We start from the raw sequence: 230,686 nt of genomic DNA on the forward strand, positions 1-230,686 counted from the left end.
CCGACATCCTGAGTTTCGATGCCGCCTCGGACGCACCGCGCTCGGGCAGCGCCGTTTCGGCCGCCGTGCTCGACGAGCGGGAGCCGCTGTTTCAAACGCTCTGGCAGACGTATTTCGACCACGTGAACATTCCGGAGCGGCGCAACCTGAAGCTGCACCGCCGCCACATGCCCAAGCGCTACTGGCGGTTCCTGACCGAAAAACAGCCGCGCGAACGGCGCTTCGAGCCCATTCAGAACAAGAACAACGCGGCGTAGCACCCTTATGCGGCAGCGAAAAGGCCGCGAGTCACCCGAGGTTTCGGCTGAATCGCGGCCTTTTTCGCATTTTCGCCCCGCCGAATAGAGCGGCGTTGACTATGGGAAATACTTTGGTGTTTGGGGCCTCCGGCCAATTGGGACAATGTCTGGCGCACGTAGCCACTGAGCGGGGCGTGCCGGGCTTGGTAATGCTAGCCGAAGAGGAAGCCAATATCCTGAACCCCGACGGCCTGCGGGCGGCTTTTGCGCACTACCAACCCCAGTACTGCATCAACTGCGCCGCCTACACGGCGGTGGACAAGGCCGAGGATGAGCTGGAACTGGCCCGGCGCGTGAACCGCGACGGCGTGGGAAACCTGGCCCGCCTGTGCGCCGAGTTCGGCACCACGCTGCTGCACGTATCCACCGATTTCGTGTTTGCCGGCACCGGCAACCAGCCCCTGCAGGAAACCGACGAAGCCGCACCCATCAGCGCCTACGGCCTCACCAAGCTGGAAGGCGAACAGGTAATTGCCGCGCACACGACGCAGTATTTCATTCTGCGCACCAGCTGGCTATACTCCGAATTCGCCGGCAATTTTGTGAAGACCATGCTGCGCCTGGGCCGCGAACGGGAAGAGCTGCGCGTGATTTGGGACCAGCTGGGCACACCCACCTACGCCATCGACCTGGCCGGCTGCCTGCTGCACATCATCGAAACCGGCAACACGCACTACGGCCTCTACCACTACAGCAACGAGGGCGTAACGTCGTGGTATGATTTTGCGGTCGACATCTTTGCGCTGGGCGGCCTCAACACCCGCGTAATTCCCATTCGCACGGACGAATACCCCACCAAAGCCACGCGCCCCACGTACTCGGTGCTCGACAAAACGAAAGCCAAAACCCAGCTGGGCGTGGCTATTCCGCATTGGCGCACCAGCCTGCAGGAATGCTTGCGTCGCTTGGCCTAAGTGGAATCGTAGCCGTTCATTAACAGCTGCTTACTGCCGAACGAGCCGGGTGCGCACCACCTGCGTTCCTTGGTAAAACGCGGCCGAATACACGCCCGCAGGCAACTCGTGGATCGACAAGCTGCCTCTGGGCGCTGCACTCTGCGCCACGAGGGAGTAACGGCGGCATACCCGGCCTAGCGCATCCGTCAGCTCCACGCGGTAGGGGCCGGCCGCAAACTGGTCGAGCACGAATTCCACCGACGGCGCTACCGCGGGATTCGGAAACAGTTGAACGCCCGTAGCCACCGGCCCAGCCGCCCGGCTGGGCAGCACCTGCGCCGACAGCCACGTGGTGGTTTGAAGCGGGCCGTACGTGCCTCCGCTGACCACCATGCGGCCGTCGATGACACCGGCCACGGGCGAGTGGCGAGGTTCCAGCAGCGGCGTTAGCTCGCGCCAGGTATTGGCCACCGGGTCGAACTCGATAATGTTGGCCACCGAGCCGGTGTTGTCCGTTACGCCCGACACCACCACCACGCGGTTGTTGAGCGCAAACACGGTGCTCATGATGTGCCCCAGCGGCCGCGGCATGTTGGCTTTGGCCGTCCAGGTATCGGTGGCGGGGTCGTATTCGTGGATGGAGGTCTGGTTGTCGTTGGCTTCGTTGCCCTCGTGCTGACCGCCGATGGCGTAGATCTTGCCGTTGAGCACCGTGCCGCCGAGATGGTTGCGCGGGTTGGGCATGGGCGCTTTGGCTACCCACTGGGGGTTGGGCGCGTCCAAGGGAAAGGCCCAGTGGTCGGCCGGGTCGGGCCGCCACACGTTGTTGATGCGAATGCCGCCACCGAAGAAATGCAGCATACGGCCCAGGCGCACCACCATGCCGCCGCCGCGCGCGGCCGGCAAGGGCACGCCGGCACTCCAGGTATTGGCGGCAATGTCGTAGCGCCACACGTGGTCGGTACCGGGGCCGGGGTGCATGCCCACAAAGCCCCCGGCGGTGTAAATGTAGTTTCCGTCGAAGGCCGCTCCGGCGTGCGTAATGGGTTCGGGCATGTCGGCCAAGCGCGTCCAGGTGTCGGTGGCGCGGTCGTACACGTCGCAGCGCACGGTAGCGTCGATGCTGGCCGTGAAGAAGCCGCCCAGCACATAAAGCTTGCTGCCGGAAGCGCCGCCCAGGGCTTCGTAGCGCCCGATGGGGGCGGCCGCCATAGTGTTCCAGGTAATGGGTGTGGGTACTTGCGCTACGGCCGGGTTTGCACACAGGCTGCAGGTTGCCATAGTGGCTGCAACGGCTAAACGCGCAGTGAAAAGGGTAGAGGAGTAGGGCATAGTGGGTGGTTGTTTAAAACGTGGGTGGCCTGTGGGGTTGGGTGGGCAATATGGTGAATGAAGCCGACTATGCGCTTCATTGTCAGTGGAAAATAACGGCCATGAAAGGGCGCTGAGCGGCCGTGTCCCCGAAGCAGAACGGCGGCTCTTTGCCTGAATACGCACAGACCGCAACCAACGGCGATGGACCCAGGCAACGGTTGCGCCGGGCCGGGCATCTGGCGCCTAAGCCCGGCCGCAACGGCCGCGCGGCCTTGTGCTAGTTTTTGCTTCGTGCCATGACCTACACTTACCGCACTGCCAACAACCTCGTGGGCGCACTGGTATTTGCCACCGCGCTCAGTACCTACTGGCTCACGCTGGAGCCCACCGTCAGTTTCTGGGACTGCGGCGAGTTTGTGGCCAGTGCCAACCGGCTGCTGGTGCCGCACCCGCCCGGCGCACCGCTGTTTTTGCTGCTGGGCCGGGCAGCATCGTTGCTGGCTGGCTCCGACGCCACGCAGGTAGCCGTGTGGGTCAACCGCCTATCGGCGCTCAGCAGCTCGTTCACGGTGCTGTTCCTGTTCTGGACGATTACCATCCTGGCCAAGAAGCTGGTGCTGGGTCGGCCGGGCATGCACGACGACCGGGGCCTGGAGCCGACCCCGCCCCAGACGCTGCTCATCCTGGGCAGCGGGGTGGTGGGCGCCTTGGCGCTGGCGTTTTCGGACTCGTTCTGGTTCAACGCTGTTGAGGCGGAGGTCTACGCCCTGTCGAGCTTGTGCACGGCCGTGGTGGTGTGGCTCATGCTCAAGTGGGAAAACCGCGCCCACGAGGCCGATGCCGACAAGTGGCTCATCTTCATTGCCTACGTCGTGGGCCTGAGCATCGGCGTGCACTTGCTCAACCTGCTCGCCATTCCGGCTTTGGGTTTTATCTATTATTTCCGCCGCACGGCGGAGCCTTCGGTTCGCGGGGGGCTGCTCACGCTGGTTGGTAGCGGTGCCCTAGTTGGGCTGATTCTGGTGGGCGTCATTCCGGGCTTGCCCTCGTTGGCCGGCGCGGCGGAGGTGTTCGTGGTCAACACCCTCGGGCTGCCGTTCAACAGCGGCGTACTGCTGTTTGCGGCGGCGCTGGTGGGGCTGCTGGTGGCGGGGCTGCGCTACGCCCGGCGGCGCGAAATGACCTTGCTGCACACCGGCCTGATGGGCTTCGTGTTTGTGCTCATCGGTTACGCGTGTTACCTCATCGTGCCCATTCGCTCGGGCTTCAATCCGCTCATCGACGAAAACAACCCCGAGGACGTGCTGTCGTTTGTGAGCTACCTTAAGCGCGAGCAGTACGGCGACCGGCCCCTGCTCTACGGGCCGCAGTTCAACGCCCAGCCCGTGGCCCAGCACGAAGGCGCCCCGCGCTACGTGCGCCACAACGGCCGCTACGTGGTGGAAGAGCGCCGCCTCGAAACCGAGTACCGCGACGAAGACAAAACCTTGCTGCCGCGCCTCTACAGCAACCAGCCCGGCCACCTGCGCGAGTACCAGAAGTGGGTCGACGTGCAGCCTGACCAAAAGCCCACCATGGCCCAGAACCTGGCGTTTTTGCTGCGCTGCCAGATGGGCCACATGTACGGGCGCTACTTCCTGTGGAACTTCGTGGGGCGGGCTTCCGATGTGCAGCAGGCGGGCGTGCTGTGGCCTGCCAGCGCCACCAAAAACGGCCTGCCCGCCGAACTGGCCGACAACCGCGCCCGCAACAACTACTTCGCCTTGCCGCTGCTGCTGGGCGTGGCCGGCCTGCTCTACCACCTGCGCCGCGACCGGCGCAACGCCCTCGTGGTAGGCTTGCTCTTTGTGCTGACGGGCCTCGCCGTGGTGGTGTACCTCAACCAGCCGCCCACCGAGCCGCGCGAACGGGACTACGCCTTTGCGGGCTCCTACTACGCGTTTGCCATTTGGCTGGGCCTGGGCGTGCTGGCCGTGGCCGATGGGCTGCGCGCGGTGCTGCGCCAGGAGCGTTTGCGGGTAGTGGCCGTGGCGGCGCTGAGCCTGGGCGTACCCTTGCGCATGGCCCAGCAAAACTGGGACGACCATGACCGCACCGGCCGTTTCGCCGCCAACGACTGGGCCCGCAACATGCTCAACAGCGTGGCACCGAACGCCATTCTCGTCACCTACGCCGATAACGACACCTTCCCGCTTTGGTACGCCCAGCAAGTGGAAGGCGTGCGCCCCGATGTGCGCGTGGCCGTGCTCAGTTACCTGAACACCGACTGGTACATCGACCAGATGAAGCAGCCGCAAGGCCCTTCGGCGCCGTGGCCGCTGTCGATGACGCACCAAGACTACGCGCAGGGCACCAACGACTACCTGCCGTTTGTGCCGAACGCGGCGGTGCCGGCCGTGAACGTGAAGGAATTTGTGGCGCTGGTGCGGCAGAACAGCCCGCTGCTGCAGGTGCAAACCCAAAGCGGCAAGTCGCTGCTGTCGTACCCTACCGGCAATTTTTACCTCGACGTGGACACCGCCGCTGTGCGCCGACTGGGCATTGTGCCACCGGAGCGGCGCGGCCAACTCGTGGCTCGTATGCAGTGGAATGTGGGCGAGGAAGTCATGGAGAAAAAGCAGCTGGCCGTGCTCGATTTGCTGGCTACCAACAACTGGCAGCGGCCGGTATACTTCTCCACCAGCATACCGCCCCAGGAATACGGCGGCCTCCACAACTACCTGCAGCTCGAAGGCTTGGCCTACCGCGTGCTGCCCTGCGCCAAGCCCGTGCCGGCCACCGAGGCCGCCGGCCAGAATCCGGAAATCGGCACCGTGGCCACGCAGTTGCTCGACGACTCGCTGATGCGCAAGTTTGCCTACCGCAACCTGCGCCTGCCCAAGGTGTACTTCGATGAGCAGCAGCGCCGCCTGATGGGCCAGTACCGGGAGCAGTTTGCCCGCCTCGCCAAAGCCCACCTGCAAGCCGGCAACCCAGTGCGCGCCCGGCAGGTTATCGACCACTGCCTACGGGTGCTGCCCGACGACTCGGTGCCCTACGATGCTTTTACCGCCGACCTCGTGGCGCCGCTCGTGCAGCTCGGCGACGCCCCGCGGGCCCACTACATTCTGGACACGCTCACCAACCGCGCCCAACAGTCGTTGGCCTACTACAGCACCCACGAGCCCGCCCGCTTCGACCGCGAAGTGCAGGAAAACGCCATCTTGCTCAGCCGCCTCTACCAAGCCGCCGCCGACACCAACGACCAAGCCCGCGCCACGCGCATTGCGCAGCTGTTTCAGCAGTACGTGCCGAGGTCGTAACGGCACAACCGGGCCTTTCAGCTTTCCGTTTGGGGGAGCATGAGCCGAGGTTTTGTAAAAGAAGACGATGCCCAGCAGCCGCCCATTGTTCCGCCGCGGGCGGCGCTGCCGCCCAACACGCCCAACTACGTAACGCCCCGTGGCCTGGAGCTGCTGCGCGAGGAGCTGACGACGCTAGAAGCCGAGCGCGCCCAGGCCGAAGCCAACCGCGACAACGACGCCGACCGCACCCGCCTGCTGTCGGTGTTCAACGGCCGCATCAGTGCCCTGAACGCCCGCTTGGCCAGCGCCAAGCTGGTGGAGCCGCGCACCCAGCCCGCCGACGAGGTGCGCTTTGGCGCCACCGTGACCCTGCGCACCCGCAGCGGTGGCAAAGCTGGTTTCGAGCGCACGTTCACCATCGTGGGCGTCGACGAAGCCTCGGTGGCCGAGGGCAAGGTGGCGTTTGTGGCGCCCGTGGCCCGGGCCGTGCAGGGTGCCCGGCTTGGGCAGCAGGTAACTCTGCAACTGGGGCCGAAAGCAGAAGTGGTGGAGGTCGTGGCCATTGGCTACGACGGCGGTTTGTAGCTGGCCCGCTGCCGCAGCAGCCGAAATGGCGTGACGCGTAGCTTTGCGGCGAAGCCCGAAAACGCTTCGCTACATTATGATCATCTACAAATCGGCCGATTGGTGGGAAGCACTGCGCCACCTGCACACTTCCGGCATCATTCGCAAGCTGCTGAACCGCGTGTGGCTGCTGGGCCTCTACGGTACCGCCATTGCCTTGCTCGGGCGCGGCGTGTTCGACATCAAGTTCACCGTCGACCCGCAGTATTTCTCGCTGCTGGGCATTTTGCTAAGCCTCTTGCTGGCGTTCCGCACCAACACCGCCTACGACCGATTCTGGGAAGGCCGCCGGGTGTGGGGCCAGCTCGTGAACAACTGCCGCAACCTAGCCGTGCTGCTGCACGCGCGCCTGCCCGCCACGGCCCACGAGCACCGTTTTCACCTCGCCAAGCTGCTGTCCAACTTCCCCATTGCCCTCGACGGCCACCTGCGCGGCGGCGTGCGCTTCGAGAAGCTCGAAGACTTGGGCCCCGCTTACATGGAGCGCCTGCAGCAGTCGAGCCACGTGCCTTCCCTGCTGGCCGCCACGCTGCAGGAATACTACGAGCAGCTGCTGCGCGACGACTTGCTGCTGCCGGTGCACCTGCTGGCCATTCAGCGCCACCACGAGGTGCTGCTCGACGTGACCGGCGCCTGCGAACGGATTCAGAAAACGCCGATTCCGTTTTCCTACAGCTTTTTCATTAAGGCATTTATCTCCGTTTTTCTGCTCATCATGCCGCTGGTGCTGCTTTCGTCCTACGGCTATTTCATGGTGCCCATCACCATGTTCGGGGCCTTTGCCCTGCTCGGCGTCGAAATGATTGGCGACGAAATCGAAGACCCGTTTGGCAAAGACAGCAACGATTTGCCCCTCACGCAGCTTTCCAACCGCATTCGGGTGAACGTGCACGAAATCCTGGGCGTGGAGCTGCACGAGGAGAAAAAAGCCCTGGCCGACGCGCCTTACAGCGTGGTGTTTTAGGCTGCCCTAGCGCAACCACGCCGCATCAATAATGCCGCCCGCGCCGTTGAGGCGGCGGAGCGCGTGAATGTCGGCGCTGTCGAAATCGGGCAGGGCAAGTAAGGCGTCGAGCAGGCGGTGCTGACGGGCCAGCTCGGCTTGCATGAATGCATCGGCGGCCACTATTGCGTGCGCGTCCCGTCGGTCGGAGCTAAGGCTGCGGTATTCCTGCACAAACGCCTCTACGCTGTCGGTAGCGGCAGTGGCGCAGTTGTGCAAGTGGCTTTCCTGCTTGTCGATGAGAAACTGCAGGGCCTCCTCCAGCGCAATGCAGGCATCGAGGGCGTAAGCAGTCAGCGGGGTTGTAAAGTCCGTTAAGCCCGGCTGTACCAACTCAAGTTTTTCGAGCAGCGCCGCCGCTTCTGCCCGATGGAATTCACCCAGGGAAGAGTTGTAAAGAATTTCCAACCCGCGCTCATACACGGCCGGACTGCCCCAGTTTGCCGCTTTACAAAACGCTTCGTACTGCGGCAGCAGCCGTTCGCACACCAGTCCCGCAAACACGGCTTTTTGCTTATCAGATAAGCCGGTAATCTGGGTTTCGATGTCGTCTTGCATGCCGCAAAGCTAGCCCACGCGGCCCTGCTTTTTGTAGAGGCCCGGCGTGAGGCCCTCGTGCTTGCGGAAGAGTTTCTGAAAATAAGCCGGGTTGTTGAAGCCCGTGCGGTAGCACACATCGGCTACGGTGCTCAGCGGGTGGCGCAGCAGGCGCTTGGCCTCCGTTAGCCGCTCCTGAATGATGTACTCGACGGGCGTGAGGCCAAACTCGCGCTTGAACATGCGGAAAAACGTTGCTTTGCTCATGCAGGCCATTTCGCTGAGCTTTTCCACCGGCAGCGGCTCGGCCAGGTTGTGCTTGATGTACTGCACCACGTGGGCAAAGCGGTGGGTGGTAAGATGCTGCTGGTAGTTGTCGAAAATCAGGCAGCGGGCCTGCGTCTGCATCAGGCGCACCAGCAGCTCCTGCAGCGTGAAGCCGGCCAGCACATCCTTGGCCGCCGAGGTTTCCTGCGACACCCGAATGATGCGCTCCAGCGTGCCCGCCAGCTCGGGCGTGTTGTGCAGGTGGGCGTAGGCGCGGGCATCGAGCTGCCAGGGTGTGTGCTCTTCGATGCGCGGGTACCGCTCGTTGAGCAGATCCACGGTGCCCCGAATGGTTTCGGCCGGAATGGCCACCGCCAGGCACTGCGTGGGGTTCTGCTCGTCGGCCTCCGGAAAGTCGATTTCCATGGTCTGCTGCTCGCCCACCACCACCGACTCGCCCGGCAGGTAGTCGAACGCGTCGCGGCCGGGCAGGTGCATCACTTTTTTGCCGCGCAGCATGGTTGTCAGCACCAGCGCGCCCAGGTTGAGCGGCACGCTGTGGGCCTGCTGGTGCGTTTCAAAGATGTTCAGCTCGAAGGCGTTCAGCGAGTACACCGTGCGGTTTTCCACCAGCGTCAGCAGGTCGGCTTTGCGGCTGAGGGCCACCGGAGAAGGCAACAGGGTTCGGCTCATGAGCAAACGGTAAAGCCCCGGCAAGGGCGCGTGCACCTCTAAAAATCAACAACCTGCAATGGGCCTGCTTGTTGCGGCGGGTGGCCGGTGCGGTTCCTGCACCAATGAAAAAGTCATTGCAAGACGCGCAATATAAAGCGTTGCACTTGTTGGTAGTGCAAGTATATGGTCGGTGAGCAAGTACTTACTGACTCGCAGGCGAACTTGCGACAATCGAGTAGTTTGTTGCGACAATAGTGCAGCGGAGCCGAGGGAAAAGGAGGAAAATTGGCTTATCCAAAAGCCACAACTTCATCTTCTCTTTCGCATGGAAACCCTCGAAAAACCCACCACCCTGGTTGCTCGGCCCAAGTTCAAGGAACACTACGACAATTTCATCGGCGGCAAATGGGTAGCGCCCGTCAAAGGTCAGTATTTCGACAACCCGTCGCCCATCGACGGCAAGGCGTTTACCAAAGTGGCCCGCTCCACCAAAGAAGACATTGAGCTGGCGCTGGACGCGGCCCACCAAGCCTTCGAAACCTGGGGCAAAACCTCGGCCACGGAACGCAGCAACATCCTCAACAAGGTGGCCAACATCATCGAGGAAAACCTGGCCTACCTGGCAGCGGTGGAGTGCGTGGAAAACGGCAAAGCCATCCGCGAAACCACCTACGCCGACCTGCCCCTCGTCATCGACCACTTCCGCTACTTCGCCAGCGTCATTCGGGCCGAAGAAGGCAACGTGACGGAGCTGAATTCGACCACCATATCGATGAACATCAACGAGCCGCTGGGCGTAGTGGGCCAGATTATTCCCTGGAATTTCCCCCTGCTGATGGCCACCTGGAAGCTGGCTCCGGCCCTGGCCGCCGGCTGCACCGTGGTGATGAAGCCCGCCGAGCAAACCCCCGCTTCCATTATGGTGCTCATGGAACTGCTGCAGGACGTGCTGCCGGCCGGCGTAGTCAACGTGGTCAACGGCTTCGGGCTGGAAGCCGGCAAGCCGCTGGCCTCGTCGCCGCGCATTCAGAAGGCTTCGTTCACGGGCGAAACCACCACCGGCCGCCTCATCATGCAATACGCGGCCGAAAACCTCATTCCGGTGACGATGGAGCTGGGCGGCAAGTCACCGAACATCTTCTTCAAGTCGGTGCTGGATGCCGACGACGACTTCCTCGACAAGGCCATTGAAGGCGCCGTCATGTTTGCCCTCAACCAAGGCGAAATCTGCACCTGTCCCTCGCGCATGCTGGTGCACGAAGACATCTACGACGAGTTCATGGAGCGCGTCGTTGCCCGCGTAAAGGCCATTAAGCTGGGCAACCCGCTCGACATGGACACGATGATGGGTGCGCAGGCCAGCAACGACCAGTTTGAGAAAATCCTGAGCTACCTCGAAATCGGGAAGGCCGAAGGGGCCGAGGTGCTGGTGGGCGGTGATGCTTACCAGCAGGCAGACGGCGCGCTGGCTGAGGGCTACTACATTCAGCCCACCATTTTCCGGGGCCACAACAAGATGCGCATCTTCCAGGAGGAAATCTTCGGCCCGGTAGTGGCCGTTACCACCTTCAAAACCACCAAAGAAGCCATCGAAATGGCCAACGATTCGCTCTACGGCCTGGGGGCCGGCGTGTGGACCCGCGACGCCCATGAGTTGTACACAGTGCCGCGCGCCATTCAGGCCGGTCGCGTGTGGGTGAACTGCTACCACGACTACCCGGCCGGCGCGCCCTTCGGTGGCTACAAGGCCTCGGGTTTTGGCCGCGAAAACCACAAGATGATGCTCGCGCACTACCGCCAAAACAAGAACATGCTCATCAGCTACAGCCAGAAGCCGCTGGGTTTCTTTTAGGCCGGTAAGCGGCCCTGATACGCCCCCTTTCTGCTTTGACCGTCCTGCTCATCTGGCGTCCGCTTGTCGAAGCATCTCTCCCGCTGATGTCAGATAGAAACTTACTATCCGGCGAAGCGGGAGAGATGCTTCGGCTGCGCTCAGCAGGACGGTGTGGTCGCTTGGTCTCTATTTCACTCACTCTGCCTTTCACGCCATGCTCACGCCCCGCGTCCTCGTTACCGCTGCCGCCGAAGCCACCATTGATGCGCTGCGCGACGAGCACGGGCCGCTCATGTTTCACCAGAGCGGCGGCTGTTGCGACGGTTCGTCGCCCATGTGCTTTCCGGCCGGCGAGTTTCGGGTGGGCGCCAACGACGTGTGGCTGGGCCGCATCCACGGCTGCAACTTTTTCATGAGCGCCGCGCAGTTTGAATACTGGAAACACACCCAGCTAACGGTGGATGTGACCAAAGGCCGCGGCGCCAGCTTCTCGCTGGAAATTCCCCTGGGCGTGCGCTTTCTCATTCGCTCCCGGCTGTTTACCGAGGCCGAGGAGCAGTACATGGCCCCGGTGTACGACGGCGAAGCGTACCTGACGCGGCCGGCAGAGGCCTAATGCAAAACAGTGCCCACAAAAAAGCCCCGGCAACCGAGTTGCCGGGGCTTTTTTATCTATTGCGGTCCGTTACTGGCGCACGCGTACCGGCAGGCCTTCGAGCTGAGCGTAGCCCAGTTTCCAAGCACCCTTCGCGTTTTTCTTCCAGATCAGTACAAAGTTGCCGGTGCCTTCGCCCATGGGCTGGGCCGGGTTGGCCGGCAGCACGTCTACTTGGTACGTGCCGCCTTCGTAAGCCGTTTGGGCGTCGTTGCCCGAACTGGCCACGTTCAAGCGCAGGTTGCTGATGGTTCCCATCGTGGCCCGAATCCATTTGTCCGACACTTCCGACTTGCCCTGGTAGTGGGCTTCGCCTTGCAGAAAATGCACGTCGTCGGCTAGCAGGGTGTCGAGCTGAATGGCGTTTTTGCTGTTCCAGGCGCCAATAAACTGCTGGTCGAGGGTTTGCACGTTGACGGCCGGCGTTCCGGCCGTTTTGGTACAGGCCGCCGCAACGGCAGAGGCCAGTAGAATCCAGGTGAACGATTTCATGAGAAAGTTCTGGTTGGAAAGGGGAGTGGAAACGAAAACCCAAGCCCGAGGGCCTGGGTTTTCGGAAATCTAGCAGAAAAAAGGATTACCAGCTCTTGCGGCGTACTTCCGACGAGGGGTAGGGCGTCGAACGGTCGCCGTACGATTCGTTGGGCAGGTAGGCAGCGTTCATGGCCATCGGGGCACCTGCGTTGGTGTACATCATGGCCGGGGCCGAGGCAGCGGCGAAGCCGGAAGCCATAGCGGGGTACTGGGGCTGCTGTTGCTGCACCTGCGCAATAGCGGCTTTGCGTTCGGCGGCTTCGGCACGCTTGGCCAGGGCGTTGCGCTCGGCACGGGCAGCGGCGGCTTCGCGCTCGGCGCGGGCAGCACGGTTGGCAGCGGCCACGCGGGCGGCTTCAGCAGCCTGGGCTTTGCGCTTGTTCTGGATGTTGCGGCCGATCATGTAACCGGTACCGGCACCCGCAGCGGCACCCACGGCACCACCTACCACACGGTTCTTCTTGTTGATGATGGCACCGGCAGCGGCACCACCCAAGCCACCAATGATGGCGCCTTTGGCTTGCGGACTTACTTTGCTCTGGGCTTGTACCGAAACCGATTGCATCAGCATCACAACGGCCAGCAGCAGGCTGAAGATATAAGGGAGCTTTTTCATGGTGGTTTTCAGGTTATGGTTCGGAGAACCGACATTCAACTTTGTGACCAACTTCTGTTAGGAGTTTTGCAAGCACCGTGCCATAACTGGTTCCAGAGCCCTAAACTGAACTGGCCAAAGGAAGGTTACGCGGCGCCGGCGCACAGTGGTATAAGCCAACATGATGCCACAAAAAAGCCCCTTGCAGCGCGTGCAAAGGGCCTTTTGAGGAAATGGTGACTTCCTACTTCGTGAGCCAGCCGTTGGCATCGAACCAGTTCTGGAGGCGGCCCATCCAGTCGTCTTTGGTGGTCTTGTTGAGCAGGCCAAAGCCGTGGCCGCCCTTGGGGTACAGGTGCATTTCGGCCGGCACGCCGCGCCGCACGCAGGCCTCGTAAAAGCGCAGGCTGTTGCCCACCGGCACGGTCTTGTCGTCGGCGGCGTGCACCAGAAAGGCGGGCGGCGTTTGGGCCGACACCTGCTGCTCGTTGGAGTACAGCCGAACCTGGTCGGGCGCGGGCGCTGCACCAAGCAAAGCCGTGCGCGAGCCGCCGTGGGCCAGGCTATCGGTGAAGCTGATGACAGGGTAAATCAGCACCAGAAAATCGGGCCGTACGGAGGTGTTGTCGGTGGTTTGGGCAGCTGGTTTGGCGAAGTGCGTGCCGGCCGTGGCCGCTAAATGCCCACCGGCCGAAAAGCCCATGACGCCCACACGCGCCGGGTTTACGCCAAATTCGGCAGCGCGCTGGCGCACCAGCCGCAGGGCCTGCTGGACATCAAGCAGCGGGGCCGTGGTTTTGTCGGGTTGGCTTTGGTCGTTGGGCAAGCGGTATTTCAGCACGAAGGCCGTAACGCCCATTTCATTAAGGCGCTTGGCCACGTCGTAGCCCTCGTGGTCAATGGAAAGGCGCGCGTAGCCGCCGCCCGGGCAAATAATGACGGCCGTGCCGTTGGCGGTGCCCGCGGCGGGGCGGAAAACAGTAAGCGTGGGCTGCACCACGTTGGAAACGCGCACGCCGCCGTTGGGCAGCGTAATGCTGGTTTCCCTCACGTCGCTCGGTTTCGAGTTCGGGATGGTACCGGTGTAGAGCGGAATGGTGGCCTGGCTTTGGGCGCGCAGCGGCGAAACCGCGCTCAGGCAAAGGGCAAAGGCAAACAGCAGCTTGGACATACAAACAAGCATGAGGGGATAGAAGGTGGCCGAAGCCGGTTTTACAGCCGTTCTACCAGCACTTGCACGTTGGTGTTGCGGCCGTGGTCGTCGGCACAGGAAATTTTGAGCGGACCTATGCCAGGGCGGATGAAGACCGGCTCGGTAGGTCCGGAGGCCCGTACAAACTGGTCGTTGGCGTACCAATACACCTGGCGCACGTCGTTGGCGGCGGCGCAGCGCAGCTGCAGCTTCTCGGAGTCGCGCTGGTCGAGCACGTATTCGGCGTTGGGCGTGGGCGACAGAATGCGCGGGGCTTGGTCGGGGGCGTCGTCGGCGCGCACGAGGGCGCAGGCGGGGTTGTGCGGGGGGCGCACGGCGTGGGGCAGGCCCTGGGCCGCTTTGAAAGCCAGCACTTCGGGCGTGAAGTTGGGGTAGAGCACGCGCCGGTAGCCCGCTTCGGGCAGGCACACGCGGCAATAGCTCACGCGCCCATCGGCCGACACAAATACCTCCTGCTGATGCTCGCAGCGGCGCACGTCGGAAATGCCGGGCAGAAAGTAGTCCATTACCTGGTCGGGGCAGTTGGGGCCGGGTACCTGGCCGCTCACCGAGCACACCAGCCGAAAATCGAGCCCGGCGGGCGGCGCAAACCACTCGCCGCTGTCGTTGTAGCTCAGGGCGTTGAAGAGGTCAAACAGCAGGGGCGTGGCTACGTCGGTGCCGGTGAGGGCCGGCGCGCCTTCGCCGCCAAAGTTGCCCAGCCACACCCCAATGGTGTAGTGCCCGTTGTAGCCGATGCTCCAGGCGTCGCGGCGGCCGTAGCTGGTGCCGGTTTTCCAGGACACCCGCGGCAGGCGCAACGAATTTTCGAAGCCAACGGGCAAATCGGGCCGCACGAGCTGGGACAGAATATCGGTAATGAGGTAGGCCGACGAGGCCGACACCAGCTGCACGGGCTTGGATTGCGGGGCGTTTTGCGTCCAGCGCAGCGGCTGGTAGCGGCCGTGGTTGGCCAGCGTGGCGTACAGGCCCACCAACTCTTCCAGCGTAGCCCCGCAGCCGCCCAAAATGGTGCTCAGGCCCAGCTGCGGTGCCTGCCGGCCCACGGTGCGAAACCCCGCCCGGCTCAGCTGGCTGGTGAATGTGCCCACGCCCACCTGTTCCAGCATGTGCACCGCCGGAATGTTGAGCGAGTAGCACAAGGCGCGCTCCAGCGTTACCTCGCCGTTGCAGCGCTTGTCGAAGTTTTCGGGGCGGAAGCCGCCGAAGTTGGTGGGCACGTCGGGCAGCACGCGCTTGGGCGTGACGAGGCCGCGGTCGAGGGCTACGGCGTAGAGAAACGGCTTGAGCGTACTGCCCGGCGAGCGAACGGCCCGAATGCCGTCGACCTGGCCTTGGTGGAAGGCGTCGCGGAAATCGGCGGAGCCCACGTAAGCCTGCACCGCGCGGGTCTGGTTGTCGACGACCAGCACGGCCGCCTGCGTGATGCCCAGCGGTGCCAGGCGGCGCACGTAATGCCGGGTCAGGTCTTCGGCCTTGGCTTGGGTGGCGCGCACCAGCGTTGCGCGTACGCCGGCGTCTTCGTGGGCTACAGAGGAGCCGGCCGCTTGCCGGTAGGGCTCCCGCACCAGCCGGCGGGCCAGGTGCGGAGCCAGGTGCGGGGCGGCCCGGCGCCGTGCCAGCAGCGGTTCGCGCAGCGCGTTTTCGATGTCCTTTTTCGGGAAAACGCCCTGCGTGCCCAGGTGCCGCAGCCACCGGTTGCGCGCGGCCAGCAGGGCGGCGTTGTGGCGGTCGGGGGCCAGGCCCGTCGGATTGTTGGGCACCACGGTAAGCGTGATCGTCTGGGCCAGCGAGAGGTAGTGCGGCGGCTGCCCGAAGTACAGCAAGGCCGCCGATTTCACGCCTTCCACGTTGGAGCCGTAGGGCACCAGGTTCAGGTAGAGCTGCAGGATTTCGTCTTTGGAATAATGTGCTTCCAGCTGCAGGGCGCGCAGCATTTCCTGCAGCTTGCCGCCCACGGTGCGCTCCTTGGGCTCCAGCAGGCGGGCTACTTGCATGGTGATGGTGCTGGCACCGGTGCGGCGGCCCTGGCCCAGCGCGTTGCGGCCGGCCGCTTTCAGCAGGGCCACCGGGTTGATGCCGGGGTGGAAATAAAACCACCGGTCCTCCTTCGCCACCAGGGCCCGGCGCAGCGTGGGGGTGATGTCGCGCAGGGCGGCCGGCAGGCGCCATTTCTGGTCGGGCGAGAGATAGGCGTGCAGCACCGAGCCATTGGCGGCCAGCACCACCGGGGAGTAAGGCGGCGGGGTCGGCAGCGGAAACAGCCGGTCGAGGCCCCCAAACAGAGCCAGCGTCAGCAGGGCAGCAAGCAGTATTTGGGTGGCCCGTTTCATGTCCCCGAAGGCAAATAAGTCAGCTCCGCAGCGCGGCCGGCAAAATCGGTTCCAAGGTAGCACTCGGTATGGCCAGGGCAGCGAAACGCCGCCCCTGACCGACGGCCGGACGGGCGCGGCTAGCGCGGCTTGGCCGCACCGGTCCAGTGCAGGTAAGCCGCCTGCGCAATGCGCGCAATGACCCCTTCCCGCACGGCCTCGGTGGCCCGCGAATCGGTCACGAACACGGCCACGGCCAGGTGCTGCTGGTTGGGCAGCGTGATGATGCCCACGTCGTTGGTGGCGCGGGTGAGGCCCTTGCTGGTGCCCGAGCCGCCGGTTTTGTGCGCCACCATGGTGCCGGCCGGCAGCAGGCCTTTCAGCCGGGCTTGCCCCCGCGTGGTGTTGGTGAGGTAGCGCAGCAGCAAGGCGTGGTTGGCGGCCGACATGCTTTTGCCCTTCTGCACCGCCACGAGCAGCCCCGCCATGCCCGCGGGCGAAGCCCAGCTGCGGTACTGGGCCAGCTCGTCTTCGGCCATTTCGCCCTCGGTGGTAGCCACCAGCACGTTGCTGAGGCCGAGGTTTTTGAGGTACTGCGTCACGGCCGCCGGGCCGCCGATGAGGCTCAGCAGTTTGTCGCAGGCCGAATTGTCGCTTTCCGACACCATGTAGCGGGTCAGCTCCTGCAGCGTCAGCTCGGTGCCCTGCGGGTGCTGTTCGCGCAGCGGGCTATGGCCTTTGCGCATGTCGGCCGGGGCAAGGCGCACGCGCTGGGTCCAGCGCAGCTTGCCCTGCTCCACTTGATGAATGACGAGCATAGCAATGGGCAGCTTGAACACGCTCTGCATCGGGAAGTGCTCGGCGCCGGCCAGCGTCACGGTTTCGCCGGTTTCGACCAGCGTAGCCGCCGCGCCCACGCGGCCGCCCGCCGGCTTGGCCAGCGCCGCAAACTGCTGGGCCAGCGTCGGGGTGGGCGCGGGCTGCTGGCCGTAGCCCGGCAGCGTGGTCAGCAGAAAGAAAACAACTAGGATTCGGGCTAGAGCAGGCATGGCAGCGGATTGGAAAAGCCTACCGCACCCGCACCACGCCGGCTCCGGCGTAGCTGTGGTATTCGGCGTTGTACATGGCATCGGAACTCACCGGCCCGAGCTTGAAGGTGCCCTTCGACACGGCCCGCGCTAGGTAGTAGAACGATTTTGGCTTGGGCGTGGCGGTGGTGAACAGGTTGATCCGGTCGTCGCGCACGTCCAGGTAATCGGGCGTGGCGGCGTCGGTGGCCCAGGTCAGCTCCCGCACGGCTCCGATGCGCGGGTTTTCGATTTCGAGACCGGCCGGCAGCAGGTCGGTAATGGCCACGTTGGGCACGTCGCCGGCCACGTCGCTGGACTGCAGCGTGATTTTAACCACCACCAAATCGTTCTGGCGGAATTCGGCGCGGCCCTGGGTCAACCCAAAGGGCTGGCCGGTGCGGTCGAGGAACTGCCGGCGCACCTGCAGCTGCTGGTCTTCCTCGCGCACCTGGCCGGTGGGCGAAATGCCTTCCAGCGTCCAGAAGTAGTAGAGCGGACCGCTGCCCTGGGTTTTGAGGCTCAGGCGGCGGTTGGCCACGTTGCTCACGTTCAGGTTTTGCGGGCCTTTGTACTGGCCGAGCACCGCGCCCGAGGCCTCGGCCAGCGTGGCCGTTACGGTGCTGTTGCGGGTGTTGTGGGCCACTTTGCCGAGGGCCAGCAGGGCAAAGGCGCGCTCCTGGGTGCTCAGCCAGCCGGCCTGCTTCACGAGGCGCGAGAGTTGCCGGGCCATCTGGGCCACCTGCGGGTTTTGCGGATCGGCTTCGATGAGCGTGTTCAGCGCCAGGCCCAGGTCGCGCACGGGCGAGTAGAACGAGCCGTCGAGGGCGCGGCGGGCGGCGGTTTCGGAGAAGCTGCGCGGCAGCAGGGCGCGGAAGCCCTTCGTTTGGCCCGACAGCGCGCTGGTGCTGGCCAGCACAAACTTCGAGTCCTGCGACAACAGCCCCTGGTTGGCCTGGTAGTAGTTCAGCGCCACCGGGTCGGGGCGGCCGGCCAGGGCCAGCACGTAGAGCGAGTAGGGAATTTCCTTCTTGGCAATGGTTTTCTGGTGCGCCACGCTGCCGGCCGTGAGGTACTGGTACTCCTCGGTTTCGCGCTTGCGGATGCGGTATTGCAGGTAGCGCAGCACCTTGTCGAGCACGCTGGCATTCACGGCAAACCCGGCGCGCTTGGCCTCGAGGAGGAAGTGCGCGGCGTAGGCCGAGGTCCACCAGTTATCGTAGTCGCCGCCGGGCCAGTAGCTCAACGAGCCGTTGTAGAGCTGCTGGGCCTCGATCTTGCGGATGGCCTCCTGCACGTGGTAGTTGGGGTTGTAGCGCTGCTGCTTTTTGGTCTGGCCCAGGGCCACGGCCAGATCGGGGTAATAGAGCTGCGGGAAAGCCGCCGACACGGTTTGCTCCAGGCAACCGTAGGGGTACTGCAGCAGGTAGCGCAAATCCTTGCTGAACTCCGTCATCGGTGAGCGGCTCAGTACCAGCTGGCTGCGCTGCGAGGTGGGCAGGAAATCGGTGCGCAAGTCAAGCGGCTGGGTCTTACCGCCCTGCACCACGCCCGCGCCGGTGCGCATCTGCAGCGGCGAAGCCGGGCGTATGGGGAGTTCGATGGTTTCGGTGAAGGTTTCATTTGTCCCTTTGGACGGCTTTGCTGCAATCGTTATTGAGCCATTGCCAACAGCATTTTTCGCATAAGCATGAAAAACGATGCGTTTTTCAGAGTTAGGGAGAAGTTGGCAAAATTGGACCGTTTCGATCTTGACCGGAGGGTTGGCATGGTGTTGATAAACCGATTCCAGAAGCCCTGTTGTTCGTTGGCTTGCTGTTACGATGATTTCTTTCTCCGTCGTATTCGTCAGCGTCACCGGCACGTCAATCGTGTCGCCGGGGCTGAGGAAGCGGGGCAGCGCGGTGCTAATGACCACCGGGTCGGCCACGCGCATGGTGTGGTCATCGGAGCCGAAGGCGTCGCCTTTGTAGGCCAGGGCCATCAGGCGCAGCGCTCCGCTGAACTGCGGAATGCGCACTTTCACCCGCACTTTTCCGCTGGCATCGGCATGCTGCACGCCGCTCCAGCGCGCCACCAGCTGCACCCGCCGCGAGGGCACGGGCGTGGTGCGGCGCGAGAGGTCATACCCGTCGCCACCGGTGCTGCTCGTGCCCAGCTCCGGGAGCAGGAAGGGGTACACGTCGTGGGCCGATACTTCGAGGGCGCGCTTCTGGTAGAAGTAGCCGAAGGGGTCGGGCGTGCGGTAATCCTTCATCTGCAGAATGCCTTCGTCCACCACGGCCAGCGTGACGGCCGCGCCGGGTTTGGTCTGCACCTCCACCAACTGATAAGTCTGCGAGCGGCTCTGCGCGGGCGCTTTGATGGCTACGGGCAGCTTGGCCTCGGGCTTTTCCACCGTCAGCGGCACGAAGCCGCGGGCCACCGTGAGCGGGTTGCGCGTGTCCGTCGACATGGGCCGGATGGCGGTGGCCGTCACGTACACGTTGGGCACGTGCCCGGCCCGGATGGGCACTGTTACGCGGGCCGATTTCTGGTCGGTGTCCACGTAGAAGTGGTCGAACACGCGGTTGCGCTCCACTGTCACCAGCACCCGGCCGGGGAAGGGCGTTTTGAGCAGCAGCGTGGCGGTTTCGCCAGGGTGGTAGCTGGCCTTGTCGGGCTCAATCTGCACTTGGCCCTCGTTGCTCACCTCGAAGGCGTTGCTGGGCGTGTCGCCGTAGCCGTAGGCGTAGAAGCGGCTGGCCACGTAGGTTTCGGCGCCGGGCCGGGCCACGCGCACCTCGTACTCGCCGGAGTACACGGGCTGGAAGGTGGCGGTACCCACCGGCGCGGCTTGCACGGTCTTGGTCAGCACCACTTCCTCGCGCCGCTGCGACTGGTAGATAAACCGCCCGCCCTGGCGCTCCAGCACCGTTTCCCACAGAATGCGCACCACCCGCACCAGCGCCGCCGCGTTGGCCGGCTTGCCTTGAGTTGAATTTTGCGGATTGAGCGCCACCACGCGAATGTTCGTCGGCTGGCGGGTACTCACCAGCTCGGGCAACTGCTGCACGCCGTACATCACCTGCTGGGTGCGCACTTCGAACGTGGCCAAACGGTTCACCGGTCGGCCGGTTTCGTCGAACACCGTGCCGAAGGCGGTGCCTTCGAGCGTGCCCAGGTCGCGGTAGTCGGGCACCGGGTACTCCACGGTGGCGCGGCCCTGCGCGTCGGTCTGGCCTTCGCGCACGGCCTTCTCGAAGCGGCTGTTCAGGCTCGATTCCGATTCGGTGCCGTCGCTGTAGCGGCGCTGCGTGCCGCCGCTTTCCAAGCTGAAGCTGTAGTCGGGGTAGTCTTTCGGGGCGAAGGTTTTCTGCTTGAGCGAGAATTCCACTTCCACTTTGCGGTCGGTGGCGGGCGGGCCGAACAGGTTCTGAGCCAGCACCGCGGCGCGCACCGTCTGGCCGGGCTTCACCACCGTGGGTGCGGCCGTCACGGTCACTTTCAGGCGGTCGGGCACAAACTCTTCCACGCTGATCTGCTTGGAGGTGAGCAGCACGTCGTTGCCGGTCAGCACTTCCAGCGTGTACAGGCCGGTCATCACCGAGGCGGGCAAAATGAACGGCGCCTCAAACGAGCCGTCCTTGGTGAGGGTGCGGCGGTAGCTGGCGTATTCCTTGCCCGAGGGCAGCAGCAGGCGGATTTTCATGGGCACTGCGCCGGCGGGCACGCGCCAGTCGTCGGTGCGCACCACGGTGTTGGTTCGAATGGTGTCGCCGGGGCGGTACAGGTCCCGGTCGCCGTACAGGAAGGCCTGGAAGCGGGCCGCGTTGCTTTGCAGGCCGCCCACGTCGTAGCGCGAGGTTTCCACGCGGCTGCGCGGCAAGGAGAGGAACGTAAAGTCCTGCCCGCTCTGCACCAGCACCGTTTCCAACTGAAAGCGCCGAGCCAGGGCTGTGTCGGCGTTGGTGCCCATCTGGGCCACGCCGCTGGCATTGGTGGCGCCGGTGAACATGGTCTGGTTGTTCGTGCTGATGAAGCGCACCGTGGCCCCGCCCACCGGCTTGGCCGTGCGCAGCGAATTCACGAACACCAAAGCGCCCGTCTGGCCCTGTTTCACCACCACGCCCAGGTCCGACACCGTCACGAGCTTCGATACCTGCAGCCACTGCCGCTCGGTGTCCTGCACGCGTATCACGTACAGGCCCTTGAGCTGGTTGCTGAACTCCAGATCCTGCAAGGACAGGTGTAGCAGCCGCAACGAGCCCTGCTTGGGCAGGCCGGCCGTGGTGTAGGTGCGCTCGGTGAGCAGGTTGCCGTAGTCGGCCGTGTTGTAGTAGTTGTAGCTGTGGTCGACGTATTCGCCGCCCTCTTCCTCGCCGCCGCCTTCTTCCTCGTCGTAGCCGTACTGCTCGCCCGAGCGCAGCAGCTCGCGGATGTTGTTGGCGTACACCTTGTAGATGCTCACCTTCACGCGGTTCACCTCGTTCAGGCGCAGCCCCAGGTTGCGCAGGCCGGCCGCGCCCAGGTACATGGCCTTGTCGCCGTGGGCAAAGCTGATGCTGGGCCGCTCGTCGCTGAAGGATACCTGCTGGCTGACGGCCTGATTTAGCCGCCCGCCCAGCTCGCCGGTGGCCCCGGCCTGAATGCTCACGGTGTAGCTTTTGCCCAGCTCGAAGCCGCCGCGCAGCACCAGCCCGCTTTCCTTGGCCTCCACGGTATAGCCTACGGCCGGCTGCACCGCAATCAGCGGCTGCAGCGCGGCAGCATCCACCGGCTGGTTGGTCAGAATCGTCACGGCCGGCTCGCCCTCGATCTGCGTGCCGCTCACCTCACGCACCTGCAGCTCCTGCGGGTCGGGCACCGTCACGGAGCCCGAGAGGCGGCGCCGGTTGGTAGTGTCGGCCTGAGCAGGCGCCCCCACCGGCATCAGGCCCGGCGACAACACCAGCTGAATGGCGCTGCCGGCCGCTATGGCCTGCGTGGGCTGCACACCCACTACCTTATCGGCCTGCGCCGAAACTACTTCGAAGGGCACTTGCTGGCCGTTGGCGGTCAGGAGCAGGTGCTGGCCCACGTCGGCGGGGCGCACGGGGTAATTGAAGCCCACGTTCAGGCGCACGGCCGGCCCATTGCTGCCGGCCGTCCAGAACACCTGTGGGATGGTCATGTCGAGGTAGGGCGTGTGGAAACGGCGGCGCTTGAGCTCGGGCAGCTTGCGCTGCGCTTCCTTCGGCAGGGCCTGGGGCCGCCACTCGGCCTTGAAAGCGGTGCTGGGCGAAAACGGGTGCGCGGGCGAAAACACCAGCTCCCGGTCCGAGGTCCACATGAACTTGCCCCGCACGGCCGGCTCGAAGCGCACGTACTGGGTGGTGTCCCAGCGGCTGGTTTGCTCGGCCGCGGCCACGGGCTCATCGAAGCTGAACACCAGATTTTCGTAGGGGTCAATTTCTTCGCCATCGGCGGATGCGTCATCGGCGCCGGGCTTGGAGCAGGCGCATAGCAAGGCCAGCAGCACCAGCAGTGGCAGGCGGAGCACTTGGGGGGAGGTCATACCGGATAGGGGAGGGTGGGTTGCGGCGGCGGGAAAGGTAACCCAAAACCCGCAGGAACAAGCAGTAAGAGGACTTTTCTGACGTTTTTCCTCCCCTCTGGATTGATGCCAGCCCACCGCCGTTGTATTGGGTCGGCTTTAGCATTCCAGCGCCTCTCCCTGGTCAGTTCTGAAGTATGTACTGCAGCCGCGGTTAGCGCCCCGTAGCGCTTCTTGTGTAGCTGTATTCGTGCCGTTTCAGCCATGTGGTTTGCCCCGCAAACTGCACGTCTTTTCGGCTGGTGTACACGTCGCGGCCAATCACGTAAGTATGCCGAATCAGGGCTGGCTGGTTGTCGTTACCGTCGGTACCCGCCGTTTCGGTCACGATTTCCAGGTTGCCACCGGGCAGGCGGCGCTTCGTCTTGATGGGTTCCTGGTCGAGCAGGCGCCCATCGGCGGAAACCGTAAGGGTATCGACCGAGTTGGCACTGGCTTCTTTCGGGTACGAATAGGCCCGGCGAAACCGGTTGCTCCGGCCAATTTGCTGGATGTTGATATCCGCTGGCATGGTGTACGGCTTGCCAGAACTGTAATCCAGATACGTCAGCGACCCTTGCCAATGGCCGATGAGCGGCTGCAGTTCCCGAACGGTTACCGTGGCGGGGCTCTGCGCCAAGCTGTTTCCGGCACTCCCGAAACCAAGCAGTAGAAAAGCGGCAGTTCGTGCAACTCGCATAGGGAGGGAGCAGACAAAAAACTGGAAAAGCCCAAAGGCGAACGACAAGCACCACTGCCGGCAAAGCCAGTGGCGCCTCGGGCCGTGGAAGATATTAACTATCAGCCAATATGCGCCGGCCGTTCGGGGCAAATCGACAATTACGACGCTTGTAGCCTCACCGCCATGCGGCGGGCACACAAACAGGCTTTGCTACAGCGCCACCGTCAGGTGGCTGGCGTAGTGCTCGGGCTCGTCGTGAATGGCCAGCGTGTACTGCTCGGGGTAGAGCGCGTCGAGGCGCTTGCGGATGTTGTCGAGCCCGATGCCGGTGCTTTCTTCCTTGGGGCCGTGGCGCTTTTTGTTGCGGGTGCTGAACGAGAGCAGGTTTTGCTGAATGCCCAGCTCAATGCGCAGCGGCGAATCGGGTTCCTGCAGCTCGCCGTGCTTAAAGCAGTTTTCGACGAAGCTGGCCAGCACCAGCGGCGGGATGCGCAGGTCGGCGGGCGTGCCCTGCAGGTTGAACTCGACCTGCAACCGGCTGCCGAACCGAAGCTGGTTGAGGGCAATGTAGTTCTGCAGGTGCTGCACTTCCTCGGCCAGCAATACTTTGTCCTGCTCGTTTTCGCTCAGCGTGTGCCGCATCATGTCGGAGAGCAGCAGAATTCCCTGCGCGGCTTCCTTGGAGTGGCGGTAGGTTTCGGCGTAGAGAAAGTTGAGGGCGTTGAAGAGGAAGTGCGGGTTGATCTGGCTGCGCAAAAACGCCAGCTTGGTTTGCAGCAATTCGGCCTCGGCCAAGCGTAGCTGCTCCTGCTGGAGGGTTTTCTGCCGCTCAGTCCGAATAGCCCGTTGCGCGGCCCAGTAGCAAATGGCCAGCGTGATAAAGTAGAGGCTGCGGTACGATACCATGCCCAGGAAAATCCACGGGCCAAGGTAGGGGTACATAAGGCGCGGCAGAAACTTCGGCAGCAGGTACAAAACCAAGCCGAATCGCAGCGCGCCATACAAAACCAGCATACCGATGGTATAGAGCCAGAACTGCTTGAATCGTTTGGTGGCGTAGTACCGCGGCAGCAACCAGCTGCCCAGCCCATAAAACAGCGCCGCATAGAGGCAGAAAATCAGCACAGACTCCTGCCAGACGAGGTACTTCAGCTGCCCCACCATGGCCAGCATCATGCATTCGTAGAGGAAATACACGGTCCAGAGTGCCAGATGAATGCCAATGGTCTTGAGGCGCGCAGCAGTCGGGGAGGGCATAAGCAAGCAAATAGCGCTGCCCGAAAGCAGCAAGGAAATAGCAAATGAAGGCCGAAGCCGGTAGCCACAGTATTTCGGCAAGGCAAGGTAGGCCTTTGCCGTGGCTCAGCCAATGCAAACCGGCCAAAACCAGCCTCAGTGCGCTGATTCGGGCCGGGTGCTTGCGCGCTGAAAGCTGTAGTAGAGGTAAAACAGCGCCGGCAGAATAAACAAGCTGCCCACCAGCAGCGCCCAGCCCAGGGCCGCCGTGGTTTTGGCCGGCGCCAGCTCCCGCACCAACGACAGCGCCGCGCCGTGCCGCAGCACCACAAACGCGGGGAAGTGCGCGTAGCCCACCGCCAGCAAAATCATGGTGGCCTGAAAGCCGGCCAGCACCCGCAGCACAGCTGCCGAGCCGTCCGGCAGCAGCACCCACAGGGCTACCAACGAAGCCGTGGCCGCCGCAATGGCCGACAAGCCCACCGCGTTGCCAAACACCCAATTTGCCAGCGGAATGCCCTCCAGCTGCGCGGCCCCAAACACCAATGCCCCGCACAGCACCGCCGCCACCGTAGCCCGGCGGGTTTCGCGCACGAAGCGCCGCCGGTCGGCCGCGGAGTTGGCCTCGCCAATGGTGTACACCGAGGCCAGGTAGGCGCACAGGGCCACCGTAAACGCGCCCACCGCCAGCCCAAAGCCGTGCAGCCAGCTGCCCATGTAGGCCGCCCAGAAATCGGGCGCCTGCGGGTCGATGTAGCCGGCAATCAGGCTGGCGGCAATGACGCCGAGGAAAAACGGGGTGAGCAGGCTCGAATACCGAAACACGCGCCCGTACAGGACCTGCATCTGGTCGTGCACCGCGTCGTAGTTCCGAAACACGAAAGCCGTGCCCCGCGCAATAATGCCCATCAGCATCAGCAGCAGCGGAATGTGCAGGTAGGTAGACATGACGCTGTAGATGCGCGGAAAACCCACGAACAGGATGACCACCGCAATGATGAGCCACATGTGGTTGGCCTCCCAAATCGGGCCGATGGCGTGGTACATGGTCTGCCGCAGCAGGCGCCGGTCTTTGCCGCGCGTGAACAGCTCCACAATACCGGCCCCAAAATCGGCGCCGCCCAGCAGCAGGTAGGCCAGAATAGCCAGGCAGAGGTAGGCAATGACAACGTAGGCCATCATAACGGAAGGGCATGGTTAGGCAAGTGACACCTGCGGCGGCACATCGTAGAGCACCGGCACCATCTTGATCTGGCGGTAGAGCAGAAACACCACCACCACGCTCAGCGAGAGGTACACGGCCGTGAACAGGTAAAACGAGTAGACGACGCCCGGCATGGGCGTCACGGCGTCGGCGGTGCGCATCACCCCGTTGATAATCCAGGGCTGCCGGCCCACTTCGGTTACCGTCCAGCCGGCCTCCACGGCCAGAAAACCGGCGGGCGTGGCGGCCGCAAACAGCCGCAGCAGCCAGCGGCTGTGCAGCCACGCCCGCCGGCGCCACCGCGCCCAAAAATACAGCAGCGCAATGCCCAGCATGAGCATACCCAGCCCCACCATCAGCTGAAAGGCAAGGTGCGGCACCAGCACCGGCGGCCGGTCTTCGGGCCGAATCCGGTCGAGGCCGGTGACTTCCTGGGCGAAGTTGCCGTGGGCCAGAAAGCTGAGCAGACCGGGAATTTTGACGGCATAATTCACCTGCCCGGCTTTTTCGTCGGGCAGGCCGCCGAGCACCAAGGCCGCGGCTTTTTCGGTGCGGAAGTGGGCTTCCATGGCGGCCAGCTTGGCGGGTTGCCGCCGGGCCACGTCCTTGGCCGATACGTCGCCGCTGAGCGGCTGCAGCACGGCCGCCACCGCCCCAAAGGCCGCTGCAATGGCAAACGCCCGCTGGTGAAACGTCACGTTTTGGCGCTTGAGCAGCATGATGGCGTGCACGCCTGCCACGGCAAAACCGGTAGCGGCAAACGCAGCCACCGTCATGTGCAGGGCCTGCGAGGCCCAGGCGTCGTTGAACATGGCCTGAATAGGGTCGATGTTCAGGTACTGGCCGTTCACGTAGTCGAAGCCGGCGGGGCTGTTCATCCAGGCGTTGGCCGCCACCACCAATATGCCCGAGGCCAGCCCGCTCACGCCCACCACGACGCCCGTAAACCAGTGAAACCACGGGTGAAACCGGTCCCAGCCGTAGAGGAAAAAGCCGAGGGCAATGGCTTCGATGAAAAACGCGGTGCCTTCGAGCGAAAACGGCATGCCGAAGATGGGCCCCGCGTGCTCCATGAAACGCGGCCAGAGCAGGCCCAGCTCAAACGAGAGCATGGTGCCCGACACGGCCCCGGTGGCGAAGAAAATGGCCACGCCCTTGCTCCAGGCCTTGGTGACGTTGCGGTAGGTGGCGTTGCCGGTACGCAGCCAGCGGTAGTGCGCCACGGCCATAAAAAACGGCATCACCATGCCAATGCACGAGTAGATGATGTGGAACCCGAGCGAGAGGGCCATTTGTGAGCGGGCGGCGAGAAAATCGTCCATGGCTGCGGAATGTGGCTGGACAACAGAAAGGCCCGACGAAACCGAACGGGCGGAGGCGACTGGAGCACCCATAGCCGGGCGTTCCTCTGCGCCTCAACAGCTGGTAGAGTGCGGTGCCGGCCTAAAGAAAGGGCATTTGCGGGGGAAATTGCTAACGGTCGGTCAATTGTTCAGCCGCCCGGTTGCGGGCCTCGCTTTCGGGCATATCTGCTTTCTTGTGCCATGAACCTTTCCGCGCACTACGACCAGATGTGGCAGCGCAGCCGGCCACTTTTTGCCGCCAACACCCTCGCCCTCGACCCGCTGCTCGATGCGCCCGATGACTCCCGCCGGGGCCTCACGGTGGTGGCCCGTTTGGCGCCAGCCGTGGTAGCCCGCCTGCAGGCCTTCGCCGACGAGCTGCGCCAGCTAGAGCCGCAGCAGTATTACTATCCCGCCGCTGCTACGCACCTCACCGTGCTGTCCCTCGTTTCTTGCTACCCCGGCTTTCAGCTCGGCCACGTCGAGCCCGCAGAGTACATGGCCCTGGTAGCCTGCGCTGTGCAAGCTGAGGCGCCTTTTGCAGTCGATTTCGTGGGCATCACCGCCTCGCCGGCTACGGTGCTGGTGCAGGGTTTTCCGCACGATGACACCCTGCGCCACCTGCGGCAGCAGCTGCGTACGGCGTTTCAGGCGTCGGCCTTGCAGCAGTCCATCGATTCGCGCTACACCTTGCAAACCGCGCACAGCACCGTGGTCCGGTTTCGGGCGCCGCTGCGCCAGCCCGCCCGGTTTCTGGAAGTGCTCGACCGATACCGTCCGCATGCATTCGGCACCACGGTAGTCGACCGGGTCGAACTGGTGTTTAACGACTGGTACCACCGCCCCGAGGCGGTGCAGGTGCTGCACACTTTCGCCCTGACGGGCAATACGGTAGCCTCGCAATAAAGCAGTTCAGAGCAGAGGAAAAACTGCCGCGGGCGCGTCGGAATTGCCCGTGCATAGATTATATTACCTACACCAAAACCGGGTTGCCTCAAACGTCACCACCCATGAAAGCTGTTCGTTGGCTGATTCCCGTCGGGTGCTTGCTGCTGGGTTTGACTCAGGGCCTGCTGCTGCCGCTGGCGGCCGGTGCGCAAGGCACCTCCAGCCGGGCGCAGCTGTTTCGGGTAGGCGTGGTCGTGCTCAATTCCGGCGACACCCTTCGCGGGCCCGTGCAGCTCTTCCTCGACCGCGACGCGCTGGCCGTGACCATGCCCGACAGCACGGTGCGCACCGTGTCGGCGGTGGCGGTGCAGACGTTTGCCGTGCGCAGCCCCATACTGCCCCGTTCGGCCTACTATGCCCTCAGCCGAATGGGGAACGACCGCGCCCGGCGCCTGCGCGGCCCGCAGCGCTACCGCCAGTTTTTGGTGTACCGCTGGAACCACGACCGACCCACGTCGAACTTCACGTCGCCCGCATTCTTCGAGCGGCTCAACGGCGGCCCCGTGCTGCTGTTGCGTCGGCGGTACTTGGTTGAGCGCACCTCCAGCCGCACGCTCGACAATTACACAACCCCCGCCAACCGGCCCACCCGGCCCATGCAGGTGCTCACCACCTACACCGACGTGAGCGACCGGTACTACCTGGCCACGCCCGCCGGGGCCATCGTGGCGCTGCGGCGGCCCAAGCGCGATTTGCTGGCCTACTTTCCCGCTCAGGCCCAGCAGCTGGAAGCGTTTGCCTCCCAGCACAAACTAAGTTTCGACACGGAAGAAGGCCTGGCCCGGCTGGTTGATTTTGCCAACCTGTTGAACGAGCCGTCGGTGCAATAACGCGGGCCGAAAGGCGGCCCCGTCGCTGGGCGCTCGTATTTTGGGCCACCGCCTCGCGCGGCCGCTGTTCGCCGTGCATTCTCCGTATTGGAAGCAAGCACCTAGCTGGCGGTAGTTGTGCCGTTTGTTATGATGCCATTGCCCCGCGAAATCCAACTAGCCCGCCTGGCCGCCGAGCCCGAGTGGGACATAATTGTTATCGGCGGCGGGGCCACGGGCCTGGGGGCAGCGCTCGACAGCGCCAGCCGGGGCTACCGCACCCTGCTTGTGGAGCAGCATGACTTTGCAAAGGGCACCTCCAGCCGCAGTACCAAGCTCGTGCACGGCGGCGTGCGCTACCTCGCCCAAGGGCAGATACGGTTGGTGCGCGAAGCCCTGCACGAGCGGGAAGTGCTGCGGCAAAACGCTCCGCACCTCGTGCATTCCCAGGCTTTCGTCATTCCAGCTTACCGCTGGGGGGCGGTGCCGTTCTATACCCTCGGGCTGAAGCTCTACGACTTGTTGGCCGGCCGGCACAGCTTTGGCGCTTCGCAAGCGTTAAGCGCAGCCGAAACCCTCCAGCGCCTGCCAACCGTACGGCCCACTGGCCTGCGCGGCGGCGTGCTCTATCAGGACGGCCAGTTTGATGATGCCCGTCTGGCCATAAATCTTGCCCAAACCTGCATCGAGCAAGGCGCTACGGTGCTGAACTATTGTGCGGTGCGCGGCCTGCTGAAAACACCGGCAGGCCGGGTATGCGGCGTGCAGGCCGAAGACGTAGAAACCGGGATGGTATATGAGGTGCGGGCCCGCGCCGTAATCAATGCCACCGGCATTTTTGTCGATGCCATCCGCCGCCTCGATGCCCCTGCAGCGGCCCCGCTTGTGCGCGCCAGCCAAGGCGTGCACCTGGTGCTCGACCGCGCTTTTCTGCCCGGCGCCGATGCGCTTATGATACCCCAAACCGAGGACGGCCGCGTGCTTTTTGCCGTGCCCTGGCATAACCACGTGGTGCTGGGTACCACCGATACGCCCGTGGCGCACATAACCGCGGAGCCCCGCGCCCTGGAAGCCGAAATCGACTTTATCCTGGGTACGGCCGCGCAGTACCTTTTGCGCCCCCCGCAGCGCGCCGATGTGCGCAGCGTATTTGCCGGCCTTCGTCCGCTGGCCGCCCAATCGGGCAAGGCCGCGACCAAAGAGCTGTCAAGAGGCCATAAAATCGAGGTGTCGGCTGCGGGCCTCATCACCATCACCGGGGGCAAATGGACGACCTACCGCCGCATGGGCGAAGACGCAGTGGACCGAGCTGCCGCCGTGGGTGGCCTGCCTCACCAACCAAGCCCGACGGTCCGGCTGCCTATTCACGGCGCCCAAGCTGCTTCTGCGCAAGCAGGCAGCCACCTCGCCGTGTACGGCGCCGATGTAGCGGCGCTACTGGAACTCGTGGCTCAGCAACCTGCTCTGGGCGAACAGTTGCACCCGCGTCTGCCCTACCTCAAAGCCGAAGTGGTATGGGCTGCCCGATACGAGTTGGCCCGTACTGTGGAAGACGTGCTGGCCCGTCGCCTGCGGGCCTTGTTTCTCGATGCGCAAGCCGCATTGGAGATGGCGCCAGCCGTAGCTGCACTGCTAGCCCAAGAGCTACGGCGCGATGAGCAGTGGCAAAAAACGCAACTAGCCTCATTTGCCGAACAGGCCCGCGGATACCTCCTGATCTGAAGCACAGCACCGGCAGATAGGAATGCATGGCTCGGCTGATCAAGATCAGGAGCGCATCAGTCAATGTCGGAATTAAGGCATGCTACTAGAAATCTAGTGCCCTTGTAAATTGGAAGGGGTGTAGTAGTAAAAAATATGTTTTTATTAGATGTGACCATAAATTTAATAGGGGTATGGCTGTATTGAGCCAAGTATTTTCGAAAATGACCTTATATTATAAGGGGTATTTTGATAATGTGCGTTTAGGTTATAGATTAGGCCCTTAATATGGCAACTCAAGCATTACCTCCGCCTGCGGTGCAGAAATCTTCTTCGCGGCTCTCTTACGGTCAGTTGGCTCTGGTCGGCTTGGTGGTAGCGAGCTTAGTAGCCGCCGCTGTGCCAGCCGTGCACCCAGCGGCGGCACCAGGCAGCCTCAACGGTGCCGATGTGGCCTGGATGCTTACTGCCACGGCCTTCGTGCTGATTATGACGCCGGGTTTGTCGTTTTTCTACGGCGGCATGGTGCGGCCCAAAAACGTCATCAGCACCATGCTGCAAAGCTTTGTAGCGTTGGGCGTTATCACACTGGTGTTCTACTTCGTGGGCTTTTCCCTCGCCTACGGCGACTCCTGGCACGGTCTCATTGGCAACCCGTTCACCTACGCACTGTTGCGCGGGGTGGGCACCGCACCGCACCCGCTGCTCTCGCCCACCATTCCCTTTATCCTTTACTTCGCCTTTCAGCTCAAGTTCGCCATCATCACCCCGGCCCTCATCACCGGCTCGTTTGCCGAGCGGGTGCGCTTCAAGGGGTATCTGGCTTTCATGGTGCTGTTCTGCCTGTTCATTTATTGCCCGCTGGCGCACTGGACGTGGCACCCCGAGGGCTTTCTGCGCCAATGGGGCGTGCTCGATTTTGCGGGCGGCACGGTGGTCCACATTTCGGCAGGCATTGCCGCGCTGGCTGGGGCCATGGTGCTGGGCCGCCGCTCGGCACACGTGCGTGCTACTTCGTTTTCGACGCCTAACGTGCCCTACGTAATGCTGGGAACGGGCTTGTTGTGGTTTGGCTGGTTCGGCTTCAACGCCGGCTCCGCGTTAGGCGCCAATGAGCTGGCGGCCACATCGTTTGTGAATACCAACTTGGCTTCCGCGGCCGCCCTCATTGCCTGGCTTCTGGCCGAAATTGTGCGCGGCGGCAAACCCACGGCCGTGGGCGCCTGCACCGGCGCGGTAGTGGGGCTGGTGGCCATTACGCCCGCGGCCGGCTACGTGGCCTTTGGGCACAGCATTTTCATTGGGGTGGTGGCCGCCCTCATCAGCCACGCCGCGGTGCATTGGCAAAACAACCGCACCACCATCGACGACACGCTGGATGTCTTTCCGTGCCACGGCCTCGGCGGCATAGTGGGTATGCTGCTCACCGGCGTATTTGCCGATAAAGTAGGCCTCATCCACGGCGACCCAACCGTGTTCGGCTACCACGTGCTGGGCCTGCTGATTGTGGTGAGCTACTCGTTTGGCGGCGCTTGGCTGCTGCTCAAGCTCACCGACCGCTTTTTCGCCCTGCGCGTGAAGCCCGCCGACGAAGACCGGGGACTTGACCTGAGCCAGCACGAAGAATCGACTTACCACGTCGACGAAGAATTTGAAACCACTTACCGGCACGCCATGCAGGCGCCGCGTCCGTGAATGATTTTGTCGCCGGCCGGGCTCTGCAATAGCCAGGGTCCGCCTACCCGACGACAGGGTGAGGGAAGATGGAGGGGAGAAAAAAAGCCACCAGCGGGGAAACTGGTGGCTTTTTTATTGTTGCGTTGGCGGCTGCGTTATTCCTTCATCAGCTGCCGAGTAATGCGGTTGCCGTCGAGGTTGAGGACCAGCAAGTAAGTACCGGGACGTTTCAGGCCCAGGTCGTCGGCGGTGAAGCGGTAGTCGTGCGTGCCGGCTTTCTGCTCGGCAGCGCGCACCAGGGTTTTCAGGCGCCGGCCCGTGGCATCGAGTATAGTGGCTTCCACGCGCAGCGGGCGGCTAAGCGTGTAGCTCAGCGTCAACTCGCGGTCCACGGGGTTGGGGTAGGTTTCGAGGCGGTACTCGTAGGCGGCGGCTTGTGCGGTGGTGCCGGCAGCGGTGCGGTTCACATCCCAGGCCACCACGTAGGTGTGCTGGGCGAGGTGCGAGGTGCTGCGCGTAAGGGCCGTGGTATCGGTTATTTCGGCCTGAATGCGGTGCGCACCTACCGAAAGGCCGCTCAGCGGCACGGCAAGGGCGTCGGCGTTGCGGGCCACCACGGTGCCGTCGCGCTTCCACACGACCCGCAGCGTGTTGGGCAGCACCGGTTTCAGCAACGACAACGCAAAGCTCAGGTCCTGCGTGGGGCCGTTGATGGTGGTAGCGGCGGGCGAGAAGCTTTGCAGCGGCGGCGCCAGCGTGTGCATGCGCTCCACAAAGGTTTCGCGGCACACGCTGCAAAAGGGCACGCCCAGCAGCTGCATTTTGCAGTTTTGGTGCGGGCGGTACCACGTGGCGCCGCCGGGGTATGGGTAGATGCCCACGCCGTTGGTGTTCATCCAAGCGGCCCACTTCACCAGGGTGGGGTTGGTTTGCTGGGTCATGTTGGCCTTTTCAGTGGCGTACTGCGGGCCGGCCCAGTACTCATCGGCCAAGGCGGCAAACGAGTGGCCTATTTCGTGGATGCTGATTTCGCTGGCGCTGGCGTTGATGGACGAGGTAGCCAGCGCCCCACCCGAACCGCCGTACTCCGGGGAATTGACGACCACAAAAGCCTGGTCGTACTGCGGAAAGCTGGCGGCCAGCACACTGGCTATGGCGCTGCTGCGGGTGGGTACCAGTAGGCGGTGAATTCCAAACTGGTCAAAAGCGCTACCGAAGTAGTTGTTGACCGTAACCGTAGGCAAGGTCGTCGTACCGCAATCGGAAGCCGTGCGCGGGTGGCTGGCGCCCGACTGCACCGAGGGTACTCGCACGGCAAACACGTTGAAATAGGGCCGGTATTCGCGGAACGGCGTCTGGTTGAACAGGTCGTTGACGATGCGGTCTACATCGGTGCGGTACTGGGTAAGCTGGCCGGATTGGTACCCGTCGCTGAGAAACACCAGGTTGATGCGCTTGTTGAGCGGTCCGGTTTTCACCAGCGTATCGACGGGAAAGGACTGGGCCAAGCTGCCCAAGGCTAGCAGCAAGGCGCTGCAAAGGGTAAAGAGTGTTTTCATGGTTGAGCGGATAAGGGGAAATCGGCCGGGGCAGCTGCCTGGCGGTTGGTAATTTCGGTGAGACGCACGGCGGCGGTGCCCGATGGCAGCGCCAACCGCACAAAAAATTCGGCTTCGGGCAATACCACGGTCTTGCGTCCCAGTTGCCGGGCGTCGTTCAGGTACTCGGTGTCGCGGCGCAGCGGGTGGTCGATGGTGGTGGTGCTTAGCACCCGCTGCCGGGTGTCGAGCAAGGCCACCGCTACGTAGGTTTCGGCAGCGCCTGCCGCCGTGGGGTCGGCTTTCAGGGAACCGGCCACCACGCTCGTTTTCAGTAGCTCGAAACGGGCAGGGCCCGCCGGAGTGGCCGTGGCTTTGAAGGAAATAAAGACCAGTTTAGCGGCCGATGCCGCCGGCTGCGAGGCTTGCGTGGGCACCACTGCCAGCGGCGTGTATTGCTTCGTCGGCCGCTGACAGGCCGTGAGCCCTCCGGCAATAACCAACAGCGTGTAGGAAAAAAGCCGCATGCGACGTCTGGGAATGGGTACAAGTAAAAGTACTATTTAAGACAATACCGCGGATGGATTGGATGGTAATAACTTATATTGAATACATAATATTGATAGTCAATGCGTTTGTGTATATGGTGGTAATGAGCGCACATGCTATTTGTGCTCTGCGCATTTTGTGCAGTGCCAAGCCGCTACCTTACCGGTCTTGCTATGGCCGAATACTCGATAGTGGCGTTTGCCAAGCAGCTCAATTTGCTTACGCTGGCCACTGCTGTGGTGCCCGTGGGGGTAGGGCTCACGCGGCGTCATCTGCCCCAAGAAGCGCGGTGCCTGTTGGCGTACGCCTTGTTGGCCACGTTGGCGTTGGGCACGTTGTCTGAAGTTGGGCGCTACGTGTGGCACAACAACATCCTTATCCTGCGCACTGAAACGTGGCTCGGCACCGTGCTGCTGGCCGGGGCCTACTACCAGGCGCTGCCGCTGCCTGCTGTGCGCCGCCGCTTACCGGCTTTGCTGGTTAGCTTTACCCTGCTGGCCGTAGCCGAAACCATCTGGCTGATGGATTGGCACCGCTACGACAGTCCCTACATGCGCGTGGCGCAGAGCGTGCTGCTCATTGGCCTGGCGTTGCGCTACTTCGAGCACTTGCTCCTTCAGCTCCGCAACATCCGGCTGGAGCGCGACCCCATGTTTCTGGTAAGTGTAGGAGTGGTGTTCTACTACGCGGGCGCCATTTCCATTTTTGTGCTGGAAACCCAACTGACGCTGAAGCCTGACCAAATTTGGGTGATGTACATCGTGGAGTTCGTGCTGCGCATGGCCTTCAACGGCTTGCTGACGGCGGCCCTGTGGCACGCCGGCCAACTGTTGCCTCAGCTGGTCCATAGCAGCCCAGCTGCGAAGCAACTACTGCCCTGACCTAAGCATGGGTGCTAGCCTCCCAGCTTGCTCAGCACAAACGCCGCCAAAAAGCCCAGTACCGTAATCAGGCCCGTGAAATTGTGGGCTACCTCGAAGGCTTCCGGTATCATGGTGTCGGCTATCATGGCCAGCACAGCACCGGCCGCCACGGCCGTGGTGGCCCCAATTACGTTGGGCGAAAAGTGGCTGAACACGGTGAAGCCTACCAGCGCCGACACGCCCGACACCAGCGCAATGCTGGCCCACAGCCCCAGCACGTAGAGCGGCGTGCGGCCGGCCTTTTTCATTCCCGCCGCGCTGCTCAGGCCTTCGGGGAGGTTGGAAAGAAAAATAGCTACCACCGCCACCGTACTCACCGCGCCACCCGCCAGCATGCTCAGCCCGATGACAATGCTTTCGGGAATGCCGTCGAGCAGCGCCCCGATGGCCAAGGCCATGCCGTTGTCGTCGCCGGGTTCGGTGGCGGGTTTGTCGCCGGCTTGCACCTGCTGCCGCTCGGCGTGCTGCTGGTGGCCCGAGCGTTTGCGGTGCTTGGCCCCGTGGCGGGCCAGCAGCCAGTTGGCGAGGGTGTAGGCCGCCGCGCCGCCCACAAAGCCGAAAGCCGCCGCATCAAATCCGCCGCGCCGGTAGGCATCTTCCATCAGCTCCAGTGAAAGGGTGGAAATGAGCACGCCGCTGCCAAAGGCCATAACGGCCGCAATCAGCCGCTGCGGTACGTGCAGGAAATACCCAATGGCAGCACCAATCAGCAGCGCCGAGCCCGAAACCAACCCCCAGAAACCGGCTTGCAGCCAGAGCGGAAATGCCATGCAGTGTGGTTTTGTACGTGTCAGGAATGCACTCCTGCGCAGCAGGAAGCAGGTGATGATTTGCGTGCGATACGCGGCCAGCGCCGCTTGTAACTCGGCCTCGGTGAAGCCCGGCACGTCTACCTTTTTGAACGGGGCGGTATGCCCGGCCAGCAAGACAAGGCTAGAGCTCGGCACCTCAAGCACGTCGGCCAAAAACCGCAGCAGGCAGTCGTTGGCTTTGCCATCGTGCAGCGGGGCTTGCAGGCGCACGGTTACGGTGCCGTCGGCCGCCAGCAGCAGCTCGTTGCGGCGCGCGTTGGGTTTGGCGCGCAGGTGCAGGGCCGCCACCGCCTAGGCCGCCGAGTTGTAGGCGTCGTACACGTTCCAGGCCCAGAGGGCGAAGGGGATAATGATTGTCCACCACAGCAGGAAACCCACCACGCCGCTGAGAATCCAAATAAATACGGCTTTCAGAATCTGGCCCTTGATGAGCTGGCCCAGACCGGGAGGGATGGCGGAAAGAATGGCGGGTACGCCGTAGGTTGGTTTCATGGCAGAAGCAGGCAAGACCTGCGCTAATTACGCATTATCGGGCGCTTGGGTAGCGGCAGGGAGCGGCCCCAGGCGCTGCTGGCCGGTGGGGCACACGTCGAGCAGCACGCAGCGGCCGCAGGCAGGCGAATGAAAGTAACAGCACTTTTGCCCGTGAAACATCAGCGCCTCGTGGTGGTCATACACTTGCTGGGCGTCCCAGTCCGGCGGCAGCAGCGCCTCCAGCAGCGCGTGCGAGGCCTCGGTGCCCACTTTCGGCCCGATGAGCCCCAGCCGCTGCGCCACGCGGTGGTGGTGGCTATCCACGGGCATGGCCGGGCGGCGCAGGGTGCTGAACAGCAGGGTAGCGGCGCTGGTTTTGGGCCCCACACCGGGCAAGGTTTCCAGCCACGCGCGGGCTTCGGGCACCGGCATGTCGGCCAGAAAATGCAGGTCGAGCTGCCCATCGAGGCGGGCCGTTAGCTCCTGCAGAATGGCTTGCAGGCGCGGGGCTTTCTGCTCGGGCCAGGTACAGGGTCTGATGGCCGCTTCCACGGCCGCCGTGGGCGCGTCGCGCACCTGCTCCCAAGTGGGAAACTGCGCCGTCAGCTGCTGGTAGGCCCGGTGCGACTCAGCATTCCGGGTGCGGTGCGAGAGAATGGCGCTGATCAGCTCACTGAGCGGGTCTTTACTGCTGAAAAACCGAAACGGCGCGCCATACAGCACGCACAGCCGCTCGTGGGCCAGCAGCGCCAGCGCCTGCCGCTCGGCAAACGCGGCGGCGGGTTCGGCAGCAGGTGTAGTAGCGGGCAGCTTGGGCATACCTGCGCAAACGGCCCGCGGCGCTCCTCGGTTGTGCTTGGCGCACACGAAAAGCCCCGCCCAAACGGAGTTGGACGGGGCTTTTCGCTTTTTGTCGAAATGTCAAACAGGCTTATTGCACTGCGTTGTAGAGCGCCACGGCCTGCTTCAGCTTGCGGTGCTGCGAACCGCTGATAACGGAGGGCACCAGCAGCACCGGCACCGAAATAAACAGCAGCGGCGACACCGAGCGGCTGGTGCCGCTGAACGTGCTCAGAATGCCCGCTGCCATCAGGCCGCCGCCCACCACGTAGCCGGCCGTGCTGATGCGCCGCAGCCGGGCCACGTCGCGCAGGGTTTCCACGCTGCCGGGGTTGTCGGCCAGGGCCACGCGCAGGCTCCGGAAGTTCATTTCCTCGATAGGGCCGCCGTCTTTGCTGAAGTACTCGGTGCGCACGGTGCGGTAGCCGCCGTAGGGGTAGCCAAACGGCGACCCGTACCCGCCGTAGCCGTACCCACCATAGCCGTAGCCAAAGGGACTGCCGAAGGCATTGGGCGAATACTGGGTAGTGGTAATAGAGTAGGTGCTGATGCGGCCGGTTTTGTCGCGGCGCAGGGTGGCTTCGCGGCGCGAGCCGGGCAGCGTGGTGCGCACGTAGTGGCCGGTTTCATCCTCGTAAAACTTAATCTGGTCGAGGTCGAAGCGCTGCTGCCCGTTGGCCAGCAAATAGGAGCGGCCCAGCACCGGCTGGCGCATCTCCACCACGTCGGCCGCATACACCTGCCCCGATTTCAGGCCGATGCGGTAGCGGGAAGGAACAGCCGCCGCAACCGGGGCCGGGGCCGCTACGGGCCGGGCCGTGGAATCGGGCGCGGCCGGGGGGGGCGGGGTGGGGAGCGTGTTGAGCTGACGGGGCGCATCCTGGGCCAGCGCCGCCGGTAGCGGCGCGCTCAGCAGCGCCGTGGCCAAAAGCAATGAACGAACGTTCATGAACAAAGTAGCGTGAGCTGTGGAAGGAATGAGGAAAGAACGCGCGCCACGCGGCGGGTGGTATGCCGCTGCGGCGGGCGCCGGCCAAAGCCACGGGCAAGTACGAACAAAAAATCGGCCACTTGCTCCGTATGGCTTTAACGGTGCAAGGCGGCTCACTCGTTCCGCAGCACCGCAATTGCCGGGCGGCCACCGGCGCGATACAAAAAAAGCCGGCCGGCAGCGCAAGGCTACCGGCCGGCTTGAGTACGCGGCCAAAAGGGCTCGGTTCTATTTCAGCAGGGTTTCCAGCAGGCTCATGCTGTCCACCAGGTCGCGGGTGTTTTCGAAATCCAGGGGCTTCACAATGTAGCCTTGCACGCCCAGGGCCTGGGTGTTGAGGCGGTCAATGTCCATTTCCGAGGTCGTCGTGACAAACACCGGAATATCGCGCAGCTCCTCGTGGGTGCGCAGCTCGGCCAGAAACTCGTGGCCATTCATCTTGGGCATGTTCAAATCCAGCAGAATCACCTCGGGCAGGGGCCGAATGGGCTCCACGCCGTTGGTGCCCAGCAGCAGATCGAGGGCCTCCAAGCCGTTGAACGCGGTGTGCAGTTTGTGAGGGACACTAAACTTCTCGAACGATTTCTCCACGGTCATCGTGTCAAAAAAGTCATCTTCTACAAGCAGAACCGAACGCATAGTAATCAACAGGTATACCGGGAAAAAAGCGGCCGACAAAAATACGCAATCGGCGCCCCATTTCCCGGTGTTGGGTGCATTATCCTATTGTTGCCGAAGCCGGCACCAGGGCCGGCTGCTTGGGCCAGGTAAAAACAAACGCGGCTCCTTCGCCCACCGCCGATTCGACCCGGATATGGCCGCGCTGCTCGTCGATGATTTTCTTGACGATGCTCAGCCCGATGCCGGTGCTTTCGGCCGTGTGCCGGTCGCGCAGGGTCTGGAACATAAGGAAGATTTTCTCGTGGTATTCGGGCGCAATGCCCGGCCCGTCGTCCTGCACCCGAAACTCGTACTCCTTCTTCAGCTCCTGGCAGCTCACGCTCAGCCGGCCGGCGCCGCGGTGGTGGTACTTCACGGCGTTCGAGAGCAGGTTGGTAAACACCTGCTGCAGGCTCAGGCGGTCGGCCACCAGCGTGGGCAGGTTGTCGGCAATCTGCAGCTCAAACTGCGGCGGCACCACCAAGTCGGCCACGTCGTGTACCAGATGGGCCACGTTCACCTCCTCCAGCTTTTGCTGGGTACGGCCCACGCGGGCGTAGGCCAGCAGGCCGTTTATCAGGTCTTCGAGGCGCGAAAGCCGTCCTTTCATCAACCCCAGGTACTCCTGCATTTTGTGCGAGAGTTCGTGGCCCAGCTCGTCCTCAATCCACTTCACCACGGTGGTCACGCCGCGCAGCGGGGCTTTCAGGTCGTGAGAAGCCACGTAGGCAAACTGGTCCAGCTCGCGGTTGCGTTTTTCCAGCGCCCCAAACGTGTCGTCGAGGGTCTGCGTCATGCGGTTGAGCGAGCCGGCGAGGTTGCCCAGGCTGTCCTTCTCCTTGTCCTTGATTTTGACTTTGTAGTCGCCTTGCACCACCTGCTCGGCCAAGTGCTCGATGATGTCGATGCGCTGGGCCACGGCTTCGTTGGTGAGTTCCAGCTCCGCCTTCAACCGCTCGTTGGCGCTGATTTCGTTGCCGGCTTTGCCAAACAGCCACAGCGTAATGACCAGGGCCAGCGCCGTCGAGAGCAGGATGGTGGCCGGCGTGAGCGACTCGTAAATCTGCTGCTCGGCGCTGCGCTTGGCCAGCAGCTCCAGCTCCCGGGTGCGGGTGCGGGCCAGCAGCCGCTCAATCACGCGCATGGTCTGGCGGTCGGTGTCGAGGGCGGTTTGCATGGCCGATTGCGTAAGGCCGGCTTGCGGCCGGGCCAGCTCGGCCAGCAGGCGCGTTTCGGCCCGCAGCGCGGCGTCGATGGTGTCGAGGCGCAGCTGCTGAATGGGATTGTCGACCGACATCCGGTCCACCTCCTCGTATTGGGTGCGCACGTGCCCGATGGCGTCCTGGTAAGTCGCCAGGTACACCGTGTCGCGCGTGAGCAGGTAGCCCCGCACGCCCGAGCGGGCATCTTTTAGGCGCAGTTCCAGGTCTTTGAGCCCTTGTATAACTTGGTAGGAGTGCTCCACCCAGCCCGTGCGACTGGCGAGTTGCCGAATACTTACGAACGACGCCACGGCCGTCAGAACGAGCACCCCGGCGGCAATGGCAAAGCCGACGTAGAGTTTGGTTTTGGTTTGCAAGCGCATAAACGAAGAAGCCGGCCGGCGTGGGGTACCGCAACAGCCTAGCAAGATACAACGCCGGGGCGTGCGCCGCGACACGTGCCGCCCGCCGCGGCGTATCTTCGCGCCGCCTTCGCCCGCCTTCCGCCATGCCCGACGCCATCAGCAGCCCCCACAACCCGCGCATCAAAAACCTGCTGCGCCTCCAGCAAAAAGCTTCCGAGCGCCGCGAGCAGGGCCTCACCATCATCGAGGGCCTGCGCGAGCTAACCATTGCCCGCGGCGCCGGCGTGGTGGTGCCGGCCGTGTTTGTGTGCGCCGAATTGCTGCCCGAGGCTGGTCAGCGCCAGCTTCGCCAGGTGCTCGACGACGCGACGGAGTGGTTCGATGTGTCGAAGGCCGTGTTCGAGAAAGTGGCCTACCGTGAAGGTTCCGACGGCGTGCTGGCCCTGGCCCGCCCGCCCCAGCGCCGCCTCGCCGACCTGGAGCTGCCCCAAAACCCGCTGCTGCTGGTGCTGGAGGCCGTGGAGAAACCCGGCAACCTGGGCGCCGTGCTGCGCACCGCCGATGCCGCCCAGGCCGACGCCGTGATTGTGTGCGACCCGCGCACCGACCTCTACAACCCCAACGCCATTCGGGCCAGCATCGGCTGCGTGTTTACGGTGCCCGTGGTGGCCACGTCGCGTCCCGAGCTGCTGAGCTGGTGCCAGCAGCACGGCATCCGTACCTACGCCGCTGCCCTCACCCCGCAGGCCCGTCCCTATACCGACTATGACTTCCGCGGCCCCACCGCCTTGCTCATGGGCACCGAAGCCGACGGCCTGACGCCCGAGCTCATTGCCGCCTGCGACGAAACCATCATCATTCCCATGCGCGGCTACATCGACTCGCTTAACGTGAGCACGGCCACGGCGGTGCTCACCTTCGAGGCCGTGCGCCAGCGCGAAGTGGCTGATATGCAACGCGGAGGCCGCTAGAAGCGCACCGTGCCCGAGAGGTTGACGACCCGGCCTTCTACCGGGGTCCAGAGTTCGGGGAAGTCGGGGTTTAGGCGCGAGCCGAGCACTACCGATTCCCGGCGCGTCTGGCGGTAGTCGAAGAGGTTTTCGCCGTTGAGCACAAACGTCAGCGGCCCGACCTGGTAGCGCAGCAGAGCCGCCACGATGGGGTAGCCCGGTGTGCGGCGGCCGTCGGACAGGTATTGCTGCCCGGTGTAGCTGGCCTCGATACCGGCGGCAAAATGCTCGGTAAATTCCTGGGTAAGCACCGTGGCCAGCTTGTGGCGCGCGGCCAGCTCCACGTGCGGGTTCACGGCGTCGTAGCGGCGGCGGGCGTCGGTAAACACGTAGCCCAGGTACAGCTCGGTTTCGTCTTGGCGCAGGCGCACGTAGGTCTCGAAGCCTCGGCTCACCACCGGGCGGGACGCATTCTGCCAGCGCAGACCCGCCAGACCTTCGTTGGTTCGCACCATCGGGTGGTCGATTGCGGTGTAGAAAAACGACTGGTTCACGGTCAGCGTCGTCAGGAGCGAAAAGCGGCGGGTGTAGTTCACGTCCCAGTTCAGGCCGGTGGAGCGTTCGGCCTCTAGCCCCGTCAGCGGCTGCACCCGGGGGTAGTCCCGCTCATCAAGATCGTTGATGTAGGGAACTGGCACGCGGTAGCCCAGGCCGCCGTTCAGCCGCGACGTTATGGTTTCAGAAAACCGGTAGAGCAGGGCCAGCCGGGGCAGCACAAACGTGCCGTATTGGTTGTGGCGGTCGAGGCGCAGGCCGGCCTGCACCGTGAGCGGGCGCACGGGCTGCCAGTCGTCCTGCACGAAAGCGCCGGCGGTGGTGTAGGTGTAGCGGTTGCGCAGCGGAGTGGGGCTGTCGGGGTCGGGCGTGAGCTTTTCGCCGTTGAGGTTCAGACCGCCCACCAGCGTGTGGCGCTGCCCGAGGCGGTGCAGGTAGCTGATTTCGGAGTAGTAGGAAAGCTGCCGCGCCGTGAAATCGACGATGTTGGTGCGCACCTGCCGGTTGAAGCTGCTGGCGGCGGCTTTCACCGTGAGGCCACCACCCGCCACGCTGTCCTGGGTGTAAATCAGGTCGGCGGAGTGGCGCTGCATCTGGTTGCGCACGAAGTAGGCGTGCTGGGCATCGGGGCCGCGGCGCACCACTTGCTGGTCGCCGCCCTGCCGGTCTTCGACGGTACCGGTGTAGCCCAGGGCCAGCTGCCCGGTGCCGCTGGGGTACCAGAAGAGCCGCGGGTGCACGGTGAGGTTGCGCAGGCGCGGCACGTCGGTAAAGCCGTCGTCGTTCACGTCCACGTCCTGCTGCCGGGTGCCGCCCGCAAACACCGAGTAGCCCAGCCGCTGGCCGCGGCCGGCGGCAAAGGCGTTGAGGTTGGTTTCGCGCAGGGTGCTTTGGTTGAGCGTGAGGCTGCGCTCGGGCGCACCCCGCTGCGGCTGCTTCGACACCAGGTTTACCAAGCCCGCAATGGCCCCGCCCCCGTACAGCGTCGACGATGAGCCTTTGATGAGTTCCACCTGCCGCAAATCGAGCGGCGGCACCTGCAAAATGCCGAACGAGCCCGCGTAGCCGCCAAACAGCGGCATGCCGTCGCGCAGGATTTGGGAGTAGCGTCCCTGCAGGCCCTGAATGCGAAAATCGGCGTTGCCGGTGGTGGGCTGGGTGGGCTGGATCTGGGTGCCGGCCAAATCGCCCAGCAAGGAGGCGATGTTGCCGGGCTTGATGGCGTTTTCCTCCTGCAGCTCCTCGGTGCCCAGCACTTCCACGCGCGTCGGCAGGTCTTCGATGCGCGAGTTGGTGCGGGTAGCCGTCACCACCACTTCCTCCAGCTCTTGCCCGCTCGCAGCCAGGCGAATGACGAGCGGTTGCGCGGTCAGCGGCAGCGTGAGGGCCATTGTTTTGGGCCGATACCCCAACGCGGCTGCTTGCAGCACCAGCGGGCCGGCCGGCAAATCGGGCAGCGTGAGTGCACCGGTGGCATCGGCGGCGGCTCCCAGGCCTAGCGCCGGTACCCCCACGCTGGCCCCCACCACGGGTTGCCGCGTGAGACTGTCGAGCACCTGCACCCGCAGCGGATACTGCTGCGCCTGTGCTGCCGGAACTGCTAGGGCAACCAAAAAGAAAACCGTGAGTGGAGCGCGCATAAGCAGGAGAGGGCAGGGAAACGTGAACGTACGGCGCCGCAGCTGAAGAAAAGCTGAAGAACGACTGCTTGCCATGCAGCTCCTGCCCGCAGCGCAACAGCTCAGTGCCACTGCACCTCGCCGCGGAACACGGTGCCTTGTACGTGCCATGCGTCGTCGAAAAGGCACAGCGAGGCCTCGTAGCCGGGAGCGAGGCGGCCGAGCTGCTGCGCCAGCCCCAGTACGCGCGCCGGGTAGAGCGTGGCCATGCGCAGACCTTCGTCGAGCGGTAGGCCCACGTGCTGCACGCAGTTGCGCACGGCCTCGAGCATGGTGAGGGCCGAGCCGGCCAGCGTGCCCCCGGCGTCCACGAAACGGTCGGCGGCGCGGCGGAACTGGTAGGCGCCTTCGGGACTTTCTTCCACGGCATCTGTAATAAGAAACAGCCGCTCGCGCAGTAGCTTGTGGCTGATGCGCACCGAGGCAAAGTCGCAGTGGATGCCGTCGGCAATGATGCTGGCCTGGGCCGCGGCGGCGTCGTACACCGCGCCCACCAGGCCCGGTTCGCGCCCCGTCAGCGCCGACATGGCGTTGAACAAATGCGTGGCGGCTGCAAAGCCCTGCTCAAAAGCTGCCCGGCCCTGTGCGTAAGTAGCATTGCTGTGCCCCGCCGACAACACCACGCCGGCTGCTTGCAGCAGCGCCACAGCTTCGGGCGTAGCCATTTCCGGCGCCAGCGTCATCATGCGCAATACGCCCTGGCCCGCCGCCAGCCACTCGCGCAGTTCCGCCACGTTGGGCTGCTTGATGAACTCGGACCGGTGCGCGCCTTTCTTTTCAGGGTTGATGTAGGGCCCTTCGAGGTGCACGCCCAGCAAGCCCGAATCCGGCTGCTGCTCTCGAAACGCCTGCGCCGCATCCAGCGCGGCGCGGGTCAGGGCGGGCGAGTTGGTGGGCATGGTAGCCACGAAATGCGTGGTGCCTTGCGCCCGAAATACGTCCTGCATCCGCGCCAGCGTCGCCACCGTCGGGTGGGTGGAAAACAACACGCCGCCCCCGCCATATACTTGCAAGTCAATCAGGCCCGGCGCTACGTGCAGGCCGTGGGCATTAATGCGGGGCACGTCGGCGGGCAGCTCCGTCGCGGGCAGCACGGCTTCGATGCGCTGATCTTTGATCAGCATGGCGTGCTCGGGCAGCGTGGCGGTGCCGGTGTGCAGCAGGGCAGGAGTGAGGGCGTAGCGCATGAACTGGGGCGTAGCACGAGCAGGCGGTTGCTCGTATGAAGTAAGCTGAAGATTCACCGCAATGTCGCTTTTTGCCATGACCGAACACCGCACTTTTCGCATCCACGGCCGCGTGCAGGGCGTGTTTTTCCGCCAATCGGCCAAAAAGGAAGCCGAGCGCCTCGGCCTGACCGGTTACGCCCGCAACAACGCCGACGACACCGTGACTATCGAAGCCGAAGGCCCACGAGAGGCGCTGGATGCGCTAGCCGCGTGGTGCCAGCACGGCCCACCCGCCGCGCGGGTGGAAAAAGTGGAAGTGCAAACGGCGCCGCCGAAGAACTACCAACATTTTGAGGTGCGACGCTAAGCGAAACCGCCGCCCAACAACAAAAAAGGCGCGACCGGAGCCGCGCCTTTTCAGAAGCCAGTAGCTAGCAAAAGCTAGTCGATTTTCTTGGCCGAGCGCAGACGCTCGTTCTCGTCGAGCAGGATTTTGCGCATCCGAATCGACTTCGGCGTCACCTCCAGGTACTCATCCTTCTGGATGTATTCCATGGCGTCTTCCAGCGAGAACTGACGCTTGGGCACAATCTTCACGTTTTCATCGGAGCCCGAAGCGCGCATGTTCGTCAGCTTCTTGCCCTTCTGAATGTTGATGGTCAAGTCGTTCGGGCGCGTGTGCTCCCCGATAACCTGGCCGGCGTACACTTCCTCGCCCGGGTCCACGAAAAACTCGCCGCGGTCCTGCATCTTGTCGATGGTGTAGGCGGTGCCGGCACCGGTGTCCATCGAGATGAGCGAACCGCTGATGCGGCCGGGAATCGGGCCCTTAAACGGCTCGTAGCTCTGGAAGCGGTGGTTCATGATGGCCTCACCGGCGGTGGCGGTCAGCACGTTGTTGCGCAAGCCAATCAGGCCGCGCGACGGAATGTTGAACTCCAGGTGCTGCAAGTCGCCCTTGGGCTCCATAATGGTCAGCTCGCCCTTGCGCATCGTTACCAGTTCGATAACCTTGCCGGCGGTTTCCTCGGGCACGTCCACTACGAGGTGCTCGATGGGCTCCAAGCGGTTGCCATTGTCGTCCTCTTTGTAGAGCACCTGCGGCTGGCCTACCTGCAGCTCGTAGCCCTCGCGGCGCATCGTCTCGATGAGTACCGACAAGTGCAGAATGCCGCGGCCGTACACCAGGAAAGAGTCTTCGCGGTCGGTTTCCTTCACGCGCAGGGCCAGGTTTTTCTCGGTCTCTTTGTAGAGACGGTCGCGCAGGTGACGCGAGGTCACGAACTTGCCTTCCTTGCCGAAGAACGGCGAGTTGTTGATGGTGAAGAGCATGTTCATCGTCGGCTCGTCGATGCTGATGCGCTCCAGGGCCTCCGGGTTTTCGAAGTCGGCCAGCGTGTCGCCAATGTCGAAGCCTTCAATGCCGGTTACGGCGCAGATTTCACCGGCCGAAACCGACGGAACCTTGGCTTTGCCCAGGCCTTCGAACACCTGCAATTCTTTGATCTTCACCTTCTTGATGGTGCCGTCGGCTTTCATCAGGCTCATGTTGGAGCCCTCGGTGAGGGTGCCGCGCTGCACGCGCCCGATGGCAATGCGGCCCACGAACGACGAGTAGTCGAGCGAGGTAACCTGCATCTGCGGGGTGCCTTCGTAGAACGGCGCGGGCGGAATGGAGGCAATAACGGCGTCCAGAAGCGGGGTGATGTCCTCCGTTTTCTGCTTCCAGTCGGTGCTCATCCAGCCCTGCTTGCTAGAGCCGTACAGCGTCACGAAGTCCAGCTGGTCTTCGGTGGCGCCGAGGTTGAACATGAGGTCGAACACCTGCTCGTGCACCTCATCGGGGCGGCAGTTTTCCTTGTCGACTTTGTTGACCACCACGATGGGCTTCAGGCCCAAGTCGATGGCTTTGCCCAGCACGAAACGCGTCTGGGGCATGGCGCCTTCGAAGGCGTCGACGAGCAGCAGCACGCCGTCGGCCATCTTCAGCACGCGCTCCACCTCGCCGCCGAAGTCGGCGTGACCGGGGGTGTCGATGATGTTGATTTTAACGTCTTTGTAGCGAACCGAAACGTTTTTCGATACGATGGTAATGCCACGCTCACGCTCCAGGTCGTTGTTGTCCAAGATCAGGTCGTCGAAGTGCTGGTGCTCCGAGAAGAGCTTCGAGGCGTGAATGATCTTGTCCACGAGCGTGGTCTTGCCGTGGTCGACGTGGGCAATGATGGCGATGTTACGGATGTTCTGCATGAGAGCTGTTTTGCGGGTGCAAAGGTACGTAATGTTCCTCGCAAATGCTTGTTACCCTTAATGTTTGAATGCAAACCGCGCTGCCTGTCAGCGCCGTAGGTATGCCGAACAAATCCCGAAGCCCAAGCGTTCTGCTACTGCGTCGAGAGTTTTCTACCCCGCATTTCCCGTTGATTTTGCATTCCATGCGCATTCCTGCTCTTGCTCTTAGCCTGCTGTGCCTAACGGCGTTGCCGGCCTGTTCGCAGCAAAAAACCAAGGCCCAACCTGTGGCCGTGGAGAAGCCCGTGCCGCCCACCAAGCCCACCGCGGCGGCCAAAGAATACCCCAAGCCCCAACCCGTAACGGGCAAGCCCGACGAGTTTCCGGTGCGCAAAACCGAGGCGCAGTGGAAGGCCCAGCTCACGCCCGATCAGTATTACATCCTGCGCCAGAAAGGTACCGAGCGGCCCTTCACCGGCAAGTACCACGACAACCACGAGGCCGGCAACTACTACTGCGCTGCCGACCACAACCTGCTTTTCCACAGCTCGCAAAAGTTCGAGTCGGGTACAGGCTGGCCGAGCTTCTGGGCGCCGGCCGCCAGCACCAGCCTCAAAGTGGCTTCTGACAACACCTTCGGCATGAGCCGCGACGAAATTGTGTGCGCCAAGTGCGGGGGCCACCTCGGCCACGTGTTCGACGACGGCCCGAAGCCCACCGGCCTGCGCTACTGCATGGACGGCAACGCGCTGGTATTCGAGAAAACCAAGTAGCAGCGGTACCCGCCTGCGCAAGCGGCCCGGCTGGCAATCTGCTCGGCCGGGCCGCTTGGTTTAGGGCGCACGGCAATCCGCGAAGCCAACAAGCAGCGGCTGCCTTGCGTTGAGAGAGGATACCTCACCCCACTGCCATGACCAGCCGCCCGCTTCGCCTTGTTTTATCTGCTCTGCTGCTCACCGGGCTGGGTACCGCCTGCACCACGTCCGATCAATCGGCGGAAGTAGACCGGGCGCCTACTGAAATTCGCACCGATGCCGACCGCCAGGCGGCCTACAACAACGGTGTGGGCAGCGGTGCCCGGCCCGATGCCACGCCCAACCGCGTGCCGGCCGTGCGGGAGCAAGCCGCTGCTGCCGGCGGGCGGCAGCGCATCGAATCGGTGAATACCAACGACCCCAACACCACCACGCAGGAAGAACGCGTGCGGCGCCTGCAAGGCAACCCGTCGCTGGCCGATACCCTGCGTCGCCCCTAACGCCACCAGCCCGCCTTGCTCATTCGGAAACGAGCAAAGCGGGCCGGTTGCACCAGGAGCCAGTGGTTACGAAGCCACGCCGTTCGACTCCACGGACGTCATCGAAGCGGGCGAGTCTGGGGCCAGCGGCGTGCTGGGGCGGGCACCCGAACGGCTGCGGCTGGCTGCTGGGCGCGGTGCCGGCGCGGCAGCGGCAGTTGGGGTAGTGGCCGTAGCGCGCGAGCGGCTAGGCCGGCTGGGGCGTGCCGCCGGAGCAGCGGGTTTGGCCGCCGTAGCAGCCGGTTTGGCGGCGGGACGGGCCGCTGGCTTGGTGGCGCTTGGCTGAGCCGGCGCTTCGGCAGCCGACGAGGCCTCAAGTAACTGTCGCGCTTCCCGCTCGAAACGAATGGCGGCTTGGGCTACCACTTCTTTCACCTGCTCTTTGGTTTCCTTACGGATGCGCTTGGAGAGGTCGTTCAGCTGCCGGTCGAGTTCCTTTTGGGCTTGCTTGGCAGCCGCTTTCAGCACTTTCTTGCCGGCCGATTTGTCTTTCGGTAGGTCGATGCTGGCGTGGGCGCCGTCGGGTAGAGCCATTTCTTTTACGGCTTTGCGCGTGGCTTTTGCTGCCTTCTTTTCCTTTTTGTCGCCCTTGCGCTTGCCCGATTTGTCGTTTGCATCGGCAGAGGCCTTTTTGTCTTCTTTCGCCATGGTGTGGTGTGATGAAGTAAGAAGCATGTGTGCTACTTCGGAAAGGAAGCGAATTGCGGGCAGAATGTTACGCGGCGGGGCCGATTGATAACATTGGGCACCGCAACTGCTGCCTACACCTGATACGCGCGCCGGTCGGGTTGCGTCTGCACATTTCGGCGTTTCTTTGCGCTTTCCACGTATTTTTTGGCCGCGCAGCTCACTTTGGCGCGGCGCTTTTTCCCTTCCCGATGCAAGCTCTTCCCAAGCGTTATACCGTCACGGCCGCGCTGCCCTACGCCAACGGCCCCGTACACATCGGCCACCTGGCCGGCGTATATCTGCCCGCCGATATCTACGTGCGCTACCTGCGCGCCCAGGGCCGCGACGTGAAGTTCATCTGCGGCTCCGACGAACACGGCGTACCCATCACTATCCGGGCGCAAAAAGAGGGCATTACGCCGCAGCAGGTGGTCGACAAGTACCACGCCATCATCCGCGACTCCTTTAAGGAGTTCGGAGTGTCGTTCGACATCTACTCGCGCACGTCCAACGAAACGCACCACAAAACCGCCTCCGACTTCTTCCGCAAGATGTATGAGGCGGGCCAGTTCACCGAGCAGGTGTCGCTGCAGTACTACGACGAAGCCGCCCAGCAATTTCTGGCCGACCGCTACATCGTGGGCACTTGCCCGACGTGCGGCAACGACAACGCCTACGGCGACCAGTGCGAGCGGTGCGGCTCCTCGCTAAGCCCGACGGAACTCATCAGCCCGCGCTCCATGCTCTCGGGCAACCAGCCGGTGCTCCGCGAAACCAAGCATTGGTACCTGCCGCTCGACCAGTACGAGCCGTGGCTGCGCGAGTGGATTGTGGAAGGCCACAAGCAGGACTGGAAAACCAACGTCTATGGCCAATGCAAGTCGTGGATCGACCAGGGCCTGCAGCCCCGCGCCGTCACCCGCGACCTGGACTGGGGCGTACCCGTGCCCGTAGAAGGCGCCGACGGCAAGGTGCTCTACGTGTGGTTCGACGCGCCCATCGGCTACATCTCGGCCACCAAAGATTTGCTGCCCGATGGCGAGTGGCAAAAATACTGGCAGGACCCCGAAACTAAGCTGCTGCACTTCATCGGCAAAGACAACATCGTGTTCCACTGCATCATCTTCCCCACGATGCTCAAGGCCCACGGCGAGTTCATTCTGCCCGACAACGTGCCCGCCAACGAGTTTCTGAACCTGGAAGGCGACAAAATTTCGACCTCTCGCAACTGGGCCGTGTGGCTGCACGAGTACCTGCAGGACTTCCCCGGCAAGGCCGACGTACTGCGCTACGTGCTCTGCGCCAACGCCCCCGAAACCAAGGACAACGACTTCACCTGGAAAGACTACCAAGCGCGCAACAACAACGAACTGCTGGCCACGCTCGGCAACTTCGTCAACCGCGCCGTGGTGCTCACGCACAAGTTTTTCGGTGGGCAGGTGCCCGAAGCCGGCCCCCTCGACGAGCTGGACGAGGACGTATTGCGCCAGCTCAGCGAGTTTCCCCAGCGCATCGGCGACCTGATCGAAAACTACCGCTTCCGCGACGCGCTGGCCGAAGTGCTCAATCTGGCCCGCGTGGGCAACAAGTACCTGGCCGACACTGAGCCCTGGAAGCTCATCAAAACCGACCCCACGCGCACGGCCAGCATCCTGCACGTGAGCCTGCAGCTGACAGCTGCCTTGGCTACGCTCCTGGAGCCCTTCCTGCCCGAATCGGCTGGGAAGCTGGCCACCATGCTGCGCACCGAGCGCGGCGCCTGGGCCGACGCGGGCCGCACCACGCTGCTGCCCGCCGGGCACCAGTTGGGCGAAGCGTTCCTGCTGTTCGAAAAAATTGAAGACGCCACCGTGGAAGCCCAGGTGCAGAAGCTGCTCGATACCAAGAAAGCCAACCAACTGGCCGCCGCCGTGGCCGCACCGGCCAAGGAAAACGTGTCGTTCGACGATTTCGGCCGCATGGATTTGCGCGTGGGCACCGTGGTAGCCGCCGAGAAAGTTGCCAAAACCAAGAAGCTGCTCAAGCTCACCGTCGACACCGGCCTGGACCAGCGCGTCATCGTGTCGGGTATTGCCGAGCACTTCATTCCCGAAGCCCTGGTGGGCCAGCAGGCACTGGTGCTGCTCAACCTCGCCCCGCGCGAAATCAAGGGTATCGAAAGCCAGGGTATGCTGCTCATGGCCGAAAACGCCGATGGCTCGCTGCAGCTCATGCAGCCCGGCCAGCCCGTGCGACCCGGCAGCTTCGTGGCGTAATGTGGCCTTCTTCGGATTAGCTCCGGCAACAGAATCAGCCGTGGAAACTGTATTCAAGCTCCTCTTCGAATTGGTCTTATCGTATCCAGGAGCTGCTTTGCGTTGGCTGCTGCAATAAGGGAAGATTCCGTATCGAAACCTTTTAGAGGATAGCTACGACTATAACACCTGCTTTGTAATACTCCTGCTAGCGGTTATGCTCATTGTTGAGCACCTGCTGTAATACCACAAAAGCCCTTTCCGCATTGGTTGCAGAAAGGGCTTTTGTGGTAAAGTGACGAAAGCAATTTTACTTCACGTTCACCACGTTCATGGCCCGCTCGATGCCCAGCGTGCCGAAGGCCAATACCGCATCGGCCGCTTTTTCCAGGCGCAAGGGCAGGTCAATCAGTTCGTCGGCCGAAAAGGGGCTGAGCACGTAGTCGACCTGCCGGCCCTTGGAGAAGCTGGAGTCGATGCCGAAGCGCAGGCGGGCGTATTCGTCGGAGCCGAGGGTTTCCTGGATGTGCTTCAGGCCATTCTGCCCGCCAGCCGAGCCTTTGCCCTTCAAGCGCAGCTTGCCGAAGGGCAGGGCCAGATCGTCGGTGACGACGAGCATCTGCTCCTTTTCCAGCTTGAGCGTGCTGAGCCAGTGGGCGGCGGCCTTGCCGCTCAGGTTCATGTAGGTGGTGGGCTTCACCAGCACAAAGGTTTTGCCCTTGTGCTTGATTTCGGTGGTGAAGGCGTGGCGGCCCAGCGCCCACGGGGCGGCCTCAAACTTGCGGGCTAGGAAGTCGCCCACCATAAAGCCCACGTTGTGCCGCGTATCGGCGTATTCCGGCCCGATGTTGCCCAGGCAGAGAATCAGAAATTTCATAGTCGGGTGCGTAGTCGGCTGCTAACGTAAAAAATCCTGCCCCGCCGCAAGGCGAAGCAGGATTTTCTCTTTCGATAGCGCGAAAAACCTATTTCTCGGCTTGCAGCTGGCCTTTCAGCGCACGCGGGATGGTTACCGTAGCAATGGGAGCCAGCGGGTTCGTCAGGATGGTGTAGTTCTCGGGCTGCACCTTGTTTACCTTGATCGACTTGCCCAGGGCCAGGTCCGAAATGTCCACCTTCACGTAGTCGGGCAGGTTGTCGGCCGTAGCCTTCACTTTCAGCTTGCGCAGCTTGCTCACGAGCTTGCCACCGGCCAGTACGCCCGGCGAAACGCCTACGAACTGAATCGGAATGTCCATCTTCACTTCTTTGCCGTCTTGCAGCAGCAGGAAGTCCACGTGCAGCAGCATTTCGTTCACGGGGTGGAACTGGGCGTCCTGCACGATGGCGCGGTAGGTGTCGCCTTCAATGTTCAGGTCCACAATGTGCACCTCGGGGGTGTACAGCAACTCGCGGAACAGGATGGCCGGAACCGAAAAATGCACTTGCTCGTCGCCGCCGTACAGCACGCACGGAACTTGCGAGTCGAGGCGCAACGCCTTGGCATCTTTCTTACCGAGATTCGCTCTTTTAAACCCTACAATCTCGAGGCTTTTCATACTACTGGTGTGTGAAGGTGAGGCCGGAATAAAGGCCTTGAAATGAAACGATTCTGCGGACCAGTGGGGTCAGCAGGGCCGCAAAGGTACGCGGATAGTTTGGGAATAGAAAGCGTCCCGAACAAGGCACCCCCGCCACCTTGGCGCCGCTCTTGGTCGGCGGGCGTGTCGGGACCACCCAGTGCGAGTATCAGCAGCAGCCCCAGAAGCAGGAAAACGGCGCAGCCGAGGCCAATCAAGGCCAGGAGCAGCCGCAGGAACCCCTGCCCAAACGAATGGGCCGAAAACACCCAGTTCAGCCCAACGAGCAAGGCTAGAAACAAAGCCCCGCCAACGGCTAAAACGATATACGGTTCGGCCATTGCGGGGCTTCGGGGGCGTGGGCCGGCTTAATTAAACAACGAGCTGATCGACTCGTGCGTCACCACGTTGCGAATGGCGCGGGCAAACAGCTCGGCCAACGAAATGACGCGGATTTTGTGGTTCTGCTCGCGCAACGGAATCGTGTCGGTCACAATCAGCTCTTCCAGCGACGAGTTGCGGATTCGCTCGTGAGCCGGGCCGCTGAGCACCGCGTGCGTTACCACCGCGCGCACCGATTTGGCGCCGCGCTCCAGAAGCAAATCGGCCGCCTTGCAGATGGTGCCGGCCGTGTCCACAATGTCATCCACGAGCACCACGTTCATGCCCGTCACGTCGCCAATCACCTGCATCGACGCAATTTCGTTGGCTCGCAGGCGCATCTTGTCACAGACCACGATTTCGGCGCCGAACTTCTTGGCGAATGCGCGCGTGCGCACCACCCCGCCCACGTCGGGCGAGGCGAAAATCAGGTTGTCGAGGTCGAGCGACTTGATGTAGGGCGCCGATACCGTGGAGCCGTCGAGGTGGTCGACGGGAATGTCGAAAAAGCCCTGAATCTGGCCCGCGTGCAGGTCGCAGGTCATCAGGCGGTCGGTGCCCACGCTCTGCACAAAATCGGCCACTACTTTGGCCCCGATGCTCACGCGCGGCTTGTCTTTGCGGTCCTGTCGGGCGTAGCCGAAGTAGGGCATCACCACGCACACCGAGGCCGCCGAGGCGCGCTTGGCCGCGTCCACCATCAGCATCAGCTCCATCAGGTTTTCGGCCGGCGGGTTGGTGCTCTGAATCAGGAACACCGCGCAGCCGCGCACGCTCTCGTTGAACGAGGGCCCGAGTTCGGTATCGGCGAAGCGCTGGATGCTAAGGTCGCCGAGCGGCTGGCCGTAGGCTTCGGCAATGTGCTGGCCGAGTTCGGCGGAGGCGTTGCCCGCAAAAATTTTTACTCGCTGAGACATGGAGAAGAAAAATCTGAACGTGGAGAGACAGGCGGAAAAAGCGAAAGGCGCCGGCTCCACTCGCAATTGAGGGGGCCAGCGCCTTTCGCTGTACTTACGTTGTCCGACCAGGGCTCGAACCTGGACTTTCTTGAATCAAAATCAAGCGTGTTGCCAGTTACACCATCGGACAAAATCCCAAGCGGTGTCCCGTTTGGGTTTGCAAATGTACTACCGTTTCGGGCGGCTCCAAATTTTCGTTGAAATAATTTTTCGGGGGAAAGGCCTCCATCAGCCCAAAAAGCGGCTTTTGCCGGTGATTTTCAGCGCGAAAAGTTTCCGTCGCGTTCAGGTTTGCCCATGCGGCGACTGGTCCGTACTTTTGCGGCCTGAAACTGCTTCATTTCCCTATACACAAACGCAATGGCGAATACCGGCAAAATCACCCAGGTCATCGGTCCCGTGGTGGACGTGAGCTTCGCGGGTGAAGGCTCCAAACTGCCCAACATCCTCGACGCGCTGGAAGTAACGAAGGACAACGGCCAAGTCGTTATCCTGGAGTGCCAGCAGCACCTGGGCGAAGACCGTGTGCGCACCATCGCCATGGACTCGACCGAGGGCTTGACCCGCGGCGCCGACGTGCGCGACTTGGGCGCCCCCATCTCGATGCCCACGGGTGACGGCGTAAAAGGCCGCCTCTTCAACGTAATTGGCGAGGCCATCGACGGCATTCCGCAGCCGCAGAGCGGCACGCGCCTGCCGATTCACCGCCAGGCTCCGGCTTTCGAAGAGCTGGCTACTTCCTCGGAAGTATTCTTCACCGGCATCAAAGTAATTGACTTGCTGGCTCCCTACGTGAAGGGCGGTAAGATCGGTCTGTTTGGTGGTGCCGGCGTAGGCAAAACCGTACTGATTCAAGAACTCATCAACAACATCGCCAAGGCCTACTCGGGTCTGTCGGTGTTTGCTGGTGTGGGCGAGCGTACCCGCGAGGGCAACGACTTGCTGCGCGAATTCATCGAATCGGACATCATTCGCTACGGCTCGGAGTTTAAGCACTCCATGGAGCAAGGCGGCTGGGACCTGACCAAGGTCGACATGGCCGAAATGGAGAAGTCGCAGGCGACGCTGGTGTTCGGCCAGATGAACGAGCCTCCCGGAGCCCGTGCCCGCGTGGCGCTGTCGGGTCTGACCATTGCGGAGAACTTCCGCGACGGCGACGGCACCGGCGCTGGTCGTGACATCCTGTTCTTCATCGACAACATCTTCCGCTTCACCCAGGCGGGTTCGGAGGTATCGGCTCTGCTGGGCCGTATGCCCTCGGCCGTAGGTTACCAGCCCACGCTGGCCACCGAAATGGGTGCCATGCAGGAGCGCATCACCTCCACCAAGCGCGGTTCTATCACCTCGGTACAGGCCGTTTACGTGCCGGCCGATGACTTGACTGACCCGGCTCCGGCCAACACCTTTGCTCACTTGGACGCCACCACGGTACTGTCGCGTAAGATTGCCGAGTTGGGCATCTACCCGGCTGTGGACCCGCTGGACTCGACCTCGCGCATCCTCGATGCCGCCGTACTTGGCGACGAGCACTACAACACCGCCCAGCGCGTGAAAGAGATTCTGCAGCGCTACAAAGAACTGCAGGACATCATCGCCATTCTGGGGATGGACGAACTCTCGGAAGAAGACAAGCAGACCGTAAACCGTGCCCGCCGGGTGCAGCGTTTCCTGTCGCAGCCGTTCTTCGTGGCCGAGCAGTTCACCGGTCTGGCCGGCGTACTCGTTGACATCAAGGACACCATCCGCGGCTTCAACGAAATCATCGACGGCAAGCACGACCACCTGCCCGAAGCGGCGTTCAACCTCGTGGGTACCATCGAGGACGCCGTGGCGAAAGGCGAAAAGCTGATGGCCGAAGCCCGCTAGATTTCTAATGTGGGGAATGTGCTGATGTGGGAAATGTGAAAAATGACTTTCACACTACCCCCAGCACATTCATCACATTTCCACATTTCTCACATTAGAAGCCATGCGTTTAGAAATCATCACGCCGGACCGCCAGGTGTTTGCGGGCGAAGTTTCTTCGGCCATCTTCCCGGGCGCCGACGGCCAGTTTGAAGTGCTCAACAACCACGCCCCGCTCATCAGCGCACTGCAGGCGGGCGAGGTGCGCGTGACCAGCGCCGCCGGCCGCGAGTCGTTCCAGGTAACGGGCGGCGTGGTGGAAGTGCTGCGCAACAACGTCGTGGTTTTGGCCGAGTCGGTGTTGGCATAACGCTTCAACAAACCCAAGCCAGGAAAGCCTCTTCCCACCGGAAGAGGCTTTTTTGTTGGCTTCGCCGCAGGTCAACGCACCCAAAGAAGCAGCGAATGGTAAGTGCTGCCAGCAAATTGTGGCGTCTGCTGCCGACCTTGCCCGGCACTTACTACTTCCCTCTGCCTCATGCCGCCGCTCACCGACCCGCTTGCCGCCATCGAGAACATCTACACGCCCCGGCAGCGCCACGTATTGCTCATTGCTTCGTTGCTGGGGCTGGGCGGGTTGATGCTGCTGGGCTTGGCGCAGTACCTGACGGCGTTTTTGGGTGCGGGCATTCTGTTTGTGGTATTCCGGCCGTGGTGGCTGGCGCTGGTCCACCGCCGCCGCTGGAACCGTCGGCTGGTGGCGGTGCTGCTGCTGCTGGTGACGGTGGTGGTACTCATCATTCCGTTTGTGGCACTGAGCACGTTGCTCATCGACCGGCTGGTGGCTTTTGCCCGTCGCCCCGAGCTGATTATGGATGTACTGCACAAGCTGGAACACGCCACCGGCTTTCAAATTATCGGCAGGCAGAACGTGCAGCAGATCCTGCAGCAGGTGGCGCGTCAAGTGAGCAGCTGGGTGCCCAGCCTGGCGACTGGCACGCTCAATTTCTTGGTGATTGTGGGCCTGATGCTCTTCACCATGTACTACCTCTTTATGCAGGAGACGTACTTTTTGCTGGGGCTGCGCCGCTACCTGCCCTTTCGCAGCGACACGCTCACCGAACTGGGCGACTCGCTGCGAAACAACGTAAACGCCAACGTGCTGGGTCAGGTGGTGGTGTCGCTGGTGCAGAGTATTCTCACGGGGCTTACGCTGTGGGTTTTTGCGGTGCCCGACCCGTTTTTCTGGGGAGTAGTGGCTTTTTTCATGGCGTTTTTGCCCGTGTTGGGCACGCCTCTGGTGTGGGGGCCCGCGGCACTGTACCAGTTTTCGCAGGGCAACGTCGGGCAGGCCATCGGCATTTTGCTGGTGGGGCTGGTGGTCATTATCAACGTCGACAACTTGCTGCGCATCGTGCTGGCCAAGCGCATGGGTGATATTCACCCACTGGTGACGCTGGTGGGCCTGGTGCTGGGCGTGGAAATCTTCGGCATCATCGGCCTTGTGGTGGGGCCACTGTTGGTGTCGTATTTCCTGGTGCTGATGGAAGTGTTTCGGCGTGAGAATCGGGCGGCCAAAGCGGCCAAGAAAGCCCACGCCAAGCCTGTTGGCGGCAACTCCGGCAGCAGTTTGCCAAACGCTTCGGGACCTGCTGGCGCCTGAGCAGCGGAATAAGCCGGGGTGCGGAAAACCGTGGCGTGGGCAGTAGCTTGCGCTGCCGAAGAGCCGCCGGCTTTTCTTTATGCCCAGTTGTTCGCCTGCTCCCCGTTCGTCGCCGATGACCACCATCAACCCGAAAATCACCCCGATCTACCAAACCTCGGTTTTCAAGTTTGAGGACCTCGACGAGCTAAACCAGTATTTCGACGAGCCCGGCAGCCGCTACCTCTACTCGCGCAACGGCAACCCCAATTCCGACGAGCTGGCCGCGGCCATCAGCCAGCTGGAAGGCGGCGCGGGCGCAGTGGCTACGTCGTCGGGCATGTCGGCCATTTTCGCGTCGATATTGGCCTACTGCCAGAGCGGCGACCATGTGCTGTGTGCCGCCGATATCTACGGCGGCTCGGCGGCGCTGCTCAACACGGAGCTGAGCCGCATGGGCATCACGGTGACGTACGTGCCCTTCGAGCAGCTCTACGATTTGCAGCCGTTTCAGCAGCCCACCACGCGCCTGCTGCTGGCCGAAACCATCAGCAACCCGCTGCTGCGCGTGGCCGATTTGCGCCGCCTCGCTTCGCACTGCCACGACCTCGGCCTGAAGCTCGTCGTCGACAACACCTTCGCTACGCCGCTGCTCACCCAGCCGCTGGCCCTGGGCGCCGACATCAGCCTGCACAGTGTGACCAAGTACCTGGCAGGCCACAGCGACGTGACGGCCGGCGCTGCCGTGGCGGCCGACCCCGAAGTGGCGGCCCGTCTCAAGCAAATCGGGGTGTTCTACGGCCTCACGCTAAGCCCTATGGAGAGCTGGTTGGCCGTGCGCGGGCTGAAAACCCTGCGCCTGCGGGTGCGCGAGCATTGCCATAACGCCCAGGCCGTGGCCGATATGCTCACGCAGCACCCCGCCGTGCGCGCCGTGTACTACCCCGGCCTGCCCACGCACGCGCAGCACGCGCTGGCCGCCGAGCAGGGCAACGGGCTGTTTGGCGGCATGCTGTCGATTCTGCTCGCCGACGACCAGGAAGTAGTCAGCCAATTTATGCGCCGCAGCCAGCGGTTCCCGTTTGCGCCCTCGTTGGCCGGCGTCGATTCGTCGTTGTCGTACCCGCTCGGTACCTCGCACCGCGCCCTCACGCCGGAGCAGCAGCGCGACCTGGGCATTACCGTGGGGCTGGTGCGGCTGTCGGTGGGCATCGAGCCGGCGGAGGAACTGGTGGACGATTTGCGGCAGGCACTGGACGCGTAAACGGCCCGCACAACAGCACCAGTGCTTCGTCGCCGGTTTGCAAAGCTGATAACGCAGAACGCTGATGGATAAGGAAAGCATCGCGCCTCTGATTGCCTTGGCGGGCATATGCGGGCTGAGCCTGGTAATAGCCTGGGTAACGCGCTACCATCCGCCCCGGCAGATCAACTTATTATACGGCTACCGCACGACGCGCTCCATGCGCACGCCCGCTACCTGGCAGGAAGCCAATACTTACTTCGCGCACTATTTCTGGCGGCTGAGCTGGACGCTGCCGGTGCTGGCTGCTACGGCCTACTTACTGCTCGGCGACGCGCGTGCCCTGGTGGTGCTGCTAGCCGGCTGGGTGCTGGGCCTGCTGATTGGCGTGGTGCGCACGGAGCGCCGCTTGAAACGCCTTTTCGACGACAACGGACAGCCTCGCAACTAACAGAAGTTCCAAGGCAGCTGAGTAGAATGAAAAAGTTTGTACTAGCTGCGTCGCCTTTTGTACTACTAGGCTCTTGTTTTATACTGCCGAATGAACTTTATGAGCTATTCAGGCCGACTGAAGGCTTGATTAGAGCATCTCCTGCAGTGCCTTTACCACGCGCCGCACGTCCGTATCGGTCATCGACGAGCCCGAGGGCAGGCACAGGCCGCGGGTGAACAAGTCGGCACAAACCTGGCCGCCGTATACTGCCGCCGAGGTGAAGAGCGGCTGCAGGTGCAGGGGTTTCCAGAGCGGGCGGCTTTCAATGTTGTGCGTTTCGAGGTGCTGGCGAAGCTCTTCGGGCGTGCGCTCGGTGTGCTCGGGCCGCAGCAGAATGGTGGTCAGCCAGCGGTTGGAGCGGGTGCCGGCCGGCTCGGTGGGGCCGACTTCCACCGCCGGCAGGTCGCGCATCAGTTCGTGGTAGAGCGCATAAATCTCGCGGCGTCGCTTCACGCGCTCTTCAATCAGCTCCATCTGGCCGCGGCCGATGCCGGCCAGGATGTTGCTCAGTCGGTAGTTGTAGCCGACGGCGGAATGCTGGTAATACGGCGCGGGGTCTTTGGCCTGGGTGCTGAGCCAGCGGGCCTGCCGGGCGTATTCGCCGTTGTTGGTGAGCAGCGCTCCGCCGCCGCTGGTGGTAATGATCTTGTTGCCGTTGAACGAGAGCACCGCCACTTGCCCAAACGAGCCCAGCGCCTGCCCGCGGTGGCGCGAGCCAAGGGCTTCGGCTGCGTCTTCGAGAACTGGCACGCCGTATTCGGCGGCTATTTCGAGCAGCTCGGGCAGCAGCGCGGGCATGCCGTAGAGGTGCACGATAATGATGGCTTTGGCCTGCTTGCCCCGCCGGGCACGCTCTTCCAGCGCCTCGCGCAGCCGCATCGGGCACAGGTTCCAGGTGTTGGCTTCGCTGTCGATGAATACCGGCTGGGCGCCGAGGTAGCATACGGGGTTGGCCGTGGCCACGAAGGTGAACGAGGGCACCAGTACTTCGTCGCCGGGGCCAACGCCCAGCAGCTGCAGGCCCAGGTGAATGGCCGCCGTGCCCGACGACAAAGCCACGCAGTGCTGCGTGCCCACGTACTGGTTCAGGTCGCGCTCGAATCCGTCGATGTTGGGGCCGGCCGGGGCCACCCAGTTGTCTTCGATGGCTTTGTGGACGTAGTTCAGCTCGTGCCGGCCGAGGTGGGGCGGGGAGAGGTAGAGCCGGTCGTATTCGTCGCTGCGCATTAAGTAGGGGTTTTGATTGTGCAGAGCAGCTAGGGGCTATAGAAAATTGATTCTGCGTAACACCCAGGCCGAGTCGGTAGGGAGCTTGGAAAGGTCTGCGCGTATATCTCGAAACTCCTTGTCGCCTTTGGCTACCAGATAAAGACTGGCTTGGCCAGACTTGCCCTCGGCCGACGATTGGATATTCAGCTGGCCGGTGGGCCGAATGAACACGTCTTGCAGGCTCCCGATTTCCTGACGAACGGCCAAGGAACGACCAATAGCACGCTTAGCAGCCGCGTAGGCGTCGCTTTGGGCCAGTGCAACCCACACAATAGAGATAATGAGCGCGAAAAAACCGATCATAGCCAAGCCTAGCTTCTCCCCAATGACCTGTTTCTGCAGTGCCTGCCGGTGGTCGATGCGGTTTAGTAAATACAGAAAAGCCGTCAGCAGCAGCAAGCACCAGCCGACGGTCTGGCTTTCCCAGAAGAACGGAATTTTTAACCACCGACACAGGTAGCCATACAAGAGCAGTAGGATGGCGGCGGTTAGTAGTAGCCGGGTAGCCGGCCGCACAGAAGCCCAGAACGTAGCAAGTAGACCTTTCATCGGTGTTGTGCGTGCTGCTTGATAACCTGGGCCGGCACGCCCACGGCGGTTACGCCGGCGGGAAGGTCGCGCACGGCCACGGCGCCGGCCCCCACGATGGTGCGGGCTCCCACGCGCACTTGGTTGATGACGGTGGCGTTGGTGCCCAAATACACGGCGGCTTCCAGGTGGGCCTCGCCGCCCACGTTGGCATGCGGCATCAGGGAGCAGAAATCTTCCAAAACGGCATCGTGGCCGATGGTGCAGCCCAGGTTCAGGAGCACGTGGCGGCCGATGACGATGTCGCAGGTGAACACGCAACCCTGCGTGACAATGCTGCCGGGGCCTACTTGCACGTTTTGATAGCCGCGCAGCGCCACCGAGGGATGAATGAGCGTGGCAAAGTGCAGATGGCGCGCGGTGAGGCGGCCCACCACGTCGGCGCGGTGGTGGCTGTTGCCCACGGCCACGGCCACGTACACGGTATCGGTGGTGGCGTTGAGGTCGGCGACGGTGCCGAGGTAGGGCAGGTCGTGGAGCAATTCGGGGTCGGCAGGGCGCTGGTCGTCGTAGAACCCGAGCACGTCCCACTGCTGGCGCATTTCGTTGAGCTGGCGCACGAGCATGAGCACTTCGCGGCCGAAACCGCCGGCGCCCACAATCACCAAGGGGCGGCTGCCGGGGAAGTCGAGGTCGTCGTAGTCGGAAAAGAAAAGCTGGGTCATACCGCAGAATCGGGAGGGACAGAAGAGGATGGGGACGAGCCGCGGAAGGCTTCGGCAGTGGCTTGGCCGGGTGCTGCAATGCCGTGCGCGCCCAGCACGCGGCCGGCCGTACGTACGAGAATACGCAAATCCAGCGCAAACGTCAGGTTTTCCACGTACCACACGTCGTAGGCAAACTTCTGCTCCCAGCTGATGGCGTTGCGTCCATTTACCTGCGCCCAGCCCGTAATGCCCGGCCGCACCGCGTGGCGGCGGGCCTGCGCGGGCGAATACAGCGGCAGGTACTCGGGCAGCAAAGGGCGCGGGCCCACCAAGCTCAGGTCGCCGCGCAGCACGTTCCAGAGCTGGGGCAGCTCGTCGATGGAGGTGGCGCGCAGCCAGCGGCCGAGGCGGGTGAGGCGCTGGCCATCGGGCAGGAGCTGACCGGCGTCGTCGCGGGCGTCGGTCATGGTTTGGAGCTTGTAGAGGGTGAACAGCTGCCCGTGCAGCCCCGGCCGCAGCTGCCGAAACACCACCCGGCCGCTACCCGGCTGCAGCCGTAGCAGCGCGGCGGCCAGCGCCAGCAGCGGGGCCGCGAGCAGCAGCAGGGGCGCGGCTAGCAGCACGTCGAGCAGGCGCTTGCCCCAGCGGCGGTACCAATCAGCAGAAGCGGCGGAAGACATGGAACGGAGGGAAACGGAATGCCCCGGCAAGTTACGGGTGCGGCCGAATGCGGGCGGGCAGCGCCAAAGCGCGCTTCCCAGCCGCACGGTTGCAACTCCAAGCCACAATCATGCGCCTCCGCGCCGCAACATCGCGCCTCGCAGCCGCAGTGGCACGGTTGTGAACCGCAACCTCGCGACTCGGAACCGCGCTGGTGCGGTACAAAGCCGCCAGGTTTCGGCAGCGAGGCGCACGGCTGCGCCAAACCAGCGGTATGCGCGGGTGGCATGGCCCACAGGCGTAGCGTTGGGCCGATTTTCAGCCGACTGCCGTTCTTTGCGCCATGCTCGTCTTCCCCAACGCCAAGCTCAACCTCGGCCTGCACATTACCGCCCGCCGCCCCGACGGCTTTCACACCCTCGAAACCGCGATGGTGCCGCTTCCCTGGACCGATGCCCTGGAAGTGTTGCCCGCTCCCGAAGCCGCCGAAACCAGCCTCACGCTCACCGGTCGCCCGGTGCCCGGCGAACCGGCTACCAACCTTTGCGTGCGGGCCTACGAGCTGTTGCGCGCCGATTTTCCGCAGGTGCCCGCCGTGCGCCTGCACCTCCACAAAGTCGTACCCATTGGGGCCGGCCTCGGCGGCGGTTCGGCCGATGCCGCCTTTGCCCTGCGCGCCCTCAACACAGTGCTGGCCCTGAACCTGAGCGACGACGCCCTCGAAGCCTACGCCCGCCGCCTCGGCTCCGATTGTGCCTTCTTCATCCGCAACCAGCCCGCCCTGGCCCTGGGCCGCGGCGATGAGCTAAGCGCCCTGCCGCTGCCGCAGCTGGCCGGCGCCGCCTGCAAAGTCATCTACCCCAATCTGCACATCAGCACCGCCGAGGCCTACGCCGGCGTGACGCCGCGCCCGCCGCAACACGCGCTGGGCACAGCCCTGGCCGCGCCCATTAATACTTGGCGCGACACGGTAGTGAATGATTTCGAGGCCTCGTTGGCGCCGAAGTTTCCCGTACTGGCGCAGCTCAAGGAGCAGCTGTACGCGGCCGGCGCGGCCTACGCAAGCTTGTCGGGTTCCGGCTCGGCGGTGTTTGGGCTGTGGCCGGGCCAGAGCGCGCCGCCGAAGCTTGCGCTGAAGGCGGATTACGAGGTGTGGGATGGGGTGCTGTAGATGATAGCCGGCGCGACGTGCCTACCGTTCTACCATCTCCACCGCTTCATCGGCTGAAGCTTTGCGGCGGCGCTGCTGCCATTGGTCGAGCAGCGGGTGAATGAGCACGCTCAGCAGAATAACGAGCGTGCCGAGGTAGAAGCCCAACGACAGCCGCTCGGCGTCGAAACCCTTCACACCGAGCCAAAACATGAGCACGGCCAGCGCAATGCCGTACACCGGCTCCAGGTTGATGGTCAGGTTCAAGGCGAAGGCCGAGAGGCGCTTCATCAGCTCCACCGAGGCCGAGAAGGCGTACACGGTGCACACGCCGGCCAGCACCAGCAGCCACACCCAGTCGAGCGGTTTGGGGTCGAGCTGGGGCAGCGGGCCGCCGAACGCTGGGCGCGCCACCAGATATACTACAATCACGAGGCACGCGCCGGCCATTTCGTAGAACGTGAGCCGTAGCGGCGGGTGCTCCTGAATCAGCTTCACGTTCAGCACGCTAAACAGCGCCCCCAAGCCCGCCGACAGCACCGCTACCGCCAAACCCAATAGCTGGCTGTGCTCGTTGGCGCCCGCTGCCGAGCCCGTAGCCGAGCCGTACACGGCCTGCGCCACAATGTAGAGCCCGACCAGCGTGAGCAGGCCCAGGCCCATTTCGTAGAACTGAAACTTCTTGCGCAGCAGCACCGGCTCCAGCACCGACGTCCACAAGGCCAGCGTGGCCATGCCCGCCAAACACACGCTCACCGACGAGAGGCGGGCAGCTAGAAAGAACGTAATCCAGTGCACCGCCACCAGCACCCCCACGCCCAGCAGCCGCAGCGCCTGCCGCCCCGGAATGCGCATCGGCTGCTGGCGCAGGTTCAGGAGCACCGCCAGCCCCACCGAGGCAATGAGGGTGCGGAAGAACACCAGCTCCACCGGCGGCAGCGAAATCAGCTTGCCCAGGATGGCCGTGAAGCCCCACAAAAAAACAATGAAATGGAGGCGCAGGTAGTCTTTGAGCATCTTGCTTGAAGGGCTAAATGGTTGGCTGGTTAAATGGCTACTCGTGCTGAGTACATGAACAACCAGCCATTTACTCATTCAGCCATTTGACAATTTACCGGGGAACGTACCGGTACAATACCGCCCCGATGACGGTGAACACCGCGCTGGGCACCCACGGCGCCAGGGCCGGCGACATTTCGCCCACCAACGCCAGGTTGCGGCTCATGATGACGAAGATGATGAACACAAACGCCAGCACGAAGCCCAGCGCAATCTGCCCGCCCACGCCCGCCCGGGACTTCCGCGCGCTCATAATCACGCCGATGACGGTGAGGATGAGAATGGCAAACGGGTAGGCCATCCGCTCGTACTTCTCCACCAGGTAAATGTCCGTATCGGAGGCGCCGCGGTCGATTTTCTCCTGGATGTAGCGGTTCAGCTCGGGGTTGGTCAGCGTTTCGCTCAGCTTGAAGGTGCTGGCGAAGTCCTTCGGGTAGAGGTTCAGCGTGGTGTCGCGGGCCGGAATGGTGAGCAGCGTTTCCCGGTCGCCCTTGAAGGTGCGTACCAGCTGCGGCGTGAGGTGCCAGGCGCGCTTGGTGGAATCCCAGTTGATGACCTCGGCCGTCATGCGGCGCTTGAGCAGGGTGCCCTCGATGGTTTCCAGCGCAAAGCGGTAGCCCACGTTGTTCACGTTGTCGTAGCTCTCCAGGTAGGCGTAGCTTTTCGGCCCGATCTTGATGTGCACGTTGCGCCCCTGGAAGCGGTAAGGGTTCTTGATGTACTTCCGCTCGAAGGCCACGCGGGTTTTGTTGGCAATTGGAATAACCCAGCCCACAGTGCCGAAAATGACCAATCCGATGATGGTGCCACCCATCACGTAGGGCAGCAAAAACCGCTTGAAACTCACGCCCGAGGCCAGGATAGCCACAATTTCGGTGCGCGCCGCCAGCCGCGACGTCACCAGCACCGTGGCAATGAACACGGTGATGGGCGAGAGCAGATTGGCGTAGTAGGGGAAGAGGTTGAGGTAGTACTCAAACAGAATCTTGCCCACGCCCAGGTCGTGCTTGATGAAGTCGTCGTTTTTCTCCGTGAAGTCAATCACGCAGATAACGAGCACCAGCACCACCACCACGAAGAAAAACGTGGTCAGCAGCTTGCCCAGGATGTATTTGTCGAGAAGACGCATTCAGTAGGGTCGAGTTACGACTGCTTTAACGGATTAAGCACCGGCAACGTGCTGCGGCGCAACCAGACGTAGCGGGCGGCAAGCCCAGCAATCAGCGCGCCTAGTTTAGTACAGGCAGCATCAGTGTCGGGCAGTAGTGGCTCGTTGCCTGCCAAAGGTGGATAAATAGTCCAGCCACGCAACAGCGGGGTTAATTCCAATGGCCAGAAATAATTGGGTTGATCAGGTATGGCAAGGCTCGAACGAATCAAATGAAACTGCCTCAGCTCCAAATGGGCCAGACTTCCCAAGACATAAGTGAGCAGCAGCCCAAGAAGTTGCTTGGCTAAGAGCCAACTCGGAGTAGGGGCCAAAACCAATTTCTTGCGCCGAACAGAAGCTAGTAGTGCTACCGGCAGGAGCAATACTGCGCAGCCCAGAAACGCAAGCAGTGTACGGGGAACGTATACGGACGTGATTTGGGGTTGAAGGGCTTCCCAGGATGGGGAAGCCGCAATAGCTCTTGGGTTGCCAAGGTTTGCGCCAGCCGCAAAAAGCTCCATGTACGCGTGAAAATCAGCGGCAATGTAGAGCAGGCAATACCCCGCCGGAATTCCCACCAGCACCAGCCACAGGCTAAGATTTACGAGGCGCCTACGCAAGGAAGAAACGATAACCACCGCTTACAAACGTACCATCAGCTGCTTCACCATCCGCTCTTTCCACTCGCGGAAGGTGCCGGCCAGGATTTGCTCCCGCGCCGAGCGCACCAGCCAGAGGTAGAACGTGAGGTTGTGCACCGAGGCCGCCATGCCGCCCAGGTATTCGCTGGCGTGGAACAGGTGGCGCAGGTACGACTTGGAGTAGAACGTGCTGGCGTAGCCGCCCAACTCGACGTCGATGGGGGAGAAGTCCTGCTCCCACTTCTTGTTTTTGATGTTGATGATGCCCTGCGTGGTGAAGAGCATCCCGTTGCGGGCGTTGCGGGTGGGCAGCACGCAGTCGAACATGTCTACGCCCAGTGCAATGTTTTCCAGGATGTTGGCCGGCGTGCCCACGCCCATCAGGTAGCGCGGCTTGTCTTGGGGCAAAATGTCGCAGCACAGCTCCGTCATTTCGTACATCAGCTCGGCCGGCTCGCCCACGCTCAGCCCGCCAATGGCGTTGCCGGCGCGGCCCTGCTCGGCCACAAACTGCGCCGATTTCTCGCGCAAATCCCGGAACGTGCTGCCTTGCACAATGGGAAACAGCTGCTGCTCGTAGCCGTAGAGCGGCTCCGTCTCGTCGATGCGCTGGATGCAGCGCTTGAGCCAGCGGTGCGTCATGTCCAAGGAGCGGCGGGCGTAGTCGTACTCGCAGGGCCAGGGCGTGCACTCGTCGAAGGCCATGATGATGTCGGCCCCGATGACGCGCTGAATGTCCATCACGCCCTCGGGCGTAAACAAGTGCTGCGAGCCGTCGATGTGGGAGCGGAACTTGACGCCCTCTTCCTTGATCTTGCGCGTGTTCGAGAGCGAGTACACTTGGTAGCCGCCCGAGTCGGTGAGAATGGGGCCGTCCCAGCCGTTGAACTTGTGCAGGCCGCCGGCTTTCTGCAGCGTGTCGAGGCCGGGGCGCAGGTACAGGTGGTAGGTGTTGCCGAGAATGATCTGGGCCTGGATATCCTGTTTCAGCTCGCGCTGGTGCACGGCTTTCACCGAGCCCACCGTGCCCACGGGCATAAAAATGGGCGTTTGAATGGTGCCGTGGTCGGTTGTGAGCACACCGGCGCGGGCCTTGGTTTGCGGGTCGTGGGCGACGAGGTCGAAAGTCATGCGGGGAAGTAGCGTCAGTGCTTGGCTCCGGGCTGGCTGCCCGCGCCCCGAAAAGCAACGAGCCGCGGCGAAACAACGACAATAGACGCGCCACCTTGCGCTTATCGTTGGCCGGAGCTAAACAAGCCGCAAAGGTAACCCGTAGGGGCCGTACGCGTTGCGTTTAACTTCTGCTTCGGGCGCCAAGCTGCCCCCCAATTGGCTACTTTTGCCCGCTTATCACCCCGCCCCGCTGCTTTGCCTGTTCATTTTTCGCCCGCTATCTGGTTGCTCGTGGCCGCTGTGCTGGTGCAGCTCGCCTACGCGGCGTATTATTTCTGGCCCTTCGCCGCCCGGCAAACCCCCGACGTTGAACCTGCCCCGGCGCACGAGCAGGAGCGGGGCGTCTCCATCATCGTGGCCGCGCGCAATGCCCTCGAGCAACTGCGCCACCTCATGCCCATCCTGCTCACCCAAGACTACCCGCGCTTCGAAATCGTGCTCGTCGACGACCGTTCCGACGACGACACCGGCCTCTACGCCCAGCAGCTCACCCAGTACTACCCCAACGTGCGCCTCGTTACCGTGGGCCGCACGCCCGAGGGCCTCGCCCCCAAAAAATACGCCCTCACCCTCGGCATTAAAGTAGCTCGCTACCCGTACTTGCTCTTCACCGATGCCGACTGCGTACCCACCACCAACCAGTGGGTGCGCCACATGGCCCGCGCCTTCGATTCCGGCGCCGATATCGTGCTCGGCTACGGCCCCTACGCCGAAGCGCCGGGCTTTCTGAACCGGCTCGTGCGTTTCGAAACGCTGCTCACCGGCCTGCAGTATTTGAGCTTCGCCGAGCGCGGCCAGCCCTACATGGGCGTGGGCCGCAACTTGGGCTACTCGCAGGCTACCTTCTTTGCCACCAAGGGTTTTGCCTCGCACATCCGTAGCCTGAGCGGCGACGACGACCTGCTGGTGCAGGACGCCGTGGCCCTGGGCAAAACCGCTGCCGTCGTCACGCACCCAGCCGCACAAACCGTGAGCGAAGCGCCGGCTGGCTGGGGCCAATGGTGGACCCAGAAACGCCGGCATATGTCAGCTGGTTCTCGGTATCGTACCACCGACAGGCTCCGGATTGGAACCTTTATGCTGGCCAACGGCCTTTTTTACCTAGCTACGCTGGGTGCGCTCTTTTTTTCCCCGGTCGATTGGATACCTTTGGGTATAGCGTGGCTCGTGCGAACCTCGACCGTGGTAGCTGCGTACGCGGGGGCCAGCCGCCGTTTGCAAGACCGGCAGTCCGTAGCACTGCTGCCCGTGCTTGATGCGGCCTATTTCCTGGCTTATTTTCTCTTGACAGCCTCGCTAGTGCTTTACCGCAAACCCTCCCGATGGAAGTAAACAACCCGGACCTCCAGAAGCAGTTCTCGGCCAAGGCCAAGCACGACTTCAAGCTCATCCGCTCGGCCGTAGACCACGGCGATGAGAAGGCGTATGCCGAACTGATGCAGATTTACAAGAAGCCCGTCTACCACGTGGTGCTGAAGATGGTGCGCAACCCCGACGACGCCGAGGACCTCACCATCGAGGCCTTCGCCAAGGCTTTTCGCAACCTGCACAAGTTCAACCCCGAGTATGCGTTCAGCACCTGGCTGTTCCGCATTGCCACCAACAACTGCATCGACTTTATTCGCAAGAATAAAATCAAGACGATGTCCATCGACTCGGCCATCAAGATTGACAACGGCGACGAAATCACCATTGATTTTCGCGACAACAACCTGAACCCGGCCGAGTCGGCCATCAAAAACCAGAAGATCGAAATCATGCAGCACGTGGTGTCGCGGCTGCCCGATAAGTACCAGCGCCTGGTTACTCTGCGCTACTTCGATGAGCTGAGCTACGAAGAAATTGCCCAGGAGCTGAAAGCCCCGCTCGGCACCGTGAAAGCCCAACTGCACCGCGCCCGGGAGCTGCTCTACGACATGGTGAAAAACAAAAAGGAAATCATCTAGCTTCGGCTGGATTTGCCTCCCGAAGCCCTGCCCACCCGGCGGGGCTTCGTCGTTTATAGTTGGTGGCCCTACCTTTGCCCGACGATGGAAATCCTCTTCCGCTACTTCCCCAGCCTCACGCCGCGCCAGCAGGAGCAGTTTCGCCAGCTCGCCACCGAGTTCCGCGGCTGGAACGAACGCGTCAACCTCATAGCCCGCTCCGACGTCGACAACTTCGAGGAGCGCCACCTGCTGCACTCCCTGGGCATTGCCAAGGTGGTGCAGTTTGAGCCCGGCTCCTCGGTGCTCGACGTGGGCACCGGCGGCGGCTTGCCCGGCCTGCCGCTCGCCATTCTGTTTCCCGAGGTCGAGTTTCACCTCATCGACAGCATCGGCAAGAAAATCAAGGCCGTACAGGACATGGCCCACGCCCTGAAACTGCACAACGTTACGGCCGAGCAAATTCGGGCCGAGCAGGTACGCACCAAATACGACTACGTGGTAAGTCGCGCCGTGACGCGCTTGGCCAACTTTCACCCCTGGATTGCGCAGCGCTACACCAACACGGCCGGCGCCAGCGACACCCACGGCCTCTACTACCTGAAAGGCGGCGACTTAACCGAAGAACTCGACGAATCCGGCTTGGTCGCCACGGTCACCAACCTCAGCGACTTTTTCAGCGAGGAATTTTTCGAGACGAAGAAGGTGGTATTCGTGCCGGCCAACAAAGCCCTGGCCCGCGGCAAACGCACCAACAACGTGTAACGCAAACGGCCGGTCCTGTTGAGAACCAGCCGTTTTATATAATTCTGAAAACGTGTTCGGCGCCAACTCAGGCAGGCACCGGCGCGGTAAGAAACGCCACGGCCCGCCGCTCGGAGTAGTATTCGCCGTCGGGCGTGCCTTCCGAGAAGCCCACGTGGCCGCCTTCTTCGGGCGTTTCCAGGAACACGTAGGGGCTGCGCTCGGCAGCGGCCCGCGGAAAGCAGGTAGGGGCCAGAAAGGGGTCGTTTTGGGCATTCACCAGCAGCGTAGGCACCCGAATGCCGTCGAGGTAGCGGCCGGAGCTGCTGCGCTCGTAATATTCGTCGGCCGAGGCGAAACCGTGCATGGGCGCGGTGAAACGGTTGTCGAACTGCGGAAAGTCGCTCAATTCCTCCAAGCCTTCCAGGTCCAGCTGGCCCGGCAGCAACTCGGCTTTCTGCCGGATTTTCAGCCGCAACGATTTCAGAAAGCGGTTGAGGTAAATGCGGTTCGTCATCCGCGAAATCTGCTCCGAGCCGGCTTTCAAATCGGTAGGCACCGAAAAGACAGCGGCCCGCTCTACTTCCCGCGGAATGCGGGTGGCGTCTTCGCCGAGGTATTTGAGCGTCATATTGCCGCCAGCTGAGAAACCCGTGAGAAACACGCGGCGGTAGCGGCCGGTGGCCACGGCCTGCTGCACCACAAAGTGCAGGTCGTCGGTGTCGCCGAGGTGGTAGGCGCGCAGCAGGCGGTTCGGCTCACCGCTGCAGCTGCGGTAGTTCCAGGCCAGCGCATCGATGCCGGCCTTGTTGAGCGCCCGCGCCATGCCGCGCACGTAGGGCCGGCCGGCGTCGCCTTCGAGGCCGTGGGAGATGATGCCAAGGGTGTCGGTCACGTGCTCGGTGCGGGACCAGTCGAGGTCCAAAAAGTCGCCGTCGGGTGTTTCCACGCGCTGGCGCTGATATTGCACCTCGGGCACCTCGCGCAACAGGCTCGGCACGATGGTTTGCAGGTGGCCGTTGAATAAATAGAACGGCGGGCGGTACGGGGAGCTGGATACGAGGGGCATGGCGACAAGCAAGCTGGCAGGAAGGAGCGGCAGCCGTTACAAGTAAGATACACTATTTATCGGCATGCATACCAAATACACCGCGCCGCTTTTTGTCCTTTTTGCTTGCTACAACCATCAGGCAGGCCGGCGAGTTGCAACGAACCCGGCTACCGCGGCGGCTACCGCCGCCGAAAGCCCAAACGCCGCTTGCGGGCCAAGCGTTTGCCACACCACCCCCGTGAGGGCACTAGCCATCAAAGCTGCCAAACTGCTCAGGCCCGCAAACGTGCCCAAGGCGGCACCTTTGTCAGTCGGGGCACAAAGGCGGCTGATCCACGCCTTGCCAATGCCCTCGGTAGCGGCGGCATACAGCCCGTACAAGCCAAACAGCGCACCGAACAGCCACCACGTGTGTACCTGCGCCGCGCCGGCATACACCACCGCAAACAGCAGCAAGCCCACCGCCAGCACGCGGCGCGGCCCGAGCCGGTCGGCCAGCAAGCCCGCCGGGAAAGCGGCTGCGGCATACACGAGGTTGTAGAAAATATACACGCCGATAACCGCGGTATCCGACAAGCCTTGCTGCCGGGCCAGCAACAGCAGCAGCGTATCGGAGCTGTTGAACAAGGCAAATACCACCAAGGCCCCCGCTACTTGCCGGTAGGCTGCCGGGGCCCGTTGCCAATACCCAAACGATGCCCAAAACGGTTTTACCGGCCGGTCCGAAGGCTGCTGCGGCTTTTCGCGCACCAGAAACGTGGCCAGCACTGCCAGCAGCCCCGGCACAAAGGCCAGCAAGAACAGCGTGCGATACTGGCCGGGGTGCACCGTCAGCCAGAGCAGCGCGGCGGCAGGGCCGAGCACGGCCCCGAGCGTATCCATGGCCCGGTGAAACCCGAACACGGCGCCGGTGCGTTCCGCGGTGGCTTCGTCGGCCAGCATGGCGTCGCGGGCACCGGTGCGCAGACCCTTGCCGAGCCTGTCCACGGTGCGGGCCAGAAACACCCACCACGGCGCGGCCAGCACGGCCATCATGGGTTTGGAGAGGGCGCTCAGGCTGTAGCCCCATTGCACAAACGGCCGGCGGCGTCCCAGCCGGTCCGACCACTGCCCAAAATACCCCTTGCTCAGGCCGGCCGTGGCTTCGGCTACGCCTTCAAGCACGCCGATGAGCACCAGCGAAAAGCCGATGTCGCGCAGGTAAAGCGGCATGATGGGGTAAAGCATTTCGCTGGCCAGGTCGGTAAACAGGCTCACGAGCGAGAGCAGCCAGACAGTGCGGGTGAGGTAGCGCATGCGGGCAAGAACGGGAAATGCAGCTACGATGGTTGACCGGGGCAAGGCAATTCTTCGTCAGCTAGTTTGCTAATCCCGCCGGAAGCTCCTACCTTTGCCAGCCCAACTGATAAACCCTCGACAGATTTTCTGTCTTTTTCCGCTTTCCGCATCATGGCAAATCATAAGTCGGCTCTGAAGCGCATCCGCTCGAACGAAGCCAAGCGCGTGTTGAACCGTTACCAAGCTAAATCGACCCGCACGGCCGTTAAGAAACTACGTGGCACGACCGACAAAACCGAAGCACAGGAGTTGCTGAAGAAAGTGTCGTCGATGCTGGACCGTTTGGCCAAGAAGAACATCATCCACAAGAACAAGGCGGCTAACAACAAGTCGAGCCTGGCCAAGCACGTAAACTCGCTGGCTGCCTAAGCCCGGCTGAGCATTCGTCTCGTCATCTTGTAGAAAAGCCCCGCGCACCAGCTGCGCGGGGCTTTTTGTGCGTGATAGAACGAACCGTAGACTACTGAAGCAGCTTTGATGTTGTTACAGAAGCCCAGTTACATTACGCTGGGCTACACGACTTAGAATGTTCGCGTTTCGCTCATAAAAAAGCCCCGCCAGATGCTTCCGGCGGGGCTTTTTTATGAGCGAAACGCGGCGACTATACCGTGCTCAGCTTGATCATGTTGGCCTTGCCTTTCTCGTTGATGGGCATGGACGCCGTGCTGATGAACACGTCGCCGGGGTGCAGGTGGCCCGTGGTCTGCAGAATGTACTTGATGTCCTGAATCGTGTTGTCGGTGCTCACGAACCGGTCGTAGTAGAAACAGCGCACGCCCCAGGCCAAGCTCAGCTGCGTGAGAATAGCGCGGTTGTCGGTGAAGGCGAAAATGTGCGCGTGCGGGCGGTATTTGCTCAGCTGGTAGGCGGTGTAGCCCTTGTGCGTCATGCCCACCACGGCCTGGGCACCGGTAGCGCGGGCCAATGAGCAAGCCGCAGCCAGTACGCTGTTGGTGTAGAACGTTTGGGGCTGGGCCAGCGGGTCGCCGGGCGCAAACTCGCGGTAATAGAGGTTTTCGTGCTCTTCGGCACTACAAATCGTGGCCACCATCGAGCGGATAACCTCGGTGGGGTAGGCACCCACGGCGGTTTCGGCCGACAGCATCACGGCATCGGCGCCGTCGAGCACGGCGTTGGCCACGTCGTTGGTTTCGGCGCGCGTCGGGCGCGGGTTCACAATCATGCTTTCCATCATCTGCGTGGCCACAATCACGGGCTTGCCGGCGCGGTTGCACTTCTGGATGATCATCTTCTGGGCCATGGGCACTTCCTCGGCCTTGATTTCCACGCCCAAGTCACCACGCGCCACCATCACGGCGTCGGTCAGGGCAATGATTTCGTCGAGGTTGCGTAGGCCTTCGGGCGTTTCAATTTTGGCAATAACGCGCGTCTGCTTGCCGCTTTCGGCAATGATCTGCTTGATGGCGCGAATGTCCTCGGCGCGGCGGGCAAACGACAGCGCCACCCAGTCCACGTCGTTTTCAAGACCAAACTTGAGGTCGGCCAAGTCCTTTTCCGTCATCGACGGGGCCGACACGTCCGAGTCGGGCAGGTTGATGCCCTTGCGCGGCTTCACCGTGCCGCCGTAAATCACCTCGGTTTCCACTTCGGTTTCGCGGTCGGTGCTCAGCACCTTCAGCTCAATCTTGCCGTCGTCGATGAGAATCATGTCGCCGGGCTTCACGTCGCGTGCCAGGCCCATGTAAATGGTGCTCAGGCGGCCCGGCACGCTCGTTTCTTTCTCGCCGCACACCAGCTTGATCTGCTCGCCGGCCTTGATTTCGAACGAGCCGCCTTCTACTTCGCCGAGGCGGATTTTGGGACCCTGCAAGTCCTGCAGCAAGCCCACGTGCGTGCGCATATCCTTGTTGAGGCGGCGCACGAGGTTAATCACGGCCAGGTGCTCTTCGTGGGCGCCGTGCGAGAAGTTCAGGCGAAACACGTCGACGCCTTCGCGGATGAGCGTGCCCAACCGCTCGTAGGTATTGGAGGCAGGCCCGACGGTGGCCACAATTTTGGTTTTATTGAAAACGGGTCGGTTTTCCATGCGATGAAAACAAGTGCGCGGTAAGGCGCCACGCAACGGCGCGGCGAAACGAACGAAATAACAATGCGACCCTAAAGAAACGCAGCTACCGGGGAATTTGTCGCGCCAAAATGCGCGTAGCCGCGCGGGGCACAACCACTACTTGGCCACCGCCGAGCACACGCAAACGATTTAACGGAACGTACGGCCGCTTTCGCGGGCAGTTCACCGGCGGCGAAAAACCGGAATCAGAACTGAAAATTCTCCTTGAACTTGAGCGCGTTCGGATCGAAGCGGCACACGTACTGCACCAGCGGCAGGTTGCTGAGCTGGGCCATTAGCTCGTCGGCGTCGAGGGCGCCGGTGCCGTTGGTCACCTGAATCAGGTAGTCGTACTCCTTGATGTCGGGCGCCAGAAAGGGTTTTTTCAACGGCGACGGGTCGACCGAGCGGTTGCGCAGCAAGCGCAGCGTGGCCGTTTCGGTGGCGTGCAGGTAGTTGCTGATGACGAGCCGGCCACGGTTGAGCAGGTCGTAAATCAAATCCTGCTGCTTCACCAGGCGCAGCCGCAGGGCTTGATTGAGGGCCCAGGCCAGCTTATGGTCCCGGCTCGACGACACGACGCCGAACAAGTCGAAGTCGCAGTCGAAGTCACAGTCGAGCGTAAAGGTTTTCATCGAGCAGGACTTGAGGACGAGCAAAAGGCGTTAGCGGCCCGGAACGGAACAAAAATACAGACTTTGCAGGCCGAAACCAGCGACCCGGCCCCTGCATTTAGCAGGTACTAGTTTGACAATGTTGGGGAAGATGGTGTTATTTGTGCCGAGTTTTCTTTAAACCCCCACGGAAATGTCTGAAATCGCAGAAAAAGTAAAGAGCATCATCGTTGATAAGTTGGGCGTAGAACCTTCGGAAGTAACTCCCGAGGCCTCCTTCACCAACGACCTGGGCGCTGATTCGCTCGACACGGTTGAGCTCATCATGGAATTCGAGAAAGAATTCAACGTGAGCATCCCCGACGACCAAGCTGAAAACATTGGCACCGTGGGTCAGGCCATTTCCTACCTCGAAGAGCACGCCAAATAAGGCACGCTACCCTTTCTAGCTAAAGCACCACCGCTTTGCCGGCCGGCCCGCCGCCGGCCGTTTTTCTTTCCCCTTCGCACCCTAGTATGGCCCTACGAAGAGTTGTCGTTACCGGTCTTGGCGCAATTACTCCCCTTGGCAGCACTGTTGCCGACTACTGGGAGGGGCTGCGCCAAGGCGTGAGCGGGGCTGACATCATCACCCGCTTCGACGCTAGCAAATTCAAAACCCGTTTCGCCTGCGAAGTGAAGGGCTACAGCCCCGATACCTACTTCGACCGCAAGGAAGGCCGCAAGATGGACCTGTTCACGCAGTTCGCCGTCATTGCCAGCGACGAAGCCATTCGCGACGCGGGCCTGGAAGGCAACGTGGACAAAGACCGCGTGGGCGTGATTTGGGGCTCCGGCATCGGCGGCCTGCGCACCTTTCAGGAGGAGTGCATTGCCTTTGCCAAGGGCGACGGTACACCGCGCTTCAACCCGTTCTTCATTCCGAAGATGATTGCCGACTCCGCGTCGGGCAACATCTCGATTAAGAACGGTTTCCGCGGCCCGAACTTCATCACGACCTCGGCCTGCGCTTCGTCGTCCGACTCCATCGTGGCGGCCCTCAACTACATCCGCGCCGGCATGGCCGACGTGGTGGTGACGGGCGGCTCCGAAGCGGCCATTACCGAAGCGGGCATTGGCGGCTTCAACGCCATCAAGGCCATGAGCGAGCGGAACGACGACCCGCAATCGGCCTCGCGGCCCTACGACAAGGACCGCGACGGGTTTGTGCTGGGCGAAGGCGCCGGGGCGTTGATCCTCGAAGCCTACGAGCATGCTGTGGCCCGTGGCGCCAAAATCTACGCCGAAGTGCTCGGCGGCGGCTTGTCGTCGGATGCCTACCACATTACCGCACCCGACCCCACGGGCGAAGGGGTGGTGCTGGTGATGCAGAACGCGTTGCGCGACGCCGGCATCGGCCCCGAGGCGGTGGACTACATCAACACGCACGGCACCAGCACCCCGCTGGGCGACGGCGCCGAGGTGAAGGCCATCCAAAAGGTGTTTGGCGACTACGCTTACAAACTGAACATCAGCTCGACCAAGAGCATGACCGGCCACTTGCTGGGCGGCGCGGGCGGTATCGAGGCGGTGGCCAGCGTGCTGGCTATTCAGCACGGCATTATTCCGCCCACCATCAACCACGTCACCGACGACCCCGAGCTGGACGCGGGCCTGAACTTTACGTTCAACAAGGCTCAGACGCGCGAGGTGAACGTGGCCGTGAGCAATACCTTCGGCTTCGGCGGGCACAACACTTCCGTGGTGTTCGGCAAGCTGCGCGACTAACCTATGGCCATACTCCGCGGCGGCCAACCGCTTCCGCTTTTCGGATTTTTCCGTCGCTTGCTCGGCGGCGACCGTGCGTTTCGGCAGGCTATAGCCACCGTGACGGGTCGCACGCCGAGCAACGCGCGTTTGTACACCCTGGCCTTTACGCACGCCTCGGCGGTGCGCCAAACCGAGCAGGGCAAGCACCTCTCGAACGAGCGGCTGGAGTTCCTCGGCGACGCCATTCTGGGTGCCGTGGTGGCCGAGTACCTGTTTCGCAAGTTTCCCTACGAGCCGGAGGGCTTCCTCACGGAAATTCGCTCGCGCATCGTGAACCGGGAAAGCATGAACCAGATGGCCCTAAAGCTGGGCCTCGATAAGCTGGTGCAACTCGACCCGGCGCAGAACCGGGCCGCCCGGTCGCGCTCGGTAAACGGCAACGCGCTGGAGGCTTTGGTGGGCGCGGTGTACCTCGACCACGGCTACACGGCGGCGCGGCGTTTCGTGCTGGCGCGGCTTATCCGCCCGTTTGTGGACGTGAAGGCGCTGACCTCGACCACCACCAACTTCAAGAGCAAGCTCATTGAGTGGGCGCAGCGCAAAGGCAAAGCCCTGCGCTACGAGCACAGCGGCGAGCAGCGCCCCGGCGGTGTGATGGAGTTTTCGGTAACTGTGTTCATCGAAGACGAAGCCGTGGCCTCAGGCATGGGCCTCTCGAAAAAACAGGCCGAGCAAACGGCTGCCGAGCGGGCCTTGGCAACGTTGGGGATGTAGAAGCCAAAAGCTGGCTTTGCAAGCGACACAATCGGCCCTTTTTCTTAGATAGAAACCGAAATAGCCTGACCAACCGAATTTACTTCGGTTGGTCAGGCTATTTCGGTTGTGCCGCAAGCAGAAGAATTGGCACGCTTCGCTCGCAATGACAACCAGGCGACAACCCGAACGCGCGCTTTGCAGTTACTTGCAGGACGATTTTCCTTCTAGCTGACTTCTTATGCGACTCGCCGGCGCTGCCCTCAACCAAACGCCCATTGACTGGCACAACAACCTGCGCAACATCTGCGAGGCCATTCAGCAAGCCAAAGACGCGCAGGTGGAACTGCTGTGCCTACCGGAATTGTGCCTGACGGGCTACGGCTGCGAAGACTTGTTTTTGCACGACTGGCTGAGCGAAACCGCGCTGGAGAAGCTGCAGCAGGTGCGCCGCTGCTGCACCGAGCCCAACATGGTGGTGTGCGTGGGCCTGCCCGTGCGCCTCAACGGGCGGACCTACAACACGGCCTGCGTGATTCGCAACCAGGAAATTCTGGGCTTCGCGGCCAAGCAGTTTCTGGCCAACGACGGCGTGCACTACGAGCCGCGCTTTTTCAACTCCTGGATTGCCGGCACCACCGCCACCGTCGAGTTTGGCGAGGAGCAGTGGCCCATCGGCGACCTGACCTTTGAGCACCTGGGCGTCACTTTCGGCTTCGAAATTTGCGAAGACGCCTGGCGGCCGGCCGAGGACCGGCCCGCGCCGCGCCTCACGGCCCGCGGTGTGCAGCTGATTGTGAACCCCTCGGCCTCGCACTTCGCCATGAGCAAAACCGACGTGCGCTACCAGCTCGTGCTCAAGGCCTCGCGCGACTACCAGGTAACCTACCTCTACGCCAACCTGCTGGGCAACGAAGCCGGCCGCATCACCTACGACGGCGAAATCCTGATTGCCCGCAACGGCGAATTGCTCAAACGCAACCAATTGCTGAGCTACAAAGACGTGGACCTGGAGTACGCCGACGTGGATTTCCAGCAGGAACCGCTCGTGACCGAGGACATCGTGCCGCTGCCCGTACCCGACGAATACCGCGAGCTGAACCAGGCGCTGAGTCTCGCCTTGTTCGACTACCTGCGCAAGGCCCGCAGCAAGGGCTTCGTGCTCAGCCTCTCGGGCGGCGCCGACTCGTGCATGTGCGCCGTGGGCGTGGCCGAGCTGGTGCGGCTGGGCGTGCTGGAGCTGGGCGCCGAGGACTTCATGCGCAAAGCCGGCTGCTTTTCAGAGGAAGACATCCAGCACGTAACGGTGCACGCGGCCCTGCCAGCTTCGGCTAACGGTGCCGAAGTGGTTACCGACGCCGGCAACCGGGCGCAGGTGGTAACCGATGAGGACCTGCAAGCCGGGCCAACCGACGCCAACCTTACGCTCAACCAGCAGCTCACCCGCCGCCTGCTCACCTGCGCTTACCAAGGCACCGTCAACTCCTCCGACGATACCTACCTCTCCGCCAAAGAGCTGGCCGACAACGTAGGCGCGGTGTTTTTCAACTGGGGCATCGATGAGGAAGTGAAGGGCTACACCGGCAAGATTGAGCACGCGCTGGGGCGGGAGTTGACGTGGAAAACCGACGATCTGGCCCTGCAAAACATTCAGGCGCGGGTGCGGGCCCCCAGCATCTGGCTGCTGGCCAACGTGCTCAACAGCCTACTCATCACCACGTCCAACCGAAGCGAAGCCGCCGTGGGCTACTGCACCATGGACGGCGACACGGCCGGCAGCATCTCGCCCATTGCGGGCGTCGACAAGGCGTTTGTGAAGCAGTGGCTGGTGTGGGCCGAGAAAGAGCTGGACTACCCCGGCCTGCGCCGCGTGAACAGCCTGGCCCCCACCGCCGAACTGCGCCCCCTGGAAGACAAGCAAACCGACGAGCGGGACCTGATGCCCTACCCGCTGCTCAACCGCATCGAGCGGTTGGCTTTCTACGAACGCCTCAGCCCGAAACAGGTGCTGAGCCGCCTGCGCGAGGAAATGCCCGATACCGACCGCGGCCAGCTCAAAACCTACGTGCAGCGTTTCTACACCCTCTGGAGCCGCAACCAGTGGAAGCGCGAACGGTACGCGCCCTCGTTTCACCTCGACGACTATAACCTCGACCCCCGCTCGTGGCTGCGTTTTCCTATCCTGAGCGGCGGTTTTGGGCAAGAGCTTCAGGATTTAGCATAGCTACGTGTACTTTCGCCCACAAAAAAACGGCCCGCCAGAATCTGGCGGGCCGTTTTTTGTGGGCGAAAGCGCAACGGTTATTCGCGCACTACGCGGCGGACGTCCACCCCGCCTTCGGTGGCCACGCGCAGCGTGTACACGCCCGAGGGCAGCTGGGTGAGGTTCACCTCGGTTTGATGCTTGCCCGAGGCTACCGGCGCAATTTCCTGCGTGCGCACCACCTGGCCCAACGCGTTCAGCACGGTGAGGGTAGCGGCTTTGCGGTAGCCTTGCAGCTCCAGCGTGAGCAGGCCCGAGGGCGTGGGGTTCGGGTACACCAGCAAGTTGCTGCCGGCCAATGCGCTGCTGCGCGAGCTGGTTACCACCACCGTCACGGCATTCGACACCGGCGAGGTGCAGCCTTGCTGGTTGGTGAATACCGTGTACACGCCGTTCTGCGTCGCGCTGGTGAGCGTCAGCGTCGAGCCGTTGACGACTCCGCCCAGCGGGGAACCGTTCAGGTAGAACAGATTACCATTGGGCGCGCTCGAGGTCAGGACAACCGAGCCGTCGGGCTGGGTTTGCATGGTGAGCGTGGGGGCCGCCGGGGTAGCACGCACCGTGAAGGTGGTGGTGGCGCTAACCGCCGGGCAGGTGCCGTTGGCTGGCGCTACGTTGGTGATGGTGTAGGTGCCGGCCGTGCTGGTGGCTACTGAAATAACCCCCGTGGTGGGGTTAATCGTCAAGCCAGCCGGGGTAGCCGAGAAGCTGCCGGCCGTGGCCCCAGCGCCCAGCGTGGGCGGAATGTTGTTGTTGACACCGGCGCAGAACGAGCCTTGCGGGTACGAGAACGTAGCCACCGGACCGGCTACCGTCATGGTGCGGGTGGGGGCGGGGGTCAGCACGTCGTTGGCGGTGTTGCCGTCGCCGACCACTGTGGCCGTAATGGCAAACGAGTAGGTGCCCTGGGCCGTCATGTTCAGCGTGCCGGGCAGCGTCACGTTCTGGGTGGCGTTGGGCGCCAGCGTGCCGGTGTTTACCGTAGTGGTAAACGACTGCGTGGTGCCGCCGGGCAGCGTAACGACTACCGATACGGTGGCCGGGTACGTGGCCAGGTTCAGCGACGTGGTGCCGGCGTTGCGAATCTGCACTTCCAGGGTTTCGGCGGAGGTGTAGCAGGTAGCCGAAGCCGACGGGCCAACCAAGCCAGCGGGAGCTACGTCGCCGGCTACGGCCGAGAATTCAAACGCGCCCACGTCGGGCGTGGTGCCGCGGGTGGCACCGGTAATATCAACGGTGATGCCGGCAATCGGCGTGCCCTTGTCGTTGAGGGCGCCGTTGGTCGGAATCGGGTTCGACGCGCTAACGAACATCGGGTTGAAGTCGACGCTGTTCTGGTCGAAGGCGTTGTTGTTGGCGGCCTGCCAAGCAGCCAGGGTAGCAAAGGCGCTGCCGTAGTAGCCCACGTTGCCGCCGGGCACATACAGGTCGTTGTAGTTGGTGCTGGTCACGCCGGTAGCCGACGAGAGGTAGATGCCGTACTCAACACCCGTACCGGCCCGCTCTACGGCCACGATGTTGTTGCGGAAATCCACGTTGGTGCCGGTGGTCTGGTAGAAACCGTAGGCCGCCGAGGTCGACGTGGTAGCCGCCGGGGCACGCAGATCGAACGTATTGAAGTAGTAGCGTACGTTGCTGGCGCCGGTGTTGTAAACGCCGTACTCCAAACCTGCGCTGTTGAAGTTGTAGAACGCATTGTTCACCACCTCGTTTTCAGCCCCAACGGCACCCGCGCCGGTGGTCATGTAAATACCATAGACGGTAGCCGTGGATGCCGGCTCGCCGGTGGCAGTGTCGTGGATGCGGTTACGCATCACATCTACGTTGCGCGATGAAGTCGTCAAGTACACGCCGTAGAACGTCGAGACGTCGGTGCGGGTGGTGCGGTGAATGTCGTTGGCCAGGATCTGGGTGCCATCCTGCGCGGCCAGGTAGAAGCCGTAGAGGTAGAAATCCTTCACCTGGTTGTTGCGGGCAATGTTGCCCGTGGCCATGGCCGTAGCGCTGGCGCCCACCAGCGTAATGCCGTAGTAGCCGCCCGTCACGGTGTTGTTCTCGAGCAGCAGCGAACTGGCCGAGGCCCCCGCCGTGGTGGCGCCCGTAGCCGAGCCGCTAACGACAATGCCCGCAAAGTTGGTCGACGTCGATGCGGCGTTCGTTGTCACGGTGCAGCCGCTGATGGTGTTGTGGTCGGCGTCGTTGGTCAGCAGGATGCCCCAGCCGTAGGTACCGGGCGTGCCGCCGTTGGTGGCATCCACCACCAGGTTGTTGATGGTCACGTAATCGGCACCGTTGAGCGTAACCACGGCGCGTTCAGCCGAGTTGTTGGCCGCGAACTTGATGGTGCGGCCACCGCCGTTGAAGGTAACAGTGCGGGTAGCGTTGGCACCCGAAACTTCGTTCAGCGTGAGCTGCTCGGTGTAGGGGCCGCCCGATACGGTAAACATAGTGGCTGCCGATACGCCGCCCAGGTTCAGGGCTTCGGCCGCGGCCGTGAAAGAAGCGAAGTTGGTGCCACCCGTAGCCGCGCCGTTGTTGATGGTGTAGGCGCCGCTCAGGGCCGTGCGGGTCGTGAGGGTCTGCTGGTCGTTGGCGGTGTTGGCATCGGTGCCGCCGTTGGGCAGGCTGCCGGTTACCGTTAGCGTGTTCACGCCGTTCACGAAGCTCAGGCCGGTGAGGGTGAGCTGGCCGGTTTGCCCGGCGCCGATGTTGAGACCCGTGAAGTTGCGCGTAACGGCCGTGCCGCCGTTGAACACGTAGGTTAGCGTGAGCGAGGTGAGGGCCGTGGTACCGTTGTTGAGCACGTTTACCGTGGCGGGAAAGGTGCCGGCGGCAAAAGGCGTAGCCGGACCCACGATGCTGACAATAGCGGCATCGTTGGCGGCGGGCGTAAACTCGTAGGCGCCCATGTCGGGAGCAGTGGTGCTGCGGGTAGCGCCGGTGAAGTCAGTCGTTACGCGGGCCAGCGGGGTAGCCGAGCCGTTGAGCGGGGCGGCCGTGGGGCGCAGGTTGTTGGGCAGCGACACAAAAGCCGGGTTCACGCCCACGCTGTTCTGATCGTACACGCCGCCGTTGGCGGTTTTCCAGTCGGTTAGCGTCGCAAATTCGGAGGTGCTGTAGCGGCCCGTAAAGAAATCGGTGCCGGTGCCCACGTACAGGTCGTTGTAGTTCGAGGCAATCAGGTTGGCCGGCAGCGGCATGGCCGTGCTGAAGTACAGCGCGTATTTGCTGCCCGTGCCGGTGGGGTTGCGCGTCACCGACACCACGTTATTTTTGAATTCGATGCCCGTGGCCAGCGTCACTTGGTAGAAGCCCGCCGTGGTGGAGGTGCTCACGGCCGCCGTGTTGTCGAGCGAGATGGTGTTGTGATAGTAGCGGCAGTAGTCGGAGCTGCTGTTGTACATGCCGTACTCAATGCCCGAGCCGTTGAAATCGTACACGAGGTTGTTCACCACGTCGTTTTCCTGGCCAGCCAGGCCGTCGTTGGCCGTAAAGTAGATGCCGTAAGCCGAACTCGTAGAGCTGGTGCTGCCCGTAAACGGCGAGTGGATGCGGTTGCGCTCCACGTCGCTGCTGCGGTTGTTCGACAGGTAAATGCCGTAGAACGTGCTCAAGCCCGTCGTGCGCGTGGCCCGGTGAATGTCGTTGCCGATGATTTGGGTGCCGTCGCTGAACTCCACGTCCATGCCGTAGAGGTAGAAGTCGCGAATTACGTTGCCCGAAATCTGGTGGGCGCCGGCCAGGGCCGTGAGGCTGGCGCCGTTCAGAATCACGCCGTAGTAGCCACCCGTAATGGTGTCGCCCTGCAGGGTGAGGAAGTTGGCCGAGTTGCCGGCCGTGGTGGCCGACGTGGCCGAGCCGCTGGCCACAATGCCCGCGTAGTTGGTCGAAGTAGAAGTAGTGCTGCTGATAACCGAGCAGTTGATGAGGGCGTTGCGGTCGGAGCCGTTCATCAGGTGCACGCCCCAGCCGTAGGTGCCGGGGGTGCCGCCGCCGGTGGCATCAATCACCAGATTGTTGATGGTCACGTAGTCGGCGCCGTTGAACTGCAGTACCGTGCGCGTGGCACTGGCCGAGGGCGCAAAGCGCAGCACGCTGCGGTTGCCGTTGATGGTGATGGTATTAGTAGCACTGGTGCCGGTAATGGCGTTCAGCGTCACTTGCTCGGTGTAGGGGCCGCCCGACACGGCAAACGTCACGGGGCCGCTCACGCCGTCGGCGTTCAGGCGGGCCGCAGCGGCCGTGAAAGAAGCGAAGTTGGTGCCGCCCGTAGCCGCACCGCTGTTGATGGTGTAGGCGCCGCTCAGGGGCGTTTGGGCCGAAGCGGCCGACGCCGTGCCCAGCAGCAGCAAGGCCGCACCAGCCCAGCGGCGCAGAAGAGCGCCCGGCCGGGATGTGGCGGTAAACAGGGAGGGCCGCTGGCTAGCGGGTAAAAGTGTGTGCATGAGTGGGTGGGTGATGGGGGTGTGGGTGAAAGAAACGAACGGCCCCGGTCGCCGACAGGCCACGCGGGCAAAGCGCGGACTGCCAAGACATAACGGGAAGGGCGCAACCGCGCCCACCGAGGGGAAAAGCAGAAGGGGGAGCCAACCTGGGGTGGAAGGTCGGCTTGGCAAAATACCCAAGAATTGGCAAAGTCCGAAACCAACCGCCTCGGAGAGAGGCCCGCAGCTCCGCAATGGTTGCGTACCGGCGTGGGTTTTGCCGTTTCGTGCGCTTGCGGGGCATTCTGTACTTTTACGCCCCTACGCAACTTCTCCTGCCTCATGCTTGCCTTCATTACCTGGGACGTTTCGCCCATCATTGCCCAAATCGGGCCGCTCACGCTGCGCTGGTACGGACTGCTGTTTGCGTCGGGCTTCATCATCGGCTCCTTCATCCTCACCCATATCTACAAAGCCGAGCGTGTGTCGCCGCGCTGGGTCGACGTCATCACCATCTACATGCTCATCGGGACGGTGCTGGGCGCGCGCCTGGGCCACGTGCTGTTCTACGACCCCGCGCACTACCTCGCGCACCCCGGCGAAATCCTCAAGATATGGGAAGGCGGCCTGGCCAGCCACGGCGCCACGCTGGGCATCCTGCTGGCCACGTGGCTCTTCAGCCGCAACAACAAGTTCGACTACCTGTGGGTGCTCGACCGTATCGTGATTGTGGTGGCCACCGGCGGCATGTGCATTCGGCTGGGCAACCTGATGAACTCCGAAATCATCGGCCGCCAGACCGACGTGCCGTGGGCGTTCAAGTTTGTGCGCTACAACGAGATTCACCACGAGGTAACCAACGTGCCGCTGGAGCCGCACCACCCCACTCAGATTTACGAGGCGCTGTTCTGCCTGTTCCTGTTTGTGCTGCTCTACGGCCTCTGGAACAAGTACAAGGAGCGCACCCCGCGCGGCCTGCTCTTCGGCCTCTTTGTCACGCTGCTGTTCACGTTCCGCTTCTTGGTCGAGTTCCTGAAGGAAAACCAGGAAGGCTTCGAAAGCACGTGGGCGCTGGCCCCGCTCAACATGGGCCAGGTGCTCAGCATTCCGCTGGTTTTTGTGGGCCTGTGGGTGCTGCTACGCGCCGGCAAGCAACCCGACAACCGCTACGGCTACGCCCCCCGCGACCTGAACGAGCCCGCCGCGCCGGCGGCCAAGCCAGTCACCCGCTAACGCGAAGAAATTCGCTGTTGCAGCTTCTGCTGAAGCAAAGACGACGATAAAAAAAAGCGTCAGCCACTTGTGGCTGACGCTTTTTTTGTGGGCTATACCCCCGTCGGCTACCTGCCGCCGTGGCTGCCTATTGCTTGTTGATGCGAGTCGTGAATTGCTCGGTCGGGCTGCTGTAGCGCAGCAGGTACTGCCCGCGGCTGAGTCCGGCCACATTGAGTGTAGTAGCGCGGCTGCCCGCAACACAAGACACCACGGCCACACGCTGACCCAGCAGGGAGTACACGGCAATTTCGGTACCACCCGCGGCGGCCGGGTGCACCACGGTTAGTTGCTCCGTCGTCGGATTAGGGTATACCTGCAGCACGCTATTGCGGGCGGCCCGGCTGCCGTTGACCACGCCGGCCTCGCCTTTCACCACCACGTGCTTCAGCGTGGCAAAGCGGGTGGCGGTGGTGGTAGAGCCGCAGCTGAAATACACGCGCAAACTGAGCGTCTGACCTGGCTGCAGCGTGACGCCAGCGGCACCGGCCAGGGCCAAGCGGTAGGTGCTGCTGGTGTTGGTGGTGAAGATGGGTGTGGTGAAGCCGCCGTTGGCCGTGCTCTGCAGCGCGCCCCCCGGGCCGCGCCCACCTGTCACGTCGGTCGAGTCGGTTGTGAAGCCCGACTTTGACCAAACCACTGCCAGCTTGGTATTGCTCGTCGAGCCCGTGACGTAGGCGTTGAGCAATACGGAGTCGAGACGCACCGGGCTGCCGGCAGTGCCGCTCACGGTGAATTGCTCGTAGTAGGTGCGGTTCAGGTTGCCGCCGTTGCCGCCCACAGCTGCCGTCCAGCCCCCATCGGCCGAAGGCGCAAAGGCTTGGCCGTAGCGGTTGGAGTAGGGCGGAATAGTAGCCGTAGCCGAGCCGTTGGAAAGCTGAAATTTGCGGAACGTGGGCAGGCTGGCCACCACCCGGGCCGAGCGCACGGCCGTGCTATCCTGGTTGTTGCGCGTCATCGGCCACCAGAGCAGCGGCACCGACTGCGGCAACACCGCGGCCTGGGTAGTGCCCGTCAAAGCCACCGTCTGGCTGGCCGCGCCGGTGCTGCTGAGGGTGATGTTACCGGCAGAAGCGCCCACCGCTGCCGCGTTCAGCCGCACGCCGATGGTGGTGCTGGCTACGTTGCCGGTTGCGCTTGGCGTGAGTGTCAGCGCGGTGCTGCTGCCGAACCAAGTGGTGCCGCCGTTGGCCGACACTTCAAAGCCAGCCGGCGGGGCAATGCGCAAGACGGCCGTCAGGTTTTCAGCGGCCACCAGGAAGTTTTGCGCGGCCGAGGGCTGCCGGCCGCCCTGCAGGAAAGCCTGCAGCGCGCCGGTGGTCGTAATGGTCGGCGTGCTCGAAATCTGCAGCGTGTCGGTAACGTGCGTCGCCAGGCCCGCTTTTGAAGCCCGCACGTAGTAGAAATACGACGAGCCGGGGGCTGGAATCGGGTCCGTGGTACCGAAGTTGATGTTCGTGGCGACGGTCGAGGTGGTGGTGTAGAGCGGGGTGTAGGTGCCGCGGCGGGTGCTGCTGCGGAACACCTGGTACTGCACGCCGGCAATGTGCCAACTCAGGTTCCAGGTGATGGTGGAAGGGGCCGTAGCCGTGCCTTTCACGGCCCAGAAGTTCGACACGGCAATGTCAGGTGCCCGGCGGCCGCAGAAATTGGGCACTATTGCGCACGGGTCCCAGCTGCCGAGCACGGCCGCGCGGGTGTACAGCGCGGTGTCGGCGTCGGTGAGCTGCATCGACCAGGGCACGCGCTGGCTGGTATTAACCAGGTTGCCGCTGAAGTCCCGGCTTTTGTACTCGGCGTATTGAATGACGCTGGTCACGGTGCCGGCGTCCCACACCTGCCAGCCCACGGGCTTGATCGTGCTGCCCATGGTCGTGTTCAGCCACACCACCTTGGTGTGCGAACGGTCGGTGGGCGTCGAGCCCGAGTCGTTTTGCCAGGGGCGGCCCAGGGTATAAGTCGTGGTGCCCCGGTTGTCGGGAATGGTACAGTTGCGGAACACGAAGCCGTAGGGCTGGCCCGGCTGGGTGTTGGCGGCCGTGATGTAGCCGCCGGTGCCGCCGTCGCGCCGGGTGCGCGGGTAAATGATGCAGTGCTCAAACACGCCCCGGCCCGCCCCGAAGATGAAGTCGACTACCCCGTCGATGTAGCACTCCTTGAAGTAGCTGCGGTTGCCGGCCTGCGAGTTGAGCTGCATCGTGTCCTGCCCGCCCAGGAAACGACAGTTCTTGAAAGCCACCCGGTCGCCGGTGATGTACATGGCCAGGCCCTGCGGGGCGTCGCCGTAGGTATTCTCAAAGGTGATGTTCAGCGCGCTGATGTCCGACGCATTGATGATGAAGCTGGACGAGTTGCCGGGAAACGAGGGCGTGTTGGCGTCGTTCCACGAGAGGATGGTACCCGCCACGCTTTCGCCAGTCAGCTGCAGAAACGGCTTGTTGGCCGGCACAGTCACCTTTTCGCGGTACTTGCCATTCTTGATGAAGATGGTGTAGGGCGTGGTGCGCCCGGTAGGCGCCGCGTTGATGGCAGCCTGCACGGTGGCAAAGCTGCCCGTACCGTCCTTGGCCACCACGGCGTTGTAGGTTTGGGCGCGGGCGGCCAGGCCCAGCAGCAACAGGAAGCTGAGCACAGCCCAAAAGCGGACCGCCAGCACCCAACGCAGGAGGTGCACAAAGGAAAGGTTTGCCATAAGGATTGGGGCTGGTGCTGAGCGGAATGCCACCAATACTACCCCCATTACAATCCCAACAGCTGTAAGCCAGAAGCTTTTATTTGTGCAATCGATGCCGGGAACGTTGACACGTAGCCCTGCCAGCTACACGCCTCGTTGAAACGACAACACTGCTCGGCTGCGCTTGGTCGTCTCCTGCCAGCCAAGCCGTGCCCACCCAAAGCAAAGCACAACGCTTCGGCCGGAAGACCGAAGCGTTGTGCTTGTGGGAAAGACCAGCCGCGTTAGCAGGCGGCGAGCAGTGGAAAACGGCTACTGCAACTTGTACTGGTAAAGCACGCCCTGCTCGGTGCTGATGACCAGCGTTTGGTTGTCGGTAAACACGAGGCCTTCGGTTTGGCCGGCGCCGGGTAGCTCCACCGTGCGGGCCTTGGCTTTGGTGAAGTTGCCGCCTTTTACGTCGCAGAGGTACAGCTGCTCGCGGCCCAGCAGGGCCAGGTGCTTGCCGTCGGGGCTCAGGTTGGCGTCGGTGACTTCGCCGGGCAGCGTAATCTGGCCCAGCAGCTTGGCCGTCTGTTGCGCGGGGCCGTCGGCCTGCAGGGTGTAAATCTTACAGTCGCGGCCGCGGGCGCGGTTGCGGGTGAAGAGGTACAGCGTGCCGTTGTGCCACAGGCTGGATTCCACGTCGAAGTTGCGGTCGTTCTTGGGCGGCGGGAAAGCCGTTTGGTCGGGGTAGCTGAAGCGGATGGTGCTAACCTGGGCCGGGTTGTTGGGGTCGACGCGGTAGATGGTTAGGTCCTGGCGGGTGTTGGAGTTGTTGCCGCAGTCGCCAATGTAGAGACGCCCCTGCGCATCCTGCGCCACCGATTCCCAGTCTTCCTGCTGAATGCCGGGAATCTCGACGCGCCGCACCAGCTCGCCGCTCTGGCGCACCAGGTACAACGTGGGCGTGTTGCCGTGGTCGCCGTGGGTGTAGAACGTGCCGGGTTCGGGGCCGCGCGCCAGACCGGAACTTTCGGGTACTTCGGCCGGCATGTTGCCCAGCCGGGTGAGGCCCGCCACCGGATTCATCACGGAGGTTTTGTCTTTCTTCTTGCCGCCTTTGCCCCCTCTTTTGTTGCCTTTGGCGTCGCTTTGCGCTTCGGAACAAGAGGTCGATGCCAGCAGCACGCCCAGCAAGGCTACATATACTCGGTTCATATCAACAGAAGAATGCGGTGAAAAAACACCCGGCTGCCAAAGCAGACCGGGTGGGAGAGGGTATACGCAGGAACGGGAGGCAAGGCCATGCCGGGCAGTATGCCCGCCAGCGGCGAGGAGGCACCAGGAAAGACCTTTGCGGTGCCCGGAGTTCAGTCCGGCACGGGGTCGTAGCCGTGGCCGCCCCAGGGGTGGCAGCGCCCAATGCGGCGCAGCGCCAGCCAGCCCCCGCGCCACGGGCCGTGCCGCTGAATGGCCTCGGCGGCGTAGGCCGAACAGGTAGGCGTGTAGCGGCACGAGGGCGGCGTGAGCGGCGAAATCAGGTGCCGGTAGATCCAGACCAGGGCCAGAAACAACGATTTGAACAGAGACGCCACGCGTGGGTGTTGGGAGTGGATTACTGATTGTTACGGGTTGCCGATGAGCTGCTCGGGTGCCTTGGGTTGCGTGCCCCAGAACCAGCAGCCAGCCACTGGCCCACAACAATCGGCAACCGACAAAGGTGTAGGTTTGTAGCCCATTCCTCATTTCACTCACCACTTTTCCCAGTTACCCGAATGTTTAAACGTTCCTGGCTGAAAGGCTTGCTGCTGGCGCTGCTGCTGCCGGCCGTGGCCCGCGCCGACGAAGGCATGTGGTTGCCGCTGCTCGTGAAGCGCCTCAACCAAGCCGACATGCAGAAAAAAGGCCTCAAGCTGACGGCCGAAGAAATCTACGACGTCAACAACGCCTCCCTGAAAGACGCCGTGGTGCAGCTCGGCGGCTTTTGCACCGGCGAGTTTGTGAGCGGCCAGGGCCTGCTGCTTACCAACCACCACTGCGGCTACGACGCCATTCAGAGCCACAGCACCCCGCAGAAAAACCTGCTGGCCGACGGTTTCTACGCCGCCAACAAGGGCGAGGAGCTGAAAAACCCCGGCTTGTTCGTGGACATTCTGGTGCGCATGGAAGACGTGACCGGCAAGGTGCTCGAAGGCATTACGCCCCAAACGCCCGAGGCCGAGCGCGTAGCCACCGTGCAGAAGCGCCAGCGTGAAATGGCCGAGGCCGCCAAGGAAAACGGCCAGTACGTGGCTTACGTGCGCGACATGTTTGCCGGCAACGAATACTACCTGTTCGTGTACCAGCGCTTCGGCGACGTGCGCCTGGTGGGGGCCCCGCCCGAGTCGGTGGGCAAGTTTGGCGGCGACACCGACAACTGGATGTGGCCCCGCCACACCGCCGACTTCTCGATGTTCCGCGTGTACGCCGACAAGAACAACAAGCCCACCGCCGGCTTCCAAGAAGGCAACCAGCCCTACGTGCCCAAAAAGCACCTGCCCGTGAGCCTGCAGGGCGTGGCCGAATCGGACTTCGCCATGGTGTTCGGCTTTCCCGGCCGCACGCAGCGCTTTTTGCCCGCTGCCGGCCTTCAGCTCACCCTCGACCAGAGCAACCCGGCCCGCATTAAGCTGCGCGACACCCGCCTGAAAATCTGGAAAGAAGACGGCGACCAGGACCCCGCCCTGCGCCTCAAGTACGCTTCGAAGTACGCCAACATTGCCAACTACTGGAAGTACTTCATTGGCCAGAACGAGGGCATGAAGCGGCTGAAAACCGTGGACCAGAAAACGGCCGAAGAGCGCACCCTCATGCAGTGGATTGCCGCCGACGCGGCCCGCGGCCAGCAGTACGGCTCGGTGCTCAACGACATCAACCAGGCCTACGCCACCATGCGCCAGTACAACCTCAGCTCGGTGTACATGAACGAAGCCGCGCTGGGCACCGAAATCCTGACGTTTGCCTCGCGCCTGCGCCCGCTCTACACCTTGCTGAAAGCCGAAAGCCCCGACCAGGCCGCCATCAAAAAGGCCACCGACGACTTGCAGGAGCCGACCGCGGAGTTCTTCAAGGACTACAGCTCCTCCACCGACAAGAAGGTGTTTGCGGCCCTGCTGCAGATGTACTACAACGACGTGCCCAAGGAGCAGCAGCCCGACATCTTCCAGACCGTAGCCAAGCAGTACGGCGGCTCGATGCAGAAATACGCCGATGAGGTGTTTGGCAAGTCGTTCCTGACCTCGGAAGCCAAGACCAAGCAGTTCCTGCAGAAGCCCACGCTCCAGCAGCTGGAAAACGACCCGGCGTTCAAGACCATCAACAGCCTCTTCACCAACTACCAGCAGAACATTGCGCCTAAGATGCAGGCCGCACAAGCTGGTTTGGGCCGCGCCAACCGCCTCTACGTGGCCGCCATGCGCGAGAAGAACAGCCAGAAAGTCTACTCGCCCGATGCCAACTCCACCATTCGCCTGAGCTACGGCACCGTGCGCGCCTACCAGGGCCGCGACGCCGTGCGCTACAACTACTTCACCACGGCGCAGGGCATTCTGGAGAAGGAAGACGCCACCAACCCCGAGTTTGTGGTGCCCAAAAAGCAAATCGAGCTGCTGCGCGCCAAAGACTACGGCCGCTTTGCCGATAAAGACGGCACGCTGCACACGGCCTTCATCACCGACAACGACATTACCGGCGGCAACAGCGGCTCGCCCGTCATCAACGGCCGCGGCGAGCTGATTGGCCTGGCCTTCGACGGCAACTGGGAAGCCATGACCGGCGACCTGGCCTACGACCCCGAGCTGAAGCGCTGCATCAACGCCGACATCCGCTACGTGCTCTGGTGCATCGAGAAGCTGGGCGGCGCCAAGCACATCGTCGACGAAATGACCATCGTCAACAACGGTCCGAACCCCTCGGCCAGCACCGCCTCGGCAGGCGACGTGAAGGCCACCAAAGTGAAGATGAAAACCAAGAAGAAGAAAGGCGAAGCGGCTCCGGCCAGCCTGTAAGCCTCACGACTTCTTGGTTCTGAAAAAGCCCCGGCGCAGCAGTGTCGGGGCTTTTTTCGTGCGGGCTGAACCGCTCTTGCTGCCGGCGCGTTCATGCCGGGGCTTGCCAGGCCCGAAAGCCTATTTCCCGGCACACCTGGCAAGTGTCAGCTTTGCGCCGTACCTTTGCGGCCTTTTTACTGCGTTTTTTGCCCTTTTTTCGCTTTGCTTTATTCTCTTGCCACGGCCCCGCTGCGCTTCCTCATTGCGCCGGTCATCCGTTCTACCGACGTGCAGCGCAACATGCTGCGCGGTATGTTTCTCTACGCCGCCGGCGACACCGCCGCGGCCCTCTTGCTCCACGATTTTCATTGGTCGCGCCTGCTGGGCGTAGCGTTGCTGGGCGGTTTTCTCTACGCCCGCGAAGTCCCCGCCTTCTTCGGCTGGATTGACCGCCGCGTGCCCCAGAGCAGCCGTCCGGCCATTGGCTGGCTGCGGGCCGCATTGTCGCAGGTCTACTTCAACCCGCTTTGGATCCTGCGTCACATGGTGCTGCTGCTCGTCTTCACCGGCCAGTTCGACCAAATTGGCTGGCACCTGCTGCCCGTAGCGGCCCGCTCGTTTGCCCTGAATGCACCCGTGTCGTTGGTGGTCAATTACTTCATCCAAAACCACGTGCCGGGGCATCAGCGCTTCCTGGCCAGCTCCCTGTATTCGGGCCTGATGGCGGTTTACTACGCCATCAGCGCTACGTGGTAGGCGCCGAAGCAGGAGCGGCTTAGCGGCTTTTCTTGGGGCAGTTGCTTTCATAACCCCGTCTGAATCCGTTTCTTGCGGTTCGATTTCCCCGCCCGCCCCGCCTTGGACTCCCTTTCTGCTACCTCCCCCGCGCCGCGCGATTTGCTCGTGTGGCAACATGCCTTGGCGTGCCTGCGCGCCGGCGTGCCCGTTACGCTGCTGCTGGTGGCCCGCAGCACCGGCGGAAGCCCCGGCCGGCAAGGATTTAAGATGAGCGTGGCGGCGGGTTCCATGACAGGCTCCATCGGGGGCGGCATCATGGAGCACAAGTTTGTGGAGCTGGCCCGCGACCGGATGAAACGGGGCGAAACCGCCGTGCTCTTGCGCGAGCAGATTCACCGCTCCGAAGCGCCGTTCGACCGTTCCGGTATGATTTGCTCGGGGCAGCAAACCCTGCTGCTGCTGCCGCTGCTGCCGTGCCACATACCCGCCGTGCACACAGCCGTCGAATTGCTCGAACAGCACGAGGCGGGCACCATGCACCTGTCGCATACCGGCGAGCTGAGCGTGCATCTGGGGCGCACGGGCCGCGCCATGAACCTGGAAATAACCGACGAGGCGGCGGGCCGCTGGCACTACAGCGAGGCCCTTGGATTCCGCGACCGGCTTACCATTGTGGGCGGCGGCCACGTGGCGCTGGCCTTGTCGCGCATTATGGCCACGCTCGACTTCCACCTGACGGTATTTGACGACCGGCCCGGCCTGAACACGCTGCTGATCAACCCGTACGTGCACGAAAAACGCAGCCTGAGCTACGACAAGCTGGCCGCGGAAGTGCCCGAAGGCCCCAATCAGTACGCCGTCATCATGACCTTCGGCTACCGCTCCGACGATGTGGCCGTGCGGCAGCTGCTCGACCACGACCTGGCCTACCTGGGCCTGATGGGCAGTGAGGCCAAAGTAGCCCGCTTGCTCGACGGCCTGCGCACCGACGGCTACAGCGAACAGCAGTTGCACCGGCTGTACACGCCCATCGGCTTGCCCATTCACAGCCGCACGCCCGAGGAAATAGCCATCAGCGTGGCGGCCGAAATCATTCGGGTGCGCAATGCCCCGTTTGGCGACGCCCGCTAGCCGACCGGGTCGCGCGGGACGCTGCTTTTTGTGGTAGTTTTGGCAATGGCTCCTGGGCCACCTACGCAAAGCATTATCCTTGTGCGCCGCCTCATAGCTGGTTTGCTGCTGCTGCTTTTTGCCTACCACCTGATGGGAGTGTACCCCCTCGGCATGTGGCAGCGGCAGCAGTTTCGGGCTGCGGCGGCGCAACGGCGCGCGCACCGCCCCGATTTCGGTCTTACCCGTATTACCGTCGCCTGCTCCGAGGCGGCCCAGGCCCAGCTGCGCTGGATTACCGACGACGAGTTTCGGTTCCGGGGCAGCCTCTACGACGCGCTCTACACGCACGTGGGTACCGACTCGGTAACGTACTGGTGCTGGCACGACCAAGGGGAGGAGCAGCTGCTGGACCGCGTAGCCGCGCACCCCCGCGACTGGGCGCACCCCAGCGCGGAAGCGGGTAAAATGGCCAAAAAGCTGTTCGGCTTTTGGCTTGCGGTATTGATGCCGGACCCCGGCGTAGCGCTGCCCAAGCCACTGCTGGAATCGACCAGGCCGCACTACGCCGCCTTTCTGCAGGGGCACGGTACCCGGCCACCGGCGGCCCCGTTCGTGCCGCCCCGCGCTGTGCGCGGCTAATGGGCTGGCCCGCAAAGCTCCTGCCCACCGGCTGCTCTTTCTGGAAATTGATGCTACAGAAACCTGCAGCAGCCTCGCGCCAGCACGGCGAATAGAGCAGGTTTGCAGCTTCGCTATTGTTTCCACTGGTGTGGTGACGTGCCCGTTGACGGAGGCCAAGGGCCTGGGCCATCATATACCAAACCCTGTGCCTGAGTTACGCCGGCAGTTGCTGGCGCCCTGGGTTTCCTTTTGTGTTTCGGCCAGCGCCAAACGCGCTGCCGCGCACTTCCAACACGCTTGGCCGTAGCTGGCCAATTCTCTGCTTTTCATGAAATTCATTTATACCGTTGTGCTCCTGCTGTGGAGCATGGCCGCGCTGCCGTTGGCGGCCGTGGCCCAATACACCGCTGCGGGCACCGTGCTCGATCAGCAAACCCGCCAGCCGCTGGTGGGGGCCGCCGTGGCGGCCGGCAACTCCACCCTTGCCGTGACGACCGACGAAAACGGCCGCTTCACGCTGTCGGCTCCCGAGGCCTTTGAAGCGGTGAAGGTGCAGTACCTGGGCTACGTGCCGCAGGTGGTGCCGCTGAAAAACGCCAACGCGGTGGCCATGGTCATTGCCTTGGAAGCATCCAACACCGGCCTGAGCGAAGTGCAGGTGGTGGGCTACGGCACCGGCACCGAGCGGAAATTGCTGGAAACCCCGGCCGCCCTGAGCATCGTGACGGAGAAAGACATCCAGCGCAACAACCCGATTTTCCTGCAGAACACACTGAACCAGGTGCCGGGCGTGCGCATGAACGTACGCAGCGCCGCCTCGCAGTCCAACATCCTGATTCGCGGCATCGGCACCTACGGGCGCTTCAGCATCCGCGGCATCAAGCTTTACCAGAACGGCATCCCACTCTCCGAAGCCGACGGCACCACGTCGCTCGACGACCTCGACTATACCACCCTTGGCCGCATCGACGTGATTAAGGGCCCGGCCTCCACGCTCTACGGCGCCACGCTGGGCGGCGTCGTGTCGTTTCAAACGCGCAAAGCCGCACCGGGCACGAGTCTCCACGTGGGCACCACGGTGGGCAAATACGGCCTGTTTCGCACCAATACCGGCGTGGGCATCGGCAGCGACAAAGTGAACCTGCTGGTGAACTACGGCCACCAGGAAACCCGCGGCTTCCGCGAGGCACAATCCAACAGCCGCAAGGATTTTGTGACCGTGGCCGGCGACTTCTACGTGTCGGACCGGCAGACGGTGAGCCTGCTGGCCACCTACACCGCCCAGCACGACAACTACGCCGGCGAGCTGGACAGCACCGATTTCTTCACCAACTACCGCAAAACCGCCCCGGCTTACGTGAGCAAGGACGTGGGGGTGGATGCCGAAGTGACGCGCCTGGGCTTTACGCACACCTACCGTTTCACCGACAGCTTCGCCAACACCACGAGCCTGTTTACGTCGACTTCCTACTCGCTGAGCCCGGTGGAGCCCAACTTTGCCCGCGTGCAGCGCGGCAAGCGCGGCGTGCGCAGCGTGTTTACCTACGCGCCCGAGCTGGGCACCCTGCGCCCGCGCTTTGCCCTGGGCACCGAATACTTGGCCAACCAGGACATGAACAAGCGCTACGCCATTTCCGCGCAAGGCGTAGCCGGCGCCATCAACTCCGACCAGGAAATCCGCGCCACGCAGGTCAACACCTTTGCCCAGGCCGAAGCTTCGCTGACTGCCCACACCACGCTGACACTGGGCGCGAGCTACAACGTGGTGAGCTTCCGGCTGAGCGACTTGCTGGCCCCGCGCTTCACCGGCTACCGGCAGTTCAAGCCCGTCATTACGCCGCGGGCGGCCTTGGTGCACACCTTCAACGACCAGTTTTCGGTGTACGCGCAGTACAGCACCGGTTTTTCGCCGCCCATCAGCAGCCAGATTGGCTTGTCGAGCGGCCCGATTAACCCCGACCTGAAGCCCGAGAAAAACCGCAACCTGGAGCTGGGCTCGCGCGGCACCGTGCTCGGCAACAAGCTCAACTACGACCTCACGCTGTTTCGGATGCGGGTGCAGAACGGCCTTGTGCAGCAGCGCGACGCCGCCAACGTAACCTACTTCGTGAATTCGGGCGAGACGCAGTACCAAGGCGTGGAGCTGGCCGTGTCGGGCAACCTAGTGGCCGCCAACAGTACCGGCCTGCTCACCCAGCTGCGGCCCTTTGTGAGCTACACCTACACCGACGCCGAGTTCAAGGACTACAAGCTGCTCACCGGCGACTTTAGCGGCAAGCAAGTGACGGGCACCTTCCGCAATCTGTTCACCGGCGGCCTCGATGCAGAAACGCGCTTCGGCCTGTACCTGAACCTGACCGCGCAGTACACCGACCGCACGCCTATTCAGGACAACAACAAGCGCTACGCCGCCGCCTACTGGCTGCTCAACAGCAAAGCCGGCGTGCGCGGCAAACTCTTCTCGCATTTCGGCTACGACGTATTCGCCGGCCTCGACAACATAGCCGACGAGCACTACGCCGTGTCGGTGGCGCTGAACCAGGCCACGCCCGTGGGCAAGCCCACCTTCTACAACCCCGGCACGCCCCGCAACTGGTACGCCGGCGCCAACCTCAACTACACGTTTTAAGCCAAGGGTAGCGCGAACTGAAAAATCGCGCTACCCCGCTGCGGCGCTTCCTAGCTTCTTCGTCTGATGAAAAGACCTTTTTACACCTTGCTGTTGGCCGCTGCCACGTGGCTAAGCGCCTGCAACCAAACCGATAAAGCCGCCGACACCGTCACCGCGCCGGCGGCTCCAGCAGCCACTACCGATTCCACGGCCCGCATCCATACCGACCGCATCGTGTCGGTGTCGAAGCAGCTGACGGAAATGATTTTTGCCCTCGGCGCCGGCGACCATCTGGTGGGCCGGGATTTGTCGAGCAGCTACCCGCCCGAAGCCAAGAAGCTGACCTCGGTGGGCTACCACCGCCTTTTGAACGCCGAAGGCATCATCTCGCTCAAGCCCAGCGTGGTGTTTCACGACGGCAACATTGCGCCCGAAGCCGTGCTGACGCAGGTGGCTGGCGTGGGCATTCCGCTGCAGGAATTTCCCTCGACCAAAACCATTCCCGAAACCGAGCAGCTGCTGCGCCGCTTGGGCCAGCTCTTCGGCAAGCACGCGCAGGCCGACACACTCTGCCGCCGCCTCGCCGCCGACATGCAGCAGGCCGAAAAAGCCCGCCAGCAGTATGCCGACAAGCCCAAGGTGGTCATCATCCATTACGGCATGCAGAAGAACATTTACCTGGCCATGGGGCAGAAAAACCTGGCCTCGCAGCTGCTGGAATGGGCCGGCGCCACCAACTCGCTGCAAGCCACCGAGGGCATGAAGCCAATCAGCTCCGAGTTGATTGCTGAGGCCCAGCCCGACGTGATTCTGGCTACCGACTTCGGGTTCGACCGCACCGGCGGGCTGGAGGCGTTCAAGAAGCTGCCCGGCGTGGCCCTTACGCCCGCGGCCAAAAACAACCGCATCTACCGCGTGGAAGAGCACGACATGGTGTACCTCGGCCCGCGCACCGGGCAGGTGGTGCTGCAGCTGCAGAAGCTCATTCACCAAACCGCGCCCCGGCCGTGATGATACAGTCGCTGCCCCGCGTGCGCACGTATTTCGGGTTGCTGGCCGCACTGCTGGTGCTGTGTATGCTGGCGTCGGCGCGGCTGGGCGCGGTGGTGCTTACCTGGGCCGAAATCGGAGGCTTCGCCGCCGAAGCGCTAGGGCTTGGCACCCCGTCGACGGATGGCCTGGCGACGCTCCACCGCGACGTGTTTTTCCAGATCCGGTTGCCGCGGGTGGTGCTCTGTGCCTTGGTGGGCGCGGCGCTGTCGGCCTCGGGCACGCTCATGCAAGCCTTGTTTCGCAACCCCATTGTGGAGCCGGGCCTGATTGGCACCTCGGCCGGGGCGGCGCTGGGCGCAGCGGCGGTGTTCGTGTTGGGCAGCAAGGTTCAGGGCCTGAGTTCGACGGTAGTGGCCTCGGTGGTGCTGCCCGGCGCGGCTTTTCTGGGCGCGTTGGCTGCCACGTGGCTGGTCTACCGGCTGTCGGCGGCACAGGGGCGCGTGACGGTGGCTACCATGCTGCTGGCCGGTATTGCCGTCAATGCCCTGGCCACGGGCGGCACCGGCTGCTTTTCTTACTTCGCCCGCGACCCGCAGGCCCGCTCCATCACCTTCTGGAGCCTCGGCAGCTTCTCCAGCGCCGACTGGTCCGGCGTGTACTTGGTAGGGGCGGCGCTGGCGCTGGGCGTGGGACTGAGCCTGCAGCTCACAAAGGGCCTAAACGCCCTGCAGCTCGGCGAAAACGAGGCGCAATACCTGGGCGTGAACGTGCGTCGGCTGCAAACGCGGGTGCTGCTGCTGAACACGTTGCTGGTGGCCGTGGCTACCTCGCTCGTCGGCGTTATCGGCTTTGTGGGCTTGCTGGTGCCGCACTTGCTGCGTCTGCTCGGCTTCTCCGACAACCGCCGCCTGCTGCTCGGTGCCTGCCTGCTGGGCGGCGCGCTGCTGGTGGTAGCCGATGCCGTGGCGCGCACCGTTATTGCGCCCGCCGAATTGCCCATTGGGGTGCTCACGGCGTTTGTGGGCGCGCCGGTGTTTCTCTGGATGCTGGCCCGGCACCACCGGCCCGGCCAACGCGGCGGCTTCTATGCGTAGTATCCATGCTTAGCGCCCACAACGTCAGCTTCCGCGTCGGCCCCAAAGTCTTGCTGCACGACGCCTCCATTGACTGCCCCGCCGGCCGGTTTACGGTGCTCATGGGCCCCAACGGCGCCGGCAAAACCACCCTGCTGCGCCTGTTGGCGGGCTTGTATGCGCCATCCGAGGGCAACGTGCTGCTCAACCGCCGGCCCCTGGCCAGCTACCCGGCGGCCGAGCTGGCGCGGGTGCGGGCGGTGCTGTCGCAGGAAACGCAGCTGGTGTTTCCGCTCAGCGTGCAGGAAGTGGTGCTCATGGGCCGCTATCCGCATTTCCGGCAAGCCCCCAACGCCTACGACCACGTGATTGTGCAGCAGGCCCTGGAGGCGCTGGGCATGCACGCCTTCGCCGAGCGCGACTACCTCTCGCTCTCGGGCGGCGAGGCCCAAAAAGTGCAGATGGCCCGCGTACTGGCCCAACTCTGGGAGCCGCTGCCCAATCAGCCCCGCATATTGCTGCTCGACGAACCGGTATCAAGCCTCGACCTGAACTACCAGCACCAACTGTTGCGTCGCGCCCACGCGCTGTCCCGCGCGGGGGCGACGGTAGTAGCCATCCTGCACGATCTGAACTTAGCCCTGACATATGCGGATCAACTGGTGCTGCTCAAAAGCGGGTCGGTGCATACCACGCTAGCCGCTCCCGAAACCTTGACGGCGGGCATGGTGCAGGCCGTGTTCGAGGTACCGGTGCAGCTGCTGTCCAATCCTTTTTCCGACCGTCCGCTGGTGGTGTACGCGCCCCACAACAACCTGCATTAAGCACGTCAGCACCCTGGCAAGCGCCGCCGACTAGCACAAGCTGGCATAGTCTACCGGTACCCCGCCGCCTGCAGCTGAAACAGCTCGGCGTAGCGGCCGCCCTTGGCCAGCAGCTCCTCGTGCGACCCTAACTCCTGCAGCTGCCCGTTTTCGATGACCAGGATGCGGTCGGCCATGCGCACGGTGCTGAAGCGGTGCGAGATGAGCACGGCCGTTTTGCCCTGCGTCAGCTCCTTGAAGCGCTGAAACACCTCGTACTCGGCGCGGGCGTCGAGGGCGGCGGTGGGCTCGTCGAGAATCAGCAGCTGCGCGTCGCGCATGTAGGCGCGGCCGAGGGCAATTTTCTGCCACTCGCCACCGCTCAAATCCACGCCGCCCGCGAAGCGCCGCCCGATCATCTGCTCGTAGCCCTGGGGCAGCTTGGCAATGACGGAATCGGCCAGGCTGCGGGCAGCGGCGCCTTCGATGCGGTCCTGGTTCTGCCGCTCGTCGATGCGGCCCACGGCAATGTTTTGGCCAGCGGGCAGCTGAAAGCGCACGAAATCCTGGAAGATGACGCCGATTTCCTGGCGCAGCTCGGCCGGGTCGTACTCGCGCAGGTCGTAGCCGTCGAGCAGGATGCGGCCTTCGGTGGGGTCGTAGAGGCGGGCCAGCAGCTTGACGAGCGTGGTTTTACCGGCGCCGTTTTCGCCCACCAGCGCCAGCTTCTCGCCGGCTTTCAGCATGAAATTCAGGTTCCGAAGAGCCCATTTTGCGCCGTTCTTGTACTGAAAACCCACGTTTTCAAACTGAAAACCTTGCCGGATGGGCCGGGGAAAGGGTATCGGTCGTTCACCCGTAAGCTCTTGGCGCACAATGCGCGGCCGCAGCGCAAAAAAGTCGAAGAAGTCCTGCAGGTACAGCGCCCCGTCGGCCACCGAGCTGAAGCGGCTTAGGATGCCTTCGAGCAAGCCCCGCATGCGCGCAAACGAGCCGGCCAGAAACGTGAGCTGCCCGATGCTGACCTGGCCCAACACGGCCTGCCGGATGATGTACACGTAGGCCGCGTAGTAGCCCGCCGCGCCCACGGCCGCGAAAAACGAGCCCCAGCCCGCCCGCCGAATCACGAGGTCCTTGTTTTTCTGGTAGAACTCGTCGGAGAGTTGCCGGAACCGGTCGATGAGGAAGCGTGAGAGGCCGAAAATCTTGACCTCCTTGGCCGTTTCGTCGGAGGCGCCGGTCTGGCGCAGGTAGTCCAGCTCGCGCCGCTCGGGCGTCCAGCCGTGCACCAGCGAGTAGCTGCGTTCGTTGAAGTGCGACTCGCCCAAGAACGCCGGCACCACTGCCACCAGCAGCAAGAGCAGCAGCCAGGGGTTGAAGGCCGCAAGGCCCACGGCCAGAAACGCCATCGTAATAACGTCCTGGGCCTGGCTGAGCACCTGGGCCATGAGCACGGTGCGCGAGAGGGTTTGGCGGCGGGCACGCTCCAGCTTGTCGTAGAACGTGCTGTCCTCAAACTGGTCGAGGTCCAGCTCGGCGGCGTGCTCCATCAGCCGCACCGAAGTGCGGTTGGCAAACAGGTCGCCCAGCAGCGAGTCGAGCAGGGCAGTGCCGCGGCCCAGTAGGTCGGAGAGGATGGCCAGGCCGAATTCCAGCGCGGCGTAGCCCGAGGCGGGCATCAGGTTGGCGGGGCGCTGCTCGGCCGGCAGCTGGCTCAGGTGCACCACCGAGTCGAGCAGCAGCTGAGCCACGTAGAGCATGGCTACCGGCAGGGCGGCGCGCAGCAGGCGCAGGGCTACGTTGCCCAACGTGAGGGCCGGGCTGGTCTGCCAGATCAGGCGCAGAAACTCGGGCAGGTTGCGTAGGGCCGAAAACCGCTCCCGCAAGCTCACGGCCGGCTTGCCCTCGGGGCGCGGCCGTTTGGCCGATATCGATTCGAATAGGTTGGTCCAAAAACTCATTGGCCCTCAGCTACGCAAGCGCCGCGCCGAAAGATGGGCAGCAGCCGTTTTGGCAGGCGGGGCAACGGCGGCAACAGCGCTGCCTGCGTTTGTATTTTCCCGCTAAGCACTTTCGCCGCCCGTTCGGAGTGCCTTCGTTCTGCCTATATCTAAACCGCTCCTGGGCTCTATGTTCTTAATTAGACAAAACCGTGAAAACCAGCCCAGCGGCAGCCCGGCGCCGGGGCGTCCGCGTTGCGCCCTACCTTTGCGGCCTATTCGCGCCCACGCTTTCCCCTATGCCCACTACCGAGAAGGTCTATTCCGCCAGCTTCTGGCTGATGTGCCTGAGTTCGTTTCTGTTCTTCATGAGCTTCAACCTGCTCATCCCGGAACTGCCCGACCACCTCACCCGCATGGGCGGCGGCGACTACAAAGGCCTCATCATTGGCCTGTTCACCATCACGGCCGGCTTTTCGCGCCCCTTCAGCGGCAAGCTCGCCGACACCGTGGGCCGCATTCCGGTCATGGTCGTTGGCTCGTTGGTGTGTTTCATCTGCGGCTTTTTCTACGTGTGGGCCGGCACGGTCTTCACCTTCCTCACGCTGCGGCTGCTGCACGGCTTCAGCACCGGCTTCAAGCCCACCGGCACAGCTGCCTACGTGGCCGACATCATTCCGCTGGAGCGCCGCGGCGAGGCCATGGGCCTGCTAGGCGTGGCCGGCAGCTTGGGCATGGCCGCCGGGCCGGCGCTGGGCGGCTACATCACCCAGTGGTTTTCGCTCAACACCCTGTTCTACCTGTCCAGCGGCATGGCCCTGCTGTCGGTGCTGGTACAAGGCACCATGACGGAAACCCTGCCCCCGGCTCAGCGCGAGAAGTTCCGCTGGGGCCTGTTGCGCATTGGCCTCGACGAAATTCTGGAGCCGCAGGTGCTGCGCCCGGCTCTCGTCACGCTGCTGTGTTTGTTTCCCTTCGGCGCCCTGCTCACGGTGGCTCCCGACCAAAGCCGCCTGCTGGGCATCGACAACAAAGGCCTGTTTTTTACCTGCTACACCCTGGCCTCGCTGCTGGTGCGGCTAGTAGCCGGCCGCGCCTCCGACCGCCACGGCCGCGTGCCGGTGCTGCGCATCTCCTCGGTGCTGATGGTGGCGGCGCTGCTGCTGCTGAGCGTGGCCCACACGCCCTTCCTGTTTCTGGCGTCGGCCGCGCTGTTCGGCGTTTCCACCGGCCTCAACTCGCCCACGCTCTACGCCTGGACCATCGACCTGAGCCACCCCGAGCGGCGGGGGCGGGCCGTGGCCACCATGTACATCGCGCTGGAAATTGGTATTGGGCTGGGCGCCTTGCTCGGCGGCTGGCTCTACAGCAACGAGCCCGCCCGCCTGCCCTTCGTGCACGGCATGAGCGCGGCCAGTGTGCTGGCAGCGCTGGTGTACCTCTACCGCGTGCCGGCCCGGCAGCCAGTCAACGGATAACGCATTACCTTTATCGTGCTACCGTATGCCGCGCGGCACCTCGCTCACGGGGCGGCGGCTGTTTCTGGCGCCCAACTTGCTCAACCGCCTGCCCCCGGCGCCAGCCCGGATAGGGGAGCGGCGCACGGCCCTCGTGCTCGAAACACCTTTCACCGATGCCGATACGGTTCGGTTTCAGCTGCCGGCGGGCTTTAAATCGGAGTCGTTGCCCGCGCCGGTCCAATTGACCACGCCCTACGGCAGCTACTCCGCCGAGGTGCAGGTGCAGCCGAGCGGTTCGGTCCTCTACATTCGGTGTTTGCAGATGCCCAAGGCCCGGTTTGAGCCTGCGCAACACGAAGGCTATGCGGATTTTCGGCGCCGCGTGAGCCAGGCCGACCGTGTGCAGCTGGTGTTCGTCAAATCATAATCGTAAATTGTCTGCGCGCCGGTGCAGCCGTGTACCGGTGGTTGTGTCAATACGCCAAGGGCGCCCGGAGGCAGTTTTTCCGGGCGCCCTTGTTTTCCACCAGAGGCTCGGCGTGTATTCCAAACAACTACCTGCCAGTCGGGGGGTGAAGTTTTTACCTAAACACAAGGTCGGTATGTTCACATGGCGCGTCGGGCAGCTTATGCTGGGTATTGGTGCCGGGATGGTACTGGGTGCGGCCGTTTCCCTGCAAGCGGGGCGTGTTGCTTCCCCCGATTATTGGAACCTCACCCCCAAAGCCGAGCGGGCCAAGCTCGGCAAAGCGCGCCTGAACCCGGCGGTAGCACAGGTGCTGACGCTCAACTGGCCGGCTCTGCAGAGCTACCTGAAGCAGGTGCCCACCGAAGGCAGCCACCCAACGCTGCTGGCCCTGCCGCTCCCCGATGGGTCGCGCCGCCGGTTCCGCGTGAGCCGGAGCGCGGTGATGGCGCCCGAACTGGCCGCCAAGTACCCCGACATCCGCGCCTATACCGGTCAGGACCCGGCCGACGCCACCACTACGGTCAGCTTCGAAACCTCGCCGGCCGGCTTGCGGGCCATGCTCACGGTGCAGGGCCGCGTGTACCTGATCGAGCCCTTTCGGCCGGCCGACCCGCGCCATTACCTGTGCTTCGACAAAGCCACGCTGCCGGCTGGTAGCAAACGGTTTTCCGAGCCCAGCCGCTAAAGCCGTCGACTGACTGGCCGCAATGGTCGATTTTTGCCCGAAACCTCTGGGAAAATCACTACTTTAGAGGCCGTTATTCTTCTCCTCGACTTTTTCACAACCCACCCTTTTTTACTGCCAATGCGCACACTCTTTACTCCGTCTGGCCCTGCCCTTCGTGGCGCGCTGTTGGGAGGACTGCTGGTGACTGGCCTAGCCGCTCCGTTTGCCGCTTCGGCGCAACGGGTGCTCTGGTCCGACGACAACCAGCTGCCGACCGCGTCCCGCTCTGCTACCCGTGCTCTTGAGCACTTCCGGGCAGTAAGCATTCAGCCTGCCAACCTGCGGGCCGTGCTGGCCCAGGCGCCCGCCGAGGGCTCGGTAGCCGGCCGCAACTCCGGTACCGTTATTTCGCTGCCCCTGCCCGACGGCACGTCGCAGCGCTTCCGCATCACCACCACCGACGTGATGCACCCGGCCCTTGCCGCCCGCTTCCCGCAAATCAAAACCTACGCCGCCCAAGGCATCGACGACCCGTCGGCCAGCGGCGTGCTGGACATGACGCCGGCGGGTTTCCACGCCATGATCATGACGGCGGAAAACACGCTCTTTATTGACCCCACGCCCGACGGCATTCACCACCTGGTGTTCAACCGCCGCGACATCAACCGCGCGGCGCTGGTACAGGCCAAGTGCTACACCGAAACCACGCCAACGGTGAACGACCGCCTGGCGCCCGTGGCAACTGCTCAGCGTCGTCCCAACGGTTCGCAACTGCGTACCTACCGCTTGGCCATGGCCTGCACCGGCGAATACGCCCAAACCAAGGGCGGAACGGTTGCCGGCGCGCTGGCAGGCATCACCACGTCGGTAAACCGCGTGGCTAGCGTCTACCGCAAGGAGGTGGCCGTGAGCTTCCAGCTGATTGCCAACAACGACGTGCTCATCAACCTCGACCCAGCCACCGACCCCTACACCAACCTGAGCAACGGGGCCGCGCTCAACACCAACCAGACGGTGGTTGACCAGCGCGTCGGCTCCGCCAACTACGACATCGGTCACTTGTTCAACACCGCCGACGGCGGTATTGCGCAACGGCCCTCGGTGTGCATCAACAGCGGCAAGGCCCGCGGCTCCACGGGTCTGCCCAACCCCACCGGCGACGCCTTCGATATCGACTACGTGGCCCACGAAATCGGCCACCAGTTCGGCGGCAACCACACCTTCAACTACGACGGCGGCGGCAGCTGCGCCGGCGGCACGCGGGCAGCTGTAGCGGCCTACGAGCCCGGCAGCGGCACCACCATCATGGCCTACGCGGGTATCTGCGGCTCGGCCGGCGACATTCAGCCTAACTCCGACCCGTATTTCCACACCAAGAGCTACGACGAAATCCTGACCCACATTACGGGTACGGGTAACTGCGTAACGCCGGTAGCGACGGGCAACAACCCGCCCGTGGTAAACGCTGGTGCCGACTACATCATTCCGAAGAGCACCCCGTTTGAGCTGACCGGCTCGGCTACTGACCCCGACGGCGACGCGCTGACCTATTCGTGGGAGCAGTTTGACCTCGGCCCGGCCGGTACGCCCACGGCTCCGACCGGCGATGCGCCGATTTTCCGCTCCAACGTGCCCTCGACGAGCCCGACCCGCGTATTCCCCGGTCCGCTGCGGCGTACCTCGCCCGGTGGTCCGGCAGTGGCTGGCTCTTTTGAAACCCTGCCGTCGTACGACCGCGTGATGAACTTCCGCCTGACGGCCCGCGACAACCGCCCGACGGGTGGTGGCGTGGAGTACGACGGTGCTACCATCACGGTATCGTCGGTAGGCGGTCCGCTGTTGGTTACGGCGCCCAACACCAGCAACATCATCTGGCGTGCCGGGGCTACCGAACTGGTGACCTGGAACGTGGCCAACACGACGGCAGCTCCCATCAACGCAGCCAACGTAGACATTCTGCTCTCCGTTGACGGCGGTGCTACCTACCCCTTCACGTTGCTGGCCAACACGCCCAACGACGGTACACAGCAGCTGAGCATTCCGTCGAACGTGACGGCTACCACGCAGGCCCGTATCAAGGTGAAAGCCTCGGGCAACGTGTTCTTCGACACCTCCGACCAGAACTTCACGCTGCAGGTACCCACCTCGCCGGCATTTTACCTGTCGGCTAACTGCGGCACGGCTGCCACTACGGTTTGCCCCGGCAGCTCGGGCTCCTGCGCCGTGAGCGTAGGACAAGTACTGGGCTTCACGGGTCAGGTAACCTTCTCGACCCTGAGCCTGCCCACGGGCGTAACGGCTTCGTTCTCGGCCAACCCCGTAGCTCCGGGCAGCAGCAGCACCGTTACCCTTGCCACCGCTGCCAACACCCCGGCCGGTACGTACACCATCAACGTGGTGGGTACCAGCGGTTCGCAAACCGAAACCCAGCAAATCACGCTGGTGGTGCGCAACTCAGCCAACGTAGCTCCCGCGCCGACCTCGCCGGCCCCGAACTCGGCACGCGCGCTGCCGCAGCCGACGTTCACGTGGTCACCCATTCCGGGCGCTACGAGCTACGACATCCAGGTGTCGACCGACCCGGCGTTTGTTACGTTGCTGATCAACGCCAACGTGACCAACAACCAGTACACGGCTACCACCGTGCTCAACAACAACGGCCGATACTTCTGGCGGGTACGTGGCTCGGCCGACTGCGGCACGGGTCCGTTCTCGGCTGCTTCGCAGTTCTACGTAGGCAACCAGCAGTGCACCACCTACACGTCGGCCAACGTGCCCGTTACCATCGGTACGGGCGGTGGCTCAACGTACACCTCGACGTTGCCCATCAACATCACCGGAAACGACCCGATTGCGGACATTAACGTAAAAGGCCTGCGCATCACGCACAATGACGTATCGGAACTGAGCATCGCCCTGCTGAACCCCTCGGGCCGTCGTTCGCAGCTGTACACGGTAGTGTGCAACGGTCCGAACCTCAGCGCCAACTTCGACGACAGCGCGCCGACGGTGGTAACCTGCCCCATCACTACCGGTGGCACCTATCGTCCCGAAACGGCCTTGAGCACCTACACCGGCACCTTGCCCAACGGCACGTGGTCGTTGCAGGTAACCGACTTCATCACCGGCAACGGGGGCTCTATTACCGGCTGGGGCCTGGAAATCTGCACCATCACCGATGCTATCCTCGCGGGCCGCGACGCCCAGCAGCTGCAAGGCGTGGCCGTGTTCCCGAACCCGAGCACGGGCGAGTTTAACCTGCAGGTGGACAACGCCCAGCGCGGTACCCTCTCGCTGCACGTAACCGACGCCCTGGGCCGCACGGTACTCACCGAGCAGGTAGCCAAAGGCGCTGCCATGCTCCAGCACCGCATCGACCTGAGCAAGCTGAGCCAAGGCATGTACCAACTGCACCTGGCCCTGCCTGGTGGCGGCACTTCGGTACAGAAGCTGATGAAGCTGTAATACAGCAGGCGTATTTGCACGAAAAAGGCCGCTTCCCTCGGGAGGCGGCCTTTTTTATGTACCTCATTAGCTACAGCAGCTGATGAATCAAAGGGCGCTGACACCTTCTAATTCGATAGGAAGCCAGCTCGGCACTATACCTAAGCAAACGAACTGCGGAGCTAACTTCTGATCGGCCTCTGGAATGTGCAAGGGCAAAATGGAGCGTTGAAGGCAGAAATGACCCTATAATGGGCAGTTAGCCAGAATGCATAAAACAAAAATCCCCGCAAGGGCCGGGCGGCGTACTTGCGGGGATATTCGGGCAGGGAAGAATTCTTTTGAAGGCGCAGAGCTCTGGCAATGGGTGTTATAGGGCAATGCGCAGCTGCGCTTTTATATCGGAGCGCTGCGGGCCCTGAATCTGTTCCAGGCCCGAGCCAACCGTGGTTTGGTCGCGGTAGCGCGTGGCGGCGTAGCGCAGCCACAACGTGAGCCGGCGGTTGAGCTTAACCTCAGCCAGAGCGTACATACGCGTGCCCCGACCCGAAAGGCCCGGAATGGAGAAGGCGTACAGCACGTCCTGCTCGTAGGCGTATTGGCGGGTATTGAAGTCGTCGGTGTCGAAGAGGGCGTAGCGGCCGGTGAGGCGCAGGCGCTGGTGGGGCTGCACGGTTACATCCTGGGCCAGCAAGTAGCCGGTGGTAGTGGGGCCGTTGTTCACGCGATAGTGCGTGCCCTGCAAGCGGGTGCGCAGGCTCAGAATCAGCGACGGGCTGGTATCGTAGAACAGCAGCAGCGAACGGCGCACAGTGGGCACGGGTACCGGCATAGGCTGGGTCAGCTGGGCATCGTCGTACTCTTTCTGGCGCGTGCGAATTTGCACGTAGAGCAGGCTGGTTTTGGTGGGCGCATAAGTCACGCGCAGCAGCCAGTCGTAGCCGCGGGAAGGGGCGCCCACTTGGTACTTCAGCCACGGGAAGCTGAATTGGTCGTAGTAAGCCGACAGCTCCCAGCGGGCAATGGGCCGCAGCTTGAGCCCGAAGTACAGCCCGTTTTCGTTGATGTTGCGGGTGTTTTCGGCCAGCGCATTGCCGTAGAGGGTATGGAAGTCGCGCCCGTAGCGGCGGTGCAATACCGACACATCCACATCAGAGCCGAGGCTGGCCAGCAGGCCGTTGACGGTGCCGATGCCGCCGCCACTGCTGCGGGCGGTTTCGCCAAACAGGCTCACGTTGCGCCAGCCGTAGCTGTAGTGCGTGCTCAGGGCCAGGTTATGGTCGCCGCGAAACTCGTAACGGTTGTAGGGCTCCAGGCTGCGCTCCAGCGGCGTGCTCAGCTGGGTGTTCACGCCCGTCAGGCCGATGTTGAAGCGGCCACCGGTGGGAGCGTAGGTCAAGTCGCCGCCGGTCACGAACTCGCGCACGTTTTTGCGGTTGGCCAGTTCGTTTTGGGTACGGTGAAAGCCGGAAATCAGCAGCCCGGAGGCAAATTCGTCGAACTCCCGCAGGGTGTCGGCTTCGGCGGTTTTCAACGAGGCGTCCACCCGTTTGCTGGAGGCGAAGCCGGTGAAACGAAGCGCGGGCGTGAGGGCCACGGCCGCCGCCGCGCCGCGGAAAAACGTGCTTTCCAGCACCGAGTTGTAGGGCCGCGCGCCCAGGTTGCTGCGGCGCAGGGTGGTAATTGTTTCGGCTCCCTTGCCCACCTGCAGGCCCGACGACAGCAACAACCCTTGCCCAAACTGCAGCTGGTAGTCGCCCAGAATAAGCGTCTTCAGGCGGCCGCGGTCGAAGAGAGCAACGTGGGCCGCGTAGTAATCGAAGCCGTAGCGACGGGTTTTGGCATCCCAAGTAAACTGCTCGCCCGCGTCTTTCTCCGCCGAAAACCCGATGCTGAAGTCGCGGGCGTGGCTGGTGCGGAAGCGCACGAGGAATTTATCGGGCGAGCCGAGGTAGCGGCTGGCGGGCCGGCCGGTGCTGGTGGTGTCGGCGCCGGCGTAGCCGGGGCGGTCTTCCAGCACCCGCTCGTAGCGCAGAAACAGGGCGTTGTTGTCTTCCTGCCAGATGCGTTTCCAGAGTGGCCCGCGGGTGGAGTTGGCGTTCTGGTCGCCCACGTTCACAAACGAAGCCACCCGGTAGGCCGTGCGCAGGTCGAAGCCGCGGATACTCTGCAGCTCGTAGAGGCTCAGCAGCGGGCCGTTTTTCTGGCGATGCTCCAGCAGGGCCGTAATCTGCGGCTCCGACAGCAACAGCAAGCTCGACAGCTCCTCGCGGCTGGCGGTGTTCAGGTTGAGCGGCGTTTGCAGGTATTGCAGCAGCGTTTCGTAGAGGTCCTCGTAGGGCACGTTGTCGCTCTGGGGCTCGGCAAACAGCTCCTGCACTAGCCGGTCAAGGTCGGGGCGCGGACGCGGGTATTCCGGTGCCTGGGCCTGCGCCGTAGTGGCACTTAGGGAAATCAGCGCTGCCGCCAACCATTGGGCGCTCCGCCTGCCGCCCCGCCAGAAAGGCGTTGCCGAGGCCGCTTTGCGGCCAACGACTTCCGTAATCAACCGCTGGCTCATGGTTTCGGACCCAATCGGAAGTTCACGTTCAAATGCTGACTCAGGCCGAGCACGTTGTGGAGCTGGGCGCCGTAATCGACACGCAGCTGGCCAAAACGCAGGCCGAAGCCAGCCGACACCTGTTCGGTGAGCGTGGCAATGCCGGCGCGCACCGTGAGGGCATCGACAACCTGGTACTCCACGCCGGCACGGAAATCGGCGTCGCGGTCAATGTCCTTCTCGGTTTCGGCCACCAGCAGCACTTTGGTAGTCGGCCGAAAACCCAGCCCGGCGCGCAGCACGGTGGGCACCCGTTCGTCTTGGTACTCGGCCAGCTTGGCTTGGTTGAGGTTGTAGAGGTACACCCCGAAGGTGAGCTTCTGCGGTACCACATCGGCCTGACCGCCCAACGACGCAGCTACCGTGCGGCGGCTGCCCAGGCCTTCGATGCTCAGCTGTAGCATATCGAGGCGGGCGCCCACGCTGATAAGCCCAAGACGGTAAGCGTAGCCCAGGCCGGCGCGCGACTCGCTGTAGCGTTTGTCGCCGAAGCGCTGCAGCTCCAGGCCAGCCACGCCGTGCGGCGCGGTGGTGGCGGTGCTGCCTTCGGGCTGGCGGCCCAGCGGCAGGGCGGCGGCCAGGGCGGCGTTGTTGAGGTTCGGAATCAGGAAGCGGTTTTCGGCATACACGCCCACTTCGGGGCGGGTGAGCTGAGCCAGGCCGGCCACGTTGTTGCCCACGGCCCACAAGTCGCCGCCCAGCGTAACGGAGGCATTGCCGAGCGCCGCCGCCCGGGCCCCGCGCACGCCCGGCGCACCGCTTTGGGCCTGTGCCGCTACCGCGGCAAGAAGTAAACAACCCAGTATGTATAGTTTCGGCATAAGCAGGCAGAAGTCAGCACCTTAAAGTACCGCAATAGAATTCGTAAGAAAAAACATTACGCAGGCAGCCGATGGGTTTATTCGCCGGGCGGCTCGTTGTGATGCTCGTAGGCCGCTGGCCGCTGCCCAAGCGAGCAGCGGCCAGCGGCACAAAAACGGCTCAATCCGCAGCCTCTCGCATGAGCCTGCTTAATCAGGTCCGGGTGTCTGGACTCAATTGCGCACCGAAGCCTCCGCACCGGATGCTTGAGAAGCGGCCGGCGCTGCTGCCGATTCGCGGGCGGCGTAGAGGTTCAGCAGCACCTTTTCGGGCGTGAAAGGCGCCGAGAATTCCGGGCGCACATCGGGGCGGAAGGCGCGTACGGCGTTGCGGATGGCGAAGTAGGCGCCAAGGCCGTACATCAGCGGCGGTTCGCCCACGGCTTTGGCACGCAGGATGGCGTTGGGGTGGCCGGGCGTTTCCAGAAATTCCACGTCGAGCACCTTCGGTACGCTGTAGAGGTCGGGGACTTTGTAGGTACTCAGGGCATTGCTGAGCAGGCGGCCGTCCTGGTTGTAAATCAGCTCTTCCATCGTCATCCAGCCCAGGCCCTGCACGAGGCCGCCTTCAATCTGGCCGCGGTCGATGCCGGGCGTAAAGCTCTGGCCGAAATCGTGCACAAGGCGCACGGCGTCCACGTCGTAGGTGCCGCGCATGGCATCTACGGTGGCTTGCACCAGGGCCGTGCCGTACACGTGGTAAGCAAACGGGTGGCCTTTTTCCTGGGTCTGGTCGAACCACAAATCGGGCGTGGCGTAGTGGGCGTTTTCGCTCAGGTTCACGCGCTTCCAATATGCCGTCGACACCAGCTTTTCCCAGTTCGTTTCGGCGGGCTTGCCGGCGGCCAGCACCTGCTCGTCCTGAATTTCCAGGCCCTCGTAGTTCATCTTCAGATCCTCGGCCGCGTGGCGCAGCAGGCGGGTGCGCAGCTCACGACAGGCCATTTCCACGGCCTTGCCGTTGAGGTCGGCCGTGGCCGAAGCCGCCGAGGGCGAGGTATTGGCCACTCGGGTGGTGTTGGTGGTTTCCAGCCGCACGCGTTTCGGACTGATGCCAAGCGTGCGGGCCGCCACCTGAATCATCTTGGTATTCACGCCCTGGCCCATTTCCACCGCGCCGGTGCTCACGCCCACCGAGCCATCGGTGTAGATGTGCACCAAGGCACGGGCCTGGTTCATGGCCGTTTTGGTGAACGAGATGCCGAAGCAAATGGGCATCACGGCCAAGCCGCGCTTTCTCACCGGGCTCTGTTGGTTGAAAGCGTCGACTTCGGCCTGCCACTTTTTCAGCTCAAACTTCTGGTCGGCAGCCTGCCAGCTCAATTCGGCGTTGCAGTCTTCCACGCGCTGCCCGTAGGGAAACACCTGCCCGTCCTGCAGCAGGTTGCGGCGCTGAATTTCCCAGGCCAGCACGCCCAGCTCGTCGGCGGCCTTGGCAATGGCCGACTCGATAACGAACATGCCCTGCGGCCCGCCAAAGCCGCGGAAGGCCGTGTTGGGCGGCAAATGCGTGCGGCAGCTGTAAGCCGTGGCCCGCACGTTGGGAATGAAGTAGGTATTGCAGGCGTGAAACAGGGTGCGCTCCAGCACAGCCGGCGAGAGGTCGGCCGCCGCACCGGCGTTTTGGTAAAACGTTACTTCGTAGGCCAGCAGCTTCAGATCGGCCGAAAGGCCCAGCTTGAAGTCGGAGGTGTAGGGGTGGCGCTTGCCGGTCATGCGCAGGTCGTCGTGGCGGCCGAGCACCAGCTTCACCGGCTTCTTGGTCACGAAGGCGCCCAGCGCGGCCAGGGCGCCCCAGGTGGTGGCCTGGTCTTCTTTGCCGCCGAAACCGCCGCCGAGGCGTGTCACGTCGATTTCGACTTTGTGCATACCCGTGCCCAACACCCGCGCCGTGTGGCGCTGCACCGCCGTCGGGCCCTGCGTGGAGGAGTGCACGCGCACCCCGCCGCCATCGGTGGGGTAGGCGTAAGCGCCCTGGGTTTCGATGTACAAGTGCTCCTGCCCGCCGTTTTCGGCCGTGCCTTCGATAATGTGGGCGCATTCGGCCCAGGCTGCGGCTGGGTCGCCGAGGCGGAAGGTGCGCGGCGGCACAATCAGCTCGCCCTTGGCCTGCGCCTCGCGCGGGTCGGTGATGATGGGCAGCGGCTCGATGTCGGCGGTGATGAGCTTGACGGCGGCGCGGGCCTGGGGCTCGGTTTCGGCCAGCACCAAGGCCACGGGCATGCCCTGAAAATGCACGTGCGAGCCGGCCAGCAGCTCTTCGTCGGGCACGATGCCGCCGATCTGGTTTTCGCCGGGAATGTCCTGGGCGGTAAGGATGCGCACCACGCCGGGCGCGCGGCGGGCCGCTTCCAGGTTCAGGCTGAGCAGCTTGCCGTGGGCCAGAGGCGAGCCGTACACGGCTGCGTGCAAGGTGCCGCGCTGCACCGGAATGTCGTCGAGGTATTGGGATTCGCCGCGCACGTGGCCGGCAGCGTCGAGGTTGTGCATGGAAGAGGGGAAGAGAACGAAACGCCCGGCCTGTTGCCGGATGGGGCGGTTTGGTCGTTGCTGATGACTGCATGTAGCGCCAACTTTCAGTTGGTGCTGGTGTGGCACACGCTACTGTGGGGCTGAGCGGTTCCGCATCGGGGCCCAGAGCCCCGGTTCCGACTCAAAATCAGCGCTATATTCTATACCAATTCCTGCAGCGCGAATTGGGCCGGGAAGTGCTCCAGAAAGTGCGCAAACAGCAACTGGCGCAACAGCAGACGCTTGTACGCTTCAGTGCCGCGGGCGTCGCCGATGGGGCTGATTTCCTGCTGGGCTACCTCGTTGGCGGCGCGTAGCGTGTCGGGGTTCAGGTCTTTGCCGGCTAGAAACGCCGAGGTGCGGCGCAGGTACAACGGCGTGGGTCCCACGCCGCCGCCGGAAAGGTGTGCCTCCTGAATTCGACCATCGGCAACGCGCAGCCGGGCGGCGGAATTCACGCTGGCAATGTCGAGGTGGGTGCGCTTGCTGACTTTCTCGAAGTTGAATACCTCGTGGGCAGCCGGCGGCCGGAAACTGATTTCCACCAGTTGTTCGTCGGGCTGGCGGTTGAGCTGCTTGTAGCCGCGGTACAGCTCGCGCAGCGGCAGCTGGCGCGTGCGGCCGGCGGCGTCCTGCAAGGTCAGCTCAGCGTCGAGGGCAAGGAAAAAGATGGTCAGGTCGCCGATGGGGGAGGCGTTGACGAAGTTGCCGGCCACGGTGGCCATGTTGCGGATGGGCGTGCTCGACACCAGCTTCAGGTGCTGCCGCAGGCGCGGAAAACGGCGCTGCATCAGCTCCGAGCCGCGCAGATCTTCTACCGTAGTGGCGGCGCCCAGGCTGATGCGCCCGTCAGGCGTCTCGCGGATAAAGCAGCGGTCGGCGTGGCCGTAGAGCAGCTGCACCTCGGCGGCCAGCACGTCGTCGGCACGCTGCACCAGCAGGTCGGTGCCGCCGCCCAGCAGGTAGCTGGCTACGGTGGTTTCGGTGCCGTTCGGCTCGGTGAGCTGACCACCGGTGCGGGCGGCTACGTCGGCCACGGTTTCGGCGCGTAACTCGGCCAGCTGGGCCGGCATCTGCTGGAAATAGGCCGGGACAAAGCCCTGTTCCACCAGCCAGGCTAGGCGCTCGGGGGCGGCGTCGCGCTCCAGCAGCTGGGCCGTGAGGCGGTCGGTGGCGCGCTCCAGCGACTTGTAGCCGGTGCAGCGGCAAATGTTGCCGTCGATGGCGGCGCGGCCGGCTTCATCGGTGGCCTGTCCGCCGAGGCAGTGGCCGGTGAGCGACATCACGAAGCCCGGGGTGCAGAAGCCGCACTGGGTGCCGCCTTCGGCCACAATGGCCTCTTGCACGGGCGTGAGGCCGGCGGGTTGACTGATGCCCTCGACGGTGACAATGTGCCGGCCGTGGGCGTTGCCGAGCGGCGTGAGGCAGGACGTCATGGATTGGTACCGAACTGCGCCGTCGGGCTGCAACTCGCCCACCAGCATGGTGCAGGCGCCGCAGTCGCCCTCGCGGCAACCGATTTTGGTGCCGGTCAGGTGCTGGTGGTAGCGGACGTAATCGAGCAGGGTGCTGCCGGCTCGCAAGGTGGGCCGCACGAGTTGGTCGTTGAGGTAAAACTGGAGCATAAGCGGGGAAAACGGCACAGCCGGACAGGCAAGATATCGAAAAGCAACGTTTGGCCCACTATGGCCGAGTTAGCAAATGATAATCAGCGCAGAAGCAGACCGTCGTTAAGACTTTTTCGTATCTTCCAAGTCCCCGCCAAACCTCACACAATCTCGCGTATGAAACCCATCTCTACCGTCGCTGTGCTGCTCCTGGGCTGGATGCTCACCGGCTGTTTTGCCGCTCGCGAAAGTCGCATTGAGTCTGATTACAGCTACGCCGGGGATTTCCGCCACTACCGCACCTACAACTTCCTGGAGTCGAATACCGAGCCGGATACTTCCCGGCTGTCGTCTACGGTGCGCGAGGCCATTCAAACGCACCTTCGCTCGCAGGGCTACCGCCTGGTGAACCGCCGCCCCGATCTGCTGGTATCGTACCGGGTGTTCGACGGGGCCATGCGCTTCACCGGCTACGACCAGCCCGATTTGACGCAGTGGGTGAAAAAGGAGGAAGTGGAATCGGAGGACACGCCCGAAGACCAGAAGCAGGGTTACAAGCGGGTGCGCTACCTGCTGAGCGACGGGACGCTGCTGATTACGCTTATTGAGCGTAAAAACGGCCGCGCCGTGTGGCAGGGCTACGCGTCCAACGTGTCGGCCCCGGTTGGCTCGCAGGCGCTGGTTTCCATGCGCCGGGCCGTGCGCTCCATCTTCGACCGGTACCGGATTCTGTCGGAAGACTATCAGCAGGAAGCCCAGATACGATAAAGTCATCCACCGAAAACGCCACGGGGCCGCGGTCAGCACTGACCGCGGCCCCGTGGCGTTTGTTCTCAACCGGCTTAGCGGTTTTTGCCGGCCGGAATGCGAAACTGCACACCCAACGACGGAATGATGGTTACGCCCTTGAGCTTGGCTTCCTTGTTGTTGAGCAGCTTGTAGGTGCCGTAGTTCTGGTAGTAAATAGCCAGCGCCGGCAGGAAATAGGCGTAGCGGTAGCCCAGCTTCAGGTTGACGAAGCCGCCCAGCGCGCCGTAGCTTTTCTTCGCCAGCAGGCTGGGTATTTTTTCGGTAACGGTGGTGGAGCCGGGCACATAGCTGAAAATTTTGCCGGGCTCGAAACCGTACTTGACAAACGAGCGGCTGTAGGCCAACCCATACGACACGTTGCCGATTTCCTCTTCGTTGCCGAAAGAGTGGCTGAACACCACGGGCACCAGCAAATCAATGCGCTTGGCCGTGAAGCCGAGCAGCGTCTGGGCATCGTCGAGAAAGGGAATGTTGGGCAGCTTGGCCCGCTGGGTCGAAAACTGCAGGCCCACGCTGCCGTAGTTGGCGTTGGCCGGTCCGCCGGGCTTTTCGGGCGTGCCCGTGGGGCCCATGAACTGGTACATGGCATCGAAGCTGTGGGCGCCGAAGGAGTACTTGTAGCCCACGTCGAGCCGGTCGACTACGCCGTAGCGCACGTAGAGGTCGGAAGTAGCTACGGTGGGGTCGAGCACGTAGGCCAGAGCCGCTTCCTGGACTTTGTCGAGAGCCGGGCGGTAGTTCACCGTGTCTTGCGTAATGGCCTGCTCCGCCAACGACTTGACGGCTCCGGTAATCTTGCCAATAGACGAAGTGCCCACGTTGAAGCCCAGGTTACCACCGGCCTTGAACTGGCCGCGCGGCGTGACTTTGCCGGAATGAATGACGGAGCGCGGGGCGGTACAGGCAGCCATCAGCAGCAGGCACAGCCACGGAAGCTGGCGCAACAGGGGGGAGAGTCGAATCATGGAGCGAAGAAAGGCACTACGGACGAGAAACCGGTAATTCGGCGCGGGGCGAAAATCGGGCCGAAATGCCGAGGTTGGCCGGGTAGATTTGCCAACCTTTGCGCCCCGTATGCTCATTGTACTGATTACATGGCTGGTTGCGGCCCTCATCACCTGCGTGTGGGGCACGGCCGCGTACCGGTTGCTCGGCCATTCCAGCCGGCCGACCGACCAGCCAACACCCGCGCCCGAATGGTTGAGCGCCGTGGGACTGAGCGCGTTGATTGCGTTTTTGCAGCTCTGGTCGTTGGCGGGGCCGGTGGGCGCGGCCCGGTGGCCGGTGGCTCTGCTCACGGCAATCGGGGCCGTGGTTTGCCGCCGCGAAATCGGCTCGTTGGCCCGGCGTGGCTGGCCGGCGCAGTGGCGCGCTGCCGAAAAATGGAGTGCCGCGCTGCTGGTGGTTCTGCTGGGCTGGATAGTGGTGTACGCCTCGCAACGGCCCATGAGCTTCGACGTGGGCCTGTATACCCTGCAAACCCTGCAGTGGGCCGAACATTTCCCCGCGGTACCCGGCTTGGGCAACCTGCACGGGCGCCTGGCTTTCAATTCCAGCTGGTTTTTGCCCACGGCCTTGTTGCGGGTAAGCACGCCGGTAGGGCCCGCTTACGGCCTGAGCAGCTACTCACTGGCCTTGCTGGCGGTGGCCGCCGCCCGAGCCGTGGGAACGGGCTGGCGAAACCCCAAGGCGGCCGGCGCCGGCGCGTGGGTGCCGTTGCTGCTGTTGTTTCTCCTGCTTTACGTGTTCCAAAGCCGTCTTTCCTCGGCACTCACGGATGGACCCATGACGGGGCTGCTGGCACTGCTGCTGCTGCACTACGCGGCGCTATGGCGCCGCTATCCGGCGGGGCTGCCACCGGCCGAGGCTCGGGCGGTGGTGCTTCTGGCCGTGACGTTGGTTACCATCAAGCTGTCGGCGCTGCCAGTGGTGTTGCTGGCGCTGCATGCCGCCTGGGCTATACCTGAAAAGCGGCCGCGCATTGGATGGTGGCTGAGCCTGGGAGGCGTAGCCGCAGTATTGGCATTGCCTTGGGTGGTGCGCAACGCCGTGCTGTCGGGCTACCTGGTGTACCCGCTGCCCGCCCTCGACGTGCTGACGGTAGACTGGAAAATACCGCTGACCGCGGCCCAGGCCGAGCAGAATCTCATCGTGAATCTGGCACGCAACGTGCCACACGCCGTGGCCGCCGCAACTCCCCAGCCGCACCTGCGCGACTGGTTTGCCAACTGGTGGCAACTGAGCTTCGGCTACCAGCAAGCCATTTTGGTAGCGGCCGCGTTGTCGGTAGTGGCGGCCGCGTGGCGCTGGCGGCGCGGGGTGCCGGCCACCGAGACGGGCTGGGCCGTAGGGTGGATTATGGCGTGGCTGGGTACGTGGTTTTGGCTGCTGGTGGCTCCCGACTTCCGCTTTGGTATGGGCTTTATGCTGACGGCGACTCTCTGGCCCTGGGCCGCTGCCCACTGGCCGTGGCCTTCGCCGCGAGTACGCTACGCCGTGGCCGCGCTGCTGGGGCTGTGGGTGGCGCAGCAGATGCGCGACCCGCTCTACCACTTGCGCACCACGCCCCGCCAGTTTGCCACCCGCGTATTGTGGCCCGAAGCCGCTCCAATGCCCGAAACCGAGTGGTTGCCTGCCAGCCCCGGAACGTGGGTGCGGGTGCCCCGCACGGGCCTGCAGTGCTACGGCGCGCCTTTGCCCTGCGCTATGTGCGCCGAAGCGGGCCTCGAGCGGCGCGGCCCTTCGCTTGCCAACGGCTTTCGGCGGCAGCGGAACCACTAGCCCGCGGGCGGCTGTTGCGGGGCGCGGGCTGGTAAACCCTGCCACAATTGTGTATCTTCCATTACTGTCCGGCGGCTGCCGGGCCTGTTGCTCTTTTGGTTTATGCCGCCGCGTCTTCTATTGCTTTGTTGGTGGGCTCTTGGGCTGCTTGGGGCGCTGAGCCCGGCGCGGGCTGCTGCTCCGGCACCGCCCACGGTAGCCACAGTCTACGTATTTTTGGCCGAAACCTGCCCCATTAGCCAGAGTTGCACGCTGACGCTGCGCGAGCTACACCGGCAGTATGCGGCGCGGGGGGTACGTTTTGTGGGCGTGTTCCCCGATGAGCAAACCCGCCCCGCCGACGTTATTCTGTTCCGCAAAACCTACCAGGTGCCTTTCGAGCTGAAACTCGACGCGGGCCAGCAACTCACCCGCCGTTGGGGCGCCCGCATCACGCCGGAGGTGGTGGTGGTGGCTGCCGATGGCCGCACCGTGGCCTATCAAGGCCGCATCGACAACGCGTATGCAGCCTTGGGGCAGCGCCGCACCGTGGTAACTACCCACGAGCTGGCCGATGCGCTGGCGGCCGTGGTAGCCGGCAAAGCCGTGGCGCAGCCCCGCACAGAGGCTGTGGGCTGCTTTATCAACGTCAAAGGGTTGCCCGCCGCCAACTAAAAAGGGCGGTGGGCTTAGTGCTTGCGGCGGGTATTTTGCCTATACTACATTGTGATTTTTCTTTCGGGGGTTGCCACTGGCCCATTGCCTTCTGCCCAACGCCACTGCCGCTTGCTACCCTCTTCTACAATCGTTTTGCCGCACTGCATGATGGACCCTCTACGCAGCTTTTTACGCTTGATGTTGTTGATGCTGGCCCCCGTTGGGGCATTGGCGCAACCCACGACCCTCAACTTCAGCGAGCATATCGCGCCCATTATTTACCAGCATTGCACGCCCTGCCACCGGCCGGGTGAAGTGGCGCCGTTCTCGCTCACCAGCTACGCCGACGTAGCAGCACGCGCCCTCACCATCAAGTACGTGACAGGCATCCGCTACATGCCGCCCTGGAAGGCCGACCCCTCGTACAGCCATTTCCTCGACGAAAATACCCTCACGCAAACCCAGATCGACAACATCCGGCAGTGGGTGGATGCGGGCGCGCCGCGCGGCAACCCCGCCCTGGAGCCCGCCGTGCCCACGTACCCCAGCGGCTCCCAGCTGGGCACGCCCGACTTGGTAGTGCCCATGCAGCAGAGCTACACCCACCAGGGCAACAACCAGGACATGTACCGCGTGTTTGTGCTGCCCGTGACGCTGCCCGCCGACCGCGACGTGGCGGCCATTGAGTTCCGGGCCGGCAACAAGCGCATCGTGCACCACGCCATTGTGGCCCTCGATACCACCCAGCGCGGCCCCCAGCGCGACGCCCTCGACCCCGGTTACGGCTACACCCAGTTCGGGGGCTTCGGCTTCACACCCACCGAAGACAACTGGGCCGGCTACGTGCCTGGCTCCAAGCCGCGGTATTTTCCCAACGGCATCGGCAAGAAGCTGTACCGCCGGGCCAATCTGCTGCTCCAGATTCACTATGGGCCCTCGGCCACCACGCAAGTCGATTCTTCCACCATCAATATTTTCTTCAGCCGGCAGCCGGTGCAGCGCTACGTGCAAACGATTCCCATATCGGTGCTGCAGCTCACGAACGGGCCCTTCGTGATTCCGGCCAACCAGGTGAAAACCTTCCGCGCCGAAGTGCTGATACCCCTCGACGGAAGCCTGCTGAGCGTATTGCCTCACGCCCACCTGTTGGGCAAAAGCTGGAAGGCTTGGGGCGTGAAGCCCAACGGCGACTCCATCAAGCTCATCCGCATCAACGACTGGAACTTCAACTGGCAGGGAGCCTATCGTTTCCCCGCGCTGCAGCATTTGGTGCCCGGCACGCGCCTCACCATTGAGGCCACCTACGACAACACGCCCAACAACCCGCGCAACCCCCACGATCCGCCCCAGCAGGTGACCTGGGGCGAGTCGACCACCGACGAAATGTTCGTGTTCTACCTCGACGCCATACCCTACCGTGCCGGCGACGAAAGCATGGTGCTGTCGGCGCAAAGCACCAAGGACCTCACGTCGCTGGGCAACCACCTGTACCCCGTGTACCCCAACCCGGCCGGGGCTGAGGCCTTGCACGTAGGGTTCACGCTGGCCCGGGCAGCGCCTGTTACGCTCACCCTGCGCGACGCCAACGGCCGCGTGGTGCGTACCCTGCTCCGGCACGAGCGGCGGGCTGCCGGGCCGCACGAGGTGCTGCTGCCCGCGGCCCAGCTGAGCGCGGGCCTGTACCTGCTGCAACTGGAAACCGGCGGCTTCACCCAAACCCAAAAGGTGATGGTGCTGGGCCGGTAACGGTTTCAAGGGAATGCCCACGGCGCGGTGCTGCAGCAACAGGCTGGGGCACCGCGCCGCGTGTTTAGGCAGCTTTTTACGGTTGAGCTTCGTATAGCCGGTATCATTTCCCGATACCCTTCGACCATGAGCACCGACGAGCAAAAGCCCCAAACCCCGCCCGCCAATAGCGGCGCCAACGACAACCCGGACGAGTTCAGCGAGTTTCGCCGCAAAGACGCCCCGGCCACCGAAGATTACTCGCCCGAAAGCCGCCGCGCCAACCCCGCCGAGCAGCGCGGCCACGTAGAGCAAAACCAGAACCCCGAAGCCGTGGCCGCCGCCCGCAACGGTTCCGAGAGCGAACGGCGCGCTGCCTACGCCCTCGACGACCCACGCTATGGCAGCGCCGCCAACGAGCCAAGCTGGAGCGACAAAGACAAAACCGACGACAAAGACTCGGAATAGACCTGACGAGGTCTTGTGTAAAGCGACCGGCCGGGCGCAGTGCAAAACGAGGCGGCCCCAAAACGTAACGGAGTTGCGCCGGCTACTGCTTTTCCGCCTGCCAGAGCAAATAGCGCAGCTGCACGGTGGACACGTTCAGTTTGCGGGCGACGGTGGCGCGCACCCTTCCTGGGCCCAGGAAGGGTGCGCGCGGCTTAAGTCGGCGCAGCGGCGAGCCGCGGTCGTGACTTGGTGATGGTGAAGGGGCGGGCAGGTGCGCAAGCCATAATCGGCAGGCGCACCGCAGTGGCGGTAGTGGACATGCTGGTGGAAGGTAGAAGCGCCGTTGCGGGCGCTTAGGGGTGCAAAAGCCGTTGCTATCTTGGCCGGATGAAAAAGCTGTTATTACTGGTTGCCGGCCTGTGGATGCTGGCCGTACATCCAACCGTGGCTGCGGATCCGGAAGTGGTGATTGTGAAAATCATCGAAATTCCCAGCCGGAGTAAGGTTATTATCACCCGCGGAGAAGGCAAAGTGGAGGAGTTGGACCTGCCTCTGGGCGTCAGCAGTAAGAATGCGGCCGAAAGCACGGCGGTGTATTACCGGGTGGCCAAGCAGTTGTACGCGGAAGGGTACGTGTTGCAGGGGACGATGTACGCGAGCGAGGGCACGTCAACGCTTTTGTTTGTCAAGACCCCGAAGCCGTGACAATGGCCAGCGCCTGCTCGACGGAATGCACGATGTGGTAGGGCGAGCCGCGCCAGTCGGCTTTGAACTGCGCTTCGCCGAGCGTGAGCTGCTCTTTGGCGTAGCCTTTACTTCGAGAAGAAAAGTGCGGCCGCGGTAGCCCACGAGCAGGTCGAAGCAGTTCTTGAGCGGGCAGCACTGCTGCCCGGCCGGTGGCTTTATGTTTCGAAAAGGCCCTGCCGCGCACGTGTGCTGGTGCCGCACGCTCTAGGCGGTTCCGACGCCCCTCGAAGCCAAAACCGCCCCACCAGCCGACGCTTTTGCGTTACTTGCCGCCCGGTTTCCGATTCAGCAGCTCCATGAATATCCTCTACGGTGTACCCGGCGAAGGCCTCGGCCACGCCACCCGCAGCAAAGTCATTATCCGTCACCTGCTCGATGCCGGCCACGACGTGCAGGTGGTGAGCAGCAGCCGGGCGTTTAAGCTGCTGCAGGACAATTTTGGCGAACGGGTGCGTGAAATTCGCGGCTTTCACCTGGCCTACAAGCACCTGAGCGTCTCGAAAAGCCGCACGGCCTCGCTCACGCTGCGCACCGCACCCGATTCGCTGCGTCTCAATTTCACGCGCTACCGCGACCTGCTGCGCAACTGCTGCCGCTTCGACCTCGTGATTTCCGACTTCGAGTCGTTCAGCTACTTTTTCGCCAAAGCCCAGCGCCTGCCCGTGATTAGCATCGACAACATGCAAATCATCAGCCGCACGCAGCTGGATGTGGTGGTGCCCAAAAAAGAGCGGGCCAACCTGCAGCTGGCGCGGCACGTGGTGCGCGCCAAGCTGCCGCGCAGCCAGCACTACCTCGTCACCACGTTCTTTCATCCGCCCCTCACCAAAACCGACACCACGCTCGTGCCGCCCATCATTCGGCCCGAAATAGTGGCGGCCCGGCCCACCGCTGGGCCGCACGTGCTGGTGTATCAGTCGAGCACCAACCAGGCCGATCTGGTGCCCATGCTCCAGCAGCTGCCGCAACAGGAATTTCGGGTTTACGGCTTCAACCGCGACGAAGACCACGGCAACGTGAAGCTGCGCCCGTTTTCCGAGGCCGGCTTCATTGCCGATCTGGCTTCGGCCCGCGCCGTAGTGACCAACGGCGGTTTTTCGCTGATTTCGGAAGCCGTGTACCTGCACAAGCCCATTTGCGCCATTCCCATTCCGGCCCAGTTTGAGCAATGGCTGAACGCTGCCGAAGTGGAAAAGCTGCACTACGGTCGCCACTTTTCCGACCTGACCGCCGACAATCTGCGGGCCTTTCTTTACGATCTGCAACCCTTCGAGCAAGCCCTGGCCAGCTACGAGCAGCACGGCAACGAGGAGCTGTTTGCCCGGCTCGACGACGTGCTGGGCGAAGTAGGAGCGGGGCTGGGCTAAAGTGGGCCTCGCGTCAAGCAAGCTGCAGGAGTGCAGCAGCAAGAACTTCCGGTGGACGGCAACCCGCCGGTTCTTTCATCCAGCCGCGTTTGCCTAAATTCCGGCCTGATGATGTTCCGCTCCGCCACCGTTTCTGCCGCTTGCAGCCTTGGCCTGCTGTGCGTGGCCGCCTGCACCAGCTCGCGCCCCACCAGCAGCACTGCCCCGCTCAACCAGTTTGCCGCCGATAGCACCCTGCGCCGCATTGCCGAGGCGCAGGACCAGCGCCAAACGGCTACGCTGCGGCCTTTCCTGCACCATCCCAAGCCCCGCTACCGCCGCGCCGCCGCCCTGGCTTTTGCCTCGGTGCAAGACCGCGCCGCCCTGCCCGATCTGCTCGGGACCCTGTCGGATGCCAACGTGGAAGTGCGCACCGCCGCGGCCTACGCCCTTGGCCAAACCGCCGACAGTGCCGCCGCCCCGGCGCTGGCCAGCCAGCTCGGCACCGAAACCGATGCCTTGGCCCGCCGCTACGAGTTGGAAGCCCTGGGCCGTTGCGTAGGCCAAACCACGCTGCCGCTGCTGCTGCGCCTGCCTGCTGCTCCCGATACCCTCACGCTCGTGGGGCAAAGCTGGGGCCTCTACCGCGCCGGCCTGCGCGGCATCACGTCCGAGGCGGCCGTGCGTCGCACGGTGTCGTTGCTGGCCGCCACCCAGCCCGTTGGTGCCCGCTTGGCCGCTGCCAACGCCCTGTCCCGCACGCCGCGCCTTGACCTCACGCAGTACGAAACGCCCCTTACGGCCGCCGCCACCGCCGACCCACGCTACGCCGTGCGCTCGGCCGCTACCACGGCGCTGGGCAAAGTGAAATCGACGACCCTGGCCGGCACGCTCAGCAGCATTCTGCGCCGCGACGCAGACTACCGCGTGCGCGTTTCGGCCTTGCGGGCTATGAAAACCGGCATGTACACGCAAGTAAAGGAAGCCGCCTGGGCCGCCCTCGACGATGCCAATGCGCAGGTGTCCGTTACGGCCGCCGAGTTTTTCCTGGCCCAGGCCACCGGCGAAACCGGCAAGCTTTTTCTCGACCGGGCAGCCCGAATAAGCAATTGGCGCACCCGCAGCGTGTTGCTGGCGGCAGCCCTGCACCACGCCGGCACCGAAGAAAAACCCAGCATCCGGCAGGCTATTGAGCAGCGCTATACGGCCGCTACCGATGCTTACGAGCGGGCTTTTCTGCTCAAGGCGCTGGGCGAAGACCCGGCAGCCTACGCGTTCATCGAGCAGGCTACGTTTGCGCCCAAGCAAGTGCCCGTTATCAGCACCTACGGCATCGAAGCCCTGGTAGCCTTGCGCAGCTTGGCCGGTTTTCCGGCGGCTCAGCAGCCGCTGTTCGTGAGCACGCTCGAAAAAGCCTTGGCCAGCAACGACGTGGCGCTGATTGGTACGGCGGCTGGGGCCCTCAAAGAGCCGAAACTAGACCTGCGCCGCGACTTCCGCAACCTGGCACTGCTGCGCACGGCCCAGCAGCGCATTGCCCTGCCGCGTGATATCGAAGCCTGGCAAGCCTTGCAGCAAGCCCTCGACTACCTCGAAAATAAAGCTGCGCCCACCCCGCTGCCCAGCGCGGCCGCGCAGCACCCCATCGACTGGGCTTTGGTGCAAACCGTGCCCAGCGCACAGCGTGCCATGGTGCACACCTCTCGCGGCGACGTAGTGCTGCGTTTGTTGGTGGAAGACGCCCCAGGCTCGGTTGCCAGCTTTGTGCAGCTGGTGCGGCAGGACTTCTACGCCAACAAGAACTTTCACCGGGTGGTACCCAATTTTGTGGCCCAGGGCGGCTGCCCACGCGGCGACGGGTGGGGTGGCACCGACTACACCCTTCGCTCGGAATTTGCCGACCTGCACTACGGCGAGGGTGCCGTGGGCTTGGCCTCGGCCGGCAAAGACACTGAGAGTTGCCAGTGGTTTATCACCCATAGCCCCACTCCCCACCTCGATGGCCGCTACACCATTTTCGCCCAAGTAGAGCGCGGCATGGACGTGGTACACCGCCTCGACATCGGCGACGAAATTCGTAGCGTCGAGTTACTGAAGTAGCCGCAGCGAGCAAGCTCGCGTGTGCCCTTTGCCCAAGAACAAGAACGGCCGGTCCTATGTGGGACCGGCCGTTCTTGTTCAGCAGCAATACAGTGATTTACTGCACTACCAAGCGCTGCATGGTTGCCTTTTGGCCCGTGCCGTTCACCTGCAGCAAGTACACGCCGGGCTTCACCTGGCCAGTTAGCGGAAGCACTGCCTCGGTGCCTTTAAATAGCACCGTGGTGCGCAGCACTACCCGACCCGTAAGGTCGGTCAATTGCACTTGCACTGGCCCGGCTCCGGCGCCCGGGAGGCGAAGCGTTACCTGGTCTTTGGCGGGGTTAGGGTAAAGAGCCAGGGCCTGCTGGGCAAGCTGCAGCTTCACGGCCGCTACCATCGAGTACGTGGCTTTGCCGTTGGTATCGAGCTGGCGCAGGCGGTAGTACACTTTGCCACCAAGGCCAGCCACGTCAAGCCAGGAATAGGCCTGCGGGTGCGCCGTAGTGCCCTGACCGGGTACAAACCCTACTTTCTGCCAAGACTCGCCGGTTATCGAGCGTTCAATTTCGAACCCGGCGTTGTCTTTCTCGGTAGCTGTATTCCACCGAATGCGGGCGGCGCCGTCGCCTTCTGTTTCGGCCCAGAAAGCCGTCAGCTCCACGGGCAGCGGGTTGATGGGCGTCGTCGAGCCGAAAGAAAAGACGCCAAAGCCACTCACTGCGGCCGCCGAAACCACCGAGCCGGCCGCGGCCGAACCCGTGGTACCACCGTTGCCTTCGCTCACAAACGTAGCGCCATCGAAACGGGCCACTTGCAGCGTGCCGGGGTCGACGATGCCGCTACGTGTGCCGTTTTCCCAGTACAGCCGCACGGCCACCAAGCCGCTCCCGGCGTCGTGCGTGAGCGTCCAGTATTCCACGCGGCTCACGCGCACTAAGGGCGGCGACAAGGTGCCGCTGCTGTAGGGCTGCGCGAAATACTCGCCGGTGTAAGAGCTGGCCGCATCGGCGGGGGCCGAAATAGCCAGGCGCGCCCACACCCCGTCGCGCCCGAGCGGAAAGACGAAAGCATCGTTGCCGAGCTTGCGGAGCGGGCCCGCGACGTAGCTGCCCGCGTTGCCTTCGGTGCTGGTGGCATTGTCGGGCATGGTCAGCAGGTTGGTGGCGGTAGTAGCCACAAAACCGTTGGTAAGGGTGAGGCTATTGCTGAGCAGCAGCGGCACGCCCAGCGTCAGCGTTTTGCCCACGCCGTTAAGGGTAAGATCGGTAAGCGTGAGCGAGCCAGCACCTTCCTGCGTGAGCGTGAAGCTCTTGGTAACGACGGCGTTTTCGCTGTACACGCCGGCCAAGGCTTCCACTGTTCCGCCGTCGAGCACCAGGCTGGCGCCTTCGCCCAGCCGGCCCGTAGAGCCAGCCGCCGGGCTGTCTTGGTTCACGTTCAGGAAGCTCAAATCACCTTGCCAGCCAGCCGCTGCCGATACGTCGGTGCGGCTGTTGAGGAAGGGGTTGTAGTCGATGCGGCCCGTGGGCGTGAGCGACGATACTTCGGTGAAGCTGCCGTTGAGCGTGCGCACGCGCCCGCCGAATCCGGTAGCCCCGCGTATTTCGGCTGCTGAGGTGCCGTCGAGCCAGTTCAGCGCGGCATCCACCACGTTGGTAAGGTTGATGGCCCGGATACCGGTTACCTGGCAGCTGTCGATGCGGTTCTGGCGGATACTGTCGCCGGCCGAAACCAGCAGCACGTTGCCGGTACCACCAAAATACGGGTTGATTTGGCTAGACGAACCTGTGGGCCGGTCCTGCACCTGAATACCAAACTGGCACTGGCTGACCTGGTTATACACCACTTTGTTGTTGCTGCCTTCCAGCACCATGCCGAACGCATTGACGTTGAATGCCGACGAGTTGGGCGTGGAGTAGTAACCACGAATTGTGTTGCCTTCAATCCAGGCGCCACCCGTTACCAGGTCGCCGTTTACCCCGCCTACCGACGGCGCCCCGGCCGAAGCCCGGTCGCGGTCGACGAAGGCAATGCCGGCGTTGTCAAACGACGGATCGGGCGAGTTGGTGATGATCTGGCGCACAATGCGGTTGTTGCGCACCACCAAGCTGCCGGGGCCGCTGGCTTTGCCCGTGCCCGTGCACGACTTCAGCTCAAACCCGTTCGAGAAGTTGTTGATGATGGCGTTGTTCTCGAGCAGGGCCGCAATGCTGGTGTAGGTGCCGCCGCCGTCGCGCACGCCCCCGATACCCAGAATAGACATGGCCGCACCCAAGTTGCCGCCAAACCGGCAGCCCCGAATGGTGAGGTCCCCGATGCTGCCGTCGTTGATGTCGATGCCCGCGCGGCGGTTGTTCTCAAAGAAGCTGTCTTCGATGAGAATGTGCTGCTTGTTGCCGTTCACCATGTACAGGCCACGGCCCGCGCCGTTGTTGCTGGTATTGGGCGCAGCCGCCGAGCCCGAAGCCCGCACGCGGCGAAAGATGATATTGGACGTACCGGGCTGGGCGCCGCCCTGCCCGTTCCAGTAAATCCCGAACTGCCGGTTGTTGACCGTTTCCACGTCCTCAAGCAGGAAGTAGTTCTTGCTGCTGGAAATGTCGGTCTGAATGCCAAGGTCGTAGTTGCGGATGGTCATATCCGCAATGGTGACGGGCGCACCCGCGGTGCCGCCGCTGGCCGTGATGAAGATGCCCGATACGAATGACTGTGAACTGGAAGGGGCCAGCCCTCCGTCGAATATGGTGGCCGAAGCCGGACTGGCTGTTACCGTGCCAGCGCCCTGCAAGCTCACGTTGCGGCTAAGCACGACTTGTTCAGAATACGTACCGGCATCAACGAAAACGGTAGCAGTAGCCGCGCCGGCCGATTCCAATGCGCGTGCAACCGTAGCGTAAGGTGCTGCGGTCGAGCCGTTGCCGGTTGCGTCGTTGCCGGGGGCCGTGGTGTACACGTCGCCGGCTGTCGAAAGGTCGTTGATGAAGAGGGTTGCCGGTCCCTGCGCGCGGGCAGCTGTCGAAAGCAAGCTGAGCGTTAGCAGGCCAGGCAGTAAGCGTAAGGTGTGTCGCATATCCCAACCGGAAAAAAGTGTATGCCCTCAACGTACCTCACCCGGCACAGGTTGAGTCCGCACCGCTGGCAAGCCGCTTGGATTTGTATTTTTTTAGCCGGAACGCCGTGCTACCCGCCGCTCATTGTCTGCAAATAGCCTTTTGACTAGATGAAAAATATTTAGTTTAATTAGTTGAAAATAATATAGTTAACATTGATTATTCGTTGAATTATATCGGCCCGCCCCGGAGGACGGGCCGATACAAACCCGGTTCCGCTACTGGTCGCGGTTGTGCACTTGAGCGGGAGGCGTGGTAGCTTCCACGGCTGTAAACGGCTCTAGAATCCGGTAGGTGTGCGAGGCGCCTTTAGGCACTACCCAGGAGTTACCGGGCTCCAGCAATACCGTCTGGCCTTCGAGGTGCAGCTCGGCTCGGCCGCTTACCACGAAGCCTACTGTTTCGTAGGCGCGGCTGACGGGCTCTTTCGCTTCGCCGGGCTGCTCGTCTTCCCACAAGCGCATGGAAACGTGCAGGCCGGATGCCAAGTACTTCTGGCCCTCAGGGCCTTTGGGCGAGTGCCGCGAGTCAATTTTGGTTACCGTCGTGTCGGCCATGGAAACAGGATTTTGGAGTGGACAGATGCGTGAAGTTCGTTGGCTAACGCAGCCCTGGCCCGCACGGTTGTCTACACCAGCCCGCTTGTTACCGGATAAAGCTGAAAAACAAAAAAGCCCCCTACGAACCGTAGGAGGCTTTTGGTGGAGAATATCGGAGTCGAACCGATGACCTCTTGCATGCCATGCAAGCGCTCTAGCCAGCTGAGCTAATCCCCCATTTGAAAATACCGCGCGCCGTTTGCGTTTGGTGAGTGCAAAAGTACGGCGTCGAGGTGAATCTGCAAGGACGCGCCACAACTTTTTTATAACCCGCTGGAAATGCGCCACAAAAAAAGCGGGCGGAACCGAAGTCCCGCCCGCTCGCTATATCCGATGCAGCCGTGCTAGTTGAACAGGTAGCGCACGCCCACCTGCATCTGCCAGCGCGAACCGATGTTGCCCACGTCGTCGCGGAAGGTTTTGGTTTGCGGAACCCCCGCCGTTACCGAGCCATCGGCATTGCGCACGGGGTTCGAAAGGTAGGTGTACTGGAAAGTAGGCCGGCCTTCGGCGGTGTAGCCCGTCCACGTCAGCGGGTTAGTGCGCACGGGCGTCTGGATAATGCCCCAGTCGCTGTTGAGTAGGTTGCCCACGTTAAACATGTCTACGCTCAGCTGCAGCGTGTTTTTATTGTCGCCGAGGCTGGTGAAGATGTCCTGCAGCACCTTCACATCCACGCGGTGCTGCCAGGGCCGCACGGCCCCGTTGCGTTCGGCATACTCGCCGCGGTGCTCGTTGAGGTACTTATCCTGCTTGATGTAGGCATCCAGATCGGCCCACTGCTGAGCGGCGGTGTAGGTGCCGCCACCTTGCGCCGCCGAAAACGTGATGGGACGCAGCTCAATGTCGTTTTGGTCGCGCGGGATGTACATCAGGTCGTTGGTGCGCTGTCCGTCGCCGTTCATGTCACCGTTGTAGGTGTAGGAGAAGCGGCCGGGGTTGGTGACGGTGGAAGCCGGGGCGCCTTCGTAGAACAACGATAGGGTGGTGCCCAAGTGGCCCAGGTACTCCTTGCGGTAGGAGGCCGATGCCACTACGCGGTGTTGCTGCAGGAACTGCGAGTAGCTGAGTACGTTGGCGTTGGGGTCGCCCGAAACCACCCGGTCGCGCCAGATCGACTGGGCAATGGAGCCGCCGTCGTTTACCGAGCGCGAATCGGTATAGGTGTAAGCTGCGCTGGCGTAAAGGCCGCTGCTGAACGATTTCTGGAGCTGGCCCGTGAGCGAATACGAATAGCCTTCGTTGGTATTGCGCATCACAATGGCATCGGAAATACCCGGTTGCTGGGGCGTATTCAGGTTCTGGTTGGTGCCCAGATTGGGGTAAATCTGGTTGCGGGCCGTAAGCACCACACCGCCGGTGGCATTGGTCGTGATGTCGTAAAAAATCGGGCGGTTGTCGGAGCCGGCCGACTGGCGGAGCGGGTTGGGCAGGTTCACGTTTTGGTGGTAAACCGCATTCAGGTCCTTCGTGTAAATTCCTTCGAGGGTAGCTACTACGCCGCCCGGCAGTTGGTAGTCCACGGCCAGGTTGGAGCGCCAAACCTGCGGAAACTTAAAGTCGCGGTCGGTAACAGCCAAGTTGTAGCGGGTGTTGGCGGCCCGGGCCGTGGGCACGTAGGCATTCACGTCCTGCGAAAAGCGGTAGGGCCCGGTTTCGTTGCGCGTGAGGGCGGCACTGATGGAGCCGAAGAGCAAACCGTTGTTGCTGGCCTGATTGGAAATCCACACGAACGGCACGCGGCCGGTGAACACGCCGGTACCGCCCCGCACTTGCAGTTTCTGGTCGTCGAACACGTCCCAGTTGAAGCCCACCCGCGGCGAAAACAGCACCGTACGCTTGGGCAGTTGGCCGGTGTTGATTTTCTCGCCGTTGCGGAAGGTCAGCTGGGCCGCGTTTTCGTTTTGGGCCACGTCCGAATCAATAATCGGTAAGTCGCCGCGCAAGCCCACGGTCAGCTTCAGGTTGTTGCGTGGCGTCCATTCGTCCTGCACGTAGAGGCCGTACTGCTGCGCCTTGATGACGGCATAGGGAAACGCGCCGGAGCTGTTGGCCGCAAATTGTACGTTGTAGTTCACGGGCGGCGGCACCCGGTCGCCGGTTGCCAAAGGCACCAGCTGGCCCGTGGCGTCGCGCTTGAAGCCCGCCGAGGCGTAGAAGTCGTCGAGCGAGTTGAACTGGAAGGCTCCGTAGTAGTTCGGGGCAAAACCGTTGCGGAACTTGTAGAACTCGTTGTAGGTGCCAAGCGTGACGTTGTGCTTGCCCAGGTATGCCGTGAAATTGTCGCCGACCTGCGTTACGTCCGAGTCAAGCAGGTTGAAGGCCGTGAAGGGTTCGTAGCCAAAGGACGTGAGCGTGGCGCCCGCCGAAGCAGTGCTGCCCGCGGGCGAAAGGCCGGTATTGGTGCCAATTTCCACGAATGGAAACAAACTCGAAAAGGCGTCGCGCGAGTCGCGGAAGGCCGAGTAGCCAGCCGTGAAGTTATTGGAGTAGCGGCTGCCGATGGTGCTGTTCAACTCGGCAATAAACGAGTTCAGGTCGTTGTTGATGGTGTAGTACGACGACTTAAACGGCAGGCCAAACTGCGTCTGGCCCCGGCCTGGCCCGGTGGCCCCGCCTAGGGCCCCGCTGCTGCTGGGAGGCACGTCGCGGTACGAGTTCAGGAAGTTGTACTTCAAGCTAAAGCGGTGCGACGACGAGATGTTCCAATCCAGCTTGGCGGTGATTTTGTCGCTGTTTTGGCGCAGCGAGTAGTTTTCGAAAGCCCCGGCCGCAAATCCGTAGTTCGATTGCAGGAAGTTGCTGAGTTGGGTCAAGTCGGCCGCCGAGGCATTCGAGATAGTACCGCTAGCCGTCTGGCCTTCGCGTCGGGCCTGGAAGTTGCCGGCCGGCGGGTCGGAGCGGCGTTCCTGCTCGGCATTCAGGAAGATGAACACCTTGTCTTTGATGATGGGTGCGCCCACGCGAAAGCCGTAGTTCTTGAGCGTGAAGTCGGGGTAATCCTGCTTCACGTCGCCCACTTTGCTGCCCACCAGCTTTTCGTTGCGGTAGAAGCCGTAAATGGACGCCGACACTTTATTGGTGCCCGAGCGCGTCACGGCGTTGATGCCCGCTCCGGTGAAGGAACCTTGCCGCACATCGTAGGGAGCCAGGCTCACCTGTATCTGGTCGATGGCGTCGAGCGAAATCGGCTGGGCATTGGCCTGCCCGCCCACGGTCGCCGACAAGCCAAAGGAGTTATTGAAAATGGCGCCGTCGATGGTCACGTTGTTGTAGCCGCCATTGCGGCCGCCAAAGCTTTGCCCATTGGCCTGGGGCGTGAGGCGCGTGAAGTCGTCGAACGAGCGGTTAAGCGTGGGCAGGCGCTCAATCTGTTCGCGCTGCACCGAGGTAGCCGCGCCCGTGCGGTCGGCGTTGATGACGGTGTTGCGGGTGCCTTGCACTTCCACGTTGGCCAGTTGCTGCGTGGCCTCGGTCAGGTTGATATCAAGGCGCAGGTTCTGGCCCAGCGTCAGGTAAATCTGGTTGCGGGTTACTTCCTGGTACCCCACAAACGTCACACGCACATCGTAGGGCCCGCCCACGCGCATGTTCTGGATGTTGTAGCGGCCGTCGGCGTTGGTAGGCGCTACATACTGCGTGTTGGTGGGCGTGTGCACCGCAATAACCGTAGCACCGGGCAAGCCGGCCCCGCTCTGATCCGAAATGACGCCGCTCATGGCCGCGGTAGTGGTGCCTTGCCCCCACGCGTGCTGCACCAGCAGCACAGGTAGTAACAGCAGCACCAATCGGTAAAGGAAGAAGTGTTTCATACAAGCTCTGGTAAGAAAGGTTGGGCAAAAGTACCGGTGGGCTTCTTGACTGCTTTTACCGGAATATTAAGAAAAGGGCTGGTGTCTGTTTCAAGTTGGTGTTCAAGCGAACTTGCTCCAATCACAAAAGTTCTGCGGTCGTAATTAAATATATAATAATTTTTATATAAAGGGTAGTCAACCAAAGCATTCTGGCTGGGGCAGAGCACAAAAAAAGCGGGCGGAACCGAAGTCCCGCCCGCTTAAAGCGTTAAACCAACAAAGGGCTTAGTTGAAGATGTAGCGCAAGCCCACCTGCATGTAGTAGGTCGACGACAAGCTTACCGAGTTGCGGAATGTCTTGCTAGCCAGCTGGTTGCTGGTAGCGCGGTCCAGCGCCATGCGGAACGTCGGCTTGGTGGTGCCGTTCTGGTTCAGCGTACCAACGGGAACCAAGATCTGGTTGTTGTTCACGGTCGTCGATTGGAACGCACCCCATTCGTTGTTCAGCAGGTTGCCTACGTTGAACACGTCCAGGCTCAGCTGCAGCGTGTTGCGCTTCTCGCCGATGTTAACGAAGATGTCTTGCAGCAACTTCACATCGAACTGGTTGCGCCAGGGGAACTGAGCACCATTGCGCTCGGCGTACTTGCCTTTGCGGGTGCGCAGGTATTTGTCCTGTTCGATAAACTTGAAGAATGCGTCGCTCTGCTGCTGGGGCGAGTACGAGGTGATTTCCGAACCGCTGATGATGGTGTACGTGGTGAACGTAATTTCCGAAGCGTCTTTCGGCACGTAAATCAGGTCGGCGTTGGCACCGTCGCGGTTGAAGTCCGTCGAGTAGGTGTACGAGTAACGACCCGTGCTGCCGCCTTCGTAGAACAACGACAGGGTGGTGCCCAAGTGGCCCAGGTACTCCTTGCGGTACGAGAGCGAACCGATAACACGGTCCGGCGTTACGTAGTTGGCGTACGACAACTCAGGCGTGTTAGCGCCATTCACCGTCTGGTTGCCCTGCCATGCAGTGCTTACCTGGTCGCCGCTGCCGTCGTACAGGTTCTTCGCCTCGCTGTGCACGTAGGCTGCCGAAGCGTAGATGCCGTTGCCAAACTGCTTCTCCAGCTTAGCCGTGGCCGACCAGTAGTAGCCTTTCGAAGCGTTGTCGAGTACGTAAGCGTTGAAGGCACCACCGTTGCTAGCACCGTTTGCTACGAACTTGCCGCTAGCCACCGGGTTTACAAACTTGTCGCGGTCATTAGCAGGGTAGATCAGACGGTTGTCGGGGTAGCCGGCAATGTTCAGCGGCTTCGGCGTTACCAAGTTGGCGTTGCGGAAGAGCGCGGTATTCAGGTCTTTGTTGTAAATCCCCTCTAAGGTACCTACAATGCCCAAGGGCAGTTGCACGTCGACACCGATGCTCGACTTCCACGTTTGCGGGAAGCGGAAATCGGGGTCCAAAGCAGTAATCTGCGACGGAGCAACCGTACCAGCAGGGGCCGGCGTTTCGGGCAGATAGAAGCGCGGGTCGGGGCTGAAACCGCGGTAGCCGCCTTGCAAATCTTTCACAGCTGCGCCGTTGTTGATCTGCGTAATCTGAATCATGCCGGCGTCGCTGGCTTGGCTTACAATCCACACGTAAGGTACGCGGCCCGTAAAGATGCCCGTACCGCCGCGCAGCTGCAGCGTCCGGTCACCCTTCACGTCGTAGTTGAAGCCCACACGGGGCGACCACAGCACACGGTTCTTGGGCAGGTTGGCCACGTTGATTTTCTCGCCGTTGTTGAACGTCAAAGGCGTGATGAGCGGGTGCTCTTTCAGGTCTTGGCCAAAGCTGGTGAAGTCGGCACGGATGCCCGGCGTGATGCGCAGCCGGTCGGTAACCGTAATTTCATCCTGCAGGTAAGCAGCGTATTGTCCGTAGGTGAAGCTCGGGAAGGCTTGCTTGTAGCCGGGAGACAACGAGTACGTAATGGCGTAGCTGTTGGGCAGAGCTGTCTTGGCAATGTTCGGGTCGGGGTTCGAAGCCGTCACGAAGTCCTGCCACGAGGCAAATTGGTAGTAGCTAGTACCGTAGCGCTGAAAACCGTTCTTGGTTTCGCTCAGGTCAATTTGAGCACCCAAGGTTACGTTGTGTATGCCTTTGTTCCAGGTGAAATCGTCTTTGAACGATTTGATGGCCACGTCGCGCAGGTTGCCGTAGGAAAACAGTTCGTAACCAAACGAGGTGAAAGGCGAGCCGTCTTGCAGGATGTCTACGAAGGGGAAAATCGAGCTTTCCGAGCTGCGTGGGTCGTTCTGCTTCGTGTAGGTAGCCCGGAACGTGTTGCCCATGTTGCTGCCGAAGGTCGAGTTCAATTCGCCAGCCAGCGAGTAGAAGTTTGACTCTTCGTTGTAGCCACTGTTCTGGTAGAACATCGCGTTCAGGTCTTGGCGGCTGCCCGAGAAGGGAAGCGAGGTCGACGTGCCGTTCGGGAAGGCCGGACGCTTGCTGTTCGTCTGGCTGTAGCGGATGTTGAAGCGGTTGCGGTTGTTGATGGTCCAGTCGAGACGACCCAGGATTTTGGTGCGCGGGCTCACGAAATCGTAACCCTCGTACGGGCCGGTTTTGTAGCCGTAACGGTCGTTCAGGTAAGTGCTGATTTCGTCCAGCTGGTTGCGCGTCGGGCGCGAAATCGTCTGGCTCGTGCCGAAGTTGCTCTTGCCGTTCGCGTCGAGCGTAGCAGCCGTGCGCGTTTGGCCCGGAACCGTGTTTTTCTCGTCTTCAAAGTTGACAAAGAAGAACAGCTTGTCCTTGATGATCGGACCGCCCAAACGGGCACCGTATTGGTAGAAGGTCGAGTTCGAGATGTTTACCTTCTCTTTGCCCACCTTGTCACCGTAGAAATCTTCGGTGCGGCCATAGGAGTACACCGAGCCCGAGAAGTTGTTGGAGCCCGAACGCGTTACGGCGTTTACGGCGCTGCCAATGAAGCCCGACTGGCGCACGTCGAAAGGTGCTACGCTCACCGAAATCTGTTCGATAGCGTCCAGCGAGATGGGCGAGCCACCAGCCGGCAGGTTGCCACCAATACCGAAGTTGTTGTTGAAGTCGGAGCCGTCAACCGTGATAAAGTTCTGACGGCTGTTGCCACCACCTACCGACTGGCCGTTGGCCTGGGGGGTGAGGCGGGTCAGGTCGTTCAGGCTACGCGTAATCGAGGGCAAACGCTCGATCTGCTCGCGCTGAATGTTGGTTACCGAGCCGGTGCGGTCCGAGTTGATCAGCGCATCGCGGCGGCCTTGTACCTCTACGCCGGCCAGCGTTTGCGTGGTCTCGCTCAGGTTCACGTCCAGGCGCAGGTTTTGGCCCAGGCTCAGGAAAATGCCTTCGCGGACGGCTTCCTGGTAGCCTACGAAGGTTACCCGTACCGTGTACGGACCACCCACGCGCATCGCCTGGATGTTGTAGCGGCCGTCGGCGTTGGTGGGCGCCACGTACTGCGAGTTGGTAGGCGTGTGCACGGCAATAACCGTGGCACCGGGCAGACCTTCTCCTGATTTATCGGTGACGACACCGCTCATGGAAGAGGTCGTAACGCCTTGGCTCCAGCCCAGCTGCGCCGACAGCAGCGTCAGCAGCAACAAGAGCAAGTGGCGTAAACGTACTTGTTTCATAAAAGGGAACATTGGTGAAAAAGGTACTCTGGGAAAACGGGGACAAAACTAGAGCCGAAAACCGGCACACGCGGTTACCTGAGCATTACATTTACCGGGTTACCACACAACCAAAAGAGCAGAAACGGGTAGCAAAGCTACGACGGAAATTCACAACTTAGGACGTACTGCCTTTATGAATCTACTCAGATAATAATCACTTTCTAAGGCATTTTCCACCACGCCTAACGACGTGGAAGAGTGAATGAACTGCACCCCCTCGTCGCTGACTTCGGTGACCAAGCCCACGTGGGTAATGGTGCCACTGCCAGGCGAAGCTCCGAAAAATACCAAATCCCCGGCGCGTAAATCCTGGGGCCGCACCGGGTCGCCCCACGCAGCCTGCTCGTTGGAAGACCGCGGTATGGTGACGCCGGCTGCCCCAAAGGAAGCACACAGCAAGCCCGAGCAGTCGAGGCCCAGGCGGGTAGTGCCGCCAAATTTGTAGGGCGTGCCCTGGTACGAACGAGCGGTTTCGATGACAGAAGCCAACTGCCGGTCGATGCTGGCCGGGCTGCTGTTGCGTTTGGGCCGCACGGCCGTTTTCGTCTTTACTTTCGTGCGCACCGTGGTGTGGCCCTTGCGGCGGCCTTCCGCCTTCATGCGCGCCATGTCGCGGGCCGAGTAGTACCGGCCGTTGCGGTAATTCAGCTTCTGGCTGCTTTTGCAACCGGCCAAGAGCAAGAGCCCCGTGAGCGTGAGCCAAGTAAAATAAGCCAGCGGCCGCCCCGAAAGCCCTACTTTTATCAACGATTTCCGCATCGGAGCAAAGATACGCGAATGAGCCATTTGCAAGAAAGAAAGCCGTTTGGACAATGCACGCCTGCGTTGCTGGCGTCGTTTAGCACTATTGTGGGGCCCGAGCACGTGCTCACACCCAGCACCCTGGCCGCCGACGAGTACGCCCGCTACGGGCGCGACCATACCGAAGACCTGTACTTTCAGCCCGACGTGGTGCTGCGCCCCGCCAACGCTGACGAGGTAAGCCGTATTATGCGCCTGTGCCACGAATACCGGATTCCCGTGACGCCCCGTGGCGCCGGTACCGGGCTGAGCGGCGGGGCACTGCCGGCGCACGGCGGCGTGGTACTCAGCACCGAGCGCCTCAACCGCATCATCCAAATCGACGAGCGGAACCTGCAGGCCACCGTGGAGCCAGGCGTGGTGAACGAGGCATTTCAGAACGCGGTGAAGGAAGTGGGGCTGTTTTACCCGCCCGACCCCGCCAGCAAAGGCAGTTGCTTTTTGGGCGGCAACCTCGCGCACAGCAGCGGCGGCCCCAAAGCCGTGAAGTACGGCACCACCCGCGACTATGTGCTCAACCTGGAAGTGGTCCTGCCCACCGGCGAAATCATCTGGACGGCAGCCAACACGCTTAAAAACTCCACCGGCTACAACCTGACGCAGCTCATGGTGGGCTCGGAGGGCACCTTGGGCATCATCACCAAAGTGGTGTTCCGTCTGCTGCCGTTTCCGCAGCAGAACATCCTGATGCTGGTGCCTTTTCGGCAGGAAGAACAGGCCGCTGAGGCTGTAGCGGCCGTGTTTCGGACGGGTATCATCCCCTCGGGCATGGAGTTTATGGAGCGCGAGGCCATTGCGTGGTCGTCGGAGTACCTGCAGATTCCGCTTACCCTGCCCGACGACATCCGTGCCCACTTGCTCATCGAACTCGACGGGCAGGACCTGGACCAGCTATATAAGGAAGCCGAACTGGTGTACGGCGTGCTGGAGCACTACGACGTAGGCGACATTCTGCTGGCCGATACCGCCACCCAAAAAGACGAGCTGTGGCGCATTCGGCGCAACATCGGCAATGCTGTGCGCTACAACTCGGTATATAAGGAAGAAGACACCGTAGTGCCCCGCGCCGAGTTGCCCACGCTCCTCAAGGGCGTGAAGGAAATCGGGGCACGGTACGGCTTCAAGAGCGTGTGCTACGGCCACGCCGGCGACGGCAACTTGCATGTAAACATCATTCGCGGCGAGCTGACCGACGAACAATGGAACGTGGGCCTGCGCCAGCCGATTTCGGAGATATTTGAGCTGTGCGTGAAACTGGGCGGCACCATCTCCGGCGAACATGGCATCGGGCTGGTGCAGAAACCCTACATCGGCATTGCGCTGAAAGAAACCAATCTGGCGTTGATGCGCGGTATCAAACAAGTCTTTGATCCGCACGGCATTCTGAACCCGGACAAAATCTTTTAAATCGACCAGTCAGACGGCCAGGCTCCAAGTAGCAACTACCGGCTGGGTGAATACGCCACGGCCCCGCTCCTATATGAAAGGAACGGGGCCGTGGCGTGCGTAATAGGTTTGCCTACTGCTGAGTTTTCAGCTGGTCTTCGCCGCCGTACGGTGCGCCGGCGTTGATGTCGCCGCGCAGGCCATCCATCGACTGGCCGCCTTCGTTTTCATACGGTGCTTTGGCCGTTCCGGGGGCCGGGGCTTCGTTACTGCCCACTTGCGAGCCGGTAGCCGGCTGGCCGTTGCCGGTAATAACGGAGGCGGCTTCGCCTACTGGACCGGCTACTTCGTTTACACGCTGGATGTATTGGCGTTTGGCTTCGTCTTCGGGCACGCCCTTAAACTTGCTCCACGAGTCCCACTGCGCCTGCGACATGCCCGGGTCGCCGCTGGGCTTATCCGGCGAATCGTCGCCTACTACCTCGCCGCGGGTGTCATGGTCGCCTTCGGTGGCTTGCTTGTAGAGGCCGTAGAGCTCGGTCATGTGTGCGGCGGCTTGGTCGCCGGGGAGGCCGTTTACGCGCGTCACGGCGGCTTCGAATTCCTGTTGCAGATTCATTTGGTCTTGGAGGCTCATGGGAAATAGCGTTGAGGTGGGTACCGGCCGGGCCGATACCAACTTTACTCGCTTGGCACGGCTTTGGTTGCGGGCGCGCCCTACCGCAAGTTTTGGCCCGCGCAAGTGCCGAAGCTTCGTACCTTTGCCCGCCAATTATGTGTGGAATCACCGGACTTTTCGCCTTTAACGACTCAGGACGTTCGTCGCTGACGGGCCTGCAGGCCTCAACCGACGCCATCGTGAGCCGCGGCCCCGACTCGCAGGGGCATTTCGTGTACGACTGCGTGGGCCTGGGCTTCCGCCGCCTCGCTATTCTCGACCTCTCGGCCGACGGCAACCAGCCGATGACCGATGAATCGGGGCGCTACACCATCGTCTTCAACGGCGAAATCTTCAACTTCCGCGAGCTACGGGCCCGTTTGCAGCGTAAGGGCTACACGTTCCGGTCGCACACCGACACGGAGGTTATCCTGAAGCTCTACATCACCGAAGGCCGCGGCTTTCTGAAGAAGCTGAACGGCTTTTTCGGCTTGGCCATCTACGATAAGGAGGAAAACACGCTCTTCATTGCCCGCGACCGGATGGGAGTGAAGCCCCTGCTCGTGTACCGCGACGAAGAGAAGCTCATGTTTGCTTCCGAAATGAAGTCGTTGCTGGCCTTGGGCGTGCCGCGCAAGCTCGATTACGCTTCGCTGAGCCATTACCTGCAGCTCAACTACATTCCGGGCCCGGCCACCATCTTCAAAGGCGTGAAGAAGTTGCTGCCGGGTCACTACCTGTTCATTCAGGGCAACGGCAAGGTGGTGAAGAAGCGCTGGTACAAAATTCCTTACGACCCGAAGAAAGTCGCCAAGAACAAAACGACCTACGAGCAGCAGAAAGCCAAGCTGGTCGAGTTGATGGACGCCTCGGTTGCCCGGCGCCTCGTGGCCGACGTGCCGCTGGGCTCGTTCCTGAGCGGTGGCATCGACTCCTCGGTCATTACGGCCTTGGCCGCGCGCCACACGCCGCACCTCAACACGTTCAGCATTGGCTTCAAGGATGAGCCGTTCTTCGACGAAACGAAGTACGCCAACCTCGTGGCCAAAATGCACAAGACCAACCACACGGTCTTTTCGCTGACCAATAACGACCTCTACAGCCACCTGTTCGACGTGCTCGACTATTTCGACGAGCCGTTTGCCGACTCGTCGGCCCTGGCAGTGTACATCCTTAGCAAGGAAACCCGCCAGAAGGTTACCGTGGCCTTGTCCGGCGACGGCGCCGACGAGCTGTTTGCCGGCTACAACAAGCACATGGGCGAATGGCAGGTGCGCAACGGCGGCCCCAAAGCCGAGTTCGTAACCGGCCTTAATATTTTGTGGGACGTGCTGCCGAAGTCGCGCAACTCGTTCTTCGGCAACAAAGTGCGCCAGCTGCAGCGCTTCTCGCGCGGCATGCTCTCGGGGCCCAAAGACAGGTACTGGGACTGGGCCAGCCTCGCCAGCGACAAAGACGCCCGCAGCTTGCTCAGCCCGAGTGCGCGCCAGAAAGCCGGCCGCAAAATTGCCGACAAGCGCCGCAAAGACATTCTGGAGCACCTGCACGCCGACGGCGACCTGAACGAGGTGCTGCTGACCGACATGGAGCTGGTGCTGCCCTACGACATGCTGGCCAAAGTAGACTTGATGAGCATGGCCAACTCACTGGAAGTGCGCACGCCCTTCCTCGATTACAAGGTGGTCAACTTCGCCTTCTCGCTACCCGTCGAAAGCAAAATCGACGCGAAGATGAAGAAGCGCATCGTGCAAGATGCTTTCCGGCCGCTGCTGCCCGAGGAACTCTACAAGCGCCCCAAGCACGGCTTCGAGGTACCGCTGCTCAAGTGGTTCCGCAACGAGCTGCGCCCGCTTATCACCGACGACCTGCTCTCCGACGACTTCATTGAGGCGCAGGGCATCTTCTCGGTCGATGCCATCCGGGCGCTCAAGCAGCAACTGTTCTCCAACAACCCCGGCGACGTGCACGCCCGCATCTGGGCGCTCATCGTGTTCCAGCACTGGTGGAAGCGCCACATGGCCTAGTTTTGTCTGATTCCTTCTTTTTTCGACGCTAATATCTTCGCATGGACGCACCCGTTACGCCCGTGACTTCATCGGCCGGTGCCATTCAGTTTCCGCCGCGCAAGCTTTCTATCGTTATTCCGGCCTACAACGAGGCCCGAACCATTCACTTGATTCTCGATCAGGTGAAAGCGGTGAAGCTGCTCAACGACATCGAAAAGGAAGTTATCCTGGTCAATGACTGCTCCAAGGACGACACGGAAGGGGCCATCCAGCGCTACATGGCCGCCAACCCCGACTTGCCTATTCGCTACCTCAAGCACGAGGTAAATGCGGGCAAAGGAGCAGCCTTGCACACCGGCATTCAGCACGCCACCGGCGACTACCTCATTATTCAGGACGCCGACCTGGAGTACGACCCCGAGGAGTACAACGTGCTGCTGAAACCCGTGCTGCGAGGTGTGGCCGACGTGGTATTCGGTTCGCGCTTTATGGGCGGCAATGCCCACCGCATCCTGTTCTTCTGGCACAGCATCGGCAACCAGTACGTGCTGACGTTCCTCTCGAACATGTTCAACAACCTGAACCTGACCGATATGGAAACCTGCTACAAGCTGTTCCGTCGGGACCTGATTCAGGGTCTGAAACTAGAAGAAAAGCGCTTTGGATTTGAGCCTGAGGTAACGGCCAAAATTGCCCGTATTCCCAACGTACGCATCTACGAAGTCGGCATCAGCTACTACGGCCGCACCTACGAGGAGGGCAAAAAAATTGGCTGGCGCGACGGGGTGCGGGCCATCTACTGCATCATCAAGTACGGCCTGTTTAAATAGGTCGGTACGCGCGTTGGTTACTTGGCTGCAAAACAAGTAGCTCTACTTTCATAAAAAAGCGGAAATTTGCCCCGGCAAAATTCCACCTTGTTTTCTCTACGCTTCATTTCGTTTCCATGAAAATAGCTGTTGTTGGCACGGGCTACGTTGGTTTGGTTACCGGTACGTGCTTCGCCGAAGTTGGCATCGACGTCACTTGCATCGATATCGACGAGCGTAAAATCAGTAACCTCAAGCAAGGCATCCTGCCGATTTACGAGCCCGGTCTGGAAGAAATGGTGCTGCGCAACGTAGAGAAAGGCCGCCTGCACTTCTCCACGTCGCTGGCCGAGGGCATTAAGGATGCCGACGTAGCCTTCATTGCCGTGGGCACGCCTCCCGGCGAAGACGGTTCGGCCGACCTGAAGTACGTGCTGGCAGTAGCCCGCGGCATTGGGGAGCACATGAACAGCTACGGCGTGATTGTGACTAAGAGCACGGTACCGGTGGGCACGGCCGCCAAAGTGCAGCGCGAGCTGACCATGGCGCTGGAGAAGCGCGGTGTCGACATCGAGTTCGACGTGGCCTCGAACCCCGAGTTCCTGAAGGAAGGCGCGGCCATCGACGACTTCCTGAAGCCCGACCGTATTGTGGTGGGCGTGGCCTCGGAGCGCGCCGAAGAAGTGATGCGCAAGCTCTACAAGCCATTCCTGCTCAACGGGCACCCCATCATTTTCATGGACATCCCGTCGGCAGAAATGACCAAGTACGCCGCCAACGCCATGCTGGCCACCAAGATTTCGTTCATGAACGACGTGGCCAACCTGTGCGAAATCATGGGCGCCGACGTGAACATGGTGCGCCGCGGCATCGGCTCCGACGCCCGCATCGGCACCAAGTTCATCTACCCGGGTATTGGTTACGGCGGTTCGTGCTTCCCCAAAGACGTGAAGGCCCTCATCAAAACGGCTTCCGAAAACGGCTACGAGATGCAAGTGCTCAAGGCCGTGGAAAGCGTGAACGAAGACCAGAAATCGGTGCTCTTCAATAAAGTCGACCGGCATTTCGGCGGCGAGTTGCGGGGCAAGAAAATGGCCATTTGGGGTCTATCGTTCAAGCCCAAAACCGACGACATGCGCGAAGCTCCTTCGCTCGTCATCATCGAGAAGCTGTTGGCTGTAGGCTGCGAAGTAGTTGCCTACGACCCGGTAGCGGTACACGAGGCCAAAAAAGACCTCGGCGACCGTATCACCTACGCTGCCGACCCCTACGAAGCCGTAGAAGGTGCCGATGCGCTGCTGGTGGTAACGGAGTGGCCCGAGTTCCGCTCGCCCAACTTCGACGATATTGCCGCCCGCATGAAAGGCCGCGTTATCTTCGACGGCCGCAACATCTACGATGCGCAGGAAATGGAGAAGACCGGCTTTGCCTACCACTGCATCGGGATTCGCACCACGCACCACGAGCCGGCTACCAAGTAAGCGGGGCTGCCGCCACGCGGCGACTCACGCGCACCCTTTCAACTAACAGCTACAGCTCATGGCTAACAGCTCGGAAAAGAAACGCATCCTGATTACCGGCGGGGCCGGCTTCCTTGGCTCGCACCTGTGCGACCGGTTTTTGGCCGAGGGCTACCACGTCATTGCCATGGACAACCTGGTGACGGGCAACCTGGCTAACATCGAGCACCTGTTCGGCAAAAAGGACTTCGAGTTCTATCACCACGACGTGTCGAAGTTCGTGCACGTACCCGGCGAACTGGATTACATCCTGCACTTCGCCTCGCCCGCGTCGCCCATCGACTACCTGAAGATTCCGATTCAGACCCTGAAAGTGGGTGCCCTGGGCACCCACAACCTGCTGGGTTTGGCCCGGGTGAAAAAGGCCCGCGTGCTGATTGCCAGCACCTCGGAAGTGTATGGCGACCCCGACGTGCACCCGCAGGTGGAGGAATACCACGGCAACGTGAACCCGGTGGGCCCGCGCGGCTGCTACGACGAAGCCAAGCGTTTTCAGGAAGCCATTACGATGGCCTACCACAACGTACACAACGTGGAGACGCGCATCATCCGCATCTTCAATACGTACGGCCCGCGCATGCGCCTCGACGACGGCCGTGTACTGCCCGCATTCCTGAGCCAGGCCCTGAAGGGTGAGCCGCTGACGGTATTCGGCGACGGTTCGCAAACGCGTTCCTTCTGCTACGTCGACGACTTGGTGGACGGTATCTACCGCCTGTTGCTGTCGGATTACCACATGCCGGTGAACATCGGCAACCCGGCGGAAATCACCATCAAGGAGTTCGGCGAAGAAATTGCGAAGCTGGCCGGCGTGGAGTTCCGCCCCACGTTCCACCCGCTGCCCCAGAACGACCCGTTGCGCCGTCAGCCCGACATCACCAAGGCCAAAGAAATCCTGGGCTGGGAGCCGAAAGTGGACCGTGCCGAAGGCCTGCGCCGCACGTTCGAGTACTTCAAAGAGCACGTACCCGCTCAGTCGGCGGCTGCGCAGTAAGGTTTATGCTGCTGCCGCACCTGATCGAGTTTCCCCGGCACGGCGCCGAGTCTACCGGGTACATTTCAGTGTGTGAGCAGCAACAGCACGTGCCGTTCGCGGTGCAACGAGTTTTCTGGACGTACGACACGCCAGAGCACGTTGCCCGCGGACGGCACGCGCATTTTCATACCCAGCAGGTACTGGTAGCGGTGGCCGGCACTATTGTGGTGACTACCGAACTGCCCGACGGCCAGATCGAAGTTTTCCGGCTGGATTCGCCGCAAGTGGGCGTGTACATTCCGCCCAATGCCTGGCATACCATGCTCTACACGCCGGGCGCCGTGCAATTGGTTTTGGCTTCGTTGCCCTACGACGAGCAGGACTACATTCGCAGCCACGAGGTTTTTCGGGAAGTGTGGGGAAAATCGGATCAAACGTCAGGCGCTGCCGGTAGCTAAAGGCAAAGCAGCAACTGGCCTGCCACGTCAGATCGGGGCGCAATAGATACTTTCTGTCGCAGGATAGGGGTTCAGCCCTGCGCCCCTGAGTCGGCACGTAAACTGAGGGGCAGACGTCTGAGGTTGGCAAAGCCAAGGGCTATTTTGCAATTTCACGCTTTGTTGCGTCCATGCCCAAGCTTTCCATCGTCATTCCTTGCTACTACAACGAGGAGAATATCCCCGTCACCTCTGCCCGGCTGCTGGAGAATGAGCAGCTCTTTCCTGCCGAGGTGGAGTTTGAGTACGTGCTGGTGGACGACGGCTCCCGCGACGGAACTTGGGCTGCCATTCGGGCCTTTCAGCAAGCCCACCCCAGCAAGGTGGTGGGCATACGGCTGGCTGGCAATGTAGGCTCCTACAATGCCATCGTGGCCGGTTTGGCACACGCCACCGGCGACTGTACGGCTGTGATGACCGCCGACCTGCAGGACCCACCCGAATTGCTCCGGCAGATGTACGATTACTGGCAACAGGGGCTGAAGCTGGTCTTAGCTAATCGCGCCAAACGTGAAGAGGGGCTGCTGCAGCGCTGGTTTTCCAACAGCTTCCATTGGCTGGTGCGGCGCTTGGCATTGCCCGGCATTCCGCCCGGCGGCTTCGACCTCGTGTTCTTCGACCAGCAATTGCGCCACGAAGTGGTGCGGCTGCAGGAGCGCAACAGCAACGTGTTTTACCTGTTGGTGTGGCTGGGTTACCCCTACGTAAGCCTGCCTTATACGCGGCGCCGCCGCGAAATTGGGAAGTCGCGCTGGACGCTGAGCAAGAAAATCAAGCTGCTTATTGATTCCTTGCTGTCCTTTTCGTTTTTCCCGATTCGCGCCATTACGGTTGTCGGTTTTGTGTTTGGCTTCCTCGCCATTCTCTACAGCATTTACCTGGTGTTTTTCCGCTTGCAACACCCCAATGAGCCCCCGGGCTGGACCAGCCTGATGTTGCTGGTGCTGCTGGTGGCTGCGTTTCAGATGGTGGCATTGGGGGTGCTGGGCGAATACGTTTGGCGCGGATTGGATGCCGCTCGTCAACGGCCGATGTACGTGGTGGATGAAACCAGTCCGGCACAACCCAGCCACGTACAGGAATAAGGGAGGAGCTGGGGTGCAGTATGCTGCGCCGCTCACACGGAATAACCATCATGCAAATTCCTTTCTTGTCACTTGCTCCTCAGCACGAAGCCATTCGCGAAGAAATGCTCGCGGCCTTCGCCCAGGTGTACGATTCCAACTGGTATGTGCTGGGGCCGCGTGTGACCCAGTTTGAAGCCCAGTACGCTGCTTTTTCCGGCACAACTCATTGCATAGGCGTGGCCAACGGCCTCGACGCGCTACATCTCTCACTAAAGGCGTTGGGAGTTGGCCCCGGCGACGAAGTGATTGTGCCGTCCAACACCTACATAGCCACATGGCTGGCGGTGTCGTACGTAGGCGCTACCGTTGTGCCCGTAGAGCCGAACGAGCAGACCTATAATATCGAAGCCAGCAGCATTGAGGCCGCTATTACGCCGCGTACCAAGGCCATTATGCCCGTGCATCTGTATGGGCAAGCCTGTTCGATGAATGATATTATGGTCATAGCTCAGCGGTATGGGTTATGGGTAGTAGAAGACAATGCCCAGGCGCATGGCGCCCAATGGAAGGGGCAGTTCACCGGTAGCTTTGGTCATGCCAACGCCACCAGCTTTTATCCGGGTAAAAACCTAGGCGCGCTGGGCGACGCCGGGGCCATTACCACTTTCAGTACCGACTTAGACGCGCAAATCAGAGTTTTGCGCAACTACGGCTCCCAGCAGAAATACCTGAACCAGGTCGTCGGGCACAATTCCCGGCTGGACGAATTGCAGGCCGCGCTGCTGTCAGTGAAGTTGCCGCGCCTGAATGACTGGACGGCGCAACGCCAGCAGTTGGCGCTCCATTACAATGATGCGCTTCGTACGACACCGGGTATTACGCTACCAACAACGGCCATCGGTGCTACCCATGTGTATCACCTCTATGTTATTCGGAATCGGCAGCGGGACGCCCTACAACACTATTTGGCCGAGCAGGGGATTGGCACCCTTATTCATTATCCTACCCCTCCCCATCTTCAGGAAGCCTACAAATCCTTAGGCTACTCACTTGGCGACTTTCCGATTGCCGAAGAACTGGCCCGCACCAGCCTGAGCCTGCCGCTTTGGCCTGGCCTGACTGAAAACCATATTACTTACATCGCCGAAGCCATTCAACGCTTTGCCAGCAAGCACAACTGAGTGCTGATCTGTGTTGTTCTTCAGAAGCAGTTCAACTAAAAAAGGAGAAGATCGAAACGCAGTCATGTGTTGCAGGCATAACTCTTTCAATAGTTGCTGCACTGCGGATTGTTATGTCGACGCAATCGGGAGAAGTTGAGCTTAGTTGCCACTCTTTGCTTACTCCAAAAGGCAGCTTGTTTCTTACGCAATACATCCAAGCCAAAAGGTTTACCTTTGAAGCGCGAAACCCAAACTGCTTTCTGTCGAAAACAGCACTCTGTTTACCCAAGGTACATGCCTAAGTCACACATCGTCATCACCTCCATTTTTGCCCCTACCAAGGCGGTTACCAAATTTGCCAACCTACCTGACTACAGCTTGGTAGTAGCAGGCGACAAAAAATCACCTGCCGATTGGGCCGAGGCCAACGTCACGTATTTGTCGACGACTCAGCAAGAGGAAGCCGGGTTTCGCCTGACGGCCAAACTACCCTATAATCACTACGGGCGTAAAATGGTCGGTTACCTACACGCCATCCGCGAAGGTGCTCAGGTAATTATTGATACCGATGACGATAACATTCCGTACGACGGCTGGGAGTTTCCCCAAATGGACGGGGAATTTGCCACTTCGCCTGCGCAGAAAGGTTTCGTAAACATTTACAAGAATTTCACCAGCCACCATATCTGGCCTCGTGGCTATCCGCTTGACCTGATTTTGAATCAGGACCACAACTTGAAGGAAGCCGATCTGCTCAAACAGTCTTCGAAGATTGGTGTTTGGCAAGGCTTGGCCGACAGCGACCCTGATGTGGATGCCATCTACCGCTTGGTGGATAACACGGAGGTGTATTTTGACAAACGGGCGCCGATCGTGTTGGCAGAAGGTACCATCTGTCCCTTCAACTCGCAGAACACCGCCGTCCGCCGCGAGCTGTTTCCGTTACTGTACTTGCCTGCGTACGTCACCTTCCGCTTCACTGATATTTTGCGTGGCCTCGTTGCCCAGCCAATCATGTGGGCACACGGCTACCGCTTGGGCTTCACGGAAGCAACTGTGATTCAGGAACGTAATCCGCACGATTACGTAAAGGATTTCGAATCTGAAATTCCGTGCTACCTGAATCCGAACAAAGTTATTGCTGCGGTTTCGCGTGCTATCAGCCCGGAAAATACGGTCGGCGAAAACTTGCGCAGAGCTTATGCCGAATTGGCAAAGGAAAACATCGTTACTGCCCAGGAAATTGAGCTGCTGGATTTGTGGTTAGAGGACGTTGCTGAATTGACGGCGTAATCTTTCGCTCGTCGGACAATAAGATTTTCTTTTAGGTAATAGCAAGATGCTCACCAGACGGGGCTATTGCTAGTAATTCGGTTTGAAATTAGAATAGCGTTGGTGCATCTGTATCAACGCTATTCTTTGTATTCACGGGAACAGTCCCACTGCATAAACGATGAAAAAGTCAGCTCATATTTCTGCCATACTATCAACTCGTAGCTATTTAAAGCAACCTCTCTACGATTTGATTTATGAATGGGAAGAAGATTTGGCCCAAGCATTGTCAGTCCCAATCCTAAACGCTATTCCCACTTACCGAAAGGCCTTATACAATCCGTATGCCCGTAAGGCAATAATGCGGGTTGGAAAGCAGTATTTAGATAAATGGAATAATACGCTCGAAGCCATCCGGCCACAACGCAGTAACGAAGGGTACAACTTTGTGTATGAATTAGGCGTAAACTACGAGCCTAATTTTTCTACTTCTGCAAAAGCCATTCCAGCCTTTATCGACTTCTGGAAGCACACTGATCTAGATGCTTTTTATGAAAATTATAAAAGGTGTAAAATAGTCTTGATTTCAAGTCTGGAAACCTATGAGTTTCTAAAGGCTCAAAATTGCCCGTTGAATATTGCGCATTTTCCACTATGCTTGTCAGATCGGTATCGGCTTGAAGAAGACACAGTGTATGAGAAAAAATATGATATTTTGTTGGCTGGTAAATTAAATATTAGGACAAACCAAGTATTGCGCAATTATTTGGATGAATTTGTTAGTAAGTACAAAGATGTAGAGTTCTTGTGCCAGCAAGAGATTAACGGCGAATTTTATTATTCATCCAACAAGAAAGGTATAATTGGTAAGTTTCATTCTCGCCCAGAGTATATAAAATTACTTCGCGCGAGCAAAGTGTCTTTTTACAGCACCCCTGGTATCGACGGTGGAGAGAAACGCACCGGCGGTTTTAATCCCGTAACGCCCCGCTACCTGGAGCTTTTGAGTGCACAATGCATGTTGCTGGGGAAATATCCTGATAACGAGGAAACAGCTTTCTACGAGTTACCGCGTGTATGTCCCAATGTCGAGTCGTATGCTGTTTTTGAAAACACTCTGTTGGGGTATCTAAATCAATCTAACCCGGATTTTTCTGTTCATAGAGAAATCCTAGATAAGCACTACACTTCCCGTCGAGCAGAATTGCTACAAGATATATTGAGTAATTTTTAGTTGTTATTTCAGTTTCATTGAATGAATGTTTGTTGCTCAAAATGCTAAAAAAGATTCGCGCGAGAGTTGAACCTTTACTAGCTGGTTTACGGACAAAAGGGTCATTTACCCAAAATTTGGCCGTGGCCTTCTCTAGCAATGCGCTTACTTTTGTAATAACATTTCTGTTTACGCCGATATTTTCTAGGATATATACGCCTGAAGCGTACGGAAAATTTGCTTTGTTTAGCACCATAAGCAATAACGTGATGGTGTTGGTATCGTTGAGCTTTCCGAATGCTTTTGTATTACCACGTGACGAACGTAAATTCCTTGACCTAGTACGGTTGTCTTTTTTGCTGGCTTTCGGCAGCATGATTATACTTGTTCCCTTTTTTGGATTTTCAGGAAAAAATATTCTTCATTTCTTTAATGCTGAGAGTTTAGTAGAATATCGTTGGCTGATTGCACCTTCTATTTTAGTAAGTGCTATCAACGTTATCTGGAATAACTGGCATTCCCGAGAAAAAGAGTTCCGACGGAACGGAGTAGCCCAAATTGGCGCAGCTGTTGTTTCCAGGACGGTGGGCCTTAGCTATGGTTTAGGTGTGGGAGGTTTCGCTCCTGGTTTGTTATTAAGCGACTTTGCCCATAAATTTACCGCGTCAATTATCTCTGTGAATAAAAGCATGCGTGCTCGGTTTACGGAGTTATTTTATGGATTTAAATGGAGCAACGTTCGCGAAACATTTATAGAGTATCGCCAGTACCCACTGTACTCTTTACCTGGGTCATGGGTAGCTGGTTTTACGTCGCAGTTACCTGTATTAGTTCTTTCACGTTTCTATGGAGTCAGTGCTGTTGGTCAGTTTTCATACGCCAATAGCCTGCTAAATATCCCTATCCAGCTAATTGCTTTTTCATTAGGATCTGTATTTCTGCAGCGAGCTACTGAAATATATTATGATACTCCTGAGCGAATGCCTCAGCTGATAAAGGACCTTTACCTGAGAGTGTTCTACCTTGGTGTTATTCCTTTTGGCGTGCTAAGTGTATATGGTGAATGGATATTTACATTCATTCTAGGAAAAAAATGGCAAACAGCTGGCGTTTTTGCTGGTTACATGGCATACTATTATATTTTTTATCTGGTTTCCTATTTCTTTTCTTCTTTATATGTAATCATTGATAAACAGAAATATAACCTTTTAGGACATGGCATTAACTTGGGCATGATGTGTCTTGCATTTATACCCGGCGTAATTTTACAAGACGTTAAGTTGTTCGTAATGCTATTCAGTATAGGCAGTGTTATTGCCTTTACAGTAAACATATTGATAGTATTTAGACTGTTCAGAGTTTCTCCAGTAGGCGTTGTAGTACGAAGCTGGCTGATCTTATTTGGGGTTTTTATTTTTCTTACATTAGTGAAAATGGGATTAGTAGCGTTAGCACCATCCATTTTTTTGAAATAGAATAAAACTTCTTGGGCCTAGAGTACGCAATTGGCCCTAAGTACCCAAACCATACCAGGGAGCGTCAAACCCTGGCTGTAGATCTTGTGGGATAATATTAATCTGCATAGGAATATTAAAAGTTAAATGGCAGGCCTCGGTGCAGTTGCCTATCTTTGCCGATGGATACAGATATGCAACTGCGTCAGTACATTGCTCTGACGGTATTCTGTCCGGTTTCAAGCCAATGCTTGGGCATCCACTCCTGCTTTGTTTTACCAACCACATACCATGAAACGCGCACTCATCACGGGCATTACGGGCCAGGACGGAGCTTATTTGGCCGAGTTGCTGCTGAGCAAAGGCTACGAAGTCCATGGCATCAAACGCCGTTCGTCCCTGTTCAACACCGACCGCATCGACCATTTGTACCAGGATCCGCACGAGCAGCACGTGCGCTTTCACTTGCACTACGGCGACCTATCGGACTCGACCAACCTGATCCGTATTGTGCAGGAAGTGCAGCCCGACGAGATTTACAACCTCGGCGCCATGTCGCACGTGAAAGTGTCGTTCGATGCGCCCGAGTACACGGCCGATGCCGACGGCATCGGTACGCTGCGCTTGCTGGAAGCAATTCGCATTCTGGGCCTCACCAACAAGACCCGCATCTACCAAGCCAGCACCTCGGAGTTGTACGGCTTGGTGCAGCAGGTGCCGCAGTCGGAAACCACGCCATTCTATCCCCGCTCACCGTACGCGGTTGCCAAACTTTACGGGTACTGGATTACTGTGAATTACCGCGAGGCTTATGGCATGTATGCCTGCAACGGTATCCTGTTTAACCACGAGTCGCCGTTGCGTGGGGAAACCTTTGTGACGCGCAAGATTACGCGCGCCGCTGCCCGCATTGCCCTGGGGCTGCACGACAAGCTGTACTTGGGCAACCTCGATGCCAAACGTGACTGGGGCCACGCTAAGGATTACGTGGAGGCCATGTGGCGCATGCTACAGCAAGACACCCCCGAAGACTACGTTATTGCTACCGGCGTGACGACCACCGTGCGCGATTTTGTACGCATGGCTTTTGCCGAACTGGGCATCGAGCTAGCGTTTTCGGGTGAAGGCGTCAACGAAACGGCGCAGGTAGTAAGCTGCTCCAATCCCGAGTTCCAATTGCCCGAAGGCAAAGAAGTAGTAGCCGTTGATCCGCGCTATTTCCGCCCCACTGAAGTGGAACTGCTCATCGGCGACCCTACCAAAGCCAAAACCCAGCTGGGTTGGGAACCTAAGTACGACTTGAAAGCGCTGACCGCCGACATGGTACAGGCTGATTTGGAACTCTTCCGCCGCGACGCCACTTTGCGTGCCGGTGGTTACCGTATCTTCAACTACCACGAATAAGACGGTTGGCAGTGCCCTGAAAGCTAGGGTACTGCCAATTCCTTACAAGAATATTGCTGCATCATGGACCTGAATGCAAAAATTTACGTGGCTGGGCACCGCGGCATGGTGGGCTCGGCGTTGGTGCGACGACTGCGCCGTGCCGGCTACCAAAACTTGGTGACCCGTACCACGCAGGAGCTGGACCTGCGCAACCAAGCAGCCGTGGCCGAATTCTTCGCCACTGAAAAGCCCGAGTATGTGTTGTTGGCAGCGGCCAAGGTAGGTGGCATTCACGCCAACAATACCTATCCAGCCGATTTCCTGCTCGATAACCTCCAGATTCAGAACAACGTCATTCAGCAGAGCTACCTGAACGGTGTTACCAAGCTGCTCTTTCTGGGCTCGTCCTGCATCTATCCAAAGATGGCGCCGCAACCCATCAAAGAGGAGTACTTGTTGACCGGAGCTCTGGAGCCCACCAACGAAGCGTATGCCCTGGCCAAAATTGCCGGGCTGAAGCTTTGCGAGGCTTACCGCCGCCAGCACGGTGCTAATTTCATCAGCGCCATGCCCACCAACCTCTACGGCCCTGGCGACAACTACAACCTGCAGAACTCTCACGTGCTGCCCGCGTTGCTACGCAAGTTTCACGAAGCCAAACTGGCTAACGCACCGAGCGTAGAGGTGTGGGGTTCCGGCACGCCGCGCCGAGAGTTCCTGCACGTCGACGACCTGGCTGATGCTTGCTTCCACTTGTTGCTCGCCTACAACGGTGCCGAGCCTGTGAACGTGGGTACCGGCAAAGACATTACCATCCGCGAACTGGCCGAGTTGGTGAAGGACGTAGTAGGCTACACCGGCGACATTCAGTTCAATACCTCGCAACCCGACGGTACCCCCCGCAAACTGCTGGATGTTTCCAAGTTGGCCGAGGCCGGCTGGCAGTACAGCATTGAGTTGCGCGACGGCGTAGAGGCTGTATACAAAGAAGCGTTCAGCGAAACCCCACAGTCGGCCTAATAACATGAATTGTGCCTCTGCGCACGACCTCCGATTCTTTAAGAATTGAACTACCTGTGCGGTAAGCTGCACAGGTAGTTTTAGTTATGATCAAGCAGTGTGATATATAATATAAATAAGCCAATGTTTAATTGATCTTTCTATTCGTGCGCGTCGAATCAATTATATTTGCGCGGTTGCAATAGTGTCGGGAGCATAAAAAGGTCTCGTTTGCGCCTTTTCACCTTTAAGTAGCGAAACCTGCGTGTACCCAACTTCAGTGAAGAATATCGCCGAAACACCGGTAAAAGAGGGTAGCCAGAGCGAGGAGAACTGGACCGAGGTGATAGAGCCGCGGTCTGGCTTGTTGGAGTTGGGGCTGCAGGAGGTCTGGCGCTACCGGGATTTGGTGCTCTTGTTTGTGCGGCGCGACTTTGTGTCAACCTATAAGCAGACTGTGCTCGGGCCCTTGTGGTTCTTTATTCAGCCCCTGCTCACTGCTCTCACGTTCATTATCATCTTTGGCAACGTAGCGAAGATTCCTACCGGCGGGCAACCCATGCTCGTTTTCTACCTGGCCGGCATTACTGTGTGGAACTACTTTGCCCAGACGCTAACCTCCACGGCTACCGTTTTCACGGTTAACGCCCAGATTTTTGGCAAGGTGTATTTCCCACGCCTAACCATGCCGCTTTCCATCGTGCTGTCGAACATGGTGCGCTTCGCCATCCAGTTTGCTTTGTTCCTGGTTGTGTGGCTGTATTACTATTTCACGGAAGATACTTTACATCCCAATGCTGTTCTGCTACTCACGCCGTTTCTAGTGATTCTGATGGGACTGTTGTCCCTTGGTTTAGGCATGGTGTTCAGTGCCATGACCACCAAATACCGTGACTTGGCAATGTTGCTGACTTTTGGCGTACAGTTGTTGATGTACGCTACGCCCGTAATTTACTCCATGGACAAATTGCCGGCTAAATACCGCTGGCTAATTGTGGCCAACCCACTTAGCCCCATCGTGGAGTCCTTTCGCTACGCTTTTCTGGGCACCGGTTTATTCAGCTGGGGGCAGTTGGCATATAGTGCAACGGCCACTCTGGTCATCTTGCTGATTGGAACAATCTCCTTCAACAGTGTGCAGAAAAGCTTCACCGACACTGTTTAGCCCCTTTAGTTGAAGCCATGCCTCTTAGGCATGGCCTACTTTTACCGCGTTCCATGAGTAAGCTTGCAATCAAAGTAGAAGACTTGGGTAAAATGTATCGTCTCGGTGAGATTGGTACAGGCACCCTAAGCCACGACTTAAATCGTTGGTGGGCTAAAATGCGCGGGAAGGAAGACCCATTCGCGAAAATTGGTGAAACCAATGACCGCACCACCAAAGGAGCCAGTGACTATGTGTGGTCATTGAAAGACGTCAGCTTCGAGGTGAAACAGGGGGAAGTGCTGGGTATCATCGGACGCAATGGGGCCGGCAAGTCCACGCTGCTGAAGATTCTGTCTCGCGTGACCACCCCCACTACCGGACAAATCAAGATAAACGGACGTATTGCGTCTTTACTTGAAGTAGGCACCGGTTTTCACCCTGAGTTGACGGGGCGAGAAAACATATTCCTGAATGGAGCAATTCTAGGCATGACCAAGGCCGAAATTCGAAGTAAATTCGATGAGATTGTCGACTTTTCGGGGGTTGAACGCTACATAGATACACCAGTTAAGCGCTACAGTAGCGGTATGTATGTACGATTGGCCTTTGCAGTAGCGGCTTTCTTAGAGCCTGAAATATTAATTATTGACGAGGTTTTAGCTGTTGGAGATGCCGAGTTTCAGAAGAAATGCTTAGGTCGCATTAAGGATGTTAGTGTAAACGATGGGCGAACTGTATTGTTTGTAAGTCATCATTTACCTTCAGTTAAAAGCTTGTGCACTCAAGCTTTACTTCTGGAGAGAGGAGTAGTTTCAGTTAGTGGTCAAGTTGAGAGTGTTTTAGAGAAATATCAATTTTCTGGAAATAATAAACTTGCTGGCAGTAGGTATGATTTACCTGCTTCCTTGCCTGTTTATGTAAAGAAATGGAGCGTAATAAGTGATAAGAATAAAAGTGATAATGAGCATTTGTGCTACACCAAAGACAGGGTTGTATTTAGAATTATTATCGTTTCTAATAAAAAAGTAAATAATGCAGAGTTTGGATTTATTCTGCGTGATGTAGAAAATAATATTGTTGTTGGTGTAAACAGCCGAGATAATGGAGCTAATTATTTGGTGTTAGGTGAAGGGGAGCACGTAGTCGATATAGCCATGTATTTACCTTTAAAGCCTGGGCAATATGAAGTTGATATTGCAATAGCTGATCAAGGAAATATAGTTGATCATTGGGTTAGTGATACGAATTTGCGAGTTTTAAATGATTTTGATGTTGTATTAGATGATAGATGGAGAGGTGTTTTAAATGTTGATGCTAAATTTGAAGTTTATGGCTAGATCATCTTTCTTCCTTGAAAAAATTATCTTTAGCTTAATTGAGCGTTATTTTAGACAACGCTTCTCGTCTAAAAATAAATGGGGAGTTAATATTTCTCATTCATCCTTTTTTGAAATACCATTAGAAGTGAATGGTGGTGATAGAATATTTATAGGTGAAAATACGTCGATTGGAAAGCATTGTTGGCTTGGCGCTTTTGAAAGTTATCATAAGTTCGTTGGTTATGAGCCCAGAATAGATATCGGCAATAAAGTTAGAATTGGAAATTATGCTTGCATCACATCGATCAAGTCTATTATTATCAAAGATAATGTACTCATTAGCGAATACTTTTATGTTTCAGATCATGGGCATGGAATAGACGCTTCATTAGATACACCACCGGTAGATCAAGAGCTAATCACGAAAGGTGATGGTGTAGAAATAGGTGAAGATTGTTTCATCGGTTATAGAGTATCAATTCTTCCAGGTGTGAGATTAGGAAAAAAATGTGTAATAGGCAGCCACTCAGTAGTGACATCATCTTTTCCGGACTATAGTATGATTGCGGGTGTACCTGCTAGGTTGATAAAGAGGTTTGACTTAGATTTAAAAAAATGGGTCCAAGTTGAAAAAGACAAATAAGTATGGAAAACTTTTTGCATAAAAACTCGCTGGCGAGAATTAAATACTTAAGAAGGATGCGCTCCACTGGCGTTACTTTTAAGGAATACTGCGATTATCTATATAATAAAAAGAATACAAGTAACAATGTTACTGCTTCCTCTCTTTTCGGAAAAAAAATAATGAGGAACAACACATTTTGGTTTGTTCAAAATGTGGAAGAAATATTTGTAGATGAAGTTTATCGCTTTGAATCAAAGAATAGTAGTCCATTTATAATTGATTGTGGTGCTAATATTGGATTAAGTGTTATCTACTTCAAGAAAAGGTTCCCTAACTCACGTATTCTTGCCTTTGAGGCTGATAACAATATATATAATACGTGTGTAAGTAATGTATCTGCCTTTTCTAATGAAAATGTTGAAATTGTAAATGCAGCTGTTTGGACATCTGATGGAGAAATTGTTTTTGCATCGGATAATTCATTAGGAGGAGCTATTGCTAACAGCGGAGCGCAAGAACATGAGGGTATTACGTATCAAAAAGTGCAATCGATTCAATTAAAGAAATATTTGAATCAAAAAGTTGACTTTTTGAAAATAGATATTGAAGGAGTTGAGGATTTGGTTTTAGCTGATTGTGATGATATGCTTATTAATGTGGATAAAATATTTATTGAGTACCATAGTAAGCCTGGTAAGAAACAGAATCTTGATCAAATACTTTGCTTATTAACGAAATACGGCTTTCGTTATTATATAAAAGAGGCATGGAATAACATGCTTTATCCATACATTGATGGTGTAAATTATAAGAAATACTTTTATGATCTTCAATTAAACATTTTTGCCTTCAGACCATAAATTTGCTTTAATGGATACGATAGTTTTCACCATTTGCTCAAATAATTACTTGGCGCACGCGGCTACTTTGATGAGTAGTTGGTTTGAGCATGTGCCCAATTCTAAAGGTTACGTTTTTTTGGTAGATAAAATAAGTGATGCTGTTGATTACAGTATTATTGCTAATGCGAAACTCGTTAAAATAGAGGAATTGAATATTGAGCGTTTGGGTGAATTAGTTGAAAAATATAATATTACCGAATTAAATACTTCGGTAAAACCAGATGTATTCAAGTTTTTATTCGCAGAGCACCCAGGGTGTAAAGCTATTTATTTAGACCCCGATATAATGGTAACGGGTGATTTCAAAGATGTGCTTGATGCATTGGATACTAAAAACTTTGTGTTGACGCCCCATATTACTTCGCCTGTCAATGATGAATTTGCTCCTACAGATTACCACACTCTGCGTACTGGTATATTCAATCTTGGGTTTATTGCCCTTAAACTTAATGAAGAAGTTAGTTCGTTTTTGAGCTGGTGGCGGAATAGGGTTTATGATTACGGTTACTGCAAGTTGGATGAAAATATGTTCTATGATCAACTATGGACAAATTACATCCCAGTGTTCTACGATTCCTATACGATATTAAAACATCCAGGCTATAATGTTGCTAATTGGAACTTGCATGAGCGGTACTTGTCCAAAAACAGTTTTAATAAATGGACTGTGAATGGACGCTTTGCGCTCAATTTCTTTCATTTTAGTGGTTATAAATTTACTAATCCTCGCGCCATTGGTAGCTACCATACTCGATATGATTTCATAAATAGGCCTGACTTGCTGGGTATTTTTGAAATATACCAAAGCAGACTTATTTCTTTTGGTGTGGAGAAGCTATATTATTTGCCATGCTATTATTATGAGCTGCACAAAAGCATAAAAGCTAACGTGCAGCACATAACGCAACACATTCCATTGAAAGTTAAAGTCGCAAGGAGAGTAGCTCGATTTTTGCGAAAAATTATATACGAATAGTGGTCATGAAAAAAGTATGCGTAGTAATTCCGATTCATTCACCATATCCTACTAAATATGAGTTGATTTCTTTTCAACAGTGTTTGAGAGTTTTTAAAAATAGAGATATTGTAGTTGTATCGCCATTTGGAATGGGGTTAGATGAATATAAGAAACTCGGGAACAGTTTTAGTATTGTTTCCATTGATAAAAAATGGCAAAAAAGTTTAATGGCATACAATAAGTTGAAAATGAGCAAATATTTTTATAATCTATTTTCTGATTATGAATTCTTGCTTACTTACGAACTTGATGCTTTTGTCTTTGAAGATAACCTTGACTATTGGTGTAACCAAGGTTACGACTATATTGGCGCACCTTGGTTTGATGGTTATGATAATCCAGATCCTAGTAACAGATTAATCGGTGTGGGTAATTCAGGCTTTTCACTGAGACGTATATCTTCAGTTAAGAATGTTCTGAAAAATGTATATTATAAAAACCCTTATGACTACTTGAGTGGCAGAAAAGATGCTATAAAAGCGGATATTAAGCTTTTGGCGTATAAAATGGTAGGCTTTTTTGGTGAAAACTATTCATTGCAAAACAGTGGACTTCTTGAAGATGTCTTCTTTGGAACTATCGCATGCAAGGGAGCTGAGAGCTTTGTCAAGGCGCCAGTAGAAGAAGCTATAAAGTTTAGCTTTGAAGTAAATCCAAGAGAAATGTTAAAAATAAATAATGGCGTATTGCCAATGGGTTGTCATGCTTGGTGGCGTTATGATTTAGATTTTTGGAAGCCATATATTGAAGCATTTTCGTATAGGCTTTGAATGATACGATAATAATATTTGTTCCTAAAGTCAAAAAAATTGGGTATGGGTTTGAAGATTTCAGTAATAACAATTAACTATAACAGAAGTGCAGAATTAGAAACGACTATACAGTCCGTCGTGAGTCAAGCAAGTAGGGATTTTGAATACATTATAATCGACGGTCATTCAACTGATGGCAGCGTTGAAACCATTAAGTCGTGCGAGTCTAATATTGATTTTTGGATTAGCGAGCAGGATAACGGTATTTACGATGCCATGAACAAAGGCATTGCCAAAGCCCAGGGCGAATACTTGGTGTTTTTAAATAGTGGGGACCGGTTTGCCAATGCCGAAGTTCTAGGTATACTTCATAAAGCGACACAAGATCAACCATCTATTGATGTATTCTATGGTGATATGCTAGTAGAACGACCTGGCGTGGCAGGCCAGAGTTATTATTCGCATCCCAATAAGCTCAGTTTGTTCTTTTTTCAGGAGGATACCGTCAATCACCAAGCTGCGATGGTAAAAGCAAGCCTCTTTCGAGAATTTGGCCGTTACCCAGAGCAGTACCAACTGGCCGCAGACTTCTGGTTATTTCTGCGCGCATTTGTGGCGGAGAAACAATTTTATCATATACCTAAAGCACTAGTAGTATACGATTTCGCTGGCGTGAGTGCTCAGGATGGTTTCAAAAAGTACAAAGAGGAGCAGCGTCATATTTGGAAGGACATCGTACTTGCCCCAGCTCACCAAGATAAATATTTGAGCGAAGTAGCTGATCTGCTAGAAAAGAAAAGACATTTGGTAGATGTAACAAATTATAAATTGGTAAGGCTAGCGTTGCGAATTGATAAAGCGTTGAAGCGGCTAGCTGGTATTTTCCGCCGCCAATAATCTATTGGTGGGAAATGCTCTGCTGTGAGTTGCTGGCCTGGTTGAGGGTCTGGAATTTAGCTATGTACCTGTAGCTGGTGGGCTGAATGATGAGGCTGGGCCTGAACACACCACAAAGACGAGCGCCGCAGAGCAAAATGGTAAGTGTGCTATAAGATGAATTTGGCGGAATCAAGTGCTATGGTACCACCAATATAGGCGGAAGCGGGCGAACTGGCCGGGATGCTAAAAGGTTTGTTCTTAACTTTGGGGGAAATCCATTTCCATTAGAACGCTGCTTTTGTTGATCCGGCTTCTTATACCAGCAACTCGCATATGACTGCATCTTCACAGCCAGCAGGAGTTTCTGTTATCATCTGCACGCACAATGGCGCAGATCGGCTACCGGCCACGTTGAAGCACCTTGCCAACCAGCGTGTTGATGTGATGCTGAATTGGGAAGTCATCGTAGTAGACAATAACTCTACCGATGGCACGCAGGCCACAGCCCAGACTCTTTGGAAAGAGTTTGGCGCGCCCACCGAATTGTTGGCGTTGTTTCAACCCATTCCTGGCAAAAACCGGGCACTGGAGCTGGCCTACGAAACGGCAAGGTTCAGTTATGTGTGCATCGTAGACGATGACAACTGGTTAAACTCTGATTACATACAGCGGGGCTACGATTTGCTTGAGTCCGACGAGCGGATAGGCGTATTGGGTGGTGGCAACGAAGGAGTGTTTGAAATCGAAAAGCCTGAGTGGTTTGACGCATTTCGCATCTCATACGCCGTGGGCACCCCAATGTCGCAGGCATACACGCCGCTAGAAACCGGCGAGGTAGTAGATGGAGTGTTATGGGGGGCCGGTATGTTCTTTCGGCATGAACTGTGGCAGAAACTTCGGCAATTGCAGTTTGAGAGTCTGTTTACCGGCCGAATCGGGACCAAAAACATGGTTGCTGGCGAGGACGATGAGCTTTGCTTGGCGGTACGTATGTTGGGATACAAAATCTGGTTTGACGCAGACCTGCACCTAAAGCATTTCATGACGGCCAATCGGTTGAACTGGGCGTACATGCAGCGCATCCTGTATTCGTCAGTATGGTCCGTGGTGCGGCTTTCGGTATATTCCTTTGCACAGCGCTCAGATGCGGAAAAATACCTGGGAATTTGGCCGTGGCTAGTCGATTTGCTTTACGTTACGTGGTCTATTTGCAAAGAAGTACTTTCTGGTCCTTTTTGGCGCGCTACGTTCCATCAGGATAAATACTATTTTGCTAATTTTAAATGGCGTTTGTTGCGGCTGTACGCAATGGTAAAAGATTACAAATTGAGCCGGCGCAATTTTTGCAAAGTTTACGGTTTTAAGCAGCGAATAAACGCCAAATTCTCTGTTTGTCAACCCGTAAACTTCATGTAATTTTTTCTCTTTTACAGAGCTAAACCAGACTCTAAAACTAGATAAACCTATCGACAGTCTCTGACTATTAAACGCTGCACGGTCGAAAATGCGCGTTTAGTGAATAGTGAGGCTTTGTGCCGCTACCTTTGCTCATGGCAACAAAAACAGTGACCACGCTACCGCGCCAACTTAAGTCGGCGCTTCAGTGGCAGCGGCCGTGGCCCGCCAACCTGCAGGAGTCTGACCGCAGCTTTTTTGCCCCGAACCAGCAGGTGCGGTTGGAAGGCAGCGAACTGCTGCAGTTGCAGGATGTGAACGTATTGGCCGATGGCGTGGTGTTTCGCCATTTGTATGCGTACCCGGAAACCTTCATTTACTCGGATTTCCAGCTGCACAACTGGCGTGGGTTGGCCTATATCTACCTGAAATTTGCGCAGCACCAGCTGCCTGCTGACTTTCGGTATGTAATTGCGCACCACGCATGGGCCGTCAACTATTACCACTGGATGGTAGACGTGCTGCCTCGATTGGAGGCCATCAAGGAGCTACTTCCCGATTTGACGTTGCTATTACCGGCCAATTATAACAAGGAGTACCACCGGGCTACGTTGCAGGCGCTAGGGGTGCGCCGCGTGCAGTGGCTGCAGCCGCACACGCGCTACCGGGTACCCGAACTGCTCGTACCCACGCGCATGGCCCGCGTAACCGATTCGCGGCCCGATGCTATGCTCGCGCTTCGGCAGACCTTGCTCAATTACTTCCAGCCCGACCCAGCCCAGGGACTGGGCGAGCGAATTTACATCAGTCGCGCTCGGGCGCCACGGCGCAAGGTGGTGAACGAGGACGCCGTGTGCGAATACCTCCGCCAGCAAGGGTTTGCCATCGTGTATTTCGAAGATTATTCGTTTCAGCAGCAGGTAAGCATTGCGGCACAGGCCCGTTACCTGATTTCCATCCACGGCGCTGGGCTGACGAATATGCTGTTTATGCCTGCCAATAGCCGCGTGATGGAGCTGCAGATGCGCGACGACGGCACGTGCTACTTTTACTATGCACTGGCCACGGGGCTTGGTCTCGATTACTTTTATCAATTTTGCGAGCCGACCAATCCAGGCGAAATCGTCAACACCGCCGACCTCATCGTTGACCTCCCACTGCTGGCCCGCAACGTGGAGTGCATGCTGGCTTCGGCGTAATCGAGGGGCATTGCCACCAACTCTTCCGCCGTTAAGCGCTTTTTGCCCCTATGCCGCCTCTGGTTTCCGTCGTATTGCCCGTCTACAACGTCGCTAGCTATATCGAAAGCACCGTTGCCAGCGTGCTCGCGCAAACGTTCGAGAACTTCGAACTGTTGGTGCTCGACGACTGCTCCACCGACAATACGGTGGCGTTGATAGAGCAAATAACAGACCCGCGGGTGCGCCTGATTCAGAATGAGCGCAACCTTGGCCGGGCCGGCACCGACAACGCAGCCTTGCCCCACGTGCGCGGCGAGTTCATTGCCAAAATGGACGGCGACGACGTGTGCCACCCCGAGCGCCTGGCCCGGCAGGTTGCTTTTCTGCAGGCGCACCCCGAAGTAGACGTGGTAGGGGGGTGGATGCAGAATTTTGGCGCCAGCAATTACCTCAACCGCTACCCCGAGCGCCCTGACGACGCCCGGGTGTTCACGCTGTTTGGGCTGCCGGTGGGCAACCCCACCGTGATGCTGCGCACGCGCCTGCTGCGCCACGACGGCATGCACTACAATGCGGCGCTCCGCCAAACCGAAGACTACGACTTTTTTGCCCGCTACGCCGAGCGCCTCCGGGTAGCCACCCTGCCGGAGGCCTTAATCAACTACCGCACCTTTCCCGATAAGCAGAAAACCGTGCTTGGGGAACGAACCGAGGTGGCCGACCTGGTGCGCGAACAACTGTTGACACGCTGGGAAATTGGGTATTCACCCCGCGAACTGCACGTTCACAATACCATTGCCATGCTGCACCGCCCCCTGGGCGACGTAACGCTGGGCGAAGTGCAGCAATGGCTGCTGCGCCTGTTGCAGCACAACGAAACGCAGCCCTGGTTCGAGCCTGCGGCGCTGCGCCGAGGTTTGGCCCAGCGCTGGTTCGAAGTCTGCTACACCCATCCGCAGCCGTGGCTTGGTGCCATCCGGGCTTACCGGCGCAACCCGTTGGCGGAGGCTTGGCCGTTGTCGGCTGGGCAATATTTGCGGTTTGCCGTTAAAGGCTTGCGGTCGAGCCGTTCCTAGCTTTCTTCGCTGATGAGTTTACTGAAAGGCCTGTTAAAAAAACTGCTCCCCATTGTGCTGCTTAAGCAGGCACATCTGCGCTACAATCAGCTGCGTATTCGCACCGTCGATAAGCTGCTGTTTCCGGAACGGTCCTTCGTGCAGGCCGATTTTGTCATTCGTCACGACGCCTATCCGTTTCAACTCATTCACGTAGAGCAGGCCCACCTGGACGCACGCTTGCAGCGCCAGTTCACGACCAATGCCCAAGAATGGACGCAGGACGAGTATCTGCTGGTATACGATCAGCCGTGCCTGATTGAGCCCCAGTTTGGGTGGGCGATGAGCGAAGACAACCAACTAATTTATCCTTCGCTGGGCTTTAGCCGCGTGCCGTATTTGCCCAAGCCCGCCCTGCAGGCCAAGCGCATGCATGCCGCCGCTACCGAGTACGCCGAGCTGGTGTCCTTGCGCGACACGGGTGAAGAAAACTACTTTCACTTCTACAACGACGTGCTGGCCAAACTCTTCTTTCTGGAAGAGAAGCTGCAGTTGAGCCCCAACGTACCCATTCTGGTGTCCGAAGGCCTCTACAAACGGGCGTTCTTCCAGTACTTTCTGCAGCATCCTTACCTGAGCCAGCGCACCTGGATTGTGCAAAAGCCCACCGACTACATTCGCAGCCGCAAAACCTATTTCTGCAAGCCCCTCACTCACACGGGGCATTATTACAAGCGCATTACCGAGCTGGTGCAGCCGGCCGATTTGGCTTTGAGCCCGACCAACTCCGAGCGGCAGATTTTCATTACCCGCAGCCCCAAGCGCCTGCGGTTCATCGAGAACAGTGCCGAGGCCGAACAGATATGCCGCGAGTTGGGCTTCGAGGTGGTCGATTTCGACGACATGACCTTGCCCGAACAGATTCGGACCATGGCCAATGCCCGCTACGTGGTGGGTATTCACGGCGCCGGCCTCACCAACATGCTGTTCCGGCAGGGCCGGCGTATGGGCCTGATTGAAATCTACCCGCCGGCCGACTACTTCCCGTTCCATTACGTGCTGATGGCCACGCAGCTCGGGTTTGCCTACGACGGTCTGATTGGCAAACCCAGCGCGCAGAAGTACTCCGGTGGTTTCCTGATTGATCCGGCCGAGTTGCGTCAACGCCTGCAGTGGCTGCTGGCGCAGTAAACGCTTGCCAGAGCCGCTTCTCCCGCGTTTCCTACCTTGCGCCGTATGGCCCCGCCTTTTCTGCCCGACGCCGCTCCGTTGCTTTCCGTAGTCAGCCCCGTGTACCGAGGCGCGGCTATGCTCGACGAGTTGGTGCAGCGCCTGCTGGCCGCCGTGCGCGAGTTGCCGGGAAGCTGCGAAATCATTCTGGTGGACGACCGCAGCCCCGACAACGCCTGGGCCAAGATTGAAGAACTGAGCCAGCAGCATACCGAGGTGCGCGGCGTGCGCCTCTCGCGCAATTTTGGGCAGCACCGCGCCATTGCCGCCGGCCTCGACCACTGCCGGGGCCAGTGGGTGGTCGTGCTCGACTGCGACCTGCAGGACCGCCCCGAGGAAATTCCACGCCTGTGGGGCCATGCCCAGCAGCACGGCCTCGACTATGTCCTGGCCAGTCGCCAGGACCGGCAGCACGGGCTGGGACAGCGGCTGGTGTCGGGGGCCTTCTACCGCGTGCTTCGTTACCTCACGGGCGTGCCGCACGATGCTTCCGTGGCCAACTTCGGCCTCTACCAGCGGCGCGTGATTGAGGCCGTGCAACACATGCCCGAGCGCGCCCGGTTTTTCCCGGTGATGGTGCGCTGGGTGGGCTTTCAAGGGGCCACGCTGCCGGTGGCCCATGCCGCCCGCTCCAACGGCGGCAGCTCCTACAGCTGGGGGCGGCGGCTGCAATTGGCCTTCGATGTGATGCTGGCGTGGTCCGACAAGCCCTTGCGCTTGGCCGTGCAGTTTGGGCTGCTGGTTACCGGCTTAGCCTTTCTGCTGGGACTCATCACGCTCGTTCGGTTTTGGGTAGGGCAGATTTCGGTGCCCGGCTACACCAGCCTGGTGTTGCTGCTTTGTTTCTTCGCCGGCCTTATTATTTCCCTCGTCGGCATGGTGGGGCTCTACGTGGGCCGCACCTTCGAGGAAGCCAAGCAGCGGCCGGTATACTTGGTAGACGCCACCACAAACCGCCCTGATTCCGTCGCACCGTGAAACCACCTGTTCTACAGCCGCTGCCTTGGGATTCGGCGTTCTTCGGCTTTGGCGTGGGGCAGCTGTCGGGCCACGAAATCAGCCCGGCCCAGGCACAGGAACTGCTCACTGCGGCGCCAGCACTTCGGTTGGTTTACTGGCTGGTCGATCCGGCAGATGCGCTGACCCAAGCCACGGCCGAGCAAGCTGGATTAAGCCCAGTTGACCATAAACTCACGTTTGAGCGTCGTATTGGAGGCATTTCGTACCCAAGACCGATGTCTGGTCCTGCAGCTACGGCCGACGGAGCCGTAAAGCAAGTGCCACCCAGCCCCGAGCCCGGTCCTGCCTTGGCCGCACTGGCCCGGCGAAGCGGCGTCTGGTCACGGTTCCGCCTCGACCCCCGACTCCCGGCTGGCAGCTTTGAGCGCCTTTACGATACGTGGCTGCGGCAGGACTTGCATGCCGACAACGGCGCCGTGGTATTGGCCACTGGCGAAGCCGGCCACGAAACCGGTTTGCTCACCCTCACGCCGAACCTGCCGGTAGCTAGCATCGGGTTGCTGGCGGTGGCAGAAACAGCCCAACGGCGCGGATTGGGCCGGCAGTTGCTGGCGGCAGCAGAGGCGCAGGCGCGTAGGTGGGGCGCCGATACGTTGCGCGTGGTAACCCAGCGGGCCAATCGGCCAGCTTGTGCGCTGTACCAGCAGTACGGGTTTGAGCTGCGGCGCGAGCAACTGGTGTACCACTGGTGGCGCTAGGTCCCGGGGGTTGCTGCCCAGCTGCCTATCTTTGCGGCCGTTTTGTGCTGGCGCTGTAGCTGCCCAAGCCCGCTGCAAGCACCCGTCTTTGCTGTACTGGCAAGCCCGGGCCGCCAACCAACCGCTTCCTCTATGACCCATCCAACCCGCCATATTCTTTTGTTCATCTCCAACCTGGGGCTGGGCGGCGCCCAACGCGTGTTTCACGACCACAGCGTGGAGCTGGCCAAGCATTACCGCGTAACCGAAGCCGTATTCAACCTCGATGGCGGCAACCTCTACCCCAGTGGTAATGAGCTTATCAGCCTCGACGTGGCGGGCGGTGGCAGCCCAATCGACAAGATTCGCAACTTCGGGCGGCGCATCACCCGGCTGCGTAGCCTCAAGCAGCGCCTCGCCACCGATGTGTGCATCAGTCACCTGGAAGGTGCCGATTACGTGAATTTGCTCAGCAAAAGCCAGGGCAAAGTGGTGCTGTGCATTCACGGCTCCAAGCTGCACGACGGCAATATCAGCGGCCCCATTGGCTGGCTGCGCAAGAAAGTGCTGATGCCCGGCCTCTACAACCGCGCCGACCGCATTGTGACGGTGAGCCGCGACATCAATCCGGAGCTGATTGAAGGCTTTGGAGTCGAGCCGCAGAAGCTCGTTACCATCAACAACTTTTTCGAGGTCGAGCAAATCGGCCAGAAGGCCCAGGAACCGTTGACGCCGGCCGAGCAGGCCGTGTACGACGCCGCGCCGGTGCTGGTCACGTCGGGGCGCCTCACCATCCAGAAAAACCAGGCCCCGCTGCTCGACAGCTTTGCGGCCCTGCTCCAGCGGCGTCCGGCCAAGCTCGTGTTTGTAGGCGACGGTGAGCTGCGCGCCGATTTGGTGGCGCACGCCCTTCGGCTCAACCTGCGCGTGTACCAAGCTTGGAACAACGACCCGCTCACGCCCGACTACGACGTGTATTTCCTGGGACTGCAGCAGAACCCGTTCAAATACATCCGGCCCGCGGCGGTGTTCGTGTTTCCCTCGGCCTGGGAAGGTTTTCCCATGGCCTTGGGCGAAGCCATGATTTGCGGCGTGCCGGTGGTTACCACCGACTGCCCTACCGGTCCGCGCGAAATTCTGGCGCCCGATACCCCAACGCCGGCAGTACCCATTCGCCAAGCCGAAGCCGCGCCCTATGGCATGCTCATGCCCATGCTCAACCAGCCCACGTCGTTGGCCGCCGACTTGCAGGTGTGGGCCAATACCCTCGACGAGCTATTGGCCGACGCCGATCGGCGCCAGCACCTGGGCCGGCTCGCCAACCAGCGCATGCAGGATTTCACCCGGGAAAAAATATTTCGGCAGTGGGTAGCCGTTATCGACGAGGTACTGGCCCGATGAACCACACTGCCGCCCGTCCCGTCATTCTCGTAGCCGATAATTCCACCGCCGTAACCGGGGCCCTCATTGCCATGCGCAACGCCACCGACCGGCTACGGCACCGCTACGACTTTGTGTACGTGCTGCCCACCGGCAGTCGGGGCCGGCCGGTGCTGGAGGCCGCCGGCTACCGGGTGCACGAGCTGCCGTTTGTTGAAATCAGCAAGCGGGTGCGCAGCCTGCTGCTCTACGTACCGATGCTGCTGCTCAACGGCTGGCGGCTGGCTGGCTTGGTGCGCCGCGAGCAGGCCGCCGTCGTGCACATGAACGACTTTTACAACCTCACCGGCGTGCTGGCCCGGCTGCTCACGGGCCGGCCGCTGGTTACGCATGTGCGCTTCCTGCCGCACACCCAGATGCAGCCGCTGGCCCGCACTTGGCGCTGGGTGGCCGAGCACTTGGCGCAGCGCGTGGTGTGCGTGTCGCAGGCCGTGTACAGCTACTTTCAGCCGCTGCCGCACGTGCGCGTCATTGCCGACCCCATTCCTGAACAGGAAAAATACCCGCCTACCAACCTGGTTCCGCGGCCCGATGGTACCCTGCGGGTGCTGTATCTGAGCAACTATATCCTTGGTAAAGGGCAGAATTTCGGTCTAGAGGCTTTTCGCACCGCCTACGCCGCGAATCCACGCTTGCGGCTGCACTTTGCCGGCGGCGACATGGGGCTCGACAAAAACCGGGCGTACAAACAGCAGTTGCAGGAAGCCGCCGCCGCTGCCGGATTGGGCGAGGTCGTCACGTTCGGCAGTTTCGTGCAGGACGTGGAAGCCGCTATCAAGGAGGCCGACATCGTGCTGAATTTCTCCGAATCGGAGTCTTTCTCGCTCACGTGCCTCGATGCGCTGTTTTTCGGCACCCCGCTCATTGCCAGCGACTGTGGCGGCCCGGCCGAACTGTTCGAGAACGGCCGCTCCGGCTTGCTGGTGCCCAACCGCGACGTGCCGGCCATGGCGGCGGCCCTGCAGCGTCTGGCCGCCGATGCCGACTTACGACAGCAATTCGCAGCCGCGGGCCGAGTGTTTGTGCGACAGAAATTCAACCCTGCTAGCACCTACGAGCAGCTAGGTCGCCTCTACGACGAACTGCTGGCCTCGCGGCCAGCGTAGAAGGCTAGCACCGCCGCCACGACGCGGTCTTGCTGCTCGGGAGTGAGGTCGTAGAACAGCGGCAGGCGCACCAGGCAGCGCCCGAAACGCTCGGCGTGGGGGAGGGGGCGGCCGTCGTGACGGGCGTGGTAGAAAGGGCTGGCGTGCAGGGGCAAGTAGTGAAACACCGCCAAAATGTGCTGGCTCGTGAGGTACGCCAGCAAGGCGTCGCGCTCGGTTTGGCTGCGGCACACCACCGCAAACAAATGCCAGTTGGATGTGGCCCCAGCCGGAACAGGTAGCAGCTCGAAGTATCCGGCATCACGCAGCGGCTCGAAGGCTTCCGCGTAGCGCCTCCACAGGTGCTCCCGCCGCCGTTGGATGTCGGCCAAGGCTTCGAGTTGCGCCCACAGGTACGCCGCGTTCAGCTCCGAGGGCAGAAACGACGACCCGATATCCACCCACTCGTAGCGGGCGGCTTCGCCGCGGAAGAAGGCGGCGCGGTTGGTACCTTTCTCCCAAATAATTTCGGCGCGCGCGGCTAGTTGCGGGTCGTTTACGGCCAGCAGGCCGCCTTCGCCAGCGCTGATGTTCTTGGTTTCGTGAAAGGAAAAGGCCGCTAGGTGGCCCAGCGTGCCCAGGCGTTTTCCGCGGTAGTAGCCTTCGATGGCCTGGGCGGCGTCTTCCACTACCCACAGCCCGTGTTGCCGGGCCAGGGCCAGCAGCGCATCCATGTCGCAGGCGGCGCCAGCGTAGTGCACCGGCACGATGGCGCGGGTGCGCGGGGTAATCAGGCGGGCAACTTCGGCGGGGTCGAGGTTGGGGTGGTCGGCGCAGCTGTCGGCAAACACAATGCGGGCCCCGCGCAGCACAAACGCGTTGGCCGTGGAGGTGAAGGTGTAGCTGGGCACAATGACCTCGTCGCCGGGCTGCAGATTGAGCAGCAGCGCGGCCATTTCCAGCGCCGCCGTGCCGCTGGTGGTCAGTAGCGCTTTGCCGATGCCGTACTGCTGCTCGAAAAACCGTTGGCAGCGCTGGGTAAACTGCCCGTTGCCCGAAAGCTTGCCCGCCGCAACGGCCTGCTGAATGTACATCAGTTCCGGGCCTGCCAGATGCGGGCGGTTGAACGGAATAAAGTCGGGGTGAGTGGAGGACAGCATGCAGCCGCAAGTTCGGGAACCGGGCGGGAGTGCGCCGAAAAACTTGCGGAGTGCCGATCCGCTTGTAGGCCGGTTCCTGCCAAGAGTTAGTTCGCAGTCAGTGCGAAACGCGGGCGGGTGGTCAACGCGGCGCTGGTTCTTTCGTATTTTTGCCCGCTGATTGAGAAGGCTCAGGCGCGGCTGCCGCTGCAAATGCGGTTGGTAGTCGACGGCGACTCACCGGCCTTCACCGCAGGGTTTGGGCATGCTCAGCCCGTATCAGCCGATCGTTTATTGCATGAAAATTCTGTTTCTAACACCGTATCCGCAAGGAGAGGCTCCTTCTCAGCGGTTCCGTTTCGAACAATACCTGCCGGCCCTGCGCGAGCGGGGCATCGAGTACGCCGAACGCTCGTTTTTGGACCTGCCCACGTGGCGGGTGCTCTACAAGCCCGGCCACACTGCCACCAAAATCTGGGGCATTGTGAAGGGCTTTGGGCGCCGGCTGGCCGTGCTGCCCGCTGTGCCGGCCTACGATTACGTGTTCATTCACCGCGAAGTGACGCCCATCGGTCCGCCCATTTTTGAGTGGATCATCAGCAAAGTACTAGGCAAGAAGATTATCTACGACTTCGACGACGCCATCTGGATGGCCCTCACGTCGAAACACAACCAGATGGCCGCCATTGTGAAGTGGCACAGCAAGGTGGCCGACATCTGCCGCTGGAGCTACAAGGTGAGCTGCGGCAACGATTTCCTCTGCGAATACGCCCGCCAGTATAATTCGCGGGTGGTGCTCAACCCCACCACCATCGACACGGTGCACCTACACAACCGCACCAAGCAGCAGGCCACCGACCGCGTGATTCTGGGCTGGACGGGTACGCACTCCAATATTGTGTACTTGGCCACGCTCATGCCCGTGCTACGCCGGCTGGAGGAAAAATACGACTTCACGTTTCGCGTCATTTCCAACCAGGACCCGCAGCTGGAGCTGAAAAGCTTCGACTACCTGCCCTGGCGCAAGGCCACCGAAATCGACGACTTGGCCACGTTCAACGTGGGCGTAATGCCGCTCGAAGAGCAGGTCAGCCCGTTGTCGTTGGGCAAATGCGGCTTCAAGGCCCTGCAGTACATGTCGCTGGGCATTCCGGCCGTGGCGTCGCCGGTGGGCGTCAATACCAAAATCGTCACCGACGGCGTCGACGGCTTCCTCTGCAAAGACGAGGAGGAATGGTACCAGGCGCTGGCCCGCCTGATCGAGGACGCGCAACTCCGCCAGCGCATGGGCGCCAACGCCCAGCGCACCGTGCGCGAGCGGTATTCGGTGGTGGCTAACACGGAGAATTTTGTGCGGCTGTTCTCGGCAGATTACCAGCCGGCGTCCGTGGCGGTGGCGCCGGCCCACGCCTAACAAACCGCACCGCCGCGCACAGCCGCGGCTTTTTCGCGCCGGCGGCCGTTTCCCGGTGGCCGGCCTTATCTTGCCAGCTCAATTACTGCAGCTATGCCCGAAATTGGCCAAAAAGCCCAGCTTTCCAAAACCATTACCGACGCCGACGTGCGCACCTTCGCCGAGTTGTCGCTCGATACCAACCCCGTGCATCTCGACGACGAGTATGCCAAAAACAGCCTGTTTGGGCAGCGCATCAGCCACGGCATGCTCTACGCCGGGCTGGTGAGTGCCGTGCTGGGCACCAAGCTGCCGGGCCCGGGCTCCATCTACATGGGCCAGACGATGAAGTTCCTCAAGCCCGTGTTCATTGGCGACACCATTACGGCCGAGGCCGAGGTGACGGCCGTGAACGAAGAGAAGCAGATAGTGACCCTGAACACGACCTGCACCAACCAGCACGGGAAAGTGGTGCTGGCCGGCGAGGCAACGCTCAAGTACGCATAAGGCTGTGCAGCGCCAGGTTATTATCAACGCCGACGACTTCGGCCTGAGCCCCTCGGTGAACCGCGCCATTGTGGACGCCTACCGCGCCGGCAACCTCACCAGCACCACCATGATGGTGAACATGCCCGGCACCGCCGACGGCGCCCGGTTGGCCGCCGAAACGCCCGGCCTGGCCATTGGTCTGCACTTCTGCCTCACCGAAGGTCGGCCGCTGACTACCGCTCCCTCGCTGACCGACGAAGCCGGGAATTTTCTGGAGCGTGGGGCGCTGCTGAAGCGGGCCTTGCGCGGGCAGGTGAAAGCCGAAGAAGTACGGGCCGAATTTGAAGCTCAGCTGGCCAAGCTCGAAAGCCTGGGCATTCGGCCCACCCACACCGACTCGCACCAGCACGTGCACATGTTTCCGGCGGTGTTTCGGGCCGTTGCGCCGGTGCTGAACGCTCGCCAGCTGCCGGTGCGCCTGGCCATTCCGCGCAAGCCCACGCTGGGCTTGCTGCTGCGCTGGCCGCTGAAATTTGTGCGCCAGAGCATTCTGTACCGCAGCAGCCAGCAGTTCAAGCGCCTCGTGCACACCCGCACCAACGACCTGCTGGTGTCGGTGCACGACCTGACCACGCCACCCGCCAGCTACACCGCCGATACGCTGCGCCTGCTGGTGGCCGAGGCGCCGGCCAGCACGCCGGTGGTCGAGCTGATGGTGCACCCCTACATTCCCGGCGCCGACATCGATGCGCTGTACCCCAATGACTTGGCGCAGCGCCAGCCGTTTTTCGAGAAATGCTACGCCGAGCACCGCATCCTGAGCGGCCCGGCTTTGTTTGCCCACGACCCTACCGTAACCCTGACCACCTATGGCTCAGCTTCCTGACGATATTACCATCACCCGTGCCACGCAGGCCGATTTGGCCGACGTGGTGGAGCTTAACCGCACCGAAAACGACGACGACCGGATGACCACCGGCTACCTCGACTGGTGGTACTTCAACAACCCGTTTAACTCGTTTTCCTTTTTCCTGGCCCGCTACGAAGGCAAGGGCGCGGGCATGTGCACCTCCAACGATGCCATTTTCAGCATCAACGGCAAACCCTGGAAATCGGGCTTTATTCAGAAGGTGCTGACCTCGAATGCGGTGCGCGGCAAAGGCTTGTTCGGCAAGCTCTACGTGAAGACGGACACCGACTTCATGGAGCGCGGCGGCGACTGTTTTCTGGCCTTTCCCAATGCTGTAGCCAAGCCCATTTACCTGGCCAAATACAACTATAGCCACGGCATTTACCCCGATCTGACGCTGCTTTTCACCAACCCGGCGCACCTGCTGGCCGGCAGCAGCTACGAGGTGACGACCAAATTGGACGACGCGTTCTTCCAAACCCGTACGTTCCAGTTCGATAACGCCATGATTAAGGACCAGAAGTTCCTGCAGTGGCGCTACCTCACGTTCCAGTCGCCGCACTACAAATACGTGACGCTGGCCGTGAAGCGCGACAGGAAGCTGGTAGGTTATGCGTTCCTGAAAAAAATCAAGAAGCAGGGCCTGCCGGTGTTTGTGCTCATGGACGTGGCCTTCCACCAAGTGGCCGACCTTGCTCACGTCATCAAGCAGGCCCGCATTTACGCCGCCAAACAGCTCACCGTGGGGTTGCTCTACATGGGCAACCCGCTGATTGATACGGCCACCAAAGGAGTGGCGCGCAAAGTGTGGCGCAACCAGTTTGATTTCCTGGTGAAAGGCAAGAACCAGGGCGAAACCGACGAACTGGCCAACGTAACCTTCAACTTCTTCTTCGGCGACCTGGACTTCGTGTAGTCCCGGGTACCGTTAGGAAGCGGCTGCTCTACGCCGCGCCGGCCAGTTGCGGACGCCGCACGGGCACGGCGCGGCGTTTTTTCTTGACCGCCTGCTTGCGTGTGTAGTCATCTTGCAAAACGAACAGCGCTGTGACGTAAAATGGCCACATCGGAATCCGGTAGCGCACCAGGTTGCCGAAGTTGCCCGACGTAATGGCCGTGCCGATGGCAAACAGGACCGAGAAAATCACGCAGAACAGCACCAGCGGCGTGCTGCCGATTTTGGAGAATGTGCGCAATACCCCGGTTTTGCGGAAAACCTGAAACGTGAGGTAAGTAATCCAGAGAATTTCGAGGCCCGAGAGCAACATAACCGGGTTGCTTACTTCCCAAAGGAACGGCCGGAACAACCCGATGACCACCGCTTTGGGCGCTAATTTGGGTATGTCTTGCGGGCCGGTGAAGTCCTCCATGGCATAGCCCGAGTTGCCCATGCCGCGCCCTTTGGCTACCTCGGTATGGCTGATGCTGTTGTGGTAGGTAGAGGCCACCGTGGCGCGGTCTTCAATCTTGTCGAAGTCGTAGTTCTGGTTGCCCGACGCGACGGACTGGCTGACGACAAACCCGATGCCGCCGCCAATGGCAATCATGAACGGCATAAGCAGCCCGCGCACCAGCCCCGACTTGATGCCGGCGCTGTATTGGGTGGTAATCCAGAGCATTACGGGTGGAATGAAGCTGATCAGGATGTAAATCTTGACCGATTTCAGCACGAAGCCCGCAATCAGCAGCGCCAGAACGCCGCGGGCAATGTTGGTGCGGGCGACGAAGAGGTTGTAGAAGGCGTAAAAGATCCAGCCCAAGGCCCCAAGGCAGAGGGAGTCTTTGGCCAACCCCGAGCCCCAGAAAAATACCGACGGCACGAAGAAAACCGCAATGGCTAGCTCCTTGTACAGCCGCGGGTAAAGGCGCAGGAAGGTGTTGTAGAGCGCCCACACGCCGCTGAAGCTCAGCAGTGCGAACATGAGCGCAATAACGGAATAGGTGTGAAAGCAGAACAGGCCTAAAAAGCCCGACACCTTAACAATGAAATACTCGGTTTCCGAGTTGAACCAGTGCATCTGGCCCGCATACTTGGCCATCGAGCCGTCGAATTCACCGTCGCTGGCCAGCAGTAGTTTAAAGGCAACGCTTGGTGAATCGAAAAAAGCCTTGTTGATTTCCTTGCTCTCGTTGAAGTAGTTGAACGTGTCGCCTCCGCCGTAATAAAACTGGTAGATAAGCCCCAGCGACAGAGCCCCCAGAAATTTGACTGAAAGCGCCGGAATAAAATACCGTTTGGTTAGCGGATTGGTAAAGCGCTTACGCATAGCAAAAGCCAGCCCATAGAAGATGGCCAGGTAGAGCGGCGTAAGAAGTAAGTCTTTGAGTTCCATGAGGAAGGCCGGAGCGCTACCGCTTCGAAAGCTTTACGTACGACTTGGCCTCGCGGTACTGCTCGCTCTTGCGGTCGGCTTTGTTGTACACCACGGTGTAGTAGCGCAAGGCCGCTTTGCCGTCCTTTTCCTTGTCGGCCATGCGGGCCAGGTTCAGGTTGGCGTAGAGGTAGAAGCCACCCGAGGTTTCGTTGGTGCTTTCGGCAAACACAATGCACCGCTGATAATACTCCTTGGCCTTGGATAAATCTTTGTATTTGTTCTGCATCAGCCAGCCCAGGAAATAGGTGGCGTAGCGGCCGCTGATGCCCTCGTAGCCGGGGTAGCCGCGGTTGATTTTGTCGAGAATTTCGCGGCTCACCCGCTCGCACTCCCGAAACTCACCCTCATTGAAGCTCAGCAGGGCATAAAACCGCTGGAAGTAGCCGTTGTCGGGGTACTTGGTGGCGAGGTAGCGCGCTAGCGGCATTGATGCTGCCGGGTTGTTTTCCTCGTTGTTGAGGATGCGCATCAAAAAGAACTTGGCCTCGGTGCCGGTGTAGAACCCATTGTCGGCCACGTTTTTCAGCTGCTGCAGGCCTAGTTCGCGGTTGCCTTTGGGAAAAAACAGCAGCACCGGCCGCAGCAGGGGGTAATTTTCGCTGATCCAGACGGCGTAGTAATTGAACAGCGCCTGCCCGAAGAGGAACTCGGGGCTGAGGCCGTTGGCTTCCTGGCTTTTCTGGAGGTAATCGAGGGCCCGCTTGCTGCTCACGGTGGCCTTGCGCCAGTCTTTGCGCTCGGCGTGCAGGCGGGCGTCAAATCCATAAGCGGCCGAAAGGAAAAAGCAGGCCTCGTAGTTCTTGTTGTCCCGGTCGTAGAGGGCTTCGGCCTTGGTAACCGACGTGTCCATGTAGGCGAAGAAGACCTTGTCGTACTGCTTCGTTTGCACGTTGGTCGGCACGATCTTCCACCACTGGCTCAGGCCCAGCAAAAAGTAGGGCATGGGGTGGTTGGGGTAGCGCCGCTTCAGGCTGCGAAATTGCTTCTCGGCCTTGTCGTACTTGAAGTTGTAGAGGTTCTGGATGGCGCCCTCCAGCTCCAGCTGAATATCCTTGTCGAGCAGCAGCCAGCCCGAGTAATCCACCGCGCCCGGCACCACGTCCACCGTGTCGAGCTGGATGTTGCGGATGGGCGCCGAGCGGCGGGTTGTATCGGGTTGCTGGGCCATACCGCGAGCGGGCAGCAACAGCATCAGCCCGCTCAACAGCCACAACGACAGGATAAAACGCGGATTCAGGGCCATGCAAAAAATGGGAAGACAGCGAGAACGAGACGAACACCCGTGCTCCGTTGCCAGACGGAACACCAAAATTAGGATATTTAAGCCGGAATGGGACTTATAGCCCCCTACGCATGAACCTACTACGAACGTTGTGTCAACTAGCCGCGCCTTCGGGTAGCGAAGCGCCCCTCACGGCCTTTTTACTGGATTATATCCGTCGGCAAGCTCCGCAATGGCGGGTGCAGCCGGAAGTTGTAGCAGGAGAGGATTTTCAGGATTGCATCATTTTGGTTTTTGGCCAGCCGCGCACGGCCGTATTTGCCCACATCGATTCCATAGGATTCACGGTGCGCTACGGCCGTCAGCTCGTGCGCATCGGTGGGCCGGCGGCCGAAACCGGCTACCGCCTGGTGGGCGAAGATTCGCAAGGCCCCATTGAATGCACGCTCACCGTCGACGACAAAACCGGTGCGCTTGGCTATGAGTTCAGCCGCGACATCGAACGCGGCACCACTCTCACCTTTGCCTGCGACTTCCGCGAAACCGAGGAGAGCGTGCAAAGCTGCTACCTCGACAACCGCTTGGGCGTGTGGAATGCGCTGCGCCTGTGCGAAACCCTGGAAGATGGCATTGTCGTGTTCAGCTGCTACGAAGAGCACGGCGGCGGCACGGTAAAATTCCTGGCCAAGCACATCTACGAAACCTACGGCGTGCGGCAGGCGCTGGTGTGCGACATTACCTGGGTGACCGAAGGCGTGCACGCCGGCCAGGGGTGCGCCATTTCCCTACGCGACTCGCTCATTCCGCGCCGCAGCTACGTAGAGCGCATCCGCCAGATAGCCCGGCAGTCGGGCATTCCGCACCAGCTGGAGGTAGAAGGCAGCGGCGGCTCCGATGGCAAAGAGCTGCAGCACGGCGCGCAGCCCTGGGATTGGTGCTTCGTGGGCGCCCCCGAAGACCACGTACACACGCCCAACGAGCTGGTTCACAAGGCCGATATCGACAGCATGCTGCGCCTGTATCGGGTGCTGATGCAGCAGTTGTGAGTCAAAGTTCAGACCTTTGCGGAGTAAAGCCCTCCGTATGCCTCAAGTTCAACCCGCTGAATTACAGTCTTCAACTACTGCTTCGACGCCTCGAGCCGTCAAGCACCTAACCTATCAGGAACTCGATATTCTGCACAGCCTGCGGGGCTTTTGCGCGTTCTACGTCGTCATCTTCCACGCCAAATTCATCCTGTGGGCCGGCGGCCGGCAATACCTGGCCGTGCACCCGCGGGCTACTTGGAATCCGCTCGACTACCTGCTCTTCGGGCTCGACATGCTCAGCTCGGGCGGCTACGAGATGGTCATTTTCTTTTTTGTGCTGTCGGGCTTCTTTATCCGCTACGCTCAGCTGCGCAAGCACAGGGCACCGGTAGCCTTCTACATCAACCGCATCGTGCGCATCTACCCGCCCTACTTGTTTTCGGCAGCCTTGGCGGCGGGGTTATTGGCAGCGGGAGTGTACTTAGCCCCACTGATTCTGGATGCCCAAAACGGCCGTGAACTGAACCAGCACCTGCTGGCCGCCTGGCAGGAACTGCAAGGCTTCGACGCCTACAGCGTGCTGCGCGTGTTATCGTTCCGCAGCTTGGCCGATAAATTTATTGGCTACAACGACGTGTACTGGTCGCTGCTGCCCGAAGCGCTGTTTTACCTGGCCGTACCGCTGGCTTTCTGGCGCATCCGGGCCTACTATGCGGTGTCGGCCGTGGCCTATGCCGTGGGGTTAGTCGCCGCCAAATGGTACACGCCCGCCGACCCCATTACGAGCTACCTGCTGATGTTCAATGCCTACTTTGCCGTAGGCTGCTGGCTCTACGACCAAGTGGTGGGCACCGAATGGCTGGCGCTATTCCGCCGGGTATCCGGGTGGTTGCTGCTGGCTACTGTAACGGTGCTGATGGGGCTGTTGCTGGCTTTGGCGGTGCTTAAGTTCAAAGCCGCATCGGGTTTGGTGGCTACGGTGCTGGCCGTGGTATCGGTATCGGCGCTGCTGGCCGGGCGCGTACCGCGTCAGAATGTGCTGGTGCGCGTGATGCACACCATCGGCCTATTCAGCTTCACGCTGTATCTGTGCCATTTTCCGCTGCTGCATTTCGGCTATAGCCTGCTGGTGCGGCTCACGGGCGAAACCGTGTTTTATGCCCGCTATTACTGGCTGGCGGTGCCGCTGGTCACCTTTATCAGCTACGGCCTGTACTGGGTTACCGAGCGCGTCTCCGTCAATTACTTCCGCAAGGTGTAGGGGTAGGCGAGGGGCCGAGAAAAGAAAAAAGTTGGGCTTGCATCGAAAAAGTCTATTTTTCAAGCGCAAACCTTAGGTTTTGTCTTCATCTCTTCCCCTCACCAACCCTTAACACCGCTTTATGACCATCCTTTACCTCGCACCCGCGCTGGGGGTGCTGGCGCTGCTCTACACGGCGCTGCGCTCCAGTTGGGTAGCCCGGCAAGACGCTGGCGACGAACGCATGCGCACCATTGCCGGCTACATTGCCGACGGCGCCATTGCTTTCCTCAAAGCCGAATACAAAGTACTGGCCCTGTTTGCCCTCATTGCCTGCCTTTTCCTGGGCTTCCTGAGCTACGGCAACGAACGGTCATCCCCCATTATCATCGGCGCCTTTTTGCTGGGCGCTATTTTTTCGGCCACGGCGGGCTTCATCGGGATGAAGATTGCCACCAAAGCCAACGTGCGCACCGCCCAGGCGGCCCGCACTAGTCTCTCGCAGGCGCTGAAAGTGTCCTTCGCCGGCGGTTCCGTCATGGGCATGGGCGTAGCCGGATTGGCCGTGCTCGGCCTGGGCGGCCTGTTCATTGCCTTCTACTACATGTTCGTGAACGGCGCTTCGGCCAACGGCCCCGAAATGGAACGGGCCCTGGAAGTGCTGACCGGTTTCTCGCTTGGGGCCGAAAGCATTGCGCTTTTCGCCCGCGTGGGCGGCGGCATCTACACCAAAGCGGCCGACGTGGGCGCTGACCTCGTGGGCAAAGTGGAAGCCGGCATTCCCGAAGACGACCCCCGCAACCCCGCTACCATCGCCGACAACGTGGGCGACAACGTGGGCGACGTGGCCGGCATGGGTGCCGACTTGTTCGGCTCCTACGTGGCCACCATCCTCGCCACCATGGTGCTCGGCCGCGAAGTCGTAGCCGCCGGCGACGCCTATAACGGCATGTCGCCCATCATCCTGCCGATGGTTATTGCCGGCCTCGGCATCGTCTTCTCGCTCATCGGCATTCTGTTCGTGCGGGTGAAGGAGGGCGGCAACGTGCAGGCTGCCTTGAACCTGGGCAACTGGGTTTCGGTAATCCTCACCGCCGCCGCGTCGTGGTTTGTCATTCACTACATCCTGCCTAGCAGCACCATGCAGATGGGACGCCTCGGCTCGTCGCCCTTCACCGCTACCGACGTGTTCTGGGCCGTGTTCGTGGGCCTGGTTGTGGGTGCGCTGATGAGCATGATTACTGAGTATTACACAGCTATGGGCAAGCGCCCGGTAATGAGCATCGTGCAGCAAAGCTCTACCGGCCACGCCACCACCGTCATCGGCGGTTTGGCCGTGGGCATGGAGTCGACGGTACTGCCGATTATCGTGCTGGCCGCCGGCATCGTGCTTAGCTACGAATGCGCCGGCCTCTACGGTGTGGCCATTGCCGCCGCCGGCATGATGGCCACTACCGCCATGCAGCTGGCCATCGACGCCTTCGGTCCCATTGCCGACAACGCCGGCGGCATTGCCGAAATGAGCGAGCTGCCCAAGGAAGTGCGCGAGCGGACCGACATTCTCGACGCCGTGGGCAACACCACCGCCGCCACCGGTAAAGGCTTCGCCATTGCCTCGGCGGCCCTCACCTCGCTGGCCCTCTTCGCCGCCTTCATGGGCACGGCCGGCATCAACGCCATCGACATCAGCAACGCCCGCGTGCTGGCCGGCTTGTTCATCGGCGCCATGATTCCGTTCATCTTCTCGGCCCTGGCTATTTCGGCGGTGGGCCGTGCGGCCATGAGCATGGTGCAGGAAGTGCGCCGGCAGTTCCGCGAAATTCCGGGCATCATGGAAGGTACTGGTCGCCCCGAGTACGAAAAGTGCGTAGCCATTTCCACCCAGGCCGCCCTGCGCGAAATGTTGCTGCCCGGCGCTATTGCCCTCATCACGCCCATTGTCATCGGCTACGCCTTCGGCCCCGAGGTATTGGGTGGCACGCTAGCCGGCGTCACGGTATCGGGGGTGCTGATGGCTATGTTCCAGAGCAACGCCGGCGGCGCCTGGGACAACGCCAAGAAGTCGTTTGAGAAAGGCGTGCTGGTGAACGGCAAGATGGAGTTCAAGGGCTCCGACGCCCACAAAGCTTCCGTAACCGGCGACACCGTGGGCGACCCTTTCAAAGACACCTCCGGCCCGTCGATGAACATCCTGATCAAGCTCATGAGCATCGTGTCGCTGGTTATTGCCCCGCACATTGCCCGCGACGGCGCGGTGGTGGAACGCGGCGTGGCCCCGCTGCCGCTCAAGCCCGCTACCGAGCAGGTGTCGGCCCCAACCATGCGCCCCAAAGTGCGCTACGCTGAGCTGGCCCCCGCCGCCTCGCGCATCGTGCTGACTTCGCTGCTGAAACGCGCCGAGTAAGCACCGTCGTTTCTTGCCAAATCATGTGGGTGCCCCGGTCGAAAGCCGGGGCACCTTGCGTTTAAACCCCGTACGAAGGCTTTTCGCAGCTACTGAGGCCGTACCGCTTTCGAGGGCGCCTCACACGAAAGTGGGAGTGGGACCCCGCCGCTCGGTTTTGCTTTGTACCTTCGCGGCACTTTTCGCCCCGCACCCTAACCCGCCGGCATGCCGCAAGCCACCATTTCGCTGCACAACAAGGAGTTTGCCCCGTATTTGCCCGAAGCGCAAATCACCGCCGCCGTGCGCGACCTTGCCGCCCGCATCAACCGCGACTACGCCGGCCAGACGCCGCTGTTCGTGGCCGTGCTCAACGGCTCGTTCATGTTTGCCGCCGACCTGCTGAAGGACGTAACGCTCGATTGCGAAGTCGCCTTCATCCGCGTCGCCTCCTACGCCGGCACCAGCACCACGGGCGAGGTCAAGGAAATTCTGGGCTTGCAGGAAGACGTGCAGGGCCGCCACCTCATCATCGTGGAAGACATTGTGGACACCGGCCACACCATGCAAGCCATGCTGCAGCAGCTACGCGCCCAGCAGCCGGCCTCGGTGGAGGTAGCCACGCTGCTCATCAAGCCCGACTGCCTGCAGCACGAGCTGCACATCAAATACCAGGGCCTGGCCATTCCCAACGATTTTGTGGTGGGCTACGGCCTCGACTACGACGGCCTCGGCCGCAACTACCGCGACCTGTACCGCGTCGTATAAGGCATCCCCCTCGCTTCGGCGGCTGGCCGCAATTCCGTAACTTACCCTCGCCCCCTTCTCTCTCACTCTCCCCGCTACCACTTCCAATCATGCTTAATATCGTGTTGTTTGGCCCCCCCGGCGCCGGCAAAGGAACCCAAAGCCAGAAGCTCATCCAGCGCTACGGCCTCGTGCACCTCTCCACCGGCGACCTGCTTCGCTCGCAGATTGCGCAGGGTACGGAACTGGGCCTGACGGCCAAAAAACTCATGGACGCCGGCGAACTGGTGCCCGACGCCGTGGTTATCGGCATGATTGAAAGCCAGCTGGCCGGCAACACCGAGGCCGCCGGTTTCATCTTCGACGGCTTTCCGCGCACCATTCCGCAGGCCCAGGCCCTCGACGAACTGACGCAGCGCTACGACACCGGCATTTCGTGCATGATTGCCCTGGAAGTGACCGAAGACGAGCTGGTGAAGCGCCTGCTGGAGCGCGGCAAAACCTCCGGCCGCCCCGACGACCAGAACGAGGAGAAAATCCGCAAGCGCGTGACGGTGTACAACACCGAAACCGCCCAAGTGGCCGGCTACTACGCCCAGCAGAACAAATTCCATTCGATTTACGGCATCGGAGCCATCGAAGACATCTTCGGTCAGCTCTCCGCCATCATCGACCAGCACCAGCCCGCTACCGTCACCGACAGCTCGGCGGCGGCTGACGAAGTAAAGGCGTAACTTTGCAGAGCCAGCGGCTCTCAGCTGTTGACCGCTGACATCATCTGTCATCCTGAGCGCAGCGAAGGACCTTATCACGCTGGAACGATGTTGTCCAACTCGTTCTGTCCTGACAAGGTCCTTCGCTGCGCTCAGGATGACGGCTTTTTTCAAGATACCGTCAGCCCAGAATCAGGCATGGGTTGAACCACGTTCGACTTGCCATTCCTCGTTCTCAATTCTTAATTCAACCAAGTGGCTTCCAACAACTTCATCGACTACGTCAAAATCTGCTGCCGCTCCGGTAGGGGCGGGGCAGGTTCGGCCCACATGTTCCGCTCCAAAGGCCGGCCGCTGGGCGGGCCCGACGGCGGCGACGGCGGCCGGGGCGGCCACATCATCCTGCGCGGCAACAAGCAGCTCTGGACCTTGCTGCACCTGCAGTACAAGAAGCACGTTATTGCCGGCCACGGCGTGCCCGGCAGCGGTGGCCTCTGCACCGGCGCCGAGGGTGACGACGTGATTCTCGACGTGCCGCTGGGTACCATTGCCCGCGACGCCGAAACCGGCGAAATCCGGGCGGAAATCACCGAAGACGGCCAGGAAATCATTCTGACGCCCGGCGGCCGCGGCGGCTGGGGCAACGACCACTTCAAATCGGCCACCAACCAGGCCCCGACCTACGCCCAGCCGGGCGAGCCGGGCCAGGAAGTGTGGAACGTGCTGGAGTTGAAACTGCTGGCCGACGTAGGCCTTGTAGGCTTCCCCAACGCGGGCAAAAGCACGTTGCTGTCGGTGGTGTCGGCGGCCACGCCCAAAATTGCCGATTACGCCTTCACCACCCTCGTGCCCAACCTGGGCGTGGTGGGCTACCGCGACTACCAATCCTTCGTGATGGCCGACATTCCGGGCATCATCGAGGGCGCGGCCGAGGGCAAAGGGCTGGGGCTGCGCTTCCTCAAACACATCGAACGCAACGCTACGCTGCTGTTCATGATTGCCGCCGACTCGCCCGACATTGCCGCTGAGTATCAGGTGCTGCTGAGCGAGTTGGAGCAGTTCAACCCCGATCTGCTGGACAAGCGCCGCGTGCTGGCCATTACCAAAGCCGACATGCTGGACGAAGAACTGGAAGCCGAAATCGAGGCCACGCTGCCGGCCGATGTGCCGCACGTGTTCATTTCCAGCATCACGCAGAAAAACATCCAGCAGTTGAAGGACCTGCTCTGGCAGCAAATTCAGGATGCCCGCCGCGAAGACCCCAAGCCGCTGCGCCACAGCATCTGGGCCCAGAAACGCGCCGATGACGACGCGGATGAAGACGAGTTCGACGACGAGGAAGTATCGGAAGACCAATTGGACTAAGCGCGTCCGGTCGGCAGGTTATTGCTTAAGCCGTGCGAGGCTCTACGGTCTGCCTTTGTCATTCCGCTTGGCTGTTACTTCTGCCGCCTCGTCCGAACCATTTGGGGCGGCCTTGTGGTTTCTGTGCCACTATGTCACAAGCCGGGGCTTTGGCAAACTCATTGCGCCGGCGCTATTTCCTAATTGAACATCCATCTGCCTGAAATACTTGACTTAAGGAATGGCTGACGCAACGTTTCCGAATCCCGACGAGCTGCAAAATGAAGGTGCAGCCGCTTCCAACGCCGACCACGTAGCCGGCGAAATGATGGACGACCAGAGCGGCCAGCCGGCCGACGGCGGTGCGCCCAAGGGCGAAGCCACCCGCACCGACCAGGAAGTGAACGACCTGAAGGATAAATACCTGCGCCTCGCGGCCGAGTTTGAGAACTACAAGCGCCGCACCACCAAGGAGCGCGCCGACCTCTTCAAAACCGCCAACCAGGAGCTGATGACCGTGCTGCTGCCCGTCCTCGACGACTTCGAGCGCGCCCACCAGCACACCCGCGACTCCGATGACGCTAACGTGGTGCGCGAAAGCATCAGTATCATCTACAACAAACTCTCGAAAGCCCTTCAGCAGAAAGGCTTGCAGCCGATGGAAACCAAAGGCGGCGCGTTCGACCCCGATTTGCACGAGGCCATTACCCAGATTCCGGCCCCGAGCGAGGAGTTGAAAGGCAAGGTGGTCGACGAGATTGAGAAAGGCTACTACCTCGGCGACAAAGTCATTCGGCACGCCAAGGTGGTGTTGGGCCAGTAAGCAACAGAGGCGAGAGAATAGAAGCGAGTAGCGCCCTGCTGCTCCAGACCAAGTACCGACCATGTCGACCAAGCGAGATTATTACGAAATTCTGGGCGTAGCCAAAAACGCGTCGGGCGACGAGATTAAGAAGGCCTACCGCAAGGTGGCCATCAAGTTTCACCCCGACAAAAACCCCGACGACCCCACGGCCGAAGACAAGTTCAAGGAAGCCGCCGAGGCCTACGAAATCCTGTCGGACGAGCAGAAGCGGGCGCGCTACGACCGGTACGGCCACCAGGGCGTGGGCGGCGGCAACGGCCACGGCCCGAGCATGGAAGACATCTTCAGCCAGTTCGGCGACATCTTCGGCGGTGGCGGCGGTGGCTTCGAGAGCTTCTTTGGCGGCGGGGCCCGCAGCCAGGGTCGGCGCGTGCGCAAGGGCTCCAACCTGCGCATCAAGCTCAAACTCGACCTGGAGGAAGTGGCCAACGGCGTCGAGAAGAAAATCAAGGTGAAGCGCTACACGCCGTGCGCGCCGTGCTCGGGCACCGGCGCCAAAAACGGCACTGAGCTCAAGGATTGTGGTACCTGCCACGGCCAGGGCCAGGTGAAGCGCGTGGTGCAAACGATGCTCGGCCAGATGGTCAGCTCCTCGACCTGCCCCACCTGCCACGGCGAAGGCAAGATTGTGAGCCAGACCTGCGACGTGTGCCGCGGCGAAGGCCGCCAGCTGGCCGAGGAAATCATTCCGATCAACATTCCGGCCGGCGTGGCCGAGGGCATGCAGCTTTCCATGTCGGGCAAAGGCAACTACCCCGAGCGCGGCGGCGTATCGGGCGACCTGCTTATCCAGATTGAGGAGGAGCCGCACGAGTTCCTGAAGCGCGACGGCAACAACGTGGTGCTCGACCAATACATTTCCATCATCGACGCGGCGCTGGGGGCCAACCTCGAAGTGCCCACCATCGAAGGCAAGGTGAAGGTGAAAATCGACCCCGGCACGCAAGCCGGCAAGATTCTGCGCCTGCGCGGCAAAGGCATTCCCGACCTGAACGGCTACGGCAAAGGCGACCAGCTGATCCACATCAACGTGTGGACGCCCAAGTCGGTAACCAACGACGAGCGGGCCGCGCTGGAAAAGCTGCGCACCTCGCCCAACTTCACGCCCAGCCCCGGCAAGAATGAGAAAGGCTTCTTCGAGAAAGTGAAAGAGTATTTCCAATAGCAGGCCACGGATTTTCGCCGGATTTCTTCCGGATTTACAGACGATTCAGAAAGCCCGCTCCAGCAATGGGGCGGGCTTTTTTGTCTGCCACATTGAAGTGCTGTGCCCTTTCCACGGTTTTGCAAGAGGTTGGGGCCGCGGTGTCGGTATCATTTTTCCCTTGGCCCGCAGAACGGATAACAGCGGTTTACTGTGGACGCGGTTCGGGGTGCGTTTTTGCCTGTTCAGGCAGCTAATTCGACGGTTGGTAGAAGATTGCCCACCGGCATACACCGCCACGCCGCTGAACTCTCTACCTTGGCAGCAGCAACCATCTCCTCAACTGCTGTGAAACCAATTTTACAGGCCATTGACGTACGCAAGCAGTACGCCAACCACACCGCCCTCGATGGCGTGAGCATCGACATTCCGGAGGGCTCCATCTTCGGCCTGCTCGGCCCCAACGGGGCCGGCAAAACCTCGCTCATCCGCATCATCACCCAGATTACGGGCGCCGACGCGGGCGAAATCCGCTTCCGCGGCGAGAAGCTGAACCCCTCGCACATCGGCCAGATTGGCTACCTGCCCGAGGAGCGCGGCCTCTACAAGAAGATGAAAGTGGGCGAGCAGCTCATGTACCTGGCCCAGCTCAAAGGTCTTTCAAAAGCCGACGCGCACGGGAAAATCAGGTACTGGCTCGACCGGTTCGACATCAAGAGCTGGGCCGACAAAAACGTGGAGGACCTCTCCAAGGGTATGCAGCAGAAGGTGCAGTTTGTGGCCACTGTGGTGCACGACCCCACGCTGCTCATCCTCGACGAGCCGTTTTCGGGCTTCGACCCCATCAACGCCAACCTGCTGAAGGACGAGATTCTGGCCCTGCGCGAGAAAGGCGTGAGCATCATTTTCTCCACGCACCGCATGGAGTCGGTGGAGGAAATGTGCGACTACATTGCCCTCATCAACCGCTCCCGGAAAGTGCTCGACGGCAAGGTGAGCGACGTGAAAAACGCCTACCGCAACCAGACCTACGAAATCGAAGGCAAGGGCCACCTGCTGGTGGCGCACCCCGATTTTGGGGTGCTGGACCAGAAAAAGCGCGAAAACGACCATTTCTACGCCCAGGTGCAGCTGCACGCCGGTACCTCGCCCAACGACCTGCTGCGCTACCTCATCGGGGCCGGCAACGTGGAGGTGCACGGGTTCCGCGAGAAGGTGCCGAGCATCAACGACATCTTTATCCAGCGGGTGCGCGAAACCCACCCCGACTACGTGCCCGAAACCGACTCGGTACCGGCCTAACTGCTCGACCACTGATAACTGCCCACTGGCAACTGACCTCTCATGTCTAAAATCTGGCTTATCGCGCAGCGCGAATACCTCACCCGCGTGCGCAAGAAGAGTTTCATCATCATGTCGCTGATTGGACCGCTGCTCACGGTGGCCTTGTTTGCGGTGCCCGTGCTCATCGCCAAAATGTCGGACAGCGGCAAAGTGGTGGCCATTGCCGACGCCGGCGGGCTGTTTGCCGACCGGCTTCCCGAGCCCAAGGACGACATCAGCTTCACCCGCGTGTCGGCCGACCTGACCACTGCCAAGGAAGAGTTCAAGAAAGGCAAGCACGACGCGCTACTCTACATTCCCAAGCTCGATATCAGCAACCCCAGCGGCTTCCAGGTATTCTCGCGCAAGGGGCTGGGCATGTCGCTCGAAAACGACATCAACCGCGCCGTAAACAAGGCCGTGGAAAACCAGCGCCTGCGCCAGGCCGGCATCGACCGCAACGTGCTCGACAACATGAAGGCCGACGTGGACCTGCAGACCGTAAGCCTGAGCGACGACGGCGAGAAAAGCTCCAGCACGGGCATCAGCACCGCCATTGCCTACGTCTGTGGCTTCCTGATTTACATCTTCATTTTCATCTACGGCGTGCAGATCATGCGCGGCGTGATGGAAGAAAAGACCAACCGCATTGTGGAAGTGGTTATTTCTTCGGTGAAGCCCTTCCAGCTGATGATGGGCAAAGTGCTGGGCATTGCCGGGGTGGGCTTCACGCAGCTGGCCTTGTGGGTGGTGCTGTCGATGGGCATCAGCTCGGTTATGGCCGGCTCCATCAGCCCCGATAAAATTGCCGAGGACCGGGCCGCCCGCACCACGGCCGTCGTGCGCCCGACCACCAGCCAAGACGACGCCGCCAAAAAAGAAAACGTGGCCACGAAGTTTACGCAGGCCCTGAAAAGCGCCGACCTGAACGTGCCGCTGATTGTGGGCTGCTTTCTGTTTTACTTCCTGGGCGGCTACCTGTTCTACGGCGCCCTGTTCGGCGCCATCGGCTCGGCCGTCGACAGCGAAACCGACACCCAGCAGTTTATGATGCCCGTGACCATGCCGCTGGTTCTCACCTTCGTGGTGTCGCAGGCTATTCTCACCACCAACCCCAACGGGCAGGTCGCTTTCTGGATGTCGATGGTGCCCTTCACTTCGCCCATTGCCATGATGATGCGCCTGCCCTTTGGTGGCGTGCCGGCCTGGCAACTGGGCCTCTCCATGGTGCTGCTGATTGCGGGCTTTGTGGGCGCCATCTGGTTTGCCGGCCGCATCTACCGCGTGGGCATCCTCATGTACGGCAAGAAAGTGACGTACGGGGAGTTGTCGAAGTGGCTGTTCTACAAAGGCTAGCAACCACTGCCTGGCCAGCAAAAGCCTCGCTGCGAACTTTCGTAGCGGGGCTTTTGGCGACGTATCCACAACGTACTGCGCGGATGAGTGGAGCGACCTTGTGCTGTTTTCTGGGTTTTCCTGAAAATACCGCACAAAACCAGGTTCGCATTTGTGCGGTATTTTCAGGAAAGTCTAGAAAACAGCACAAGAATATTTTGCTTGCCGACCCTACACAAACCAAGCAGCGGACCGGCGCGTACCTTGCCGTCATGCATACCCTTCTGACGCTGTTCTGCGGGCTATTTGCCCTGACTACTGCCGCAGCCGGCAACCCCGTATTGCTTGCTGCCGACCGCCCCGCCTACCGCCTGTTCACCGCCGCCGGCAAGCCCGTCGAGTTCGGGAAGATGACCAAGGAACTGGCCACTGCCGACGTGGTGCTCTTCGGCGAGCAGCACAACGACCCCATTGCGCACTGGCTGGAGCTGCAAGTAGCCAAGGACCTGGCCCAGCGCAAAGCCGGCCAGTTGGTGCTCGGCCTCGAAATGTTTGAACGCGACGTGCAGCCGCTGGTGGAGCAGTACAACGTGGGCGAGCTGGCCGATACCGCCTTCGAGGCCCGCAGCCGCCCCTGGCCCAACTACCGCACCGACTACAAGCCCCTGCTGCAACTGGCCCAACAGCAGAAGCTGCGCGTGGTGGGCACCAACGTGCCGCGCCGCTACGCCTCGCAGGTGGCCCGCGGCGGCCTCGCGGCGCTGGAGGCGCTGCCCGCCGCCGAAAAAGCCTGGCTGGCCCCGCTGCCCCTCCGAATCGACTACGAACTGCCCGGCTACAAAGGCATGGCCCAGATGTTCGGCGGCGACGCGGCCCACGGCGCAGGCGTGCAGTACATCATTCAGGCACAGGCGCTGAAAGACGCCACCATGGCCTACTTCATTCGCCAGAGCCGCCAGCCCGGCCAATTGCTACTACACGTCAACGGCAGCTACCACTCCGACAATCACGACGGCATTGTGTGGTACCTGCGCCAAGCCGAGCCGCAGCTGCGCATCCGCACCATCAGCACCGTCACGCAGGAGCAACTCGGGAAACTGGACAAGGAAAACCTGCAGAAAGCCGATTATGTGCTGGTAGTACCGGCCGATATGACGAAGACATACTAAGTTTTGGCGTACCATGCATTGCCTGTTCAAAGAAACGATTCCAACCGGCTTAGGAGAATTTGAGCTTCAGATAAGTTCGAGCAGCGCGTTTGTAGTGTTGGAGCCGGAGGAACTTTCTACTGTTCTGCTTACGGCCGCGCATCGTGTAACCATTCTACAGACTCCGGCTCCGACAGCAGAATTGCCTTCCGGAATGAGCATAGATTTTGCCAATGCTTGGTTGTTTTATATTTATAAGCGCAACGCGGTTATAGAGCAGCTTACCATTGCGTTCAGCTTAAAACAGCCACAACCTGGAGTTGATGCCGGCCCTGACACAGGCCAATGGCTAGTCGCAATAGAGTTTGAGAACGGCATTCACCAAGTTCATATCGGTACCCCAGATGAGGACTGGTATGCATCACAAATTGGAGGAGCTTGGATTCCGCAAAAGCTAAGCGCAGCATTACAAGAAGACGAGTTTGCTTTGACTCGGATTGAGCCAAACGGATTGAGCACACAGGTGCCTGAAATGCTAGCCGGGGAGCGTTTCTATTTCCATTATGTCATCGCACAAAGTCCGCGTCGCAAGTCGCTGCAGTATCCCGAGGAGTGGGATATTTCTACGTGGGAAGCCGTAGATCAGCCGAGGAAAAAGCTGGAAGAAGCTTGGCAACAGCACACAAAAAAGCCACTACCGTAGCAGTGGCTTTTCAAGAAACAAAGTGGGATAGGGCTAAGCCGAGAACGACGAACCGCAGCCGCAGGTGCTCTTGGCTTGGGGGTTGTTGAAGACGAAGCCGCGGGCGTTCAGGCCGTCCTGGAAGTCGACTTCCATGCCCAGCACGTACATCGCGTGCTTCTTGTCCATCACCAGCGTCACGCCGTCGAGCTCGTAGGTTTCGTCCTGGTCTTTGGGCTTGTCGAAGCCGAGCAGGTAGCTCAGGCCCGAGCAGCCGCCGCCCTGCACGCCAATGCGCAGGCCGTACTCGGTCGGGACTTTCTTCTCAACGAGAATGTTCTTCACCTCGGCCAAGGCGCGCGGGGTGAGCGTGATGGGGGCCGTTTTAACGGGAGCAGTGGCAGTGGCCATGGTCAAAAGGAGTTGCGTAGAGTCGTCGGAGTAAAGGCGTTGCCGCCTGGGGTACAAAGATACAGCCTCCGCCGTATGTAGCACCGATATTCCCTTAACAGCTACCCCCGGCTGCCGGTTCACCGTATTATCTTTGCCGGCCTCTCCGGCACCCGTTTTTTCGTTCTACCACCCGCCCAGCCCCGCTGGGTGCATCCGCACTGCATGGATACCGCTCTGCTCATCGACCTGCTGAAAATTACCCTGCCCGCCCTCATTGTGGCCGGCACCGCCTACTACCTCATCCAACAGTTCATTGAGAAAGACCAGCAGCAGCGGCTGATGGCCCTGCGCCTGGAAAACAGCAAAACCACGCTGCCGCTGCGCCTGCAGGCGCTGGAGCGCATTGCGCTGCTGCTGGAGCGCATCACGCCCAACAACCTGATGGTGCGCCTGAGCTCGGCCGGCCAGACCGCGCCCGAGTACCACCGCCTGCTGATGCAGGAAATCCGGGCCGAGTATGAGCACAACCTCTCCCAGCAGCTCTACATGAGCCCCGATACCTGGAACCACGTCAAGCAGGCCAAGGAAAACATCCTGACGATGATCAACAAGGCCTACCACACGCTGCCCAACCAGCAGCAGGCCCGCGGCACCGAGCTAGCCAAGCGCGTACTCGAAACGCTCATCAACGACGAAACCGACCCGACTGCCACGGCCTTGCTGGCCGTGAAGCGCGAAGCGGCCGGGCTGTTTTAAGGCAGTTTGTCATCCTGAGCAACGCGAAGGACCTTCTTACCGCTGAACGATTTGTTCTGGCGTGAGAAGGTCCTTCGCGTTGCTCAGGATGACAAACGTAAGCTACACCGTCGCCAGCACGGCATCAATGGCGCGCTGGTAGCAGGCTTCGTAGCGCGGCACGATGTTGTCGACGGCAAACTCCTCGGCGCGGGCGCGGGCGGCGGCTTTGAAGCGCGGCAGGTTCGCGTCGTCGAGTACGTAGAGGGCGTTTTTCACCATGTCGGCCACATCGCCCACTTCGCTCACCATGCCGGTCTGGCCGTGCAGGTTCAGCTCGGGAATGCCGCCGGCGTTGGTGCTGATGACGGGCACTTCGCAGGCCATGGCCTCCAGCGCCGCGAGGCCGAAGCTTTCCTTTTCCGAGGGCATCAGAAACAGGTCCGACACGCTCAAGACCTCCTCCACAGCTTCGAGCTTGCCGAGGAAGCGCACATCGTTGCTCGACAGGCTTAGCTCGCGGCAGAGCTTCTCGATGCGCGGTCGGTCGGGGCCGTCGCCCACGAGCAGGAGCTTGGCGGGCATTTCCTTGCGCACGCCGTCGAAGATGTGCACCACGTCGTCGACGCGCTTCACGGAGCGGAAGTTGGAGGTGTGAATCAGCAGCTTTTCGCCCTCGGGCGCAATGGCGGTGCGGAAATGCTCCTTGGGCTGCTTGCGGAAACGTTCCAGGTTGATGAAGTTCGGAATAACCTCGATGTCCTTCTCGATGGCGAAGTAGCGGTAGGTTTCCTCCTTCAGATCGGCCGACACGGAGGTAACCGCGTCGGACTGGTTGATGCTGAATGTCACGACGGGCTCGTAGCTGGCGTCTTTACCCACCAGCGTAATATCGGTGCCGTGCAGGGTGGTAATAACCGGAATCTGAATGCCTTTGGTGCGCAGAATCTGCTTGGCCATGTAGGCCGCCGAGGCGTGCGGAATGGCGTAGTGCACGTGCAGCACGTCGAGCTTCTCGTTCTGCACGATGTCGACCATCTTCGAGGCCAGCGCCAGCTCGTAGGGCGGAAACTGGAACAGCGGGTAGGGCGGGATGTAAACCTCGTGGTAGAACAGGTTCTCGTTGAAGAAATCGAGGCGAACGGGCTGGCTGTAGGTGATAAAGTGCACCCGGTGGCCCTTCTGGGCCAAGGCTTTGCCGAGTTCGGTGGCCACAACGCCGGAGCCGCCGAAAGTAGGGTAACAGACAATGCCGATGTTCATGGCCGGAAGACGGAAGCGCGGGGTGGGAGGGAAAGTTGCCTGCTGAACCGGTAACTCGGCAGCAAGTTGGAAAAAGCCGGAAATATTCGGCTGCGCAACTTGCTTTCTACGCAAGCCAGCACAAAAAAGCGCGCCGCCCACAGGGACGACGCGCCGGTCAAGGGGTTGCTTGTTCCACACCACATAGTAAAGCTTCCCCTCTAGTCAACAACCCGCGTGGCAGGGCTTACGATTTGCCTTTGTCGGCGTCGGTGATGATGGCTTTGTAAATCACATCGTGTATACGCGTCCGGATGTTGTACTGGCGCAACTTGTTGTTGCCGGCATCGGGATACACGCGGTTCGACAGGAAAATGTAGAGAATTTTGTTTTCGGGGTCCATCCACACGCAGGTGCCCGTGAAGCCGGTGTGGCCAAAGGTGCTGGCCGGCGAGAGGTTGCTGGTGGGGCCTTCGGGTTTGCTCGGGTCGCCGTGGTCCCAGCCGAGGCCACGGCGGTTGCCGGCCGATTGGCTGCGGGCAAACTCGGTGACGACCGGCGTGGTGAAGTAACGTTGCCCGCCGTAGCGGCCGTTCTGCAAGTCCATCTGCATCAGCTTGGCCAAATCGTTGGCATTCGAAAACAGACCCGCGTGGCCGGCCACGCCGCCCATCATGGCCGCCGTTTGGTCGTGCACCGAGCCTTGCAACTGCTCGTGGCGGTAGTAGGTGTCGTTTTCGGTGGGCGCAATGCACGACTTCGGGAACCGCTCCAGCGGGTTGTAGGTCATCGTGTTCAACCCCAGCGGCGCGTAGAACTGCTTTTGCAGGAAGGTTTCGATGGGCTGATTGAGCTGCTTCTCGGCCAAGCGTTTCAGAATGATGAAGCTCAGGTCGGAATACTCCACCGGGTACTTGCCGTTTTTGCCCTTCGGCAGCAACGAACTGCGCTGAATCCAGGTCCAGACGGAGTCTTCGGCGGTGCGCACCACGTAGGTGCCGGGAATCACCTGGCGCGGGAAATCGTCGGTGCGGGTGCTGGCGTAGAATGTGGGCTTGAGGCCCGATTTGGTCACCGTCCGCTCCCAGGTGGGAATACCCGGCTTCAGACCGGCTTGGTGCAGCAGCACGTCGCGCACGGTCATTTCCTTCTTGTTGGTGGCCTTCAGCTCGGGCATATAGTCCGATACCTTCGAGTCGAGGTTAATGCGGCCTTCATCCTTGAGCCACATGATGGCTTGCAGCGTGCCGGCCACCTTCGTTACCGAAGCCAGGTCGTAGAGCGTTTCGTTGGAAATCGGCTGCGACTTGTCGTAGGTGGCAAAGCCGTAGCTTTTCTCGAACACCACGGCGCCGTCTTTGGCCACCAGCACCTGGCAGCCGGGCGCGGCGGCATAGGCAATGGCTTCGGTGGCTACGTTGTCGATCTGGGCCAGCACCTTCGAGTCGAGGCCCACGGCTTCGGGCGTGGCGTAGCGCAGGCGGCGGAAGTCGGGCGTGGGCAGCCCCAAACCGGCCTTCATCGTTTCCGATACCGTAACGGGCAGGCGGCCCACGGCGGGCAGCGCGCCAAACAGAATCTGGGGCAGCACGTGCTGCGAGGCGTAGTTGTCTTCGTAGCCGCACACCAGGTTGCGGGCTTCCTCCACGTGCTTGAGGGCGTAGGCATTGCCCATCACCACCACCACGGTTTTCACGGCTTTGTTTTCCTGCAGCTTCTTAATGAAATGCAGCGCGCCGTCGCCCAGGCCGTAGTTGTGCACGGGCGTGTTGTTGAGGTTGTGCAGGCTCACCACCACCGTGTTGTAGGCGGCCAGCTTGGGCAGCAACCGCTCAAACGTCGAGTCGGGGGCGTAGCGGTTGGGCACCGAGTACACCGCGCAGGGCATGTAATTCTGCATCATCTGCCCGAACTCGTTGCCGGTAGGCGCCCCAATGGTGATGGAGGCCATGCGCAAGGTGTCAAGGTGGGCGAAGGGCAGGATGTCGTCTTCGTTGCGCACCACCGTGGCGGCGTGCTCGTAGATGTCTTGCTGCACGGCGCGGGCCAGGGGTCGGTCGAGGTTCTGCATCAGCCCTGCCACGTCGACGGGCTGCGGGCGGTTGAGGCCGGCCCAAAACTTGGCGCGCAGAATTTTGCGCACGCGCTGGTCCACGTCTTCCACCGAAATCTTGCCGGCGGCCATCATTTCCTTGATCTTTTGCACCGCCACGGGCACGTCTTCGGAGAAGAGCAGCACGTCGTTGCCGGCGGCCAGGGCCAAGGCGTCCACCTCGCCGGGCTTGTAGAGGTTCGAGACGCTCTTCATGTTGAGCGCGTCGGTGAAGACGAGCCCGCGGTAGCCCATTTTTTCCTTCAGCAGCCCCGTAACGAGGGCGCGCGAAAGGGTGGTGCTTTGGCTGCGCACCGTGTCGATGAGCGGTACGTAAAGGTGGGCCACCATCACGCCCATCACGCCGGCCTCAAACGACTTCTGGAACGGGTACAGGTCCACGTCGGTCAGGCGCGCGAGGTCGGAGTTGATAACCGGCAGGGCCAGGTGCGAGTCCACGTCGGTGTCGCCGTGGCCGGGGAAGTGCTTGGCTACGGCAATAACGCCGTGGTCCTGCAGCCCGCGGATGTAAGCCAGCCCGCGCTTAGTCACCTGCTCCTTGTTTTCGCCGAAAGAGCGGTTGCCGATAACCGGGTTGTTGGGGTTGGAGTTGATGTCGATAACCGGCGAAAAGCTCACGTGCACCCCCATGGTGCGCAGCTTCATGGCAATTTCGCGGCCCATCTGGTAGATGTACTGCTCGTCGTCCATCGCGCCGAGCGTCATCTGCTTGGCGAAGTGCATGCTGGAATCGAGGCGCATGTCGAGGCCCCACTCGGCGTCCATGGCAATGAGCAGCGGCGTGCGGGCTTCGGCCTGGTAACGGTTGGTGAGTTTGGCCTGGCGGCGCGGGCCGCCCTGCAGAAACATCAGGCCGCCGATGTTGTAGTCGCGCACCAGCCGGTCGATGTGCTGAACGTGCTTCTGGTCCTTGTTGGAATAGGCGGCCACCATGAAAAGCTGGCCGAGACGCTGCTCCGGGGTGAGCGAGGCGAAGACGGAATCGACCCAGTTTTGCTCGGCCACCGACGCGGGCTTGGCGCCGTTGTCGTAGGGGTGCGAAAACGACACGATCAGACCCGTAATGGCCAAGAGCAGCAGTACCAGTCCAATCCGTAATTCCTTGCCCATTGACCCCAGTGTCGTGTCGCGTACTAAATGTATGGTTCGCCCAACCCGCTGCACCGACGCCCTCCGCCACCCGAACAAACCGGTGACAAAGGGCGCCCGACAGACGGTGCGGAAAAAACCGACCGAAGCCCGTAAGACATCGGTCGAGGTGCGTGCCTTGCGGGCCCGCAAGCAAAAGCTGGCCACAAACTTACGCATTATTTCCCGAGCCGGATACGAGCGAATATCAAGCCAACCGGCTGACATGGGGCTAACGGCGTCATTTTCAAGGAAAGTTCCTCTGATTCATAGGAGAAAATCAATATCCGAATGCTACTGGCTGTAGCCCAGCGCATTGCCGTTGGGCTGGCTTGCCGCAACCGGCTGGCGTACCTTTGCCCAACGAAAAACACGCCTGCTTATTGGAGCTGCCTCGCTGCGCCAGCACGACGAGCGGCAGTTTTTCGTTCTGTTTCTGCCTCATCCAGCTAGCCGCACTATGTCCGATATCATACAACTGCTGCCCGAGTACCTCGCCAACCAGATTGCAGCGGGCGAAGTGGTGCAGCGCCCGGCCTCGGTGGTGAAAGAGCTGCTCGAAAACGCCGTCGATGCCAAAGCCACACATATTCAACTCATTGTAAAAGAGGCCGGCAAGCAGCTGGTGCAGGTGGTCGATAACGGCTCGGGCATGTCGGCCACCGACGCGCGCATGAGCCTGGAACGCCACGCCACCAGCAAAATCCGCACGACCGACGACTTGTTCCGCATCCGCACGCTGGGCTTCCGGGGCGAGGCGCTGGCCTCCATTGCGGCCGTGGCGCAGGTGGAAATTCGCACCAAGCTGCGCCAGCACGACACCGGCACGCTCTTGCTCGTGGAAGGCTCGCAAGTGACCAGCCAGCAGCCCACCGCCACCGCCGACGGTACCAGCATTGCGGTGAAGAACCTGTTCTTCAACGTGCCGGCCCGCCGCAACTTTCTCAAAAGCAACGCAGTGGAAATGCGCCACATCCTCGACGAGTTTCAGCACGTGGCCCTGGCGCACCCCGACATTACCTTCACGCTCTACCAAAACGACCTCGAAGTATTCAACCTGCCGGCTGGCAAGCTCAGCCAGCGCATTGTGGCCTTGCTGGGCCAGAGCTACAAGGAACAGCTGGCGCAGGTAGAGGAAGTCACGCCGTTTATCACCGTCAAAGGCTACATCGGCAAGCCCGAAGCGGCTAAGAAAAGCCGCGGCGACCAGTTTTTCTTTGTCAACGGCCGCTTCATCCGCTCGGCCTACCTCAACCACGCCGTGCTGGCCGCCTACGAAGGCCTGCTGCCCCGCGACACGCACCCGTTCTACGTGCTGTTTCTGGAACTCGACCCCAAGGCCATCGACATCAACGTGCACCCCACGAAGACGGAAATCAAGTTCGAGGACGAGAAAACCGTGTACGCCATCATGCGCGCCGCCGTCAAGCAGGCGCTCGGGCTGCACAACATGGCCCCGTCGCTCGACTTCGAAAGCGACGTGAACTTTGGGCCGCTGCGGGGCATGCGCACCGGCGCGCCCTCGGCCATGGCCGATGACGACGATGACACCGCCCGCCGCCGCAGCTTCGAGCCCAACACCAGCCTCATCGGGGATTTGACCACGGGCCGTGGCGCCGCTGCCGCGCCGGCCAGCCGCCCGCCGCGCGAACCAAACTGGCTCGACGAAAAGCCGCTCACGCCGCGCCCCACCGAACAGGCCCGGCAGGCGCTCGACGATTTTTACCGCTCCATCGGCCAAACGCCGCTGGCCGACATCGAAGCCGAAGCCGCCGATCTGGTGGGCGTGGCGCCCGAGCCGGTGCCCACGCTGCCGTTTCTGCACCCGGCCATCGGGAGCCCAGCGCCGGAAGCGCGGCCCGAAGCGCCTGCGCCCGGCCGGCGGGCGGTGCAGGTGCAGCAGTTTGTGCTGGTGCCCGTAAAATCGGGGCTGATGCTGATTGACCAGGCCGCGGCGCGGGAGCGGATTCTCTACGAGCAGTACCAGGACACGCTCACCAACGAAACCGGCGCCTCGCAGGCCTTGCTGTTTCCGCGCACCGTCACCTTCACGCCCCAGGATTTTGCCGTGCTGCGCGAAATGACCGACGAGCTGCAAAGCATTGGCTTCCGCTTCGCCGAGTTCGGGCCCAACACCATTGCGGTGGAAGCCCTGCCCGCCGAAGTGCCCGCCAGCGCCGACGAAAAAGCCCTGCTCGAAGGGCTGCTGGAGCAGTTTCGGGTGGGCGGCAGCCGCGCCCAGCTCGACCGCCGTGAGCAGCTGGCCCGTTCCTTGGCCCGGCGTGTGGCCGCCAGCGTGCCCGCCCGTCTGGCCGAAGTGGAGATGAACGCGCTGGTCGACAAGCTGTTTGCCTGCCAGGTGCCCGGCTATACGCCCGACGGACGCCGCACGCTGGTGATGCTGGAAGCCGACCACCTGCAGGAGTTCTTCCGTAAAGCCTAACCTTGTATTCGTTTCCGACCTCTTCGCTCCACTTTAGCCCCGCTGCCCCTACATGTTCAACCTCACCCCGATGGTGCGCAACCTGCTCTTCCTCAACCTGGGGATGATGTTGCTTACCAGCGCTGTAATGCCCAGCCTGCAGGCGTGGCTGGCGTTGTATCCGGTACAATCGGAACTGTTTCAGCCCTACCAGCTCATCACCTACATGTTTCTGCACAGCGGGCTGATGCACATTTTCTCCAATATGTTCGGTCTGATTTCCTTCGGGCCGATGCTGGAGCAGCGCTGGGGCGAAAAGCGGTTCCTGCTGTTCTGGATGGTGTGCGGCGTAGGGGCGGGGCTGATTTACTCGGGTATTCGGTACTACGAGCTGAGCCAGATGTACGACGCCGTGCAGGCCTTTCGGGCAGCGCCCTCCGGCACCGCTTTCAGCGACTTTTTCCGCGACTATGCCCCCGCCTACGCCGATGCGGCCACGGCCGTAGCCCGCGACCTGCAACAGCACGCCACCGACCCCGACAAAGTAAACGGGGCGCTGTCTACGCTCAACGCCATTTACGAGCAGGCCCTCAACGGGCCAATGGTGGGCGCATCTGGCGCGCTGTTCGGGGTTCTATTGGCATTTGCCTATCTTTTCCCCAACACCGAATTGATGCTGCTGTTCTTCCCCTTTCCCATCAAGGCGAAGTACTTCGTGGCCCTCTACGGTATCTACGAGTTGTACGCCGGCGTGGAGCGCAACCCCGGTGACAACGTGGCACACTTCGCCCATTTGGGCGGAATGTTGTTTGGGTTCCTGCTGTTGAAATACTGGGAAAAACGCCACTCCCGCTTCTATTGATTTCCCCGCCCGCTCATGAGCATCATTGCCGACATCAAAACCGCCTTCAGCCGCCGCGACAACGCCCTCAATCAGCTGCTGCTGATTAACGTGCTGGTGTTTGCCGTACTGGTGGTGCTGGAAGCACTGCTGTTTCTGAGCGGCGGCAACTCGGTGTATGCGGTGCTGATGCGGCAGTTGGAATTGCCTGCCGATTTGCCCGGCCTTTTGCGTCACCCTTGGACGCTGCTGACGTACGCCTTCACGCACGTCAAGTTTTTCCACATCCTGTTCAACATGCTGAACCTGTACTGGTTCGGTATGCTGTTGCGGGAGTACCTGGGTGACCGGCGCCTCGTGAGCCTCTACATTCTGGGGGCGTTGGCCGGCGCGGTGCTGTTCCTGCTGAGCTACAATTTGCTGCCGGTACTGCGCCCCCAAATGATGGCGGGTATTTCCATGATTGGGGCGTCTGCCTCGGTCACAGCCATTATAGTGGGCGCTGCTACGCTACTCCCCGATTACACCTTCAACCTGTTCCTGTTCGGCCCCGTTCGCATCAAATACATTGCGGCGGCGGTGGTGCTCATTTCCATTGCCGGCATTAGTGGTACCAACGCCGGCGGGCAGATTGCCCACATCGGCGGCGCCATCATCGGGTTTCTGTTCGTGAAGCAGCTGCAAGCCGGCCGCGACCTGGGCCGTCCCATCCTCGCCGTGGGCGACTGGGTGAGCGGTCTGCTGCACGGCCGCCCGCGGTTGCGCGTGTCGCACCGCAACACGCCGGCCCCCGCGGCTTCGGGCAAACGCGCGCCGCTGGTGCAGCCCGAGCAAAACGAAATCGACCTGATTCTGGACAAGATTTCGCGCTCTGGCTACGAAAGCCTCTCGAAAGACGAGAAGCAAAAGCTTTTCAAAGCCAGCCAGCAGTAGCAAACGGGCACCCGGGCAACCGCTGGTAATCGGGCTTCCTGGGTCTATTACGCCTTGGCCGCTCATATTGCCGCGCCAGCATCAACGCCACGCGCCGGACTATATCTTGTCTTGCTGCACCAGGGCCCGGTACACGGCGCGCAGTTTCGATTGGCTCACGCCCAAGCGGTAGAGCACGCATAGCAGCAGAAAAATACCCTGTAGCCGGAAGATACCGTTGTCGAGGTACTTGCGGGCGGAAGTAACCACCGGGGCCGGGAGCAGCCTGAAACGGCCGTAGCGGCGCAGCCGAGGTATAATTTCCTGGTCTTCCAGCAGCACCATATCGGTGCGGAATCCGCCGGCTTGCGCAAACACTTCGCGCCGAACGAACAGGCTTTGGTCGCCGAAGCGCACGAGTTCGACGGGGAAGCGGGTAAACCACGCGCTCAGGCGCAAAAACCAGTGCGGGTGGTCGAAACGCAGCCGGAAGCAGCCGCTGCCGTAGTCGCCCGCGCCGAGTGCCGCCCGAATGGCTGCCAGGAATCCGGCGGGCGGAAACGTGTCGGCGTGCAGGAAATACAGCAGCTGGCCCTGGGCCTGCGCGGCGCCGTGGTTCATTTGGGTGGCCCGGCCCCGCTGCGGACAACTTACCACCCTGGCCCCGGCGTCGGCAGCCACCGTGGCCGTGCCATCAGTGCTCTGCCCATCGGCCACAATGATTTCCACGTCGGATGTGTCCGCGCCGGCCTGCCGCAGGTAGTGAATTAGCGGCCCGATGCAGCCGGCTTCCTGGTAAGTGGGAATGATGATGCTGACGGAGTCGGCCGAATGCATAGCGCTGCAACGATATCAGTAGGCTCTCTACGCAGAAACGGCGGCCGGGGCACCGCGTGGCGCAGGCTTATTTCTGCAGGTGAAACTGCCGCCTGGCCGCATCGAACCGCTCGATGGCGTAGCGCAGCGTGGTGCGCGGCAGCTGTCCGCGGTGGTCGGCCAGAAACTCTTCCAGCGCCTCTTCGTTGCGCTTGCCTACTTCGCGCAGCATCCAGCCCACGGCTTTATGAATGAGGTCGTGGCGGTGGGAGAGGAGCTGCTCGGCCAGGGCAAAGGTGTCGGCAAACTGGCCCTTTCGAATAAAAGCCAGCGTGGATACCATGGCCATTCGCTGGCTCCACAAATTGTCTTCGGCAACCAGCTCGTACAGGGGCGTACGGTCTTTTTTCAGCAGGTAGCCGCCTACAATGTGCGTGCAGGTAATGTCGACCAAGTCCCAGTTGTTGACGAAGCGCCGGTTCTGCAAATACCGTTCGTAGATGGCCTGCTGGCCGGCCGGGCCGGCTTTGGGGAATTGCAGCGTCCAGATGATGAGGCCGATGGAGCGGCAATCGTGCCACGGGCTCTGCACCAGTTGCTCTACCTCGGCCATGGGCAAATTGCGAAACTCTTTGGCTACCACGCGCTGCTGCGGCATCGTCAGGCCCAGGAACTGGTCGCCAGCCGCGTACTCACCGGGCCCTGTTTTGAAGAAGCGGGCCAGCAGCGGCACCCGGTCGGGGTTGGCCAGGGCGTGAATAGCGGCTTGAGCGTCGGCGGCAGTCATGGGGGCACGGCTTAGTAGATGTCGTAGGTGATGTCGCGCCGGTCGTGAGTATAGAAGTAGGCGTAGTTAGAGCGCAATTGTTCCCAACCGGCTTCGGTGGCAAACTTTTCCTCCATCACGTCCTCCCAGGCAATGCGCATCTGACGGGCGCACACCAGCGGGCGAACCTGCCCCACGCCGGTGCCGAGGCCGGGAATGGCCACGTTCTGCACTTTGTCGCCAACGGCCTCCCCGGTGCTCAGCTTGCCGTAGCGCAGTAGCAACAGCAGCGCCTTCATGGCCTGGTACACATTGGGGCCGCGCGTGATGGTCATGGGCGTGCGCATGGTGGGCGCCGCAATGAGGTAAGGAAACAGCGGGCTACCAGTTTCAATGATTTCGGCCTGTCCAACGAGCAACTCGCCGTAGTATTTCTCGCGAATGACACGCTGCAGGTCTTTTTCGAGGTGCCAGCCCAAGTGCTTGGAAATGGCGAAATCAATGCCGCCGTTCATAAAGCCGAAGCTGTTGGCAGGGCTGACAATGGCATCGGCCGGGTGCTCGAAGATGGACCCATGGCAGACGCTAACCTGCGGAACGTCGGCGAATACGAGGGACCAGGCGTCGGTTATTTCGGAATTGGTGTCGATGAGGTTTAGGTGCATGGATGGGGTTTCAGCGGCGGCAAGGTACTGCCTTTCACGACCGTTGCCCAAACAAAAACGGGCCGCTCTGCTGGTGCAGAACGGCCCGTCGCTTACGCAATTAGGCAGCAGTTACGCGTTGGCGGGAGCAGCTTTGCCCATGTTGTCGAGCGCGTCCATCACCTCTTTCACGTGGCCGCGCGAGGTTTCCAGCAGCTGCTTCTCGTCGTCGTTGAGCTGCAGCTCAATCACCTTCTCGATGCCGTTTTTGCCCAGGATAACCGGAGCACCCAGGTACACGCCGTTGATGCCGTATTCGCCCTGCAGCTCGATGCACACGGGGAACACACGGCGCTGGTCGCGCACAATGGCTTCTACCATTTGGGCCGCGGCTGCACCGGGCGCGTACCACGCCGAGGTGCCCATCAGCTTCACCAGCTCGCCGCCGCCCACGGCGGTGCGCTGCACGATGGCGTCCAGCTCCGCTTTGCCAATCAGCTCGGTTACCGGAATGCCGCCCACGGTGGTGTAGCGGGGCAGGGGCACCATGGTGTCGCCGTGGCCGCCCATCAGCACGGCCTGAATGTCTTTGGGGCTCACGTTCAGGGCCTCGGCCAGGAAAGCGCGGTAGCGGGCCGTGTCGAGGATGCCGGCCATGCCGAACACCTTCTCGCGGGGCAGGCCCGAGGTGAGGTGCGCCTGGTAGGTCATCACGTCGAGCGGGTTGCTCACCACGATGATGATGGCGTTGGGCGAGTATTTCACCACCTGCTCGGTTACCGATTTCACGATACCGGCGTTGACGGAAATAAGGTCGTCGCGGCTCATGCCGGGCTTGCGGGGCAGGCCCGAGGTAATTACGACCACCTCCGAGTCGGCGGTGCGGGCGTAGTCGTTGGTGACGCCCACCGTGCGCGTGTCGTAGCCGATGATGGGGGCTTTTTGCCAGATGTCAAGCGCCTTGCCCTCGGCAATGCCTTCCTTGATGTCAACCAGAATTACTTCGTTGGCAATTTCGCGGGTGGCGAGAACGTCGGCACAGGTGGCGCCTACGTTACCGGCCCCTACAACGGTTACTTTCATGGGGTGGTCAGTTGGAAATGGGAAAACGGGTTCGGGGCGCTAAGGTAACTACCACGGCGTAGTGCTTGGTGCTGGCGGCCGAGTTTTTCGACGCGGTCGGTTGGGCACCGGGCGGCCGGTTCGGGTAGGTGATGGTCGGTTCGGGCCCGGAAGCCCGGTTGGGCCGGTAAAGGCTCGGTTACCCCTGCCGAAGCCGCACGCACGGCTTCCGAAGCCAAAGTTGGGCCCGGTGACGCCGCGGTGCGGCCCGGTGAAGCTCCGGCATGGGCCGGAAATGCGCCGGTTGGGGGCGACGATGCGTAGGTTGGCCCTGCCGACGCGCCAGTTGGGCCCGACGACGCGCCGGATACACCTGCCGAAGCATCCGGCACGGCCGCCGAAGCCCGGTTGCGGTGGGGGGAAGCGGTTTTTGCGCTCCGCAAAGCAGTTGGGGCAGGGCAGGGCAGATGCGCCTACCGTTTCAGCCGCACCTCCAGCACCCGCTGCGTCTCTTCGGTCACCTTAAACCGGTCGTCGGGGCGCTGGCCTACCACCCAGGTCACTTTGCCGTCGGCGGAGGTGAGCAGCAGCACGCGGTCTTTCAGGTTCAGCGGTACTTTCTGGTCGATGAGGAAGTCGCTGATTTTCTTTTTGCCCTTCAGGCCGATGGGCATAAACCAGTCGCCCTCGCGCCAGCGGCGCAGCGTGAGCGGAAACTTGAGCTTGTCGGCGTCGAACGCGGCCACGTCTTTGGCGCGCGGCACCTGGTAGCCCTCGGCCGGGTGCTCCTGCATCGAGAGGCGCAGCTTGTCGACCACCAGCTCGGACTGCCCCGCGGGCCATTGGTATGTGCCGAAGCCGCTGAGGTTTTTGGGCGTGACAACCAGCTGGTCGCGGTCTTTCACCAGCCGGTGGGTGGGCGACTCAAACTGCCGGCCCGACACGGCATGGAACGAGGCCACAATGTCTTTCACCGTCAGCCACGGGAAATGGAAGGGCCGCAGCAGCTCGTGGAGCACCAGCGCGGCGGCCGGCGTGGCCTGCAGCGTGGCAATAGAGAAATACACCGCGTCGGCTTCGTCGCGGCGGGCCTGGCGGGCGGTTTCATCCACAAAATGCTGCACCAGGGCTTCGGCGCCCCGCACGCGCTCGGCGGTGTGCTGCAGCGTTTGGTCGAGCGAGGGGTTCAGCTCGCGCAGCACGGGCAGCACCTCGTGGCGCAGCTTGTTGCGCTGGTAGAGGGTGCTGTCGTTGCTGGCGTCTTCGCGCCAGGCCAAGCGGTTTTCCACCAGGTGGTCGTACAAATCTTCCTTGCCCAGGCCCAGCAAGGGCCGCACCACGCGGCCCTGCCGCACCGGAATGCCGTGCAGCCCGGCCAGCCCGGTGCCGTGGGTGAGGTTGAGCAACATGGTTTCGGCCGCGTCGCGCTGGTGGTGGGCGGTGGCTATGTAGTCGAGGCCCTGGGTGCGGCGCACCTGCTCAAACCATTGGTAGCGCAGCACCCGGGCTGCCATCTGCGTCGAGAGGCCTTCCTGCTCGGCGAAGCCTTTGGTGTCGAAGAACTCCACGAAATAAGGCGCATCGTACTTCTTGGCCAGCTTCCGCACGAAATCTTCGTCGGCGTCGGCGTCTTCGGCGCGCAGGCCGAAGTGGCAGTGGGCCACGGCCAGCGGCACGCCCAGCTTGTGCAGCACGTCGAGCAGCACCACCGAATCCATGCCGCCGCTCACGGCCACCAACAATTGGTCGGTGGCGGGGTTAAAGAGCTGGTGTTCTTCAATGAATTGGCGGACGCGGTCGAGCATGGGGCGGGGCAGTAGAAGGCAGAAGCCGCAAAGGTAGGGTCCGGCCCGCAGGTGCCACAGCGCGGCTGCTTCGGCCCGGCTTTATACGACTTCGGTTCTCAGCTCATGCCTAACGTTAGATACTGGAGTGCCGCAGTGCTGCTGAGCGGCCTGCTCGGCTGCGCCCGCCCGGCCGTGCCCACCGCGGCCCCGGTACCCGCGCCGCAGCTGATCGGGCACGCCGGCTCGGGGTTCTTTACGCCCATTCACCCCTTCAACGCGCTGCCGCCCAGCAGCCGCGCCGGTATTGCGCGGGCCCTGGCCCACGGCGCCGCTGGCGTGGAAGTCGACGTGCAGCTCAGCCGCGACAGTCTGCTGGTGCTCTACCACGACGTGCAGCTCGCCAACATGAGCACCGGCCACGGCTGCGTGAGCCAGTACACCGCCGCCGAGCTTACCGCCCTGCACTACCGCGGCCCCTGGCCCTACCGCTGGCTGCACGACGAGAAGGTAATAACCCTCGATGCACTGCTGTCGGAGTGGGCCGCCGGGCCGGAATTTCCGGTGCTGCACCTCGATTTGCACGAGGCCGACGCCTGCCTTCCGCCCACCGATGCCTACCGCCGCTCGCCCGCGCTGGTGCGGGCCCTGGCCCGCACGCTGCACCGCTACGCGGTGCCCGCCCGCCACCTGCTCATCATCTCCGAGTACCAGCCCACGCTGCGCCAGCTGCGCCGCGCGCTGCCCGGCGTGCCGCTGGGACTGGAAATTACCGAGCAATTCGACGAGCGGCTGCCCGCCGCTGCGGTCCTGGGCACCGAGGCCGTGGTAGTGCCCAAGCGGCTTATTACGCCCGAACGCGCCGACCACATCCGGGCTATCGGGCAGCAGGTGGTGGTATTCGGGGGCCGCTCGCGCGCGTCCATCGAGCGGGTGGTGGGCTGCCGGCCCGATGCGGTGGAAATCGACAACCTGCGGGTGATGCAGCGGGTACTGACGGCGCAGAACGCGGCCAGGCCTGCGGCGCGCCCGTTGGAAGCCACGCTGCGCACCAAATCGGGCCACTAGGCGTTAGGGCGGGGGTTCCGTACTTTTGCGCCCCTGATGCGTCTTCGTCTCCTTGTTTTTGCGCTGTTACTGCTGCTGGTAGCGCCCCTGGCCAGCCAGGCGCAGCGTCGGCCTGCGCCCAAAGCCCAACCCAGCGCCCAACCCGGCGCACCCAAGCAAGGCCAGCGCATCGAGCTGCTGCCGGGCGCCGGGCAGCTCATCGGCGGCGACTTCAACGGCCGGCAGATCCGCAAGATCATCGGCAACGTGGGCTTCAAGCAAGGCGACGCCTTTCTGTACTGCGACTCGGCCTACCAGTACCTCGACAAGAATGCCATCGAGGCGTTCAGCAACGTGCGCATCATTCAGAACGACACCGTCACGATTACCGGCGACCGGGCTACTTACGACGGCGACACCCGCAAGGCCCGCATTACGGGCAACGTGGTGCTGCGCGACCCGCGCATGACGCTCACCACCCAAACCCTCGACTACGACCTGACGCGCAAGCTGGCCTACTACAGCACCGGCGGCCACCTCACCGACCCCGAAAACACCCTCGACAGCCAGCGCGGCTACTACAATACCCAAACGCAGGTGTTCAGCTTCCGCACCAACGTCAAGCTCGTCACCAAAGACTACACCATCACCAACGACACCCTGCAGTACAACACCCAAAGCAAGGTGGCGTACTTCTTCGGGCCCACGCGCATTGTGGGCAAGCAGGGCAACATCTACGCCGAAAAAGGCACCTACAACACCCGCACGCGGGTGTCGGACTTCCAGCGCAACGCCAAAATCGAGACGCCCAACTACCTGCTCGGCGGCGACAAGCTGGTGTACGACGAGACGCGCCAGTACGGCGTGGCCACCGGCAACGTGTCCATGACTTCGAAGAAAGACAACGTGGTCATTCGCGGCGACGTGGGCCGCTACTGGCGCGCCCAGGGCCGGGCCAAGGTGCACGGTTCGCCCGTCATGCGCAGCATTACCGACCGCGACACCCTCTACCTGGCCGCCGACACTTTGGTGAACGTGGAAGCCCGCGAAAACGACCCCGGCATCGTGTACGCCTACCACAAGGTGCGCATCTTCCGGCCCGATTTGCGCGGCCGCTGCGACTCGCTCACCTACAACCGCCGCGACTCCACCATCTACCTGAACGTGAAGCCCGTGCTCTGGAACGAGCAAAACCAACTCACCGCCGACTCGATGGAAATCCGCATGCGGCGCCAGAAAATCGACCAGATGCGGCTCTACGCCAACTCCTTCATCATCGGGCAAGACACCCTGCTGAACTTCAACCAGGTGAAGGGCCGCAACATGGTGGGCTATTTCCAGGACAGCAAGCTGCGCAAAGTCGACGTGCTGGGCAACGCCGAAAGCGTGTATTTCGCCCTCGACAACGACACCGCCGTAACGGGCGTCAACAAGGCCGTGTCGGCCACCATGGTGCTGCGCTTCGCCGCCGACAGCAAGCTCAACACCATCAGCTTCATCACCAACCCCGACGCCTCTTTCATTCCGCCGCACGAGCTGAAGGAAGAAGACCAAAAGCTCAAGGGGTTTCAGTGGCTGATTGAGCAGAAGCCCACCCGCCGCAACGTGCTCGGCAAGCACTTTGCCCCGCCGGCCAAGGCCAAACCGAAAGCCAAGCCCAAGGCGAAACCCAAAAAAGCGGCGCCGAAGCCCAAGAAGGCCGCTGCCCCAAAAACCACCCAGACCCGGCCCAAACCCGCGCCGGCCGCCGCCAAACCCGCTGCGGCCAGCACCAAAAAGCGGCCGTAACTGTTGCTCACGCAACCCCAGCGCCGTTGTGCGGCTCCTGGCACTGAGCCATTTTGCGTTCGGCCGCCAATCCTGCTACCTTTGCCTTTCTTATGCCCGCATTCCGCCTCCGTGTTTTTGCCCTGCTGCTGAGCGTTGCCTTGCTCGGCGCGTGCAGCCCCTACCAGAAGCTGCTCAAGAGCACCAACGTCAACGAGAAGTACGAGGCCGCCGTGAAGTACTACGAGAAGGGCGACTATTTCAAAGCCGCTGGGCTGCTTGAGCCGCTTATTCCGCTGCTGAAAGGCCGCCCCGAATCGGAAAAAGCCGAGTTCTACTTTGCCCAATCGAACTTCCACGAGGGTAACTACACCCTGAGCGCCTACTACTTCCAGACGTTTGCCGAGACGTATCCCTCGTCGCCTTACGCCGAGGAAGCTCTGTTTATGCACGCCAAGTCGCTTTTCCGCGACTCGCCCGAGTACGAACTGGACCAGACCAACACTGTCACGGCCATCGAATCGATTCAGCAGTTTCTGAACCGCTTCCCCGAAAGCAAGTTCCGGCCGGAAACCGAGAACATGTCGAACGAGCTGCAGAAAAAGCTGGAGCGCAAGGCCTTCGAATCGGCCCGGCTGTACTACCTGGTGCGCTACAACCAGTCGGCCGTGGTGGCCTTCAACACGTTTCAGCAGCAGTACCCCGCTTCGCTCTACGGCGAGCAGGCCGCGTTTCTGAAGCTGGAGTCGCAGCGCAACCTGGCCGCCGAAAGCGTGGAAGAAAAGCAGCGCGAGCGGTACCTGGAAACCATTGCCTTCTACCAGAACTTTGTGGATACCTATCCGCAGAGCAAAAACCTGAAAACGGCTGAGAAGTACTACGACGAGGCCCGGCAGTTTCTGAAGGACCACCCCGACGAAGTCGCCAAAAACCCCCAAGCCCAGAACAATTGATGCGTAAATGGCTGAATGGCCCGCTGGCTGCTGGCTCCGACTACCGAAGCCCTCCAGCCCAACCCATTCACCCGTTTAGCCATTTGACCCTTTAACCCCACACGACATCATGAAAGTACCGAGCAACGTTCCCGCTTCCATTATCACGCGCAACCTGTCGGATTTCACCGCCGAAACCGGCAACGTGTACGAATCCATTGCCATCATCTCGAAGCGCGCCAACCAGATTTCCGTGAAGATCAAGGAAGAGCTGAACGGCAAGCTGGCCGAGTTTGCTACCACCGTCGACAACCTGGAAGAGGTGTTCGAAAACCGCGAGCAAATCGAAATCAGCAAGCACTACGAGCGGATGCCCAAGTCCACGAACCTCGCCATCGAGGAGTTCATGGAAGGCAAAGTAACCTTCCACCGCCCGACCGAAGAAGAGTTGCCGACTGCCGACAAGGCCGCCGAATAACATTCCGCTCCGTCGTCTGCTATGCTGGCCGCGCGCCGCATTCTGTTGGGCGTGAGCGGCAGCATTGCCGCCTACAAAGCCGCCGCCCTGGTGCGGCTGCTGGTGAAAGCCGAAGCCGAGGTGCAGGTTGTCCTGACGCCCTCGGCTTCGGCTTTTGTCACGCCCCTTACCCTGGCTACGCTCTCCAAGCGCCCCGTGCTGCAGGGTTTTCTGCAGGACGAGAAGAGCGGCGTGTGGCACAACCACGTCGACCTCGGCCTCTGGGCCGATGCCCTGCTGATTGCCCCGGCCAGTGCCAACACCCTCGCAACCCTGGCCACCGGCCTGTGCCCCAATTTGCTGGCGGCGGTGTACCTCTCGGCGCGCTGCCCCACTTGGGTGGCCCCAGCCATGGACCTCGACATGTACCAGCACCCGGCCACCCAGCGCAACCTCGCCCTGCTGCGGCAAGACGGCGTGCATGTGCTCGACTCGCCGGCCGGCGAGCTGGCCAGCGGCCTCGTGGGCCCCGGCCGCATGCTGGAGCCCGAGCAAATTGTTGAACTACTGAACGCTGCCTTATGAGTTCTGAACTGGTCGGCTACGCTTCTCCCGCAACACAGAACCCCGTGAAGCGCGTGCTGCTCACGGCGGGCCCCACCTACGAGCCCATCGACCCGGTGCGCTTCATTGGCAACCACTCGACCGGCAAAATGGGCTACGCGCTGGCCGAAGCCTTTGCCGAAGCCGGTTTTCAAGTGACACTCGTAAGCGGCCCTTCGGCCTTGACAGTGACGCACCCCGCCATTGAACTCGTGCGGGTGCAAACGGCGGCCGAGATGTACGCGGCCTCTGCGGCCGCCGCGCCCGCGGCCGATGTATGGGTATTTGCCGCCGCCGTGGCCGACTACCGCCCGCGCACCGTGGCGGCAGAAAAAATCAAGAAGCGCGAAGACGACACCGACGAGACGCTGGCCATTGAGCTGGTGAAAAACGTGGACATTGCCGCCACGCTCGGGCAAACCAAGCGGGCTGAACAATTTTCCGTGGGTTTTGCGTTGGAGACGAATGAGGAACTGGCCCATGCCCAGGGCAAGCTCCGCCGCAAAAACTTCGACCTGGTGGTGTTAAATTCGTTGCGTGACGCCGGGGCCGGGTTTCGCCACGATACCAACAAAGTCACCTTGGTGGAACCCGACCGCGTGACGCCATTCGAGTTGAAAGCCAAAGCCGATGTGGCCCGCGACATCGTTTCCGTTATTCTCACCCGCCTCCATGCCCGTTCTGCTGCCCATGCGTAATCGTTTTCGGTTTTGTGTTGCCCTGCTGGCCGGCCTGCTCGGTTTGGCTGCCACCCGCACCCAGGCGCAGGAGTTGCAGGCCCAGGTGCGCGTCACGGCCGATAACGTGGCCATTACCGACAAGCAACTGATTGCGCAGATGGAGCGCGACTTCACGCAGTTTCTGAACGTGCGGAAGTGGACCAACGACGTGTACAAGCCCGAGGAGCGCATCCGCTGCAAGGTTTTCGTCAGCATTCAGGAAATTCCGCAAAACGGCACCTACGGGGCCACCGTGCGCATTTTGAGCAGCCGCCCGGTGTACGGCACCAGCTATGAGACCAACCTGCTGAGCTACGCCGAAAACTGGCGCTTCACCTACCTGCCCGGCCAGCCGCTCGATTTTTCCGAGAACAGCTACGTCAACAACATTTCCTCTATCCTGAGCTTCTACGCCTTCGTCATCATCGGCATGGACCAGGATTCGTTTGCCCCGCTTGGCGGCTCGCGTACCTACGACCGGGCCCGCAACATTTTGCAGGTGGCCGCCAGTCAGAACGCCGACGGCGACGACGGGTGGAAGGACAGCGGCAAAGCCAACCAGCGCGGCCGCTACGCCCTGCTCACCGGCTTGCAGGACCCGCAGTTGGAGCCCCTGCGCACGGCCGTCTACAACTACTACCGCCAAGGCCTGGACCTGTTCATCCAAAAGCCCGACGACGCCCGCGCCACCATTCTTACGGCTCTGGAAGGCGTGCAAGGTGCCAACCAGCGCCGCCCCGGCTCCACGCTCATCCGCTCGTTCTTCGAAACCAAGGCCGACGAAATAGCTAACATCTACCGCAGCAGCCCCAAAGCCGACCAAAAACAGGCGGCCGTAGCCTTGCTGCAGGAAGTCGACCCCACCAACTCGGCCAAATACCAGACGATTCTGCAGCAACGTTAACAAGAGCAAAACGGCTTGTAGCCGATTCGGAAGCCCGCGCCACCGCGCGGGCTTTTTCGTTGGCAAGGGTCGCCTGAGAAATTTATTATTGCGGCGGAAGCCTGCTGCAAAGCCGTTTTGTTAGCAACCTGCTAAGTTGATTGGGCGCTGCGCTTGCGCTTGTGCTAAATCATTTAGTAGGTTTGTAAACGGCTGACGCGCGGCTGCTTGATGCGGCGGTGGTTGGCAACTCTCTTGTCTCACGCAACCATTGCACCCATGCTGGTTGACCTCCGCATTCAGAACTACGCCCTCATCGAGGCGCTGGAGCTACGCCCGTCGGCGCTGCTCAACATCATAACCGGCGAAACCGGGGCTGGCAAGTCCATCATGCTCGGCGCCATTGGCCTGCTTTTGGGTAACCGCGCCGACAGCAAGCTGCTCTTCAACACCGACAAGAAGTGCGTGATTGAAGGCCAGTTCGACATTTCAGGCTATCAGCTGCAGGACATCTTCGAGGCCGAAGACATCGACTACGACGCGCAGTGCATTCTGCGCCGCGAAATTGCGCCCTCGGGCAAGTCCCGAGCGTTTGTGAACGACACGCCCGTGACGGTGGAAACGCTCCGCAAAATCGGGGCGAACCTGATGGACATCCACTCCCAGCACGACACGCTGTTGCTCGGTGACCCGGTGTTCCAGCTCAACCTCATCGACCTCTACGCCGGCCTGGTGCCGACTCGCACGCAGTACGGCAACGCCTTCCGCCAGTACCGTAAGCTGGCCGCCGACCTCAAGTCGCTCGAAGACCAGGTGGCGCAGGCTAACAAGGAGCTGGATTACCACAGCTTTCTGCTCAGCGAGCTGGAGGACGCCAAGCTCGACGGCGAGGACCAAGAGGCACTGGAAACCGAAATCCAAGAGCTGGAGCACGCCGAGGAAATCAAGCTGAAGCTGGGCGGTGCGCTGCAAGGCCTTTCCGAAGGCGAGTACTGCGCCACCGGCAGCCTGAAAGAAGCGTCGGTGCTGCTGGGGCAGATTGCCGCGTACTCCGAAGCCGCCCGCCAACTCAAGGAGCGTGTCGATTCGTGCCTGATTGAACTGCGCGACGTGGCCGCCGAAGCCGAGCAGGCCGAGCAGCGCACCGAAGCCGACCCCGTGCGCCTCGACGAGCTGCAGCAGCGCCAAAACGTCATTTTCAACCTGCAACGCAAGCACCAGGTGCGCGACATGGCCGAGCTGATTGCCGTGCGCGACGAGTTGCAGCAAAAAGTGGGCTCGGTGCTCAACCTCGACAAGGAAATCAGCCGGCTGCGCAAAGATACCGAGGGCGCCCTGGCCACCGTGCAGAAGCGCGGCACGCTTCTTTCGGAGCAGCGCCGGGCGGCTTTCCCGTTGTTTGAAAAAGAGTTGGCCGATTTGCTCTGCGACCTGGGCATGCCCAACGCCCGCCTCGTGGTGCAGCACCACACCGGCCAGCCCGCCACCTCGGGCCTCGATGTGATTAGCCTGCTTTTCACGGCCAACAAAGGCGCGCAGCCGCAAACGCTGAGCAAAGCCGCTTCGGGCGGGGAATTCTCGCGCCTGATGCTGTGCGTGAAATACCTGCTGGCCGACAAAACCGCGCTGCCCACCATCGTATTCGACGAAATCGACACCGGCATTTCGGGCGAAATAGCCGTGAAAGTGGGCCGCATGATGCAGCAAATGGCCAAGAAGCATCAGCTGATTGCCATTTCGCACCTGCCGCAAATGGCCGCCGCCGGCCACGCGCACTTCTTCGTGTACAAGGAAGACCGCGCCGACCGCACCGTGAGCCGCATCCGCAAGCTGACGGAGGAAGAGCGCATCCGCGAAATTGCCCAGATGATTTCCGGCGCCCGCCCCAGCGAAAACGCTTTCCAGAGTGCCCGCGAGCTGCTGGCTATGCGCGGCGAAAGCGACTTGGTGGCGGCGTAAAGAGCTAAAATACACTAGAACGTCATTCCGAGCGCAGCCGAGGAATCTCGCGTACTGACGCCAGGTAGTAAACTCGATGAGTAGGTTACTATCGGGTTAAACACGCGAGATTCCTCGGCTGCGCTTGGAATGACGTTCTTGGGTTTTACCGCACGTTCGGCACGAAACCCTATTTTTGCCCGTTCTTCCTCTGACTCCGACTTAACCTTCTACATGGCCAACAACCTACTCGCCGGCAAGCGCGGCATCATCTTCGGCGCCCTCAACGAACAGTCTATTGCCTGGAAAGTGGCGCAGCGCTGCCACGCCGAAGGCGCCACGTTTGTGCTCAGCAACGCGCCGCTGGCGATGCGCATGGGCGAAATCAACAAGCTGAGCGAGGAATGCAACGCCCCGGTTATTGCGGCCGATGCCACCTCAGTTGAGGACCTGGAAAAAGTGTTCAGCGGCGCCGTAGAGCAGCTCGGTGGCAAGATTGACTTCGTGCTGCACTCGATTGGCATGAGCCCGAACATCCGCAAGGGCAAAGGCTACGGCGAGCTGAACTACGAGTGGTTTCTGAAGACGCTCGACATTTCGGCGCTGTCGTTTCACAAGATGCTGCACGTGGCCGAAAAGCAGGACGCACTCAACGAATGGGGCTCGGTAGTGGCCTTGTCGTACATCGCCGCCCAGCGCGCCTTCCTCGACTACACCGACATGTCGCAGGCAAAGGCCGTGCTCGAAAGCATTGCCCGCAGCTACGGCCAGCGCCTGGGGCACCTGAAAAAAGTGCGCGTGAACACCGTTTCCCAGTCGCCGACGAAAACCACGGCCGGCGCCGGCATCAGCGGCTTCAACGCGTTCTACGAGTACGCCGAGCGCATGTCGCCGCTGGGCAACGCCCCGGCCGAAGCCTGTGCCGACTACTGCGTGTCGCTGTTCTCGGACCTGACGCGCTTCGTAACGATGCAAAACCTGATGCACGACGGCGGTTTCAGCACTACCGGCATTTCGGAAGGCATTGTGGAGGCCATTACCGCCGCCAGTGCTGGCAGCGAGGCGTAAGTTTTCGACGTAATACCCGAAAAGCCCGGCCGTGAGGCCGGGCTTTTTTTGTTGGGTTGCTATTCAATCTGCCGTCATCCTGAGCAACGTGGAGGACCTTCTCACCGCTGAACAAGTCGCTGTTGCGACCTTCGTTCTGGCGGGAAAAGGTCTTTCGCGGCGCTCAGCAGGACAGATAAAAAGGCTGGAACTAGCTTACTGAATCAGTAGCCCCGCTCCATGTTCACCACATCGGGCAGCGGCTCGCCGTGACGGAAGCGGTGCAGGTTGCGCAAAAACACATCGACTTTGCCTTCGTCTTCGTGGGGCTGGCCGCCGCCGGTGTGTTGGGTGAGCAGCACGTTGGGCAGTGTCCAGAGCGGGTTGTCGGCGGGCAGGGGCTCCTGGCGGGTCACGTCGAGCACGGCGCCGCCGAGGTGACCGGTGCGCAAGGCTGCCACGAGGGCGTGCTCGTCGGTGGTATTGCCGCGGCCTACGCTGGCGTACACGCTGCCGGGTGGCATAGCGCCAATCAGCTCGGCGGAGAAAAAATTGTCGGCCGAGCCAGGCAGGCAGTTGATTACCAGGTCGGTTTGCGGCAAGGCGGCCAGCAGCTCTTCGCGTGAATGCAGCTGCGCCTCGGGGCTGGTGCGGGCCAGCAGTTGCACCGCGCAGCCGAAGCCGCTGAGCTGCCGACGCACCGCCAAGCCGATGGCTCCGGCTCCGAGTATAACCACGCGCTGGTCGCGCAGCAGCCGGAGCGTGGGCCGCAGCGGTCCACCTACCCATTCCCGGCGGCTTTGCAGCAGGGCCAACTCGGGCAGGCGCCGGTAAAGTGCCAGCACCCCGGCTACCATGGTTTCGGCGCAGGGCCAGGCGAAGTAGTCGCCCACGTTGACGACCGGAAAGCCAGGGCGCAAGCCCGTGTACCGCTCGAAGCCCGCCGAATCGATTTGCCAGAACTGCAGCTGCGGCGGAAAGCCAGCGGAAAACCACGCGGCGGGCGGGTTGCCCAGCAGCAGGTGGGCGGATTGCAGCGCCGCTTGCTGCTGCTCAGGGGGTAGATCGAGGCGAAAAGTAGCCACCGTACCGGCCGGCAACTGGGCGAGGAGGTGGGCGCGGGCCGTTTCGGTGAGCGAGGAGTAAACGTACAGGTGCATGGAGCAGCAAAGTGAAAGCGGCGGAGGCATACGTATACGCAGCCAAGCACGGCGGCGCATGAATTGCCGAAGTGACACGCAGAAATTGGTGGCTGCGCCAACGCGGCCAATTGGCAACGTTCCCGGTAACGATGACGCAGAAAAATGCGCTGGGGAGGTGGGGAAGCCGCGGATTTTGCGCTAACATTCCTTGCCCAAGTTCTCTGGTGCGCGGTTGGGGGCGTGCCGTTTTTCCTTCGTTCATGTCTGCTCGCCTTTTTGCCTGCTGCACGGCCGTGTTGCTGACGTTGCTGGCCTGGTTTCCTGCCGCGCCGGGCAAGATTACCGTGTACCTCATCGGCGACTCCACCATGTCCATCAAACAGGTGAAGGCCTATCCCGAAACCGGTTGGGGCATGCCTTTTACCGCGTTTTTTGATGAGACGGTAACCGTAGACAACCGTGCCCAGAACGGCCGCAGCACCCGCACGTTCATCGCCGAAAACCGCTGGCAGCCGGTGGCCGAGGCCCTAAAAGCCGGCGACTACGTATTCATCCAGTTCGGCCACAACGACGAGGTGCCCACCAAAGCCAGCTACACCACCGAAGCCGATTTCCGCACCAACCTCGTGCGTTTTATCACCGAAACGCGGGCCAAAAAAGCCACGCCGGTGCTGCTCACGCCGGTGGCCCGCCGCAAATTCGACGCGGCCGGCAAAATCGAAGAAACCCATGCGGTGTACGCCAACATCGTGCGGGCCGTAGCCCAGGAACAGAGCGTCCCGCTCATCGACCTCGACCAAACCAGCCAGGCCTTGCTGCAGCAGTTCGGCGTCGAAAACTCCAAGCTGCTCTTCAACCAGCTGGCGCCCGGCGAGCATCCCAACTACCCCGACGGCCGCGACGACAACACGCACTTTTCGGAGCTGGGGGCCCGCAAAATGGCCCAGCTGGTGCTGGCCGACATCCGCCGCCTGAAGCTGGAGCTGGCCGACCGCTTGGTGAAGCAGCAAGTCAAGAAAACCGTGGACCCGCAGGCGCGGTAGGGTGCGCTGCACGCACGCGCTGTGCATCGAGCGCGTGCTCATCAACGATTCTCTGCCGCCGAGGTGAGTTGCTAACCATACCAATTACCACAAACGGGGCGTGCGATGTGCCCTGATCAGCTGCTATGAAACACAACGACCCGGCGCGTACCGTGCGCCCCTATATCTTGCTCCTGCTGGTGCTCATGGCCTTCACGGCCCCGGCGCCGCCCAAGAAAATCAAGCTCTACTTGATTGGCGACTCCACCATTGCCCAGAAAATCAAGCAGACCTTTCCCGAAACCGGCTGGGGCATGCCGCTGGGCACGTTTTTCGACTCGACGGTGGTGGTAGACAACCGCGCCCAGAATGGCCGCAGCACGCGCACTTTTCTGGCCGAAAACCGCTGGCAGCCGATTGTGGACGCCCTGCAGCCCGACGATTACGTGCTGATTCAGTTCGGCCACAACGACGAGGCCAAGGACAAGCCGGACCGCTACACCTCGCCGGAAGACTACCGCCGGAACCTGCTGAAATTCGTGGCCGAAACGCGCGCCAAGAAGGCCAACCCGGTGCTCATCACGCCCGTCACGCGCCGCAAGTTCGACAAGGAAGGCCGCATCATGGAAACCCACGTGGAATACTCGGCCGCTACGGCGGAGGTAGCTACGGCCCAGAAAGTACCGCTCATCGACCTCGACCGGATGAGCCGCAACCTACTGCAGCAATACGGCGCCGACGGCTCCAAAGTCCTGTTCCTGCAGCTCGGCCCCGACGAGCACCCCAACTACCCGCAGGGCCGCAACGACAACACACACTTCTCGGAGCTGGGGGCCCGCAAAATGGCGCAATTGGTGGTGTATGAGATGCGGGCGCAGAAGCTGCCGCTGGCCGAACGCATAGCCAAGCCGCTGCCCAAAAACGCCACGCTCACGGCCTCGCCCGCCAACAGTCAACCCACGACTCCGTGAAGCCGCTGCTGTTATTTCTGGTTCTGAGCGGGCTCCTGCTCGAACGAGCTTTCGGCCAAACCACGGCCGCCAAATACGATTTTGTGGTGGCGCAGGACGGCAGCGGGCAGTTTCGCACGGTGCAGGAAGCCTTCAACGCCGTGCCCGATTTCCGAAAGAAAGTCACCACCATTCTGGTGAAAAAAGGCACCTACAAGGAAAAGCTCATTCTGGCCGGCTCGAAGCAGCTGGTGCGGCTGGTGGGGGAGGACCGCGACCGGACCATCCTCACCTACGACGACTACAACCAGAAGAAAAACATCTTCGGCGAAGACAAGGGCACCTCGGGCTCGGCCAGCTGCTACCTCTACGGCACCGATTTTACGGCCGAAAACCTCACGTTCCAGAACTCCTCGGGGCCCGTGGGGCAGGCCGTGGCGCTGTGGGTGGCCGGCGACAAAATGCGTTTCCGCAACTGCCGCTTCCTGGGCTTTCAGGATACGCTCTACACCTACGGCCACGGCAGCCGGCAATTCTACCAGGACTGCTACATCGAAGGCACCGTGGATTTCATTTTCGGCTCCAGCACGGCGTGGTTTGAGAACTGCACCATCTTCTGCAAGCAAAGCGGCTACGTAACGGCCGCTTCCACGCCCGACACCACGCGCTACGGCTACGTGTTCAACCGCTGCCGTATTGTCGGCGACGCGCCCGCGGGCAGTTTCCGGCTGGGCCGACCGTGGCGGCCCTACGCCAAAACCGTGTACCTGCAGTGCGAGCTGGGCCGCCCGATTGCGCCCGAAGGCTGGGACCATTGGGGCAAGGAAACCAACAAGCAAACCGCCTACTACGCCGAGTTTCAGAGCCGCGGCCCCGGTGCGGCGTCCAAGCAGCGCGTGCCCTGGTCGCACCAGCTGACGGAGGATGAAGCCAAGCTCTACACGCTGCCGAACGTGCTACACGGCTGGGACCCCACCAAAGACTAACATGGCCCCCGGAAATCTATTGCTGGCCGCCGCGCTGCTGACTTCGTTTTCTGCCCTGGCCCAAGCAACGCCGCCTGCTACGGCAACCACCCAGGCGCCCGCGCCGCAAATCACGCGCCTGACCGTGGCCGCCGACGGCACCGGCGACTACCGCACCGTGCAGGAAGCCGTGAATGCCGTGCGCGACCTGTCGCAGGTGACGGTAACCATCTTCATTCGCAACGGGGTATACCGCGAAAAACTGGTGGTGCCGGCCCACAAAATCAACGTGCGGCTGGTGGGCGAAAGCCGCGAGGGCACCGTCATCAGCTACGCCGACTACTCCGGCGACGCGGCCAAGCACACCACCTACACGTCCTACACGGTGCTGGTGCAAGGCAACGACTTCACGGCCGAAAACCTCACCATTGCCAACACGGCCGGCCCCGTGGGGCAGGCCGTGGCCCTGCACGTAACCGGCGACCGGGCGCAGTTCCGCCGCTGCCGCTTGCTCGGCCACCAGGACACTTTGTTTGCCGCCGTCGACAACAGCCGGCAGTACTACCAGGACTGCTACATTGAAGGCACGACGGATTTTATCTTCGGCCCGGCCACGGCGGTGTTTGAGGGCTGCACGCTGCACAGCAAGAAGAACTCCTACCTCACGGCCGCCGCTACCCCGCCCAGCCAGCCCTACGGCTTTGTGTTTCTGGGCTGCACGCTCACCGCCGACTCCATTGCCCAGAAAGTATACCTGGGACGGCCTTGGCGGCCCCACGCAAAAACGGTGTTTCTGAACACCACTATGGGGCCCCACATTACGCCCGCCGGTTGGGAAAACTGGCGCAACCCCGCCAACGAAAAAACGGCCTTCTATGCCGAATACCGCTCTGCCGGGCCTGGCGCCACCGCCGCTGGCCGCGTGCCGTGGGCGCACCAGCTCACGGCCAAACAGGCCCGGCAGTACACCCTGAAAGCTATTTTCGGTGGCGCTACGCCGTGGCTGCCCGCTGAAAAGCAGTAAAAACGGCGGGCCTTACAGTGCCAGCGTTTTGCGCACTTTGGCCGGCAGCTTTTCGGCCACCAACCGGTACGACTCCCGAATGTGCTGCTCCCATTGGGCGCGGCCCAGCCGGGCAATGTTGTCGAGGTGCACCCAGTGGTTGCGCGCCATGTAGGGCGCCGGCTTGAAGCCCGGCTGCGCACTGAGCGCGTCAAATTCTTCGACGGGCACCTTGAAGGAGGCCGTGCAGGGCACCTCGTCGGGCGCGGTTACCAAAAACATTTTGCCGCCTACGTTGAAGCACAAATGCACATCCCACTTCACGTCTTCGGTCACGCCCGGCAGCTGCCGGCAGATGGTTTGCAAGTCTTCGATGGTCATGTGGTGGAGAAAGAAGCAAGGCAACGTTCTTTCAAAGCTACTGCTCTTGCCGTCATGTGAGCTGCCTGCCCGTATTACGCAGCCAGTTGCCGGTGCTATATAGCCGAAAAGCGCCATTAGCGCGTGCTAAGCCTGTTTTCGTACATGCAACACCTTGGACTGAACAAACGGTAGTAAAGAATATTAAAAAAACTTAATTGAAATTTTATTGATTATATATATAAATTATTGCACTATATTTACTGACGTAGGTCGGCTGACGACAGCCAATAAGATGTGTCCGGAGCTCCGCCTAGGAGGGTGCCCGGACCGCCGGCGCCGCGCTGTGCGGTTGGCCTACGCACTGCTCTTTGTTGCTGGCTCGGAAAGACCTTGTTGAACGCAGTTGCTAGCGCCCACTCCTTCCTCACACCTTTACACCACTGCTGAAACGTAGCCGCTATTTCAGCCCAACCCCAGCCCCGAACAGCGTTTCTCTGGAACTGACAACGCTGTGACGCGCTGAAACCGGAAAATCCAGCAACCAGTCACTGCCCAGACTGCTCTTCTACAACCTCGCGCACGCAGTAGGTTTAGGCCACTGTGCGCCCTTCACACCTTCGGAGATGACGCAAGAATCTACCCGAGAGATTCGCACGGCTGAGCCGTGCGAAATCGAAACCCAAGAACGAATCCACGTCAAAGGAAAGTTTTTGATGTGGGGTAACGAAAAGTTTTACCTCAAAGGCGTCACCTACGGCACGTTTTGCCCCGATGCCGACGGCAACCAGTATCCGCCCGCCGAAGTCGTGGACATTGATTTTGCCGCCATGGCCGACAACGGCATCAACTCCGTGCGCACCTATACGCCCCCGCCGGTGTATTTGCTCGACAAAGCGCTGGAGTACGGCCTGAAAGTGATGGTGGGCCTGCCGTGGGAGCAGCACCTCACGTTTCTCGACAAACCGGAGCAGGCCCGGCGCATCGTGGCCGACATGCGCGCCCAGGTGCGCGCCCTGCAGCAGCACCCGGCCATTCTGTGCTACGCCATCGGCAACGAAATACCGGCCACCATTGTGCGCTGGTACGGCGAAACCAAAATCACGCAGTTTCTGCACCGCCTCTACAACGCGGTGAAGGCCGAAGACCCCGCCGGGTTGGTGACGTACGTGAACTTCCCGACCACGGAATACCTCACGCTGCCCTTCCTCGACTTCTTCTGCTTCAACGTGTACCTGGAGACGCCGGAGAAGATGAACGGCTACATTGCCAAGCTCCACAACCTCATCGGCGACAAACCGCTGCTGCTGGCCGAAGTGGGGCTCGACAGCCAGCGCAACGGCGTGGAGAAGCAAGCCGAAAGCCTGGCCTGGCAGCTCAAACTCATCTTCGCCAAAGGCTGTGTGGGCACCTTCGTGTTTGCCTGGACCGACGAATGGTGGCGCGGCGGCTTCGACATCGAAGACTGGGACTTCGGCCTCGTCGACCGCAACCGGCAGCCCAAGCCCGCGCTGCACGCCGTAAGCCAGGTGTACGCCGACGCGCCGTTTCCCAACGACGATTTGCCGTTCATTTCGGTGGCCGTGTGCTCCTACAACGGCTCGGCCACCATCCGCGACACCCTGGAGGGGCTGATGGCGCTGGACTACCCCAATTTTGAGGTAATTGTGGTGAACGACGGCTCCACCGACAACTTGCTGGACATCGTCAGCGAGTACGACGTGCAACTCATCAGCACCGAAAACCAGGGCCTGAGCAACGCCCGCAACACGGCCCTCTACGCGGCTCAGGGCGAAATCGTGGCCTACATCGACGACGACGCCTACCCCGACCCGCAGTGGCTGCGCTACCTGGCCTACGCGTTCCTGAGCTCCGACCACGCCGGCATTGGCGGCCCCAACCTGCCGCCCGCCGACGACGGCCTGATTGCGCATTGCGTGGCCAACGCCCCCGGCGGCCCCGTGCACGTGCTCACCACCGACGAGCTGGCCGAGCATATTCCGGGCTGCAACATGGCGTTTCGGCGCGAGGTGCTGCTGGAAGTCGGCGGCTTCGACCCCATTTACCGCGCCGCCGGCGACGACGTGGACCTGTGCTGGCGCGTGCTGCACACCGGGCGCACCATTGGGTTTCATGCCGCCGCCTTTGTCTGGCACCACCGCCGCAACTCGGTGAAAATGTACTGGCGCCAACAAAAAGGCTACGGCAAGGCCGAGGCGCTGCTGGAAGGCAAGTGGCCGCAGAAATACAACAGCTTCGGGCACCTTTCCTGGACCGGCCGCATCTACGGCAACGGCCTCACGCTGCCCATTCAGATGGGCAAACGCAAGATTTTCCACGGCACCTGGGGCTCGGCTCTGTTTCAGTCGGTCTACGAGCAGGCGCCCAACTCCGTGGCCTACCTGCCGCTTATGCCCGAGTGGTTTCTGCTGATGGGGCTGCTGGCCGTGCTGTCGGTGCTGTCGGTGCTGTGGCAGCCGCTGCTGTGGGCTCTGCCGCTGCTCGTTGTCACCTGCCTGGTGGTACTGACGCAGGCCGCCCTCAGCGCCGCCCGCGCCGACATGCGCCACGTGCACGGGCGGTTTACCAAAGCGCGGCTGTTTGCCCTCACCACGCTGCTGCACCTCATGCAGCCCGTGGCACGCCTCTACGGCCGCATCCAGCACGGCCTCACGCCGTGGCGCAAGCGCAGCAGCGGCGAGCAGTCGTTCAGCGGCCTGCTCCAGCTCACCAAGTGCCAGGAATCCTGGTCGGAGGAGTGGCACCCCGCCGAAGAACTGCTGGCGCGGGTGGAGCACGACCTGCTGAGCCGCAAAGTGCGCGCCCGGCGCGGCGGCACCTTCGATAGATGGGACCTGCAGGCGAGTTGCAGCTTCTTCTCCGGAGCGCGGGCCATCATGGCCATCGAAGAGCACGGGGGCGGCCGCATGATGATCAAGTTCAAGTCGTGGTCGGTGCTGAGCCAGTCGGCCTACGTCATCATCGGGCTGCTGCTCGGCCTCTCGGTCCTTGCGGTAGCCGGCCAGGCCTACGTGCTGATGGACGTGTTGCTGATGCTGACAGTTCTCTTCGTCGGCCACTGCCTGCTGGATATGTCCCGCTCGATGAGCGACCTGGCGCAAGCCTTCAATAGCCTGTCGGCCCCGCAGGCGGCGCCTGCCCGCAACGTTGTGCTGCACGCTCCGGTCCTGAGCGAACAGCTCGACTACGGCAACTACAAGCTGGCCTAACCGCCCCGCCCACCCGACAGCCTCGCTCCTGAGCCGGCTGCCGGGTGGGCAAGCCGTTCCGATTTGCGCCACCTGCTCCTCTGCCTCATGAATACCGTTCAACTGCTTGCCCGCTTGTCGAGGTACGTATTTCGCTACGCCGGCCAGCTCGTTTTTCTGATTATCATCGGCCTCCTCGGGGTCGTGTTTGAGGTGCTCAAGCCGCTGCCCATCAAGCTCGTCATCGACAACGTGCTGGGCAGCCAGCCGGTGCCGGCCCTGCTCACCCGCCTGACGGGGCCCGCGGCTTTCGTGCACGACAAAAGCCAGCTGCTGCTGGCGTTGGTTGTCTTCACGGGCGTCGTTACCATTGGCGGGGCGGTATTCTCGGCGGCCGTGGTGCGCCTGACGGTGGCGCTGGGCCGCAAGCTGGTGTACGACCTGTCGCTGGAGCTGTACCGCAAGCTGCAGCAAATGTCCCTCACGTTCTACGCCCAAAACAAGCTCGGTGACCTGCTCACGCGCATCACCGGCGACGTGTTTGTGGTGTACTTCGTGGTGGCCCAGATCATCGTACCGGCCATCATTTCGGTGGTGTGCATGGGCGCCATGCTCTACGTGATGGTACAGCTGGATCTGGTGCTGGCCCTCATTGCCATATCGGTGGTGCCGCTGCTGATTCTGGCCCTGGCGCTGTTTTTTAAGCCCATGGACCAAACCACGGCCGCGCAGTTTGCCCGGCAGGGCGAACTGTCGGCCTTCGTGCAGCAAAGCCTGACGGGCATCAAAACCATCCAGAGTTTTGCCCGCGAGCAGCTCATGTTTCAGAAGCTGGAGCAGCAGGCCGCCGATTTCGGCAACGCCTTCCAGAAAGCCACCGTGGTGGGCACCACCTACAACCAGCTGACAGCCCTGATAACCGGGCTGGCGGCGGCGGCGCTGCTGGGTGTGGGGGCCTACCGCGGCTTGCAGGGCCACCTCACCGCCGGCGACCTGTTCATCTTCATCGGCTACGTGAGTGCGCTCTACGCGCCCGTCAACGCCCTGTCGACGGCGGTGGGCGCGGCCATTGCGGTGGTGTCGCGCAGCCGGCGGGTATTCGAGATTCTCGACTCCGAGGACGTGGTGCCGGAAGTGCCCGGCGCCGTGGCCCTCGACGCCAGCGGCCTCATCACCTTTCACGACGTGAGCTTCGGCTACGCCACCAGCAGCGGCCCGCCGCGCGAGGTGCTGCAGGGCATCAGCTTTCAGGTGCTGCCGGGGCAGGTTATTGCCATTGTAGGGCCCACGGGCGCCGGCAAAACCTCCATTATTTCGCTGCTGCTGCGGTTTTACGACCCCTGGCGCGGCCACATTTCCCTCGACGGCCTCGACCTGCGCGAGCTGCAGCTGCAGTCGTTGCGCGAAAACATGTCGCTGGTGCTGCAGGAGCCGCTGCTGTTCCCCATTTCCATCCTCGACAACATCCGTTTCGGCAACCCCGAGGCCACGATGGAGGAAGTGGTGGAAGCGGCCCAGGCCGCGCAGGCCCACGACTTCATCCGGAAGCTGCCCGACGGCTACGATACCGTGGTGGGCGAGCTGAGCGCCACGCTGTCGGGCGGCGAAAAGCAGCGCATTGCCATTGCGCGGGCCTTCCTCAAAAAAGCGCCCATCCTGATTCTGGACGAGCCCACTTCGGCCCTCGACAGCCTCACCGAAGCCCGCATTTTCAAGGCCCTCGACCGGTTTGCCCAGCGCAAAACCGTGTTCATCATCTCGCACAAGTTCTCGACCATCCGCCACGCCGACCAGATTGTCATCATCAAAGACGGGCAGGTGGCCGAGCACGGCACCCACCAGGACTTGCTGGCCCGCGGCGAAGTGTACGCCGACCTGTACAAGCACCAGCACATTTCCTGACGGCCCTCGGCCCGGCAACGGTGCCGGCATTTTCGTTTCATCCCCTTTTTCGCGCTGCTATGGCTATTACCTACCGAATGAACACCGATGCCGACGAAGCTGCGCTGGTGGATTTGTGGACCCGCCACTCCGATTGGGGCAGCCTCACCGTCGACGAATGGGAGCATAAGTTTCTGCGCACGCCCGGCGGCCCGGCCACTTTTGTGCTGGCCGTGGAAGACGACACCCAGGAAATTGTGGCCCAGACCGCCTACGTGCCGTACCCCATCGTCGCCAACGGCCACGAAATAACCGCATTCCGGCCCTTTGGCATTATCGTCAACGAGAGCTTCCGCAGCAAATCGGGCTTTTTGCGCATGCAGCAGATGGTCATCAAGATGTACACGATGGCCGCCGACCAATTCGCCAGCCAGGGCGTGGATTTGCTGTTTATGATGCCCGACCCGCGCTGGTCGCGCATTGTGAAAATGATGCCCTTTTTCCAGACGACCACGTTTCCGCTCTGGAGCCACCCGCTGCCGCTGAGCCAGCCGGAGCCGCTGCCCAGCGGCTACGCGGTGGCACCCATCGAGCCCGGCGACGCCCGCATCGACGAGTTGTGGCAGCAGGCAGCCGGGCTGTACCGGTGCATGGTGACCCGCGACACGCGCACGCTGCCCTGGAAAATCAGCCACGGGGCCTACCAACTGTTCGGCGTGAGCCACCAGGGCCAGCTAGTCGGGTTTTTTGCCTCCATTGCGAAGCGAAAAGACAACCAGTGGCTGCTAACCGATATGGTAACGGCCGACAACCACGCCGCCCTGCAGGCCACGCTGCGCGCCGCGTGCCTGGTTGTCCAGGAGCAGTACGAGCGGTTGCCGGAAGAAGACCGAGTGGCCTACCGCAAGATTGCCGTGCTCAGCACGCCGCCCATGGAGCCGGTGTTGCAGCAGCTGGGTTTCCAGCGCGACAAATACGATTTCCTGCTGGTGGTGCACGCCCTCAACAAGAAGCTCACGAAGGAGCAAGTGTCGCCGGCGCAGTGGTACGTTAGCGCCAACGACTAAGCAGACGACGGTTTTGCGGTTGGCTTTTAGGTTCAGAGTAGGGTAGGCAGGCTCCTGGTACAACCCTGCCCCAGGGCAGAGCGTTGAACGAAAGAGCCCCGGGCTGCGTCCGGGGCTCTTTCTTCTGTTGATTCCTTCCCGCTTCCGCGTATGCAAGCCCAACACTCCCTCGAAACGGTGCTCGACACCCTGCAGAAAAAGCTGTCCTTCTTCCAAAACCTGGTGCTGGTAGCCGCCGCCGACCGCCGCCTCGACAAGCAGGAAGGCGACTTTCTGCTGGAAATCGGCAACCGCCTCGGCCTCACCTCCGCCCAGGTGCGCCCCATAGCCGACAACCTGAGCGTGCTCAGCTTTGTGGTGGCGTCGGATGGGCTGCAGCGCACCCTGGAGCTGCAAACCCTGGTGCAAATGATGCTGCAGGACGGCCAGATTGACCCGCGCGAGTACGGCCTGTGCCTGGAATACGCCAACCGCATCGGCTACAGCAAAGACATTCTCGACGACATGGTGTCGCAGCTTTCGGGCGGGCAGCCCCTGAAAGGCATGCCGCCGACGGTGAGCTAACCACCGCCCTACGCCACCGAAAATTAGCGGCCCTTCACGCCGGGGTAGAGCCCGGGCACCGGGTCGCTCTGCACAAACGCTTTGGTGCGCACGTTCAGCAGGGTCAGGCGGCCGCCGTAGCCGGCGCCTTGGTCGAGGTTCCACACGTTGTGGCGCTGGCAGGGCACCGGGCTGGCGGGCCAGGTGGGCGTGTGGCCGATGAAGCATTCGGCGTAAGCCGTGGCCGTCTGGTGGCCGCGCCACAGCTCCCGCGTCCAAATCAGGTTGTAGGGGTCTTGCGCGGCAATGGGCTGGGAGGGCTCGTAGCCGGCGTGCACGTAGAGGCGGCCGTCGTCCTCGAAATAAGGTCGCTGCTGACCGAAAAAGTCGCGTAGATGCCACCGGCGCTGCTCGGGCGGCACTTGCTGGTAGGCCGCGAACGTGGCCCGGCCGCCTTGCTGGTACCAGTTGGGGTTCACGTCCTCCAGCGGTAGTTCAGTAGCCAGCCATTCGGCGGCCCACCAGTCGTGGTTGCCTTGCAGCCAGATGCTGTTCGGAATGCCCAGCAGCCGCTCCACGCAGGCCGGCGTGTCGGGCCAGCCGTCGGCTACATCGCCGAGGTGAATGAGGCGGTCGGTGCCGGGGCGGAAGGGGCTGCGCGCCAGCACCTGCTCCAGGGCGCGGGCGGCCCCGTGAATGTCGCCGAGGACGTAGGTTTCCATAGGTATTATACGGCCGCCTTGTTTTGCGTCCCGGTTTCGGAGCAAGGCAGCCACTTAGCCGGGCGGTTGCGGATCTGGCCGCCAGTTACGTCCGCAGCCACCGCGTCATGCGCGGAAAGCTGTCCGCGGTGGTCAGGCCCATCCACGCCAGTAGGGGCAAGCCGAGGTAGTGGCCGCGCTCGTAGTTTTCGATGAGCCACGCGCTTTGGCCCTTGTAGCCATCGGGGTGAAACACCACCTCGGGCGGCAGTTGCAGGGCTTGGCTAGCGGCAAAGCTCCAAGCCAGCACCGCCAGCTCCTCGCCTTCTTTTTCCGGATGGCCGGCCGTGATGTTGCCGCCCAGCCGCGGGCGGTCGGCGGCGGGTGTCACGGCTATGTGGCCGGCTTCGTGCAGGATGTCGCCGGGGTGCAGCAAGCGGCTGCGGTCGATTACCAGCTGGCCCGCGTCGATGAGCAGACCCGGCAGAAAAGTGGCGGTGCCGGCAAGCGACGCCTCGCGCACTTCCACCCCGATGGCGCGCACAAACGTCAGCAGCGTATTAATTGGCGCAGCGGGTATAGCAGCTTCGGCGGCAGGAGAAAACATAGCAAACGGCACAAAAGGAAAATAGGGCAGAGTCTTTACGAGGGCAGAACCGGCCCGCAAACGTAACGGACGGCCACCATTGGCCTTCGGCTACCCTGCCTTCGCCAGCGCCACGATGTCGGGCACTTCCAGCACGCGCTTGGGATAGCCGCGCCGCACCACGTTAATCATGGCCAGGGCCTGTTCGCGCAGTGTGGACACGTAGCGCGGCAGCACGCGGCGCAGCGCCGGGTAGAGCCAGGTAATGGCCGGGTACCAGCGCGGCACGTTGTGCAGGCCCGGTGTGGGGTGCATGTAGCCCGGCCGGAACATGTAGGCCCCGCCGCCGAAAGGCAGGCGCAACAGCTCGTTTTCGGTGCGGCCTTTCACGCGGGCCCACATCGAGCGGCCCTGCGCGGTACTGTCAGTGCCGACGCCCGATACGTAGCAGAACGTGAGGTCGGGGTTCTGGCGCAGCAGCGTCTCGGCCACGTGCAGCGTCAGGTCGTGGGTCACGCGGGTGTAGTCTGCCTCGCTCATGCCCACCGACGAGGTGCCGAGGCAGAAAA

190 protein-coding genes and 2 tRNA genes (2 of these 192 cut by a window edge) are annotated in these 230,686 nt (G+C 61.2%); 117 read left to right on the forward strand and 75 right to left on the reverse strand.

Annotated elements, in window-relative coordinates; all coding sequences use genetic code 11:
- Together F0P96_RS11725 and rfbD are read left to right on the forward strand one after the other, a co-directional pair.
- A protein-coding gene (locus F0P96_RS11725) for a TIGR03915 family putative DNA repair protein (RefSeq protein WP_235917454.1) crosses the window boundary here: on the forward strand, positions 1–257 show its 3' end. The gene continues 673 nt to the left of window position 1, outside the view; 257 of the gene's 930 nt are visible here — the last part of the coding sequence; the start codon falls outside the window, past its left edge; the stop codon is at positions 255–257.
- A gap of 101 nt (positions 258–358) precedes the next feature.
- A complete protein-coding gene (gene rfbD / locus F0P96_RS11730) occupies positions 359–1,213 on the forward strand; it encodes a dTDP-4-dehydrorhamnose reductase (protein ID WP_151079092.1) in 855 nt (284 codons plus the stop codon).
- 30 nt (positions 1,214–1,243) lie between these two features.
- Here the strand turns inward: rfbD and F0P96_RS11735 are convergent, their stop codons facing one another.
- The gene (locus F0P96_RS11735; RefSeq protein ID WP_160620113.1) at positions 1,244–2,407 is read right to left on the reverse strand and encodes a Kelch repeat-containing protein; all 1,164 of its coding nucleotides are present in this window, start codon (positions 2,405–2,407) and stop codon (positions 1,244–1,246) included.
- A 398-nt stretch (positions 2,408–2,805) separates the two neighbouring features.
- On the opposite strand from F0P96_RS11735, the gene F0P96_RS11740 reads away from it, so the two are divergent.
- The 3 genes from F0P96_RS11740 (at position 2,806) to F0P96_RS11750 (ending at position 7,381) form a co-directional block, all read left to right on the forward strand.
- The gene (locus F0P96_RS11740) at positions 2,806–5,811 is read left to right on the forward strand and encodes a glycosyltransferase family 117 protein (RefSeq protein ID WP_151079094.1); all 3,006 of its coding nucleotides are present in this window, start codon (positions 2,806–2,808) and stop codon (positions 5,809–5,811) included.
- Between the two features lie 39 nt (positions 5,812–5,850).
- Entirely contained in the window at positions 5,851–6,378 is a 528-nt protein-coding gene (locus tag F0P96_RS11745) for a GreA/GreB family elongation factor (RefSeq protein ID WP_151079095.1), read from the forward strand.
- A gap of 76 nt (positions 6,379–6,454) precedes the next feature.
- A complete protein-coding gene (locus F0P96_RS11750) occupies positions 6,455–7,381 on the forward strand; it encodes a bestrophin family protein (RefSeq protein ID WP_151079096.1) in 927 nt (308 codons plus the stop codon).
- 6 nt (positions 7,382–7,387) lie between these two features.
- Here the strand turns inward: F0P96_RS11750 and F0P96_RS11755 are convergent, their stop codons facing one another.
- Complete coding sequence (locus F0P96_RS11755) at positions 7,388–7,978, reverse strand: DUF416 family protein (protein ID WP_151079097.1); 591 nt, start codon at positions 7,976–7,978, stop codon at positions 7,388–7,390.
- A gap of 9 nt (positions 7,979–7,987) precedes the next feature.
- The gene (locus F0P96_RS11760) at positions 7,988–8,917 is read right to left on the reverse strand and encodes an AraC family transcriptional regulator (protein WP_151079098.1); all 930 of its coding nucleotides are present in this window, start codon (positions 8,915–8,917) and stop codon (positions 7,988–7,990) included.
- 307 nt (positions 8,918–9,224) lie between these two features.
- Between F0P96_RS11760 and F0P96_RS11765 the strand changes: the two genes are divergently transcribed.
- Together F0P96_RS11765 and F0P96_RS11770 are read left to right on the forward strand one after the other, a co-directional pair.
- The gene (locus tag F0P96_RS11765; RefSeq protein ID WP_151079099.1) at positions 9,225–10,751 is read left to right on the forward strand and encodes an aldehyde dehydrogenase family protein; all 1,527 of its coding nucleotides are present in this window, start codon (positions 9,225–9,227) and stop codon (positions 10,749–10,751) included.
- A 196-nt stretch (positions 10,752–10,947) separates the two neighbouring features.
- Entirely contained in the window at positions 10,948–11,349 is a 402-nt protein-coding gene (locus F0P96_RS11770) for a DUF779 domain-containing protein (protein WP_151079100.1), read from the forward strand.
- Between the two features lie 69 nt (positions 11,350–11,418).
- On the opposite strand, the gene F0P96_RS11775 is transcribed toward F0P96_RS11770, so the two are convergent.
- The 10 genes from F0P96_RS11775 to F0P96_RS11820 all read right to left on the reverse strand — a co-directional run bounded on the left by F0P96_RS11775 (position 11,419) and on the right by F0P96_RS11820 (position 27,179).
- Entirely contained in the window at positions 11,419–11,880 is a 462-nt protein-coding gene (locus tag F0P96_RS11775; RefSeq protein ID WP_151079101.1) for a DUF4440 domain-containing protein, read from the reverse strand.
- 85 nt (positions 11,881–11,965) lie between these two features.
- Positions 11,966–12,538, reverse strand: a complete 573-nt coding sequence (locus tag F0P96_RS11780; RefSeq protein WP_151079102.1) for a YMGG-like glycine zipper-containing protein — start codon at positions 12,536–12,538, stop codon at positions 11,966–11,968.
- Between the two features lie 223 nt (positions 12,539–12,761).
- The gene (locus tag F0P96_RS11785; RefSeq protein ID WP_151079103.1) at positions 12,762–13,688 is read right to left on the reverse strand and encodes an alpha/beta hydrolase; all 927 of its coding nucleotides are present in this window, start codon (positions 13,686–13,688) and stop codon (positions 12,762–12,764) included.
- Between the two features lie 41 nt (positions 13,689–13,729).
- On the reverse strand, positions 13,730–16,063 hold the full coding sequence (pbpC, locus tag F0P96_RS11790; protein ID WP_151079104.1) for a penicillin-binding protein 1C: 2,334 nt from the start codon (positions 16,061–16,063) through the stop codon (positions 13,730–13,732).
- A 119-nt stretch (positions 16,064–16,182) separates the two neighbouring features.
- On the reverse strand, positions 16,183–17,091 hold the full coding sequence (bla, locus tag F0P96_RS11795; RefSeq protein ID WP_151079105.1) for a class A beta-lactamase: 909 nt from the start codon (positions 17,089–17,091) through the stop codon (positions 16,183–16,185).
- 19 nt (positions 17,092–17,110) lie between these two features.
- Entirely contained in the window at positions 17,111–22,645 is a 5,535-nt protein-coding gene (locus F0P96_RS11800; protein WP_151079106.1) for an alpha-2-macroglobulin, read from the reverse strand.
- Between the two features lie 193 nt (positions 22,646–22,838).
- Positions 22,839–23,363 carry a hypothetical protein gene (locus tag F0P96_RS11805; protein ID WP_151079107.1) on the reverse strand — a complete coding sequence of 175 codons (525 nt, stop codon included), beginning with the start codon at positions 23,361–23,363 and terminating at the stop codon, positions 22,839–22,841.
- Between the two features lie 192 nt (positions 23,364–23,555).
- Positions 23,556–24,602: a sensor histidine kinase gene (locus F0P96_RS11810; RefSeq protein ID WP_151079108.1), complete on the reverse strand. Its 1,047-nt coding sequence runs from the start codon at positions 24,600–24,602 to the stop codon at positions 23,556–23,558.
- Between the two features lie 135 nt (positions 24,603–24,737).
- The gene (locus F0P96_RS11815; protein ID WP_338074392.1) at positions 24,738–25,763 is read right to left on the reverse strand and encodes a cytochrome d ubiquinol oxidase subunit II; all 1,026 of its coding nucleotides are present in this window, start codon (positions 25,761–25,763) and stop codon (positions 24,738–24,740) included.
- Between the two features lie 15 nt (positions 25,764–25,778).
- Positions 25,779–27,179, reverse strand: a complete 1,401-nt coding sequence (locus F0P96_RS11820) for a cytochrome ubiquinol oxidase subunit I (RefSeq protein WP_420840958.1) — start codon at positions 27,177–27,179, stop codon at positions 25,779–25,781.
- Between the two features lie 150 nt (positions 27,180–27,329).
- On the opposite strand from F0P96_RS11820, the gene F0P96_RS11825 reads away from it, so the two are divergent.
- The 4 genes from F0P96_RS11825 (at position 27,330) to F0P96_RS11840 (ending at position 32,281) form a co-directional block, all read left to right on the forward strand.
- A complete protein-coding gene (locus F0P96_RS11825; protein WP_151079110.1) occupies positions 27,330–28,034 on the forward strand; it encodes a 2'-5' RNA ligase family protein in 705 nt (234 codons plus the stop codon).
- Between the two features lie 104 nt (positions 28,035–28,138).
- Entirely contained in the window at positions 28,139–28,906 is a 768-nt protein-coding gene (locus F0P96_RS11830) for a hypothetical protein (RefSeq protein WP_151079111.1), read from the forward strand.
- Positions 28,907–29,035: 129 nt separating this feature from the next.
- Positions 29,036–30,607 (forward strand): glycerol-3-phosphate dehydrogenase/oxidase, encoded by a 1,572-nt coding sequence (locus tag F0P96_RS11835; RefSeq protein ID WP_338074393.1) that lies wholly within the window; start codon positions 29,036–29,038, stop codon positions 30,605–30,607.
- A 297-nt stretch (positions 30,608–30,904) separates the two neighbouring features.
- A complete protein-coding gene (locus tag F0P96_RS11840) occupies positions 30,905–32,281 on the forward strand; it encodes an ammonium transporter (RefSeq protein WP_235917455.1) in 1,377 nt (458 codons plus the stop codon).
- A 137-nt stretch (positions 32,282–32,418) separates the two neighbouring features.
- Here F0P96_RS11840 and F0P96_RS11845 read toward each other — a convergent pair whose 3' ends face one another.
- Together F0P96_RS11845 and F0P96_RS11850 are read right to left on the reverse strand one after the other, a co-directional pair.
- Entirely contained in the window at positions 32,419–33,822 is a 1,404-nt protein-coding gene (locus tag F0P96_RS11845; protein WP_151079113.1) for a M64 family metallopeptidase, read from the reverse strand.
- The gene (locus tag F0P96_RS11850; protein WP_151079114.1) at positions 33,819–34,328 is read right to left on the reverse strand and encodes a hypothetical protein; all 510 of its coding nucleotides are present in this window, start codon (positions 34,326–34,328) and stop codon (positions 33,819–33,821) included. The genes F0P96_RS11845 and F0P96_RS11850 overlap by 4 nt, the downstream gene beginning before the upstream one ends.
- Before the next feature lie 195 nt (positions 34,329–34,523).
- On the opposite strand from F0P96_RS11850, the gene F0P96_RS11855 reads away from it, so the two are divergent.
- Complete coding sequence (locus F0P96_RS11855) at positions 34,524–35,231, forward strand: hypothetical protein (protein ID WP_151079115.1); 708 nt, start codon at positions 34,524–34,526, stop codon at positions 35,229–35,231.
- Positions 35,232–35,245: 14 nt separating this feature from the next.
- On the opposite strand, the gene F0P96_RS11860 is transcribed toward F0P96_RS11855, so the two are convergent.
- From F0P96_RS11860 to F0P96_RS11885, 6 genes are all read right to left on the reverse strand, one after another.
- Positions 35,246–36,373: a DUF167 family protein gene (locus F0P96_RS11860; RefSeq protein ID WP_151079116.1), complete on the reverse strand. Its 1,128-nt coding sequence runs from the start codon at positions 36,371–36,373 to the stop codon at positions 35,246–35,248.
- Positions 36,374–36,376: 3 nt separating this feature from the next.
- Positions 36,377–36,577: a hypothetical protein gene (locus F0P96_RS11865; protein WP_151079117.1), complete on the reverse strand. Its 201-nt coding sequence runs from the start codon at positions 36,575–36,577 to the stop codon at positions 36,377–36,379.
- A 27-nt stretch (positions 36,578–36,604) separates the two neighbouring features.
- Positions 36,605–37,378, reverse strand: a complete 774-nt coding sequence (locus F0P96_RS11870) for an endonuclease III domain-containing protein (RefSeq protein WP_151079118.1) — start codon at positions 37,376–37,378, stop codon at positions 36,605–36,607.
- Between the two features lie 112 nt (positions 37,379–37,490).
- A complete protein-coding gene (locus F0P96_RS11875) occupies positions 37,491–38,348 on the reverse strand; it encodes a hypothetical protein (protein ID WP_151079119.1) in 858 nt (285 codons plus the stop codon).
- 270 nt (positions 38,349–38,618) lie between these two features.
- Complete coding sequence (locus tag F0P96_RS11880; RefSeq protein ID WP_167291203.1) at positions 38,619–39,029, reverse strand: response regulator; 411 nt, start codon at positions 39,027–39,029, stop codon at positions 38,619–38,621.
- Between the two features lie 79 nt (positions 39,030–39,108).
- Positions 39,109–40,635: a sensor histidine kinase gene (locus F0P96_RS11885; protein ID WP_151079120.1), complete on the reverse strand. Its 1,527-nt coding sequence runs from the start codon at positions 40,633–40,635 to the stop codon at positions 39,109–39,111.
- A gap of 125 nt (positions 40,636–40,760) precedes the next feature.
- Between F0P96_RS11885 and F0P96_RS11890 the strand changes: the two genes are divergently transcribed.
- Positions 40,761–41,588: a TrmH family RNA methyltransferase gene (locus F0P96_RS11890; RefSeq protein ID WP_151079121.1), complete on the forward strand. Its 828-nt coding sequence runs from the start codon at positions 40,761–40,763 to the stop codon at positions 41,586–41,588.
- Here the strand turns inward: F0P96_RS11890 and F0P96_RS11895 are convergent.
- Together F0P96_RS11895 and nagA are read right to left on the reverse strand one after the other, a co-directional pair.
- The gene (locus F0P96_RS11895) at positions 41,585–43,762 is read right to left on the reverse strand and encodes a TonB-dependent receptor (protein ID WP_160620111.1); all 2,178 of its coding nucleotides are present in this window, start codon (positions 43,760–43,762) and stop codon (positions 41,585–41,587) included. The two genes, F0P96_RS11890 and F0P96_RS11895, sit on opposite strands and share 4 nt — an antisense overlap.
- A 101-nt stretch (positions 43,763–43,863) precedes the next feature.
- Positions 43,864–44,988: an N-acetylglucosamine-6-phosphate deacetylase gene (nagA, locus tag F0P96_RS11900; protein ID WP_160620109.1), complete on the reverse strand. Its 1,125-nt coding sequence runs from the start codon at positions 44,986–44,988 to the stop codon at positions 43,864–43,866.
- 76 nt (positions 44,989–45,064) lie between these two features.
- Between nagA and F0P96_RS11905 the strand changes: the two genes are divergently transcribed.
- Positions 45,065–45,337: an acylphosphatase gene (locus tag F0P96_RS11905; RefSeq protein WP_151079124.1), complete on the forward strand. Its 273-nt coding sequence runs from the start codon at positions 45,065–45,067 to the stop codon at positions 45,335–45,337.
- Between the two features lie 74 nt (positions 45,338–45,411).
- Here F0P96_RS11905 and typA read toward each other — a convergent pair whose 3' ends face one another.
- Entirely contained in the window at positions 45,412–47,220 is a 1,809-nt protein-coding gene (gene typA / locus F0P96_RS11910; protein WP_151079125.1) for a translational GTPase TypA, read from the reverse strand.
- A 185-nt stretch (positions 47,221–47,405) separates the two neighbouring features.
- Here typA and msrB point away from each other — a divergent pair, with 185 nt between their 5' ends.
- Positions 47,406–47,975, forward strand: a complete 570-nt coding sequence (msrB, locus tag F0P96_RS11915; RefSeq protein WP_151079126.1) for a peptide-methionine (R)-S-oxide reductase MsrB — start codon at positions 47,406–47,408, stop codon at positions 47,973–47,975.
- Positions 47,976–48,112: 137 nt separating this feature from the next.
- On the forward strand, positions 48,113–48,457 hold the full coding sequence (locus F0P96_RS11920) for a hypothetical protein (RefSeq protein ID WP_151079127.1): 345 nt from the start codon (positions 48,113–48,115) through the stop codon (positions 48,455–48,457).
- A 66-nt stretch (positions 48,458–48,523) separates the two neighbouring features.
- Here F0P96_RS11920 and F0P96_RS11925 read toward each other — a convergent pair whose 3' ends face one another.
- Positions 48,524–49,144, reverse strand: coding sequence for a hypothetical protein (locus tag F0P96_RS11925; RefSeq protein ID WP_151079128.1), 621 nt, complete (start codon positions 49,142–49,144; stop codon positions 48,524–48,526).
- Between the two features lie 230 nt (positions 49,145–49,374).
- On the opposite strand from F0P96_RS11925, the gene metG reads away from it, so the two are divergent.
- Positions 49,375–51,420, forward strand: coding sequence for a methionine--tRNA ligase (gene metG, locus F0P96_RS11930; protein WP_151079129.1), 2,046 nt, complete (start codon positions 49,375–49,377; stop codon positions 51,418–51,420).
- 289 nt (positions 51,421–51,709) lie between these two features.
- Here metG and pth read toward each other — a convergent pair whose 3' ends face one another.
- From pth to F0P96_RS11950, 4 genes are all read right to left on the reverse strand, one after another.
- A complete protein-coding gene (gene pth, locus F0P96_RS11935) occupies positions 51,710–52,276 on the reverse strand; it encodes an aminoacyl-tRNA hydrolase (RefSeq protein WP_151079130.1) in 567 nt (188 codons plus the stop codon).
- Between the two features lie 88 nt (positions 52,277–52,364).
- Positions 52,365–52,937 carry a 50S ribosomal protein L25/general stress protein Ctc gene (locus F0P96_RS11940; protein WP_151079131.1) on the reverse strand — a complete coding sequence of 191 codons (573 nt, stop codon included), beginning with the start codon at positions 52,935–52,937 and terminating at the stop codon, positions 52,365–52,367.
- 389 nt (positions 52,938–53,326) lie between these two features.
- Positions 53,327–54,256, reverse strand: a complete 930-nt coding sequence (locus tag F0P96_RS11945; RefSeq protein ID WP_151079132.1) for a ribose-phosphate pyrophosphokinase — start codon at positions 54,254–54,256, stop codon at positions 53,327–53,329.
- Between the two features lie 99 nt (positions 54,257–54,355).
- Positions 54,356–54,428, reverse strand: a tRNA-Gln gene (locus tag F0P96_RS11950).
- Between the two features lie 230 nt (positions 54,429–54,658).
- Between F0P96_RS11950 and atpD the strand changes: the two genes are divergently transcribed.
- The 5 genes from atpD (at position 54,659) to F0P96_RS11975 (ending at position 59,479) form a co-directional block, all read left to right on the forward strand.
- Positions 54,659–56,164 (forward strand): F0F1 ATP synthase subunit beta, encoded by a 1,506-nt coding sequence (atpD, locus tag F0P96_RS11955; protein ID WP_151079133.1) that lies wholly within the window; start codon positions 54,659–54,661, stop codon positions 56,162–56,164.
- A gap of 103 nt (positions 56,165–56,267) precedes the next feature.
- A complete protein-coding gene (gene atpC, locus F0P96_RS11960) occupies positions 56,268–56,513 on the forward strand; it encodes an ATP synthase F1 subunit epsilon (protein WP_151079134.1) in 246 nt (81 codons plus the stop codon).
- A 168-nt stretch (positions 56,514–56,681) separates the two neighbouring features.
- Positions 56,682–57,806: an AI-2E family transporter gene (locus F0P96_RS11965; RefSeq protein ID WP_235917456.1), complete on the forward strand. Its 1,125-nt coding sequence runs from the start codon at positions 56,682–56,684 to the stop codon at positions 57,804–57,806.
- A 79-nt stretch (positions 57,807–57,885) separates the two neighbouring features.
- On the forward strand, positions 57,886–59,049 hold the full coding sequence (locus F0P96_RS11970; protein WP_235917457.1) for a trans-sulfuration enzyme family protein: 1,164 nt from the start codon (positions 57,886–57,888) through the stop codon (positions 59,047–59,049).
- Positions 59,050–59,113: 64 nt separating this feature from the next.
- Positions 59,114–59,479: an SdpI family protein gene (locus F0P96_RS11975; RefSeq protein WP_151079135.1), complete on the forward strand. Its 366-nt coding sequence runs from the start codon at positions 59,114–59,116 to the stop codon at positions 59,477–59,479.
- A gap of 129 nt (positions 59,480–59,608) precedes the next feature.
- On the opposite strand, the gene F0P96_RS11980 is transcribed toward F0P96_RS11975, so the two are convergent.
- The 4 genes from F0P96_RS11980 to F0P96_RS11995 all read right to left on the reverse strand — a co-directional run bounded on the left by F0P96_RS11980 (position 59,609) and on the right by F0P96_RS11995 (position 62,705).
- Positions 59,609–60,748: an aminotransferase class I/II-fold pyridoxal phosphate-dependent enzyme gene (locus F0P96_RS11980; protein ID WP_151079136.1), complete on the reverse strand. Its 1,140-nt coding sequence runs from the start codon at positions 60,746–60,748 to the stop codon at positions 59,609–59,611.
- 36 nt (positions 60,749–60,784) lie between these two features.
- A complete protein-coding gene (locus F0P96_RS11985; protein WP_151079137.1) occupies positions 60,785–61,258 on the reverse strand; it encodes a hypothetical protein in 474 nt (157 codons plus the stop codon).
- A 77-nt stretch (positions 61,259–61,335) separates the two neighbouring features.
- Positions 61,336–62,043, reverse strand: coding sequence for an acetyltransferase (locus tag F0P96_RS11990; protein WP_151079138.1), 708 nt, complete (start codon positions 62,041–62,043; stop codon positions 61,336–61,338).
- Positions 62,040–62,705 carry a sugar transferase gene (locus F0P96_RS11995; RefSeq protein ID WP_151079139.1) on the reverse strand — a complete coding sequence of 222 codons (666 nt, stop codon included), beginning with the start codon at positions 62,703–62,705 and terminating at the stop codon, positions 62,040–62,042. The genes F0P96_RS11990 and F0P96_RS11995 overlap by 4 nt, the downstream gene beginning before the upstream one ends.
- Before the next feature lie 323 nt (positions 62,706–63,028).
- Here F0P96_RS11995 and ispE point away from each other — a divergent pair, with 323 nt between their 5' ends.
- A complete protein-coding gene (gene ispE, locus F0P96_RS12000) occupies positions 63,029–63,856 on the forward strand; it encodes a 4-(cytidine 5'-diphospho)-2-C-methyl-D-erythritol kinase (RefSeq protein WP_151079140.1) in 828 nt (275 codons plus the stop codon).
- Between the two features lie 21 nt (positions 63,857–63,877).
- Here the strand turns inward: ispE and F0P96_RS12005 are convergent, their stop codons facing one another.
- From F0P96_RS12005 to tgt, 4 genes are all read right to left on the reverse strand, one after another.
- Positions 63,878–64,852 carry a DMT family transporter gene (locus F0P96_RS12005; RefSeq protein ID WP_151079141.1) on the reverse strand — a complete coding sequence of 325 codons (975 nt, stop codon included), beginning with the start codon at positions 64,850–64,852 and terminating at the stop codon, positions 63,878–63,880.
- 94 nt (positions 64,853–64,946) lie between these two features.
- Positions 64,947–66,023, reverse strand: coding sequence for an LptF/LptG family permease (locus tag F0P96_RS12010; RefSeq protein WP_151079142.1), 1,077 nt, complete (start codon positions 66,021–66,023; stop codon positions 64,947–64,949).
- A gap of 14 nt (positions 66,024–66,037) precedes the next feature.
- The gene (locus tag F0P96_RS12015) at positions 66,038–66,664 is read right to left on the reverse strand and encodes a hypothetical protein (protein ID WP_151079143.1); all 627 of its coding nucleotides are present in this window, start codon (positions 66,662–66,664) and stop codon (positions 66,038–66,040) included.
- Positions 66,665–66,685: 21 nt separating this feature from the next.
- Positions 66,686–67,816: a tRNA guanosine(34) transglycosylase Tgt gene (gene tgt / locus F0P96_RS12020; protein WP_151079144.1), complete on the reverse strand. Its 1,131-nt coding sequence runs from the start codon at positions 67,814–67,816 to the stop codon at positions 66,686–66,688.
- A 237-nt stretch (positions 67,817–68,053) separates the two neighbouring features.
- Here tgt and F0P96_RS12025 point away from each other — a divergent pair, with 237 nt between their 5' ends.
- From F0P96_RS12025 to rsmG, 3 genes are all read left to right on the forward strand, one after another.
- Positions 68,054–69,190, forward strand: a complete 1,137-nt coding sequence (locus tag F0P96_RS12025; protein WP_160620107.1) for a glycosyltransferase — start codon at positions 68,054–68,056, stop codon at positions 69,188–69,190.
- Positions 69,181–69,804, forward strand: a complete 624-nt coding sequence (locus tag F0P96_RS12030) for an RNA polymerase sigma factor (protein ID WP_151079146.1) — start codon at positions 69,181–69,183, stop codon at positions 69,802–69,804. Before F0P96_RS12025 ends, F0P96_RS12030 begins: the two co-directional genes overlap by 10 nt.
- Before the next feature lie 84 nt (positions 69,805–69,888).
- Positions 69,889–70,548 (forward strand): 16S rRNA (guanine(527)-N(7))-methyltransferase RsmG, encoded by a 660-nt coding sequence (gene rsmG / locus F0P96_RS12035; protein WP_151079147.1) that lies wholly within the window; start codon positions 69,889–69,891, stop codon positions 70,546–70,548.
- Positions 70,549–70,615: 67 nt separating this feature from the next.
- Here the strand turns inward: rsmG and F0P96_RS12040 are convergent, their stop codons facing one another.
- Positions 70,616–71,596: a YheT family hydrolase gene (locus F0P96_RS12040; protein ID WP_151079148.1), complete on the reverse strand. Its 981-nt coding sequence runs from the start codon at positions 71,594–71,596 to the stop codon at positions 70,616–70,618.
- A 117-nt stretch (positions 71,597–71,713) separates the two neighbouring features.
- Positions 71,714–72,874, reverse strand: a complete 1,161-nt coding sequence (locus tag F0P96_RS12045; protein ID WP_151079149.1) for an MFS transporter — start codon at positions 72,872–72,874, stop codon at positions 71,714–71,716.
- 153 nt (positions 72,875–73,027) lie between these two features.
- On the opposite strand from F0P96_RS12045, the gene rpsT reads away from it, so the two are divergent.
- On the forward strand, positions 73,028–73,285 hold the full coding sequence (gene rpsT / locus F0P96_RS12050; RefSeq protein WP_151079150.1) for a 30S ribosomal protein S20: 258 nt from the start codon (positions 73,028–73,030) through the stop codon (positions 73,283–73,285).
- Positions 73,286–73,517: 232 nt separating this feature from the next.
- Here rpsT and pyk read toward each other — a convergent pair whose 3' ends face one another.
- Together pyk and F0P96_RS12060 are read right to left on the reverse strand one after the other, a co-directional pair.
- Positions 73,518–74,963 (reverse strand): pyruvate kinase, encoded by a 1,446-nt coding sequence (gene pyk, locus F0P96_RS12055; protein ID WP_151079151.1) that lies wholly within the window; start codon positions 74,961–74,963, stop codon positions 73,518–73,520.
- Positions 74,964–75,190: 227 nt separating this feature from the next.
- A complete protein-coding gene (locus F0P96_RS12060) occupies positions 75,191–75,619 on the reverse strand; it encodes an IPExxxVDY family protein (RefSeq protein ID WP_151079152.1) in 429 nt (142 codons plus the stop codon).
- A 172-nt stretch (positions 75,620–75,791) separates the two neighbouring features.
- Between F0P96_RS12060 and F0P96_RS12065 the strand changes: the two genes are divergently transcribed.
- The 4 genes from F0P96_RS12065 (at position 75,792) to nadE (ending at position 80,324) form a co-directional block, all read left to right on the forward strand.
- Positions 75,792–76,028 (forward strand): acyl carrier protein, encoded by a 237-nt coding sequence (locus F0P96_RS12065; protein ID WP_151079153.1) that lies wholly within the window; start codon positions 75,792–75,794, stop codon positions 76,026–76,028.
- Positions 76,029–76,114: 86 nt separating this feature from the next.
- Positions 76,115–77,365: a beta-ketoacyl-ACP synthase II gene (gene fabF, locus F0P96_RS12070; RefSeq protein ID WP_151079154.1), complete on the forward strand. Its 1,251-nt coding sequence runs from the start codon at positions 76,115–76,117 to the stop codon at positions 77,363–77,365.
- Positions 77,366–77,368: 3 nt separating this feature from the next.
- Positions 77,369–78,121: a ribonuclease III gene (gene rnc / locus F0P96_RS12075; protein ID WP_151079155.1), complete on the forward strand. Its 753-nt coding sequence runs from the start codon at positions 77,369–77,371 to the stop codon at positions 78,119–78,121.
- Positions 78,122–78,341: 220 nt separating this feature from the next.
- Entirely contained in the window at positions 78,342–80,324 is a 1,983-nt protein-coding gene (gene nadE / locus F0P96_RS12080) for an NAD(+) synthase (RefSeq protein WP_151079156.1), read from the forward strand.
- A 77-nt stretch (positions 80,325–80,401) separates the two neighbouring features.
- Here nadE and F0P96_RS12085 read toward each other — a convergent pair whose 3' ends face one another.
- A complete protein-coding gene (locus tag F0P96_RS12085) occupies positions 80,402–84,808 on the reverse strand; it encodes a T9SS type A sorting domain-containing protein (protein ID WP_151079157.1) in 4,407 nt (1,468 codons plus the stop codon).
- A gap of 321 nt (positions 84,809–85,129) precedes the next feature.
- On the opposite strand from F0P96_RS12085, the gene lgt reads away from it, so the two are divergent.
- Positions 85,130–86,020, forward strand: coding sequence for a prolipoprotein diacylglyceryl transferase (gene lgt, locus F0P96_RS12090; RefSeq protein WP_151079158.1), 891 nt, complete (start codon positions 85,130–85,132; stop codon positions 86,018–86,020).
- Between the two features lie 127 nt (positions 86,021–86,147).
- Here lgt and F0P96_RS12095 read toward each other — a convergent pair whose 3' ends face one another.
- From F0P96_RS12095 to yidD, 3 genes are all read right to left on the reverse strand, one after another.
- Complete coding sequence (locus F0P96_RS12095) at positions 86,148–88,751, reverse strand: pectinesterase family protein (RefSeq protein WP_160620105.1); 2,604 nt, start codon at positions 88,749–88,751, stop codon at positions 86,148–86,150.
- A gap of 294 nt (positions 88,752–89,045) precedes the next feature.
- Positions 89,046–89,933 carry a hypothetical protein gene (locus F0P96_RS12100; RefSeq protein ID WP_151079160.1) on the reverse strand — a complete coding sequence of 296 codons (888 nt, stop codon included), beginning with the start codon at positions 89,931–89,933 and terminating at the stop codon, positions 89,046–89,048.
- A 152-nt stretch (positions 89,934–90,085) separates the two neighbouring features.
- Positions 90,086–90,301 carry a membrane protein insertion efficiency factor YidD gene (yidD, locus tag F0P96_RS12105; RefSeq protein ID WP_420840962.1) on the reverse strand — a complete coding sequence of 72 codons (216 nt, stop codon included), beginning with the start codon at positions 90,299–90,301 and terminating at the stop codon, positions 90,086–90,088.
- Positions 90,302–90,490: 189 nt separating this feature from the next.
- Between yidD and F0P96_RS12110 the strand changes: the two genes are divergently transcribed.
- The 8 genes from F0P96_RS12110 (at position 90,491) to F0P96_RS12145 (ending at position 100,716) form a co-directional block, all read left to right on the forward strand.
- Positions 90,491–92,761, forward strand: a complete 2,271-nt coding sequence (locus tag F0P96_RS12110; protein ID WP_151079162.1) for a S46 family peptidase — start codon at positions 90,491–90,493, stop codon at positions 92,759–92,761.
- 204 nt (positions 92,762–92,965) lie between these two features.
- The gene (locus tag F0P96_RS12115) at positions 92,966–93,499 is read left to right on the forward strand and encodes a hypothetical protein (protein WP_235917458.1); all 534 of its coding nucleotides are present in this window, start codon (positions 92,966–92,968) and stop codon (positions 93,497–93,499) included.
- A gap of 102 nt (positions 93,500–93,601) precedes the next feature.
- Positions 93,602–94,612 (forward strand): XdhC family protein, encoded by a 1,011-nt coding sequence (locus F0P96_RS12120; RefSeq protein WP_151079163.1) that lies wholly within the window; start codon positions 93,602–93,604, stop codon positions 94,610–94,612.
- A gap of 81 nt (positions 94,613–94,693) precedes the next feature.
- Positions 94,694–95,233, forward strand: a complete 540-nt coding sequence (locus F0P96_RS12125) for a hypothetical protein (RefSeq protein ID WP_151079164.1) — start codon at positions 94,694–94,696, stop codon at positions 95,231–95,233.
- A gap of 310 nt (positions 95,234–95,543) precedes the next feature.
- Entirely contained in the window at positions 95,544–97,844 is a 2,301-nt protein-coding gene (locus tag F0P96_RS12130) for a TonB-dependent receptor (RefSeq protein ID WP_151079165.1), read from the forward strand.
- 66 nt (positions 97,845–97,910) lie between these two features.
- A complete protein-coding gene (locus F0P96_RS12135) occupies positions 97,911–98,837 on the forward strand; it encodes a heme/hemin ABC transporter substrate-binding protein (protein ID WP_151079166.1) in 927 nt (308 codons plus the stop codon).
- Positions 98,837–99,913, forward strand: coding sequence for a FecCD family ABC transporter permease (locus tag F0P96_RS12140; protein WP_151079433.1), 1,077 nt, complete (start codon positions 98,837–98,839; stop codon positions 99,911–99,913). The genes F0P96_RS12135 and F0P96_RS12140 overlap by 1 nt, the downstream gene beginning before the upstream one ends.
- Before the next feature lie 5 nt (positions 99,914–99,918).
- Positions 99,919–100,716 carry a heme ABC transporter ATP-binding protein gene (locus F0P96_RS12145; RefSeq protein WP_151079167.1) on the forward strand — a complete coding sequence of 266 codons (798 nt, stop codon included), beginning with the start codon at positions 99,919–99,921 and terminating at the stop codon, positions 100,714–100,716.
- A gap of 50 nt (positions 100,717–100,766) precedes the next feature.
- On the opposite strand, the gene F0P96_RS12150 is transcribed toward F0P96_RS12145, so the two are convergent.
- Positions 100,767–102,656, reverse strand: coding sequence for an ABC transporter ATP-binding protein (locus F0P96_RS12150; RefSeq protein ID WP_151079168.1), 1,890 nt, complete (start codon positions 102,654–102,656; stop codon positions 100,767–100,769).
- 278 nt (positions 102,657–102,934) lie between these two features.
- Between F0P96_RS12150 and F0P96_RS12155 the strand changes: the two genes are divergently transcribed.
- The 4 genes from F0P96_RS12155 (at position 102,935) to F0P96_RS12170 (ending at position 108,696) form a co-directional block, all read left to right on the forward strand.
- Complete coding sequence (locus tag F0P96_RS12155; protein WP_151079169.1) at positions 102,935–104,113, forward strand: MFS transporter; 1,179 nt, start codon at positions 102,935–102,937, stop codon at positions 104,111–104,113.
- Between the two features lie 25 nt (positions 104,114–104,138).
- The gene (locus tag F0P96_RS12160; protein WP_151079170.1) at positions 104,139–104,522 is read left to right on the forward strand and encodes a hypothetical protein; all 384 of its coding nucleotides are present in this window, start codon (positions 104,139–104,141) and stop codon (positions 104,520–104,522) included.
- Between the two features lie 175 nt (positions 104,523–104,697).
- The gene (locus F0P96_RS12165) at positions 104,698–105,249 is read left to right on the forward strand and encodes a hypothetical protein (protein WP_151079171.1); all 552 of its coding nucleotides are present in this window, start codon (positions 104,698–104,700) and stop codon (positions 105,247–105,249) included.
- A 120-nt stretch (positions 105,250–105,369) separates the two neighbouring features.
- Positions 105,370–108,696, forward strand: coding sequence for a reprolysin-like metallopeptidase (locus F0P96_RS12170; RefSeq protein ID WP_151079172.1), 3,327 nt, complete (start codon positions 105,370–105,372; stop codon positions 108,694–108,696).
- Positions 108,697–109,045: 349 nt separating this feature from the next.
- Here F0P96_RS12170 and F0P96_RS12175 read toward each other — a convergent pair whose 3' ends face one another.
- From F0P96_RS12175 to F0P96_RS12190, 4 genes are all read right to left on the reverse strand, one after another.
- Positions 109,046–111,235 carry a helix-hairpin-helix domain-containing protein gene (locus F0P96_RS12175; protein ID WP_151079173.1) on the reverse strand — a complete coding sequence of 730 codons (2,190 nt, stop codon included), beginning with the start codon at positions 111,233–111,235 and terminating at the stop codon, positions 109,046–109,048.
- Positions 111,232–112,095: a hypothetical protein gene (locus F0P96_RS12180; RefSeq protein WP_151079174.1), complete on the reverse strand. Its 864-nt coding sequence runs from the start codon at positions 112,093–112,095 to the stop codon at positions 111,232–111,234. Before F0P96_RS12180 ends, F0P96_RS12175 begins: the two co-directional genes overlap by 4 nt.
- Positions 112,096–112,308: 213 nt before the next feature.
- Positions 112,309–114,624, reverse strand: a complete 2,316-nt coding sequence (locus F0P96_RS12185; protein WP_151079175.1) for a xanthine dehydrogenase molybdopterin binding subunit — start codon at positions 114,622–114,624, stop codon at positions 112,309–112,311.
- Positions 114,625–114,806: 182 nt separating this feature from the next.
- The gene (locus F0P96_RS12190) at positions 114,807–116,270 is read right to left on the reverse strand and encodes an FAD binding domain-containing protein (protein WP_151079176.1); all 1,464 of its coding nucleotides are present in this window, start codon (positions 116,268–116,270) and stop codon (positions 114,807–114,809) included.
- Between the two features lie 159 nt (positions 116,271–116,429).
- Here F0P96_RS12190 and F0P96_RS12195 point away from each other — a divergent pair, with 159 nt between their 5' ends.
- Positions 116,430–117,020 carry a DUF4136 domain-containing protein gene (locus F0P96_RS12195; protein WP_160620103.1) on the forward strand — a complete coding sequence of 197 codons (591 nt, stop codon included), beginning with the start codon at positions 116,430–116,432 and terminating at the stop codon, positions 117,018–117,020.
- Positions 117,021–117,094: 74 nt separating this feature from the next.
- Here F0P96_RS12195 and F0P96_RS12200 read toward each other — a convergent pair whose 3' ends face one another.
- Positions 117,095–118,027: a hypothetical protein gene (locus F0P96_RS12200; RefSeq protein ID WP_151079178.1), complete on the reverse strand. Its 933-nt coding sequence runs from the start codon at positions 118,025–118,027 to the stop codon at positions 117,095–117,097.
- Between the two features lie 109 nt (positions 118,028–118,136).
- On the opposite strand from F0P96_RS12200, the gene F0P96_RS12205 reads away from it, so the two are divergent.
- From F0P96_RS12205 to F0P96_RS12225, 5 genes are all read left to right on the forward strand, one after another.
- A complete protein-coding gene (locus F0P96_RS12205; RefSeq protein WP_151079179.1) occupies positions 118,137–119,843 on the forward strand; it encodes an LIC_10190 family membrane protein in 1,707 nt (568 codons plus the stop codon).
- 102 nt (positions 119,844–119,945) lie between these two features.
- Positions 119,946–120,497 carry a redoxin domain-containing protein gene (locus tag F0P96_RS12210; protein WP_151079180.1) on the forward strand — a complete coding sequence of 184 codons (552 nt, stop codon included), beginning with the start codon at positions 119,946–119,948 and terminating at the stop codon, positions 120,495–120,497.
- Positions 120,498–120,644: 147 nt separating this feature from the next.
- Positions 120,645–122,225, forward strand: coding sequence for a T9SS type A sorting domain-containing protein (locus F0P96_RS12215; RefSeq protein ID WP_151079181.1), 1,581 nt, complete (start codon positions 120,645–120,647; stop codon positions 122,223–122,225).
- 126 nt (positions 122,226–122,351) lie between these two features.
- A complete protein-coding gene (locus tag F0P96_RS12220; RefSeq protein WP_151079182.1) occupies positions 122,352–122,672 on the forward strand; it encodes a hypothetical protein in 321 nt (106 codons plus the stop codon).
- A gap of 369 nt (positions 122,673–123,041) precedes the next feature.
- Entirely contained in the window at positions 123,042–123,359 is a 318-nt protein-coding gene (locus tag F0P96_RS12225) for a hypothetical protein (protein ID WP_151079183.1), read from the forward strand.
- Here the strand turns inward: F0P96_RS12225 and F0P96_RS12230 are convergent.
- The gene (locus tag F0P96_RS12230) at positions 123,340–123,537 is read right to left on the reverse strand and encodes a hypothetical protein (RefSeq protein ID WP_151079184.1); all 198 of its coding nucleotides are present in this window, start codon (positions 123,535–123,537) and stop codon (positions 123,340–123,342) included. The two genes, F0P96_RS12225 and F0P96_RS12230, sit on opposite strands and share 20 nt — an antisense overlap.
- A 160-nt stretch (positions 123,538–123,697) precedes the next feature.
- Between F0P96_RS12230 and F0P96_RS12235 the strand changes: the two genes are divergently transcribed.
- The gene (locus F0P96_RS12235) at positions 123,698–124,768 is read left to right on the forward strand and encodes an MJ1255/VC2487 family glycosyltransferase (RefSeq protein WP_151079185.1); all 1,071 of its coding nucleotides are present in this window, start codon (positions 123,698–123,700) and stop codon (positions 124,766–124,768) included.
- 108 nt (positions 124,769–124,876) lie between these two features.
- Entirely contained in the window at positions 124,877–126,847 is a 1,971-nt protein-coding gene (locus tag F0P96_RS12240; RefSeq protein WP_151079186.1) for a peptidylprolyl isomerase, read from the forward strand.
- 97 nt (positions 126,848–126,944) lie between these two features.
- Here the strand turns inward: F0P96_RS12240 and F0P96_RS12245 are convergent, their stop codons facing one another.
- The 6 genes from F0P96_RS12245 to F0P96_RS12270 all read right to left on the reverse strand — a co-directional run bounded on the left by F0P96_RS12245 (position 126,945) and on the right by F0P96_RS12270 (position 138,784).
- The gene (locus F0P96_RS12245) at positions 126,945–129,899 is read right to left on the reverse strand and encodes a T9SS type A sorting domain-containing protein (RefSeq protein WP_151079187.1); all 2,955 of its coding nucleotides are present in this window, start codon (positions 129,897–129,899) and stop codon (positions 126,945–126,947) included.
- A gap of 258 nt (positions 129,900–130,157) precedes the next feature.
- Entirely contained in the window at positions 130,158–130,496 is a 339-nt protein-coding gene (locus F0P96_RS12250; RefSeq protein WP_151079188.1) for a cupin domain-containing protein, read from the reverse strand.
- A 142-nt stretch (positions 130,497–130,638) separates the two neighbouring features.
- Positions 130,639–130,715, reverse strand: a tRNA-Ala gene (locus tag F0P96_RS12255).
- A 167-nt stretch (positions 130,716–130,882) separates the two neighbouring features.
- Positions 130,883–134,350, reverse strand: coding sequence for a TonB-dependent receptor (locus F0P96_RS12260; protein WP_151079189.1), 3,468 nt, complete (start codon positions 134,348–134,350; stop codon positions 130,883–130,885).
- 267 nt (positions 134,351–134,617) lie between these two features.
- Positions 134,618–137,983, reverse strand: coding sequence for a TonB-dependent receptor (locus F0P96_RS12265; RefSeq protein WP_151079190.1), 3,366 nt, complete (start codon positions 137,981–137,983; stop codon positions 134,618–134,620).
- A 150-nt stretch (positions 137,984–138,133) separates the two neighbouring features.
- The gene (locus F0P96_RS12270) at positions 138,134–138,784 is read right to left on the reverse strand and encodes a C40 family peptidase (RefSeq protein WP_235917459.1); all 651 of its coding nucleotides are present in this window, start codon (positions 138,782–138,784) and stop codon (positions 138,134–138,136) included.
- Positions 138,785–138,850: 66 nt separating this feature from the next.
- Here F0P96_RS12270 and F0P96_RS12275 point away from each other — a divergent pair, with 66 nt between their 5' ends.
- Positions 138,851–140,233, forward strand: coding sequence for an FAD-binding oxidoreductase (locus F0P96_RS12275; RefSeq protein WP_235917460.1), 1,383 nt, complete (start codon positions 138,851–138,853; stop codon positions 140,231–140,233).
- A 112-nt stretch (positions 140,234–140,345) separates the two neighbouring features.
- Here F0P96_RS12275 and F0P96_RS12280 read toward each other — a convergent pair whose 3' ends face one another.
- Complete coding sequence (locus F0P96_RS12280) at positions 140,346–140,849, reverse strand: acyl-CoA-binding protein (RefSeq protein WP_151079192.1); 504 nt, start codon at positions 140,847–140,849, stop codon at positions 140,346–140,348.
- A 137-nt stretch (positions 140,850–140,986) separates the two neighbouring features.
- Here F0P96_RS12280 and asnB point away from each other — a divergent pair, with 137 nt between their 5' ends.
- The 27 genes from asnB to F0P96_RS12415 all read left to right on the forward strand — a co-directional run bounded on the left by asnB (position 140,987) and on the right by F0P96_RS12415 (position 170,978).
- Complete coding sequence (asnB, locus tag F0P96_RS12285) at positions 140,987–142,894, forward strand: asparagine synthase (glutamine-hydrolyzing) (RefSeq protein WP_151079193.1); 1,908 nt, start codon at positions 140,987–140,989, stop codon at positions 142,892–142,894.
- 41 nt (positions 142,895–142,935) lie between these two features.
- On the forward strand, positions 142,936–143,706 hold the full coding sequence (locus F0P96_RS12290) for a glycosyltransferase family 2 protein (protein ID WP_151079194.1): 771 nt from the start codon (positions 142,936–142,938) through the stop codon (positions 143,704–143,706).
- Between the two features lie 116 nt (positions 143,707–143,822).
- Positions 143,823–145,166: a UDP-glucose dehydrogenase family protein gene (locus F0P96_RS12295; RefSeq protein ID WP_151079195.1), complete on the forward strand. Its 1,344-nt coding sequence runs from the start codon at positions 143,823–143,825 to the stop codon at positions 145,164–145,166.
- A 58-nt stretch (positions 145,167–145,224) separates the two neighbouring features.
- Positions 145,225–146,199: a UDP-glucuronic acid decarboxylase family protein gene (locus tag F0P96_RS12300; protein ID WP_151079196.1), complete on the forward strand. Its 975-nt coding sequence runs from the start codon at positions 145,225–145,227 to the stop codon at positions 146,197–146,199.
- A gap of 5 nt (positions 146,200–146,204) precedes the next feature.
- The gene (locus F0P96_RS12305) at positions 146,205–146,639 is read left to right on the forward strand and encodes a sugar 3,4-ketoisomerase (RefSeq protein ID WP_151079197.1); all 435 of its coding nucleotides are present in this window, start codon (positions 146,205–146,207) and stop codon (positions 146,637–146,639) included.
- Positions 146,640–146,809: 170 nt separating this feature from the next.
- Positions 146,810–147,763 (forward strand): glycosyltransferase family 2 protein, encoded by a 954-nt coding sequence (locus F0P96_RS12310; RefSeq protein ID WP_151079198.1) that lies wholly within the window; start codon positions 146,810–146,812, stop codon positions 147,761–147,763.
- Positions 147,764–147,813: 50 nt separating this feature from the next.
- A complete protein-coding gene (locus F0P96_RS12315; RefSeq protein ID WP_151079199.1) occupies positions 147,814–148,926 on the forward strand; it encodes a DegT/DnrJ/EryC1/StrS family aminotransferase in 1,113 nt (370 codons plus the stop codon).
- A 276-nt stretch (positions 148,927–149,202) separates the two neighbouring features.
- Positions 149,203–150,201, forward strand: coding sequence for an STELLO glycosyltransferase family protein (locus F0P96_RS12320; RefSeq protein ID WP_151079200.1), 999 nt, complete (start codon positions 149,203–149,205; stop codon positions 150,199–150,201).
- Positions 150,202–150,361: 160 nt separating this feature from the next.
- The gene (locus F0P96_RS12325) at positions 150,362–151,414 is read left to right on the forward strand and encodes a hypothetical protein (protein ID WP_151079201.1); all 1,053 of its coding nucleotides are present in this window, start codon (positions 150,362–150,364) and stop codon (positions 151,412–151,414) included.
- Between the two features lie 41 nt (positions 151,415–151,455).
- On the forward strand, positions 151,456–152,868 hold the full coding sequence (locus tag F0P96_RS12330; RefSeq protein WP_151079202.1) for an oligosaccharide flippase family protein: 1,413 nt from the start codon (positions 151,456–151,458) through the stop codon (positions 152,866–152,868).
- Between the two features lie 270 nt (positions 152,869–153,138).
- Complete coding sequence (gene gmd / locus F0P96_RS12335; RefSeq protein ID WP_151079203.1) at positions 153,139–154,251, forward strand: GDP-mannose 4,6-dehydratase; 1,113 nt, start codon at positions 153,139–153,141, stop codon at positions 154,249–154,251.
- Between the two features lie 63 nt (positions 154,252–154,314).
- Entirely contained in the window at positions 154,315–155,253 is a 939-nt protein-coding gene (fcl, locus tag F0P96_RS12340; RefSeq protein ID WP_151079204.1) for a GDP-L-fucose synthase, read from the forward strand.
- A gap of 259 nt (positions 155,254–155,512) precedes the next feature.
- A complete protein-coding gene (locus tag F0P96_RS12345) occupies positions 155,513–156,397 on the forward strand; it encodes an ABC transporter permease (RefSeq protein WP_235917461.1) in 885 nt (294 codons plus the stop codon).
- Between the two features lie 53 nt (positions 156,398–156,450).
- Complete coding sequence (locus F0P96_RS12350) at positions 156,451–157,716, forward strand: ABC transporter ATP-binding protein (protein WP_151079205.1); 1,266 nt, start codon at positions 156,451–156,453, stop codon at positions 157,714–157,716.
- Positions 157,709–158,341 carry an acyltransferase gene (locus F0P96_RS12355; RefSeq protein WP_160620101.1) on the forward strand — a complete coding sequence of 211 codons (633 nt, stop codon included), beginning with the start codon at positions 157,709–157,711 and terminating at the stop codon, positions 158,339–158,341. Before F0P96_RS12350 ends, F0P96_RS12355 begins: the two co-directional genes overlap by 8 nt.
- A gap of 2 nt (positions 158,342–158,343) precedes the next feature.
- A complete protein-coding gene (locus F0P96_RS12360; protein ID WP_151079207.1) occupies positions 158,344–159,183 on the forward strand; it encodes an FkbM family methyltransferase in 840 nt (279 codons plus the stop codon).
- Positions 159,184–159,193: 10 nt separating this feature from the next.
- Positions 159,194–160,201, forward strand: coding sequence for a glycosyltransferase family protein (locus F0P96_RS12365; protein WP_151079208.1), 1,008 nt, complete (start codon positions 159,194–159,196; stop codon positions 160,199–160,201).
- 5 nt (positions 160,202–160,206) lie between these two features.
- Positions 160,207–161,013 (forward strand): DUF5672 family protein, encoded by an 807-nt coding sequence (locus tag F0P96_RS12370; RefSeq protein WP_151079209.1) that lies wholly within the window; start codon positions 160,207–160,209, stop codon positions 161,011–161,013.
- Positions 161,014–161,058: 45 nt separating this feature from the next.
- On the forward strand, positions 161,059–161,892 hold the full coding sequence (locus F0P96_RS12375) for a glycosyltransferase family 2 protein (protein WP_151079210.1): 834 nt from the start codon (positions 161,059–161,061) through the stop codon (positions 161,890–161,892).
- Between the two features lie 315 nt (positions 161,893–162,207).
- Entirely contained in the window at positions 162,208–163,290 is a 1,083-nt protein-coding gene (locus F0P96_RS12380; protein WP_151079211.1) for a glycosyltransferase, read from the forward strand.
- Positions 163,291–163,424: 134 nt separating this feature from the next.
- Positions 163,425–164,468, forward strand: a complete 1,044-nt coding sequence (locus F0P96_RS12385; RefSeq protein WP_151079212.1) for a glycosyltransferase family 61 protein — start codon at positions 163,425–163,427, stop codon at positions 164,466–164,468.
- 50 nt (positions 164,469–164,518) lie between these two features.
- On the forward strand, positions 164,519–165,526 hold the full coding sequence (locus tag F0P96_RS12390) for a glycosyltransferase family 2 protein (RefSeq protein ID WP_151079213.1): 1,008 nt from the start codon (positions 164,519–164,521) through the stop codon (positions 165,524–165,526).
- Positions 165,527–165,538: 12 nt separating this feature from the next.
- Positions 165,539–166,696, forward strand: coding sequence for a glycosyltransferase family 61 protein (locus F0P96_RS12395; protein WP_151079214.1), 1,158 nt, complete (start codon positions 165,539–165,541; stop codon positions 166,694–166,696).
- A gap of 45 nt (positions 166,697–166,741) precedes the next feature.
- Positions 166,742–167,713, forward strand: a complete 972-nt coding sequence (locus F0P96_RS12400) for a glycosyltransferase family 2 protein (protein ID WP_151079215.1) — start codon at positions 166,742–166,744, stop codon at positions 167,711–167,713.
- On the forward strand, positions 167,710–168,453 hold the full coding sequence (locus tag F0P96_RS12405; RefSeq protein ID WP_151079216.1) for a GNAT family N-acetyltransferase: 744 nt from the start codon (positions 167,710–167,712) through the stop codon (positions 168,451–168,453). Before F0P96_RS12400 ends, F0P96_RS12405 begins: the two co-directional genes overlap by 4 nt.
- A gap of 132 nt (positions 168,454–168,585) precedes the next feature.
- Positions 168,586–169,833 carry a glycosyltransferase gene (locus tag F0P96_RS12410; RefSeq protein ID WP_151079217.1) on the forward strand — a complete coding sequence of 416 codons (1,248 nt, stop codon included), beginning with the start codon at positions 168,586–168,588 and terminating at the stop codon, positions 169,831–169,833.
- Positions 169,830–170,978 carry a glycosyltransferase family 4 protein gene (locus tag F0P96_RS12415; RefSeq protein WP_151079218.1) on the forward strand — a complete coding sequence of 383 codons (1,149 nt, stop codon included), beginning with the start codon at positions 169,830–169,832 and terminating at the stop codon, positions 170,976–170,978. The genes F0P96_RS12410 and F0P96_RS12415 overlap by 4 nt, the downstream gene beginning before the upstream one ends.
- On the opposite strand, the gene rffA is transcribed toward F0P96_RS12415, so the two are convergent.
- Positions 170,945–172,117 carry a dTDP-4-amino-4,6-dideoxygalactose transaminase gene (rffA, locus tag F0P96_RS12420; RefSeq protein WP_151079219.1) on the reverse strand — a complete coding sequence of 391 codons (1,173 nt, stop codon included), beginning with the start codon at positions 172,115–172,117 and terminating at the stop codon, positions 170,945–170,947. The genes F0P96_RS12415 and rffA overlap by 34 nt on opposite strands.
- A gap of 277 nt (positions 172,118–172,394) precedes the next feature.
- Between rffA and F0P96_RS12425 the strand changes: the two genes are divergently transcribed.
- From F0P96_RS12425 to F0P96_RS12440, 4 genes are all read left to right on the forward strand, one after another.
- Complete coding sequence (locus tag F0P96_RS12425; RefSeq protein WP_151079220.1) at positions 172,395–173,510, forward strand: glycosyltransferase family 4 protein; 1,116 nt, start codon at positions 172,395–172,397, stop codon at positions 173,508–173,510.
- A 93-nt stretch (positions 173,511–173,603) separates the two neighbouring features.
- Positions 173,604–173,996, forward strand: coding sequence for a MaoC family dehydratase (locus F0P96_RS12430; RefSeq protein ID WP_151079221.1), 393 nt, complete (start codon positions 173,604–173,606; stop codon positions 173,994–173,996).
- Between the two features lie 4 nt (positions 173,997–174,000).
- Positions 174,001–174,864: a carbohydrate deacetylase gene (locus F0P96_RS12435; protein WP_151079222.1), complete on the forward strand. Its 864-nt coding sequence runs from the start codon at positions 174,001–174,003 to the stop codon at positions 174,862–174,864.
- Positions 174,848–175,804, forward strand: a complete 957-nt coding sequence (locus F0P96_RS12440) for a GNAT family N-acetyltransferase (protein ID WP_151079223.1) — start codon at positions 174,848–174,850, stop codon at positions 175,802–175,804. Before F0P96_RS12435 ends, F0P96_RS12440 begins: the two co-directional genes overlap by 17 nt.
- A 28-nt stretch (positions 175,805–175,832) precedes the next feature.
- Here F0P96_RS12440 and F0P96_RS12445 read toward each other — a convergent pair whose 3' ends face one another.
- Both F0P96_RS12445 and F0P96_RS12450 read right to left on the reverse strand, forming a co-directional pair.
- Positions 175,833–177,221, reverse strand: coding sequence for a hypothetical protein (locus F0P96_RS12445; RefSeq protein ID WP_151079224.1), 1,389 nt, complete (start codon positions 177,219–177,221; stop codon positions 175,833–175,835).
- Between the two features lie 16 nt (positions 177,222–177,237).
- Complete coding sequence (locus F0P96_RS12450; protein ID WP_151079225.1) at positions 177,238–178,506, reverse strand: tol-pal system protein YbgF; 1,269 nt, start codon at positions 178,504–178,506, stop codon at positions 177,238–177,240.
- 110 nt (positions 178,507–178,616) lie between these two features.
- Here F0P96_RS12450 and F0P96_RS12455 point away from each other — a divergent pair, with 110 nt between their 5' ends.
- The 12 genes from F0P96_RS12455 (at position 178,617) to F0P96_RS12510 (ending at position 192,458) form a co-directional block, all read left to right on the forward strand.
- The gene (locus F0P96_RS12455; RefSeq protein ID WP_151079226.1) at positions 178,617–179,531 is read left to right on the forward strand and encodes a M20/M25/M40 family metallo-hydrolase; all 915 of its coding nucleotides are present in this window, start codon (positions 178,617–178,619) and stop codon (positions 179,529–179,531) included.
- A gap of 37 nt (positions 179,532–179,568) precedes the next feature.
- A complete protein-coding gene (locus F0P96_RS12460) occupies positions 179,569–180,774 on the forward strand; it encodes an acyltransferase family protein (RefSeq protein WP_151079227.1) in 1,206 nt (401 codons plus the stop codon).
- A gap of 121 nt (positions 180,775–180,895) precedes the next feature.
- On the forward strand, positions 180,896–183,157 hold the full coding sequence (locus tag F0P96_RS12465) for a sodium-translocating pyrophosphatase (protein ID WP_151079228.1): 2,262 nt from the start codon (positions 180,896–180,898) through the stop codon (positions 183,155–183,157).
- Between the two features lie 207 nt (positions 183,158–183,364).
- On the forward strand, positions 183,365–183,904 hold the full coding sequence (hpt, locus tag F0P96_RS12470) for a hypoxanthine phosphoribosyltransferase (RefSeq protein WP_151079229.1): 540 nt from the start codon (positions 183,365–183,367) through the stop codon (positions 183,902–183,904).
- 89 nt (positions 183,905–183,993) lie between these two features.
- Entirely contained in the window at positions 183,994–184,617 is a 624-nt protein-coding gene (locus F0P96_RS12475; protein WP_151079230.1) for an adenylate kinase, read from the forward strand.
- Positions 184,618–184,851: 234 nt separating this feature from the next.
- Positions 184,852–185,961 (forward strand): GTPase ObgE, encoded by a 1,110-nt coding sequence (obgE, locus tag F0P96_RS12480; protein ID WP_151079231.1) that lies wholly within the window; start codon positions 184,852–184,854, stop codon positions 185,959–185,961.
- Positions 185,962–186,181: 220 nt separating this feature from the next.
- Complete coding sequence (locus F0P96_RS12485; protein WP_235917462.1) at positions 186,182–186,763, forward strand: nucleotide exchange factor GrpE; 582 nt, start codon at positions 186,182–186,184, stop codon at positions 186,761–186,763.
- A 61-nt stretch (positions 186,764–186,824) separates the two neighbouring features.
- Positions 186,825–187,970: a molecular chaperone DnaJ gene (gene dnaJ / locus F0P96_RS12490; RefSeq protein ID WP_151079232.1), complete on the forward strand. Its 1,146-nt coding sequence runs from the start codon at positions 186,825–186,827 to the stop codon at positions 187,968–187,970.
- A gap of 327 nt (positions 187,971–188,297) precedes the next feature.
- A complete protein-coding gene (locus F0P96_RS12495; RefSeq protein ID WP_151079233.1) occupies positions 188,298–189,251 on the forward strand; it encodes an ABC transporter ATP-binding protein in 954 nt (317 codons plus the stop codon).
- Positions 189,252–189,293: 42 nt separating this feature from the next.
- On the forward strand, positions 189,294–190,628 hold the full coding sequence (locus F0P96_RS12500; protein WP_151079234.1) for an ABC transporter permease: 1,335 nt from the start codon (positions 189,294–189,296) through the stop codon (positions 190,626–190,628).
- Between the two features lie 251 nt (positions 190,629–190,879).
- Entirely contained in the window at positions 190,880–191,776 is an 897-nt protein-coding gene (locus tag F0P96_RS12505; RefSeq protein WP_151079235.1) for a ChaN family lipoprotein, read from the forward strand.
- Positions 191,777–191,789: 13 nt separating this feature from the next.
- On the forward strand, positions 191,790–192,458 hold the full coding sequence (locus tag F0P96_RS12510; protein ID WP_151079236.1) for a hypothetical protein: 669 nt from the start codon (positions 191,790–191,792) through the stop codon (positions 192,456–192,458).
- Between the two features lie 33 nt (positions 192,459–192,491).
- Here the strand turns inward: F0P96_RS12510 and F0P96_RS12515 are convergent, their stop codons facing one another.
- Positions 192,492–192,848, reverse strand: coding sequence for a HesB/IscA family protein (locus F0P96_RS12515; RefSeq protein WP_151079237.1), 357 nt, complete (start codon positions 192,846–192,848; stop codon positions 192,492–192,494).
- Between the two features lie 204 nt (positions 192,849–193,052).
- On the opposite strand from F0P96_RS12515, the gene F0P96_RS12520 reads away from it, so the two are divergent.
- Positions 193,053–193,586: a DUF7935 family protein gene (locus F0P96_RS12520; protein WP_151079238.1), complete on the forward strand. Its 534-nt coding sequence runs from the start codon at positions 193,053–193,055 to the stop codon at positions 193,584–193,586.
- A 102-nt stretch (positions 193,587–193,688) separates the two neighbouring features.
- Here the strand turns inward: F0P96_RS12520 and bshA are convergent, their stop codons facing one another.
- A complete protein-coding gene (gene bshA / locus F0P96_RS12525) occupies positions 193,689–194,828 on the reverse strand; it encodes an N-acetyl-alpha-D-glucosaminyl L-malate synthase BshA (RefSeq protein WP_151079239.1) in 1,140 nt (379 codons plus the stop codon).
- 226 nt (positions 194,829–195,054) lie between these two features.
- Positions 195,055–198,030 carry a serine hydrolase domain-containing protein gene (locus F0P96_RS12530; RefSeq protein WP_151079240.1) on the reverse strand — a complete coding sequence of 992 codons (2,976 nt, stop codon included), beginning with the start codon at positions 198,028–198,030 and terminating at the stop codon, positions 195,055–195,057.
- A gap of 478 nt (positions 198,031–198,508) precedes the next feature.
- On the opposite strand from F0P96_RS12530, the gene mutL reads away from it, so the two are divergent.
- From mutL to F0P96_RS12545, 3 genes are read left to right on the forward strand one after another with little or no spacing between them, the layout of a single operon-like run.
- Entirely contained in the window at positions 198,509–200,491 is a 1,983-nt protein-coding gene (mutL, locus tag F0P96_RS12535; protein ID WP_151079241.1) for a DNA mismatch repair endonuclease MutL, read from the forward strand.
- A gap of 52 nt (positions 200,492–200,543) precedes the next feature.
- The gene (locus tag F0P96_RS12540) at positions 200,544–201,332 is read left to right on the forward strand and encodes a rhomboid family intramembrane serine protease (protein WP_151079242.1); all 789 of its coding nucleotides are present in this window, start codon (positions 200,544–200,546) and stop codon (positions 201,330–201,332) included.
- 15 nt (positions 201,333–201,347) lie between these two features.
- Entirely contained in the window at positions 201,348–202,244 is an 897-nt protein-coding gene (locus F0P96_RS12545; protein ID WP_151079243.1) for a rhomboid family intramembrane serine protease, read from the forward strand.
- 99 nt (positions 202,245–202,343) lie between these two features.
- Here F0P96_RS12545 and F0P96_RS12550 read toward each other — a convergent pair whose 3' ends face one another.
- The 5 genes from F0P96_RS12550 to tilS form a co-directional block, all read right to left on the reverse strand.
- The gene (locus tag F0P96_RS12550; protein ID WP_151079244.1) at positions 202,344–203,060 is read right to left on the reverse strand and encodes a TIGR04283 family arsenosugar biosynthesis glycosyltransferase; all 717 of its coding nucleotides are present in this window, start codon (positions 203,058–203,060) and stop codon (positions 202,344–202,346) included.
- Between the two features lie 67 nt (positions 203,061–203,127).
- Positions 203,128–203,826 (reverse strand): DNA alkylation repair protein, encoded by a 699-nt coding sequence (locus F0P96_RS12555; protein ID WP_151079245.1) that lies wholly within the window; start codon positions 203,824–203,826, stop codon positions 203,128–203,130.
- Positions 203,827–203,837: 11 nt separating this feature from the next.
- On the reverse strand, positions 203,838–204,470 hold the full coding sequence (locus F0P96_RS12560) for a macro domain-containing protein (RefSeq protein WP_151079246.1): 633 nt from the start codon (positions 204,468–204,470) through the stop codon (positions 203,838–203,840).
- 111 nt (positions 204,471–204,581) lie between these two features.
- Positions 204,582–205,532 (reverse strand): malate dehydrogenase, encoded by a 951-nt coding sequence (mdh, locus tag F0P96_RS12565; RefSeq protein WP_151079247.1) that lies wholly within the window; start codon positions 205,530–205,532, stop codon positions 204,582–204,584.
- 452 nt (positions 205,533–205,984) lie between these two features.
- The gene (tilS, locus tag F0P96_RS12570; protein WP_151079248.1) at positions 205,985–207,316 is read right to left on the reverse strand and encodes a tRNA lysidine(34) synthetase TilS; all 1,332 of its coding nucleotides are present in this window, start codon (positions 207,314–207,316) and stop codon (positions 205,985–205,987) included.
- Between the two features lie 105 nt (positions 207,317–207,421).
- Here tilS and F0P96_RS12575 point away from each other — a divergent pair, with 105 nt between their 5' ends.
- The 9 genes from F0P96_RS12575 to F0P96_RS12610 all read left to right on the forward strand — a co-directional run bounded on the left by F0P96_RS12575 (position 207,422) and on the right by F0P96_RS12610 (position 216,709).
- Complete coding sequence (locus tag F0P96_RS12575) at positions 207,422–208,363, forward strand: glycerophosphodiester phosphodiesterase (protein ID WP_151079249.1); 942 nt, start codon at positions 207,422–207,424, stop codon at positions 208,361–208,363.
- Between the two features lie 36 nt (positions 208,364–208,399).
- On the forward strand, positions 208,400–210,130 hold the full coding sequence (locus F0P96_RS12580) for an OstA-like protein (RefSeq protein ID WP_151079250.1): 1,731 nt from the start codon (positions 208,400–208,402) through the stop codon (positions 210,128–210,130).
- Between the two features lie 92 nt (positions 210,131–210,222).
- The gene (locus tag F0P96_RS12585; RefSeq protein ID WP_151079251.1) at positions 210,223–211,062 is read left to right on the forward strand and encodes an outer membrane protein assembly factor BamD; all 840 of its coding nucleotides are present in this window, start codon (positions 210,223–210,225) and stop codon (positions 211,060–211,062) included.
- Between the two features lie 109 nt (positions 211,063–211,171).
- Entirely contained in the window at positions 211,172–211,519 is a 348-nt protein-coding gene (locus F0P96_RS12590) for a DNA-directed RNA polymerase subunit omega (protein ID WP_151079252.1), read from the forward strand.
- 21 nt (positions 211,520–211,540) lie between these two features.
- Positions 211,541–212,083 (forward strand): flavoprotein, encoded by a 543-nt coding sequence (locus F0P96_RS21005; protein ID WP_167291204.1) that lies wholly within the window; start codon positions 211,541–211,543, stop codon positions 212,081–212,083.
- Complete coding sequence (locus tag F0P96_RS21010; protein ID WP_167291205.1) at positions 212,080–212,799, forward strand: phosphopantothenoylcysteine decarboxylase domain-containing protein; 720 nt, start codon at positions 212,080–212,082, stop codon at positions 212,797–212,799. The genes F0P96_RS21005 and F0P96_RS21010 overlap by 4 nt, the downstream gene beginning before the upstream one ends.
- Positions 212,774–213,724: a type IX secretion system protein PorD gene (gene porD, locus F0P96_RS12600; protein WP_160620099.1), complete on the forward strand. Its 951-nt coding sequence runs from the start codon at positions 212,774–212,776 to the stop codon at positions 213,722–213,724. The genes F0P96_RS21010 and porD overlap by 26 nt, the downstream gene beginning before the upstream one ends.
- 258 nt (positions 213,725–213,982) lie before the next feature.
- On the forward strand, positions 213,983–215,662 hold the full coding sequence (gene recN / locus F0P96_RS12605) for a DNA repair protein RecN (protein WP_151079254.1): 1,680 nt from the start codon (positions 213,983–213,985) through the stop codon (positions 215,660–215,662).
- Positions 215,663–215,875: 213 nt separating this feature from the next.
- Positions 215,876–216,709 (forward strand): enoyl-ACP reductase FabI, encoded by an 834-nt coding sequence (locus F0P96_RS12610; RefSeq protein ID WP_151079255.1) that lies wholly within the window; start codon positions 215,876–215,878, stop codon positions 216,707–216,709.
- A gap of 203 nt (positions 216,710–216,912) precedes the next feature.
- Here the strand turns inward: F0P96_RS12610 and F0P96_RS12615 are convergent, their stop codons facing one another.
- Positions 216,913–217,848: a D-2-hydroxyacid dehydrogenase gene (locus tag F0P96_RS12615; protein ID WP_151079256.1), complete on the reverse strand. Its 936-nt coding sequence runs from the start codon at positions 217,846–217,848 to the stop codon at positions 216,913–216,915.
- Between the two features lie 242 nt (positions 217,849–218,090).
- Between F0P96_RS12615 and F0P96_RS12620 the strand changes: the two genes are divergently transcribed.
- The 4 genes from F0P96_RS12620 to F0P96_RS12635 all read left to right on the forward strand — a co-directional run bounded on the left by F0P96_RS12620 (position 218,091) and on the right by F0P96_RS12635 (position 221,791).
- The gene (locus tag F0P96_RS12620) at positions 218,091–218,873 is read left to right on the forward strand and encodes a rhamnogalacturonan acetylesterase (protein ID WP_151079257.1); all 783 of its coding nucleotides are present in this window, start codon (positions 218,091–218,093) and stop codon (positions 218,871–218,873) included.
- Positions 218,874–218,998: 125 nt separating this feature from the next.
- Positions 218,999–219,823, forward strand: coding sequence for a rhamnogalacturonan acetylesterase (locus tag F0P96_RS12625; protein WP_151079258.1), 825 nt, complete (start codon positions 218,999–219,001; stop codon positions 219,821–219,823).
- Positions 219,820–220,788 (forward strand): pectinesterase family protein, encoded by a 969-nt coding sequence (locus tag F0P96_RS12630; protein WP_235917463.1) that lies wholly within the window; start codon positions 219,820–219,822, stop codon positions 220,786–220,788. Before F0P96_RS12625 ends, F0P96_RS12630 begins: the two co-directional genes overlap by 4 nt.
- Position 220,789: 1 nt before the next feature.
- Positions 220,790–221,791, forward strand: coding sequence for a pectinesterase family protein (locus tag F0P96_RS12635; protein ID WP_151079259.1), 1,002 nt, complete (start codon positions 220,790–220,792; stop codon positions 221,789–221,791).
- 12 nt (positions 221,792–221,803) lie between these two features.
- Here the strand turns inward: F0P96_RS12635 and F0P96_RS12640 are convergent, their stop codons facing one another.
- The gene (locus F0P96_RS12640; protein WP_151079260.1) at positions 221,804–222,151 is read right to left on the reverse strand and encodes an MmcQ/YjbR family DNA-binding protein; all 348 of its coding nucleotides are present in this window, start codon (positions 222,149–222,151) and stop codon (positions 221,804–221,806) included.
- Between the two features lie 605 nt (positions 222,152–222,756).
- Between F0P96_RS12640 and F0P96_RS12645 the strand changes: the two genes are divergently transcribed.
- The 4 genes from F0P96_RS12645 (at position 222,757) to F0P96_RS12660 (ending at position 228,851) form a co-directional block, all read left to right on the forward strand.
- Positions 222,757–225,360, forward strand: coding sequence for a glycosyltransferase (locus F0P96_RS12645; RefSeq protein WP_151079261.1), 2,604 nt, complete (start codon positions 222,757–222,759; stop codon positions 225,358–225,360).
- An 87-nt stretch (positions 225,361–225,447) separates the two neighbouring features.
- Positions 225,448–227,241 carry an ABC transporter ATP-binding protein gene (locus tag F0P96_RS12650; RefSeq protein ID WP_151079262.1) on the forward strand — a complete coding sequence of 598 codons (1,794 nt, stop codon included), beginning with the start codon at positions 225,448–225,450 and terminating at the stop codon, positions 227,239–227,241.
- A 59-nt stretch (positions 227,242–227,300) separates the two neighbouring features.
- Positions 227,301–228,287, forward strand: a complete 987-nt coding sequence (locus F0P96_RS12655; protein ID WP_151079263.1) for a hypothetical protein — start codon at positions 227,301–227,303, stop codon at positions 228,285–228,287.
- Between the two features lie 150 nt (positions 228,288–228,437).
- Entirely contained in the window at positions 228,438–228,851 is a 414-nt protein-coding gene (locus tag F0P96_RS12660; protein WP_151079264.1) for a hypothetical protein, read from the forward strand.
- Between the two features lie 23 nt (positions 228,852–228,874).
- Here F0P96_RS12660 and F0P96_RS12665 read toward each other — a convergent pair whose 3' ends face one another.
- The 3 genes from F0P96_RS12665 to F0P96_RS12675 form a co-directional block, all read right to left on the reverse strand.
- Positions 228,875–229,552, reverse strand: coding sequence for a metallophosphoesterase (locus tag F0P96_RS12665; protein ID WP_151079265.1), 678 nt, complete (start codon positions 229,550–229,552; stop codon positions 228,875–228,877).
- Between the two features lie 85 nt (positions 229,553–229,637).
- Positions 229,638–230,138: a hypothetical protein gene (locus F0P96_RS12670; protein ID WP_151079266.1), complete on the reverse strand. Its 501-nt coding sequence runs from the start codon at positions 230,136–230,138 to the stop codon at positions 229,638–229,640.
- A 90-nt stretch (positions 230,139–230,228) separates the two neighbouring features.
- On the reverse strand, positions 230,229–230,686 hold the 3' portion of the coding sequence (locus tag F0P96_RS12675) for an NAD-dependent epimerase/dehydratase family protein (RefSeq protein ID WP_151079267.1). The gene runs 211 nt beyond the window's last position; 458 of the gene's 669 nt are visible here — the last part of the coding sequence; the start codon falls outside the window, past its right edge — the gene reads right to left on this strand; it ends in the stop codon at positions 230,229–230,231.

This window comes from Hymenobacter busanensis (genome assembly GCF_008727865.1).
Lineage (GTDB): Bacteria > Bacteroidota > Bacteroidia > Cytophagales > Hymenobacteraceae > Solirubrum > Solirubrum busanense.

Bases quoted from the DNA above. Each gene is read 5' to 3' on its own strand.
- F0P96_RS12265 (WP_151079190.1), bottom strand. From the start codon at position 137,983: ATGAAACAAGTACGTTTACGCCACTTGCTCTTGTTGCTGCTGACGCTG.
- F0P96_RS12380 (WP_151079211.1), top strand. From the start codon at position 162,208: ATGACTGCATCTTCACAGCCAGCAGGAGTTTCTGTTATCATCTGCACG.
- atpC (WP_151079134.1), top strand. From the start codon at position 56,268: ATGCGTTTAGAAATCATCACGCCGGACCGCCAGGTGTTTGCGGGCGAA.
- ispE (WP_151079140.1), top strand. From the start codon at position 63,029: ATGCTCGTCTTCCCCAACGCCAAGCTCAACCTCGGCCTGCACATTACC.
- F0P96_RS12500 (WP_151079234.1), top strand. From the start codon at position 189,294: ATGTCTAAAATCTGGCTTATCGCGCAGCGCGAATACCTCACCCGCGTG.
- F0P96_RS12295 (WP_151079195.1), top strand. From the start codon at position 143,823: ATGAAAATAGCTGTTGTTGGCACGGGCTACGTTGGTTTGGTTACCGGT.
- F0P96_RS12555 (WP_151079245.1), bottom strand. From the start codon at position 203,826: ATGACTGCCGCCGACGCTCAAGCCGCTATTCACGCCCTGGCCAACCCC.
- F0P96_RS12250 (WP_151079188.1), bottom strand. From the start codon at position 130,496: ATGGCCGACACGACGGTAACCAAAATTGACTCGCGGCACTCGCCCAAA.
- F0P96_RS11780 (WP_151079102.1), bottom strand. From the start codon at position 12,538: ATGAAAAAGCTCCCTTATATCTTCAGCCTGCTGCTGGCCGTTGTGATG.
- F0P96_RS12415 (WP_151079218.1), top strand. From the start codon at position 169,830: ATGAACCACACTGCCGCCCGTCCCGTCATTCTCGTAGCCGATAATTCC.
- F0P96_RS11770 (WP_151079100.1), top strand. From the start codon at position 10,948: ATGCTCACGCCCCGCGTCCTCGTTACCGCTGCCGCCGAAGCCACCATT.
- F0P96_RS12130 (WP_151079165.1), top strand. From the start codon at position 95,544: ATGAAATTCATTTATACCGTTGTGCTCCTGCTGTGGAGCATGGCCGCG.
- F0P96_RS12645 (WP_151079261.1), top strand. From the start codon at position 222,757: ATGACGCAAGAATCTACCCGAGAGATTCGCACGGCTGAGCCGTGCGAA.
- lgt (WP_151079158.1), top strand. From the start codon at position 85,130: ATGCTTGCCTTCATTACCTGGGACGTTTCGCCCATCATTGCCCAAATC.
- F0P96_RS12210 (WP_151079180.1), top strand. From the start codon at position 119,946: ATGCCGCCGCGTCTTCTATTGCTTTGTTGGTGGGCTCTTGGGCTGCTT.
- F0P96_RS11800 (WP_151079106.1), bottom strand. From the start codon at position 22,645: ATGACCTCCCCCCAAGTGCTCCGCCTGCCACTGCTGGTGCTGCTGGCC.
- F0P96_RS12290 (WP_151079194.1), top strand. From the start codon at position 142,936: ATGGACGCACCCGTTACGCCCGTGACTTCATCGGCCGGTGCCATTCAG.
- F0P96_RS12430 (WP_151079221.1), top strand. From the start codon at position 173,604: ATGCCCGAAATTGGCCAAAAAGCCCAGCTTTCCAAAACCATTACCGAC.
- F0P96_RS12315 (WP_151079199.1), top strand. From the start codon at position 147,814: ATGCAAATTCCTTTCTTGTCACTTGCTCCTCAGCACGAAGCCATTCGC.
- F0P96_RS12590 (WP_151079252.1), top strand. From the start codon at position 211,172: ATGAAAGTACCGAGCAACGTTCCCGCTTCCATTATCACGCGCAACCTG.
- F0P96_RS12370 (WP_151079209.1), top strand. From the start codon at position 160,207: ATGAAAAAAGTATGCGTAGTAATTCCGATTCATTCACCATATCCTACT.
- F0P96_RS12205 (WP_151079179.1), top strand. From the start codon at position 118,137: ATGCTCATTGTACTGATTACATGGCTGGTTGCGGCCCTCATCACCTGC.
- F0P96_RS12100 (WP_151079160.1), bottom strand. From the start codon at position 89,933: ATGAACCGAGTATATGTAGCCTTGCTGGGCGTGCTGCTGGCATCGACC.
- F0P96_RS12165 (WP_151079171.1), top strand. From the start codon at position 104,698: ATGTTCACATGGCGCGTCGGGCAGCTTATGCTGGGTATTGGTGCCGGG.
- metG (WP_151079129.1), top strand. From the start codon at position 49,375: ATGCAAGCTCTTCCCAAGCGTTATACCGTCACGGCCGCGCTGCCCTAC.
- F0P96_RS11865 (WP_151079117.1), bottom strand. From the start codon at position 36,577: ATGAAACCAACCTACGGCGTACCCGCCATTCTTTCCGCCATCCCTCCC.
- F0P96_RS11880 (WP_167291203.1), bottom strand. From the start codon at position 39,029: ATGCGTTCGGTTCTGCTTGTAGAAGATGACTTTTTTGACACGATGACC.
- F0P96_RS11990 (WP_151079138.1), bottom strand. From the start codon at position 62,043: ATGACCCAGCTTTTCTTTTCCGACTACGACGACCTCGACTTCCCCGGC.
- F0P96_RS11755 (WP_151079097.1), bottom strand. From the start codon at position 7,978: ATGCAAGACGACATCGAAACCCAGATTACCGGCTTATCTGATAAGCAA.
- F0P96_RS12065 (WP_151079153.1), top strand. From the start codon at position 75,792: ATGTCTGAAATCGCAGAAAAAGTAAAGAGCATCATCGTTGATAAGTTG.
- F0P96_RS12220 (WP_151079182.1), top strand. From the start codon at position 122,352: ATGAGCACCGACGAGCAAAAGCCCCAAACCCCGCCCGCCAATAGCGGC.
- F0P96_RS11925 (WP_151079128.1), bottom strand. From the start codon at position 49,144: ATGGCGAAAGAAGACAAAAAGGCCTCTGCCGATGCAAACGACAAATCG.
- F0P96_RS12240 (WP_151079186.1), top strand. From the start codon at position 124,877: ATGATGTTCCGCTCCGCCACCGTTTCTGCCGCTTGCAGCCTTGGCCTG.
- F0P96_RS12520 (WP_151079238.1), top strand. From the start codon at position 193,053: ATGGATACCGCTCTGCTCATCGACCTGCTGAAAATTACCCTGCCCGCC.
- F0P96_RS12620 (WP_151079257.1), top strand. From the start codon at position 218,091: ATGTCTGCTCGCCTTTTTGCCTGCTGCACGGCCGTGTTGCTGACGTTG.
- tilS (WP_151079248.1), bottom strand. From the start codon at position 207,316: ATGCTCGACCGCGTCCGCCAATTCATTGAAGAACACCAGCTCTTTAAC.
- F0P96_RS12485 (WP_235917462.1), top strand. From the start codon at position 186,182: ATGGCTGACGCAACGTTTCCGAATCCCGACGAGCTGCAAAATGAAGGT.
- bla (WP_151079105.1), bottom strand. From the start codon at position 17,091: ATGCCTGCTCTAGCCCGAATCCTAGTTGTTTTCTTTCTGCTGACCACG.
- F0P96_RS12610 (WP_151079255.1), top strand. From the start codon at position 215,876: ATGGCCAACAACCTACTCGCCGGCAAGCGCGGCATCATCTTCGGCGCC.
- rpsT (WP_151079150.1), top strand. From the start codon at position 73,028: ATGGCAAATCATAAGTCGGCTCTGAAGCGCATCCGCTCGAACGAAGCC.
- F0P96_RS12515 (WP_151079237.1), bottom strand. From the start codon at position 192,848: ATGGCCACTGCCACTGCTCCCGTTAAAACGGCCCCCATCACGCTCACC.
- dnaJ (WP_151079232.1), top strand. From the start codon at position 186,825: ATGTCGACCAAGCGAGATTATTACGAAATTCTGGGCGTAGCCAAAAAC.
- F0P96_RS12325 (WP_151079201.1), top strand. From the start codon at position 150,362: ATGAAAAAGTCAGCTCATATTTCTGCCATACTATCAACTCGTAGCTAT.
- F0P96_RS12575 (WP_151079249.1), top strand. From the start codon at position 207,422: ATGCCTAACGTTAGATACTGGAGTGCCGCAGTGCTGCTGAGCGGCCTG.
- gmd (WP_151079203.1), top strand. From the start codon at position 153,139: ATGAAACGCGCACTCATCACGGGCATTACGGGCCAGGACGGAGCTTAT.
- F0P96_RS12190 (WP_151079176.1), bottom strand. From the start codon at position 116,270: ATGCTCCAGTTTTACCTCAACGACCAACTCGTGCGGCCCACCTTGCGA.
- mdh (WP_151079247.1), bottom strand. From the start codon at position 205,532: ATGAAAGTAACCGTTGTAGGGGCCGGTAACGTAGGCGCCACCTGTGCC.
- F0P96_RS12655 (WP_151079263.1), top strand. From the start codon at position 227,301: ATGGCTATTACCTACCGAATGAACACCGATGCCGACGAAGCTGCGCTG.
- F0P96_RS12200 (WP_151079178.1), bottom strand. From the start codon at position 118,027: ATGATTCGACTCTCCCCCCTGTTGCGCCAGCTTCCGTGGCTGTGCCTG.
- F0P96_RS12585 (WP_151079251.1), top strand. From the start codon at position 210,223: ATGCCCGCATTCCGCCTCCGTGTTTTTGCCCTGCTGCTGAGCGTTGCC.
- F0P96_RS12085 (WP_151079157.1), bottom strand. From the start codon at position 84,808: ATGCACACACTTTTACCCGCTAGCCAGCGGCCCTCCCTGTTTACCGCC.
- F0P96_RS11940 (WP_151079131.1), bottom strand. From the start codon at position 52,937: ATGAAAAGCCTCGAGATTGTAGGGTTTAAAAGAGCGAATCTCGGTAAG.
- F0P96_RS21005 (WP_167291204.1), top strand. From the start codon at position 211,541: ATGCTGGCCGCGCGCCGCATTCTGTTGGGCGTGAGCGGCAGCATTGCC.
- F0P96_RS12245 (WP_151079187.1), bottom strand. From the start codon at position 129,899: ATGCGACACACCTTACGCTTACTGCCTGGCCTGCTAACGCTCAGCTTG.
- F0P96_RS11760 (WP_151079098.1), bottom strand. From the start codon at position 8,917: ATGAGCCGAACCCTGTTGCCTTCTCCGGTGGCCCTCAGCCGCAAAGCC.
- F0P96_RS12395 (WP_151079214.1), top strand. From the start codon at position 165,539: ATGAGTTTACTGAAAGGCCTGTTAAAAAAACTGCTCCCCATTGTGCTG.
- nadE (WP_151079156.1), top strand. From the start codon at position 78,342: ATGCGACTCGCCGGCGCTGCCCTCAACCAAACGCCCATTGACTGGCAC.
- F0P96_RS21010 (WP_167291205.1), top strand. From the start codon at position 212,080: ATGAGTTCTGAACTGGTCGGCTACGCTTCTCCCGCAACACAGAACCCC.
- F0P96_RS12650 (WP_151079262.1), top strand. From the start codon at position 225,448: ATGAATACCGTTCAACTGCTTGCCCGCTTGTCGAGGTACGTATTTCGC.
- F0P96_RS12625 (WP_151079258.1), top strand. From the start codon at position 218,999: ATGAAACACAACGACCCGGCGCGTACCGTGCGCCCCTATATCTTGCTC.
- F0P96_RS11735 (WP_160620113.1), bottom strand. From the start codon at position 2,407: ATGGCGGCCGCCCCCATCGGGCGCTACGAAGCCCTGGGCGGCGCTTCC.
- rffA (WP_151079219.1), bottom strand. From the start codon at position 172,117: ATGCTGTCCTCCACTCACCCCGACTTTATTCCGTTCAACCGCCCGCAT.
- F0P96_RS12145 (WP_151079167.1), top strand. From the start codon at position 99,919: ATGCTTAGCGCCCACAACGTCAGCTTCCGCGTCGGCCCCAAAGTCTTG.
- F0P96_RS12660 (WP_151079264.1), top strand. From the start codon at position 228,438: ATGCAAGCCCAACACTCCCTCGAAACGGTGCTCGACACCCTGCAGAAA.
- F0P96_RS11775 (WP_151079101.1), bottom strand. From the start codon at position 11,880: ATGAAATCGTTCACCTGGATTCTACTGGCCTCTGCCGTTGCGGCGGCC.
- F0P96_RS11835 (WP_338074393.1), top strand. From the start codon at position 29,036: ATGATGCCATTGCCCCGCGAAATCCAACTAGCCCGCCTGGCCGCCGAG.
- bshA (WP_151079239.1), bottom strand. From the start codon at position 194,828: ATGAACATCGGCATTGTCTGTTACCCTACTTTCGGCGGCTCCGGCGTT.
- F0P96_RS12045 (WP_151079149.1), bottom strand. From the start codon at position 72,874: ATGCGCTACCTCACCCGCACTGTCTGGCTGCTCTCGCTCGTGAGCCTG.
- F0P96_RS11905 (WP_151079124.1), top strand. From the start codon at position 45,065: ATGACCGAACACCGCACTTTTCGCATCCACGGCCGCGTGCAGGGCGTG.
- F0P96_RS12260 (WP_151079189.1), bottom strand. From the start codon at position 134,350: ATGAAACACTTCTTCCTTTACCGATTGGTGCTGCTGTTACTACCTGTG.
- F0P96_RS11750 (WP_151079096.1), top strand. From the start codon at position 6,455: ATGATCATCTACAAATCGGCCGATTGGTGGGAAGCACTGCGCCACCTG.
- F0P96_RS12235 (WP_151079185.1), top strand. From the start codon at position 123,698: ATGAATATCCTCTACGGTGTACCCGGCGAAGGCCTCGGCCACGCCACC.
- F0P96_RS12670 (WP_151079266.1), bottom strand. From the start codon at position 230,138: ATGTTTTCTCCTGCCGCCGAAGCTGCTATACCCGCTGCGCCAATTAAT.
- F0P96_RS12175 (WP_151079173.1), bottom strand. From the start codon at position 111,235: ATGAGCCAGCGGTTGATTACGGAAGTCGTTGGCCGCAAAGCGGCCTCG.
- F0P96_RS12460 (WP_151079227.1), top strand. From the start codon at position 179,569: ATGCCTCAAGTTCAACCCGCTGAATTACAGTCTTCAACTACTGCTTCG.
- porD (WP_160620099.1), top strand. From the start codon at position 212,774: ATGCCCGTTCTGCTGCCCATGCGTAATCGTTTTCGGTTTTGTGTTGCC.
- F0P96_RS12305 (WP_151079197.1), top strand. From the start codon at position 146,205: ATGCTGCTGCCGCACCTGATCGAGTTTCCCCGGCACGGCGCCGAGTCT.
- pbpC (WP_151079104.1), bottom strand. From the start codon at position 16,063: ATGAAACGGGCCACCCAAATACTGCTTGCTGCCCTGCTGACGCTGGCT.
- F0P96_RS12400 (WP_151079215.1), top strand. From the start codon at position 166,742: ATGGCCCCGCCTTTTCTGCCCGACGCCGCTCCGTTGCTTTCCGTAGTC.
- tgt (WP_151079144.1), bottom strand. From the start codon at position 67,816: ATGACTTTCGACCTCGTCGCCCACGACCCGCAAACCAAGGCCCGCGCC.
- F0P96_RS12300 (WP_151079196.1), top strand. From the start codon at position 145,225: ATGGCTAACAGCTCGGAAAAGAAACGCATCCTGATTACCGGCGGGGCC.
- F0P96_RS12505 (WP_151079235.1), top strand. From the start codon at position 190,880: ATGCATACCCTTCTGACGCTGTTCTGCGGGCTATTTGCCCTGACTACT.
- F0P96_RS12635 (WP_151079259.1), top strand. From the start codon at position 220,790: ATGGCCCCCGGAAATCTATTGCTGGCCGCCGCGCTGCTGACTTCGTTT.
- pyk (WP_151079151.1), bottom strand. From the start codon at position 74,963: ATGGAAAACCGACCCGTTTTCAATAAAACCAAAATTGTGGCCACCGTC.
- rsmG (WP_151079147.1), top strand. From the start codon at position 69,889: ATGGAAATCCTCTTCCGCTACTTCCCCAGCCTCACGCCGCGCCAGCAG.
- F0P96_RS11785 (WP_151079103.1), bottom strand. From the start codon at position 13,688: ATGTCCAAGCTGCTGTTTGCCTTTGCCCTTTGCCTGAGCGCGGTTTCG.
- F0P96_RS12665 (WP_151079265.1), bottom strand. From the start codon at position 229,552: ATGGAAACCTACGTCCTCGGCGACATTCACGGGGCCGCCCGCGCCCTG.
- rfbD (WP_151079092.1), top strand. From the start codon at position 359: ATGGGAAATACTTTGGTGTTTGGGGCCTCCGGCCAATTGGGACAATGT.
- F0P96_RS11870 (WP_151079118.1), bottom strand. From the start codon at position 37,378: ATGCCCAAGCTGCCCGCTACTACACCTGCTGCCGAACCCGCCGCCGCG.
- F0P96_RS11980 (WP_151079136.1), bottom strand. From the start codon at position 60,748: ATGCGCAGCGACGAATACGACCGGCTCTACCTCTCCCCGCCCCACCTC.
- F0P96_RS12365 (WP_151079208.1), top strand. From the start codon at position 159,194: ATGGATACGATAGTTTTCACCATTTGCTCAAATAATTACTTGGCGCAC.
- hpt (WP_151079229.1), top strand. From the start codon at position 183,365: ATGCCGCAAGCCACCATTTCGCTGCACAACAAGGAGTTTGCCCCGTAT.
- F0P96_RS12310 (WP_151079198.1), top strand. From the start codon at position 146,810: ATGCCCAAGCTTTCCATCGTCATTCCTTGCTACTACAACGAGGAGAAT.
- F0P96_RS11875 (WP_151079119.1), bottom strand. From the start codon at position 38,348: ATGAACGTTCGTTCATTGCTTTTGGCCACGGCGCTGCTGAGCGCGCCG.
- F0P96_RS12225 (WP_151079183.1), top strand. From the start codon at position 123,042: ATGAAAAAGCTGTTATTACTGGTTGCCGGCCTGTGGATGCTGGCCGTA.
- F0P96_RS12215 (WP_151079181.1), top strand. From the start codon at position 120,645: ATGATGGACCCTCTACGCAGCTTTTTACGCTTGATGTTGTTGATGCTG.
- F0P96_RS12510 (WP_151079236.1), top strand. From the start codon at position 191,790: ATGCATTGCCTGTTCAAAGAAACGATTCCAACCGGCTTAGGAGAATTT.
- F0P96_RS12425 (WP_151079220.1), top strand. From the start codon at position 172,395: ATGAAAATTCTGTTTCTAACACCGTATCCGCAAGGAGAGGCTCCTTCT.
- mutL (WP_151079241.1), top strand. From the start codon at position 198,509: ATGTCCGATATCATACAACTGCTGCCCGAGTACCTCGCCAACCAGATT.
- pth (WP_151079130.1), bottom strand. From the start codon at position 52,276: ATGAAATTTCTGATTCTCTGCCTGGGCAACATCGGGCCGGAATACGCC.
- rnc (WP_151079155.1), top strand. From the start codon at position 77,369: ATGGCCATACTCCGCGGCGGCCAACCGCTTCCGCTTTTCGGATTTTTC.
- F0P96_RS11890 (WP_151079121.1), top strand. From the start codon at position 40,761: ATGCCCGACGCCATCAGCAGCCCCCACAACCCGCGCATCAAAAACCTG.
- F0P96_RS12185 (WP_151079175.1), bottom strand. From the start codon at position 114,624: ATGCACAACCTCGACGCTGCCGGCCACGTGCGCGGCGAATCCCAATAC.
- F0P96_RS11765 (WP_151079099.1), top strand. From the start codon at position 9,225: ATGGAAACCCTCGAAAAACCCACCACCCTGGTTGCTCGGCCCAAGTTC.
- F0P96_RS12095 (WP_160620105.1), bottom strand. From the start codon at position 88,751: ATGGCAAACCTTTCCTTTGTGCACCTCCTGCGTTGGGTGCTGGCGGTC.
- F0P96_RS12140 (WP_151079433.1), top strand. From the start codon at position 98,837: ATGATACAGTCGCTGCCCCGCGTGCGCACGTATTTCGGGTTGCTGGCC.
- F0P96_RS11975 (WP_151079135.1), top strand. From the start codon at position 59,114: ATGGATAAGGAAAGCATCGCGCCTCTGATTGCCTTGGCGGGCATATGC.
- F0P96_RS12180 (WP_151079174.1), bottom strand. From the start codon at position 112,095: ATGCCGAAACTATACATACTGGGTTGTTTACTTCTTGCCGCGGTAGCG.
- F0P96_RS12060 (WP_151079152.1), bottom strand. From the start codon at position 75,619: ATGAAAACCTTTACGCTCGACTGTGACTTCGACTGCGACTTCGACTTG.
- F0P96_RS11895 (WP_160620111.1), bottom strand. From the start codon at position 43,762: ATGCGCGCTCCACTCACGGTTTTCTTTTTGGTTGCCCTAGCAGTTCCG.
- F0P96_RS12030 (WP_151079146.1), top strand. From the start codon at position 69,181: ATGGAAGTAAACAACCCGGACCTCCAGAAGCAGTTCTCGGCCAAGGCC.
- F0P96_RS11965 (WP_235917456.1), top strand. From the start codon at position 56,682: ATGCCGCCGCTCACCGACCCGCTTGCCGCCATCGAGAACATCTACACG.
- atpD (WP_151079133.1), top strand. From the start codon at position 54,659: ATGGCGAATACCGGCAAAATCACCCAGGTCATCGGTCCCGTGGTGGAC.
- F0P96_RS11830 (WP_151079111.1), top strand. From the start codon at position 28,139: ATGAAAGCTGTTCGTTGGCTGATTCCCGTCGGGTGCTTGCTGCTGGGT.
- F0P96_RS12330 (WP_151079202.1), top strand. From the start codon at position 151,456: ATGCTAAAAAAGATTCGCGCGAGAGTTGAACCTTTACTAGCTGGTTTA.
- F0P96_RS12440 (WP_151079223.1), top strand. From the start codon at position 174,848: ATGGCTCAGCTTCCTGACGATATTACCATCACCCGTGCCACGCAGGCC.
- F0P96_RS11740 (WP_151079094.1), top strand. From the start codon at position 2,806: ATGACCTACACTTACCGCACTGCCAACAACCTCGTGGGCGCACTGGTA.
- F0P96_RS12615 (WP_151079256.1), bottom strand. From the start codon at position 217,848: ATGCACCTGTACGTTTACTCCTCGCTCACCGAAACGGCCCGCGCCCAC.
- F0P96_RS11885 (WP_151079120.1), bottom strand. From the start codon at position 40,635: ATGCGCTTGCAAACCAAAACCAAACTCTACGTCGGCTTTGCCATTGCC.
- F0P96_RS12545 (WP_151079243.1), top strand. From the start codon at position 201,348: ATGAGCATCATTGCCGACATCAAAACCGCCTTCAGCCGCCGCGACAAC.
- F0P96_RS11825 (WP_151079110.1), top strand. From the start codon at position 27,330: ATGAACCTTTCCGCGCACTACGACCAGATGTGGCAGCGCAGCCGGCCA.
- F0P96_RS12005 (WP_151079141.1), bottom strand. From the start codon at position 64,852: ATGCTCAAAGACTACCTGCGCCTCCATTTCATTGTTTTTTTGTGGGGC.
- F0P96_RS12195 (WP_160620103.1), top strand. From the start codon at position 116,430: ATGAAACCCATCTCTACCGTCGCTGTGCTGCTCCTGGGCTGGATGCTC.
- F0P96_RS12450 (WP_151079225.1), bottom strand. From the start codon at position 178,506: ATGGCCCTGAATCCGCGTTTTATCCTGTCGTTGTGGCTGTTGAGCGGG.
- F0P96_RS12355 (WP_160620101.1), top strand. From the start codon at position 157,709: ATGGCTAGATCATCTTTCTTCCTTGAAAAAATTATCTTTAGCTTAATT.
- F0P96_RS12475 (WP_151079230.1), top strand. From the start codon at position 183,994: ATGCTTAATATCGTGTTGTTTGGCCCCCCCGGCGCCGGCAAAGGAACC.
- fabF (WP_151079154.1), top strand. From the start codon at position 76,115: ATGGCCCTACGAAGAGTTGTCGTTACCGGTCTTGGCGCAATTACTCCC.
- F0P96_RS11995 (WP_151079139.1), bottom strand. From the start codon at position 62,705: ATGTCTTCCGCCGCTTCTGCTGATTGGTACCGCCGCTGGGGCAAGCGC.
- F0P96_RS12550 (WP_151079244.1), bottom strand. From the start codon at position 203,060: ATGCATTCGGCCGACTCCGTCAGCATCATCATTCCCACTTACCAGGAA.
- F0P96_RS11970 (WP_235917457.1), top strand. From the start codon at position 57,886: ATGCCCAGTTGTTCGCCTGCTCCCCGTTCGTCGCCGATGACCACCATC.
- recN (WP_151079254.1), top strand. From the start codon at position 213,983: ATGCTGGTTGACCTCCGCATTCAGAACTACGCCCTCATCGAGGCGCTG.
- F0P96_RS12350 (WP_151079205.1), top strand. From the start codon at position 156,451: ATGAGTAAGCTTGCAATCAAAGTAGAAGACTTGGGTAAAATGTATCGT.
- F0P96_RS11805 (WP_151079107.1), bottom strand. From the start codon at position 23,363: ATGCGAGTTGCACGAACTGCCGCTTTTCTACTGCTTGGTTTCGGGAGT.
- F0P96_RS12375 (WP_151079210.1), top strand. From the start codon at position 161,059: ATGGGTTTGAAGATTTCAGTAATAACAATTAACTATAACAGAAGTGCA.
- msrB (WP_151079126.1), top strand. From the start codon at position 47,406: ATGCGCATTCCTGCTCTTGCTCTTAGCCTGCTGTGCCTAACGGCGTTG.
- F0P96_RS12150 (WP_151079168.1), bottom strand. From the start codon at position 102,656: ATGAGTTTTTGGACCAACCTATTCGAATCGATATCGGCCAAACGGCCG.
- F0P96_RS12135 (WP_151079166.1), top strand. From the start codon at position 97,911: ATGAAAAGACCTTTTTACACCTTGCTGTTGGCCGCTGCCACGTGGCTA.
- F0P96_RS11855 (WP_151079115.1), top strand. From the start codon at position 34,524: ATGGCCGAATACTCGATAGTGGCGTTTGCCAAGCAGCTCAATTTGCTT.
- F0P96_RS12445 (WP_151079224.1), bottom strand. From the start codon at position 177,221: ATGGAACTCAAAGACTTACTTCTTACGCCGCTCTACCTGGCCATCTTC.
- F0P96_RS12410 (WP_151079217.1), top strand. From the start codon at position 168,586: ATGACCCATCCAACCCGCCATATTCTTTTGTTCATCTCCAACCTGGGG.
- F0P96_RS11945 (WP_151079132.1), bottom strand. From the start codon at position 54,256: ATGTCTCAGCGAGTAAAAATTTTTGCGGGCAACGCCTCCGCCGAACTC.
- F0P96_RS12155 (WP_151079169.1), top strand. From the start codon at position 102,935: ATGCCCACTACCGAGAAGGTCTATTCCGCCAGCTTCTGGCTGATGTGC.
- F0P96_RS11820 (WP_420840958.1), bottom strand. From the start codon at position 27,179: ATGGGTGCTCCAGTCGCCTCCGCCCGTTCGGTTTCGTCGGGCCTTTCT.
- F0P96_RS12360 (WP_151079207.1), top strand. From the start codon at position 158,344: ATGGAAAACTTTTTGCATAAAAACTCGCTGGCGAGAATTAAATACTTA.
- F0P96_RS12280 (WP_151079192.1), bottom strand. From the start codon at position 140,849: ATGAGCCTCCAAGACCAAATGAATCTGCAACAGGAATTCGAAGCCGCC.
- F0P96_RS12010 (WP_151079142.1), bottom strand. From the start codon at position 66,023: ATGCGTCTTCTCGACAAATACATCCTGGGCAAGCTGCTGACCACGTTT.
- typA (WP_151079125.1), bottom strand. From the start codon at position 47,220: ATGCAGAACATCCGTAACATCGCCATCATTGCCCACGTCGACCACGGC.
- F0P96_RS12270 (WP_235917459.1), bottom strand. From the start codon at position 138,784: ATGCGGAAATCGTTGATAAAAGTAGGGCTTTCGGGGCGGCCGCTGGCT.
- nagA (WP_160620109.1), bottom strand. From the start codon at position 44,988: ATGCGCTACGCCCTCACTCCTGCCCTGCTGCACACCGGCACCGCCACG.
- F0P96_RS12455 (WP_151079226.1), top strand. From the start codon at position 178,617: ATGAACCTACTACGAACGTTGTGTCAACTAGCCGCGCCTTCGGGTAGC.
- F0P96_RS11920 (WP_151079127.1), top strand. From the start codon at position 48,113: ATGACCAGCCGCCCGCTTCGCCTTGTTTTATCTGCTCTGCTGCTCACC.
- F0P96_RS12580 (WP_151079250.1), top strand. From the start codon at position 208,400: ATGCGTCTTCGTCTCCTTGTTTTTGCGCTGTTACTGCTGCTGGTAGCG.
- F0P96_RS12110 (WP_151079162.1), top strand. From the start codon at position 90,491: ATGTTTAAACGTTCCTGGCTGAAAGGCTTGCTGCTGGCGCTGCTGCTG.
- F0P96_RS11810 (WP_151079108.1), bottom strand. From the start codon at position 24,602: ATGCCCTCCCCGACTGCTGCGCGCCTCAAGACCATTGGCATTCATCTG.
- F0P96_RS12320 (WP_151079200.1), top strand. From the start codon at position 149,203: ATGCCTAAGTCACACATCGTCATCACCTCCATTTTTGCCCCTACCAAG.
- F0P96_RS12160 (WP_151079170.1), top strand. From the start codon at position 104,139: ATGCCGCGCGGCACCTCGCTCACGGGGCGGCGGCTGTTTCTGGCGCCC.
- F0P96_RS12465 (WP_151079228.1), top strand. From the start codon at position 180,896: ATGACCATCCTTTACCTCGCACCCGCGCTGGGGGTGCTGGCGCTGCTC.
- F0P96_RS11745 (WP_151079095.1), top strand. From the start codon at position 5,851: ATGAGCCGAGGTTTTGTAAAAGAAGACGATGCCCAGCAGCCGCCCATT.
- F0P96_RS12640 (WP_151079260.1), bottom strand. From the start codon at position 222,151: ATGACCATCGAAGACTTGCAAACCATCTGCCGGCAGCTGCCGGGCGTG.
- F0P96_RS11845 (WP_151079113.1), bottom strand. From the start codon at position 33,822: ATGAAAACACTCTTTACCCTTTGCAGCGCCTTGCTGCTAGCCTTGGGC.
- F0P96_RS12540 (WP_151079242.1), top strand. From the start codon at position 200,544: ATGTTCAACCTCACCCCGATGGTGCGCAACCTGCTCTTCCTCAACCTG.
- F0P96_RS12390 (WP_151079213.1), top strand. From the start codon at position 164,519: ATGCCGCCTCTGGTTTCCGTCGTATTGCCCGTCTACAACGTCGCTAGC.
- F0P96_RS12560 (WP_151079246.1), bottom strand. From the start codon at position 204,470: ATGCACCTAAACCTCATCGACACCAATTCCGAAATAACCGACGCCTGG.
- F0P96_RS12385 (WP_151079212.1), top strand. From the start codon at position 163,425: ATGGCAACAAAAACAGTGACCACGCTACCGCGCCAACTTAAGTCGGCG.
- fcl (WP_151079204.1), top strand. From the start codon at position 154,315: ATGGACCTGAATGCAAAAATTTACGTGGCTGGGCACCGCGGCATGGTG.
- F0P96_RS12170 (WP_151079172.1), top strand. From the start codon at position 105,370: ATGCGCACACTCTTTACTCCGTCTGGCCCTGCCCTTCGTGGCGCGCTG.
- F0P96_RS12530 (WP_151079240.1), bottom strand. From the start codon at position 198,030: ATGGGCAAGGAATTACGGATTGGACTGGTACTGCTGCTCTTGGCCATT.
- F0P96_RS11815 (WP_338074392.1), bottom strand. From the start codon at position 25,763: ATGATGGCCTACGTTGTCATTGCCTACCTCTGCCTGGCTATTCTGGCC.
- F0P96_RS11850 (WP_151079114.1), bottom strand. From the start codon at position 34,328: ATGCGGCTTTTTTCCTACACGCTGTTGGTTATTGCCGGAGGGCTCACG.
- asnB (WP_151079193.1), top strand. From the start codon at position 140,987: ATGTGTGGAATCACCGGACTTTTCGCCTTTAACGACTCAGGACGTTCG.
- F0P96_RS12040 (WP_151079148.1), bottom strand. From the start codon at position 71,596: ATGCCCCTCGTATCCAGCTCCCCGTACCGCCCGCCGTTCTATTTATTC.